Raw genomic sequence first — 200040 nt, forward strand, 5'->3', positions numbered from 1 at the left:
TGGGTGGCGCAGGGCTCGCACGTCACTATCCTCAGCCTGGCGACTGTTGTGGACCATGAAGAACACTCGTGAACATCCGAGTCCGTGTTCCCCTGGTCCGAATGAACGACCTGCTCCCTGAGGGCGTCCGGAGCTTGCGGAGGGCGCGTCTAGTTCCGCCCCTACGGAGTGTCCGGAGCTTGCGGAGGGCGCGGCAAACCTGCGCTCCTTGAGGAGGGCCCGGAGCTTGCGGAGGGCGCGTCGCCCCCTTTTTCCTGAGGAGCGTCCGGAGCTTGCGGAGGGCGCGTCGCCCCCTGTTCCCTGAGGAGCGTCCGGAGCTTGCGGAGGGCGCGTCACCCCCCCCTGCTCCCTGAGGAGCGTCCGGAGCTTGCGGAGGCCGTCACGAAGGGTCTTCGCAGCCCGACTCCCCAGAACCCTTCGTGACGCTCTCAAGGTCGCTCCTCAGGGAGCGGGTGGTGACGCTCGCAAGGTCGCTCCTCAGGGAGCAGGTGGTATCGCTCCCGAGCTCGCTCCTCGGGTATCTGCGGCCTGGCGGCCGTCGTGGGCTACGAGGGAACCACCGCTCCCTGAGGAGGCCGGAGCTTGCGGAGGCCGTCACGAAGGGTCCTGGCGAGATGCGTCGCGAATCTATCGAGGCTCGTCGATCTCGACCGCGCTTCTTCGTCGCTTGTTGGGCCTGGCGGCTTGTGCTTCTGGCCCCAGGTCCAGAGATCTAGCGGATCTCTCGGACCAGGGAGCGGGAGGGGGCGTAAGCGGCGCAGATGTCGATCGCGGGTTCGACGGGACGTTGCGCTCAGTTCCGCCGGTTTGTCCTCGAATCACACCGATGTGTTTCACGTGAAACATCGCGTTAGGACCCGATGTGCACCGACCTGGCAGAGGGTTGGGTTTCACGTGAAACACTGTCTAGGTATCCCACTCGAACGGAGGCGAAGTGCCGTCTGACGCACAACCCGGGCACGAGCACGATCTTGATGCGTTGGCGGTTCCGCCAGACATCGCGACTGATGTCTTCGGTGAGCGGGTGGCGCTGGCGGTGGACTACTGGCGCATCCTCGCCACCGATGGGATCGACCACGGACTCATGGGTCCGCGAGAGGTCCCGCGACTGTGGGATCGTCACATCCTCAACTGCGGCGTACTCGGCGAGCTCATCTCCGACGGATCGCGCGTGATCGACATCGGCAGCGGTGCCGGCCTCCCCGGCATCCCCCTCGCCATCGCACGGCCGGATCTCTCAATCACGCTCATCGAACCGCTACTCCGACGCAGCACCTTCCTGGACCGTGCTGCTGCCGCGCTCTCGTTGGACAACGTGATCGTGATCCGTGGACGAGCCGAAGAGAAGGTGGTACGCGCCGTCGTCGAGCCCGCCGATGTGGTGACGTCGCGGGCCGTCGCGCCGCTCGAACGGTTGGCGAAATGGTCCGCTCCCCTGGTCCGTTCCGGAGGCCAGATGATCGCGATCAAGGGGTCGTCAGCCGCCGAAGAGATCGAACGGGATCGGGCGGTGGTCGGGCGCTCTGGGATCACAGAACTGACGGTTCACACGTGTGGCGATCGCGTTCTCGAGACGCCGACGACCGTGATCGTGGGAACGAAGACCGAGCGGTCGCGCGGTGGCCGTTCCGGACGGCGCTGAGGAGGCGATCGGATTGGTGTGGAGTCCGCGGAGGGCGCAGAATAGGAAGCGTTCTGTCGGCACCCCCGAAGGTGCTGCAATGGACGCTTCCGCGACCGTAGGGTCGGCAGCTACAGCCGCCGGCGGTACGGACGCGAGTCCGTACGAGGTCGGTCAAAGGAGTCCACGCGTGGTCGATCAAGACCCGAATGTTTCACGTGAAACTGCGGCAGGGGGTCACCCCGGAGTTGACGGCCAGCCCTTCGCCGACACCCCTATCGCCATGGCCGCCGAGCGCGCGAGTCAGGTACTGACTCCCGGGGGTGCGGGGCAACTACCCAAACCGCCGCATACACGGATCATGACCGTCGCCAATCAGAAGGGCGGCGTCGGGAAGACCACGACGACCGTCAACCTTGCGGCGGGACTCGCGCTGCGCGGTCTTCGCGTTCTGGTTGTCGATCTCGACCCCCAGGGCAACGCCAGTACCGCGCTCGGCATCGATCATCGCGCAGAGGACATCGCATCGGTGTACGAGTTGTTGCTCGGTGAAGTGACCCTCGAGGAAGCGATCCAGGAGTCGCCCAGCCAGCGCGGCCTGTTCTGCGTGCCTGCGACTCTCGATCTGGCCGGCGCCGAGATCGAACTCGTGTCGCTGGTGGCCCGCGAGAATCGGTTGCGTAATGCGCTCGCCGACGATGTGCTTGCCAAGTACCAGATCGACTACGTGTTCATCGACTGTCCCCCATCACTGGGTCTGCTGACCGTCAACGCGATGGTGGCAGCCCGTGAGGTTCTCATCCCGATCCAGTGCGAGTATTACGCACTCGAGGGCGTCGGACAGCTGCTGCGCAATATCGAACTCGTACAGGCGCACCTCAACCGTGAGCTCCACGTCTCCACGATCGTGCTGACGATGTACGACGGCAGGACGAAGCTGGCCGACCAGGTGGCCGAAGAAGTGCGGCGTCACTTCGGCGACAAGGTGCTGAGCACGATCATCCCGCGGAGCGTCAAGGTGTCCGAGGCCCCCGGCTACGGGATGACGATCATCGAGTATGACCCCGGCTCTCGCGGCGCAATGAGTTACCTCGATGCCGCACGCGAACTGGCGTTGCGGGCTGCCGAGGGGGCGCCGGCGTGATCCGGTATCGCCTCGGTTCACGTGACACGCCGACTCACGACCATCATCGCGAAAGGGAGCACCAATGAGTCAACGAGACGCCGCTCAGCGCCGGGGTGGACTCGGACGAGGGCTCGCGGCGCTGATTCCGACGGGGCCTGCCGACGACCAATCGGGCGCCCCGCGCCTCGGCAACGCCGCAGCGGATGTCGTCATCGGCAAGGGTCCGACGACAGCTGATGATGGCGTCAAGACCTCGTCGACTGCCGCTACGCAGGCGACCGGGACGCAACCTCTCAGCCCGGAAGAGGCGGGCGCGGTGTACCGCGAGTTGCCCCCGAAGGAGATCCAGCCGAATCCCAGTCAGCCCAGAACCGTCTTCGATGACGAGGCGATGGCGGAGCTCGTGCACTCGATTCGAGAGTTCGGGCTGATGCAGCCCATCGTGGTGCGCCGACTCAAGCAGCCCACCGCGGATGGGATCGCCTATCAGATCGTCATGGGTGAGCGCCGGTGGCGGGCAAGCCAGGAGGCAGGGCTCGAGGCCATCCCCGCGATCGTGCGGGAGACGCCTGACGGTGACATGCTGCGCGATGCGTTGTTGGAGAACATCCACCGTGCGCAGCTCAACCCACTCGAAGAAGCGGCGGCCTATCAGCAGCTGCTCGAGGAGTTCGGTGTGACGCACGAGGAGCTCGCCTCTCGCCTCGGCCGTTCTCGCCCGCTGATCAGCAACATGATCCGGTTGCTCAAACTCCCGATTCCGGTGCAACGCCGGGTCGCGGCGGGGGTGCTGTCGGCCGGCCATGCCCGCGCTCTCCTGTCCCTCGAGACCGGAAGCGACGCTCAGGAAGCTCTCGCGGCGCGGATCGTCGCCGAAGGGTTGTCGGTGCGGGCGACTGAAGAAGCTGTCACGCTCGCCAATCGTGGCGACGGTCCGGAAGCGAAATCTCCGTCGGCACCGAAACGCCGTCCGATGCAGATGCCAGGCCTCCAGGATCTCGCGGAGAGACTGTCCGACAGTCTGGACACCAGGGTTACAGTCAGTCTAGGGAAAAGAAAAGGCAAGATCGTGGTGGAGTTCGGCTCGGTCGACGACCTGGAACGCATTGTCGAGTTCATCGATCCGAAGAAGTGAATTTCGACGCGGGATTTCCGGTACCACCTAGACGCGGAAGTAATGTCACAGTGACGATTGACGTAGCCAGCGGGCGCTTGTACAGCGAAAGCTGTTGTTGCGCTGCTACATTCGGCATCCGTGGAATTCTCGACCGGGGCGCACCGACATGAGTGTGTCCGTCACACGGTTGGAACTGGGATCCTTCGCGTCGCTCCCCCGCCACACCCGCAATTGCGTCTTCTGGGAAGTCGAGCCCGTGGCGCAGACAAGCCGCGGCACGGCACGGGGCCCCGGCGATCTCGAACCCTACGAGAGCGAGTTCGACAAGGAGGCGTGGATCTCGGGTCTTCTCCTCGATTGGGGTGCGTGCGGGCAGGTCGCGATCGAATCGAGCACGAACACTGTCATCGGTACAGCCTTCTACGCGCCGCCTAATCGTGTTCCGCGGTCGCAGCACTTCCCTACGTCGCCGGTCAGCCACGACGCCGTGCTGCTCACCAGCATCCGTACCGAGCCCGGCCACGACGAAGTCGCCACCATCCTGCTGGACGCGGTGCTGGGCGACCTGATCCGACGAGGCGTCCGGGCGGTCGAATCGTTCGGTCTGGTACGGAACGGGTCCGGCGCGGATCCCTTTGTGCTCGCCGGGAGCGCGGGCGGGGTGGCCGACGATCTCGAGCTCTGGTCGGATGAGGCGATCGTCGAAGTCGCGCGTGAGATCCTCGACGACCCCCAGGGCGACCTCTGCACGAACTGTATGAATGACGCGTCGTTTCTGAAAGATTCCGGGTTCGACGTCGTGTCGTCGCACCAGAGGTTCCCGCGTTTCCGACTGGAGCTCGACGAAGGGCTCGGCTGGAAGGTCGAGGTGGAGAGTGCGCTGCAGAAACTGGTGGTGATGGCCGAGATGGATCTGGCCGGTCGGCAGCGGACGGCGGTCCCGGTGGGAACCGGGCCGCAGCGGATCAGCGGGAGCTGTTCTCCGCGGCCAGCAGATCCGCGAAAGTATAAGTGCCCGTAGGACGATCGTCCTGATCGAGCAGGTACAGTCGCTTCACCGCCACCACGATGGCGTCGGCGATGACGTTGCGCCAATCCGAATCAGCAAGCACTGCAGCGTCGTTCGGGTTCGTGATGTAACCGACGTCGATGAGGGCCACGGGCATCTTGGTGAGCCGGAGAACGTCCCATGTGCGCTCGTGGGTCCGGCAGTCCGACAATGGCGTGCGTGCCGCGATCTCCCGCTGGATGAAGCCGGCGAGGTTGCGCCCGATCGTCGAGTACGAGTCGTTGTTGCCGAAGTAGAACGACGCGACACCATTGGCGCGCGCGTTCCGGTAATGGCCGCAGCGGAGCGAGATCATCAGGTCGGCGTCCATCAGATTCGCGACGCGAGCGCGCTCGTCGTCCCCGGGACGTCCCCGACCGTCATGCGACAGGAACGTCTGCATTCCGGCGGCCGCCATCCGGCCTTCGAGACGAGCACCGAGGTCCCACAGCAGTTCCGACTCGCGATCGGCGACCTCACCCGTCGACAGGGCATGGAGTCCACCGGAGCCGGGGTCGATGAGGATCCGCTTCCCGGACAACTGCGGTCCGGAACGACGGACGTGCTCTTCTTCGCGGATCGCGTACGGCGAACCCCCGGTCACTCTCGTGCCGAGGCGCTCCAGCGAACGCAGGGTGGCCGGACCGCAGATGCCGTCGGAAGCGAGACCGTATTCACTCTGGTAAAGGCACACTGCGTTATGAGTGGTGAGGCCGAAGACGCCGTCGACCAGCGACGTGAAGTAGCCGAGGTTCTGCAGCCGGCTCTGCAGGGTGGCGACATCGTCGCCGACCATGGGCGCCGACAGCTGATACGAGAGCACTCGAGCGCCGAGACGGTAGGACGCCTCGCGCAGGACGCGGTAGGTCGCCGGACCGACGATACCGTCGACGATCAGGCCGCGCTCCTGCTGAAACGCACGGACGGCCCGGTCACACGCCTCGTCGAAGACAGCTTCGGGTGGATTCCACCCGTTCGCCGAACCACCGTGTGTGGCGCTGGAGGATCCATCGTCGGGCAACAGACCACGTCCGACGAGGATGGCGCGGATCTCGGCCACCGCCGAGCCGTGATCACCAAGTCGGAACAATGGCATCTGGTCACCCCTCGTACGAATCGCGGCAGGTGCGGCTCTGCGCGATGTCCGATGTAGCCAAGCGGTACACCGGTGAAACGTCAGCCTGCATTCTCGCAGCTGGACTTCACTACACCAAACTGCACGGAGCCGAATCGGTGTGATCCGGCGTGCAGGGGTCTCCGGTCGAGACCACGGCCGACACTACCAACGCAAACAGTCCGCGGGTGGAACGGAAACGTCGTTCACCCGTCGGACTGTCGCGTCGATGCGCGGAGAATCGCAGGTCGTCAGGCCGACTGGCCGACGACCGAGTCGAGCTCACGAAGCAGGGCGGCCTTGCCCTTGGCGCCGACGATCGTCTTCACCGGCTGACCCTTGTCGAACAGGATCATGGTCGGGATGGACATGATCTGGAAGTCACGCGCGGTCGACGGGCTCTCGTCGACATCGAGTTTGGCGACCGTCAGCTTGTCGCCGTGGTCGCGAGCGATCTCCTCGAGAACCGGAGCGACCATGCGGCAGGGACCGCACCAGGTGGCCCAGAAGTCCACCAGAACCGGCTTGTCGGCGCCGAGAACGGCGTCCTTGAACGTGGTGTCGGTGACGGCAACGGTGTGTGCACCCATGATCTGATCTCCTTGGTCGGACCGGGCCGGGTGGCCCAGGGGGTAGGTGGTTGACGGTTCAGGCGGGTGCCTGAACAGCGTCGATCTCGGAAACGGAGGCCGCTTCGGCGTCGTCCACGCTGAGGTCGGCTGCCTCACCCTGCTCGGCCAGCCAGCGCTCGGCGTCGATGGCCGCCGAACATCCACTGCCCGCGGCGGTGATGGCCTGTCGGTAGGTGTGGTCCACGAGGTCCCCGGCGGCGAACACGCCGGGAAGCGAAGTGAGGGTCGTACGTCCCTGGACCAGGACGTAACCCTCGGGATCCAGGTCGACCTGTCCGCGGACGAGCTCGCTGCGCGGGTCGTGGCCGATCGCGACGAACATGCCGGTCACATCGAGGGTGCTGACCTCGCCGGTGCGCGTGTCCTCGACCTTCAGACCCGACACCGAACCGTCGCCGACCACGGACTGCACCGCGGCATTGGTGACGAAACGGATCTTGTCGTTGGCACGTGCGCGCTCGAGCATGATCTTCGACGCCCGGAACTCGTCACGACGGTGGACCAGCGTGACACTTCGCGCGAACTTGGTCAGGAACGTGGCCTCCTCCATAGCGGAGTCGCCGCCGCCGATGACGGCGATGTCCTGGTCCTTGAAGAAGAAACCGTCACAGGTGGCACAGGCGGACACACCGCGGCCGAGGAGCTGCTGCTCCCCCTCGATGCCGAGATAGCGCGCCGCCGCGCCCATGGCGAGGATGACGGCGCGGGCCCGGTAGATCTCCCCGCCGACCTCGACCTCCTTGATCCGGCCGGTCAGCCGAACGGTGTCCACGTCCTCCATGCGCAGATCGGCTCCGAAGCGGATGGCCTGCTCACGCATCTCGTCCATCAACGCCGGACCCTGGATACCGGTCTGGAAACCGGGGAAGTTCTCCACCTCGGTGGTCGTCATCAGAGCGCCACCGAACTGGGTGCCCTCGAAGACGATCGGAGATAGCTCGGCGCGCGCGGCGTAGATCGCTGCGGTGTACCCGGCAGGACCAGATCCGATGATGATCAACTCGTGGATCTGCTGGGTCTCTGGCTGGCTCACTTGTCCTCCGTGCTGTGGGTTTAGCGAGACCCGCCCAGTCCAGGCGGGTCACGGCTGCTTCAACACCAGGGTAGGCGGAGATGTTCCCGCGGACGCGACGCGTGCCCCGGCCGGTCGGCGCAACCCTGGGCCTCGCGACGTGCCGGTCACCCGCCGACGATGCCCCGTGAGATCAGCGCCGGGTTTCCCAGGTCACAGTCGAGGCCGACGATCAGCGCGTCGAAACGTCCTGCCACGCCCGTCGACAAGAGAATCGCGGCGGCCCCGGTGCCGTCGACGAGGATTCGACCGGAACCGACGATCACGACCTCGACCGGTACCAGGTGCGCGGCGGTGCAGCGGCGGAGCGCCTCCACGGAACCAAAGGGTGCTCCGTCGGTACGCCCGAGGACCGAGAGTGCGGTCGCGATGCCCGCGGGACCCGCCGGGGTCGGGACCGACGACGACTGAGCGCGCGGCGTCTGCCCGGGATTGGTCGCGTCGGGCGCCGAGACCAGCCGCAGTATTCCGACTGTTCCGACCGCGACGACGACGACTGCGGCGGCAGCCAGCAACAGACGGCCGGCCATTCGACGGTCGTCGCGCGATCGGGAGCGGGCGGGTCGACGCCCGCGGCGTGCGGCCGAGATGTCGACCGGTGCGGGATCCCGGCCGAGCGCGGCGAGGGTGGTCGCGACGTCGGCGCGGACCTGGTCGGGAACGGGTGCGGGCGCCGGACCGGCGGAGCGCAGATCGTCGGAGGTGTGATCCAGCGCGGCCAGGATCGATTGTGCGGCAACGTCATCGACGATGCGGGAACGGATGTGTGCGGCTGTCCGGTCGGGCAGTGCACCGGCGTGCAGGTCGGCGAGGATCTCCGCCGAATACGGCGGGTCCGGTAGATCGCCGGTCTCGTGGTCAACGGGTCCCCGAGGGGTCATGGTGTCAGTCTTCCATTCCGGGGGATGGCGGGCGTTCGTGGAGTTCGGCTCGGTTCGGCGTGGTTCACGAGCGGAGTCGGGTCAGAGGAGGCGGTCTCCTGGTCGCGATCCGTCGAATACTTGGACGCGGCCCGCCCCGGTTCGGTTCCCCCCGGCCGCGATCTGTCGGGAACGGTATGGACCAGTCGGGGTGATGGCGGGTCAGCCGCTCCGCAGATGTCCGAGGACCTGGGCGAGTTTGAGGCGGCCGCGAGCGCATCGACTCTTGATCGTGCCCTCGGCGACACCGAGGATCTCGGCCGCTTCGGCGACCGTGTAACCCTCGATGTCGACGGCGACGATGGCCGCCCGTTGCCCTTCGGGGAGGACGTGCAGCGCCCGTCCGATCGACACCGACAGGTCGACGGCGGCGATGTCGTCGGTGGTGTCGGCGATGGAGACCACGTCCCATTCCGGCAGCGGCACGGTTCTGCGGACCTTGTTCCGTCGGATGCGATCGAGGCCGGCGTTCACGACGATCCGGTGCAGCCAACTCGTCACCTTGGCATCGGACCGGAAGTCGTGTGCGGTCCGATGCGCGGCGAAGAGGGCGTCCTGCAACGCGTCTGCGGCATCCTCCGGATTCTGGCTGGTCCGCAGCGCCACCGACCACAGGTAATCGAGATGGCGGCTGATGAGATCGGAGAAGGCGTGTGGGTCGCCGGCGAGGTGAGCGTGCAGAAGCTGCTCGTCGCTACGCGTGTCGATCGCGTCGTTCCCCCCGGGCATGGGCTGAGAGTAGTGGAGCCGACACCGCGTCATCCGTTGGAGCGACGGCTGTGCACAGCTGTCGCCGGTTGACGGATCTGTCCTCAGGCCGGCCGGTCAGGACTCCAGGCGGGCGCGCACCGCAGCCATCCGCGTCCGCAACTCACTCTCGTCGATGACCTCCCGGTCGAGCAGAGTGTGTGCCAGGGCGACCAGTTGGTTCTCGGGGTAGGGCAGGTCGGCGTAGATGGTCGCCGACAGCCGGTCCTCCTCGTCGCGTCGTTCGACGACGCCGGGGGCGCCCGCGTTCACCGCGGTGGAGTCGGCGACCCGGTCGAGCGCATCGCAGAGACCGTCGAGGCTCGTCTTCCACGGTGGAACAGGGTTCTCCACACCGTATTTCGCGGCCATTCGGTGCCACACCTGGTTCCGGTCGACGATCTCCTCGAGTGGTCCGTGGGATGATCCGGTGCGTCCGTCCTCGGTCATCGGCTACTCCCCCGCCGGGTGGACGGCCGGACGGATGGCCGAGACGACGTTGGTGGTGACCCCCGGTCTGGGGAGCGCGACTCCGATGAGGCAGTCGCGGGTGATGATCTCCGACAGCTGCTGCTCGGTCCATCCGTCGGTGCCTGCCGGGCGCCGCGGCATCACCATGAAGCGGTGCTTCTGATTGGAGTCCTGCACGCGTACGGAGACACCCTCCGGGAGCTGGAGTCCGAACTCGGACAGCACCTGTCGCGGCCACCGCACCATCCGGCGACGGTAGTTCGGCGTTCGGTACCACTCGGGCGAGTTCCCCAGGATCGGGCGCGGATAGCACGAGCACAGCGCACACACGATCACGTGATGGATCGTGGGGGTGTCGGCGAGGATCTCGAAAGCCGTGAAATCGCTGGGTGTTCCGAAACCGGTCGGTTCGAGCCAGTCGACGCCGACCTCTTTGCTGGCGGCCATCGGATCGTCGAGTGCCAATCGCTCGAACTCGGGGTCGAGCCAGGCCCGGGCGACGAGCGTCGCCGCGGGCGTCGGCCCGATCTGTTCGGCGAACTCGGTGAAGCGGCGGTGCTCCTCGGCGGTGAAGAGTCCCTTTTCGATGCACAGCTCACGCAGCGCGATCTCGAGTACCTCGAAGTCGGTGATCTCGTCGACCATCGGCTTGACCGTCCGGTCGTGGTCGTGGTCGTGGTCGTGGTGATCGTCGCTCATCAGCGGTCGTCCTCTCCGCCGGCGGATTCGAGCCAGCGTTCGGGGATCTCGGTCTGCAGGGTGTCGTCGGCGGGCCCGGTGTAGCCGTGCCAGAGGTCGCCCATGGTGAACCGGACCACGTAGAACCACTCCGGTTGGGCGTCAGAGAGACCCCAGGTCTCGTCCTCGGGCGCTGGGCTCTCGTAGGCGACGGCCGCGACCTCGCCGACCGCGCCCCGGACGTATTCCGGTGTCCGGGTGTACAACAGGACGGGCAGCTCGCGGACCCGGACCCGGTCCCCGATGCCGAATGCGGCGTCGCCCGCCCGCCCGGCGTAGATCTGCGGGTCGCCGATTCCGATGGCGTGCCGGTGGTGTGTGTTCCGCGGGACGTCGGATCCGTCTCCGACGCTGCGCGGGCGGGCCTCGAGACGCCGGCCGTCCAGGCCGCCCGCGTATCGCTCCCGGACCTCGAGCATGCGTTCACTGAGCTCGCCGAGCGCGATGTGGTGCTTCTCGACGAGAATTCTGGCGACCGCCAGCAACCAGCGTCCGTAGTACGGGATTCCGAGGTAGACCGCGCGACCGACGTCGACGTTGCCGATCCGACGCCGCTCTTCGGACAACCAGATTCCGCGCCAGGCGAGCACCTCACACATGACATAGGTCATGTGCTCCCATTCTTCGTACGCCTTGCCCTCGTAGGTGATCGGTGCGTCGGGCTCACCCCCGACGTCGTGAACCGGCTTCATGTAGGCGACGAATCGATCGTGGTCGAGGAGATCGGGCGTCGGGGCATCCGGCAGCTCGGGATACGAGGACTTAAGTCGCGCAACGAGTTCGAGTTGTCTCGCACGTTCTTCGGCAGTGCTCACCGGACACCTCCCGGACCCTTGTCCGACGGTTGCAGCGCAGTTGCAGGAGAACCTACACGCCGGCCGCGGGGTTCAGGAGCGTTTTCGGCACGCCCTTGCTCCCCGATCCGAACGAACGACAGCCGCGAGCGCATCAACCCTTCGTGGCTCGTCGCTTGCGCTCCTCGCACCTCAGTATCTGCGGCCTGGCGGCCGTCGTGGACTACGAAGGAACCCGTTGTGTTCGAGCAAGCCCAACCACTGCTCCCTGAGGAGGCCGGAGCTTGCGGAGGCCGTCACGAAGGGTCCTGGTGAGTCGGGTTGCGAAGACCGTGACGCGCCCTCCGCAAGCTCCGGGCGCTCCTCAGCTGAGAGAGCAGGGGGCAGGGCGTTCTTTCGGATCAGGGAGCAGAGGGAGGGCACCGTTTTGACCCCACACAGCAGCGGTTCTGTAGTTCTTGCGGATATGGGAGCAGCTTCGAAGGGGTCAGGTCAGAAGCCGGCCATAGGCGGCGACGAAGAGCTCCACACAAACGTCGAGGATCTCGTCGAGCGCATAGCGTTCCGCGTCGGCCTCCCCCGCACCGGCGACGTACCAGTCGACGAGAAGCTGGGTGACTGCTCCGACCAGGCCCACCGACGCCAGCCGTTCGCGGTCCGACGTCGGTCGCGCGCCACGAGCGAGTGCCAGGATGAGCGCGGCCCAGTCGTGGATCGCGCGCATGCGGACCCGCTCGATCTCCGGGGACACACCCACCACTTCGACGAGCATCACACGCGCGCGCCGGGGATCGTCGGCGAGGCAGGACATGAACGCCCCGAGAGCCGCTCGTGTGACATCCGGAACACGCTCGGCGGCAACGCCTTCCGCCGAGTCCGATGATCCGGGGGCGGCGCCGGCGATCTCCGCTGCGGCATCGACGGTCGCCGCCCGGACGAAGTCGACGCAGTCGTCGTACACGGCGACGAGCAGGGCGGCGCGGTCGGTGAAGGACTCGTAGAAGTATCGCTGCGTCAGTCCGGCGAGGTCGCAGATCCCCTTCACCGACACGTTCGCGTATCCGTCGGTTCCGAAGGCGTCGAGCCCGGCCGCGATCAGGGCGGCGCGACGGCGTTCGCGCCGCTGCGTCGGGTCGGCTCCGCCATAGCGTCGTCCGGGCGGGGTCGGCGTCGACGGGGTCGGGTCCGGCACGGCTGTCACGCGAGCTCCCTCCCGGGTCTTTACAGCAGATCTTCTGACACGTTACCTTGTCAGAAGTAAGTGACATGGCGTCGTGTCAGATATCGCTGTGAGGGGACAATTGTGCTGGAGCTCTTGCCGGAGCCGATGCGTGAGCCGACCGTGCTCGCGATCCCGTTCTTCGTCACCCTGCTGGCCATCGAGTGGTTCGCCGCGGCCAAACTCGAGCACGATGACACCGAGACAGCGCCGCCGGGCGCCTACGACTCGCGGGACGCGCGTTCGAGCGTCTCGATGGGACTGGTGTCGATCGCGACCAGCGCCTTCTGGAAATTCCTCGGACTCCTGCTGTACAGCGTGCTGTTCGCCTATGTCGCCCCGTGGCAGCTGCCCGCGGACGAGTGGTACACGTGGATGATCGCCTTCCTGGGCGTGGACTTCCTCTTCTACTGGAGTCATCGCGTCTCGCATCGGGTCCGCCTGGTGTGGGCGACCCATCAGGCCCATCACTCCAGCGAGTACTTCAACTTCGCGACGGCGCTGCGGCAGAAGTGGAACATCAGCGCCGCGGTGCTGATGTGGATCCCCCTACCGCTCCTAGGCATCCCGCCCGCCCTGGTGTTCGCCGCCTACTCGCTGAATCTCATCTACCAGTTCTGGATTCACACCGAACGGATCGGAAAACTTTGGGCACCCGTCGAATTCGTGCTCAACACACCGTCGCATCATCGGGTGCACCACGGCTGCGACCCCGAGTACCTCGACCGCAACTACGGCGGGGTCTTCATCCTGTGGGACCGGATGTTCGGCACGTTCGCACCGGAGATCCGCCGGCCCCGTTACGGCCTGACCAAACCGGTGGACACATACAACATCCTGCGACTGCAGACGCACGAATATGCGGCGATCGCGCGGGATGTGCGCGGTGCGTCGACGTGGCGCGCCCGCCTCGGCTACGTCTTCGGGCCGCCGGGATGGACGCCACGCGACCTGGTCGGAGAGCAGGTGGCGGGGACGACTGGCGCATCCTCGGAAGGCGTCTGACGGAGCGGCCTCAAGGGCGAGGTCGGTCGGGCGCCCTATGCGGTCACCGTGCCGATCGTCGTGACGAGTGAGATGAGCGCGGTCTGGATGCCGAGCACCGCCGGGCTGATCACGAAGCTCATGAGCCAGACCTCAACTCACTCAATCTGGTTCGTGCATCTGAGCCTGCCGCGAACAGGCATCCGAGCCCTGCTGCCACCACCGTCGCCCCGAGAACGGCGAAGCGCCCGATGCCCCCGTGTCGGTCCTACCCTTCTCGCGTGTCAGGCTGTCGCGTGAGTACCGCGGGTCGGCCGAGGGAACCGTCACGGAAGATACGAGCGCGCGGTATCAGGATGGCGTATGCCAGTTTCCTCATTTGCCCGTCGATTCCCGGCCGAGAGCGGAGCTCGGGGGACGAGATCACGTGGCCGGCGAACCCGGCCAGAGCCTGCTCCAGAGCCTTGGCATCGGCCTGTGACAGGCTGGGCGTACGCACGCGGATGGCAGTGGTCCACTCGGCGGAGTAGTCCGAGGTGATGCGGCCGAGAGAGATCTGGTCGGCTTCCGGTAGATACACCGCGTCCCGAACTGCCACGGCCAGCACCCGCCCATTGGGGCCCAGCGAGTAGTCGACGAACACGCGCAGGAGCACGTCGAGCGTGTCACCGGCGGCGGCTCCGTCGAGTGCCGCGATCGACGTCCCCAACAAGCCTTCGATGCCTCGACGGATGACCGTCCACAAGATCTCCGTCTTCCCTGCGTGCTCGTGATAGACGGTCGCCACCGAGACGCCCGCGTGGGCGGCGATCTCGTCGATACGAACGTTCCGGAAGCCGCGTACGAAGAACAACTCGGTCGCGACGTCGAGGATTCGTTCGCGTCGGGCGATCGGACTTCGACGTGATCGTGCGTCATCTGTCCCCACCACAACCGGAGCCGTGGCCAGGTCACAGTCGAGAATCGAGTCCGTGAGCGCTCGCTGGACCTGCATGAGCCGCTTGGCCGACAGTGAGCCACGCATCCGGGCAGTGCTCGAGTACACACTGAGGACAGCGGTCGCGAGTAGCTCCGCGCCCGCCGGGTCGACCGCGGGTCGGGCGGCGCTGATCTTCGCCGCCAGCGTGTCCACGAGTCCCCCGAAGGAGCGATTCAACTCGGACAGGCCTGATCGCTCCAGGTGCAATCGTTCGCGGTTCCAGAGGATGGAGACATCTCGATGCGCGGTCATGTCACCCAATGCGTCGAAGAACAACACGATTTGCTCCTCGGGAGTGCCGCCGCGCTCCTGCGCATCGGCCATGAACCGGCTGACGGTCCGCACCTGCGCGGTCAACGCCTGCGCGAGGATGTCCTGCTTGGACGGAAAGTGTCGGTACAACGCAGGCCCGGTCAGTCCGACCGTCGCCCCGATCTGTTCCATGCTCACGTTGCGATAGCCGAACTCCTGAAACAGGCGTGTCGCCTCTCGGACCAGGTGTTCGAGCCGGAGTTCGGGCAGTCGAGCGCTCTTCGCACTCGCGATGTCTGCGGATTTCGACATTGGTGTCGAGGGCAGCGGTACAGGAGACCGCGCCGATGGTTCCGCGTCATGCCCCGCTCGTACCCGAGTGCCGTCGTCGTTCATACCCGTTGGTCGTAACTCGGACCTCGAGTTGCACGCGCCGATAATCGCGGGGCGCGGTCGGGTGCTCGACCGGTGCGTCAGCCGGCCATCGTGACGCGCGAGATCTCGGCCTGATAGCCGCTTCCCGAACTCGGCAGGTTCGTGAGCCAGACCATGACGTAGCGGGTGGTCGGCGGCTGGGCGATCGGAATCGTGGTGGACGCCTGGTCCACCTGACCCGACGCCACCGTCGTCGTCCGGGCGAACGCCGGACGCGCCGACGGCGACGTACGGATCTCGACGCTGATCCCGGGCGTCGGACTCTCGATGGTGACCGATCGCACCGGGCGTTCCGCTCCGAGGTCGAACATGAGGCCCAGCCCCGGCTTGAGCCCGCCGAAGTCCGGACGCCCGCGATAGTTGTCGGTCTGCCACGGCGGGGCGGCGCCGGTGATCACGTGGCGTACGTTCGCCGAGTTGTCCGGTGTCTGCGCGGAGAAGTCGACGACCGAGACCGACTGCAGCGCAATGGGTTGCGGGGCCGCCGGGGCCGGCGGCGGCTGGGCGCCGGGCGGAGGCGAGGGCTCGGTCGTGGTGAGGATCGAGTCGATGTCGCTCGAGCCGCTGCTGCCGCCGAAGATGTTGGTGGCACCCACGATCAGCGCGATGACGATGAACAGCGCGAGGAGTCCGGCGCCGATGAGCAACGCCAGGTTGCGGCGCGGTGGCTTCTCGTCGCCGCCGGCACCCAGTCGGGGCGCCACGCTCACCGGCGGCGGGGCGTCGGTGATGGCCGGCAACATGTCGGTGTTCAGGTCGACGACCGTGGCCTGATCGAGCACGTGCTGCACCGTCGCCGCGGTACGGATCCCGCGCGAACCGTCGAGCGCGCGCGCCGCGACCGCCGAGATCTCGAACGGGATGTCGGGCTTGCTGAGCCGCGGCTCGACCGGTTGTCCGTCCTCACCGGGCGTGGCCACGGGGATCCCACCCACGGGCTCGGTGGAGTCGGCGGTGGTGATCAGCCGGGACCCGTCCGCGGGATCGAGCGCCCAGCGGTTGAGCAGGAGCGCGTACAGCACGGCCCCGAGGCCGCGGACATCGGACGCCTTGTCGTCCCCGGCGAGGGTGCCGGGGAACGCCAGCACGGCATTGCCGTCGTGGCTGATGCGGATGCGGTCGGGATGGTCGATGGACAGCGCGCCACCGGAGCGGTGGGCGATCTCCGCGGCCGCGGCAAGCGAACGCACCGCCCGCGCGGCGCCGATCGGCGACGGTCCCGACCCGGCGACATCCGCCAGGGACGATCCGGGCACCCATTCGGCGACGACGATGCCGCCCGACGATCCGCGGACGACGTCGAGGACCCGTGCCACCCCGTCGGAGTTGATCTGGCCCAGGCGCAGGGTGCGCGACAGCACGGCCTGCGGTCCCTGATCGGACATCTTGGCGGCCTGACCACGCTCGGGCGGCGGTGCGAGCTGCTCGGCGTCGACGAAGGTCAGCGCGACCTCACGGTCGAGGTTGATGTCCTGGGCCCGCCAGAACTGCAGACCGCGGGTGCCGCCGTGCTGCTCGAGCAGTCGGTACCGGCCGCCGGCGACCGCAGCACCGGGGATGAGGCGTGGTCCGCGCCGGCGTGGGCTCGCCGCGCTGTCGGCCGCACCGGTCTCGGCGGCGGGAGTCGGGGTCGGTGGAGTGGGTGCGTCGCCGGCTCTGGGCGCGGCGGGCGGCCCGGTGGCAGCAGTGGTGTCGACCTCACTGTCACTCACGCGACGGACTCCTCTCCTGCGGTATCTGATGTCACGCGGTACCGGCGCGCGTTCGGGGATGGGGCGCACATCCCGGGTCGCGCCGATCGCGCCACCGGAGTGTACGGAGTACGACTGCCACGTCGCGGTACCTCTGTCGAAGCGGCGCAGCACCTGTACCTGACCAGAGTACGGGAGCGATTCGTCGCCTGTGACGCGCGGAAACTGAACTGTGATCGCCGGTGACTGTTCACGTTCGGGCTGCGGCGGCGGGGCGAGCGCCGGGATGAACCGGCCGAGCAGACGGCGTACGGCCAGCCCGATCGCGACGACATCCGGTACGCGGGCCGCGGCGAGACCGGCGTAGGTCACCGCGAGCACCACCGCGGCGGTCAGCCCGAGGTAGAGGACCGACCCCACCTTGCCCAGCCAGCCGATCATGTCGTCGAGGCCGGTGAGTTTCGCGACTGCCCACACGGTGGCGGAGACCCCGATCGAGACGGCCAGGGTCACGACGGACGTGCGTGCCACATCCGAGAGCCGGGCCCCGCGAAGACGGCTGCGGAGCAGGAAGTGACCGACGACGGCACCGACCAGATAGCCCAACCCGTTGGACAACGCGAGCCACCGCACGACGAGTTCGGGATCGTCGAAGAGCACCGGCCCCAGGTACGACGACACCACCTTCACCACGGTGATGCCCAGCGCGATGAACGTCGGGGTCCACGCGTCCTCGCGGGCGTAGAACACGCGCAGCTGGACGAGGGTCATCGAGTACGGGATGAGGGTGAACGCACCCCACGACAGCACCGAACCCAGCTGCGACGCGGAGGCGGCGTCGAACTTCCCGAAGTTGAACACGGCGATGGCGATGGCCGGTCCGAAGAACGTCATGAACGACACGACCGGGACGAGGGCGACCATCGTCAGTCGCGTCGCCAGGGACAGATCGTCGACGACCGCCTTGGTGTCGTCGGCGGTGGCGTTGCGCGACAGTCGCGGCATGATCGCGGTCAGGATGGTCACGCCCAGCACACCGTACGGAAGCTGCAACAACTGCCAGTGGGTGAAGTAGATGCTGACGCCCGACGCGTCGGCCGACGATGCGATCCGGTAGGTGACGATCAAGCCGACCTGGAGCAGCGCGACGTAGGCGACGATCGCGACGGCCATGTTCCCGAACTGGCGCAGGCGCGCGTCGATGCCCCACTGCAGGCGCAGCCGGACCCCCGACTTGCGGAGGAACGGCACCAGTATCAGCGCCTGGAGCACGACACCGGTCGTGCAACCGATGCCGAGCACCAGGAGCTGCGGATCGGACATCCGGACGGGGTTGAGGGTGATCTCGCCGGGCACCACCGCGTAGAGCACGAGAGTGGTGATCTGCACGACGTTGTTCAGGACGGGCGCCCACGCACCCGGCTTGAAGTAACCGCGCAGGTTGAGGATCGCGATGAACAGCGCGGACAGGCCGTAGAACAGGATCTCCGGCAACAGCAGGTAGGCGAGCGCGGTCGACAGCTCGCGATTGACCTGCCCGTCCCCCAGATTCAGATAGGTGAGCAGCGGTGCCGCGATCACCGCCACGACCGTCGCGGTCCCGAGGACGACGACGGTGATGGTGAAGATCCGGTTGATGAAACCCTCGCCGCCGTCGTCGTCCTCGGCCTCGGCCCGGGCGAGCAGCGGGATCACGATCGCCGTCAGCACGGCGCCGAGGACGACCTCGGCGATCATGTTCGGCAACACGTCGGCCGCCTGGAACGCCGAGGCGATGGCAGGGCCGAGCATCGCGAGGATGAGCACGGTCCGCAAGAAGCCGGTGATGCGACTGAACAGGGTGGCGATCGCGATCGACCCGCTGGTGCGCAGGATGCTCGAGTCCGAGTCCCGCGCCAGACCGGTCGACGACGCTTTCCCGTCGGGCGCTTTGCCCTCGGGCGCTTTCTCGTCGGGTGCCTTCTGGACGGACACCGCGCCGGCGGCCACCGGACCGTTCGACGGTCCGCGGGGGTCGGATGCGGTCATGACCCGCGTGTTGTTCTGGGCCGGTGACACGTCCGGCCGGACCGGCGTGGGTGCCGGTGGAGTCGGTGCAGGGGACGCGGGCGGACGCGGGGCCGAGGGTGCCGGCCCGCCCGGCCGCGGCGGCGCGGGTCGTGGGGCCGCAGAACGCGCGTCGGGCGATCCTGGTGCGCCAGGCCGTGGCGCAGTGGGTCCCGGATCCGGGGACCCGGGCGGGATCCGCGTCGGAGGGACCCGGCCACCCGAAACCCGGTTCGGCGGAATCCGCCGGGGTGCGGCGCGCTCGGGACGCTGGGGCGGCACCGGGCCGGGTGTCCCCGACCGCGGTACACGCGGCTCATCGTTCCAGGTCACGTCGCTTCTGCCGCCGTCCTCGGGTCGTGGTGATGTCGGTCATGGAGGGTCATCGCCCGGTTCCTCGCCGTATGTCCGACCCTCGCTCTGCAGGGTACGGCGTCGCTCCTGATATCCGCTTCCGGCAAGCAATCGCTCGAGTTCGTCGGGCTCGGGACGGTCGGCGTCGGCGGGATCGGGCTGGCCGCGGAAACGATGCCACAACCGACGCGCGGTGAGCAGGACCAGCGCTGCCGCGGCGATGATCGTGATGTAGAACAGCGGCTTGCCGTACGCGTTGGTGTGCACCGACAGGCTGATCGGCTGGCCCAGCGGCACGCCGGTGACCGTCGACAACCGGATCTGCACACTGATCGCCTCGGAGGCGTCGCCCTGGGTGGGCAGCTGGATCTGCCGGGTGCCGCGCGCCGGGATCTCGATCACCCCGAGGTCGCCGATCTCGATGCCCGCCGGCTCGGACGTGGTGATCCGGGCACGCACCGGGAGCGCGAGATCGTTGCTCACGACCAGCAGCAGCGGACTCCGCTCGGAGGCCAGCGTGTAACGACCGCCGGGATCGAGGATGGTGACCGACTGCGACATCCGGTACAGGGTCGACGAGACCGCGTCGATGCGTTCGGTCTGCGCGCGCCGCAGGTGGGTGTAGACGGCCGACCCCTGGGCATCCGGGGAGCGGATCGCCCGGAGCTGGTCCTCGCGCAGCGGCGACATGTACCGCTCGGGGGTGGCGGCGACATCCGCCGAGCGCACCAGGGCGCCCTCGAACTGCCAGCTGTCCTCGACATTGCGTCGTATCGATCCGGTCGCGTCGCTCGTCAGCACCGAGCCCACCTCGCCCACCGGACCGACCCCGGGCGGGTCGATCAGCCGCGCCTGCTCGGGCGCGGAACCGAGGTCGGCGGCCAGCGTCGACAGCGGAGCCGGTGTCGCGGCACCCGATTCGAGGAGCAGCCGTGCGGTGGTGAACAGGGCCTCGGCGTCGGCGGACGTGGGCGACCAGTACGTCGGGGGCATCAGGAACGCCGATCTGCCGACGACCGGGTCGGGCGACGGGCGTGCCCCGGGTGCGGTCGGACCGGGTTCCGGCGCGGCGATCGCGGGATAGGCGAGGGCACCGATCGCGCTCTGGCGCCTGCTTCCCTCGGACTCGTCGGACAGGTCGACGCGCTGACTCGGAGGCGTCAGAGCGGGGGTGGACGGCGCCGTACCGAGCGCGGCGAACGAGGCGGTCACAGGTGCGTCGTAGGTCTGGGCGGCGAGGTCACCGATCCGGTAGCGGCCGGCGGCGTCGCGGCGACCGACCGGCGCGACGGAATTCGACGACACCGCGGTCGCGGTCATCTCGGCCTCGGTGAGGGCGGCGGCGCCGTCGGCGTCGATCGCCCCCAGGGCGGGGATCGAGAGACCGCGCACGCTCCGGACGCCGAGCACGGTGTCGATGATGTCGGCCGGTGACCGCAGCGCGGCCTCGGTGAGGCCGGTGTTGCCGATCCGGGTCAGGGAGGTCAGATCGGCCTGCGCGTACGGCAGGGCCACCACGCACATCCGCTGCGCGATCCATCGCAGGCCGGTGAGCCAGCGACCGGCGGCGTCTACGCCGCTACCGGGCCGGGTCGTCGACCTCGGATCGGCGGGATTGTCGGACACCTCGTACCCCAGCGACATCGCGCGCACCGTGACGACGAGGTCGGGGTCGATCGCCAGGCACATGCTGTCGGCGAGCTTCTCCGAACCGGGCAGTGCGCTCGGTTCCGGGTTCTCCGGTGTCTCGGATGGCGGGGTGTCCGATGCCGCCGAATCAGATTGTGCAGGTGGAGGTTCCCCGACGACCCGCTGCAGTGCGGCGAGTAGCTCGGCGAGTCTGCCGCCGGCGGCGAGCGACCGCGCCATGTTCTCGTTGATCAACCGGACCGGTTCGGTGTTGCCGCCCAGCACACCCGGCGCGAGCTGCGGCGGCGCGGCCAACGGCCACACCATCGTCATGCGTGCCGGACTGGACAGGTTCGCCGACACCGACCCGTCCGGCCCGAGCCCGACGACCGGGTCGGCGTCGGAATACTCGGTGGACGGGTCGACGTAACCGGCGGCCCGGGCGTCGTCGGGTGGCAGGGACAACACCGGCAGCAGCATCCGCGATCCCGCGACCTGCGCGGTGTTGCCGTACTCCGGGGTGCCGTTGACGTTGACCTGCATCGGGTACACGCCGGGCTGGGAGATGGCCAGGCCCTGGCCGTCGGGACCGTTGTTGGCCGAGAGTGCCATCGACATGCGGAAGCCGACGCTCTCGCCGGGGGCGAGCGAGTCGGACAGCGCCTCGAAGGGGCCGGCCACGGCGACGGCCGGATCGTCGTCGGCGAGGTCGGTGCGCAGGCCCGCGGCCGACGCCACCGGATCGCCGCGCTCGAGCCGGATGGTCAGGTCGGTGATGGGCCGGTCGCCGACGTTGTCGACGCGTCCGCTGACGGTGACCACCGGCCGGCTGGTCGTGGTCACGATGTTCGGGGTCATCGAATCGATGACGATGCGGGCGAAGCGGCTCGGTGACCGGTCCGACGCGCCGGACCCGGCGTCGGAATCGCTGGTGGCCGTCTCCGGCGCCGCCGACGCCGGTCCCACCGCGCCGGACAGGACCGTCAGACCGAGAACGGCCAGGACCACGGCCGAGGCCAGCGTCGCGAGCGCGCCGGACCGCAGCGCATGCGAGAAGGCGAGAGAACGAGACGAACGGGGCTCGGCGGCGGACGGGCGCGGCTCAGCCATCGCCGGCCGCGGGCCGTCGTGGACGGCGCCGGCGCCGGCGCGGACGAACCGGGGGCGGTGGCTCGTTGCGGCGCTGGTTGCGCGCGGCGGCGGCTTTCTCATAGGCGTTGGGTTCGGTGCGGATGCTGTCGGCCTCGGACTGGGCCAGCCGGGTGGGGTCGGCGGCGAGTTCGGCGATCACACCTCGGGCCATCCGGGCGAGTCGCCGCTCGTCAGAGTACGTGAGCCGACGCGGGAGCTCGTGTAACGGCACCCAGGCCACCTCGGACACCTCGTAGTCGGCGTCGGACAGCTCGCCGCCCGTGCACCGCAGCAGGTAATGATGCACGGTCTTGTGGATCCGACGACCTTCGCTGACGAACCAGTAGTCGATCTTGCCGAGCGGGGCCACCACCGTGCCCTGGATCCCGGTCTCCTCCTCGACCTCGCGGATGGCGGTCTGCTCGGCGGTCTCGCCGGTTTCGATGTGTCCCTTGGGCAGCGACCACATGGTGCGTCCGCGACGGTCGACGCGACCGATGAGCGCGGCCGACAACTGGTCGACGGGGAGGTCGAGGTCGGAGATGACGAGCCCCCCTGCCGAGGTCTCGCGCACGGTGCGGAGTTTCTCGTTGCCCGCGCGGTCGGGATGGACGCGCTCGGCAGCCGGGCGTTCGGACGCACGGTCCGCCCGCGCCGTGCGCCGTCGACCCTTCGACGCCTTGCCGCCGGCCTGGGTCAGACCGGTCTTGGTCAGCTTGGCGCTGACGGCGACCATGTCCGACGGCTTCGGCGGGGTGACGCGGGGTCGCGCACGATCGGGATCGACCGGGAGCTTGTCGACGGGCTCGGCCTCGACCGGATCCGGGCACGCGGGATCGGCGGCCCGGGCGCGGGCGAGGTCATTGGGAGTCGGGTGATGAGTGCTGGGTGCCGGTTCGGAGGCCGGGTTGGGCGAGCCGGGTTTGTGGCCCGGCCGCGAGCCCGCCTGGCCGGGAGTCGGCTGCTTGTTCTTGGGTTGGGCATGACCGCTCTGTTTGTGCCCGTGCGGACTGTGCGCCGTCGGGGTGTGCGCGGGCGCCGCACCTCGGTTCTCGGACTTGCGCCGGCCCCGGCGGCGTCGGCCGCGCCGGGCACGACGCCCCTGGCCGGAGGCATTCTGCTCGCCTTGTCCGCCACCCTCACCGTGCGCACCCGACGAGACGCCGCTGACGTCTGAAGGGTTGGTCGAGGAATCGGTGGACACTCCACGATGCTAGCGGCTGGTCACCTGCAGTTTGTCCGGACGCCTCCGAGGGCGCGTAGGTTGTGGATTCGCAGTGTCGCGAGTGCGCCGGGGGTGTATGAGTCGTCGCCGACGAGCTGTGCGGCGTCGTCGTCGCGGGTCACGACGGTAGGGTGGCAAGCCGTGAACGACACTTCCCCGTCCGGTGCGGCGGCGTCTGGGCCATTCCGGAATGGGGCAGCCCAGCCGGACCAGGTGCACTCGGCGGACCCGGAACGGCGCACCCGTCTGCTCGCCGCCGCGGCGATCGCACTGCGCGACCTCGACGACGTCCTCGTGCCCCTCGGCAAGCTGTTCGAGACCGCCGGCCACGAGCTGTACCTGGTGGGCGGCTCGGTGCGCGACGCGGTTCTCGGGCGTCTGGGCAACGACCTCGACTTCACGACCGATGCGCGCCCGGAGACGGTGTCGCAGCTCCTCCGCGGCTGGGCCGACGCGTTCTGGGACGTCGGCATCGAGTTCGGCACGGTCGGGGTCCGCAAGGGCGACCACCTGATCGAGATCACGACGTTTCGCGCGGACTCGTATGACCAGGTCAGCCGCAATCCCGAGGTCACGTTCGGCAAGACCCTCGACGACGACCTGATCCGACGGGACTTCACCGTCAACGCGATGGCGGTCCGGATCGGCTCGGCGGGCGCCCAGGACTTCCGGGACCCGCTCGACGGGATGACCGCCCTGCTGGCCGGGGTCATCGACACCCCCGCCACGCCTGCACAGTCCTTCGGCGACGACCCGCTCCGGATGCTCCGCGCCGTCCGGTTCGTCTCCCAGCTGGGATTCCGGCTCGCGCCGCGCGTGTGGCAGGCGATCACCGACATGAACGGTGAGATCGAACGCATCACCGTCGAACGCATCCGCACCGAGCTGGACAAACTGATCTGCGGCGAGTTCCCGATCGAGGCGATCGACGCCATGGTCGAGACCGGTCTGGCCGACCGGGTGCTGCCCGAGGTGCCCGGCATGAAGCTCACCATCGACGAGCACCACCAGCACAAGGACGTCTACCAGCACTCCCTGACCGTGCTCCGCCAGGCCATCGATCTCGAGGACGGCGATCCGGACCTGGTGCTGCGCTGGGCGGCCCTGTTGCACGACATCGGCAAACCCGCGACGCGCCGGCACGAACCGGGGGGTGGCGTCAGCTTCCATCATCACGAGGTCGTGGGCGCGAAGATGGTGCGCAAACGGATGCGGGCGCTGAAGTATCCGAAGGCGGTGGTGTCCGACGTGGCGCAGCTGGTCTTCCTGCACCTGCGCTTCCACGGTTACGGAGACGGCGCGTGGACCGACTCGGCCGTCCGCCGTTACGTCACCGATGCCGGTCCCCTGCTCGACAAGCTGAACAAGCTGGTGCGCGCCGACTGCACCACCCGTAACAAGCGGCGCGCCCGGCGGCTGCAGCAGAACTACGACAGTCTCGAGCAGCGGATCGCCGACCTCCAGGCGGCGGAGGATCTCGAGAAGGTCCGGCCCGACCTCGACGGCAACGCGATCATGGAACTCCTCGGCGTGCCGCCCGGCCCGATCGTCGGACAGGCGTGGCGTCATCTGAAGGAGCTACGCCTGGACCGTGGACCGCTCAGCCGCGACGAAGCCGAGGATGCCCTTCGCGAATGGTGGGCGGCGCGCAGCGGTCAGTGAGGACTGCGAGACGCCCCGGGCGTTTCAGCTCGCGGGCGCGAACACCTCGATCGCGTGCGGTACCGCCTCGAAAACCGCCGGCAGCTCGCCGACGAGGTCACCGTCGACCGACACGAGGGCGGGCGGATCGCAGTACAGCTCGACCTCTGCGCCGCGCATGGTCCGGACGTTCGGGCTGTCGATGTGCTTGCCCGAGAACACCTTCGGGAAGACACGCGCAATCGTCCAACGTGCCAGCCGCGGTGGGGTGAGCGCGAGGGTCACGTCGAGCCGGCCGTCGGTGATCGACGCCTGCGGCGTGATTTTCATGCCACCGCCGTACGACGTGGTGTTGCCGATCGCGGCGAAGATGAGGTCGGATTCGACGGCCTGGTCGTCGACGCGGACCTGGTAGTGACGCGACCGCAGTGCGAGTAGTTCGAGCAGCGCCGCGATCGTGTACCGGGACTGTCCGCGCGGTCGGCGCATGTCGATGGCCCGCGCGGTGACCGCGGCGTCGAACCCGGTGGCGGCGACCGTGCTGAACAGCGCGGTCTGCCCGTCCGGGAAGCTGACCCGGCCGAGGTCGATGGGTCGTCGGTGGCCGGCCAGGATGACCTCGACGGCGTCGGCCGGATCCAGTGGGATGCCGAGGTTGCGGGCGAAGTCGTTCCCGCTCCCGGCCGGGATGACGGCCAGCGGCTTGCCCGACCCGATCGTGGCCTCCACCGTCAGACGCACCGTGCCGTCGCCCCCCACGACGACGAGGACGTCGGTGTCCCCGCGGGCTGCCTTGCCGGCGAGATCGGCGGCGTCGGCGATGTCCTCGCCGACGATGATCTCCACCTCCACGCCGCGGGCGCGCAGCAGTTCTGCGGCGTCGTGGGCGACGCGCAGGCCCGTTCCGTGCCGTGCGTACGGACTGGCCACGAGTGTGGCGTGTTCGATAGTCATATGAGTCGGCCCCCCGCCGTTCAAGTGATCCGTTACAGTGTTACACATCATGGCAATCCGTAACGAGGAGATCGGGGATCTCGTTCTGGATGCAGCACGGAGCTGTCTGCTGCGTAGCGGCGGACGCAAGGTGACTGTTTCCGAGGTGGCCCGACAAGCAGGCGTGAGCCGACCGACGGTGTACCGCCGGTGGCCCGACATCAACGAGATCATCCGCGGGCTGTTGACCCGCGAGGTCCTGGGGGTCGTCGAGGACGCCATCGGCGGACGAGGCGAACCCGCCGATCTGGATGCGCTCGTCGATCGGGTGGTCGCGGTCGTCGGCGCGCTCCGCGACGACGAACTGATCGCCTCGCTGTGGCGCGAGCAGCGAGACTTCATGGCGCCGTACGTCTTCGAGCGTCTCGGTACGAGTCAGCAAGGGGCGCTCGCGATTCTCTCGGACATGCTGTCGCAGGCCCAGGAACGGCGCCACGTCCGGGCGGGTGACGCCAAACGGATGGCGGCGATGGTGCTGCTGATCGCGCAGTCGTTCCTCCAGTCCGGGGCGCTGGTCTCCGACATCATCGCCGAGGGCTGGAGCACCGAGTTGCACGAGATGCTGGCCGGGTATCTGCGTCCGGCCGGTGCGGGCATCGACGGATGACGTCGTGAGCGCCGGTCGCGCGGTGCGAGTCTGATGGCGACCCTGTCCGCCGACACCCGTCGTCGTGCGCTCGACCGTCTGACGTCCGGCGATCCCCTGGATCTGCTGGTCATCGGCGGCGGTGTGACCGGCGCCGGGGTGGCGCTCGACGCCGCGACCCGTGGCCTGCGCGTCGCGCTCGTCGAGAAGGACGACCTCGCGGCCGGAACCTCGCGCTGGAGCAGCAAACTCGTCCACGGTGGTCTCCGTTACCTGGCCAGGGGTGATCTGCGGATCGCGCGCGAAAGTGCCGTCGAACGTCATCATCTGATGACCGCCATCGCTCCGCATCTGATCGCTCCCCTCCGCCAGATCATCCCCGACCGTGGCGGCAGGCAGACCTCGATCATCCGATTGGGCCTCCGCGCGGGAGATGTGCTCCGACGCAACGCCGGTACCCCCGACTCGCTGTTGCCGCCGCCGACCCGGGTGTCGGCGCTGGAGACCCTCGCCCGCTTCCCGGCGGTGTCCCCCCACGGTCTGCGCGGCGGTATCTCCACCGCCGACGGTCAGCTCGTCGACGACGCTCGGCTCGTCGTCGCCCTCGCACGTACGGCGGCTGGCTACGGCGCATCCGTCTGCACCCGGGTGCGGGCCGAGCGCGTGGACGGCCGCGGGGCCACCCTCACCGATCAGTTGACCGGTGAGAGCTTCGACGTCGGTGCGCGGATGGTCGTCAACGCCACCGGCGTCTGGTCCGGCGGCATCGATGATGCGCTCGCCGTACATCCCAGTCGGGGAACGCATCTCGTCGTCGACGCGGCGCGGTTGGGATTCCCCGACGCCGCGCTGATGACCCCGCTCGGCACCTCCGTGTCCCGGTTCGTTTTCGTGATCCCCGCGCAGCTGGGGCGCGTCTACGTCGGCCTCACCGATGTCGCGGCGCCGGGGCCGATCCCCGACGTCCCAATGCCGGACGAGTCCGAGATCGACTTCCTGCTCGACGCCGTCAATCCCGCTCTCGCACGGCCGTTGGATCGCTCGGACATCATCGGCACGTTCGCCGGTCTGCGACCGTTGGTCGACACCCGCGGCGGCGGCCGCGACTCCGAGGCCCTCGCCGACGTCTCGCGGCAGCACCACGTCGGCGTCCGCGGCGATGGTCTCGTCAACGTCCTCGGCGGCAAGCTCACCACCTACCGGCGCATGGCCCAGGACGCCGTCGACGCCGCGCTCGCGACCACCGACCTCACCGCCGGGGACTGTGTCACGACCACGACCCCACTGGTCGGAGCCCTGCGGAGTCCGCGCGAGCAGGGGCTGCCGGCTTCGCTCGTGCAGCGGTTCGGCGGGGAGGCGCCGGCGGTGGTGGACGCCGCCGTTCTCCCCGGTCCCCTGGATCCGATCGTCCCCGGCATCGATGTCACCCGCGCCGAAATCGAGTTCGCGATCACGCACGAGGGTGCCCTCGACGCCGACGACATCCTGCACCGGCGCACGCGGATCGGCCTCGTGCAGGTCGACGCCGACGCGGCACGGCCGGAGATCGAGGCGATCGTCGGCGAACTCCTGGGGTGAGGCGGCCTGGTCAGTACCCCATGGTGCGCAGGGCGTCTGCGACGCGGTCGAGTTCGGACCGGCGTACGTCGAGGTGCGGGCTGATCCGGAGCACCGGATGCTCGGTCGCCAGCGGGGCGCGCCAGGTGTCCGCGGCGGTGACCAGGACACCGAGTGACAACAGCTTGTCGCGGGCCGCGGCGACGTCGTCGAACTGCCATCCGGGCGGTGGTGCGAGGGTGATGATCGCCGACGGCTCGTCGATCGGTTCGAGGACCTCCCAGCTCGCGATGCCGTGGAGTCGTTCGCGGGTGACCCGGCCGATCTTCGCGAGTTCGCGGAAGACGCGCTGCTGGCCTATCTCGAGCAACTCGCGGACCGCGACACCGAGTCCGAGGCGACCGGCGATAAAGGCCTCGGAACCGTCGATTCGTACCGGCCGCAACGAGTCTCGCCGCACCGCGACGAACCCGACGCCACGCGGGCCGGTGAGCCACTTGCGGCTGGTGCCGTAGACGACGTCGGCGCCGGTGACGGTGGGGACGTGACCGACCGACTGCGCCATGTCCACCACGACGGGCACACCGGCGCGGTGCGCGAGTTCGACGATCCGCGTGACCGGCTGCACCACACCGGACATCGAGCCGATGTGGCAGACGTGGATGAAGTCGGGCTGCTCGAACTGCAGCATGTTCTCGAGCGCGTCGGTGTCGACGTGACCGTAGACGTCCCCGTCGGGCATGGTCCGTACCGCGTACCCGCGGCGCTCGAACTCCTCGAGGTTGGGGCCGAATTCGTTCTTCGCCACCCACACGGTCGATGTGACGGGAAGGCTCCAGTTGGTGAGGAGGGCGCGCAGAGCGGCGCGGGCGCTCTCACGGAAGACCAACTCGTCGCCGGTGTGTCCGATCAGGGCAGCGAGATTCCTTGTGTCGCGCGCGATCTCCTCGGCGCGGTCGTCGGCGGCGACATACGACCCGCGTTCGGTCTCCCGCCAGAGGTGCGCGGTCATCGCGCCGATCAGTGCGTAGGACGAGCGGCCCGCCGAAGCAGAGTCGAGGTGTGCCAGGGCTGGTTCGAGCCGGGCCGCATGCCACTGCTCGCCGAGATCGCTGACGTACATGGGCCACAACCTACCGGGTGGTCGAGGTGTCCACACCCATCGGGAACCGCACAGCGGGAACCCGGGCGCTGGGAACCGATCGATGGGAACCGATCGATGGGAACCGGATTGGGCCCCGTTGCGTCCAAGACCTCATGGACCCGGCGATCGAGTACTTCTTCGGGACCGGCGACGGTCCGACGACGCGCTGGTCCGGGACCGCCGACCTCGCGCTCGGGGATCCGCGGTCCGATGTCCTGGACGCGATCGGGCTCGACTTCGACGGCGACGGCCGTCGCGATGACGCGATGTGGGACACCGACGCCGACGGTGTCGCCGACGTCGCCGCCCTCGACACCGACGACGACGGCGCGCCCGACGCCTTCTACCGCGACTCCGGTGCCGGTCTGTGGGACCGGCCCGTCGCGCGAGCCGACCTCGTCGGCGAACAAATGCCGCGGCGCGACGTCCCCGAGCGGACTCCGCAACCCCCGCCGGCGCAGGTCACCCGGGTCGACCTCGACGACGACGGCGACCCCGACGTCGAGATCGTCGGCGCCGACCGGGGCGGCCGGATCGTCGGCGAACGACTCTACGTCGACTCCGACGGGGACGGCAGCCACGATGTGATGCTGGTGGACCTGGATGCGAACGGCGTGGCCGACGCCGCCTACGACAACCGGGACCCGCGGTTCACGCGGCGGGGTCGGTGACGGTGTGCCGCACCGTCGTGGGCTCGGCGGACCAGTGCCCACGCGGATGCAGGAGGCGCACCACGAGCATGCCGAGCAGGTACAGCACCACCCCGAGCACGACGAGCCCGACCGCCCGGCCGTCGTCGGGGATCGCGAGGGCCGCGACGGTCACCGCACCCACGTAGGCGATGTTGAACACCGCGTCCTGCACCGAGAACACCTGTCCGCGCACCGCGTCGTCCACGTCGACCTGCATCGCCACGTCGCCACACAGCTTGGCGATCTGGCCGATGAGTCCGAGTACGAACGCCGACCCGCAGATCACCGCGAACTCGAAGCTGAGTACGGACAGCTCGGCGAACGCGCCGACGGCCAGTGCGGCGAGCAGCGTCACGTACCGGCCCACCCGTGCCACCGCGATCGGTGTGATGATCGCGGCGAGAAGCGCTCCCGCGCCGGTGAAACCGATGACCACGCTGACGCGGTCGACCCCGTCGCCGGGACCCATCTGGCGCGTCAGCACCAGGATCATCAGCGTGTTCATCCCGAACACCAGCCGGTGGGCCCCGATCGCCGACAACGCGGCGGCCACGGTCTTGTGGTGGACGACGGCGCGGGCACCGTGCCAGAGGCCGACCGAGACCGCGTGCACGGCCGAACGACCCGGGTCGTCGGGCTCGTCGGGACCGAGTTGCAGCGGACGGAACCGATGCGCCAGCCCGCCGGAGACGACGGCCAGCACGATCCCGGCGATCATCGTGAGGGCACTGCCCACGTTGTCGTCGCCGAAGATCGCGCGGAGTCCCAGGGTGATGCCGAGGCCGACGGTGAGCATCGCGCCGCCCAACGTCGTGAACAACGCATTGGTGGCGACCAGCACCTCACGCCGCGCGACGTGCGGCAGTCCGGCCGACAGTCCGGCCGCCACGAACCGGCTCGCACCCGTCGCGGCGAGGGCGGAGATCAGCACCACGACATCAGGTGCGCCGGAGGCGACGGCCAGTGCGACGAGCCCGATGATCAGCCCGCGCAGCAGGTTCGCGTACAGGAGGACGTTGCGTCGATCCCAGTGGTCGAGCAACGCGCCCGCGAACGGGCCGATGAGCGAATACGGCAGCAGCAGCACCGCGAGGCCACCGGCCACCGCGAGCGGATCGGCATGGCGCTCGGGGTTGAACAGGATGCTGCCGACCAGCGCGGCCTGGAAGATCCCGTCGGTGATCTGACTGGACAACCGGACCGACAACAACCGGCCGAGTCCCGGCGACGAACGGAGGGAGTGGATGAACACCGACCACCCGCGTTGGTCACGGGTCACCTGGGTGCTGCTCACCGATCCAGCCTACCGAGCTGACGATGGACGCCGTCGGCCACGGACGTGCGATGATGGTCGGGTGGCCGGAGGTGAAGACGCAGACGATCCCACACCGGAATCCCGCCCCGGAGAACACTCGGCGGACAGCGGTGGTGGTGCGCGTATGCCCGGCGTCCCTTGGGATGCCGACCCCACGCCGCGGGTGCGTCCGGGCACCGCGCTGATCGCCTCGACCGATCTCATCGAACCCACCTTCGCCCGGACCGTCATCTACGTCATCGAGCACAACGAGTCGGGCAGTCTCGGGGTCATCCTCAACCGGATGAGCCAGACCGCCGTGCACAACCTCCTGCCGCAGTGGGCCGACATCGCAGCCTCGCCGCGCGCCCTCTATGTGGGCGGGCCGGTGAACCAGGAGGCGGCGCTGTGCCTGGGCGTGGTGAAACCCGGCACCGACATCGACGACGTGCCCGCCCTGCGTCCGGTCGACGGCCGGGTCGTCCTGGTCGATCTCGACGCCGACCCCGAGCCCCTCGCCGAGATCCTCGAGGGTGTCCGGATCTTCGCGGGCTACAGCGGATGGGGCATCGGGCAACTCGACGATGAGCTCGACCAGTTCAGCTGGATGGTCGCCTCGGCACTCCCTCGCGACCTGCTCGCGCCGCCGGCGTCGGACGTGTGGTTCGACGTCCTGCGCAGGCAGGCCTGGCCGAAACCCCTCCTCGCGACCCACCCGATCGATCTCAGCGTGAACTGAGTCCGTCCGTCCGGACGGTGATGCTGAGCATTGCCTGAGACACCCGGTGATCCACGTCACCGGCGGGGTGTTAGGTTGTGGACGCTCGATCAATTTTTCGCTGGACAAGCCGTGGATTGTTCCAGCGCATGACATGCGGGGGTGTGCATGAGCGGGTCGAAGAGTGCGCGGGTTCTGGCCGGGGTGATCCTCGCGGTGGTCGCGCTGGTGGCGCCCATCGCCGTGGCGGGCGCTGCCCCGGTCGGACCCACCGGCGGCGCCGACGGGGCGCGATGGGCGGCGAGCCACGACGGCCCGCAACCCTATGCCGGCGTCAATGTCACCTGGGATGTGCCGATCCGGATGAGTGACGGCACGGTTCTCCGGGCCAACGTGTACCGCCCGGCCGACGCTCGCGAGCGTCCCACGTCGACGAAGACGCCGGTCATCGTCAACATGACGCCCTACACCAAGCTCATCACCACCGTCGGTTCCGCGGTGATGCAGAACCCGGTGCTCGAGCCCTACCTGCTGCAGATCGTTCGGTCGATCAACCTGTCCGGCACGCCGATCGACGGCATCAACGACATCGCGCACACCATCCGCGACGGCGGCGCGAAGACCTTCCTCGTCGACTTCGATCTCGTGCGCAGCGGCTACACGCAGGTCGTCGTGGATGTGCGCGGCACCGGTTTCTCGCAGGGAGTCTGGGACGTCTTCCAGTCGCGGGAACAGCGCGACACCATCGAGGTCATCGACTGGGCGTCGAAGCAGCGGTGGTCCAACGGCAAGGTCGGGATGTCGGGTGTGTCGTACTCGGCGATCAACCAGATCCAGGCCGCGAACAAGAACCCGAAGGCACTCAAGGCGATCTTCCCGGTAGAGCCGGGCGGAGACCTCATCCGCGACATCGTCGCGCCTGGCGGCGCTCTGGGTGTCGGCTTCCTCCCGCTGTGGCTGACGCTGGTCAACACCACCAAGATGATCCCGAACGTCGCGTCGATGCTGAACGGCACCTTCGACTGGAAGTGGTTGGCGGACCGGATCTCGGACCCGTTCACCTTCTACCCACAGCTGTTCGCCGCACTGCTCACCCCCGACATCCCGTCGGTGCCGCCGAACCTGAAGGCGTTGCTGGACAACAACTCCGAACCGAGGTCCGCGTGGCTCGACCACGCCGACCGCATCACCACCCCGACGCTCATCTACGGCGGCTGGTTCGATCTCTTCACCAACAGCGAAGTCCGGATGTACAACAACATCCCGTTGCCGCCCGGCAAGAAGCAGTTGATCATGGGCGACGGGTATCACCTGACGATCGGCGGCGGCCAAGAGGGCCGGCGGAACACCCCACCCCGGTTGGACGTCCTGCAGAAGGCGTGGTTCGACAAGTGGCTCAAGGGAATCGACAACGGTGTCGACCGCTACGGACCGGTCAATCTCAAGCAGGTCGGCGACTCGTGGATCACCGCCCAGCAGTTCCCGCGCGCCGGGATGGAGCGCCAGCGGCTCTACCTCGATGACCGGCGCAGCGGTACCGCGGCACACGCGGTCCGGGACGGCAGCCTAACCCCCGTTGCACCCACATCCCGCGCTCGGTTGACCATCGCGCCCGGTCTGGCGACGATGTGTTCGCGCGACGCCGCACAGCAATTGGCCGGTGCCCTGGCGATCTTCCCCTTCTGCGCCGACGACGCCCGCATCTCCGAGCGCGCCGCACTGACGTTCACCACTCCCCCGATGACCACGACACGCAGCGTGTCCGGGTACGCCAACGTGCGGTTGAACACCGTGCTCGACGCCACCGACGGATACTGGACCGCCACCCTCAACGATGTCGCTCCCGACGGGACGTCGAAGGTGCTGACATCCGGTCAGGTGATGGCGTCGTTGCGCGGATACGACGAGGCGAGGTCGCAGTTCGCGCCCAACGGCGACGTGATCGATCCGTTCTACGAGCTCACGTTGGCGTCACGCCAACGCGTCGTGCCGGGCCGCCCGGTGAGTGTCGACATCGGCCTGCTGCCGACCGAGGCACTCATCAAACCGGGCCACCGCCTGCGGATCGACGTGTTCGCGATGAACTTCCCGCGCGGTCTGCCGTTGCGTCCGCTGTTGAACGAGTCCGGACTCCGGCCGCAACACATCCAGCTCGACCCGAACCGTCCGAGCTTCGTGAGCCTGCCGTTGTCGACGCCGGTGGGACCCCCTGCTCCCTGAGGAGCGCCCGGAGCTTGCGGAGGGCGCGTCACGAAGGGTCTTCGCAACCCGACTCACCAGGACCCTTCGTGACGCTCGCAAGCTCGCTCCTCAGGGAGCGGGTGGTGACGCCCGCGAGCTCGCTCTCAGTATCTACGGCTTGGCGGTCGTGGACTATGAAAGAACCCGTTGTGTCGGAGCGGGCCCAACCTCCGCTCCCTGAGGAGGCCGGAGCTTGCGGAGGCCGTCACGAAGGGTCCTGGCGAGATGACGTCGCCAACCCTTCGAGGCCCGTCGACCTCGACGCGCTCCTTCGTCGCTTGCTCGGCCCGGCGGCCAACGCTCCTCGTACCTCAGTATCTGCGGCCTGGCTGCCGTCGTGGGGTCGAAAGAACTGCATCGTTGCCGCCCTATCTTGAAGCGCAATCTCTGCCGAACTTGCGCTACTCGCGTGCACTGTGGCGCCGCATTCTCGTGACCGACGAACTTCAACTCGACTCCTAGACTTCGATCGAAGTCCATCGGTCGAGTTGAAGTCTGCCGGTCGCGGGCCCGGCGCCCTCCGTTGTTATCTGCTCTACCCGCAGGCCGCTTTGCGGACTCCGGAACCGCTGAACTGGCGTTCTTTCGGATCAGGGAGCCGGGGTGGGCGCGCCGGCCGCTTCGGCGTCGTCGGCCTGCCGCCCGTACCGAGTGGCCAGCCACGAGCAGATCATGAGCTGGATCTGGTGGAAGATCATCAGCGGCAGCACGATGAGGCCGACGGTGGTGCCGGCGAACAGGACGGTCGCTATGGGCAGGCCGGTGGCCAGGCTCTTCTTGGTGCCGCAGAACTGGATGGCGATCGTGTCGGCGCGGTCGAAGCCGAGCCGCTTCGGGAGCCAGCCGGTGATCGCGAGCATCACGATGACGAGCAGCAGCGAGATGACGGTCACGGCGATCACCTGACCCACCTCCACCGACGACCAGATGCCCTGGACGACCCCCTCGCTGAACGCCACGTAGACGACGAGCACGATGGCGCCACGGTCGGCCAGCTTGGTGATCTTCGCGTGCCGGGTGAAGAACGGGCCGACCCACCGGCGGGCGAGCTGCCCGAGCAGGAACGGCACCAGGATCTGCGCGACGATCTTCAGGACCGACGTCGCGTCGATGCTGATGTCGCCGGCGTTCTGCATCAGCGCGACCACCAGCAGCGGGGTCAGGAAGACGCCGAGGATGTTCGACGTGGATGCGCTGACGATCGCCCCGGCGATGTTGCCTCGGGCCATCGAGGTGAAAGCGATCGAGGACTGCACCGTCGATGGGACCAGGCATAGAAAGAGCAGTCCGGCATAGAGGTCCTCGCCGATCAACGGCTCGACAACCGGTTTCAGCGCCAGTCCCACGATCGGGAAGACGATGAACGTGAACGCGAGGATCGTGACGTGCAGCCGCCAGTGCCGGAGACCTTCGAGCGCCTCGCGTGGATGAAGTCGAGTGCCGTAGAGGAAGAACAGTGCGGCGATCGCGACGATCACCACCCAGTCGAGTGCCTCCGCCGCCGCGCCGCGAACCGGCAGGAATGCGGCCACCGCGACGGCGATGCAGATGGCCAGGATGAAGCCGTCGATCGGAGAACGATCGAGGAGATTCTTGAGAGTACGCATGGATGTGCCCCGAGATCAGTGATGTGAGACGACGCCGGCCGCCTCAGGCCTGGGCCGAGTCGCCTGCGCAGACGCCGCGCAACGAGCAGGCACCGCAGCTGCTGGTGCCGCAGTCGGCCGCCGGGGCCGAGGGGTTCTCGTCGGCGGCATGGCTGTGGGCGTCGCCGCCGGAACAGCAGGAACAGCCCTCGTCGTCGGCGGGTACGGCTGCAGCGGCGCGTACCCCGATCCCGCTGACCAGTCCGACCACCACGAGCGCGGCCACCAGCGCGACGAGTCCGAAGGCCAGTGCCCACCCGCCCGGGACGGCAAGGGTCGCGATGGCCCCCAGCGTGAGGATCACCGACGCGCCGAGAGTGCCCGGTCCGGCGATGCGGTTGGCGATGCGGAAAGCCTCGTCGGACCGCATGGTCTCCGCGGAGCGAACGCCGATCCAACGATTGCGCGGGAGGGTGCCGCGGAGTCCGCGGATTCCTACCACCGCCCAGAGTCCGGCCAGCACGAAGAGCAGTACGGCAACGGCGACGGACACGGCATTCACGACCCACAGCATACGACCGTGCGTCGTACCGAAGTGAATCGGTATCTGACGAGCCGGTGCCGCCCACGTCGGAGGCGACCGGATTGGGGGCGGCGACGGACAGGATTTACCCTGGTCGCGTGACTTCAGCCGAGAAGACGAGCGGCGACACCGCCGGCACGACCGCCCACCGCTACACGGCGGCGGTCGCCGGCGAGATCGAGCAGCGCTGGCAGCAGACCTGGTCCGACGAGCACGCCTACGAGGCGCCGAATCCCGTCGGGCCGCTCGCCGGTGACCTGTCCGCCTTCGGCGGCGGGGACGCCGACGCCGCCGACAAGCTCTTTGTGCAGGACATGTTCCCCTACCCGTCCGGCGCAGGCCTGCATGTCGGCCACCCGCTCGGCTTCATCGCGAGCGATGTCTTCGCGCGCTACCAGCGGATGACCGGCAAGAACGTGCTGCACACGATGGGCTTCGACTCGTTCGGCCTGCCCGCCGAGCAATACGCTGTGCAGACCGGCACCCATCCGCGCACCACCACCGAGCAGAACATCGAGCGCTACCTGGGCCAGATCCGACGGCTCGGGCTGGGCCACGACGAGCGCCGTCGGGTGGCCACCACCGATGTCGACTTCTACCGGTGGACCCAGTGGATCTTCCTGCAGATCTACAACGCGTGGTACGACGCCGACCAGGGCAAGGCCCGGCGCATCTCCGAGCTGGTCGACGAATTCGCTTCGGGCGCACGAGCATTGGGTGGAAGGCACGAGGGGCGCAGCTGGGCCGACCTCTCCCCCGCCGAGCGCACCGAGATCCTCGACGACCATCGCCTGGTGTACCTGAGTGATTCGCTGGTGAACTGGTGCCCCGGACTGGGCACCGTGCTGGCCAACGAGGAGGTCACCGCCGACGGCCGCAGTGACCGCGGCAACTTCCCGGTCTTTCGGAAGCACCTGCGGCAGTGGATGATGCGGATCACCGCGTACTCCGACCGGTTGCTCGACGACCTGGATCTGCTGGACTGGCCGGAGAAGGTCAAGACCATGCAGCGCAACTGGATCGGACGCTCGCGCGGCGCCCAGGTGCGGTTCGACGTGCCCGGCGTCGGCGGCATCGAGGTGTTCACCACCCGTCCCGACACCCTGTTCGGCGCCACCTACATGGTTCTCGCGCCCGAGCATCCGCTCGTCGGCGACCTCATCACCGGAGCATGGCCCGAGGGCACCGATGATCGCTGGACCCGCGGCGGGGCCGACCCCGCGGCCGCGATCGCGGAGTACCGCGCGTCGATCGCCGCGAAGTCCGACCTCGAGCGCCAGGAGAACAAGGAGAAGACGGGCGTCTTCACCGGCAGCTTCGCCGTCAATCCCGTGAACGGAGAGCAGGTTCCGGTCTTCGTCGCCGACTACGTCCTCATGGGCTACGGCACCGGCGCGATCATGGCGGTCCCGGCCCACGACGCCCGCGACCATGAGTTCGCGACGGTGTTCGGACTGCCGATCCGCGAGGTGATCGGCTCCGACACCGACATCGCCACCGAGGCGTACGTGGGCGACGGACCCCTGGTGAACTCCGGGTTCCTCGACGGTCGCAATGTCGAGGACGCGAAGGCGGCGATCGTCGAACGTCTCGAAGCCGACGGTATGGGCACCGGGAGAATCCAATACAAGCTGCGCGACTGGCTGTTCGCCCGTCAGCGTTACTGGGGCGAACCCTTCCCGATCGTCTACGACGCCGCCGGCCAACCCCACGCGCTGCCGGAATCGATGCTGCCGGTGGAGCTTCCGGAGGTCGACGACTATGCGCCGGTGTCCTTCGACCCCGACGACGCGGACAGCGAGCCGTCGCCTCCGCTGGCGAAGGCCACCGAGTGGATGACGGTGGAACTCGACCTGGGCGACGGCGTGCAGACCTACACTCGGGACGCCAATGTCATGCCCCAGTGGGCGGGCAGTTCGTGGTACCAGCTGCGCTACATCGACCCCACCAACTCGGAAACCCTGTGCGCCAAGGAGAACGAGGCGTACTGGATGGGGCCCCGGCCGGCACTGCACGGCGAGAACGACCCGGGTGGCCTCGACCTCTACATCGGTGGCGTCGAGCACGCGGTGCTGCACCTGCTGTACTCGCGGTTCTGGCACAAGGTCCTCTTCGACCTCGGATACGTCACGAGTCGCGAACCGTACCGAAAGCTGTTCAACCAGGGCATGATCCAGGCGTACGCCTACACCGATTCGCGCGGCATCTATGTGCCCGCCGAAGAGGTCACCGAAGAGAACGGCGAGTTCTTCTACAACGGTGAGAAGGTTCGCCGGGAGTACGGCAAGATGGGCAAGTCCCTGAAGAACTCGGTGGCGCCCGACGACATCTGCCGCGACTACGGTGCCGACACGCTGCGCGTCTACGAGATGTTCATGGGTCCGCTCGACCAGTCACGGCCGTGGGCCACCAAGGACGTGGTGGGGTCGCAGCGATTCCTGCAGCGCATCTGGCGACTCGTCGTCGACGAGGAGTCCGGTGCGCTCCGGGTCGCCGACACCGAGCTCGACGACGACACGAAACGGTTGCTGCACAAGACGATCGCCGGCGTCCGCGAGGACTACGACGCGTTGCGCAACAACACGGCGGTCGCCAAGCTCACGGTGCTGACCAACCACCTCACCAAGAACTTCGAGAAGACCGGCGCCCCGCGGGAGGCCGTCGAGGCGCTGGTGATCATGCTGGCTCCCCTGGCCCCGCACATCGCCGAGGAGCTGTGGCACCGGCTGGGTCGGGAGACCCTGGTGGTGCGGACCGCATTCCCGGTCGCCGATGAGGAGTGGCTGGTCGAGGACACCGTCGAGATCCCGGTTCAGGTCAAGGGCAAGGTCCGCAGTCGGATCACCGTCCCGGCCGACGCCGACGAGGAGACCCTGCGTGCCGCCGCGCTCGCCGACGAGAAGATCGTCGCGCTCCTCGACGGCGCCGAACCCCGCAAGGTCATCGTGGTGCCCGGTCGGATGGTGAACATCGTTCCCTGACGGCACCTCTCTGATCCGAGTGGGCCGTACTCATGCTCCCTGAGGTGCGAGCGAAGCGAGCCACGAAGGGCTCGCAAGGTGTCTCACCAGGCCCTTCGTGGCTCGTCGCTTTCGCTCCTCGCACCTCAGGGACCAGAGATCGACGCTCGCTCCTCAGGGATCCTAGGCCGGTCGTATCTACTTCGGCGGCAACTTCCGCGCGTAGTTCGAACCGATCGCAATCCAGCGGGAGAGCTGGCGGTCGGTGGCGATGCCGGCGTCGTCGACGCGTAGCCATCCCCGGAGCTCGCGTTCCGACATCACCATCGGCCGGGTGTGCGGGTACTCGAGGAGGCTCTCGGTCTCCTCGGGTGCGACGCGCACCATGATCCCGCCCTTGCCGCTGGCAGCGACGGCCATGTTGCCGTTGATCAGAAAGGCCAGCCCGCCGAACATGCGCTTCTCGTCGAGGCCGCACTCGGTCGCCAGCAGAGCACGGATGCGGTAGGCCAGTTCCTCGTCGTACGCCACCGGTCCACATTATTCGGCTTCGGTCACGAACCGGGACTTGGCAACGAACTTACTGCGCAGTAAGGTACTGCCATGGCGATCAACCTGGAGCTCCCGAAGAAGTTCGATTCGACGGTCGAGCGCACCCACATGGCTGCCGAGCACCTCTTCCGGCCGATCTCGCGCAAGTACGACCAGGCCGAGCACGAGTACCCGGTCGAACTCGACGAACTGGCGAAGCTCGCCAAGCAGAGTCGCTCCACGGAGAAGTCCGCCGACGCCGAGAAGTCCGCCTCCGACGCTCCGTCGGTGAACGGCGCGAACATGCGCGGCCTCCTGTCGGCTCTGGAGATGAGCTGGGGCGACGTGGGCCTGCTGCTCTCCATTCCCGGTCAGGGCCTGGGCAATGCCGCGATCGCGGCCGTGGCGAACCCCGAGCAGCTCGAACGCTTCGGCGACGTATGGGCGGCGATGGCCATCACCGAACCGAGCTTCGGTTCCGATTCGGCGGCGGTCTCCACGACCGCGACCCTCGATGGCGACGAGTACATCCTGAACGGCGAGAAGATCTTCGTGACCGCGGGATCGCGCGCCGACCACGTCGTCGTGTGGGCGACCATCGACAAGAGCGTCGGACGCGCGGCCATCAAGAGCTTCGTCGTGCCGATGACCACCGAGGGCGTCACCGTGGCCCGCCTCGAGCACAAGCTGGGCATCAAGGCCTCCGACACGGCCGTCATCCGGTTCGAGAACGCGCGGGTCCCCGCCGAGAACCTGCTCGGCTCGCCGGAGATCGACACCAAGAAGGCCTTCGGCGGGGTCATGCAGACCTTCGACAACACTCGTCCGGTGGTCGCCGCGATGGCCATCGGGCTCGGTCGCGCCTCCCTGGAGGAGCTGCGTCGGATGCTGGAGGAAGCGGGTCACGAGATCGACTACGACCGTCCCGCGTCGTCGCAGCACGCCACCGTCGCCGAGTTCATCCGCCTCGAATCCGATTGGGAGGCCTCGTGGTTGCACACGGTGCGGGCGGCGTGGATGGCAGACAACAAGCAGCCCAACTCGACCGAGGCATCGATGTCGAAGGCGAAAGCCGGTCGGACCGTCACCGACATCACCAACAAGACCGTCGAGATCGGTTCCACGGCAGGCTATTCCGAGACGTCACTGGTGGAGAAGTGGGCGCGTGACTCGAAGATCCTCGACATCTTCGAGGGCACACAGCAGATCCAGCAGCTGATCATCGCCCGGCGCATGTTGGGGAAGAGCTCGACCGATCTGACGTAGTCCGGGTGTCGTCGAACGTCCTCAGACCTGCGCGATGAGCCACGCCGCGATCGTCTCGGCATTGTCGCGGTCGGTGGCCACGCCCGCATGCCCGGTGAACCGGTCGGAATACGTGACGCGCACCCCGGCGCGCCGATAGGTCTGCACCAGACCGGACACCAGCGGTTGCGGCGACACGGTGTCGACGGTGCCCGAGTCGATGCGGACCGGTAGCCCTCGAGCAAAACGCAGACGGTCGACGTCGTTGTCGCGCAGCACTTTCAACAATGCGGCCTTCATCTCGTCGCCGCGCGGTCCCAGGAGCTGGGCCGGCGCGAGGCCGCCGAACGAGTCCGGTGAGGTCAGGTCGGCGTAGCAGCGGGCCTCGACCTGCGGACGGAGCCTGCTCGCCGCCGCGCTGAGCCCGCCGTTGGACATCAACTCGTCGAACTCGGGATCGGCTGCGGCCGCGCCATATCCGATGAGAGCGGCCAATCCCATCAGTTCGTTGATCGCGGGACCGGACACCGGAACGTGGGACGCCCCATCGAGGAGCGCGGCCACCTGCGTCGGCGGTGCGAGTGCCGACACCGCGCGGAGTCGGAGGTCACCCCATTCCGATGACGGCCGCGCCGCGGCGGCCAAGGCGGCGACGGCGCCCTCGGAATGCCCGGCCACGACGACGTCGCGGCCGATCCGTCGGTCGTGATCCGCGACGGCCAGCGCCATGTCGACCGTCGATCGCGCCAGCGAGTCGCCGATGAGATACGGGTGCGGCCCGGGCCCGCCGATGCCCTCGAAGTCGGGCCGCGCCACGGCGAATCCGGCGTCGAGCAACCGGCCGACGATGCCGTCACCTGACGTCATGCGGGGAAGTTCGGAATGACCGGCATGGGCCTGCGACGGCGCGCATCGGTCTGCAGCGCCGACCGTCATGTGATTCCACACGGCGAGCGGCCAACCCCCGGCGGGCGGCCGCGTCGACGGTGTGAGCAGCGTGCCGGTCATCTCCGTCGGGAGACCGCGGATGGACGTCGAGCTGTATCGCACGCGCAATGTCGAACCCGCTTGGGGGAGTGCGATGACCGGGTCCGTCACGGTCTCGGAGTCGACGATGCGCGGGACCACGTGAACACCGGCCGGCGAATCCGGCCCCGGACCTCCCGCCCTGGCGGGAGCTTGCACGGTCAGGGCCGTGGCGAAGGTCAACGCGACTCCGACGACTGCGGCGAGAAGCCGTCGGCCGCCGATCGATCTCTTGTCCTTCGCAAGCAGGGTAGGCAACGTCACCCGTAGCAGAGTAACCGGGATCCGGGTGCGCCGCGCCGCCTCTGCGGGTCGCAGCACAGATCAGCGCAGGAGACGTTGGCGCAGTGCGGCTTCGCGCGCGAGCCGTTCGGCGTCGCGGCGGCGGCGCTCGGCCATGATCGCCGACAACACGTCTTCGAACGGGGCGCCGGGCGGGGGAGCGGGTGCGACGAACGGCGCGACGTCGAACACGATCCTCCGGGCGGCATGGGCTCTCGGCTCGGGCTTCATGCCGTGGCGGCCGTTGAGGAACTGGCGGATGATCACCGCGAGTGGGTCGGGGAGGGCGGCCATGTCGGCGGACACGGCCCACGAGTGCAGGCCGGGTGGCATCTCGATGGGTGCCTGCTCGACGAGCCGGTGGCGGTCGCGGATGACGTAGGTCCCGGCGAGCAGGTCGCCCAGGCGCTTGCTCTTGCGCGAGATGGCCGCCGAGATCAGCGCTGGGAGTCCCAGGCACGCATACAGTTCGACGAAGCCGACGAGTGCTCGGGTCAGGGAGTGGCGGAACCCGGTCGGGCCCGCGTCATCGCGGACTGTTCGGAGGCCCAGGACGAGGTGTCCCACGGTCTTCCCCGGGGTCACGGTCTCCAGCAGCGTCGGGAGTGCGACGACGGCGACGATCGGGATCAGGGTGTTGATGGTTCCCCGCCACGCCTCGCTGGCCTCGCCGGCGACCTTGAACGACATCCACCACAGGAACAACCACAGTCCGAACCCCAGCAGGACGTCGATGATGCCGGAGAGAATCCGGTAGCCGAGGTTCGCCGGCGGGAGTGCGAGAGCGACCGCCTCGCCGGAGACGAGGTCGTTGCGTCCGACGCCGACTGTCGTCGTGGCGCCCGCGCCCCACGCGACCGGACCGGGTCGGCCGGCGACGGGTGCACCCGGGCCCGCGGGGGCCCGAGGCGGCACTGGACGAGACATCACGCCTCACCCTACGACGCAATTCGTCGACAGGGCATCGGGAACTCACAGCCCCGACGTCCGCTGAATGACACGTGCCGCGGAGGTGAGAATGCCCGATACGCTGGCCGAGTGGATCTCGACGCCTATGTGTCCGCGCACCGCGCGACGTGGGAGCGGCTCGATGCGCTCTCGCGGCGCCGCCGACTCACCGGTGCCGAGGCCGACGAGATGATCGACACCTACCAGCGGGTGGCCACCCACCTGTCGGTCATCCGCTCGACGGCGCCCGATGCCTCGCTGGTGGCATACCTGTCGGGCCTCCTGGCCCGCGCCCGCGGTCGCGCCACCGGAACCCGGGTCAGCACGCCGGCGACGGTGATCGAGTTCTTCACCCGATCGTTCCCCGCGGCCCTGTACCGGATGCGCTGGTGGTGGCTCTCGGTGATGGGCGGGTCCCTCGGTGCGGCCGTGATCATGACGTGGTGGGTGCTGGCCCACCCGCGGATCGAGAGTTCGTTCGCATCGCCCGCGGAGATCGAGCGTCTCGTCACCAACGACTTCGAGAACTACTACAGCGAATACGAGGCGACGTCGTTCGCCGCTCGCGTGTGGACCAACAACTTCTGGCTGGCCGCGCTGTGTATCGCGTTAGGGCTCTTCGGGTTCCCCGTGATCTGGATGCTCTACACGAACATCCTCAATCTGGTGGTCGTGGCGTCGATCATGATCCGGCACGGTCGTGGTGACCTGTTCTTCGGACTGATCCTGCCGCACGGAATGCTCGAACTGACCTGCTTGTTCGTCGCTGCGGGCGTGGGCCTGCGGATCTTCTGGGCCTGGGTGGCCCCGGGGAATCGAACGCGTGCAACGGCTCTCGGGGAGGAGGGCCGGGCAGCGGTCGGTGTCGCGCTGGGTCTGGTCGTCGTGCTGCTGCTGTGCGGGGTCATCGAAGCGTTCGTCACGCCGTCCCCGCTGCCGACCTGGGCCCGGATCGGGATCGGCGTGACGGCGTGGACGCTCTTCATGTCGTACGTCTTCGTCGCCGGTCGCCGCGCGTACGAGTACGGCGACACCGGCGATCTCGACGAGGCAGCTCGCGGGCTCACCGTCCCGACGGCGAGATAGCGGCCCGTCGACGTCGAACCGGAATGGAACGACGCCTACGATCACCGGAAAGGGTCGACGACGACGAAGGGGAACACTCTGATGGCCACTCGCAAGGGATCACTGGACGCTGTCTCGCTGCTGGGCGGGGGACTGGCCGCCACCGGGGTTGCGCACTTCATCAAGCCCGAGATCTTCGCCCCGATCACCGAGCCGGTGTTCCCCGACGACACCACCACCTGGACCTACCGCAACGGTGCCTGCGAGACCGCCATCGGCCTCGCACTGGTGTCGCCGCGGACCCGCCGGCTGGGCCTGGCCGGGCTGGCCGGCTACGTCGGGTTCCTCGGTTACCGGGCGGCTCTCGCGAAGAAGTGATCCTTTGCTCCTCAATCCGAAAGATTGACCTGACCAGTGCTCCCTGAGGAGCGCCCGGAGCTTGCGGAGGGCGCGTCACGAAGGGTCTCGCAAGGCGTCTCACCAGGCCCTTCGTGGCTCGTCGACCTCGACGCGCTCCTTCGTCGCTTGCTCGGCCCGGCGGCTTGCGCTCCTCGCACCTCAGGGAGCAGAGGGGACGGCACCTCTCGGGCTAGGAACCAGGGGGCAGGTCGTTCTTTCGGATCAGGGAGCAGGTCGGCCTCACGAGAACCGTTGCGCGAGCCACCCCCCGATCTGGGCGGCGGCCAGGCTCGCGCCGGTCGGGGCCCCTCGGCGGATCGGACCGCCGAAGTGGGTTCCCTCGACGCGGACGTGCGTGACATCGTCCGCGCCGAGGGCGTTCACCATCGCCACCGCATCCTCGGGGAAGCACGCTTGGTCGCCGGTGAGCTCGACGAAGAGCGCGGGAACCCGGACACCGGGCGCGCATCGGAGGAATCCGGCGTTGCTCGACAGGCCAGACCAGGTGGACAGCCACGCGTCGGGGGTCGCCAGCCGACCGAACCCGACCAGGCCGTAATCCGTGAGGTCGGGACGCCGACCGAACAGCGACCCGTAGGGCCGGTCGTTGGGGCTCAGGGACTGATCGAGGAACCGCAGGTCGGCGTCGGTCCGGTAGATAGTCATGATGCGCGGGGCGAGCGAGGCCCGACGGTCGTCCGGGTCGTCGCTTTCTGCGAAACGTGCTCGTGCGCGCGCGGTTTCGGCGACCAGATCCCGCGCGACGGTGTCGAGTCGTTCGACCCGGGCGCGTTGGGCGGCGCGGTACCGCTCGACGAAATCCGGTGCGTACGAGGAGCTTTCCGGAGGCTCCGCGTAACCGTTGGCGGGCTCGAACGGATTCAGCGAGGGGTCGGCAGCGAGCGGATCGTCCTCGTCGGTGACCGATGGGTCGATGAGGCGCAGCAGCAGTTCGCCTTGACCGGGATGAGGCGCGAGGAAGATGGCGCCGTCGGGGACCGGCATGTCGGCACCGGCCAGGTCCACGGGTCGGCCGGCGGGAGTCGTGGTCAGCCGATCGCCGGGCGCCAGTCCGGCCTGCTCGTGGTAGAAGGCGAACAGGGCGCCGCCACCCGAATGGCCCAATGTGAGCACAGATCCGAAGTCACGTTCGCGCAGGAAGACCTGTCCCGCCGCGGCGTCGAGGATGGCCTGCTCGTGGACGAGGGTGAGGTCGTTGTTGACCGAACGCGTGCCCTGCGTCCACACCGCGAACCCGCGGGCGAGCAGTTCGGGGACGAGTACATGGTGTGTCAGGTCCTGCCGCGGATGCATGAGGGCGACGACGACGGTCGCGCCGGGGACAGTGCGCAGAACCCCGGTGACCTTGGCGCCGTCGGCGGTGGTCAGTTCGTGCACGGAGGTCGTGGTGTTCGCCGGTTGCTCGGCGGCGTCGATGTAACGACCCGCTCCCAGTCGGCTCGTGCCCGCGGCGGTGGGGGCGGTCATCGCGGTGCGACCTTCAGTGCGTCCTTGTCCCACTGCACTATTCGCGAGTCGAGGAGCCCGGCGACGCTGCTGTACCAGACGGCGTGGCGACACCCGGTGGCCCGCCGGTCGATGACGATGGTGTCGTCGGCGGTGATCCGGAAATAGGGTCCGACATGATCCACCGAAACACCCGGCGCTTCGCCGGCGACCGCCGCGACGGCCTTGTTCTCCGGGACGTCGAGGACGAACAGCGTGGTCATCGGACGGTCGCCTCCTCGGCGGCGAGTACGTCGCCGGCGGTGTGCTCGTCCTGCCAGGCCGCAGCCCGTTCGACGATCCGCTCGGCCTTGCGCATGAGAAGCGCGTCCATGCTCGGATTCGGTTGCGAGACCACGTCGATGAGGGCCTCGATGGTCAGGTTGGCGTCGAGGTCCTCCTGCGGCGTGACGGCCCGCATCGCACGCGTGATCTCGATCATGTACCCGTTCGGGTCGTGGGTGTAGATCGACTCGATCGTCTCGTGTTGGATCTGCATCTCGACCGGCCATTCGCTGGCATCCAGCCGTCGCCGGTACTCCAGCAGATCGGTCTCGTCGTCGACGTGTATGGCGAGGTGACGCGAGCGGATGAACCAGATCGGTACGTCCTCGGCGAAGCGTGAGTACGAATCACCCTGGGGGCCACCGTCGAACGGCTCCAGTCCGAAGTAGTAGAAGAACGCGAGCCGGTCGTCGTTGCCGATGTCGAAGAAGAAGTGGATGAAGTCGGGATGCTTGTCGGGTCCCCAGCCGGCCGCGCAGATCGAGTGCACGACCGGGAAGCCGAGGACGTCGCGGTAGAAGCGGACCGTGGCCGCCGGGTCGAAGGTGGGGTAGGCGACGTGATCGACGCCGCGGACTCTGTGGGGCAGTGGATTCATGGGGTACTCCAGGATGATCGGGGTGGGTGATCAGGCAGGGACGGTGGCGATGTCGGCGCGCAGCAGGCTGCCCGCGCCCTCGATGGAAGCGGGCAGGCCGAGTCCGCGCAGAATGCTGTACGCGCCGGCTGTCGCAGCCGACAGCACGGGCAGGCCGAACTCGCGTTCGGCGTCGTCGATCAGATCCAGGGACGGCATCTGGACACAGCAGGACAACACCAGCGCGTCGACACCGTCCAGTTCGAGGGACCGGGCGGCGGTCATCACGCGTTCGCCGGGGATACATCCCACCTCGGCGTTGTCCGCGACTTCGAGGGCCCGCCAGTCCATCACCTCGAAGCCCTCGGCGTCCAGGTACTCGACGACCTTCTCGGCGAGCGGCCGGAGGTAGGGGGTCACGAGGGCAATGCGTCGGGCGTCCAGTGCACGGAGCGCCTCGACCAGGGCACCTGCGCTCGACCGGATGATCGCGTCGGAGCCGCCGGTGGCCAGCTGTTCCGCGACGGCACCCTCGACGCGCTGGTGTTCACCCGGCCCGCCGACCATCAGCGCCACCAGGCAGGCGTAGAGGATCACCTCCGGTGAGGCGTCGGCGATCTCGAGAACGCAGCGTTCGCGTTGTGCGTTCATCGCGGCGAGCTGTTCCGGGGACACCGTGTGCATCCTCATCCGGGTCGAGTGGAACGAGAACTGCGAGGTCGGGTGCCGGTTCAGGAGGGCAGGCATCTCGGTCTCGACCGTGACGTTCGAACTCGGCACGACGAGGCCGATGCGGTGGACACCCATGGGTCCGGTCCTTTCGATCGCGGCCCGCAGAGGGCCGTTCACGCCAAGTTGACGTTGACGATTATTATTCGACGCCAATGATGATTCGTCAAGGCGTTTGTCATGGTGGGTCTGACCTGCAGCGATAGGTGACTGGGGGACACTCAATGGTGATCCAGCTCATAACAAATGCTTGACAGGTGATCGATTGCGTCGAATACTCAACGCCAACGTAAACGGACCTGAAGGGGCCTCGCAGCCCGGACAACGAAGGAGTACCTGGCCATGGCATACGTGATCGGTGTGGACGTCGGCGGGACGTTCACCGACGCCGTCCTCGACGACGGCAACGGCTTGGTCGTCGCGGGGAAGGCGCCATCCACTCCGCCGGACTACTCGGCCGGGGTGATGGATGTCCTGACCGTTCTCGCCGAGCAGTTGGGACGTCCACTCGACGACATGCTCGCCGACACCCACCACATCGCGCACGGCACCACGTCGTCGCTGAACGCGCTGGTCATGGGCCGAGTGCCGGACGTCGGATTCATCACCACCAAGGGGCACCGCGACTCGATCTTCATCATGAACGTCGAGGGTCGCTACCTTGGTCGTTCACCGGAGCAACTGCAGAATGTGCTCGCGCAGAGCAAGTCTCATGGGTTGATCCACAAGCGGCATGCGCTCGAGGTCACCGAGCGAATCGACCGGGACGGCCGTGTCGTCGTCGCACTCGACGAGGACGAGGTCCGGACCACGGTCCGGCAACTGCTCGACGACGGAATCTCCGCGATCGCCGTGTCGCTGCTGTGGTCGTTCCGCAACCCCGTACACGAGCAGCGGATTCGCGAGATCGTCGCCGAGATCGATCCGAGCGTCTTCGTCTCGCTGTCGAGCGAGGTCAGCCCCCGCATCCGTGAGTTCGCCCGCAACGCGACCACGGTCATGAGCACCCAGATCGGTCCGGGCCTCCGGGACTATCTCGGCGAGCTCGAGGGCAGACTGCGGGAGCACAAGCTGGCCGGCCCCTTGCTCGTCATGCAGAGCAACGGCGGCGCAGTGGCCGCATCGGAGGCCCCGGGAAATGCCATCTCGACGGTGGGTTCGGTGCTCACCGGCGGCGTGGTCGGATCGGTGTCCCTCGGTCGGCAACTGGGCCACGACAACATCATCGCCACCGACGCGGGCGGCACGACGTTCCTCGTCGGGCTCGTCGTCGACGGGGAGCCGGTGCGATCGTCGACGACGATCATCAATCACCATCCGATCAACGTGCCCACCCTCGAGGTTCATGCGATCGGCGCCGGCGGTGGCGCGATCGCCTGGCTCGATGCCGGCGGCAACCTGCAGATCGGCCCCCACAGCGCGCAAGCCGTTCCGGGCCCGGCCTGCTACGGACAGGGCGGTACCGAACCAACGAACACCGACGCCAACCTCGTGCTCGGAATCCTGCCTGAGCGCGGCCTTCTCGGCGGCCGCAAGGCTTTGGACCTGAATCTCGCCCGCGAAGCCATCCGTACGCGCATCGCCGAACCGCTCGGCCTCTCGGTCGAGGACGCCGCCGCGGCCATCTACGCGGTGCAGAACGCCCAGACCGGCGATCTCCTGCGCAAGACCGTCGTCGAGGCCGGCCACGACCCCCGCAACTTCATCATCTACGCCTTCGGCGGCTCGGGTCCCGCTCATTGCGGGCTGTACGCGCAGGAGATCGGGGTGTCCAGGGTCGTCGTCCCGCTGGGCCAGGTGGCCTCGGCGTTCTCGGCTTACGGTCTCGCGTCGTCGAACATCGTTCTCGCCAAGGAACTCTCGGACCCGGCGGCGATGCCGCTCGACCCGGCCCGGGTGGAGGAGAACTTCAAGCTGCTCGAGGAGCAGGTGCGGGGTCAGCTCGACCGGCAGGGCCTGCAGTTCGCCTCCGTCGAGATCGAGCGCGAGATCGACATGCGCTACACCATGCAGCTGGCCGAGGTCGCGACCCCGCTGCCGGACGGTTCGCTGACGTCGACCGAGATCGTCGCCGCCGCAGAAGCGTTTGAGAAGAAGTATGCCGACCTGTACGGGAAGGACAGCGGATTCCGCGAGGCGGGCATCCAGGCCATCACCTACCGGGTCCGCGGCACGGGGGTCCTGCCGTTCTCGCCGGAGCTGCCCGAACTGGCAACCGCCAACACCACCGATCCGTCGTCGGCGCACGTGGGTGTGCGGAAGGTCTGCCTCGACGGCCGACGCGGCTTCGTCGACACCGACATCTACGACTACGCCGGACTGCGGGCCGGCCACATCATCCGCGGTCCCGCCGTCATCGAGGTGCCCACCACGACGGTGGTGGTCCCGCACGACACCACCGGTGAGATCGACCGCCTCGGCAACCTGAACATCACCGTCGATCCCGCATGACCGACCACACGCAGCAATCACAGGAGTCGCTCTCATGACCGCACCCATTCCCGGCTCGGAGGTCTTCTCGAGCCGACCCACCGATCTCGACGCGCTGGCCCGGTCGCTGCCGCCGTCGTTGCCGGTGCACACCGTCTCGCAGGAACAGATCGATGCACTCGACCCGCTCACCTACGAGGTGATCCGGCACCGGCTGTGGTCGGTCACCGACGAGATGGGCGAAGCCCTCAAACGGATGTCGGGATCGCCGATCGTGACCGACGCCAACGACTTCGACTTCGCGGTCAGCGACGAACTGGGCCAAGAGGTCCAGGTCGGGCTGTACAACACGATGCTCGTCGGCGCGGTGGACCTCGCCATCTACTGGACGCTGCAACATCGTTCGCTCAATCCCGGGATCGCCGAGGGTGACATGTTCCTCTGCAACGACCCGTGGGTCGGCGGCGGACTCCACCAGAGCGACGTGATCGTCTACCAACCCGTCTTCCACGACGGGAAGCTGTTCGCCTGGACGAGCGCGATCTGCCACGAGCCCGATCTCGGTGGGTCGGGACTGGGTTCCTTCGACCCGGCCGCCAAAGACGTGTTCTCCGAATCGCTTCCGACACCGCCGATCAAGGTGGTCCGCGACTACGAACTGCAGCGGGACGTCGCCGACGTCTGGGTACGGCGCAGTCGGGTTCCCATGCTGGTGGGTCTCGACCTACGGGCCAAGATCGGCGCGAACAGCGTGGGCCGTGACCGGTTGCTCGCCGTCATCGAGCAGTACGGCGCGGACACGGTCAAGGCCGTCATGAAGCGGATGATGTCCGACGCCGAGGGGCGGTTGCGGTCCAAGCTGTCCGACCTCCCGGACGGGACGTGGCACGCCACCGGTTACCAGGACCAGTCCCAGACCGGCGACCGCGGCGTCCACAAGATCACCGTCGCGATGACCAAGACCGACGATCACCTCGAGTTCGACTTCACCGGCACCGACCCGCAGACGGGCGTCATCAACTGCACGTACGCGGGCATGCGCGGCGGGGTGATGCTGGCGCTGCTCCCCATCCTCGCCGGTGACATCCCCTGGTCGGCCGGCGGGCTGATGCGGTGCTTCGACCTGGTCGCGGAGGAGGGGACGATCAACAACGCCACCTTCCCGGCGGCGGTGAGTCGCGGGCCGATCGGCCCGGCGTGGCTCACCGGCAACCTGATCGCTGAGTGTCTGGCCCAGATGCTGGATCGCCACCTCGAGTTCGGCAAGAACGTGCAGGCATCGTGCTGCGGGACGTGGGACACCGCGGTGGTCGCGGGCCTCGACGAGCGCGGCGAACAACCGGTGCCGTTCCTCAACATCATGATGGAGCCGATGGCCGGCGGGTACGGTGCGCGGCCCGTCGCCGACGGCATGGACACGGGCGGCCTCTTCTGCATCCCGATGGGCCGTATCCCCGACACCGAGATGACCGAGTTCCTCTACCCGCTGCTCACCCTGTGGCGTCGGGAAGAGCCGGACTCCGGCGGTCCGGGGCGGCACCGTGGCGGCGTGTCGGCGTCGCTCGCGGTCACCCCGTACGGGACGAGTCTGCCGATGGGTCTCGTCTTCGCCTCGGCGGGCAAGGCCGTCGCGCAGAACGCCGGACTCGCCGGCGGACTGCCCGGCAACACCGGCCTGGAGATCCTGGCACGTGACTCTGGCGTACAGGAACTGTTGGCGCAGGGCCGGATTCCGGGGACGCTCGACGAGCTGGCCGGTGCGAAGGAGATCGGCGCGTGCTACGACGAGAGTTACCTCGCCCCCGGTGAGGTGCTGTACATGCACTGGCAGGGTGGCGGCGGTTACGGCGATCCGCTTCGCCGGGAACCGGAGGCCGTGGCCGCCGATGTGCGCAACGGGAAGGTGACCCCCGCGGGTGCCGAAGACGCGTACGGCGTCGTGCTCACCGCCGGCGAGGTCGACGGCTCGGGCACGGAGCGGAAGCGGGCGGAATTGCTGGAGATGCGGCGTACCCGCTCCGAGATCCCCAGCGGACAAGAGGCGACCCTCGATCTGAGTTCCGCTCGGCGACTCGACGACAACCTGGTCGAGGTCACCATCGGCGATTCCCGCGTGGTGGGATGCGCCCACTGCGGAAGACTGCTGGGCGACAGCAAGTCCGGGCGGCTCGACCTGGCGCGCTACGACGGTCCGTCGAGCGACGCCGGTCCGCAGGTCACCTCCGATCCGGGCGAGTACGTCGACACCGAGGTCGTCTTCCGGCAGCAGTGCTGTCCCGGGTGCTTCACGGCCATCTACTCGGGCATCGTGCCGGTCGACCATCCCGACCGCGTCGCCGAACTCGCCCAGCTCATCCCGGCGGTGGCGGGTCGATGACGGTGACCTCCATCCCCGACCGCCCCTCGGACGGCGCGGCCCCACCGGGTCGGGCCCGGTGGGGTGATCGCCTGGTCGGGTATCCCGCGGATCGCGCGGCGGCCTACCGGCGGGCGGGGGAGTGGACCGATCGCCCACTGGCCGACCGGTTGCAGGACACCGTCGACCGTTTCCCCGACCGCCCCGCAGTCGTCACCGATGTGGCGTCGATGACCTACGCCGAGTTGGGTCTTCGCACCGACCAGCTGGCGTCGGGCCTCCTCGATCTCGGGCTGCGACCCGGTGATCCCGTGCTGTTCCAGGCGGGGAATCGGATCGAGACCGTGCTCGTCTGGTACGCGTGTCTCAAAGCGGGCCTGGTCCCGGTGGCGACACTCGCGGCTCATCGGGCGCACGAGATCGGTCACATCTCCCGTGTGGTCGGGGCGGTCGGTCACGTCGTCGAAGCGGGGCTCGGTTTCGACCTCGTCGAGTTCGCCCGGCGGCAGGCGCAGGGACATCCGACCCTGCGGACGATCCTCACCATCGGGGCGCCCGACGGCGTCGGGGACGACGTGAACCGGGTGGAGGCGCTCGGCTCCGGAATCGCGCCCGCGGAGGCACGAGCGCGGACCGCCGCGATCCAGGCCGACGTCGATCCGCTCGACGTGTGTGCGTTCCAGCTGTCCGGCGGCACGACCGGTGTGCCGAAGGTCATTCCGCGGCTGCACGTCGAGTACTGGGACAACGCCCTGCTGTACGCCCGGCGCCTCGGTTGGACCGAGGAGACCCGGGTCGCCCATCTGATCCCGATCATCCACAACGCGGGCATCAGCTGCGGCCTGCACGCCGCACACTCGGTGGGTGGTTGCCTCGTCCTCGCGACCGCGGACGTGTCGAAGGCGTTCCCGCTCATGGCACGTGAACAGGCGACGGACGTCCTGATCGGGCACGGGCATTATCAGGCCGTCACCGGTCCGGACTTCGACGCACCGAGCGCCTTCTTGCGCACCGTGATCCTGTCCGGGGCGAAGCCGAGTCGTGAGCTCTTCGACCGAGCCGGCGGGGAGAAGCGCTGGGTCGGACAGCTCTTCGGTATGTCCGAAGGCCTGTTCACGGTGTCCCCACGCGACTCGTCCGATGGGGTCCGCCAGACCACCGTCGGTACCCCGATCGCGGCCGGCGACGAGATCCGCATCCTCGAACCCGGTACGGAGACCGAGCTGCCCGACGGCGCGGTCGGCGAATTGTCGTGCCGAGGCCCGTACACCATTCCTGGCTACTTCGATGCGGCCGAGCACAATCGGACCGCGTTCACGTCCGAGGGCTTCTATCGGACCGGGGATCTCGCGAAGGTCGTGGTGATCGACGGGGTGCGCCACCTGTCCATCGAGGGACGGATCAAGGACCTCATCAACCGCGGCGGCGAGAAGATCAACGCCGAAGAGGTCGAGCAGTTGCTCGTCACCCATCCGCAGGTGCGCAACGCCGCGGTCGTCGCGATGCCGGATCCGCGTCTGGGAGAGCGGACCTGCGCGTACCTCGTGACCGCCGACGACCGGCAGGTGTCGATGGAGAGCGTCCAGGCCCACCTGGAATCGCTTGGCGTGGCCAAGTTCAAGTGGCCCGAGCGACTCGAGCTCGTGCCGCAACTGCCCCAGACGAACGTCGGGAAGATCGACAAGAAACGACTCCGCGCCGATGTCGTGGCCAAGCTCGACGCCGACGCCGGGTCCGCCGCCGCGCCCTCGGGCGCAGACCAGTGAGGAACAATCCATGAAACTCAGTCGAATCGCCGTGCTCGGTGGCGGTCCGGGTGGGCTGTACGCCGCGCGACTTCTCAAACGGAGTCATCCCGACGCCGAGGTGACCGTCTACGAACAGGGCTCGCCCGACACCACTTTCGGGTTCGGCGTCGGACTCGCATCCCGTACGCAACGCAACCTGCGCGAGGCGGACCCCGCGTCTCTCGACGCCATCGTCGCGGTGTCGCATCCGCACGAGATGTCGATTCGGGTCGGGGACGACGTCGCCCGTCTGTCGCACGGGGAGCTGCTCGCGATCGCGCGTACAACACTTCTCGACGTTCTCCAGCAGCACGCCGTGGCCGCCGGTGTACGGCTCGAGTTCGGTGTGCGGCGGTCGGTCGCCGACCTCGACGCCGACCTCATCGTCGCCGCCGACGGTGTCAACAGTGCAACCCGGACGGACATGGCCGACGATTTCGGGCCGGCCATCTCCACCGGCGAGGGACTGTATCTGTGGTGCGGAGCCGACGTCGCCCTCCCGAGCGCGATCTTCACACCGGTCACCACCGCGGACGGCACCTTCGTCGCGCACGCCTACCCCTACGCGTCCGACCGGAGTACGTTCCTGATCGAGACCGACGAGACGACCTGGCGTCGTGCCGGTTTCGATCTCTCCACCGAGAACACCCCGATGACCGACAGCGACCAGACCGCGCTGGCGTATCTTCAAGACGCCTTCGCCGACACGCTGGGCGGGCACCGGCTGATCGGCAACCGCACGCGGTGGCTGCGGTTCCGCACCGTCACCTGCGCCCGGTGGCACTCCGGGAACGTCGTGCTCCTGGGGGACGCCGCACACACCGCGCACTACTCGATCGGTTCGGGAACCAAACTCGCGATGGAGGATGCGATCGAACTCGATCACGCGGTCCGGAGTGCGACGACGCTCGACGAGGCGCTGTCGGCGTACGAGTCGGCGCGTCGGCCGAACGTCGAGTATCTGCAGTCGATCGCGGCGCGTAGCGAACAGTGGTGGGAGTCGTTCCCCCGCCGCACCGAAATCCCGGTGGACCAGTTGATGATCGCGTACATGACCCGTGCCGGGAAGGTCGGACTCGACCGCTTCGCGTCCTCGGCGCCCGAAGTGGCCCGCCGCGGGCTCGCCGCGTATGCCGGCGTCGACGATGCTGCCGTCCCCGCCGGCGGATTGTCGACATGGGTGGTCGGACAACCGTTGTCACACGGGCCCTGGACGTTCCCGACCCGGCAGGCCCCCGCCGAGCTGTTGCTCGACCCGGGAACCACCCGGCTCGAGGTCGACATCGATTCCGCCTGGGGAGAGGCCGCGGTACCTCTTCTCACTGCAGCTACGGGCGCGTCCGCAGTGTGGCTGACCGGCCGAGGCGACCGGGACGCGGTGCTGACGCGCCTGGACCTCGGCGAGCGCCTGCGTCAGGAGACGGACGCGCTGGTCGTCGTGGAGGCGCCCACCGGCTCCTACGACGATCTCGTCGCCGGGTTGGTGAGTCTGCGCACCGATCTCGTCGCCGTGACCGACGGCGACGCCCCGGACGACGTCCCGGAGGTCGGGCGCGGCGCGGGGGCCGGACACACTATTCTTCGCCTATGACCAGCTCGACGCCCCAGGAGTCGCCGACCGCCGGGCGCACCGGCCGCAGCAATTCACGGCGTGAGCTGGTCGAACGCGAGATCATGGAGCAGGCCACCAGGTTGTTCGCCGAACGCGGGCTGGCGAGCACCACTCTTCAGGACATCGCCGACGCCACCGGCCTGACGCGTCCGGCGCTCTACCACTACGTGGCCAACAAAGACGAGCTGTTCGCCCGGCTGGTCAGCGAGATCGCCGAGGAACCGGCCATCCTGCTCCACGAGATCAATCAACGAACAGACCTCGATCCCGTCGGGAAGATCCACGAGATGGCGATGTCCATCGCGCTCCACCAGACCCAGACCCTGGATCGGTTCCGGCTGCTGATCCGCTCGGAGGCCGAGCTGCCGCCCGCGCTCGCCGAGACCTACCGGCAGAGCCGCCGGCGGGTCCTCAAGGAGTTGGTGGCCGTCATGGAGGAAGGCATCGCCGGGGGCCGGTTCCGTGCCGCCGATCCACGGATCTCCGCGCTCGGCATCGTCGGCATGCTGAACTGGCTGGCCTGGTGGCATCACCCGGGTGACAGCGAGAGCGACCGTAAGGTCGCGCGCCAGCTGGCCGACATGGCGGTCAACTCGGTCGTCGACCCCGATGCGGACAACACCGTGTCGGGCGCAGAACGACTCATCGCGCAGATGCGGCAGAACCTCGATTACCTGGAGCGGGAGGTCCGGGAGCGCACGTCACCCCCTTCCGCTCCCTGAGGAGGCCGGAGCTTGCGGAGGCCGTCTACTTCTGCTCCCTGAGGAGCGCCCGGAGCTTACGGAGGCGACGTCTACTTCTGCTCCCTGAGGAGGCCGGAGCTTGCGGAGGCGACGTCTACTTCTGCTCCCTGAGGAGGCCGGAGCTTGCGGAGGCCGTCACGAAGGGTCCTGGTGAGATGCGTCGCCAGCCCTTCGAGGCTCGTCGACCTCGACTCGCTCCTTCGTCGCTTGCTCGGCCCGGCGGCTGGCGCTCCTCGCACCTCAGGGAGCAATGGTTCTGTCCTCCTTTCGGACTAGGGAATTGTTCTCGCGCCTGCCGCCGAGTGCGGGATCAGATCCGTCCGAACTCCGCCATCGCGTCGGCGAGGGTCATGCCGTTGCGGATCGCGGCCCGGACGTCGATCTCCTTCTCCGTCATGGTCTCCGCTGCCTCGAGCACGACGTCGACGATCCCAGCGGGGATGACGATGACACCGTCGTCGTCGCCGAGGATGAAGTCGCCGGGCTCGATGACGACCGGTTCCCCGGATGCGCCCGGCAAGGTGACGGGTTGCTGCCACGTCTCGACGCGCCAACGGCCGCTGGTCTGCACCGAGGTCGGATAGCGGGAGAACGTCGTGAAGCCGATCTCGTGGAGCCATCTCTTGTCGCGCACACCGCCGTCGACCACTGCGCCGACGGAGCCCCGCTGCATCATGCCGATCGCGACGAGTTCACCGAAGTAACAGACGCCCCGGCCGTTCCCCTGCCACACGGAGACCTCGTCCGGGCCGATCTGGCTGCACGCCTGCGCTTTCAGCGGGTCCCGTCCCGGGGCGTCGCTCATCGCGCCCGAGATGGTGAACGCCCAGCCGGCCAGCCGTTCGCGCCCGGCCGCACACGTGAAGTCGGTGCTGAGCGCCTGATCACGGTGACCCAGGTCGTCGAGGACGTCGGCGACGTTCGCGACGTCGACGGCGAGGAAGCGGGAGCGGATGAGTGCGCGGTCGGTGGTGGTGCGCATGGGCATCGGCGGCTGACTTTCGGTGAGGGCGGGCGAGAAGCGGGGGACGAACTGCTGTCGCATCAGGTGTCCTGACGCGTGCGCATCCGCAGGCGGCGGAACGCGGTGAACAGGACGACGACGGCCAGGACTCCGTAGAGGACCCAGGTGATCGCGCTGCCGACCAGCACGCTCGGATCGCCACCACTCGACATCATCGCGTTGCGCAGGCTGGTCTCGGCAAGGGGGCCGAGGACGACGCCGATCATGACGGGGGCGAGCGGGAAACCATAGCGTCGCAACAGATATCCGACGAAGGCGATGGCGATGACCAGGATGAGGTCGGTGATCGCGGCCGAGGTCGCGTAGACACCGAGCACGCAGAACACCGCGATCCCCGCGTAGAGGTAGTGCCTGGGGATCAGCAGCAGCTTCGCCCAGATGGCGGCGAACGGCATGTTGAGGATCAGCAGCATGACCAGGCCGACGAACAGGCTGGCGATGAGCGTCCAGACGAGATCGGCGTTGCGTTCAAAGAGCAGGGGGCCGGGCTGCAGGCCGTACTGCTGGAACGCGGCCAGCATGATCGCCGCGGTGGCGGAGGTGGGCAGGCCCATCGCGAGCAGGGCACCCATCGCGGTGCCCGACGTCGCGTTACCCGCCGCCTCCGGTCCCGCGACGCCGCGGATGGCGCCGTGACCGAACTGGGGGTCGGGTCGCTTGCGGTCGAGACGACGCTCGGTTCCGTAGGCGAGGAACGTCGGCACCTCTGCGCCGCCGACCGGGATGACGCCGAAGGGGACGCCGAAGCCGGTGCCGCGCAACCACGCCGGGAGCGCCTCGCGGAACTCGGCGCGCTTGAGGAAGGGCCGCCCGATGACGGCGTCCGCGTCCGGCGCACGCGTGCGGTGGATGCGGGAGGCGACGTAGAGGACCTCGCCCAGGGCCAGGGTGCCGACGGTGATGACGATGATGCTGATGCCGTCGAACAACTCGGGCGCGCCCATCGTGAAGCGCTGGGTGCCCGAGATGCCGTCGATCCCGATGACCGCGAGGATCAGCCCGATGAGCAGTCCGGTCAGGCCCTTGATAACGGAGTCGGAGACCACCGAGGCAATCGCGATGAAGGCGAAGACGGCGAGGGCGAAGTACTCGGCGGGACCGAACTGGATGGCGAGATCGGCGAGCTTGGGCGCGAAGAACACGACGATGGTCGTCGCGATCATGCCGCCGATGAAGGCGCCGATCGCGGCGGTGGCGAGTGCCTGGGCGGCCCGCCCGCGTTTGGCCATCCGATGACCCTCGAATGATGTTGCGATGGCGGTCGACCCGCCGGGCGTGTTCATCAGGATGCCCATGGTCGAGTCACCGAACAGGCCGCCGAAGTACACGCCGGCGAACATGATGAACGCGGCGGTGGGGTCGAGGGTGAAGGTCACCGGCAGCAGCAGTGCGACGGCCATCGCCGAACCCAGGCCCGGGAGCACACCCACCGCGGTGCCGAGCAGCGCGCCGATGAAGACCCAGAGCAGGTTCATCGGGGTGAGCGCCTGGGAGAAACCCTCCAACAGGAGTGAGACGTTGTCCATCAGAACAGCCCTCCCAGGATGCCGGCGGGCAGGTTCAGCCCGAGACCCGCCGAGAAGAACGCCTGCACCGCACAGGAGACGACGAGCGACACCGCGATGTCGAGGACCGGACGGGTGGAACCCATGGCGTAGGCGACGATCCAGAACAGCAGCGCAGCGGACAGGATCCAACCCAGCGGAACCAGCAGCACGGTGAAGGCGATGAGTCCGGCCAGGACGAGACCCAGTGCACGCCAGTCACTCTGCGTTCGCCACTGACCGGTCGCGGGCGGCACGATGTCGGGATCGGGCTCGTCGGGGTGACGCAGGGTCTGCACGGTCAGCAGTCCGGCGATCAGGTAGGCGCAGATCGTCAGGATGATCGGGAAGAACGCGGGCCCGGGAGTCGCTGCGCTACCCGGGATGTCCATCCCGATGATGCCGGCGGTCAGGTAGACGGCAAGTGCGAGCATCAGGCCGGCGACGACCAGGCCGCTTCGTCCGCTGAGCGGGCCGCGTTCACGCTCTGGTCCGCGGTCGTCGTCAAGTGGTGAGGCCGGCTGGGCCGCCGCATTGTCAGTCGTCATGATGGGCTGCCTTCACTGCCAGTACGGGGACCTCGGCGTCGATGAGGATGCGCTGTGCGTTCGAGCCGAGCAGGAGCTTCCCGACGCGGGACCGGCGGCGCAGTCCGACGACGATGAGATCGGCGGCCAGTTCTTCTGAGACGTCGATGAGTTCGGCGGCCGGATCGGAATCCTCGCGACGATGGCCGAGCCAGCGAATCGCGGTGTCGTTGCCGGCGTTCTCGATAGGGGCGAAGTCGGGCTCGGGAATGCCACCGTCGTCGTCGACAGCAGGGGTTTCCATGTCGAAGACGATCAGTTGAGAGCTCTCGCTGCGCGCGAGGCGCCGGCCGTGTTCGAAGGCCGCTCGACCTTCGGGGGTGTGGGCGAAAGCGACAAGGATGGGCATGGGTTCTCCGTGATGTCGTGTGGGGCAGAAGTTGTGCAGTGCAGGTTCGGCGACCGCCGGTCAGTCAGTACCCGAGGTCGGCCCAGATGCCGCGGACGAACTCCGATTGCTGGTCGATGACCTGGTTGAATCCGGTGCCCGGCGTGAACGTGTCGGACCAGTTGTTGCGCTGCAGTGCATCTCGCCACTCGGGTGATTCGACGACCTCGGTGACGATCGCCTCGAGTTCGGTGCGCTGGTCATCGGTGATGCCCGGCGGTGCGACCACCCCGCGCCAGTTGGTGAGGGTGACGTCGTAACCCAGTTCGGACAGGGTCGGCAGATCGATGGCCGGGACCGGCTCGGGGGCCGAGATCGCCAGCGCGCGTAGATTTCCGGCGGTGATCTGGTCGACGAAATCCTCGTAACCACTGACCGAGGCCTTGATCGTCCCGGACATGAGTGAGGTCGCCAGTTCGCCACCACCGGAGTAGGCGATGTAGTTGACCGCGCCGGGGTCGATACCGTTCTCCCGAGCCATCTGGCTGATGATCATCTGGTCGACGCTGCCCAGCGAACCGCCACCGAACGTGAAGTTCTTGGGGTCCTTCTTCCATTCGGCCATCAGCTCTTCGATGGTCGTGATCGGAGAATCAGCCGGCACGACGACGACGTCGTAATCGTCGGCGAGCCGCGCGATGGGGGTGACGTCTCCGAGATCCACGTCGGACCCGTTGATGTTGATCGCGCCCAGCATCGTGATGCCCATGACCATGATCGTGGTGGCGTCGCCGGTCATCCCCGCGAACTGGCTGAGTCCGATCGTGCCGCCGGCACCGGGGATGTTGACGACCTGCGAGTTGTTGACGATGTTCTGGGCTCGCAGCGCCTGCTGCATCTCGCGCGCCGCACCGTCCCAACCACCACCGGCGGCCGCGGGCGCGATCAGGGTCAATTGCGATCGCGCGTCGGCGCCGCCCTCGCTCCCGGCCGCGTCGACGACGCCGACGACGACGATCGCCGCGGCGACCAGTGCGCCGAGTGCTTTGACGAGCGTGGGAACACGTTTCGGCGGACGAGACGTGCGGGACAGCTCTGTCGATTCGTCGGTGCCGGGGGATGGTGCGGTCATGCGGTCCTCGTTTTCGTTCGGGGTCGGGTCCCGAGGCCGAGAGCTACCAACATCGTCTGACTCGATTCTGCTGCGAATGTGAGGACCACCACGTCGGTGGTCACATCGGAAGTGTTGGCGTAACCGTCGTCACAGTCACGCTTGGGCGCATAAGTATCGTTTTGCGCTTTTCGCGCGCGCTCGGCGTCGCACAGTTATAGATTATAACCTATGACGGTGACGCAGGACACAGGGGTCGGAATAGTGGCAGCGGCCAGGTCAGCCGGCGACGGGGTCCTCGGTGAGCGCATCGATGGCACGACGTCCGAGACTGTTGCCGATGTGCTCGCGCATCACCGCGTCGGCACGCTCGGCGTCACCGTCGGCGACGGCCTCCATGATCGCCCGGTGCTCGGCGGTGACCCGCGACCGGTCGTCGGGTGAATCGCCCCGGTGGGAGAGGCCGATGACTCGGTAACGATCTGCTTTGTCCCAGAGTCGTTCGAGGATGTCGATGAGAACGGGGTTGCCCGAAGCGCGGTACACCGTGCGATGGAATTCCCGGTGTCGGACAAGGGCATCGACATCGGACGCACTGGCAATGGGCGAGAGGCGATCGAAGGCATTGCTGATGGCGGCGATGTCGGCCGCCGTTCGCGTCCGCGCGGCGAGCGCCGCCGCGAGCGGGTCCAGGTTCTCGCGTACCTGGTAGAGGTGGCGCGCCTCATCGGCCGATACGGGGGTCACGCGCGCGTCTCGGTGGGCCTCGAGTTCGACCATGCCCTCGGCGGACAGCCGGCGGATCGCCTCGCGGAGGGGAGTCGTGCTGACGCCGATCTCGGCCGCCAGCTTGGCCTGGGGGATCACCGCGCCGGCCGGCAGGACGCCGGTCAGAATCCGCCGCTGTAGCTCGGCGTATGCGTAATCGTTCTTGGTGAACATCCCGCCTGGTGTGGTCATGGCGGGCCTCCCGGCAGTGGTCATGGGACGTCGAGGGTGCGGCAGCGCCGGACGCGGCGATGATAACACGGGTGGTGCAAGTTATAGGTTATAACCTATAGTGGGGTGCATGAGTGGAGCTGAACGCCGCGCGCAACCCGATCTGCCGGTCGTCGATGTCGAGCGGCGGGTCGGGTCCGACGTGTACCGGCAGTGGCCCACGGTGGTCCGTCTACTCGCCGAGAACGTGACTCGCCATGCCGACGCCGAGACGCGCGATCGAGCCCTGGACGACATGACCCGCTGGCTTCGCGCCGGCACCAGCGACGCCGAGATCCCGTATGTGCCGGGCCGGTTGCTGATGCACGACACCACCAGCACGCCCGCCCTCGTCGACATCGCCGCGATGCGTGACGCGGTTGCCGCCCGAGGTGGGGATCCGACGGCGTTGAGTCCCCGCCTTCCGGTGGAGGTCTCGGTGGACCATTCGCTCGCGGTCGAGTCGTTCGCGCGCCGCGATGCCGCCGCGGCCAATCTCGCCCACGACATGCGTCGCAACGCGGAGCGGTATCGCTTCCTGGCCTGGGCGTCGACCACGATGGACACCGTGCACATCAACCCGCCGGGTACCGGGATCATGCACACGATCAACCTCGAACAGCTCGCCACCGTGGTGACGGTGGAGAAGGTCGGTGGCGTCGACCACGCGGTGCCCGACATGATGCTCGGTACGGACAGCCACACGCCCATGATCAACGGGCTCGGTGTATTGGGCTGGGGCATAGGAGGTCTGGAAGCCGAGACGGTGATGTTCGGCATGCCGACCACACTGCGGATCCCCGAGGTCGTGGGAGTCCGCCTCACCGGGACGCTCTCCGCGGGCGTGCTGGCCACGGATCTCTCGCTGGTCGTCACGCACCGTCTGCGCGAGCTCGGGGTCACGGGTGAGTTCGTCGAGTTCTACGGGCCGGGCGTATCGGCACTGACGGCGGGCGCACGGGCGGTGATCGCCAACATGGCCCCGGAATACGGTGCCACCACCGGGTTCTTCCCCGTCGACGCACAGACCGTCCGATATCTGGCCGACACCGGACGTACCGCAGAACACTGCGAGCTCGTCGAGTCGGTGACACGACGGCTCGGACTGTGGTTCGACCCCGATGCCGAGCCGCGTTTCACCCGCACGATCGACATCGACCTGGGTGCGGTGGTCCCGTCGGTGGCCGGTCCGCGTCGCCCGCAGGACCTGGTCCCGGTGACCGAGTTGCCGGCGACCTTCGACGCCGAGGGGCCTTCTCGATGTGACGACGACATCCCGATGCCCGCCTTCCCGATCGCCATCGCGTCGATCACGAGCTGTACCAACACCTCTGACCCGCGCCTCCTCATCGCCGCGGGTTTGGTCGCCCGCCGCGCACGGGAACGAGGGCTGCGGGTGCCGGAGTATGTGAAGACCTCCCTCGCGCCGGGTTCGCCCTCTGCCGCCGGCGTGCTCGAGCGGGCCGGTCTCACCGACGACCTGTCCGCGGTCGGCTTCGACATCGTCGGATTCGGTTGTGCCACCTGCATCGGCAACTCGGGACCGCTGCCGGCGGAGATCACCGCGGTGGCCGAGGCGCACACACGAAATCCGGTGGCAGTACTCAGCGGCAACCGCAACTTCCCCGGCCGCGTCCACCCGGACCTCGAACTGGGCCTGCTGATGTCGCCGCCGATGGTGATCGTCTTCGCGCTCGCGGGTGATGCGGCGATAGATCCCACCTCGGAACCGATCGGCGTCGACGCCGACGGACACGACGTGATGCTCGCTGAACTGTGGCCCGCCCCGGAGGAGATCGACGCGCTCACCGATGCAGCGCGGCGTCCGCGTGATGTCGTCGACGACTTCGTCTCCGCGTCCCGCAATCCGGCATGGGACGCACTCGATGTTCCGGATGGGCCGCTGTTCCCCTGGGACCCGTCGTCGACGGCCCTGCGGCGTCCTCCTTTCGCCGATGACGGCTACGCGCACACCATGCTCGGGGAGTACACCGCGCAGCCCCTGCTCGTGCTCGGCGACGACATCACCACCGACCACATCTCCCCGGCCGGGGCGATCAAGCCCGACAGCCCGACCGGTCGATACCTTGTGGAGCGAGGTGCGGAACCGGGCGACCTGAACGTCTACGCCTCCCGGCGGGGCAATTGGGAAGCCATGTTGCGGGGCGGGTTTCAGAACAAGAACGTCCGCAACGCGCTCGCACCGGATGCGGCTCCCGCGCACACCGTGCATGCGCCCACCGGCGAGGTCGTGTCTCTTCCGGAGGCCGCGGGCCGGTACGCCGACGACGGCGACGCGGTGGTGATCGTGGCGGGGGAACGGTACGGCATGGGCAGCTCGCGCGACTGGGCGGCGAAGCTGGTGCGTCTGCTCGGAGTGCGGGCCGTGCTCGCGCGCAGTTTCGAGCGGATTCATCGGTCCAATCTGATCGGTGTCGGCGTCCTGCCGTTGCTGATTCCTGCTGACGTCGACGGCGGGTTGCAGGACCTGCAGCCCGGAGACCGACTGCGCGTCAACGGGACTGCCGACGCCGTCGACCGCGGGACGGTGGCGGTCGTCGTCCGGCGGATCGACGGTTCCGAAAGGCGTTTCGACGCGCAGGTGGCCGCCGAGACCGATCTGGATCGTCGGCTTCTCCGACGCGGCGGAGTCATCCCCAGCATTCTCGACGAGCAACTCGTGCGGTGACCTCGCGGGCGGGGGGGCAACGCGTAGCTGCCAGCGAATTCACAGTGATCGGTCAACCCCCTCATAACCTGCGAGTTCACTCTCGATACATGAGAAAGAACAAGCACATCTCCTCGGTCCCGCTCGTCGTCCTCGACGACCCTGCTGCCATCGACCACGCGTACGACCTGTTCCGTCGCGACATCCCGCTGGCTGTCGTCAGCAGTGAGTACTCCGCGGTCCTGCCGTTCATGCTCGGCAACAACGGGCACACCGCGGCATTCGTCGCCGACGTCGACGACCCCGACCAGCTCGCGGAGGCGATCGTGATCATCGAACGCCGTTTCGGCCGAGTCGGTTCGGTCATCCGCTATGCGGCCGACATCCCGGCGGTGGCGGTGTAGGACGTGAGCGCGATGTCAGAACGACGGTGGGTTGTGGAGGAAGTCCTGGCCGGGAATCTGGACTCGAGGCGGCGGATCCGTTCGGCCGAACCCGCCGGTAATCGGCACGGCGGCTGACGACCCACCAACCGATAGAGAGCGGTCGATCGTCGCATCGCGGGTCGGCGACCTGGAACCATGCGCGACGGTGTAGCAGTGCAGGTGCGCGATCCCGGCCTCGAAGAGACGATCGTAGGCATTACCACGGCTGGTCGAATAAGGCTCATGCTGGTTCAGTGTTGCGACACAGCCTGTTTCAGGCCGATTTATGCGGGGGTCCACTCGAGTCCGAGGAGGGTCAGGGCACGGGCCAGTTGTGGATCCGCGGCGTCGATGGGGCAGTGGTCGACAACGTCGATGTGGGGGCTGATGTCGGGGTCGGCGGCGCGTTCGTAGAGCGCCCGCATGCGCAGCTGGTCGCCGTGGCGGGAGTCGGACTCGATCCCGTCGACCGCTGCCTGTCCGTGGTGGGTGAGGGCGTAGAGCCAGCGGGAGATGGCCTGGGTGAGCCCCCGGGGGCGGCCATCCCGCAACGCGGCGGTGTCGAGGTCACGCGTGAGCGTCGTACGCCTCGGCCACAACGGTGGCCGAGACCGCGCCTGCGTGTTTGCGGGCGTAGTACGTGGACGGGGCGAGCTGCATTCCGCGCTCGCGGAGCACGCGGCAGATCGGGACGACCCCGAACCGATCCCGGTGAGCGTCGATATGGTCGACGATCAGTACAGAAGCTCAGCATGCCACGACTATGCGCCGGACCGGGTTGCCGGAGCCAACCTTTAACACCACGCCAGGCGGCTCATCTGATGCATCATTGATTCATCCAGTGCATCATCAATGCCAATCTGCAGGTCATCGAGTTGTTCCGTAACAAGGCGGCCCGGCCTCAAGCGCTCGGCATCGCGTCGCAGCTGGGTCGCCTTCTCGAATGCCGCTGGGAAACAATGGTGTTCGTGAGCGCGGTCAGGACCAGGAGGAGTGGCGAGGCGATGCATCTGATGCAATATGCAGTGCTTCACTTAACATAAGGTACATTATCGGCGACAGACGAGGACGAGTGGAAACAAGGTGGTAGGACTCGGCTTCCACATCCTGAGTGACTGTGCAGGTGGTAGCGGCGCGTGTCGGTTGCTCTCGACTGTCGCTGTCTGCCCTCTCGCCTCGACAGCAGCGGCTGAAGGCTGCCTGTCAAGAACAAGTTGACGCTCGTCCGAGCGACGCGCGACACATCTGTGGGAACGCAACGACACCGGTCGCAGCGACAAGACTCACGTGGTCGGCGCCGCGGCACGCACTCACACAAAATGAAAGTGGTTGTCGAGCAGTCACTGTCATGGAGAAAAGCATCAATCGTACCGGTCAGAGCAACCCTCGCGACTTCAGCAACAGATAGTGATCGGCGAGCGTGGCGGGCAGCTTGTCCGGTGGGGCATCCACCACGTCGACGCCGAGCCGGCCCACCGCGGAGGCGGTTCGGTCCCGCAGGGTGAGTGTGCGTGCCGCGGCGGCGGCGTCGTAGATCTGTGCGGCGTCGTCGCGCTCGGTCAGCATGTCGTCGAGGGCGGGGTCGGCGACCGAGCCGATGATGACCTTGTAGCGTTGCGCCAGCACCGACAGCGGGGGGAGCAGCGACTCCTCGACGGCCGCGGGCTCGAGGGGCGCGAGCAGGACCAGCAGCGCGCGCTGTCGCCCGATCTTGGCGACCTCGGCTCCGAGTAGCGGCCAATCCGCCTCCAGCAGAGCGGGTTCGAGATCCGCCATTGCGGTCACGAGGCTATTCAGCAGCATCGTGCGACCGACGCCGACCACCCGTCGATGGACCCGCCGGTCACCGGCGATCAGATCGACCCGGTCGCCGGCGTGCGACGCGAGTGCGGCAAGCAATAGTGCGGCATCCATCGCGGCGTCGAGTCGAGGTGTGTCGCCCACACGCCCGGCCGACGTCCGAGACGTGTCCAGGACGATGACGATGTGCCGATCCTTCTCCGGCTGCCAGGTGCGGACCACCGTAGAACGACGCCGGGCGGTGGCCCGCCAGTCGATGCTGCGGACATCGTCGCCTTCGACATAGTCACGCAGGGAATCGAATTCGGTGCCCTGACCGCGCACGCGCACCGCCGACCGGCCGTCGAGCTGCCGCAGATGGGCCAACCGTGACGGCAGCAGCCGCCGCGAGTCGAAGGGCGGGAGCGCGCGGACGCGGCCCGGCAACGGCACCGACCGTTGACGTCCGGCGAGGCCGAGGGGACCCACCCGGCGGACGGCGACCCGGACCGCGAGTCGGTCACCGCGCCGGGTGGGGGTGAGAGTCGTTGTCACCGAGCGGGTCTCCGCACGTGGAACGGACACCCGGTGGGTGTTGTCCGACGCACCCGCGGACGGCTGCCAGCTGTCGCGCAAGACTCCGCGGAACGTCTGCGAGCCGTGGTTGGTGACGGCGATCGAACACGTCGTGCGCTGGCCGAGCCGGATCGGGCCGGGTGCCGACCGCGACATGGTGATCGACTTCGTGGACCCTGCCAGCGCGATGTCGAGGCAGGTGAGCAGGACACAGAACAGCGCCCACAGCACGGGGACGAAGTAGTTCGGCCATATCAGGATGGGCACCGCACCGAGCAGCACCAGGATCAGAAAGCGGCCGGTGAGGAACATCAGCGGGGGACGGGCACCGAGTTGATCGCGGCGTCGAGCACCGAACCCACCGACACCCCTTCGAGTTCGGCCTCCGGGCGCAACGACAGGCGGTGCGCGAGCGTCGATTGGGCGAGCGCCTGCACGTCGTCGGGGGTCACGAAGTCGCGGCCGTTCAGCCACGCCCATGCCCGGCTCGTGCCGAGCAGTGCGGTTGCGCCGCGCGGACTGACGCCGAGGGCCAGTGACGGCGAGAATCGGGTGGCCCGGGCGATGTCGACGATGTAGGCGGTGACCTGCGGGGCGACCGTCACCCGGCGGACCTGCTCGGCGCCGGCCTCGATGTCGGCGGCCGAGGCGACCGGACGGAGGCCGGCGGCGGACAGATTCCGCGGATCGAATCCGGAGGCGTGCCGCGTCAGCACGGTGATCTCGTCGTCGCGAGGGGGGAGCGGCAGGGTGACCTTCAGCAGGAAGCGGTCGAGCTGGGCTTCGGGCAACGGGTAGGTGCCCTCGTACTCGACCGGGTTCTGCGTCGCCGCGACGAGGAACGGGCTCGGCAGCGGGCGGGAATCCCCGTCGACGGTGACCTGCCGTTCCTCCATCGCCTCGAGCAATGACGCCTGGGTCTTCGGTGGGGTGCGGTTGATCTCGTCGGCCAGCAGGAGATTGGTGAACACCGGTCCTTCGCGGAAGGTGAATTCGGAGCTGGCGGAATCGAACACGAGTGAGCCGGTGACATCACCGGGCATGAGGTCGGGGGTGAACTGCACGCGCTTCGTCTCGACGTCGAGCGCGGCCGCCACCGACCGGACGAGCAGCGTCTTGGCCACGCCGGGAACGCCTTCGAGCAGGATGTGCCCGCGGCAGAGCAGCGCGATCAGGATGCCCGCCACCGCCGGGTCCTGGCCGACGACGGCTTTCCCGACCTCGCCGCGCACGGCCCCGAGCGCATCGCGGGCGCGGTTCGGCGCTCCGCCGGGTCGGTGGTGCGCGTACTCCGGTGGTGGCCCGGCAGGTGCCTTGGCGAACGGGTCTGCGTGTACGGATGCGTCCGGGGCGAACGGACCGGGGCGTGGGTTGCGGGACGGGTCGACGGTCATGGCGTGTGTCGGACTTCCTTCTCGAGGTTGGTCAGCTCGGCGGTGAAGTGCACGAGCTGGGCGTCGGTGGTGGGGAGCGGACCGGACAGCAGCGACCGGACCTCGCCCAGATCGCGGTGCGTTGCCCCCACCACGGCGAGGACGATCGCCGACACCATCGGGTCCGAGTTCTCGGTCGGCGCGACGACGGTGTCCCAGTCGGGTCGCGACAATGCGTCGGTGGCACGGGCGGCGTCGAACGGAAGTCCCAGATACGACGCCAGCGAACCCAACGTGTGGATGCGCAGCGCCGCCGCGGCGCGCGCGTCGGCTCCAGCGCGGTGATACATCCGGCCCCGCGCCCGGGTGGTCTCGACCGCCTTGACGACCGCCGGGAGCGGCTCGGTGACCAGCGAGCCTAATCGCCGGCCCCGCCACAACATCAGGGCCAGAACCGCGAAGACGGTCAACACGATCAGCGGCCCGACCGCGGCCGGGATGTCGGACTCCTCCTCCTCGGTCGCGACTTGATCGGTGAAGAAGGGCACGTACCAGAGGATCTCGTCGGACCTCGCGAATATCCGCACGGCGACGCCGGCGTTGTCCTGCTGTGCCAGGTGCTCGTTGGTGAGCATTATGCCACTGATGACGACGAATTCGGGACGGTCGGCGGTGCGGGGGACCACGACCAGATTCGATGTCCCGTCGGACGTGAAGCAGGCCGTGGCCGCGGGCGAGGTCGGTGAGTATCCGAACGGACTGAAGTCGACGACGTCGGTCTCGTCGATGCCGGGCGTGCGGCAACCCGCGGGGACCGCTGCCGGGCCGGCGCCGTAACCGGACGTGACGGGCAGGTCGAGCGCGGTGAGCACGGTGGTGTCCGGCGCGATCAGGATCACGCGGTCGGCGTCCTGCACGCGCTCTCGGAACTGTTGTGTCGTACCGGGATTGAGCGATGAGGTCGAGCTCACCACCACCGTGGTCCCGCGGCCGGGACGTGGGGCGTCGGTGAACTCCGCGAGGCCGCGCACCTGCCGGAGGTCGGCCCCGTGGTCGTCGAGGATCTGAGCGAGAGCGCGCGATCCGGTGGGCTGGGCGTTGTCGGGGTCGTAGCTGACGCCGGGACCGGGCGTGCCTTGCGCCCCGGTGAGTGCCGTGACACCGAGGAGCCCGACGCCGGCGACCACGACGACCACCACCAGCACGATGGTCACCCAGATCCACGCCGGCGTCTTGTTCTTCGCGGGCGCCGGTCGCATCGGCGTCGACGTGACGGGTCCGGGTGGCGTCGCCTGCACGGTGCCGGTCACCGGGGCACCGCCAGTCGGCTCGACCGGACCGTGTCCTGGTCGACCGGCCGTGCGGACGAGACCCCGCGTTCGATGTCGAGGACCGCGCGCGCGGACTCGGCCGATGCGTGTCGGTCGCCGTAGGCAATGGCGTCGAACAGGTCTGTCGCCGTTCGTAACCCGGAGTCGTAGGTGGGGAAGCGGGGTCCGAGGTCGACAGCGACCTCGTGGGCGGTCAGAGACGGTTCATCGGCCAGCAGACCGCGCTCGATACCCCGACGAGCCACGGCACGGACGGCGGCGAGCACACACTCGTCGTACCGGCCCGCGGCGAAGGCGGCGTCGGCGTCGGACCGGAAGTCGGCCGCGGACCGAGCCGGCCCTGTCAGCACCGACCCCGTTGGCGGGCCAGCGGTGGTGCGGGGAACTCGTGGGTTGCGTCGGAGATGCCGGACGACCGCGACGACGAGCCCGAGGACGAGGGCGATCGCCACGACGATCACGATGCCCCGAAGGGTGTCGGAGCCGCCGAACCAGCCGAAAACGTTGTCGGCGATCCACTCCCAGAGCCGCTCACCGAAGCGGTCGAACCACGACGGTTCGGGTGGTTGATACTCGGATTCGGACAGCTCCTCCTCGGCCCACCGGCGTGCTTCGTCGTTGCCGGGGTCCAATGGCGCAGCGAGAACTCCGATCACCGGTCACCCTGTCCGGAGAAGAACGGCGTCGGGGCCGCCTCGGCGCGTGCATCGTCAAACAGGACGGCCGGGACGACGGTCAGTACCGGTTGCACGACCATCGACGCCACGACGATGCCGATCACCGCGACGACGGTCTCGGTGGCACGGGCGTCCCCGTCGTCGAACCACATGCCGGCGATCGATCCGAGGAGATCGAAGGGGTACATCATCGTCGTCATCGCGACCCACGCCAGCACGACCATGACCGCCAGGATGCCGAAGGTCCGCCAGAACCGCTCCGCCGACAACGACCCCGAGCGGGCGATCGCGTCTCGCACGGAGAGGCCGTCTATCACGATCGCCGGCGCCGTGAACACCGTGCGTACCAGCAGCCACGTCACCGGGATGAGCGCGACGAGGAAGAGGAGGAGACTCCCGGTGATCAGCACGATTCCGTCGGAGGCGATGCCCAGTCCGAGGAGTGCGATGCTCGGGGCGAACGCCGCCGCGACGGCGAGTCCCAGGAGTGCGGTCCACCCCGACAGTCGGGCGAGGGACCGGCGTGCCGCGCGCAGGGCGTCGTCGATTGTCGGTACGGACCCGGCGCGCAGGCGGGCCAGGGGACGGGCGGCGAGACCGCTGAGTGCGCCGGTCATGACGGTCCACTGCGCAAAGACAGTGAGGACGAACGCGGTGACCGGTGCCAGGCTCGCCCAGTCGTCCGGGTCGTCGAGGGTCGGTTCGGCGCTCACCAGCCACCAGGTGACGAGCGCGACTGGTGCCGCCGCCGCGCCCCAGCTCACGCCGACGAGGCCCAGGAAGACGCGCGGTGCCGCGAACGTGGTGGAGAAGATCTGTTGCAGCAGTGCGCTGACGGGCGTCGGTCGTCGTGGCGGCATCCACCCCGCCCACCCGTTCCCCGGAAGGGGAGCACTCGAGCCAGGTGGGGTCGACATCGCCGAACCCCATTGCGGCTGCGGTCCGGGCACGGTAGGCGGCCGCGGTGTGGGTGGACCCTGCGGCGGTCCCGCATCTGGCACCGGGCTCCACTCGTCGGATACGACGGGCGGCTGCCACGGGGGCTCGCCGGACGGTGGTGGAGGTACGCGCGGCGGCTCGGTCATCGAGAGGTGCACCGGCCTTTCCGCACGCGGGGAAACTGTGCGGCGAACGTATCAAACAACTCCGACCGGGCACCGAAATCATCCACCGGTTGACGGACGCCGTGCTACCGTGCCGAATTAGAACACGTTCTACTTTTCTGGAGGATTCATGACCGTGGAACAAGCCGGGCTCGCCGAGAAGATCGACGCGGCCGTCGACTCTTATATCGAGCTGCTCAACTCGGGTACCGCAGAGCAGATCGCCGACCTCTACGCCGCCGACGCGACCGTCGAGGACCCCATCGGCGCGGACATCCGCGACACCCGCGAGCAGCTGGTGGAGTTCTACTCGGTGATCACCGGTATGGACGAGCGCACCGCGACGCTCAAGTGGAAGAAGATCGCCGGCGACACCGCGGTCTTCGAGTTCACCCTGGTCACCAAGACCGCCGGACTCGCCTTCGAGATCACCCCCGTCGACATCATGGTCTTCGACGCCGAGGGCAAGGTGTCGACGATGCGCGCGGTCTGGCAGCAGTCGGATCTCAAGCAGCTCTGACCGCGACCCCTCAGCTCCCTGAGGAGCGAGCTTGCGGAGTGCGCGTCAGCCTTGATCCCTGAGGTGCGAGGAGCGCAAGCGACGAGCCACGAAGGGCCTGGTGGACGGCGGTTTCTAGCGATCCCCCAGACGTCTTGCGGGCCCTTCGTGGCTCGCTTCGCTCGCACCTCAGGGAGCAGAGAATACGGACGCTCAGGAAGGGTCAGCCCCGCCCGGTCGGCCTCAGCACGATTTCTTCGGGGTGGGCGTCGGCCGGGGTGGAGATGGCGTGCACGACTGCTCGGGCGACGGTCGCGGGACGCAGGAACCGCGACCCGTCGTACTCGTCTCCTTCGATGGCGACGATGTCGCGTTGCATGTCGGTGTCGATGCGGCCGGGGAAGACGGACGTCACCCGGAGGGTCGGTTCCTCGACACGCAACCCGTCGGCGAGCGCTCGCGCCGCGAACTTGCTTGCTGCATAGGGGGTCCATCCGGGGTTGACCCGGCGTCCCGCGCCCGAGTTGATGAACACGACGTGGCCGGCGGCCGCTCGTAACGCGGGGAGCAGCAATCGCGTCAGCTCGGCGGCCGCGACGACGTTCACCTCGAGGATGTGACGCCATTCCTCGACGGGTGTCTCCGCGACCGGTTCGAGACTGCTGGCCACCCCGGCGTTGTGGACGAGGACGTCGAGCTCGGTGATCGCCTCGACCGCGGCTTCGACCTCGTCGTAGTCGGTGAGCTCGACGGCGAAGGTGCTCGCGCCGTCGAGTTCGGTCGCCAGCCGGTCGAGTTCGGGGGAGGGTCGTCCGCCGAGCAGGAGGTCGTGGGTCGGCGCGAGCTGGCGGGCGATCTCGGCTCCGAGGCCGCGGCTCGCCCCGGTGATCAACGCGGTGGGCACCTCTCGACCCTACTGCGAATCCGTGGGTGGCAGCCCCGTCGGGCTCGATGAGCAGACGCCGACGTCGCGGGGCACAATCGTCGACGTGGCCAGGTACGGATTCACCCCAACGCAGCTGTCGGCACGTGCCGCGTACCTGCTCCGAGGCAACGACCTGGGCACGATGACAAGCGCTGCGCCCAAGTTGTATCCGCACATGTGGAGCTGGGACGCGGCGTTCGTCACGGTCGGCCTCGCGCCGTTGTCGGTGGAGCGGGCCGTCATCGAGATGGACACCCTGCTGTCGGCGCAGTGGCGCAACGGGATGATTCCGCACATCGTCTTCGCGAACGGCCGCGACGGCTACTTCCCGGGGCCGGCTCGCTGGGAGTGCGCCCGCCTCGCCGAGTGCGCACCGGATTTCCCCGACACGTCCGGTATCACCCAGCCGCCGGTGCATGCGATCGCGGTGCAGCGCATCCTCGATCACTCCCGACGCCACGGTCGCACCACCCGCGCCGTCGCCAACGAGTTCATCGACCGGCGATGGAGTTCGCTGGTGCGGTGGCATCGCTGGCTGGCACACGCGCGGGACCCCAACGGCCGGGGGCGGATCACCATCTTCCACGGCTGGGAGTCGGGGATGGACAACTCGCCACGCTGGGATTCCGCGTACGCCAACGTGATCCCCGGGGTCGACCTTCCGCCGTACCAGCGCGCCGACCTCGATCACGTCGACGACTTCTCGATGCGGCCCACCGACCTCGAGTACGACCGCTACATCTGGCTCGTCGAACAGATGAAGCGCGCCAATTACGACGACGCGCTGCTCCCGAAGGTGATGAGCTTCGCCGTCGAGGATGTGTTCGTCTCCGCCATCTTCGCCGTCGCCTGCGACGTGCTGGCGACGATCGGTGAGGACTACTCCAAACCGCGGTCGGATGTCCGAGATCTCCGCGCGTGGGCTGACCGGTTCCGGGCCGGAGTAGTGTCCGCCGCCAACGATCGGAACGGTGCCGCAAGGGATTTCGACCTGCGCGCCAACTCGTGGATCAACACCGAGACGATCGCGGTCTTCGCGCCGCTGCTGTGCGGCGGCCTCTCCCGGGACCGCGAACGCGCGCTGCTGCGACTCTTCGACGGCCCGCGCTACTGCGGCCACCCGGATCTGCGGTATGCGGTCCCGCCGTCGACGTCACCGATCTCGGCCGACTTCCGCCCGCGCGAGTACTGGCGCGGGCCCGTCTGGCCGGTGATGACCTGGCTCTTCAGTTGGGCGTTCGCCCGCCGCGGCTGGACCGAGCGGTCGGCGCGCCTGCGCGAGGAAGGACTCCGCCAGGCCACCGACGGGACGTTCGCCGAGTACTACGAACCGTTCACCGGCGAACCACTCGGCAGCATGCAACAGAGCTGGACCGCGGCGTCGGTGCTCGACTGGCTCGACTAGAGCTCCCGCATCCGACGGCACACGTCGTCGTAGACGTCCACGAGTGGCCGGGGCGTCCCCGACGACCCGGGACGCTCGTTGATTTCTACCCACTCCTCGAAGGCGCACTGCACCTCGAGATTGGCGATCTCCAGGATCATCCGTAGCTGACCGCGAGTTCGCGCCGAGCTGCGGTCGCCCAGGGCCTCGGGCCGTCGGCGTGACTTGTCGGCGTAGCGGCCGAGGGCGGCTCGGCTCAGGGTGGGTGTCGCGAGTACGAGTTTCTGCACGCGCATGAAATGGGCGGACACGTCGTCGCTGCGATCACCGAACCCCTCCAGGAGCTGCCGGTAGACGCCCTCGATGTCGGCGAGCGACAGGGCATCGGGGTCGATGCCGGCCAGATGGTCGTCGAGTGCCTGGTCGAAACCGAAGCGGTCGAAGAGCACGCACTCTTCCTTGGTCGGGAAATACCGGAAGAACGTGCGCGGTGAGACCCCGGCGGCCGCGGCGATCTCGTCGACCGTCGTCTCGTCGAATCCGTTGCGCTCGAACAGTTCCACTGCGGCCTCGTAGATCTCCAGGCGCGTCGCATCTCGACGGCGGGCCCGCAACCCGCCGGTCTCGGAGGATTCCGGCATGGGTCGAGACTAGCGGTCGACCGGCGCGGGTGTCAGTCGGTGCCAGCCTGGCAGTCTCTGCCACTTTCCGGTAGCGTCGCCGTGTGATCGACCCGGACCACCACAGCGATGAGAGAACGACAGTGACCGAGAACGCCGCCCTCCCGGGCACCGACAACAGAACCGACACCGGCACGGATCGCAGCGCCGTCTTGCTCATCGGGGTCCTGCTGGTCGCGGCCTTCGTGGTGATCCTGAACGAGACGATCCTGAGCGTCGCGTTGCCCACCCTGATGGCCGACCTCGAGATCACCGCCGCCACCGCGCAATGGCTCACCAGCGGGTTCCTGCTGACGATGGCGATCGTCATCCCGATCACCGGCTACCTGATGCAGCGATTCACCCTGCGTTCGATCTACATCGCGGCGATGACGTTGTTCACGATCGGCACCCTCGCCGCCGCCCTCGCGCCGGGCTTCGAACTCCTGATCGTCGCCCGCGTGGTGCAGGCGTCCGGCACCGCGCTCATGGTCCCGCTGCTGATGACGACGATCCTGAACGTCGTCCCGGAGCAGAATCGTGGCCGCACGATGGGACTGGTCTCCATCGTCATCGCCGTCGCGCCGGCCGTCGGTCCGACGGTGTCCGGCCTGATCCTGCAGTCCCTCAGCTGGCGAGCCATGTTCTGGATCGTGCTGCCCATCGCGATCGGTGCGCTGATCCTCGGCGGGGTGTTCGTCCGCAACGTCACCGAACGTCGGCCCGCGCAGCTCGACCTCATCTCGGTCCCGTTGTCGGCTCTCGGCTTCGGCGGTGTCGTCTACGGTCTCAGCAGCATCGGGGAGTCGGCGGGTGGGCACGCCCCGATCCCACCGTGGGTGCCACTCGTCATCGGCGCCGTCGCGCTCGCGTTGTTCGTCGTGCGACAGCTCAAACTCGCCGACCGCGGCTTGGCACTGCTCGACCTGCGGACCTTCGCGATCGCACCGTTCCGCTTGGCCGTCGTGCTGATGGCCGGGTTCATGCTGACGCTCTTCGGCGCGCTCATCCTGCTTCCCCTTTTCCTACAGAACGTGATGGGCAAGGACGTCCTGACCACCGGCCTCGTGCTCCTGCCCGGTGGCCTGGTGATGGGTCTGCTGGCGCCCTTCGTCGGTGCATTGTTCGACAAGGTCGGTGCACGACCACTGGTGCTACCGGGCACCTTGGCCGTCAGTGCCGGCACGTGGCTGCTCACCACGCTCGACGCCGGGTCGTCGTTGGGCATGGTGATCGCGGCTCACGTGATCCTCAGTGCTGGTATCGCTTTCGGTCTGACGCCGCTCATGACCTCAGCGCTGGGATTGCTGAGTCCCGAGCTGTACTCGCACGGCAGCGCGACCGTCAGCACCATCCAGCAGGTCGCGGGAGCGGCAGGCACCGCGCTGTTCATCACGCTGATGTCCCGGGGTACACAGTCGGCCATCGACGACGGGGTGAACCCGCTGCAGGCGGGGGCCGACGGCATTTACCTGGCCTTCGTCGTCGCGGCCTGCCTGTCGCTTGTGCTCATCGCAGCGGCCGCGCTCGTCCGTGGCCGAACGGGTGCGCCGGCGGCCCGGGCCGCCGAGTCGGCCTAGCCGCTCGACCGTCGGCCCGGCCGGCTCACCGGGTCCGGTAATCCAGCAGACCGGACCAGAACTCGTCGGGGATCTCGTCGCCGGCGCGCAGCACCTGCGCCAAGCCGGCGGCCATGAAGACGCCGAGCAGACCAAGCCACAGCCCGGACATCGAGATCGTCACCCAGGCGATCACGACAGCGGCCGGCCACGGGTCGAGGATCAACAAGACCGGCGCGAAGAAGAAGCCCGCCCCGATGAACCACGAGGACAGGGCGCGGTCGCACCGCATGACCGCGGTCAGCCACCGCGGACACGAGCCCGTGGGCGCGCGGAGAGCAGCGGGTCTTCTGCCGACGGCGGTCGGTCGGTCGGTCATCGGACACCTCCTCTGCGGATCGTCGTGATCCCAGTGTCGGCGTCAGACGTCGTGAGAGCCACTACCTCTCAGGTAGTCGCCGCACCCGGGCCGATGTCGTGTGCGAGTGCCACCGCATCGTCGGGTCAGGCCGTCGTCCGGTGCTCTTCGTTCGGGTGCGCGTGCGGAAAGCCGATGGATTGCAGTCGATTCAGTGCATGGGTACGGGCCCGGTGCTGGTTGCCCGGCGGCGGCACGTAGACACCCGCCCAGATCCCGGTCAGGTGAGTCGGATCGTCCAGTGCGAGGCGGGCGCAGCGCGAGCGGATCGGACAGCGGACGCACCCGTCGACAGCGTGCCGGTTGGCCAGGCTCCGGGCACCGGCGGCCTGCTCCGGGAACCAGGCGTCCGGGTTCGAGGTACACGTGGGTTGCATGTCAGGCACTCCGCCGACATCGCGCGCACTTCGTGCACGACCTGTCGTGCTGGTTGCGCCGGCAACCGTCACCCACTGACGCCGATGGCCCATTGATCCCTCCGATCAAACTGAGAACGTATGTTGTCAGAGTCTGGTCGAAGGTGCAACACTGATCGCGAATCACGTTGCGGCGCGGTCGCAGTCGTGCCGAGCAGGCCCGCGGAGTCGAGTCATGAGACGGCGCCCGGCTGGGTTCTCAACCGGGCGCCTGGGCCGGGGCGCTCGCATGCGGCGGAACCGGCTTGCCGACCGCGGTACCCGACCGACCAGGGGCCGAAACGGTGCGCACCTGCGGGTCGATGTCTGCGTGCCCGACCGATCACCCTGTCCGGGACGGGCCGGTTCCGTAGCACGCCATTACAGTGCCGTCACACCTACGAAACACGACGCTTGTTTCATAACAGGGGACAAAGTCCACTACGGGGAGTCGCGCCGATGGGTCGCGGACCCCGGATGTCGTCGACGTACCGCCGCCCGCGAGTACGCCCAGATCGAACCTGTGAAGGAGCATCGTGACCATCGAGAGTGCCAAGGCCCTGGAGTTCCGCGTGACCAGCGGCGGATACGAGGATCTGCCGAAGATGCCCGAGGCGGAGTACCCGGGCACCGAGGGCTTCATCGGAGACGTCTACGAGAACCCGGACGGAAGCCCCATGTGCAGCGGGTACTTCGAGCTGCGCCACACCGACGAGCCGCTGTACTACGAGTACGAATACGACGAGATGAAGGTCGTGCTCGAAGGCGAGTTCCTCCTGGAGAACAGGGAGACCGGGCAGAAGACCGTGGCCAAGGCCAAGGACGCGATCTTCTTCCCGAAGGGGTCCAAGATCTACTTCAGCACCCCCGACTACGCGCTCGCCTTCTACACCGGGTTGCGCGACGCCACCCTCCTCTGAGTCGCTGCCATGTCGCAGATCGACTTCTCCAGCGTGCCGACGTGGGCACGTCCCGGCGTACCGATCGAGGCGACGACGCCCCCACCGACCGGCAACTCGTACGTGCTGGTCGGTGTCGGGGATGTCGCCGAGACCCTGGCTCGCTGGGAGTCATCACTACCTCCGCGTGCCACCACACGTATCCACGGGGATACCGACTCGGTCGCCGCCCAGCTCGGCAGCACCCTCGCCGAAGCCGTTGTCGGCGTGCGAGTCTGGATAGCAGCGGAGCCGGGATCGGCACTGACACTGCGCGCGGTCGCGCTCGGTGCCGGACTCGAGGACGACGAGATCGCCGTCGTCCCGGTGACTTCCGCGCCGCAGTCGGTCGTGCAGATCTTCTGCGCACACTGCCGATCGGTCACCCGCGCGGCCGCGGCCGTCGATGACATCGTCGGGTGCGTCGGTTGCCGTCGCGACCTGCTCGTGTACCACCACGTCTCGCGTCGAACCGGACAATATCTGGGTTTCATGGCCGACGCCGAGACCGCCCAGTCGGCCTGTCCGGGAACCGGACCAGGCGAGGTACCCACCCTCACGAAGGATCCCTCATGAACACCGGAGTGGCCGACATGAGCAGCCCCGAGTCCGTCGTGCGTCCCGGAGCCGGCGCGACGACGCTGGAACTCGTCGTCACGGCTGTCGACGCCCCCGCCCGAGACATCCGCGCGATCACCTTTTCCGACCCCGGCGGCAACGTGCTGCCCGGTTACATCCCGGGCAGTCACGTCGTCGTGCACGGGGGTGCCTTCACCAACGCCTACAGCCTGACCGGCGACGGCGCGCATCCGTTGCACTACTCGATCTCGGTGCTCCGACTCGATGACGGCAAGGGCGGATCGCGTTGGTTGCACGACGAACTCGAGGTCGGCGCAACGGTGTCGGTGGGGTTGCCGCGCAGCGCGTTCGCTCCGGTCGCCCGGGCGCGTAAACATCTCCTGATCGCCGGCGGGATCGGGATCACGCCGATGATGTCCCACCTTCGGTCGGCGGCTCGCTGGCGCCGGGATGTGCAACTGCTGTATGTCTTCCGTGATTCGGCGGCCGCCCACCTCGACGAGGTCACCGCACTCGCCGGACCCCGTGCCGAACTGTTCACCGACCGGCACTCTTTCGCCGATCGCCTCGCACAGACCCTGCGTACCCAGCCGATCGGTACCCACCTGTACGTATGCGGTCCGGCGGCGATGATCGACGCGGTCACTGCTGCGGCGGTGGACGCCGGTTGGCCGGAATCGCGGATTCATCTCGAGCGGTTCGGGATCGACGCTCTCGACGCCGGCGACCCCTTCCGTGTGGAGCTGACCGCTTCCGGGCGGACGGTCGATGTACCGGCGGGGACGAGCATGCTCGAGGCTCTCGAGAACGAGGGCATCGTCGTGCCGAATCTCTGCCGGCAAGGCGTGTGCGGTGAGTGCCGCATCCCGCTCGCCGGCGGTATCCCGGTCCACCGCGATCTCTACCTCACCCCCGAGGAGAAGGACGCGGGCAACGCCATCATGCCGTGCGTCTCGCGCGCTGCGGCCGCCAGCACCCTGGAGGTTCCCCTGTGACAGACACTCTCGGCCCGGGCGGAGCGACGACGACGGTCGCGCCAGATCTCCTCGCGGGCTTCCCGTTCCCGTTCCCCGAGGACCGCTATCGTTACAGCACGAATGTCGAGCCGGCCCGGACCCCGGTGACCACGGCGGCGGGCGAGTGGGGGACGTCGGTTGTCGACATCGATTCGGAGTACCGCACCGAGATCGATCAGCGCGCGGTGATCCTGGCCGCCGATCCCACCCGCCATGCTGTGTTGCCGCACATGGTCCCGGCCGCGTGGGACGCGATGTTGACCGTCATGGGTGAGCTCGCCGCGACCTGTCCCGAGTTCCGGCTCGCGTCGACCGGACCCGACACCTGGTTGTGGCACAACGAAATCCTCGGGATCGAGCAACACTTCCGATACGGTGACCCGGCGTCACTTCCCGAGGAACCGTTGCGCTACATCAGCTCTCAGGTCCAGGAGGACATCGCCCTTCTGGATCAGCGCAATGGGCAACTCCACGTCGATGCCGGGGTCGTCACCTTCGCCGCCGATTGGAGTTTCGGGTTCGACGTCGGGATGAGCTTCCTCGAGATCCACGGACCGGTGCCGCGCATCCACCCCGAAGGCGTCATCACCCGTGCGCACGAGTTCCTCAAGCGCCTCCAACCTCATCAGCCGTATCGACGAACCAACTGGACGTTGACGATCGACCGCAGGCTCGACGTCTCGACCGAGATCTATCACAAGTGGGGACCGGACCGGGAGGTCATCCAACAGGTCCCCGACGACGAGTTCGGCAGGCGGGTACACCTCCGCGTCGAAGTGCAACACCTCATCCGGCTGCCGGATTCGGGTGCGGTCATGTTCCTCATCCGGACGTACATGCTTCCGCTCGAGCAACTCGCCACCGTCGAGGTCTGGCGCCGACGCACCGCGGAGGTGTTGGCCGAATTGCCCGGTGACATGGCCGATTACAAGGGCATCATCAAGTTCCGGGATCGTGCGGCGCAGTGGCTGCGCGCGGCCGCACCGGCGACGCCGGAGACCACCGGGGCCGGCATGCCGCGGTGGCCCGCCTCGCCCCCGGCCGTCGACACCACCGGGGCGGCGTTCCTCGTGGTGGCGATCGGCGACGATCCGGCAGCCGCGCACGTGTCACGGAACTGGGTGGCGGCCGCCGAGGCAGCCGGAGGGACGCGGTTGGTGGTCCTGGACTCACTGGGCGACGCGGTCGACAGATCGGCGTTGCAGTCTGCTCTGGACGAGTGCCGCACCGGTACCCGAGTCCTGGTCACCGGCGGGCAGTACGACGTCATGACGGCACTCGCCATGGCGCGTAACGCGGGGGCGGTGGCGGCCGAACTGTCGTGCTATGTCACGCACACCCGCGACCTACCGCTCTACTGCGCGCATTGCCGCGAGACCTTTCGCGCCGAGGCCGTTGTCGGCGGCGTCGTCGCGTGCCCCGGTTGCGCTCGGGATCTCGAGGTGCACGAACACCATTCACCGGTGATGGGCAGCTTCCTGGCCTCTGCGGTCGGCGGCGACGAATGACCGCGGTCGCCGTAGGGCAGTACCCGGCCCACCTTCATCCGGCCTATGCCACCGGTCCGCGACCGATGCGTGTCATGTCCGTGCGACAACTCACCGACGAGGTCACGCATTTCCGGTTCGGCCCCGTCGACGACGCCCACGCGGTCCTGACCGCGTACCAGCCGGGCAGCCATCTCATCATCTCGGCCGGCGGACAGCGGAATGCCTACTCGCTCGTCGACGACGGGATGTACCCGACCAGCTACGGCATCTCGGTGTTGCGACGTGGTGCGGGCGGTGGTTCGGATTGGTTGCACGACAACCTCGTCGTCGATGCCGTCATCGAGATCGAGGGTCCGCGTTCGATGTTCCCGCCGGTGCTCGATCAGCGCGGCGCATTGCTGATCGCGGGCGGAATCGGGGTCACGCCGGTGCTGTCGCACGCCCGTGCCCTCGCTCGGGACGGGCGTCGGGCCGACATCGTCTACTCCTATCGGCGTGGATGCGGTGCGCACACCGAGGACCTGCGGGCGCTCGCCATGCAACCCTCCGTGACGCTGCACGAGGTGTCCGGGGCCGCGGCCACCATGCGGGTGATCGCTGAGCGATTGCGGGCGCAGCCGCTCGGAACGCACGCCTATGCCTGTGGTCCCACGTCACTCCTGGAGGCGTACACGCGGCTCGCGGAGGACGCCGGATGGCCCAGCGCGCGAGTACATCTCGAACGTTTCACCGCCCCCGAACAGGATCCCGGCGATCCCTTCACCGTGACGGTGGCGTCTTCGGGCCTCCGCATCGACGTGCCACCGGGTGTGTCGCTGCTGCAGCGGTTGCTCGACAACGGCGTCCCGGTGCCGAGTCTGTGCCGCCAAGGCGTGTGCGGCGAATGCCGAATCCCGGTGCGAAGCGGCCGAATCGAGCACCGCGACTTCGTACTGACCGACGACGAGAAGACCGTGGGCGACGCCATGCTGTGTTGTGTCTCGCGCGGTCAGGACATCGAGGTGGACCTGTGAGCATCGAATCGTTCCCGACCCGTCGGGTCGACCACCTGACGAACCTGCCGTGGCCGTTTCCGGACGAAATGGAGGAGTTCTCCTACAGCGTGAACGTCGAACCGGCACGCATCCCGCGTCCGACCCGGGCCGGCGAATGGGGCAGGCACCTCGTCGATCTCGGCGGCGCCGAGTATCCGGAGATCATGGCCGAGCGACGGCGGATCCTCGACGCCGATCCGACACGCGTCCGTGTGCGCCCGGGGATGGAACTGGCCTCCTGGGATCTGCTGTTGTACTACCTGCGCGATCTCGGTCACGCCTACCCCGCGGCGATGGAGCTCACCGAACACGGTGACGGTCGATTCCGTTGGTGCAACCGGCTTCTGGGTACGGATCAGGAGTTCGTCCTGGGTGATCCGGCCACCCTTCCCTACGGCCCCATGGAATTCCTGGCGCGTGAGGTACCCGACGACCTGCTGCTCGTCACCGAACGCGACGGGCACCTGTACTTCGACGCCGGCGTGGTCACCTTCGCCGCCGCGTGGTCGGTGTCCTTCGACGTCGGGATGGACATGTACGAGATCCACGCGCCCGTTCCCCGCATGCTCCGCGAAGGCATCGTCGCCCGCGCCGAACAGTTCCTGCGGAGGCTACCCGCAGACCAGGTGTACCGCAGGGTGAACTGGACGCTGTCGGCGTCGGACTCCCACAAACTCGACGTCAGCCTCGAGGAGCTGCCGGAGTGGGCGGCCGACGTCGCGGGCATGATCGCCGACGGCGATTTCGGTCGCGCGCGACTGCGCATCGAGCTGGAACACTTCGTCCGGTTGCCGATGTCGGGTGCGGTGACGTTCAATATCCGGACATTCATGGCCTCGCTCGAGGACGTGAAGCGCATACCCGAGTGGGCCGGTCAATTGGCGACCGTCATCGAGACGCTCGGCGAGGACATCGCCGCCTACAAGGGTTTTCTCGACTATCGCGACAACGTCGTCGCATACCTCCGCGGTCAAAGTCGCCCGTGAGCCCTGGTCCCGTAACACCCGACTTCTCGTAGAGTCCCAGAACCGAAAGATCGCTCATGGAACCCATACTCGCCGCCAATGCCGACCTGGCATGGATGCTGGCGGCCTTCGTCTTCGTCCTGCTGATGTTCCCGGGCCTGGCCTTCTTCTACGGAGGCATGGTCGGATCGAAGAACGTCCTCAACATCATGACGATGGTCATGTCCACCCTGGCGATCACGGCGGTCCTGTACGTCGTGATCGGGCACGGCCTGGTGTCCGGTCCGTCGGTGGGCGGGTGGGGCCTCATCGGCAACCCGACCGACTACATCGGCCTGACCAACTGGCTCACCGACGACGCTTCCGGCGCCACCCAGACGCTCTACTTCGCAGCCTGGTTCATCCTGTTCGCGGCCATCACGATCGCGATCGTCGCCAGCGGCGCGGCGGGCCGGATGAAGTTCTCGGCGTGGCTGGTCTTCGCGCCGATCTGGCTCATCGTGGTGTACTTCCCGGTCGCCCACTGGGTCTTCGCGGCCGACGTCGACGACAACTACAGCGGCGGGTTCCTGCTGAACGACCTCGAGATCGTCGACTACGCAGGCGGCACCGCCGTCCACATGAATGCCGGTGTCGCGGCCCTTGCCCTCGCGGTGGTGCTCGGTGCGCGCAAGCGGCGGATGGAGCGCCCGCACAACGTGCCGATGACGATCATGGGCGGCGGCATCCTGTTCTTCGGCTGGTTCGGGTTCAACGGCAGTTGCGCGCTCGGCGCCAACTTCCTCGCGCAGGCCGTCATCCTGAACACCCTGCTGGCCGGTTCGGCGGGCATGATCGGGTTCGCGATCATCGAGAAGTGGCGCGAGGGGCACGTCACCTCGCTCGGCATGATCACCGGCACCGTCGCGGGCCTCGTCGGGATCACCCCGGCGGCCAGCAGCATGGCACCGCTCGGTGCGCTGCTCGTGGGCATCTTCGCCGCGGCGGTCGTGGCGTTCCTGCTGAGCTTCAAGAGCAAGCTCAAGATCGACGAGACGCTGGATGCCTTCGCCGTGCACGGCATCGGCGGGATCGTCGGAACCATCTGCATCGTGCTCTTCGCCACCGAGGCCGCGCCGGCCGGTGTCCAGGGGATCTTGTTCGGCGGTCCGGTGGACATCGTCTGGCGTGAGCTCGCCGGCATCGTCATCACCTGCACGTACTCGTTCGTGATGACCTGGCTGATCGCCAAGGGACTCGACAAGCTCATCGGCATGCGCGTCGACGAGGAGACCGAGATGGTCGGCCTCGACACCGCGGTCCACGCGGAGACGGCGTACGAGATCCCCGCCGCCTCGGTCGGTCACGCCGGCGGACTCGCGACCATGTCGCCGGCCCGTGCCGCGGACAAGGTGGAGGAGGCGATGCCGCCGTCGACTCCGGCCTCGGCGCCACCGGCCGGGGTCTGATCCATACCGGTCATCGGTTGGCAACTGCTCGGGGGTTCACCGTTCGACGGTGGGCCCCCGAGCGCTGTGCGTCCGAGGACGTGGAAAACGTTGCCGGACAGATTGACACCCACCGCTCACGGAGTCGAAACAGGGACGAAACATCCACCGGGTCTACTAATAGTAGACAATGGTTCACGCTAGTAGACATGCGGAACGAAAGCCCATAGAGTCGACCCCGGAGCACATGATGACAACCACCGAGACAACGACCGGCGAACTCGCCGATCTCTGCGCGACGCACGGCACCAAGTTCATCCTCGCGATGTTCGTCGACCTCCGCGGCAAGCCCTGCGCCAAACTGGTGCCGGTGGAAGCGGTGGACGAATTGGCCACCGAGGGCGTAGGTTTCGCCGGATATGCGGTCGGCGCGATCGGCCAGGAGCCGAAGGATCCCGATCTCATCGCGATCCCCGATGTCCGGTCCTTCCTGCCCATCCCGTTCATCAAGGAGGGCCTCGCGGTCGTTCAGTGCGATCCCCATGTCGAGGGCAAGCCGTGGCCGTTCGCGCCCCGGAACATCCTCAAGGCGCTCATCGCGCAGACCGCGGACGCGGGTTTCGAGCCGTGGGTCGGGGCCGAGGTCGAGTACTTCCTCCTGAAACGGGCCGCCGACGGCTCGCTGGTGACCGCCGACGCCGCCGATGATTCCGACCAGCCGTGCTACGACGTCCGCGGTCTCACCCGGATGTACGACCACCTCACCACCGTGTCCACCGCGATGAACCAACTCGGCTGGAGCAACTACGCCAACGACCACGAGGACGGGAACGGCCAGTTCGAGCAGAACTTCGCCTACTCCGACGCGCTCACGACCGCCGACCGCGTCGTCACGCTCCGGTACCTGCTCTCCGCCCTGGCTGCGGAGAAGGGCATGATCGCGACCTTCATGCCGAAACCCTTCGCAGAGCGCACCGGGTCGGGTCTGCACTTCCACCTGTCCCTCACGCAGGCGGGCGACCCGGTGTTCCCGCAGGTCACCGACGACGAGCGAGGACTGGGGTTGTCGGAGACGGCGTACGGGTTCATCGGCGGGATTCTGGAACACGCACCCGCGCTCCAAGCCGTGATCGCACCGACGGTCAACTCCTACAAGCGAACCGGTGCGACGGCGACGCGCTCGGGTGCGTCCTGGGCCCCGCGGCGGGCCACCTATGGCGGCAACGACCGCACCCACTACATCCGGGTGCCCGACGAGCAGCGCGTGGAGCTCCGTGGCGGTGACGGGTCGGCGAATCCGTACCTGGCCGTCGCCGCGCTGCTCGGTGCGGGACTCGACGGCATCAAGCGGAGTCTGGACCCGGGCGCCGTCGGCAACTGCCCCGGCCACATCGCCGAACTCCCGCTCACCCTCCTGCACGCGGTGGAGGCGCTGGAGGCCGACGGGGTCGTCGCCGGCACGCTCGACGCCGCGCTTCCCGAGGACTGGCCCGAGGACGAGCAGCGGGTCTCGGCATACTTCGCCGGACTCAAACGCGACGAGTTCTTCGACTGGCACGCGGCGGTCACGCCGTGGGAGGTCGACAAGTACCTGACGGCGTTCTGACCGTCCTTCCCCCAGAACACAAGACCTCTCAACGAGATTCATCGATCGACGTAAGGAACTGATCATGTGCGGAATCGTCGGGCTGCACCTGCGCAACCCTGACCTTCACCCCCGGTTGGGCGAGATGCTCGCCGGGATGCTCGGCGAGATGCAAGACCGTGGCGCGGATTCGGCGGGTATCGCCGTCTACGGCAACCCCACGTGGGCACCGTCCGGACACGGCTGCATCTCCCTCCTCGAACTCGACGTTCTTCCCGACGAGGTGTCCACGACGCTGAGCGCGGCCCTCGGGGTGCCGGTCGCGGCACAGACGATCGACGTGACGCTGGTGGCCTCCGCCCCGGCGCCGGCCGACGAGCTGCTGGCCGCCGCCCGGGCCGCATACCCGCAGGCCCTGGTGGCCGGTTTCGGGTCGGACCTGACCGTCCTCAAGGGCGTCGGCGCACCCCGTGACCTGACCGAATCCTGGGGCCTGGCCGCGGCGTCGGGATGGCAGGGCGTCGGGCACACCCGGATGGCGACCGAATCGGCGGTCACCTCCTCGGGCGCACATCCGTTTGCGGTCGGCCCCGAACAGTGCCTGGTCCACAACGGTTCGTTTGCGAATCACGCGACCATCCGGCGTGAACTGCGCGCTGCCGGAGTGGAATTCGACAGTGAGAACGACACGGAGGTCGGGGCGCGCTTCGTCGCACACCAGCTTGCGGCGGGCAAGGACGTGGAAACAGCACTGAAAGAGGTCTGCGCGAACTTCGACGGTTTCTACACGTTGCTGGTGTCGAATCGCGATTCGTTCGCGGTGGTGCGCGACGCCATCGCATGCAAACCGGCCGTGATCGCCGAGACCGACGACTGGGTGGCCATGGCGAGTGAGTACCGCGCACTGGCCAAACTGCCCGGCGTGGAGAACGCCCGCATCTGGGAGCCCGAGCCGGAGGTCGTCTACGCATGGACTCGATGACCGCCGAGTTTCCCTCCACCCCTACCGTTCCCGCCTCGAACGACACGGCGAAAGCTGAGACGATGAACCCCAATCACACCTTCGACCTCGCCGAAACCCCGTTGCGCGAGATCAACTCGATGCTGCACGGGGACATCTCCGGCGAGATCGTCATCGACAACCCGGCCGGAGCCCACAGCGTCGCCGCGGGAGTCAACCTGCCGGTGAAGATCACGATCAACGGCCACGTCGGCTACTACGCCGCGGGCATGAACCAGCAGGCCGAGGTCACGATCAACGGCAACGCCGGCACCGGCGTCGCCGAGAACATGATGAGCGGCAGTGTGATCGTGAAGGGCAACGCCTCGCAGTCGGCCGGCGCCACCGCGCACGGTGGACTCCTCGTCGTCGAGGGCGATGCCGCGGCACGCTGCGGCATCTCGATGAAGGGCGTCGACATCGTCGTCGGCGGAAACGTCGGGCACAACAGCGCTTTCATGGCTCAGGCGGGCCGCTTGGTCGTCCGCGGCGACGCCGGCGACGGTCTCGGCGACTCGATCTACGAGACCCGCATCTACGTGCGCGGCGAGGTCGCCTCGCTGGGTGCCGATTGCATCGCCAAACCGATGCGCGCCGAGCACCTCGAGGAACTGGCCGGGTTGCTCAAGGCCGCCGGTTTCGGCGACGACGACCCCCGCGACTACACCCGCTACGGCTCCGCCCGCGAGCTCTACCACTTCAAGGTCGACAACACCTCCGCGTACTGACCCTCCTCCGCTCCCTGAGGAGCGCCCGGAGCTTGCGGAGGCGCAACCCCTGCTCCCTGAGGTGCGAGGAGCGATAGCGCGGCCGACCACCTGCTCCCTGAGGTGCGAGGAGCGTTAGCGACGAGCCACGAAGGGCCGCAACGCCGCACGACCACACGACGAAAGAGAACTACCGATGACCAACAACCTGAGCATCGAACAGCGCGGCCTGCGTGAGTCGGCCACGTTCGACCGCACCACCATCGCCGCGATCCAGCGCGCGGCCGAGACCGGCATCTACGACATCCGTGGCTGGGGCGCCAAGCGCAAGCTGCCGCACTTCGACGATCTGCTGTTCCTCGGCGCATCGATGTCCCGGTACCCCCTCGAGGGTTATCGCGAGCGCTGCGACACCGACGTCGTCCTCGGCTCGCGAAATGCGAAGTACCCGTTGCATCTCTCCACCCCGGTGACGATCGCCGGGATGAGCTTCGGCGCGCTGTCGGCCGGGGCGAAGGAAGCGCTGGGGCGCGGCGCCTCGGAGGTCGGTACCTCCACCACCACCGGTGACGGCGGGATGACGCCCGAAGAGCGGGGTCAGTCCAAACACCTCGTCTACCAATATCTCCCGTCGCGATACGGGATGAACCCCGACGACCTGCGCAAGGCCGACGCGATCGAGATCGTGCTCGGCCAGGGTGCCAAACCGGGCGGCGGGGGAATGCTGCTGGGACAGAAGATCTCCGAGCGTGTGGCGGGCATGCGTACCCTGCCGCAGGGAATCGACCAGCGCAGCGCGTGCCGTCACCCCGACTGGACCGGACCGGACGACCTGGCGATCAAGATCAACGAGTTGCGCGAGATCACCGACTGGGAGAAGCCGATCTATGTGAAGGTCGGCGCCACCCGCACGTATTACGACGTGAAACTCGCGGTGCATTCCGGCGCCGACGTCGTCGTGGTCGACGGGATGCAGGGCGGAACTGCGGCGACCCAGGACGTCTTCATCGAGCACGTCGGCATCCCGACCCTCGCCGCCATCCCGCAGGCGGTGCAGGCCCTGCAGGAGTTGGGTGTTCACCGAGAGGTCCAACTCATCGTGTCGGGCGGAATCCGCAACGGCGCCGATGTCGCCAAGGCGATGGCCCTCGGTGCCGACGCCGTCGCCATCGGCACCGCAGCGCTGATCGCGTTGGGCGACAACGATCCCCGATACGCCGCGGAGTACGAGGCGCTGGGATCGGCCGCCGGTTTCTACGACGACTTCCAGGACGGGCGCGATCCCGCGGGCATCAGCACGCAGGACCCGGAACTCTCGGCGCGTTTCGACCCAGTCCTCGGCGGAAAGCGCCTGGCGAACTTCTTGCGCGTGATGACGATGGAGGCCCAGACGATCGCCCGTGCGTGCGGCAAAGCGCACCTGCAGCATCTGGAGCCCGAAGATCTCGTCGCCATCTCGATCGAGGCGTCGGCGATGGCCCGCGTTCCGCTCGCCGGGACGAGTTGGATTCCGGGGGCGGGCCTGTGAGCACCGAGACCGCCTCGGTCGTCATCGTCGGTGGCGGCCTCGAGGGCGTGGCGGCCGCCTGGGCCTTGGGACAACGCGGCATCACCGATGTGATCGTCTGCGAGCGGGACACCGTCGGCGGCGGGATGACGGGCAAGTCTTCGGGAATCGTGCGGTGCCACTACGGCGTCGGTTCGCTGGCGGCGATGGCCGCGGTCGGACTCGAGGTCTTCGAGAAGGCGGAGGAGATCTTCGGCTCCGACATCGGATTCCGTCAGACCGGATATGTCGTCGGCGTCGGCGAGCCGAATGTCGAGAACATGCGCAAGAGCCTCGCGGCGCAACGTGCGGTCGGCGTGCAGACCGAGGAGATCGACGCCGCCGATGTCGCCGCGATGTGGCCCACCGCCGACCTCGAACCCTTCGCGGCCTTCGGTTGGGAAGAGCGCGGCGGCTACGGGGACGCGTATCAGACCGCGCAGGCCTTCGCGGCCTCGGCGCGGGCAACAGGAATCCGAATTCGTCAGGGCACCAACGTCACCGGCCTAATCGTCGACGCCGACCGGGTGACGGGAGTCCGACTCGCGGACGGTTCGACGATCTCCGCGGACACCGTGGTCGTCGCCACCGGTGTCTGGTCCAAACCGTTCCTCGCGCCCTACGGGGTCGACATCCCGATCGAGGTGCACCGCGAACAGATCGTGATGATTCACCCCGGTGAGGACCTCGGCGAGGTGCCGGTCTTCTCCGACCTGGTGTCGCTGCAGTACGTCCGACCGGACGTCCGCGGCGAGATTCTGTTCGGCAACAGCGATCTCGCGGCGCTCGACATAGCGAATCCCGACGACTACCGGAACCGCGCGGACTCGGACTTCATCGACCTCACCGTCGACAAGGTCGGCACCCGGTTCCCCGGGTTCACCGATCCGGCGATCACCACGAGCTACGCCGGGTGTTACGACGTCACACCCGACTGGAATCCGATCATCTCCAGCGGACCACTGGACGGGCTCGTCCTGGCGGCCGGGTTCAGCGGCCATGGGTTCAAGATCTCGCCGGCGGTCGGCCGGTTGATCGCCGACCTCGTCGTCGACGGACGCAGCGCGGACCCGCGTATTCCGGAGTCGGACTTCCGGTTCACGCGGTTCGCCGAAGGCGACCTGCTGACGACGCGCTTCCCGTATGTGGGAGCCGGCGAGATGCGCTGACCGGGACGCCGGATGATCCGAGGCCGTGGCCGTCGACAGGGGTGGAATCGTGTGTCAACTGTCAGGAAACGTTGTTTCTCACTATGCTGGCGGCGTGACGGACGACCCATTGATCCGGAATCAGTCCGGCACCGCGCGAGAGAGACCTGTCGACCAGTCGGTCGAGGAGCTGGAGCTCGAGACGGCGATCGCGCACAACGTGCGTCGCCTGCGACGTCAGCAGGGACTGTCGGTGGGAGACATGGCCACTCGCGTCGGCATCTCCAAGGCGATGCTGTCGAAGATCGAGAACGCCCAGACCTCGTGCAGTCTCAGCACGCTCGCCCGCCTGGCCAACGGCTTCGACGTGTCGGTCACCTCGCTGTTCCGCGGCGCCGAGATGGAGCGGTCGGCGGTGTTCGTCAAGGCGGGCGAGGGCTCGGAGATCGTGCGCGAGGGGTCCCGGGAGGGTCACGAGTACGAGCTGCTCGGGTCGCTGCGCGGTGAGCACAAACGCCTGGAATGTCTCCTCGTCACCTTGACGGAGAAGTCGGTGACCCAGCCGTTGTTCCAGCATGCGGGAACCGAGTTCCTGTACGTCCTCGAGGGCGTGATGGACTACGCCCACAGTCGCTCGGTGTACCGGATGCATCCAGGCGACTCGCTACAGATCGACGGCGAGGGCGCGCATGGACCCGTCGAACTCGTCGAGCTGCCGGTGCGCTTCCTGTCGGTGATCGCGTTCCCGGATTCGGCCGTGTGACAGCCCCATTCAGGTTCGCGACCGGCTGAGGTCGAAGTCGTAGCGCGAGGTCGGCACCACGTCGAGGTGGCGGTCCGCGCCGAAGCGGGACACGCTCTCGAGCATCAGGGTCATCCGGCGCTCGAGTTCCAGCTGATCACCGCCGCTTCCGTAGAACGCGTGGATGTCGCTGACCGCCGCCATCGGGAACAGTTCCTCGACGATGGCCGCGACCGGCGGGATGTCCTCGGTCAACGGTCGTTCGACGATGTTCTGGACGTAACCGAACGTGGCCTGGGTGTCGATGGCGACCTGGGTGTGATCGTCCAACCAGCGGCGCAACCACTCGGCGTGGTCGAGTTCGTCGGGGCGACGGAGGAAAGCGATATTGGACAGCGCGTCGATCCGCGTCCCGTCGGCGGGCAGGTTCGGATTGAGCGGTGCCCGCGCGGTGACCTCCCAGACGGCGATCGGACCGTCGAGTTCGTCATCGACGACGGCGAGGACCGGGTCGGGGTCGGGCGCCCAGAAGGACAGCACCGCGACGATGGGCGGGTCGAGTTCGTCGATGCGCATGGCCCCGGAGACCGCGTCGTCGCTGAGGTTGACCTGCATGCGCGTTGCCCCCGCTGCCATACAGCGCTCGACGAGATCGTCGGCGTCGGCACGGGTCGGCCCGCCGCCCCGGATGGCGACGATCACCTTCGAATCCGTCATCCCGCGGACGGTACCGGGCGTTCCGCGCGCCGGTCGCCGATTCGCAGATCCACCGCCGTCTCACCAAGACCCTTCGTGACGCGGCCTCCGCAAGCTCCGGCCGCTCCTCAGGGAGCGAGGGGTCGCTCCTCGGTATCCGCGGCCTGTCGGCCGTCGTGGACTACGAAGAACCCGTTGTGCATGGGGCGAGCCCTATTACTGCTCCCTGAGGTGCGAGGAGCGATAGCGACGAGCCACGAAGGGCCTGGTGAGACACGTTGCGGAGCCCTTCGTGGCAGTGAGAATGGGTGTGGGTGGTTGACCGGGTTTGGGTCTGACTTACTTCGTGGCTGACGGTGCTGTCATGGGCGAGATGTGTCGGCCCGGAACTCCGGTCGATCACCTGCACCAAGTGACCTGTGAGGACCGGGGCGGGTGTGACCTGATTAGGACCCTGTCTGGCTGGTAGGCCGTGACTCTTCACTGTCCTGTCCACCCGCCCCGGTGAGGTCATCCCACACCGCAGTGAAGGGAGACACCGCCAGAATGGCTGAGACAGCAGTGACCACGCAAGTGGTCGTACTCGGAGTCGACACCCATCAACAGACCCACCACGCCGCGATCGTCGCCACCGACGGCCGCCCGCTGGCCGATCGCGAGTTCCCGACCACCACCGCCGGCTACACCCAGTTGTGGCAGTGGGCGTGTGGCTTCGGCCGCGTCGAGGATGCCGCAGTGGAATCGAGCGCCTCCTACGGGGCCGGGTTGACCCGGATGCTCACCGCCGAAGGGGTGCGAGTGATCGAGGTCAACACCCCCGATCTGCCGCGCCGCTACGCCCACGGTAAGACCGATCAACTCGATGCCTACGCCGCAGCGATGGCCGTCATCACCGGCCGCGCGACCGCGGTGGCCAAAGACACCCGCGGCGCGGTCGAATCTATTCGGATGCTCACCGTGGCAAGGGCTTCGGCCGTCGAGGAAGCCACCCGCATCGGTAACCAGATCCGTGACCTGTGTACCACCGCACCAGCCGAGTACGCCGATCAAGCGCGCCAGGCCCGCACCATCGCCAAGCGGGCAGCATTCATCAAAGACTTGCCGGTACCAGCCGAGAAAGCTGATCTGTCCGGGCCGGCCGCGGCGTTCGTGCGCGCTGCGCGGTCGCTGCTCGACCGACACCGACTCGCCCAACAACAAGCCCGGTCTTTGGCCCGCGAACTCACACGACTGCTGAGCAAGCTGGTACCCACCCTGCTCTCGCGCCCGCAGATCGGGCCGATCACCGCCGCCCGCCTGGTGATCACCGCCGGTGACAACGTCGAGCGGATGGGCACCGAGGCACGGTTCGCCAAACTCGTCGGCGCCGCCCCGTTACCGGCATCCTCAGGCAAAACCAGCCGTCACCGACTCAACCGGGGCGGGGACCGGCAAGCCAACAGTGCTCTGCACATGATCGCGGTCGGACGCATGAAATCCCACGCCCCCACCCGCGCCTACGTCGAGCGACGTTCCGCCGAACACAAAACGAAGAAAGACATCCTCCGCTGCCTCAAGCGCTACATCGCCCGCGAAGTGTTCCGCGACCTCACCACTGACCTCGGAGCACTTGACAAGCTATAGGACCCTCTCGCTTCGCTCGCACCTCAGGGAGCATAGAATTCGGGCGCCCAGGAGGGTTCGCTCGGTGGTCCACGACGGCCGTCCGGCCGCTCCTCAGGGAGCGGAGGCGTCGCGCTCGTCGCACCTCGGGGAGCGGGAGGGGGCCGTGCTCCTTGCGCCTGTGCTCAGGGAGCAGGAAGCTGCGTGCGCGGGAGGCTCAGAACTCCTCGGCGCCGATGAGAGCGGCGTCGTCGGCGACCTTGTGGTCGTGAGCGACCTTGGCCAACGACACCGCGCCGAGGGCGACGACGCAGTATCCGGTGGCGAACCACCACGGTGTCGCCTCCGAACCGGTCCACTTCGCGAGGTAGGCGACGAGCACGGCCGCGATCGCGGCGCCCATCCAGCGGAGGAAGCTGAACCCGGCACTCGAGACCGACCGGGGGGTGTCGCCGCCGACGGCCGACATCGCGACGTCGGTGAAGAGGGTGTTGAGCACGCCCGAGGGGAAGCCGGAGAGGATGACGGCCAGGCCGATCAGCCAGATCTGTCCGGTGAACGTGCCGATCCCGGCCAGCACCATGACAAGTCCGTATGTCGAGATGGCAACCATGACACCGGCCTTCTCACCGACGACCCGAGCGAGCAGCGGGGCGACGAAGACTCCGGCGACCGCCGTGAGCAGGCCCCAGCCGAAGAAGACGAGTCCGGCGTAGATGGGTCGCAGGCCCATCGCGATCGGCGCCCAGGCGATCACGGTGAACAGCGCGCCCGTGTAGAAGGCGGAACCGACGGACGTGACGAACAGGGTGCGGTTGCGCAGGACCTTGATCGGGTCGACGATCCGGACCCGTACTCGTTCGGACCGCGGTCCGTCGGCGGGAAGCATGAACGCGCACAGGATGGCTCCGGCCAGCATCAGCAGGGCGGTACCGGCAAACGGTGCGCGCCAGGTCCATTCACCGAGCGTCGCGCCCAGGAGCGGTCCGACGGCCAGTCCGATGCCCAGGGCGGCCTCGTACATCATGATGGCGCTGTTGCGGTTGCCGACCGCCGATTGGACGATGAAAGCCAGTGCGGTGGCGAGGAACAGTGCGTTGCCGAGACCCCAGATCACCCGGTAGGCGATGAGCTGGTCGATGTTGTCGGCGAAGGCCGAGACGCCGGCGGCGACGACGATGAGTCCAAGCCCGACGGTGAGTGTGCGCCGCGGCCCGAAACGGTATGCGGCCCAACCGGTCAGCAGCATCGCGACGCACTGGACGCCGACGTAGACACCGAACAGGAGCGTGAGCTTCTCCGGTGGGGCGTTCAGCGCTTCGGCGATGCTGTGCAGGATCGGATCGACGAGGCCGATGCCCATGAAGGCGATGACGGCGGCGAAAGCGGTGATCCACACCGCGCGCGGTTGTGCACGCAGAGAGGCGAGCATCGACGGTTCGGCTGCGGTGGTGTCGCGCGCAACCGCGGCGGTGTCGCCCGGGGTGTGTTCGGTGACGGTCATTGATTCCTCTGCCAGATCAGGCGGACGGCCGGCGGTGTCGAACCGCGACCGGGCCGCTCACGCACTCGCCGGGCGGGCGGGGTGCGATACCGGGTGATTGTCGAGCTGGTCGCGCAGGGCCTGCAGGGCCGGTCCGGCCGCGGCGATGGCTTCGCGCTGCTGATCGTCGAGCGCGGCGAGCGCACCGGTCAGGATGACGTCCCGCTCCTCGCGGATCTGCCGCACGAGGGTGCGCCCGTGGTCGGTGAGGCCGACGAGCACGGCTCGGCGGTCGTCTGGATCAGGTCTGCGTTCGACCAGGTCGTGCTTGGTGAGTCCGTCGATCACCGACGTCGCTGTCGGCATGCGGATGGATTCGCGGGTGGCGAATTCACCCATCCGCATCGGCCCGTGATCGGCGAGGACGCTCAGGGCGGACGTCTGCGCCGCGGTCAGCTCGACCGAGGGTGCGCGACGACGAAGGGCCAGGTACAGCCTGGTGATCGTCGGCCGCAGGGTCTGGGCGAGCTGGGCGGGGTCGGAAGCGGACACGTTTAGAGAGTCTAATACTTAGGGGTTCGAAGTATTAGGGCAGGGGCCTGTGACGCTGCGCACGAATGTGCGGCTCGATTCGTCAGACGGTCAGTGGTGCCCCACGACTCCGAAGAAGGCGATCAGGTCCTCGCGGGCGGTCGCGACGCCGTCGGGCCGGCCGTCGATCTCGCTGAGCAGTCCGCGCTGGAAGATGCCGTCGAGCGCGATGTAGGCGACCGCCGGTGTCACCGCGGGCTGCGTCCCCGACAACTCGCAGAATCTCTCCACCACGCGCCAGATCATCTCTTCGCGCCGGCGCTCGATCTCGATCACGTCCGCGCGGAAGGAGTCGTCGAACATGCTCTGATTTCGCAGGTCGTACCAGAGCCGATGAATGGCTGCCTCGGAACGCATGCCTGCGAAGAAGGTGTCGGCGAACTCGTCGCGCAACTGATCCGCGGTCACCGCGTGGGCCACGACCTCGTCGTAGCGGGTGACGCAGACGGCCTCGTACTGCCGGACCGCGTGGGCGATGAGGTCGAGCTTGTCGGTGAAGTAGTAGTGCAACACCCCGTGCGAGTACTCGGAGTTCTGCGCGATCTCGCGCAGGCTCGTCCGCGCGTACCCCAGTTCGGCCAGCGTCGTCAGAGTCGCCATGGCCAGCTCGTCGCGCTTGGCCTGGAACTTGTCTCGTGCGCGGGCCTCGATGCGGGCCTGTCGGTCGACGACCTGTGTCATCTCGCGGTCCTTGCCGGGGGATTCCCTTGCTCGGGGAGTGATGGAGTTCGAGACCCGAGTGTACCCACCCGGCCGAGTTCGACGCTTGTCGGCGCCGGCCGGGCGGGCACCGGTGAGGCCTCGATGCGGTCAGCTGAATGCGCCCCGGACCTCGGTCTTCAGGATCTTGCCGACCTTGGACCGCGGCAGTTCGGTCCAGATCTCGATCTCTTTCGGCGCCTTGACGCTGCCGATCCGTTCCTTGACGAAGGCGATGAGCTCCTCGGTGTCGGCGTCGTGCCCCGCACGCAGTTCGACGGCGGCCGTCACTCGTTCGCCCCATTTGGGATCGGGCAGCCCGATGACGGCCGAGTCCTTCACCGCCGGATGGGCCAGCAATGCCTGTTCCACCTCGGCCGAATACACGTTGAACCCGCCGGTGATGATCATGTCCTTGGCGCGGTCGACGACGAAGAGGTAGCCGTCGTCGTCGAGGTAGCCGATGTCGCCGGTGTGATGCCAGCGGTGCGCGCTCACTTCGGCGGTGGCCGTTGGGTTCTCGTGATATCCGTCCATCACGAGTGGTCCCCGGACGACGATCTCGCCGCGCTCGCCACGACTCAGCAGCGACCCGTCCTCGGCCATGATCGCGACCGTGGTCAGCGGTGTCGGCCGACCGGCCGATCCGAACCGCTCGGTGGCCATCGACCCGTCGTCGTGGAAGTGCTCGGCGGGCGCGAGGGTGGCGATCATGTTCGGTGCCTCCGTCTGCCCGAACAACTGGCCGAGCACCGGGCCGATACGCGGCAGTGCTTCTTCCAGCCGCGTGGGCGACATCGGCGCCGCGCCGTACCACAGACATCGCAGCGAGCTCAGATCCCGACTGTCGAGGTCGGGATGGTCGAGCACCCCGTAGATCACCGTCGGCGGCAGGAAGGCGTGGGTGATGCGATGCCGCTCGATCAGCGCCAGGAACTCCCCGATGTCAGGTGCCGGCATGATCACGACCTCACCGCCGAGGCTGAGGATGGGGAACGTCAGCACCCCCGCCGAATGGGTCAGCGGGGCGAGCGCCAGATACCGGGGGCGCTCACCGAACGGGTAGCTCATCAACGCCAGTGCCGTCGAGGTCATCATGTTGTCCTCGGTGAGCCGCACCCCCTTCGGTCGGCCGGTCGTCCCGCCGGTACCGGCGAGCATGCACAGACCGCCATCTGGTCGTCGGCGTTCGTCCGGCTCGGCTCGATGTTCGTCGAGCCAGGCGTCGAATGGAGTCGCCCAGTCGACGTCGCCGTCCAGACAGACCAACCGGTCCAATTGCGGGAGCTGATCTTTGATCTTCTCGACCAGGCCGGCGAACTTCGCCTGGAAGAACAGCAGCCGACACCCGAAGAGATCGAACAGCTGTCGGTTCTCCTCGGCCTCGTTGCGCGGATTGACCGGGCACCACACGGCACCCGCACGCGAGATGCCGAAGACGCACGTCAGGGCCAGCGAATCGTTGGCCGAGAGGACGGCGACCCGGTCGCCGGCCTCGATCCCGTTGTGCTGCAACGCACCTGCGATGGCAGTGGACCGATCCTGGACCTCGCCGTAGGTCGAGGTGACCCCGCCGGCGGTGAGGCACGGCGCGTCGCGCCCCAGCGAGGCGCCCTTGTCGAGGTACTCCGAGAGTCGCATGTCGTCCTCAGCGGTGCACGGTGACGATCGGGTCCAGGACCAGACCGAAAGCGCGAAGGGTGCCGAGCAATTCGCGATGGCCGAACGCCTGGCAGCTCGAGACGAAGCCGACACGGCGGGGGCGGGCCTGGAGCAGTTCGTTCGCGGCGTGCGCGTTGAGCAGGGCGGTCTGCTTGTAGTTGGAGTTGCCGTGGATCACGCAGTGCGCGCGGCCGAGCGGACCGGAGGCGTAGACCGAGTCCAGCGAGGTGTTCAGGCGCGGGTTCTCACGCGGGGGCATCTCGCTGCGGATGGCGGCCGACTGCTCGTCGATGATCCGGTACTTCTCCTCCTCGGACTTGCCCTCCATCTGTTCGAGCGCGGCGGCCACCAGAACCGGAACGCCCTGCATCAGTGGCCGGTTGAAGACGCCGCCGAGTGCCTTTGCGGTGGCCACGCGCGGGTCGTTCTTGAACCACACCGGGTGTGATGTACCGCCCCAGGGCAGAGCGAGACCGAGGTCGTGCTGACCGGGCACGCTGACCGTGTACAGACCCGCGTCCGCCGGCCATTCGACGTACTCGTTCTCCTCGAGGTAGTACGCCTTCGCGAATGCGGCATTGGTGAGGATCGTGTTGGTCGACGCGACGGTCGGGTGGCCCTTCCAGAACACCTGGATGTCGAGGGTGTCCAGTCCGGGGTTCTCCAGGCAGATGTTCGCGGCGATCTCGCCGATGGAGTACATCTGCGCCAGGCCCGGCGTCAAGACCAGTTCGCGAGAAGCGAATTCGGCTCCGTACTGCGCCTCGGCATCGATCATCCAGTTCTGTTCACCGTTGGTGTCGGTGTAGTGGGCCCCGATCTCCAGGCACGCCTGGACGACCTCGTGGCCGTAGCGGGCGAACGGCCCGACCGTGTTCAGTACGACGTCGGCGCCGCGGAAGGCCTCGGTCAGCGCCTCGACCGTGTGCTCGACCTCGACGATGTCGTACGCGACCGTGTCGATGCCCGGCACCGCCTCGACGGCGCTCTTCAGCCGGGCGTGGTCGCGGCCCGCCGCCAGGAACGGGATGTTGTACTCGCGCAGGTACTCACAGATCAGTCGGCCCGTGTATCCGGACGCTCCGTAGACGACGACGCGTTTGTCAGTGGGCATGGTGGGACTCCTCGTGTCTGGTTCGGGTGTTCGATGCGGGTGTTCGGGAAAAGCGTTGCGGCAGTGAACGTCGGTGGGATCACATCCCCATGCCGCCGTCGACCGGGAGGCCCGCGCCGGTGATGAACTTCGCGGCGTCGGAGACGAGGAAGACCACGGCGTCGGCCATGTCGTCGACCTGTCCGAGTCGGCCCAGGGGTGTCAGCTCCGCGACCGCCTGGGCAGCCGCCTCCGGGGATTCGAACAGCCCCAGGGCTGCGGTCTCGACGGCGAGTTTGTTGCCCATCGCGGTCGGGGTGAGGGCGGGATAGATCGAGTTCACGCGCACGCCGTAGCCGAGCTTCCCGGATTCGGCGGCCGCCACCCGGGTGAGGCGGTCGATACCCGACTTCGTCGCGGAGTAGACGCTGATGCCGGGGAAAGCGATTGTCGCAGCGACGGATGCGATGTTCACGACGGCTCCGCCCTTGCCCGCGATGCCGCCGGGACGCATCGCGCGGAACGCGTGCTTGATGCCGAGGGCAGTACCGAGCACGTTGACGTCCAGCATCTTCGACGCCTCCGCGGCGTCGAGATCGACCAGGAGGTTCGTCACCTCGATGCCGGCGTTGTTCACGACGATGTCGAGCCCGCCCAGCGACTCGACGGTCGACGCCGCGGCCGACTCCCAGGCTGCGTCGTCGGTCACGTCGAGCGCGACGAACTCGGCCTTCGCGCCTTGTGCCCGAAGCGTTTCGACCGCCTGCCGACCGCCGTCGGAGTTCACGTCGCCGATCGCGACGGACGCGCCGGCTGCGGCGAGCGCCTCGGCCATCCCGGCACCGAGGCCCTGCGCGCCACCGGTGACCAGTGCCGTCCGCCCGGTCAGGTCATAACTCGTCATCGTTCCACCTCCGTGAGACCGCCTCGGCCGAGGCGGAGAAGCAAGACACAGTCGAGGCGACATGTGCTGCACGCCACACTAAGCCCGAGTCTTGACACTCGTCAAGAAAAACCTTGACGACTGTCACGATCGGGGTGCGATCCGCGAAAGATCCAGGTCAACGGCTCGGTGCCGCTGGACAGTCCTGGTGGGAGATGAAGAGCACCCCCGAGCCGGGCCGCAGGCCCGGGACTCGAGGGTGCTCGGATGAAGCGGTGCGGTCAGACGCCGATCTCGCCCCCGTTGTCCCGCCATACGGCGACGACGGACGGCCGGGGTTGGGACTGTCCGCCGTCGGGCCAGTGCGACGCCGGGTTGTCCGCGGAGTGGTCGTCGAGTTCGCCGGGATGCTGAACCGCGATCAGGACACGATTGGTGTCGATGATCGGGCCGCAGGTCTCGCCACCCTTGGGCACGGTCAGGAACTGCTTGGTCTCCCCGCGTCGATCGCCGTCCAGGGCGACCGCGAACAACCCGTCGTTGCTGTCGAGTGCGTTGCCGTCCGTGGAGATCCACAGATTGCCATGGGGATCGAACGCGACGTTGTCGGGGCAGGAGATCGGACTGACCTTGGTCTTGTCGAACCCGCCGTAGTAGGTGTCGGCAGCAGCCGGGTCGCCGCACACCAGCAGGAGTTCCCAGGTGAACTCGGTGCCGGTGTGGTCGTCGGTCATCTCCAGGACCTGACCGTTCTTGTTCTCGTTGCGCGGGTTCACCGCATCGGCAGGCGCTTCACCATCGGTGCCGCGATCATCGTTGTTCGTCAGCGCGCAGTAGACCTTGCCGAACTTCGGATTCGGTTCGATGTCCTCGGGCCGGTCCATCTTGGTCGCGCCGACGGTGTCGGCGGCCTGCCGGGTGAACACCGCGACCTCGGCGGGGGACATTCCGGGGATGTACGAGCGAGCCGAACCGTCGGCATTGACCGTCAGCAGCGGCTTCCAGGACCCCTTCCCGGCGAATTTCCCTGAGGCGGGCGGGGTTCCGGTGCCGTCCACCGGGTCGGGGGAGTCCCCGGTGAAGGTGGCGACGTAGAGCGTGCCTTCGTCGAGGATGCCCATGTTGTGGTCGCGGGCCGTCTTCGACAGGCCGGACTTCATCTTGCGGCTGGAGACGAACTTGTAGATGTACTCGAACCTCTCGTCGTCACCGCTGTAGGCGACGACGGTGTCCTTGTCCGGCCCGCTCCCGACCACGTAGATGTTCGCCGATTCGTGCTTGAACCGGCCCATCGAACTGTGCTTCACCGGAACGGAATTCGGGTCGTGCGGATCCACCTCGACGATGTAACCGAAGCGATTCCCCTCGTTCGGCTCGACCGCCAGGTCGAAGCGCTTGTCGAACCGTCCCCAGTAGTGCTCGTCGCCGTCGTCCTCGAAGGAGTAGCGCTCGAGCCGCTCCTTGGCCTTGGCATCGGTGACGGTGCTCGGGTTCGCGAAGTAGTTGTTGAAGTTCTCTTCGCCGGAGAGCATCGTGCCCCACGGGGTGAGACCTCCGGAGCAGTTGGCGAAGGTGCCCAGGACAGTGGTGCCCGCCGGGTCCGCGGCCGTCTTGACGAACTCGCTGCCCGCGGCCGGGCCGGTGAGGCGGAAGGGGCTCGACGCAGTCAGACGTCGATTCCGGGGTCCCACAACGGTTTTGAGAGCTCCGCTGTCGGATTGCGCGGTGACCTCGACGACTGCGATGCCGACCGACGCCATGGCGATGCGGGCCTGCTGCTCGGTGGGTTCGCCTTCCTTGTAGCCGGCGAACATGAAGGGCTCGGTCGGATACTCCAGGTTGGCGACCAGGTAGTGGTGATCGGCGACGCCGTCGACCGGGATCAGGCCGGCGAAGTCGTTGTTGAAGCCGAACTGCCCGGCCTGCGCCTCGGGCGTCTGATTGGCGAAGTCGAACTCGGGAGCACCGGGCAGGATCGGGTCGCCCCACCTGATCACCACCTCCTGGCGGTACCCGTCCGGGATCACCACGGCATCCTCGGTGTTCGGCGCGACGGCGGCGAAGTTCATGCCCGGCATCGCATCTCCGGATGCCGCACCGCTGGACGAGGCCGACTCCGACGACCCGGAATCACCGCACGCCGCGAGGAGTGAGGTCGCACCGACGGCCACCGCTGCACCGGCCGAGGTCTTGAGAACGCTTCGACGCGAGACCGCGGTGCGGACGACGTCCCGGAAGTAGTTGTTGTCGCTGGTGTTCCCGGGATCGTGGCGGCACGCGTCGCCGCACTTGTAGCGGCAGGTCACGTAGGCGCGGGACGAACGTCCGGCATCCTCACCGGTGGACATGAACAGCTGCAACGGAATACGCACACGGGCTCCTCTGAAACATGGTCGCGCCACGGGGCCGGCGCACGACGAAGAGCACGTTAGGCGGATGAAACGAACCGGTGGCTACCCGAGCGTTAACGGCAGCCCAACACCCCTGTTGGTTCCACGTGGAACATCACGCGGCCGTGCTGATTCGGCCCGCTCGCTGCGCTTCCGGCGCCGGGGCCTAGAACCGCCCGCCGGTTCCGATCCGGCCCGACGACCCGGAGCCGCCGAAGGAACCGGGGCTGCGTCCGCCGCTCCCGAAGCCGCCCCCACCGAAACCGCCGCCGAAGCCGCCGCCACCGAAGCCGCCCCCGCGTCCCGCGACGGTGCCGCGCAGGAAACTGTCGACGAGGATTCCGCCGAGGACCGCACCGGCGGTGGACGAGCCGCCCGGATGTCGCTGTTGCGACTGCCAGTCGACGACGTCGGTCTGAGCGGCCATGAGCGCCTGGTCGGCCAGGGAACCGGCGCGACGTGCGGTCGCGGTCGCCACCGGTGCATCGGTGGCAGCGGCGTCCGTCGCGGACTGCAGAAGCCGCTGCGCTTCCGCCAGTCGGGTCCGTGCCGTGGACTGCACGGCCCCCCGCCGGGTGCCGATGAAGTCGGCGGCCGCTGTCACCTTGGCCTCCGCCGATTCGAGTGCCGCGGTGAGGACCTGTGCTCGACGGATGCGCTCGGCAGCGGCGTCCCGCGCCGCGGCGAGTGCGTCGTCGAGATCGGCATCGGCGTCGACGAGCGCCGTGAAGGTACCCAGCGGATCGGCGTCGAAGTTGCTGCGGGCATTCGCGACCGCGGCGCTCGCGACCTCGATCGCGGTCACCAGCGAGGTCCCGCCGGTCTGTGCCAGGGCGTTGGCCTCGGCCAGTTCGTCGTCCACCTCGGCGATGAGCGCCGGCATCCGCGAGCGGGCGATGGCGATGTTCGCGTCTGCATGATCGATGGCGTCGAGCAGCGTGGTCGCCTGCTCGATCGATCCCTCGGCCGAGCGGAGCGCAGCGACGGCCGGTCCCTGCTGACCCACCGGTGCGGCGATGGCGGCGCGCCCCTGATCCGCGGTCGCCTCGGCGAAGTCGATCTGGGCTCGGGCGAGATCGACGTTGTCGAGGATGGAGGTCAACGTGGCCTCGCCGTGCTTGCCGATGAGCTCGGTCAGCTGCTGCGACGCCGTCTCCAGACGGGCGCGAAGGCCGATGAGTTGCTGGGTGATGGCGTCGAATCGCGAGTCCGCATTGATGAGGAGGTTGCGCATCGCGTCGAAGTTCTCGACGTGGTCGTCCAGTGTGCTGTCGATCTCGGTGCAGGTGGTGATGATCTGGACGAGCATCGAGCGTCGTTCGTCGTCGGTCTCGGGAACGTTGTCATCGAGACGCTGGCGCAGCGCGAACGCCCGTCCGAGCGCCTGCTCGGCCGCTCGCACGGTGTCGGTGAACGGGGCTGTTTCGACCTCACCGAACTCACCGACCGCCAACTGCAGCTCTTCCTTGCTGGTACGGATGGCGTTGTCGAGGTCCGTGAGCACCTCACGCGACCACGGGTCGAGCACCTCGACGGGTTGCGCGGCCAACTGGTCGACCGTCAGTTCCTGCTCGCGCAGGGTCTCGACGCTGTCGTCGATACGACGCTGCCTGCGGCGTCGGGAGTAGAGGTACGCGCCGCCGCCGCCGAGGACGGCCACGCCGCCGACGACGCCGGCTGCGATCAGGCCGGTGTGGTTCGGATCGAGTGCGCCGGACAGCCCGTTGACCGCCGCCAGGCCCGCACCTGCCCAGTTCGCCTCACGCAATTGCGGGACGACGTCGTCGTTGGCCACCTCTTCGAGAGTCGATTGATCGAGACCGCCCACGCTGTCCGGTGCGAAGAGTCGATACCCCCGGTCCTCGGTGGCGACGGCGAGCAGGGCGTCATGGTCACCCAGCTCGCTGGCGGCAGCAGTCCGATTCGCCCATTCCTCGCTGGTCAGGCCGTCGAAATCGCGGACGTACACGATCCACATCTGGACCGCGTGGGCGTTGTAGAGCGAGTCGATCGCGGCCTCTAGCTCGGTGCGTTGCGCCGGGGAGATCGCGTCGGCGGAGTCGACGACGTAGTTCGGCAGCCGGGTGGGCGGCTCCGCCGACGCCGCGCCGGGGGATGCCAGGGCCATGAGGACGCCCAGCAGTCCCGTCAGCGCGACCGCCGAAGCCGCGCGTGTCAGCAGTTCCCGAAGTGCCGGCACTCGATGCATGATCACAAACCTAGCCGTGCGGGCGTGCGGTGTCGTCGACGCCTTCGGGGGAGTGTCGGCACCCGGGCGCGGGTGCGCCCGGGTGCTACGCGGTCAGTTCCGCGAGTCGCGCCACCGGCACAGCGCCTCGAGTGCGGTGAGGTCGTAGTCGGGGCCGGTGACGCCGACGGTCAGCAGTGTGACGCCCTCGTCGGCGAGTGCATCGGCATCGCGCAGCAGCGCGTCGGTGTCCCCGTCGAACTGCACGCCCGACGACCGCTCGATGGTCTCGGGGTCTCGACCCACGGCGGCGCAGTGCTCGGCCAGCACCTTGGACTTGTGCCGGTACTGCTCGACGTCGTTGAAGCCGTGCCAGACGTCGCCGTGCTCGGCGATGTAGCGCAGCGTCTTCTTCTCGCCGCTGCCGCCGATGAGGATCGGGATGTCGCGGGTGGGAGCCGGATTGAGCTTCGCCAGCCGCGACTTGATCCGCGGGAGGGCGGCACCGAAATCGTTCAACCGGGAACCGACGGTGCCGAAGTCGTAGCCGTACTCGTCGTAGTCCTTCTGGAACCAGCCGGCTCCGACGCCCAGGATCAGACGGCCGTTGCTGATGTGGTCGACGGTGCGGGCCATGTCGGCGAGCAACTCCGGATTCCGGTACGAGTTGCAGGTCACGAGCGCGCCGATCTCCACCCGAGAGGTCTGCTCGGCCCAGGCGCCGAGCATCGTCCAGCACTCGAAGTGCTCGCCCTCGGGAGCGCCGTAGAGCGGATAGAAGTGATCCCAGTTGAACGCGATGTCGACGCCCGTGTCCTCGGCGCGGCGGACCGCGTCACGGATCAGCGAGTACTCGGGTGCGTGCTGGGGCTGGATCTGGACACCGATGCGAATGGGGAAGGCCATGCCGACCAGTCTGCCCGCTGACGGCGGAATCGTCGACGGACGTGGTGGCCGCGCACTGGTGGTGCCGCGTCGACATCGGCGGTACGAAGTAGCGGTGAGCATCAGACCGGTCGCGCCGCCGCTCGACGAACTACGCCGTCGTACGAGCGCGAAGTGGAGCACGCACCCCGACGACGTACTACCGCTGTTCATCGCGGAGATGGACTATCCGCTCGCACCGGTGGTCGCCGACGCCATCATCGACCGGGTACGTGCGTCCGACATCGGTTACGCGGCGACCTCGGGTTCGGCAGGGGAGGCCTTCGCCGGGTTCGCCGACCGTCGGTGGGGTTGGCGGGTGGATCCGGCTGACGTCAGCTCGACGACCGACGTGAGCGTCGTCATCGTCGAGAGTCTGCGCGTCGCGATCAGTCCCGGCGACGGTGTCGTGCTGATGCCCCCGGTCTATCCGCCGTTCTTCGAACTCATCCCGGAGGCCGGTGGTCGCGTCGTCGAGGTGCCCCTCCTCGAGGAACGCGGGTCGTCGTCGACGGCCTGGCGGATGGATCTGGCGGGCATTGAACGCGCCCTCGCCGCCGGCGCCCGGGCGGTTTTACTGTGTCACCCGCACAATCCGCTCGGCCTCGTCCACGACGCCACCGACCTCGAGCGACTGGCCGACTTGGCCGCGGCACATGGCGCGACTGTCGTCAGTGACGAGATCCATGCGCCGCTGGTCCACCCCGGCGTGGAGTTCGTCCCGTTCCTCGCGGTGGGCGACACGGCGCGTGAGGTCGGCGTGGCCGCACATTCGGCGAGCAAGGCCTTCAATCTCGCCGGTGCCAAGTGCGCGCTCACGGTTGTCGCGTCGGATCGGGGCCGGGCTCTGATCGCGCGGCAACCCGACGAGGTGCGCTATCGCACGAGCATTCTGGGCCGCGCTGCGACCGAAGCGGCATTGGCGCACGGTGATGAGTGGCTCGACGCCATCCTCGAGGTCATCGGGGAGAGCTTCGATCTCCTCGAACTGCTTCTCGCGCAGTATCTTCCGTCGGTTCGGTACACGCGGCCGGAGGCGTCGTATCTCGCGTGGCTCGACTTCCGCGACACCGGGCTGGGCGACGACCCCGGGCTCGTCATTCTCGACAAAGCCCGCGTCGCCCTGCATTACGGACACGCCTTCGGGAATCCGGGTGCCGGTTTCGTTCGACTCAACATCGCTTGCTCCGCCGACGTGCTCACCGAGGCCATCCGGCGGATCGCGGGCGTGGTGCACTGACCCGGGGTCTCCCTCCACCATCACTTCTTGCCGGATCGGCAACCGTCCTTGCCGCTCACGACGGTGCGTGCCACAGTCGGAGGCATGACCACCGAGAACAGCCATCGCCCCGAGGCCGCGACCGAGTCCCGGGGGAGCAACGATCCGGGAACCGCCGAAGGGTGGGACGAGCGGTACCGCAGCGCGGACCGTCTGTGGACCTCCGACGTCAACCCCGCGCTCGTCGCCGAGGTGTCGGACATCGAACCGGGCACCGCGCTCGACGTCGGGTCGGGTGAGGGTGCCGACGCCCGATGGCTCGCCGATCGCGGATGGCAGGTCACGGCCCTCGACATCTCGCAGGTCGCGGTGGATCGGGCCCGTGAGATCGACCCGCGGCCGTCGATCACGTGGTTGCGTGCAGACGTGATCGCCGATGACGTCCCGGCGGCCGGCGTCGACCTCGTGACGCTGCACTACTTTCCGATCCCGAAGGAGGGTTTGGACGCCGCGCGGCGGCTGGTCGAAGCCGTCGGCCCCGGCGGGTCCCTGCTCGTCGTGGCACACGCCCCCGAGGGTGTGCGTGCACATGGCTTCGACCCTGATGCCTACGTCCAACCCGCTGATTTCGCGGGACTGCTCGGCGACGGTTGGGAAATCGTCACCGACGAGACGCGGGAGCGTGGACGGGCCGCGGGCGGCGGGCACCACACCCACGACGTGGTGTTCCGGGCGCGGAGACAGGCTGCCTGATATCCCGTTGCGTTTTGTCCCGGTAGCCGGGACCAAACGCAACAGGATCTGACGGGCGGCGGTCGCGACTTCCGCTCCGCCCACATTGAGTGCACATCTGTACACTCGGGGCATGACCGCCACGACCACGCGTGAGTCCGAGCTGCGGGCCCTCACCGATCTCGGGCTGTACGAGGCCGGCGCTGCGACGCGCGGCGTCGGAGCGATGCACCGCGTCATCGCCGGGGGCGTCTTCCGGATGCTCCGGCCTGTCCTGGGGAGTTCCGTCGACACCGCGCGGATGGTGCATGACGCCGTCAGCGAGGGGACGTACAACTCGATCACCGCTGCCCTCGACGCCGGCCGGTCGGCTGCGGACCATGTGCCCTGGTCGGAGGGCCGCGCGCCCTCGCACACCCCTCGAGGCGCGGTGCTCCTCGGCATCCTCAACGGTCTCATCGGCGATGAACTGGACACCGCGGACTCGCCCCTCACGGCCGACATGTCGATCCGCGTCGACGGCTGGCCGGTCTCCCTCGACGCCGAGTCGCTCCGCGATGGCTTCCCCGACGCGGGTGGACACGTCGTCGTGTTCCTGCACGGCCTGATGGAGTCGGAGTTCGCGTGGTCTCTAGGTGAGCAACCCACATACGGCGAGCGGCTGACCGACGACATCGGCGCCACCGAGGTCCAGGTCCGCTACAACACCGGTCGCCACATCAGCGAGAACGGCCGCGCCCTCGCCGACCTTCTCGACGCACTCGTCCTGCTCTGGCCGACGCCGGTGACACGACTGACCCTCATCGGCCATTCGATGGGTGGGCTGGTCGTCCGAAGTGCTTGCCACGCAGCCGATCAGCGCGGCGACTACTGGACGGGCCTGGTGTCGGAGACAGTGTGCCTCGGCACGCCGCACCTCGGGGCTCCACTCGCCCGCGGTGTCCACCTGGCCACGAATGCGCTGAACCGGACGCCGGTCACCCGCCCGATCGGCTCATTGTTGCGTCGTCGGAGTGCCGGGGTGCGGGACCTGTTCCACGGCAGCCTGACCGACGACGACTGGATAGGTCACGACCCGGACGCGTGGTCGCAGCCGCCCGGCGCCGACGTGCCGCTGCTGGCGGGCGCTCGCCATCTCTTCGTCACCGCGACGATCACCCGCGACCCCGACCACCCGGTCGGGCGTCTGCTGGGTGACGGCCTGGTGCTCGCGCCGAGTGGGCGCGGGCAGCACACGCGGCAGCGTCGCGGGCTGAAGTTCCAGGAGGGGTTCCACATCGGCAACGCACACCATTTCACCCTGCTGAACGACGACGCGATCTACGAGTGGCTGCTCGGCCACCTCATCCCGCGAAAGGAGCTGCCGCCCGGGCGATCGTCGTGAGACCGCGCGGGTTTCGCCGACGAAGCGGCGTCGAACTCAGTGCGGACGGCGCTGCCGGTAACGTCCGCGCGCGGCGAGTACGCCGACGACCCATCCGACGAGAAAGACCACGGCCAGGATGAACCACAGCGGGGACTCGACACTCACCCAGAACAGGTCGATGCGCACCGTGGTCCGGTTCTGCACGATGAAGACCACCGCGAGAACGGTCAGTCCAAGCGCAATCCATTGCGGCAGAGACACCTTCGACAGCGCGGACGATTTCCCAGTGGTGGGTTTCGGGGTGCCACGGTCTTTGGCCATGCCAGAGACTGTAGGCGCATTCGACGGCGGTCACCGGAGATCCGGTTGCGATTTGTCCCGCAATCCGGGACAAACCGCAACCTGACGCCGGCACCGGGGTTCAAGGGGTCCAGCGGGACCGGTACCGCGCTCAGCGGCAGACCGCCCCTTGCGACGCCGAGGTGACGAGCTTGGAGTACTTCGCCAGCACGCCGCGCGTGTACCGCGGGGGCAGGGGAGTGAACTCCTGTGCGCGCGAAGCGAGTTCGTCGTCGTCGACGAGGAGGTCGAGGAGACCGCGGCCGACGTCGAGCCGAATCCGGTCGCCGTCGCGGACCAGAGCGATCGGTCCGCCGTCGACGGCCTCCGGCGCGATGTGACCCACGCACAGACCGGTGGTGCCGCCGGAGAACCGGCCGTCGGTCATCAGGAGCACGTCCTTGCCGAGACCCGCGCCCTTGATGGCGCCGGTGATCGCGAGCATCTCCCGCATGCCCGGTCCGCCCTTCGGGCCTTCGTACCGGATGACGACGACGTCCCCGGCGGTGATCGTGCCGTCCTCGAGCGCGTCCATCGCGGCGCGTTCGCGGTCGAAAACCCGTGCCGTGCCCTCGAACACATCGGAGTCGAAGCCTGCGGACTTCACCACCGCGCCCTCCGGGGCCAGCGATCCCTTGAGGATGGTGATGCCGCCGGTGGGATGGATGGGCGACTTCGTGGCCCGCAGGACCTGGCCGTCCGGGTCCGGCGGCGCGATGTGCGCCAGGTTCTCGGCGACCGTCGATCCGGTCACCGTCAGGCAGTCGCCGTGCAGGAGGCCCGCGTCGAGGAGTGCCTTCATCACCACCGGCACACCGCCGATGCGATCGACGTCGGTCATCACGTGCCGGCCGAACGGCTTGACGTCGGCCAGGTGCGGAACCCGGCTGCCGACGCTGATGAAGTCGTCGAGCGACAGTTCGACCTCGGCCTCGTTGGCGATGGCGAGGAGGTGGAGCACCGCATTGGTCGAGCCGCCGAACGCCATCACCACGGCGATCGCGTTCTCGAAGGCCTCGCGGGTCATGATGTCGCGCGCGGTGATCCCGCGGCGCAGCATCTCGACGACGGCGACCCCGCTCTGGCGGGCGAACTGGTCGCGACGCTTGTCCGGGGCCGGGGGTGCGGCACTGCCCGGGATGGACATCCCCAGTGCCTCGGCCGCGCTGGCCATCGTGTTGGCGGTGTACATGCCGCCGCACGCACCCTCACCCGGGCAGATCGCGCGCTCGATGGTGTCGACGTCCTCCCGGCTCATAAGTCCGCGCGAGCACGCCCCGACCGCCTCGAAGGCGTCGATGATGGTCACCTGACGCTCTTTGCCGTCCGACAGCGTCGCGTATCCGGGCAGTGTCGACCCGGCGTAGAGGAACACCGACGCGAGGTCGAGTCGGGCCGCGGCCATCAGCATGCCGGGCAGGGACTTGTCGCAACCGGCCAGCAGGACCGAACCGTCCAGGCGCTCGGCGCTCATGACGGTTTCGACGCTGTCGGCGATCACCTCGCGGGACACCAGCGAGAAGTGCATGCCCTCGTGACCCATCGAGATGCCGTCGGAGACCGAGATGGTGCCGAACTCGAGCGGGTACCCGCCGCCCTCGTGCACGCCTTCTTTGACCGCCTTGGCCAGCCGGTCGAGCGACAGGTTGCAGGGCGTGATCTCGTTCCACGACGACCCGACGCCGATCTGCGGTTTCACCCAGTCGTCGTCGCCCATGCCCACCGCGCGGAGCATGCCGCGGGCCGCGGTCTTCTCCAAGCCGTCCGTGACGTCGCGACTACGCGGTTTGATGTCGATCTCGGCGTCCGGTTCGGTTCGCTTGGTCATGAGGGCAAGAGTAGTGGTCATCGCCGGCGAGTGGTCGGAACACCCGATGCACCACGGGCGAGTTCGTCCAGGGGCTGCTGAACCCGATCACCTATCCCGGTAGCCGGCTCCTTCCGCCGGCCCTGCAGCTGACGGTGGTCGAGAACGACCCGACCGGCGTGGCCGGACGCAACGTCGACGGTTACATCGCGCGCCCGTACTTCCGGGAGATCTTCGCGCAGGACGTGTCGCCCGCGGTCGCCGCCGACATGTTCGCCCACCAGAAATCCGCCGCGCTCCGCGCCAACCTGGAACCGTCCGGACCGCCGTCGTGGGCACGGGTGCCCAGCTGGTACCTCGTCTCGCAGCAGGATCGGGTGATCCCACGGCGCTGCAGCGCTTCCTGGCCGGACGAGCCGTACCCGGGCGCACCGCCGAGGTCAACGCCTCGCACGCGTCGTTGGTGTCGCGCCCCGACGCGGTCTCGCGGACGGTGCTGCGAGCGGCCGACGCGACGCAACCGCGCTGACCCGGGGGGGCCGACACCGCATTGTGAGCGCGGTGATTCTAATCGGACCGAGGCGCACGAGGGTGGCGCAATGACCTGCGGCCGAGCACGGGCCGCAGGTCACGGCGTACCGCCGGTGGCGCATTCACCCCGGGCCGCGACCAGCGCCGCGCACAGGCGTTCCGGGGCCGGCGCGATCGCGTTATCGTGCCATTCATGCAGCTCAGGACCACAGCAGCCGGACGGCTCCGGGCGGACAACGCCCGTATGGTCGCCGACGTGCTCCGGCGACAGATCCACGACGGCGACCTCGCCGATTCGCTCGATGAACGCACCCTCATCGCCGACTTCAATGTCTCCCGCAACACCATCCGCGATGCACTCGCGATCCTCACCGAGGAACGACTGATCGAGCGAGCGCCACGGGTCGGCACCCATGTGGTGGCTCGCAAACTCGATCATGGGCTCGATGCCCTGCAGGGACTGAAAGAGACATTCCGCATGCACGGCGAGGTGCGCAACACGGTCAAGATCGCCACCCTCGTCGATGCCCCCCGCGCAGTCGCGAGGCGGCTGCAACTCGCCGACGCGCAGGCCGTCTACATCGAACGGCTGCGCTACCTCGACGACGAGCCGATCAGCCTGGACATCACGTATCTCGTGCCGGACCTCGGCATCCCGCTGCTCGAGCACGACCTCGAGAACAACGACGTGTTCACGCTTCTCGAGCAGATCGCCGGCGGACCCCTCGGACACGCGACGATGACGGTGGAGGCCGTCGACGCCGACCCGCATTCGGCGGCGCATCTCGAGACCGGTTCGGGTACCTCGCTGCTGCTGCTCGAACGACTGACCCATCTCGCGCACGAGAGCCGCCCCGTCGACCTCGAGTACATCCGGATGCGCAGTGACCGAGTCTGTCTGCGGAGCACCGCCCGACGCGAGGCGGCCGGCTCATGAGTCAGGTCAACAACCGCGTCGACGTGCCGGTCACAATCGACGAATCGCTGTGCATCGAGGGCTGCACCCTCTGCGTCGAGGTCTGTCCTCTCGACTCGTTGGCGATCAACCCGGAATCGGGCAAGGCCTTCATGCACGTCGACGAGTGTTGGTACTGCGGGCCGTGCGCGGTCCGATGCCCGACGGGTGCGGTCACCGTCAACATGCCCTATCTGCTCCGCTGAAATCTTCTGTCCCACAACGCCGGTACTGCAACGCAACCGGCGGCGATCACCCATGCCCATGGTCCCAGCCCAAAGGACGTCCGATGAGAACACGTCTCCGATCCCGACAACTGGCGGCGATCACCGTCACGCTCGCCGTCGCCCTCGGCAGTGCCGCTTGCTCGCTCGAGGACACCGGTGATACCGACGCCATCCGGGTCGTCGTCGGTTATCAGTCGAAGACGATCAACACGGTGACCGCCGGGACCCTGCTCCGCGTGGAAGGTCAGTTCGAGAAGCGGCTCGCCGAGGTCACCGAGCGGACCGGCCAGGAGTACACGGTCGAGTGGCAGGACTTCGACACCGGCGCGCCGATCACGACCGGGATGATCGCGGGCAAGATCGACATCGGGTCGATGGGTGACTATCCGTTGCTGATCAACGGATCCCGTGCCGGTGCCGAGGAGAAGACCCGCACCGAGATGCTGTCGGTCACGGGATCCAGCCCGCGGGGTTCGCTGAACATGGTTGTGGTCCCGCAGAATTCACCGGCCACGACGATCGCCGATCTACGCGGGAAGTCGATCTCGGCCAGCGTCGGATCGGCCGGTCACGGGACGCTCGTGCAGGCCCTCGACCGCGCCGGGATCGACCCCACCACCGGGGTGCAGGTGCAGAACCAACAGCCGCAGGTGGGCGCGTCGGCGCTGGAGTCGGGCAAGGTGGATGCCCTGGCCCAGTTCGTGGCCTGGCCCGGACTCCTGGTCTTCCAGGACAAGGCGCGGTTGCTCTATGACGGAGCCCAGCTCGGGGTTCCGACCCTGCACGGCGTCGTCGCGAGATCTGCCTATGCGCACGAGAACCCGGACGTGGTCCAGGCCTTCCTGCGCGCTCAGCTCGATGCGACCGAGTCCCTGACCCGCGACCCGCTCGCCGCCGCCGAACTCGTCGCGGAGAACAGCGGTCTCCCGGCCGAGGTCGTCTACCTCTACAACGGCCCGGGCGGAACGGACTTCAATCCGGCCATCAAGTCGGACCTCGTCGGGGCGCTGCGCAACGACGTCCCCTACCTGAAGTCCATCGGCAGCTTCCCCCACGAGATCGACCTGGACACCTTCGTCGATCCGGGGCCGCTGCAGGACACCTTCGCCGCGGCCGGCATCAACTACTCGGAAGCCCTGAGCCGCACCGGCAATGCCTCCGTCACCCGTGGCGACGATCCGATCTGCGGGGTCGAGGTCGACCCGGCGACCGCCGGTGAGCTCTGGTTGCGCGGACAGGAACGGACCCAACCCGCCGCGGATCCGACCTGCTTGCTGCGCGCGGTCGCACAGGCTCGACGACAGGGCCAGGAAGTCCGGGCCGCCTACATCTCGGACCCGCAGCTCGGGACCCGCTGGTTCGCCGACAAGGCGGTGTGGCTGCGGGAGGGCGACCGGTACGTCGCGTTCACCACGACCGACAGCGCGCGACAGTACCGCGCGACGCATCCCGGTGCCGTCGACGTGACGTACGAGCAGGCACTCGCCGGAGTCGTGTCATGACCACCGCGACGATCGGATCGGTCGCCGTCGACGACACGGCCACCGATTCGGTGCCGGTCCGGACCCCGGACGGGTCGAACCGGTACTGGCACTGGGGAGTCCGGATACTGGTCCTGGTGGTGGCCGGTGTCGTCTGGCAGCTGCTGACCACGCACGATGTGGTTCTGTGGGCCAGGTTCGACACCATTCCCTCGCTCACCGACGTCGGCCAGGCGTTCTGGGCAGCTCTCGGCTCCGAGCAGTATTACCTGGATCTCGGCCAGTCGCTGATCCGGATCGGTACGGGATTCGCGCTGGCGGTCTGCGTCGGCATCCCGGTGGGAATCGCCCTCGGCCGCTCCGGGACAGCGCGACTCACGGTCGGCACCCTCACCGAGGTGCTCCGTCCGATCCCGGCGATCGCACTGGTACCGGTCGCGATCCTGGTGTTGCCGACCGACGAGGCCGGCATGGTCTTCATCACCTTCGCGGCGGCGTTCTTCCCCATCCTCGTCGCGACCCGCCATGCCGTCCGGGCGCTGCCCACGATCTGGGAGGACTCGGTGCGGACGATGGGCGGCACCCGTCGAGACGTCGTCCTCCGGGTGATCCTGCCCGGTATCGCGCCGGGTGTGTTCAGCGGACTGTCGGTCGGGGTCGGCGTCGCCTGGATCTGCCTCATCTCCGCCGAGATGATCTCCGGCCGGCACGGGGTCGGATACCGCACGTGGCAGGCGTACACGGTGGTCGACTACCCGCAGGTGTTCGTAGGAATGCTGACCATCGGCGTCCTCGGCGCACTGACGTCGGGGCTGATCGAGGTGATCGGACGGCGGGTCACCCGCTGGCTGCCGCGAGGGCAGGAGCAACGATGACCCCGACGACGGCAGGAGCGACGATGGCCCCCGCGACGGCAGGAGCAACGATGGCATCCGCGACAACGGCACGGCCGGTGGACCCGGTCACCGGGATGCGGCTCGATCTCGAGGACATCCGGATCGGCTACGGGGACTCGACGGTGATCGACGGATTCGACCTCGTTGTCGGCGCCGGCGAGATCGTCGTCCTGACGGGACCGTCCGGGTGCGGGAAGTCCACGATCCTCCGCGCCGTCGCGGGTCTCCTCCCGGTCCGCGGCGGACGAATCCTCGCAGACGGCGACCCGGTTGTCACCACGTCCCGGGATCGGGCCATGGTGTTCCAGGACGATGCGCTGCACCCGTGGCGGACGGTACGCGGGAACATCCTGCTGGCGTTGACATTGCGCGGCGTCCCGCGGCGACACCGCCGGGATCAGGCCGAGCAGTGGATCACCGAGATCGGTCTGGACGGCTTCGCCGACCACCTGCCGAAGTCGTTGTCCGGCGGCATGCGTCAGCGCGTGCAGCTCGCCCGTGGCCTCGCCGGGTCGCCGAGAGCGGTTCTGATGGACGAACCCTTCGGGGCGCTCGACGCGCAGACACGGACCGCCATGCAGCGGTTGCTGCTGCAGACCCTGTCGGCGCACCCGTCGACCGTGGTCTTCGTGACCCACGACGTCGACGAGGCGCTGCTGTTGGGCGACCGGGTCGTCGTACTGGGCCGTGCGGGCGAGACCGTCCGCGCCACCGTCGACGTCCCGCACCCTCGCGACCCGGAACGCCGCGGGGACGACGCCACCCGGCGGCTTCGCCGCACCATCCTCGATGCATTGGAGAAGTGAACCGGCAGTGGATATCCCAGACATCGCCGACCGGAGTCGGCTCGACTGTGACGTGCTGGTCATCGGCGGCGGGACAGCCGGGACGATGGCCGCTCTCACCGCCGCCGAGAACGGCGCGTCGGTCTTGCTGCTCGACAAGGCGCATGTCCGCCACTCCGGGGCCCTCGCCATGGGGATGGACGGGGTGAACAACGCGGTCATCCCCGGCAAGGCCACCCCCGAGAGTTACGTCGCCGAGATCACTCGAGCCAATGACGGCATCGTGAACCAGAAGACGGTGTATCAGACAGCGACTCGCGGCTTTGCAATGATCGGTCGTCTGGAACGCTACGGCGTGAAGTTCGAGAAGGACGAGTACGGCGAGTACGCGGTCCGCCGGGTGCACCGGTCGGGGTCGTACGTCCTGCCGATGCCCGAGGGCAAAGACGTGAAGAAGGCGCTGTACCGCGTCCTGCGCAAGCGGGACATGCGCGAGAAGATCACGATCGAGAACCGGCTGATGCCCGTCCGGGTCCTGACCGCGGGCGGGCGCGCGGTGGGTGCGGCCGCGTTGCACACGCGCACCGGCGAGTTCGTCGAGATCGGAGCCAAGACGGTCATTCTCGCCACCGGCCCGTGCGGTCGCCTGGGCCTGCCCGCCTCCGGATACCTCTACGGCACCTACGAGAACCCGACGAACGCCGGCGACGGTTACTCGATGGCCTACCACGCGGGCGCGGAGCTCAGCGGCATCGAGTGCTTCCAGATCAACCCGCTGATCAAGGACTACAACGGCCCCGCGTGTGCGTATGTGGCGAACCCGTTCGGCGGGTATCAGGTGAACGCCGACGGAGAGCGATTCGTCGATTCCGACTACTGGTCCGGAGACATGATGGCGGAGGTGAAGTCGGAGATCGAGTCGGCTCGCGGCCCGATCTATCTCAAGGTCAGTCATCTTCCCGACGAGACGCTGGAATCGCTCGAGTCGATCCTGCACACCACCGAACGACCCACGCGGGGTACGTTCCACAGCAACCGCGGACACGACTATCGCACCCACGACATCGAGATGCACATCTCCGAGATCGGTTTGTGCAGCGGACATTCCGCGTCCGGAGTCTGGGTCGACGAGCATGGCCGCACCACCGTCGACGGCCTGTATGCCGCCGGCGACCTCGCCTGCGTGCCGCACAATTACATGATCGGCGCGTTCGTCTACGGGGAACTCACCGGTCAGCACGCCAGCGACACCGCCCGCGACCTGGCTGCGCCCACCGAATTGCCGATGGACCAGCTGCGCGCCGCCCACGAGCTGATCTACCGACCGCTGACCCACCCGGACGGTCCACCCCAGCCACAGGTGGAATACAAGCTGCGCCGATTCGTCAACGACTATGTGGCGCCGCCGAAGACGTCGAACAAGCTCGCCATCGCCATCGAGACCTTCGAACGCATGCGCTCGGAGATCGAGCAGATGGGCGGGCGGACCCCGCACGAACTGATGCGGTGTGCGGAGGTGTCGTTCATCCGCGACTGCGCCGAACTGGCGGCCCGTAGTTCGTTGACACGCACCGAGAGTCGGTGGGGTCTCTATCACGAGCGTGCCGATCTCCCCGAGCGCCGGGACGACGAGTGGGGCTACCACCTGAACGTCCGCAAGGCCGCCGACGGCACGATGGAGTTCCTCGGTCGGCCGGTCGAACCCTTCCTGGTCGATGTCGAGGGGCTGGACCACATCCCGCCGGCCGACCGCACGGTGATCGCGATCGAACAACCGGTCGTGTCGACGGGCCCGGGATACCGCGGTGTCGAGAGCCCGGTGCGTGAGACCACGAGGAAGGACGAGTCCACGGCAACGGCGTCACCGAGGATCGTCGAACTGCTCGGAACCTCGGTGACCCACGCCGCCGATCTCGCCGATTATCTGGCAGACCCGGATCCGACGGTCCGCCGAACCTCGATCGCGGTGCTGACCGAGAACGCCCCGGACGGGTTCGAGATGGCCGTGGTCGGAGCGCTGGCCGACGCTGTGGCACCGGTCCGCGGAGCGGCGACGCAGGGGCTGCGGGAACTCGTCGAGATCATCGACCCGACCGCGGAGTTCGTGTCGGCGCTCGCCAATCACGCCGAGTCCCCGGACCCGGTCGTGCGTGCGACCGTCGTCGACCTGTTGCGCGCCGTGCGCGCTGATCGGGTGGACCTGTTCGCTTCCGCCACACAGGATTCCGACCACCGCGTCCGGATCGAGGCCATCCGCGCGCTGGTGTCACGGGACGAGTCCGAGCTGATCGCCGGCCTGGCAACGGATCCCGACCGTGAGGTCCGGATCGCGGTGGCCGACGGGCTGTCGACGGTCGGGGGCGGTGGTGTGGAGGCCGTCCGGACACTCGGAGCCGACCGCGATCCCCTCGTCCGGGCCGCGGCGTTCTCCGCGATGGCGGTCGTGGGTGACGGCGCTGTCGACGGCCCGGTCCTCGTCCGCGCGTTACGTGAGACCGCATGGCAGGTGCGCGTCGGTGCGGCGCGGGGGCTCGCGGTCGCACGTGATGAGGCGACGGTCTCGGCGCTGGAGAAGGCGATCGCAGATGTCCACAACGACGTCCGGCGGGCTGCCGCCCTCACCCTCGCGGAGTGGAGCGACGATCCGGTGGTCCGGCGGATCCTCGAGGGCGCCGCCGACGACCCGGACGCCGACGTCCGGGCCGCGGTCCGGCGGAGTCTGCGGGGCTCGCTCGCCCCACACTGAGAGACGTTGCGCGGGCACACGGCGCCGAGCCATGACCGCCTTCACAACCGGTCCGCGTCACGGACAGCACAGAACCGTGCAGCCTCGACACGATCGGCGATCCGGTTTCCTCCTACGGTGATCCGAAGGTCGCCGACCGCGCGCTGCGGTGGGCAGGAGGAGCGCTCGGAGCTTGCGGAGGGCGCGGCAGTCCTGCTCCCTGCGGAGCGCTTGGAGCTTGCGGAGGGCGCGTCACGAAGGGTCCGGCGACCGGGGTTCGAAAAGCACCCGAACGGTGCCACTCACATTAGCGAGTCCGCATGTCCGACAACCGCACCCGCGGCCGCACCATGTGAGTCGCGGTGCGCCTGTAGCGTGGTGTCCTGTCACCACGTGTGCAGCACATCGGATAGCGAGGACCCCACATGGCACTTCATGCACTGCTCGCCAAGGCCGGCGCGGCGGTCGCCACCGGCTTCGTCGGAGCCGTCGCCTACGACGCCGTACGCACCGTCGCTCGACGCGCCCCGCTGCGTGAGGGAGCCGTCGTGGCGACCACGTGGGGTATCCGTGGAACCCGCAAGGCCGAGGAGGTCGCGGAGTCGGTGCGACTCAACACCGCCGACATCGTCGCCGAGGCGAAGGAACGGCTGGGCGAGGAGTCGACACCGCCGGGAACAGCGGTGGCTCACGACCACGACCACGATCACTGAATCGTGAGCACGTCCGCGCCGACGTACTCTCCCGAGCTGCCACCGACCGAGATCGTCGTCCGGTCGTCGGCGGCGGGCCGGGTGCGTATGACGGTTCCGTGGCTGCGGGTCACCGATCGCACTGTCGCCGACCGCCGTGCCGTGGCCATCGAGGAGAGCGTCGCCAGGGTGACGGGTGTGCGCGCCGTGCACGCCTATCCGCGCACCGCCTCGGTCGTCGTGTGGTTCCGGGCGGACACCGACCGGGATGCCATCGATCATGCGATCGCGGCGGCCACTCACGCCGACCCCGCGAATCTTCCTGACCGCGCACCGCATTCGGCCGACGTCACCAATGCCGACCTGTTGCGGATGGGCATCGGCGCGGGAGCCCTGGTCCTGCTGGGTTTCCGGCGCTACGGGTTCCGCCGTCCGCCGCTGCTCGGTCCGGCCTCGCGCACCGTCGCCACCGGTGTCACCATCTTCTCCGGCTACCCGTTCCTCCGCGGCGCGCTCCGCTCGCTGCGTGGCGGCCGGGCCGGCACCGACGCACTGGTCTCCGCTGCCACGATTGCGAGTTTGCTGCTGCGCGAGAACGTGGTCGCGCTGACCGTGTTGTGGTTGCTCAACATCGGTGAGTTCCTCCAGGACCTCACCCTGCGACGCACCCGCCGCGCCATCGCCGACCTCCTCCGCGGCACCCAGGACACGGCGTGGGTCCGCCTCGCCGACGGCACCGAGGTGCAGGTGGCCATCGACGCGCTCCACGTCGGGGACGCGGTGATCGTGCACGAGCAGGTCGCGGTGGCGGTCGACGGGGTGGTCGTCGACGGGGAGGCGGTGGTCGACCAGTCCGCGCTGACCGGCGAGAACCTCCCGGTGACCAAGCACGTCGGCGACCGCGTGCAGGCCGGCTCGGTGGTACTCACCGGCCGGATCGTCATCGAGGCCCACGCGGTCGGCGACGACACCTCGATCGGTCGGATCATCGGCCGGGTCGAGGAGGCCCAGCGCGACCGCGCTCCCATCCAGACGGTCGGGGAGAACTTCTCCCGGCGGTTCGTACCCGCGTCGTTCGCGTTGTCGGCGCTGACGCTGCTGGTGACGCGCGATCTCCGTCGTGCGATGACGATGCTGCTGATCGCGTGCCCGTGTGCGGTGGGGCTGTCCACCCCGACCGCGATCAGCGGCGCCATCGGGAACGGCGCGCGGCGCGGAATCCTCATCAAGGGCGGATCGCACCTCGAGGCTTCGGGACGGATCTCGGCGGTGGTGTTCGACAAGACCGGCACGCTGACCGTCGGGCGCCCGGTCGTGACCAACGTCGTGTCCTTCTCCGACGACTGGCAGCCCGAACAGATCCTCGCCTACGCGGCCAGCTCCGAGATCCATTCGCGTCATCCGCTCGCCGAAGCGGTCATCCGGTCCACGGAGGAACGTCGCATCGAGATCCCGACGCATGCGGAATGCGAGGTCATCGTCGGACTCGGCATGCGCACCCGCGCCGAAGACGGGCGCGTGCTCCTGCTGGGTAATCCGTCGCTCCTCGACCGGCACGGCGTCGCGATCTCCGACGACGCCATCGGCTGGGTGGACCGCTTGCGGCAGGCGAGCGAGACACCGCTGCTGCTGGCCGTCGACGGCACGCTCGTCGGTCTGGTGAGTCTGTCCGACGAGCTGCGTCCCGAGGCGCGTGAGGTGCTCGACGCGCTGCGTGCCGACGGGGTCACCGAGATCGCCATGCTCACCGGCGATCACCCGGTCACCGCGGCGACCATCGCCGCCGAACTCGGCATCGAGCGGTGGGCCGCCGAGGTCACCCCTGACGACAAGCTCGCGGTGGTTCGTGAGCTGCAGGCCCTCGGCCACGTGGTCGCGGTGGTGGGTGACGGTGTGAACGACGCCCCCGCGTTGGCCGCCGCGGACATCGGCATCGCGATGGGGTTGGCCGGAACGGATGTCGCGGTCGAGACCGCGGACGTCGCGCTAGCCGGGGACGACCTGCGCAAGCTGCTCGACATCCGCGATCTGGGTTCGCACACCGTCGAGGTGATACGACAGAACTACGGTATGTCGATCGCCGTCAACGCCCTGGGGCTGGTGATCGGCGCGGGCGGTGCGCTCTCGCCGGTCCTCGCCGCCGTGCTGCACAACGCATCATCGGTTGCCGTGGTGCTCAACAGTTCTCGGCTCATCCGGTATCAGGTCGAACCGGCTCCGTCGGCGTCGGCGGAGGAAGTCCGCGCATGACCGAGGTACCCACGACGACCGCGACCTTCGAGTGTCCGGCCGGGACGATCATCGCTCGCACCGACGGACAGGTCGTGCGCGCCACCGGGATCCGCTTCGCGCAGGCGGCGCGCTTCGAGGTTCCGTCCCCGCAACCGCCGGCCGACGAGCCGATCGATGCGACCTCGTGGTCGCCCGCCTGTCCTCAGCGCAACGGCGAGGGGATCGTCCACGACACCTTCGGCGATGCCGCGCTGGGCGAGATGGTCGGCGACGAGCACGCCCAGTACGTGTCGGTCACGGTGCCGGTCGACCGTCGACCCGACGAGGCTCTCCCGGTGATGGTCTGGATTCACGGCGGGTCGTACATCATCGGCGCCGCCGACGCGCCCTGCCACGATCCGGCGGCGCTGGTCGCCGAACAGCGGGTGGTCGTCGTGTCAGTGACCTACCGACTGGGATTGTTTGGGTTCCTCGGCGACGGCATCAACCGGCCGGCGAACCTGGGCCTGCTCGACATGATCGAAGCGCTGCGCTGGGTTCAGCGGAACATCGCGTCCTTCGGCGGCGATCCCAACGCCGTCACCGTCTTCGGCGAATCAGCCGGCGGCGACGCGGTTGCACAATTGATGGCGGCCGACGGCGTGACGGGCCTGTTCCGCCGCGCCATCATCCAGAGTGCGCCCCTCGGCATCACCCGACGTCGCGAGCGGTTGCATGCGGACATGTTCGCTGCGTCGCACCAGGTGTCGGCGTCGGCGACCGTCGACGAGGTCCTGGCCGTCCAGGAGTCGATGATGGGACTCAAAGCGATTCTGCAACATGGACTTCCGGCGTTCATGTCCTTCGGTCCCCAGTACGGCCACCATCCGCTGCCACCCGAGGACGAGGTGGACGCGGTCTGGGAGAGTCGAGCGCGGGACGTCGAGGTCCTCATCGGCTGGTGCAGCCGCGAGGCCGCGTTCTTCACCGCGGCGATCGACGGGGTGTCGTCGCTCCCCGCGGTTCCGTTGGTCGGCAACCGCCTGTACGAATGCCTTGTCCAGCAACTCACCCGTGCCATCTACACGTCGGCGGCCGACCGCTTCGCCCGACGCCACCGACGCGCCGGAGGAAAGGCCGCGCAGTACGTCATCGACTGGGGCGCAGCAGATCACCCGCTGCGCGCCGTGCACACCGTCGACATCCCGTTGCTGTTCGGAACCCCGGAGATCTGGGCCGGCGCCCCGATCCTGGCCGGCCACGACGCCGATCGGGCTGCCGAGGACGGCCGCACGTTGCGACGGATCTGGGCGGACTTCGCTCGCGACGGATGGACCGCGCCGGCTGATGTGCCGGGCCTGATCCGCTTCCGTTGACCGCGGCATCGCGTAGCGCGAATGCGACTGTACCCGCGGTCTCACCACGGATTGGGCGTCTGCAGCCGAATCGCGCGAAGCCGTCGACGCCCGGCGGTGGAAGCGCCGCGAGGTCAGTCGGCCGGTCGTTCACCCACGGCAATCAGTGTGTCGCAGTCGACTTCGGTGATCCCCTCTCGTCTGCCAGCCGCTGCAGGAACCCGACTCGCACGTCCTCGACGGCGTCGGCGTCCAGGTCGGCGAGTGCGCCGCGCAACCCGCTGCCGAGGACCATCGACCAGGAGAACTCGTCGGTCCGTGGTACGCGCAGGTCGAGAACTGACGCGGACACCTCTTCTGCGCCAAGCGATTCGAGCCACCTGACGATCTTCTCCTCGGTGTCGATCCGCGTGATGGGGTGAGGCGGTCCGTCGGACGGGGCACGCGGACCGGGTGGCGGCGGCGTGTTCGTCACGCGGGCGACCTCGGCGAAGTAGGCGCCGGTGAAGTCGTGGAGTGCGTCGTCATGTTATACCGCGACTGCGAGACGACCACGTGGGCGCAGGAGGGGCAGTAGTTTGCGCACCGAGTCGTCCATGTCCGGCAGAAAGAACACGCCGAAACCGCATGTGATCACGTCGTATTCGCCGCGCTCCCGGCCGGGCAGCGCGGTCACGTCGTCGACCCGGAAGTCGATGTTGCGCAGACCGGCCGCATAGGCGCTGGTTCGGCCACGCTCCACCAGATCGGCGGCGAAGTCGACTGCCGTGACGTGCCCGTCGGGTCCGACGACCCGCGCGGCGGCCAGCGCGCTGGCACCGGTGCCGGAACAGATGTCGAGAACCTCATCGCCCAGCGCGACCCGTGCCCGAGCAACGAGGGTCTCGCCCGCCGGACCCCAGACGAGGGGAGTCACCAGGTCGAAATCGGGACTGGTCGAGTTGAAGATCTCGGCGATGCTCGGGCCTGGCATGGGTTCAGCGTAGACGTGTTGACAACGGTTCCCGATAAAGTGGCGGACGTCTCACCCTTCGCCGACAGAACGGAGCCGTCCTGATGGAACGCCTCGTCGCCATCGCGATCTCCGTCGCAGGTGGGGTGCTGTTGCTGTGGGTGATCCTGGTGATCGCTCTCCTTGTCGCTCGCCCACCCGGTTTGCGGGCCAAAGACCTCCTTCGGCTACTGCCCGACACCGTCGTACTGCTGCGACGGCTGGCCGCTGACCGAGAACTCCCCCGTGGTGTCCGCGTCCGGCTAATGCTGCTCTTGATCTACTTGGTCCTTCCCATCGACCTGATTCCCGACTTCATCCCCGTTCTCGGCTACGCCGACGACGCGATCATCGTGGTGTTGGCGCTGCGCTCGGTCGTCCGCCGTGCCGGCCAAGATGCGCTCCGGCGCCATTGGCCCGGCAGCGACGACGGTCTGGTCGCGGTGCGCCGCCTGGCCGGCATCGGCGATCCCACAAAGCCGATGGACCCATAGCCCGAGTCGGCTGCCTCGGACGTGCTGGTACATGTCCGACCCTCATGCGAACATGTGTTCTATGCGCATCGAGCGGCGGGAACGGCGGGATCCGTCGATCCTGCATGCCGATCTCGACTCGTTCTACGCCTCGGTCGAGCAGCGGGACGACCCCTCGCTTCGCGGCCGTCCGGTTCTCGTCGGCGGCGGCGTCGTCCTCGCGGCGAGCTATGAGGCCAAGGCCCGCGGGGTGCGATCGCCGATGCCGGGCCACGAGGCGCGGGCACTCTGTCCCGACGCGATCGTCGTCCGGCCGCGGTTCGAGGCCTACATGGAGGCGAGTCGGGAGGTCTTCGACATCTTCCACGACACCACTCCGGTGGTCGAGGGGATCTCGGTCGACGAGGCCTTCCTCGACGTTGGGGGGCTCGGCCGGATCAGCGGTACGTCGCACGACGTCGCATCGACGATTCGACGCCGCGTCCGCGAGGAGGTCGGTCTCCCCATCACGGTCGGCGGAGCACGCAGCAAGTTCCTCGCCAAGGTCGCCAGCGCCGTCGGCAAGCCGGACGGCCTGCTCATCGTCGAGCCGGGAACCGAACTCGACTTCCTGCATCCGCTCCCGGTCCGTCGACTCTGGGGGGTCGGTCCGGTCACCGAGGCCAAGCTGCACGACGCAGGAGTCGAGACCGTCGGCCAGCTGGCGGCCCTCGGGGAGCGGTCGTTGCGCGGCATCGTCGGGTCGGGTGCCGGACGGCACCTCTTCGCGCTGTCACTCGCCCAGGACCCGCGTCGGGTGGAGACCGGCAAACGACGCAGCTCAATCGGTTCACAACGCGCGCTCGGCCGACGTCCGAAGTCCGAGGCCGACCTCGAGGCGACCATCACCGCGATCGTCGAACGATTGGGCAAACGGCTCCGAACGGCCGAACGGGTCTGTCGGACAATCGTTCTGCGGTTGCGCTTCGACGACTTCACCCGCGCCACCCGGTCCCGCACGCTGCTGGAGTCCACCGACCGCACCGACCTCATCATGGCGTCGGCGCGCGGCCTCCTCGCCGACGCGATGCCGATCATCCGCGAACGGGGATGCACCCTGGTCGGGTTGTCGCTGACCAACCTCGACGACCACGACAGCATCCAGCTGACGCTTCCCTTCGACACCGACCATGCCCACGAACTCGACGCGACGATGGATCTGCTGCGGGACCGGTTCGGCCGCGACTCGGTCACCCGCGCGGTCCTCATCGGACGCAACCACGGCGACGACGCACCGATGCTGCCCGACTAGCGCGAAAAGCGCGAAACGCTACTTATGCGCCCAAGCGTGACTGTGATGCCGGTGACCCCCAACACTTCTGATGTGACCACCCGATGTGGTCGCCCTCACATCCGCTGCAGAATCGAGTAAGACAATGTTGGTAGCCCTCGGCCTCGGGATGGTCGCCACCTTCATGGTGCTGATCATCACCAAGCGGGCGACGCCCGTGGTCGCGCTGATCCTCGTCCCCGTCGCCTTCGGCCTCTTCGCCGGTGCCGGCCTCGGCATCAGCGACATGATCACCGACGGCATCAAAGACCTCGCCCCCACCGCGGCGATGCTGTTCTTCGCGATCATCTTCTTCGGCATCATGATCGACGTCGGACTCTTCGACCCGGTGGTCCGGGCGGTCGTCCGCGCGGTGCACGACGACCCGGCCCGCCTGGTGGTCGGAACCGCGGTGCTCGCCGGTGTCGTCTCCCTCGACGGCGACGGTTCGACGACCTTCATCATCACGACGGCCGCACTGCTGCCGCTGTACCTGAAGCTCGGCGTCAGCCCGGTCGTCCTCACGGTCGTCGCCGGACTCACCAACGGCACGATGAACATTTTGCCGTGGGGTGGCCCCACCGCCCGCGCCGCAAGTGCGCTGAACATCGACACCAACGACGTCTTCGTCCCGATGGTCCCCGCACTGGTGGCGGCGCTGATCGTCGTACTGCTCTTCGCCTATCACCTCGGTGTGCTCGAACGCCGGCGCATCGGCAAGCTGGAGATCCGGGATTCGATCCTCGCCCCGAAGGAAGAGGTACTGGTCGGCGCCGGCGGCGGAACCGGGTTGCCGCCCAAGGGTCGTCGGGCGCGCGGTTCGGGTTCGACGGGAACAGGCTCGGGCGCCTACGACGACGCTCCCACCGGCGATCACGATCTCAGCCGCCCCGTGGCGGGCGCCGCCGACGACGACCGCGACGCATCTTTCTCGGGCGTCCTCGACCCCAATCGGGAAACCCTGCGGCCCAAGCTCTTCTGGGTGAACGCCGGACTCACCGTGGCCCTGCTGGCCATCCTCGGTGCCGACATCGTCGCCATCCCGGTGCTGTTCATGATCTTCGCCGGCATCGCCCTGGCCATCAACTTCCCGCACATCAAGCAGCAGCAGGAGGCCATCACCCGGCACAGCTCGAGCATCGTGTCGGTGGTCGCCATGGTCCTCGCCGCCGCCGTCCTCACCGGCGTGTTCAACGGCACCGGGATGGTCGACGCCATCGCGCACTGGCTGGCCGATGGCATCCCCGACTGGATGGGCCCCCACATGGCCATCGTGATCGGCGTGCTCTCGATCCCGCTCACCTTCCTGATGAGCAACGACGCCTTCTACTACGGGGTGCTACCGGTCCTGTCCGAGACCGCGACCCGCTACGGCATCGACCCCACCGAGATGGCGCGGGCATCGATCACCGGCCAGACCGTGCACATGCAGAGCCCACTCGTCCCGGCGATCCTGCTGCTGGTCGCACTGGCCGGGATCACCCTGGCCGACCACCACAAGAAGGTCCTGTGGCGCGCCACGGTCGTCTCGCTGGTGATGCTCGCCGTCGGGGTCCTGGTCGGGGCCATCCCGTTCTGATACGGCCCAACCGGTGCATGCCGATCCACACTCCACGCGGCGATCCGTTCCCCACGGATCGCCGCGTCGGCGTGCCTGCCCCACAGCGAGCATTAGGCTGACACCATGCGTTTGCGGACGCAGGTGCTGCTCCTGCAGCTGGCGGTGATAGCGGTCAGCCTCGCGGTCGGGTTCGGTCTGGTCATCGCCGGAGCCGACGACCGGGTGCGCGACGAGTACGCACAGCGCGCGCTCGCCATCGCGCAGTCGGTCGCCGCCGACGCCGAGGTCCGCAGCGAGGTCGCCGCCCATCCCGGTGACCGGGTGGACGCGGCGGACCTGGTCGACGGCCCGCTGCAACGTCAGGCGGCGGCAGTACGAGCCCGGACCGGAGCCCTGTTCGTCGTCATCGGCAACGACCGCGGCATCCGTCTGGCACATCCCGAGGTGACGGAGCTGGCCAGGACGGTCTCCACGGACCCGTCGAAGGTGCTGTCCGGATCGAACGAGGTGAACACCGACCGGGGCACCCTCGGCGAGTCGGTCCGCGCGAAGGTCCCGGTCCTGAACACCGACGGCGTGGTCGTCGGGTTCGTGAGCGTCGGTGTCTCCACCGAACGCCTGGGCTCCGAGACCCGCACCGACATCGTCGCGATCGCGCTCCTCGCGCTTGCGGCACTGGGTATCGGCGCGGTGGGTTCGGTGCTGCTGGCCCGTCGGTGGCGCCGGCTCACCCTGGGTTTGGAGCCCGACGAACTGGCCGAGCTCGTCCGGGAACAGGGGGCGGTGCTGCACTCGATGGCCGACGGCGTGCTCGCCGTCGACGCCGACGGCATCGTGCGCGTCGTCAACGACAGGGCGCGTGCGCTGCTCGACATCGACGCCCCGGTCGGCACCCCCGCCGACGACCTCGGCCTGACCCCGCGGGTGGCGACCGTCCTGGCCACGCCCACCGACGAACCCCTCGCCGCCGGTGTCGGCGAACGGGTGGTGCTGGTGAGTTCCCATCGGGTGCGGGCCGACGGTCGCGACCTCGGCATGGTCCTGTCGGTGATCGATCGCACCGACGTCGAAGCACTCAGCCGCGAGGTGGATTCGATCAAGTCGATGAGCACCGCCCTACGCGCACAGCGCCACGAAACCGCCAACCGGATGCACGTACTCGCCGGCCTGCTCCGGCACGGGCACGCCGACGAGGCGCTCGCCTACCTGGACGAGGTCACCGGAACCGGACCGGGAGGGGCGCTTCTCGCCGGACTCGACAATGTGCGCGAACCACACCTCCACGCGTTTCTCGACGCGAAGGCGGCTCAGGCGCGCGAGCGCCGGGTGGTCCTGCGACTGGGCGACCAGACCTGGATTCAGGGCGTGCTCACCGAACCCGTCGTCGTCACCACCGTGCTCGGCAACCTCGTCGACAACGGGATCGATGCCGCCGCGTCCGGACCGGACGGTGGACAGCCCGGTGAGGTCGAGGTCGAGGTCATCGCCGACGGCGACACGGTCCTGGTCACCGTCGGGGACTCCGGACCCGGCATCGCCTTCGAGGACCCCGACGACGTCTTCGCCGAGGGCGTCACGACCAAATCGGGCGCGCACGTACCCGGCGGCCGCGGTATGGGACTCGCCCTGGCCCGGCAGATCGCGCGCCGGGTCGGCGGCGACGTGTGGGTCGCCGATGCGGGGGGTCGCGGCTCCGCGGATGATGACGAACCGGGCGGGGCCGTGTTCGTCGCCCGCCTGCCCGGCGTGCTCGCGCCGACGGACGAGGCCGAAGACGACTCGTACAGCCAGACCGAAGAACCGGGAGTGACCCCATGACCGACGACCTCGGCGTCCTGATCGTCGACGACGACTTCCGGGTCGCGGCTCTGCACTCGGCGATCGTCGACGCCGTCCGGGGCTTCTCGGTGCGAGCCCGGGCGGGCAGCATCGGTGCGGCACGTCAAGCGATCGCCGAACATCCCGACATCGATCTCGCACTCCTCGACGTCTACCTGCCGGACGGCTCGGGCATCGAACTGGTCGCCGAACTCGACTGCGACTGCTTCATCGTCGGCGCCGAGACCGACGCCTCGGCGGTACGAAGCGCGATGCGTGCCGGTGCGCTCGCCTACCTGATCAAACCCTTCGACGACGCCGACCTCGCCCGTCGGTTGGCCGGCTATGCCCAGTACCGGCGGATGCTGGCGGGCGAGAACGTCGACCAGCACGCCGTCGACGCAGCGCTGTCGGCACTGCGGTTCGGCACCCGCGCCGCGGACCGGGCCGAGGGGGGGTCGCCGACCGAACAGCGGATCCTGGCGTTGTTCGCCGAGGGCGCTCCGCTGTTCGCCGACGATGTGTCGCGGGAGATCGGCATCGCGGCACCGACCGCGCGGCGGCACCTCGCGAATCTCGTGGCGGCCGGACGGTTGACGATGTCGCTGCAGTACGGCGCCACCGGGCGGCCCCGGCAGGAGTATCGACTGCCCGGGGCGTGACAGCGGGATCGGTCGGCACGGGGCGCGGGGACCGGCCCGAGGATTAGAGTGGTGATCCATGACGATGCATGTCGAGATTGGGAATCCGGATCTGATCACAGTGGATGTCCCGACCCATTGGTACAACCTCGCGGCCGAACTCGACTCCCCGATCCCGCCGCACCTGCATCCGGGCACCAAGGAACCGGTCGGGCCGGACGATCTCGCCGCGTTGTTCCCGAGTGGCCTCATCGCGCAAGAGGTGTCCACCGAGCCCTACATCGAGATCCCCGAACCGGTGCGCGAGATCTACCGGATGTGGCGGCCGTCGCCGCTGATCCGCGCGCGTCGTTTCGAGGAGGCGCTCAACACCAGGGCGCGGATCTACGTGAAGTACGAGGGTGTCAGCCCGGTCGGCAGCCACAAGACGAATTCGGCTGTCGCGCAGGCGTACTACAACAGCCTCGACGGCGTCACCAAACTGACGACGGAGACCGGAGCCGGTCAGTGGGGGAGCGCACTGGCGTTCGCGGGTGCGCAGTTCGGCATCGACGTCGAAGTGTGGCAGGTCCGTGCGTCGTACAGCTCGAAGCCCTACCGGGGGTTCCTCATCCGCACCTACGGCGGGACCATCCACCCCAGTCCGTCCGAGCTGACCGAGTCGGGTCGCGCGATGCTCGCCAAGGACCCGAACACCACGGGCAGCCTGGGGATGGCCGTCAGCGAGGCCGTCGAGGTCGCCGCCTCCAACCCCGACACCCGTTACGCGCTGGGCAGCGTGCTCAATCACGTGGTGCTGCACCAGAGTGTCATCGGGCAGGAGGCCGTCGATCAGCTCAACGCGGTGGAGCCGGGTGGTGCCGATGTTGTGTTCGGTTGTGCCGGAGGCGGTTCGAACCTCGCGGGGTTGTCGTTCCCGTTCCTGCGGGAGAAGCTGCACGGCCGCTCGGATCCGCGCGTCATCGCCGCCGAGCCCGCCGCGTGCCCGTCGATCACGCAGGGGGAGTACCGCTACGATCACGGTGACGTCGCCGGACTGACCCCGTTGCTCAAGATGCACACGCTCGGTATGGATTTCGTGCCCGACCCCATCCACGCCGGTGGTCTGCGCTATCACGGCATGGCGCCGGCGCTGAGCCACACGGTGGAGCTCGGTCTGGTGCAGGGTGTCGCCATCTCCCAGCACGACGCGTTCTCCGCGGGCGTGCAGTTCGCCCGGACCCAGGGCATCGTCCCCGCTCCCGAGTCGACGCATGCGATCGCGGCCTGCGCCGCGCACGTCGCCGACAGCGACAAGGACGAGGTCGTCGTGATCGGGCTATCGGGCCACGGGCAACTCGATCTGCCGGCGTACGCCGAGTTCCTCGAGGGCAACTTCTGAGTCGATCCGTGATCCCGGTGATGCGGACGGTCGGCGTCGACCTGTCCGCATCGCCGGCGAAAACAGCTGTCGCATGCGTCGATTGGGATGCGGAGAGGGCCGTGCTCACCGACCTCGTCGTGGGCGCGGACGACACCGCCATCCGACGCCTCGTCGAGGGATCGACCCGCATCGGGATCGACTCCCCCTTCGGCTGGCCCGACGAGTTCGTCGACTTCGTCGTCGCGCATCATCGCAACGAACTGTCGAAGGGGCGGGAGCTCGACGACATCGCCCGTCGACGACCACTTGCGTTGCGTCGCACCGATCTGCGGATCGTCGATGCCGGTGTCGGCCGCCCGCTCAGCGTGTCGGCGGACCAGATCGCGCACGTCGCGTTCCGATGCGCCGGCTTGCTCGCAGACCTGGGCGTCGACGACCGCGTCGACGGGTGGGCGGTCGAGGCGTATCCCGCGGGGGCACTCAAGCGCTGGGGACTGACCTCGCGCGGATACAAACGGGCCGCCAATGTTTCGGTGCTCGCCGGGCTCGTCGTCGCTCTCGAAGAAGCTGCGCCATGGTTGGATCTCAGCGTTCATGCCGAGACCATGGCCCGTGACGACGACGCGTTCGACGCCGTGATCACCGCGCTGATCGCGCGCGCCGCCGAGCTCGGCCGGACCACGTCGCCGGGCCCGGCCGATCGAGTGGTGGCCGCGCGGGAGGGGTGGATCCACGTTCCCTCCGCGGAACTGGCGGAGCTGATCTGAGTTGGGGCCTCGGTCAGTCCAGCGACAACCGCATGAGCACGCGCGGGAACCCGGCGAGGACCGACGAGGTGTCGGCCGCCTTGGTGAAACCGGCCTTCTCGAACAGAGCGCGGGTCCCGACATAGGCCATCGTCAGGTCGACCTTGGCGCCCTGATTGTCGACGGGGTAGCCCTCGATCGCGGGGGCACCGTTCGACCGTGCGTAGTCGACGGCCCCGGCCAGCAGTGCGTGCGAGATCCCCTGCTTGCGATGACCGGGGCGGACCCGGATGCACCACACCGACCACACCGGCAGGTCGTCCACGTGGGGGATCTTCCGGTTCCGGGCGAAGGTCGTGTCCGCGCGCGGCGAGGCGGCCGCCCAGCCGACGACCTCGCCCGCGTCGTCGTAGGCGAGCACACCCAGCGGAATGCCGCTGTCGCACAGCTCTTTCACGAACTCTCCGCGCTGCTCGCGGACCAGCTCCTGGTTCTGCTTGCTCGGGATGCGGTAGCTCAGGCACCAGCAGACGTTCGACGTCGGTTTCTTCGGACCGACCATCGTGGCGATGTCGTCGAAGATCGTCGCGGGCCGGACCTCGATGGGCATGCGTCCCATCGTCGTCGGCTCGGTCCGGGACGGCAAGGGGGTTGTGGTCAGCTCGCCGGTCCGGCCCCGAAGACGGTACGGTACCAGATCGCGGTGAGGATCTCGATGGCCGTGTCGTCGTCGGGTACGGGCCCAGCGGCGTCACCGCGGACCGCAAGCCAGGTCCAGCACGTGGATTCGAGGGTCGCGACCAGCGCGGACGCCAGCGGTTCGAGCGGCAGGCCGATGGAGTAGCCCGCGCGCTCGGCACCGTGCAGACCCGACAACACCTGCTTCACACCGGACACCCGGTTGGCCAGCCATCGGTTGCGAAAATCGTCGTCGGTCATCGACATCTGGAACAGGCCGATGATCTCGGGCAGGTACTTCTTGTAGGTCGTCCAGTACGCGGTCACGGCCGCGCGGACGCTCGCCTCCGGGTCGGTGTGCCGGGTCGCGAGTGATTGTTCCACCACTTCGTCCGAGAACTGGTCCAGCAGGGCTTCGAGCAGCCGGTCCTTGCTGTCGTAGTAGTTGTAGAACGAACCCGTCGAGCGGCCGGCAGCGGCCGAGATGTCCGAGATCTTGGTGTTCAGGTAGCCCTTTTCGGCGAACGTCCGGCGCGCGGCGTCGAGAAACGCGGCCTCGGTCTGGCGTCCTTTGTTCGTCGGCGGCACCGTGAGCTCCTTCCGCGGACCGATTCCTCATCGAACCACGTGGACGGTCGAAGACCGCACTCGGATCGATCGGAAGTGTGACCCTTGTCATCTTCTGAACCTGAATCTAGCATCAGAAAAACGCAGAGACAGGAGTTCGGCATGGAATCGTTCGTCCAGCATCGCAAGGGGCGCACGCCTCGGCAGGTGCACCGAGATGTCGCCGATCTGAAAGACGATGAACTCGGACGCTACGGTTTCACCGGCCGCACGGCACATCTGTATCGACGCAACGACCCGACGCAGTTCCGGGCGGTGGGCACCCACACCGGCGTCGATCGAATCGTCACCGACCTCGCGCCCACCGACCAGAACGACCCCGCGGGTGAGCCGCTGCTGATGTTCCATAACGAGGACTGCCGGATTTCTTTGAGTCGTCGGAAAGAGGCCGCTCCGTTCTGGTTTCGCCCGGTCGACGGCGACGAACTCGTCTTCGTCCACGAGGGCACCGGGTATTTCGAGACCGAGTTCGGTCGATTGCCCTACCGGCCCGGCGATTACGTATATCTCCCCAAGGGGTGCACCTATCGTCAGGTGCCCGACGGTGCGTCGTTGCTGCTCGTCATCGAGGCGGTCGACGAGTTCCGGGTGCCCGAACCGGGCGTACTGGGCAGGTTCTTCCCCTTCGACTCCTCGCTCGTCGTCGTTCCCGAGGCGGAGGCGTTCGACGGTGACGGCCGAGACGAGTACGAGGTGCGGTTCCGGCAGCGAGAGGGGCAGACATCGCTGTTCTACCCGTTCCACCCGCTCGACGTAGAGGGCTGGCGTGGAGACAATTTCCCGTTCACGTTCAACATCGAGGACTACGACGTCATCACCTCCGAGACGGTGCATCTGCCGCCCACGGTGCATCTGTTCATGCAGGCGACCGGGGTGTACGTGATGAACTTCCTGCCGCGCCCCGCCGAGGCGCGCAGAGGTGCCGAACGGCTGCCGTGGTACCACCGGAACACCGACTTCGACGAGATCGCGTTCTTCCACGGCGGCAGCATGTTCGGAGTCGGCATGCCGCCGGGCCTGATCTCCCACGCACCCCAGGGGATGCATCACGGCATCCCGGAGCGGGCGCGAGAGCGTTCCCGGCGCAAGTTCGACGAGTTCGACCGCGTGGAATGGCAGGTGATCTCGATCGACACCCGTCGACGGTTGATCGCCGCACCCGCACTTTTCGAATCCGGGGTCGCGGACTCCGCACAGGCCGGCGCCGGGTCACGAGTATGAGCGACCGGGGGGACGTGCCTCGTCACGACTACGACCGCATTCCCTATCTCGTTGTCTTCGATGATCTCTCGGCGTACCAGGACACCTACGGCGGGGTGACCGAGAGTGTGGTGCTCGAGAGCTACCTGCTCCGCCCCTGTGGCGTGCCGTCGAAGAACGTCATCGTCTTCATGCACCCGATCGGGGGCGGCGCCTACTTGCCGATGACCAATGCGCTCGCCCGCGCCGGCCACCATGTCATCTACTGCAACAGCCGGTATCGCGGCGTCGACAGTGCGTTGATCATGGAGAAGGTGGTGCAGGATCTCGGTGCGTGCGTGAAGGATGCGCGCGAACGCCTCGGTTACGAGAAGGTCATCCTGGCCGGGTGGAGCGGCGGCGGCGCACTGTCGCTGTACTACCAGCAGCAGGCACAGCACGCGACGGTCGCCGCCACACCTGCCGGGGAACCGCCGGACCTGACCGCCCTCGACCTCCCCGCCGCCGACGGCATGATGCTGCTCGCGGCGCACGTCTCGCGGCACGGGACCCTGACCGAGTGGATGGACCCGTCGATCCTCGACGAGTCGGATCCCGACAACCGCGATCCGGAGCTGGACCTCTACAATCCCTCGAACCCGAACCAGCCGCCGTACTCGGCGGAGTTCCTCGACCGTTACCGCGCGGCGCAGATCGACCGCAACCGGCGGATCACCGCCTGGGTGAAAGAGCGACTCGTCGATCTGCGCGGGCGGGGCGAACCGCTGATGGAGCGCGGTTTCATCGTGCACGGAACGATGGCCGATCCGCGCTGGCTCGACCTGACCGTCGACCCGAGCGATCGCAAGCTCGGTTGCTATCTGGGTGATCCGCGGATCGTCAACATGGGCCCGGTCGGACTCGCCCGGTTCACCACGCTGCGAAGTTGGCTGTCGCAGTGGAGCTTCGACGACGCCAACGGCGACGGTCCCCGGTGTGCGGCCGATCTCGCGGTCCCGACACTGGTCATCGGCAACTCCGCCGACAACGCGTGCACGCCCAGTCATACGCACCGCCTCTTCGACGCGGTCGGTCATCCCGACAAGACCCTGCACACCATTGTCGGTGCGACGCACTACTACTCGGGCCGAGACCAGATCCCACACCTGAAAGAGGCGGTCGGGACCATCACCGAGTGGCTGGCCGAGCGGTCGTGGGCCAACTGACGGCCTGGGTTCGCTGAAAACCGCCCGGTGGAAAGTGCTCGGGGACGTAGCGCCCGGTGTCCGTTTCTGATGGGCGGTTATCAGCTTGGCTTTCTCCAGGCAGGCGACCGGGTGCGGTGGTACCCCCGAGCGATGATCTCGGCGATGTCCGCATAGGTGTCGGCCCAGTCGCCGAACACCTGTGCATAGGTGACCCGCAACGGAAAGTAACCGCGTGAGATCAGCTTTCGGTCTCGAGTGCGATCCTCCTCGTACTTCTCGATTCCGGAGTGGTGTTCGACGCTGTCCAGCTCGAGCGCGAGCCGTTCTCCGACGAGCAGATCGACCCATCCGACACTGGGTACGTGGTGCTGGACCGTGACTCGCAAGCCGGCGCTTCTGAGACGCAGGCGGGCTGCTGTCTCGGTTCCCGACGCGGCGAGTCGGTGAGTCTTCTCGATGGCGCGCTTGATGAACATCGGCGCGTCATCGAACTCGGTGCGGAGTCGTGCGGGCGTGATCTTGCCGGTGTTGAGTGCGGAGTCGCACAGGATGACGAATCCCTCGACGTCGAAGCACCGGGCGGCGTACTGCAATGCTGTCGCGACATCGTCGACGGCGCCGTCGGCCGGGGTCGGCCGGCCTACCGTCGGCACCTGTCGTGGGATCGGCGACGCTCGTGGCGCGTCACCCGCGAATGCACTTGTTCGGGATGTTCAGGTATCCAGAGTCCGTGGCGTCGTAGCGCGGTCGCACAGGAGACGACGCCGTGATCGGCGACGGCCCCGACCACTTCTGGATCGGCGGACTCGGTCCGATACCACCCATGGCGTATCGACGAGAGCGTGCCGGAACGGCACGCATCCCGGATCGATGCGGCGGTCTCGCCGGCGGCCAGGAGTTGATGGGTGGCGACGACGCCGCCGAACCCCTCGGTGAGCTCGTCGAAGGTCATGCGGGACAGTGTCGGTCGTGGCGGCGGGCAGAACCCGGCGTCCGAGACGTCTGTGGATAACTACGTCAGCCATCTGAAAACCGCCCGTGGAAAACGGACAGCCGACAGACCGTCGTCGGGTCCGCTCCACCGGGCGGTTTTCAGACGACGGTCATTCCAGCAGCTTCTTCTGCACCTTGCCCATCGCATTGCGCGGGAGGGACTCGACGAACCGGATCTCGCGCGGCCGCTTGTGATTCGACAGCTCGCCGGCGACGAACTCGATGAGCTCGGTGTCGGCGACCTGGTCGCCGACGACGTAGGCGACGATGCGTTGGCCCAGGTAGTCGTCGGGGACGCCGATCACCGCCACCTCGCGGACCGCCGGGTGGGCGAGCAGGACGGTCTCGATCTCGCCGGCCCCGATGCGGAACCCGCCGGACTTGATGAGGTCGGTCGCTCGTCGGCCGACGATGCGGTGCATCCCGTCCCCGTCGATGACCGCGACGTCACCGGTCGCGAAAAAGCCGTCGGAAAGCCAGGATTCGGCAGTCGCATCCGGACGATTCAGATACCCGGACGCCATCATCGGGCCGCGGACGTGGAGATCGCCCACGCTCTCGCCGTCGTGGGGCAGCGGCTCACCGTTCTCCACCAGCCTGGTCTCCACGTGGGCGAGCGGGAGACCCACCCATCCGGGCCGGCGCTGTCCGTCGACGCGCGTGCTGACGGTGATCAGTGTCTCGGTCATGCCGTAACGCTCGACGATCTCGTGGCCGGTGAGCTCGTGGATCCGCTCGAAGACCGGCACGGGAAGCGGGGCGCTGCCCGACACCAGGACGCGCGCCGACGACAGCGTCTGTGCCGCAGTCGGATCGGCGGCGACGCGGCTCCACACCGTCGGCACGCCGAAGAACATGGTCGCGCCGGATCCGGCGGCACCGGCGTAGGTGTCCGCGGTCGGGGTGACGGTGTGGATCAGTCGCCCGCCCCGTCGCAGGGGACCCAGGACCCCCAGGATCAACCCGTGGACGTGGAACAGCGGAAGGCCATGCGCCAGAGTGTCGTCGGCGGTCCACAGCCACGCATCGGCGAGTGCGTCGAGGCCCTCGGCGATGCTCTGCCTGGTGATCGGAACACCTTTGGGGAGGCCGGTCGTGCCGGAGGTATAGAGGATCAGTGCGGTCGAATCGGCGTGCGGTTCCGGGTGACGGTGCCACGATTTCGCGTAGCGGCGGACCGGGATGACGGGCAGGGTCGGCGCGGTGGGGGCCTGTCCGAGCCACGCCTGTGCCCCCGAGTCCGCGAGGATGTGCTCGAACTCGCGCGGCCCGGAGTCGGGCGGAACGGGGACGACCGGCACCCCGGCGATCAGCGCGCCCACCACCGCCAGCACCGTCTCCACCGTCGGCGTGGCCAGTACCGCGACGGTTCGGGCACCGGCGATCCGTTCGGCGACCGCCGTCGCGGCCCCGACGAGGTCCTCGCGCGACAGCTTGTCGTCGCCGACACGGATCACGGCGGGGTCGTCCGGTGCGGTGGGGGTCAGGGTGGGCAGCAGCACGTGTTCACTGTGCCACGACGGGTCCATCCCGCCCGTCACCTGCGCAGATCGCCGAGGTCACACGGCGTGCGCCCCTCACGCCGACCGCCGTCGGCGGTGGGACACCCCGACCCGCACTCCTGAGCGCATGCCCTCGGCGCCGATGGCATGATCTCGTGCACACGCAGCGACCGATCGGGGGCAACGATGTCTGAGCGCTTTCACCTGAGCACCATGCGCCTACGAGACCCGGCCGAACCGGGCCGGACGGCCAGCACGCTCGAGCTCTTCTTCGATCTGGTCTTCGTGGTCGCGGTCAGCATCGCAGCCGTCCAGCTCCATCACGCACTCACCGAGAACCACATCGTCGACGGGGTCGTGTCGTACGCCTTCATCTTCTTCGCCATCTGGTGGGCGTGGATGAACTTCACCTGGTTCGCGACATCGTTCGGCACCGACGACTGGCTCTACCGGGTGCTCACCTTCGTCCAGATGGCGGGTGTGCTGGTGCTGGCCGCCGGGATCGAGCCCGCCTTCGTCGACCACGAGTTCACCCTGGTCGTGTTCGGCTACGTGGTCATGCGCGTCGCGATGGTCGCGCAGTGGTTGCGCGCTTCCGGCTCTGCCGGAGACCGCCGCCGGACGACCCGGCTCTATGCCGCCGGGATCGCCGTCGTCCAGATCTTGTGGCTGCTATGGCTGTTCGTACCGTCGGGAGCAGCCGCAACCATCGGGTTCGTGATGCTCGTCGGTGCCGAGCTCGCGGTGCCGGTGGTCGCCGAGAAGCAGGGAAACACTCCGTGGCATCCGCATCACATCACCGAACGGTACGGACTGTTCACGCTGATCCTGCTCGGCGAGAGCCTGTTGGCGTCGTCGAACGCCATCATCGAGGCCCTGCACAACGAACAGGAGCTCGCCCCGCTGATCTCGATCGCGATCCTCACGTTCATCGCGACCGCCGCGCTGTGGTGGATCTACTTCTGGCCGCCGCACCACCGGGCCATCGGATCGCTCGCCGACTCCCTTCGATACGGATACGTCCACTACTTCGTCTTCGCCGCTGCCGGTGCCTTCTCGGCCGGTATCGAGGTCGAGATCGACGTCCTGACCCACCACAGCGAGCTGACGGAAACCCAGGCGTCGTTCACGGTCACGATCCCCATTGCCGTCTTCATCCTGGGCATCTGGTGGATTGCTCTGCGCGCCAACGCTGATCGCGTGGTGAACACCGTGGTACCGGTCGGTGCCGTGCTGGTCCTGCTCGACCCGGTCATCCCGGTCCCGTTCGCCTTGACCGCCGTCTTCCTCGTCGCGATTGTCGTCGTCCTGGTCCTTCGACCACCACTCACCACAACCGGTGACCCGTACGCGTGACTACCGCATCGCCGCCATGATGCCGGTGAGCAGCCAACTGCGTAATCGCGCGGTGCTCCAGTTCCGTTCGACGGTGAAGTAGCGATGGGTCGCCGGGCCGGTGAGATAGCTCAGAATGTCGGCGAATTCGTCGACCCGGGTGTCGGAGATCAGGCCCCGGTGGACGAACCAGTGGCAGCCGGTGTGCACGTCGTCGAGCCGGCGGAGCTCAGACCGCTCGAGTTGTTCGCCGATGGCCGGGTCGGTGTCGGCCGCCAGCGTCGCGGCATGCCATAGATCGGCGATCCGGCTGTTCGCGGCGACGACGTGGTCGACGTACCGCCCGATGGCGCGATCGGTGTCGGTGTCGTTCATGATCGCGATGAACTCGGGTCGCTCGAGCAGCGAGACGAACTTCTCGTCACCGGTGAAGGCGCGTTCGAGGACGGCCGTCATGAGAGACGCTTTCGACCCCGCCTGATGCACGGTGCCGACGGACACCCCGGCCTGCTGCGCGATCTGCTGCACGGTGGTCCGCGAATATCCCTGCTGGACGAACAGCGCCTGGGCGGCGTCGAGGATGCGTGTCCGCGTCTGCGCGGCGCTGATCGCGCGCTTACGCGGTGTGTAGGGGCGTTTGCTCACGCCGGCCTCCGGTCGGGTCGGACTCCAACGACAACGATAGTAGTGGCGTTGCTGGGTTTCACCCAAAGGTCGATCACGGTCCCCGAATTCACTTAGCCCGCTGAAGTGCAAAGATGGGACCGATCGCGCGAGAGCGCTCATCCGTCGTCCAATTTGGTTAGAGTCGAGCTCTACCCAAATGGAGGATCGATGTCGACCATTCTGTTGTGCGCCACGCCGCTGGCCGGACACGTCGGTCCGCTCACCGCTGTCGGACGTGTGCTCGCGGATCGCGGTCACGAGGTGATCATGCTGACCGGCTCGCGTTTCGCCGACCGGGTTGGCGACGCCGGGCTGACCGTCGAATCGCTGAACGGAGTCGCCGATCTGGACGAACGTGACCCCGACAGCTTCACCCCCGACCGGCATCGGTACCGCGGACTGGCGCTCTCGCGCTATCAGGTCGAGCGGACGTTCATCGCGCCGCTGCCGGAGCAGGCAACGGCGGTGGCGTCGGTCGTCGGCCGCCGGGGCGTCGACGTGATCCTGTGCGACGGCACCTTCGCCGGGATCATCCCCCTGCTGTCCCGGCCCCCGGGCCGGCGGCCTCCGGTCATCGGCGTCGGCACCATGCCGCTCGCTCAGTCCAGTCCCGACGTCGCACCCTTCAACAGCGGCTTGCCGCCGATGACCGGCCGGCTGGGTCGGCTCCGTAACCGGTTGGCTCACATGGCAGTACGACGGCTGTTGTTCGCGTCCACGCAGTCCTCGGCGCGTGACCTCGTCCGACGGTCCGGGGGCTCGCTTGATCATTTCGTCCTCGACCTGTCCAGCGCGTTCGACCGTTTCGTCCAGTTGGGGCCGGCCGAATTCGAGTATTCCCGATCCGATCTCGCGCCGAACACGGTGTTCGCGGGGCCGGTGTTCGCCGGCGTTGCTGTTCCCCCGCCGTCGTGGTGGTCGGAGATGCTCGACGACGACCGCCCGATCGTCCACGTCACCCAGGGCACGCTCGACAACGACGACTTCTCCCAACTGATCGAACCCGCCGTCGCCGGGATGGCCGAGATGGACGTCCAGGTCGTCGTGACAACCGGCGGTGCGGAACCGGATCCCGTGCCGCGGAACGACAACACGCGGGTCGCGCGGTTCCTCGACTACGGCGCACTGTTGCCGCGCACATCGGTGCTGATCACCAACGGCGGCTACGGCGGAGTGCTGCAGGCGCTGCGCCACGGCGTGCCCGTCGTCGTCGCACCAGGGGGTGAGGACAAGCCCGAAGTCGCGGCTCGGGTGGCGTACTTCGGGGTCGGCGCAGATCTGGGGACCCGGCGACCCGCTCCTGCGGACCTCGCCGCGACGGTACGCCGCATCCTGGCCGACGACGGCGTTGCCGTTCGGTGCCGGCAGATGGCGCATGCAATCGCCGGTTACGACTCGACCCAGACGATCGTGACCGAAGTCGATCGGGCGGTTCGTCGATCGACCCGCTCATCCTGACCCGCCGCGCGGTCTGTGTCATCCGGATACCCGAATGTCGGCGCACCTGCCGACGACAACCGAGAAAGAGAGCCCGACATGAGTGATGCACGAGCAGTCATCGACGCGCACGTCGATGCCTTCAACGACCGCGCACCGGAGAACGAACCATGGTCCGCCGATGCGGAATTGGTCTCACCGGGTGGGGTGTTCACGGGACGGGAGGGCGTACTGGGTTTCCTGTCCGTCTTCCAGGGCGCCTTCTCCGACGGTCGCCTCACCGTTGGTTCGTATGTCGTCGACGGCGACAACGCCTCGGTGGAGGGCACGTTCGACGGTGTCCACGACGGTGTGTTGCAGAGTCCGTCGGGTCCGGTCGAACCCACCGGACGGCCTGTCTCGTTCCGATGGAGTGCGACCTACCGGATCGACGGCTCGGAGCTGATGTCCGAGCACCTGTACTTCGATCAGCTCGACTTCCTCGGGCAGCTGGGTGTGCTCCCCGGATGAGTCGTGCTCGGCGCCGGTTGATCAGGGTCTTCGCGGCTGCGCTCGTCGCCGGTCCGATCGTCTCGGGTACGCAGGGAATCGTTTCGGCGGCACCGGTATCCGCGTCGGCGTCGGTGATCAGCAGTGTGGCGGTCGGGCCGCAGCGGCACGATCTGGTGATCCGTTCGGCTGCGATGGGCCGGGACGTGCCGGTGAGTGTGTTGCACCCGGCGCAGTCCCGGTCGCGCGGGACGCTGTATCTCCTCGACGGGGGCGGCCGCAAGACGGCGATCAGCGACTGGATTCGGGAAGCCCGCGCGGACAGGTATTTCCGCGACAAGGACGTCGATGCGGTGCTGCCCGGCGGCCAGGGGGCGTTCTACACGAACTGGCAGCACGACGACGCGACGTTCGGGCGTCCGCAGTGGGAGACCTTCCTGCCCGTCGAACTGCCGTCGCTGATCGACGGCCGGTTCCACGGCAACGGGCGGAACGCGGTCGCGGGCCTGTCCATGGGCGGCCAGGCCGCGTTCACACTCGCGACGCGCCGGCCGGGCCTGTACACGGGCGTCGGTTCCATCAGCGGTTGCCCGTTCACGACCGGCCCGGTGCACGAAGGGCAGATCCGAGCCGCGATCATCCGCGACGGTGGGGATCCCACCAACATGTGGGGTCCGTGGAACGCGCCGGGATGGGCCGACCACGACCCGGGTCGCCGCCTGCCGGCCCTCGTCGGGATGCGCGTCTTCATCGCGTCCGGGACCGGCGCGCCCGGCCCCCTCGATCAACGCACCCGGCTCGACCCGGGCCGGCACCGTGGGGAGAAGATCGCGACGGGAGCGGTACTCGAGAACTCGGTCAACGCGTGCTCGAACGAGTTCGCCCGCCGGATGAGGTCCGAGGGACTGCAGCCCGTCGTCCATCTCCGTGCGATCGGAACGCACGCATGGCCCTACTGGGCCGAGGATCTACCCGTGATGTTCGCCGCACTCGCACCCGGCCTCTGATCGCCCACGAGTGACTTCGCGCCATTCCGGGTACACCGCCCATATGGCTGACAACGACCCCGCCCGCAAACCGTTCAACCCGCAGAACCCCGACCCGTCCAGCACGGCGGGACTCGAGCCCGGCGGCGGAGTGGCGCCCGGTGACACACCGCCGGCGGAATCCGCGGTCGGGGGAGAGGAGCACGAACCGCCGCAACGCAGGCGTGCCGGCGGCGTGATCGTCATCGCCATCGCGGCGATCATTTTTCTCATCGTCGCGCTCGGTCTGATCGGCCGCGCCGTGGGGCTCTTCTAGGGTTCAGCGCCGTCACCCGGCGTCGACGGGCAGCGGACACGCCGCCAGCGGATCGCCAGCGCGATCTCACCGATGCCGACGACGAAGAGCACGGGTTGTAGGAAGAAGAACACCTGCAGCAGCGCGATCTGGATGATGATCCAGACCATCAGCGACGACCCGGCGAGCAGGCCGCCGATTATGCCCAACCGCGCGGGCACGGACGGGACGGCGGCGACCACGGCAGCCACCAGGTGGGGTAACGCGATCACGGCGATCAGCGCGACACCGGGAGCGGTCCAGGTCTCGAACGGCGTGTGGGTGAGCCACTCCCGCGGCATCGACCACTGATCGGTCATGAGAGCCGAGCCCCCGGCGAGTGCCGACAACGACACGAACAGCTCCATCCCGGCGAGCGTCCACGCCGTGCCGGTCCGTCGGTTCCCGACCCCCCCGTTGGTCGAGGGAGTCGGAGGGCGCGGTCATGGTCGGAAGTCTGCACCGTCCGAGAGCCTCTGTCGTGAGGCAAAGGACACCAACTGAGCCGCACGTCGGCCACGGCGGCGGTGTCAGGGGCGCACCCAGCCGTCGGCGATGAGCTCGACCAGCAACTGGGCCTTGTTCCCGATCGGCCGGCCGGCTTCCTCGTAGCGTCGGGCGACACGCCGATAGTGCTCGCGCACCGTGCTCTCGGCGATCTCGTGGATACGCGACGTCTGACGCAGCGTCGCACCCAATGTGTAGGTCTGCAGGATCTCCAGCTCCCGTTCGGTGATGCGCACCCGGTTCGCGAGTGTGGGTGCGGACGGCGGGGTCGGCGGTCCCACCGCAGTCTCGAGCGCCCGCTGCAGCTCGTCCTCGGCGGCCGGGGCCCGCGGTGAGACACGGATGTGATCGAAGCCCGCGACCCCGTTGCCCACGAAGATGACGTTGACGGTGCGCAGCGATGCCACCCGCCGGACGAATCCGAGCATCGCGGCCGACCGCACCAGAATCGCGCTCGGGTTCCGTAGGGCAGCGAGCTGTGCGGGTTCGACGACCGTCGCGTCGTAGCCGGCGCTCTCCACGAGAGCGGCCAGGGCGGCGTCGAAGATGTCGTGCTCGGCAACGACGGCCGTGATCCGCCGCTCCGGACTCGGCGCGGCAGTGGGCCCGGTGCCGGGGGTCGCCGACCGGGGGGCGTCGTTGAGGGGTACGGACACGTGCCGGGATCTCCTGTCGACTTCGATTCGGCCGGGAGCTGTGAGCCGAACAAACGGCGGGACTCTCTCGGATGATCGACATGACTCGCGATCGGGCATCGAGAATGTATTTCACGAACGCCAACTTCTTCAGCCTTACGAACGTGAGACGATTTGTCAGCGGTATCTCGAACCCGATGTGGTGATTGCAGGGTAAATAACCACCCTCTAGTCCGATCGGATGCGTGATCGCGCACACCGCGTACATATCGGGCATGATCATGCCTGTGCCGACCGACATGCGGGTCCTTGTCGCCTCCCCGCTGGGACACGTGGTCGCGGTGCCGCTGACCAAGGCGCTCGATCAGGCCACGGTCACCGTTGCCACCGGCCGCGACGAGTTCGTCCAGTGCATCGCCGGCAACGTGCGATTCGACGTCGTGGTGGCGGATCTGATCTGGAACCGACCTGACCTGGAATGGACCTTCGACGGACTCGACGTCATCGACACCCTCGACCACCATGACCGGCACGCGCCGGTTGTCCTGGCGACCCAGGGACACGGGCTGGAACAGGACCATCTCGACGAGGCGCGGTTGCGCGACGAGGTCGCGGGGGTCATCGCCAAATCGGACGGTTTCGCGACGCTGGTCGGTGTTGTGCGCTCGGTGGCGCTCGGCCAGGCCCTGCCCAGGGCCGCGTCGGCGCGCCGTCCACCGCTCTACGAGTTGTTCGATGGTCGGCGCGGCCATACCGCGGGCCGTCTCGCGGGGGCGATTGCGTCGGGCAGCGCCTCGGACAACGCCTCATTGGCCCGCGCCGCCAAGGTGTCGCCGAACACCGCGAACAAGGTGACGAGCCACTACCTCGGGCCCATCATCGTCGAGCGCGGTGAGCACGACGCATCGCTGCCGGTGACCCAGGCCGCCGTCTACCGGTGGTGCGGTCTACACGCGCGATACCTGATCAGCTGGTGCCGACGCCACGGGCACTCCGACGTCCTCGGATCGATGCCCACGTGATCAGTTCGGTTGATCAGTTCGCGTGAACCCCGACGGTCCGGTCTCGCGGTGTCGGCGTCGCGGATTCCGGCACGGTGATCCCGCTCCGCTCGCCGAACCACCGCAGGATCTCGACACCGGCGAGGGCCCCGGTGTCGGCGGTGATCGTGAGCCCGGGCGCCGACCAGCCGAGCGATTCCAGCTCACCGTGCCGCGGGCGGATCGCGTGATCGGCGGCGAGCAACAGGTCGGTGTCGAGCCAGCCGTCGCCGGCCGCGCAGAGCGCTGCCGAGTCGTCGAGGGTGCCGTCAGCGACGAGCCGTCGCCGGACTTCGGCGATAGCTGCCGACTTCGTCACCGGCTGCGGGGTCGCATAGATCTTGCGACCCTGCTGGGAAGCCGTCCAGCCCCGTGCGTCGCACCACTGCTGCCATTGTTCGAGGAACTCCGGCGGTTGGACCGCGGGGTCGACGACCAGGTAACAGAAGAGGTCGTCGGCGGTCCGCAGAGCGGTGACCCAGGAGTCGTCGATGCGTGTTCGGAGTTCGTCGCGGACCTCGTCGAGGGTGGCGCCCGCGCGGGTCACCTCGCGGTCGATGTGCGCACGCCATTCCGGATCGTCGGCGCCGTCGACGAGGATCCGGCCACCGTTGCTGACCACGGCGTGGCGAAATGGGCTGCCCGGCAGCTCGATCCGGGCAAACTGAGCCGGGGTGCGAGTGGTCGTCGGTACGACGACGACCTCACGTGCCAGACGGGTCATCAGTTCGACGGCGGTCGTGGTCATGTACGACAGCGGCGCGTCGCGGTAGATCTCGACGCACACGGTCTCCAGGGTCGCGAACTGCTCGTCGCCCATGGCGGCGCGTGAGTAGATCATGGTCCGGTCGAGATCGGTGGCGACCAGCGCGTTCACGAGTCCTCCTTGATGAGCCCGACACACGAGTACGCGAGATCGGGCGAGACCTCCACGGGCACATCTCGTTCGGCGGCGAGCAACCGGATGTGGCGATGTTCGGGCAGATCGTCGGCGCGCACCAGGATGCGCCACGGTACGCGACGCAGCAGCACCCGCGTCGTCTCGCCGACGCCGGGCTTGACCAGGTTGATCGACGACAGGCCGTACTCGGTCTGGATCTGCTCCACGGAGCGCCAGCCGGACCAGTCGGGCCGGCGTGACTCCGGCGTCATCGCCGACACCGTCGCCCGAACTCGGTCGGCGACTGCATCGAACTCGGCGCTGACGGTGTCCAGGAACAGTCCCGAGACATCGAAGTCGGCGAGATGGCGGTAGAACTTCGCTCCGTGGAACTCGCCCGGACCGATGTGGTCGGCATTCAGGACGGTGCGCGAGACCAGGCCGGAGACAGTGGAATTCAGGCAGGCGGAGGCGATGAGGAAGTCGTCCCTGGTGCCGAACAGGGTCGTGCAGGAGCCGGAGTCGGCCAGCACCGCGAGTTCGTCGTGCAATTGCGGCCGCCCGGTGCGCGCGTACTCGTCGACAGCGGCGGTGAGTTCGCGCTGGATGGCGCCCTTGCCGGTCCAGCCGTCGACGAAGACGACCGACTCCGCCGGGTGCCGCGCCATGATGTGATCGAGTGCGACGGTGTCGATCCCGCGTGCGCGCACGATCGAGATCGTGTAGTGCTGGGGTTCGATGCCGTGGACGGCCGCCATCCACCGTCGGATCAGGATGCCGACCGGGGTGCCGGCCCGCGCCAGCGACACCAGCGTCGGCGTGGAATGCCGCTCGGCCAGAATGAGTTCGGACACCACTCCGACGGCTTCCGCGAGCCGCTGGGCGGAAGACCGTAGCGTCGCATGGAAGAGTTCCTGGTACTCGCGGCCGGGTTGGTACTCGATCGGCAGCGACTCCGCATAGTGGGCCTGACCGGACTGGATTCGACGTTCCCGTTCGCGCAGTTCACCTTCCAGCGCCACGTCGGACAGGTCTTTGAGCAGCCAGGTGACTTCGTCGGCCGCGTACGAACCGAACTCCGGTCCGCACAGCGGTGGTGTGGTGGTGGCGATGTCCATCAGCGCACCGCCTCTCGGGTTCGTGCCAGGGCAGGCTGGTCGGTGGCGGGCAAGACGGCCAGCACCACCGGGTGCCCGGCGGCGGTGAGGACGTCGACGAGTCCACCGGGCGCGCGTAACTCATCGGTGTCCGCCGGCGAGTCGACGATCAGGACGACCTGCGGGTCCGGATGGTAGACGGAGGACACGTTGTAGACATAGCGCGGCGTCTCCGGATCGGGTTCCGGTGCGGTGAACCGGAATCCGCGCCGGAGCGGATACCCCGGGACGTCGTGCACCTGGGCCGGCGACCTCGTGGTGGTCTGGTATCCGGTGGCGAAGCCACGACGCTCCAGCGACTCGGCGATGCACAAGGGTGCGTACATCAGTTCCTCGTGCCCGATCACGACAACCGGGCGCCGCGGATCGAGTTGTGCCGCCACGGTGTCGGCGGCCGCGGTCGCCGCTCGCCGGAAGCCCGTCGAGTCGGTGCGGAGAATTCCGTGCCTCCCGCCGTCGGGAACTGCCGCCGGCCAGTCGAGGGCCACCGCGACCAGGCCGCCGCGCCGGGCTGCCGCCGGGTTGAGCTCGTCGGACCCGAGCTGCCACACCGCATCGAGGAGGTCCGGGGGAAGGGTGATCGAGCCGTGCGCGAGCGCCACATAGGCGACCTCGACGCCGAGTTTCGCTGCGAGATAATCGCATTCGGACTTCTGCGCGGGCGTACGCATGTCGACCAGGGACGCCACGACGAACCGCTTACGGGGACGGTCCGCGACGATGGCCTCGATGGCGCCGAGCGCGGTCTTGCCGGTGGAGATCTCGTCGTCGACCAGGATCAGCACCTCGTCCGGCGTCACGGGGTCGAGAAATGCGGGATCACTGGGCTGCAGCAGATGCGTCGTCGCGTGCGAGTGCCCCTCCTCGAAGGTTCCTGACACCGTCACGCCGGCTCGTCTGCGCCGCGTCGAGTGCAGATACCGGGACGCGGAGATGCGTTCGGCGACACAGTGTCCGAGTCCGGTCGCGGTTTCGGCGAAGCCGAAGACGGCGGCGTCGCGTGCCGCATTCGCACCGATCTCGGCGATGATCGCGGCGCCGAGATCGTCGGCGGCGCCACGGACGATGGCGGGCGAGGTCGTGATGTGCTTGCCCAGCACGGTCGAGACCAGCAGATGAGCACGGCGTCGGTTGTGGCGCAAGCCGAGTGAGACGAGGTCGCGGACCGCGTGACCCGGAGTGTCGCCGACGTCGGCGATCTCGACGCCGAAACATTCGGTCACCCAGTCGATGCCGACGGTGTCCGGATCGTTCACGAGTTGGCCGGCCCGGGCGAGGCGAGCGCGGTGAGCAGGTCGACGAACGAAACCCCCTGGCGGGTCACGCCGAAGGCGGCAGCGCGATCGATGACCCGCAAGGCCCAGTTGCGGTGGGGCTTCAGCTCGTTCATCTTGTTGCGGTACGACGACGCCCGTACCCCGCCGGACTCGCCGGCCAGGATGTCGAGTGCATCGTGATACTCCTCGTGGGTGACCGCCGACAACGCGTGCACCGCGGCGACATGCGCGGGGTGGATGACGGTCTTGCCGTGCAGGCCGTTGGCGCGGTCGAGGGTGATCTCGCGAAGCAGACCGTCCATGTCGCGGCTGACGAGCTGCTGCCGGAAGTAGACGGCGTCGTTCTCGCGGAACGGCGTGTGACGCAACATGGGCTGGAACATGCGCTCGTGGTCGGCGAAGTACTCCCACACCGGCCCCGTCACGACGAAACCGCTCTCGTCGCTGCGGCCGAGATGGTTGACGATGCCGGCGATCACATCGGCCGCGACCCGGACGTCGTAGATGGTCAGGTCACGATCCCGGCGGATGCCGAAATGACTACAGATGTCGGTGGCCCCGATGCGCACGGCGAGCACGTGGTCGCGGTGCGCGCTCAGGAGCGACGCGAGGGCGGTCAACTCGTCGTCGCGGGTCTCGCGGTGCACCACCGCGGCCGACTCGAGAACCGGCATGACCCAGAGGTGCTTGTCGAGGATCTGTCCGGCAGCGGCAACGGCGTCGAGCGCCTCGGGTGCACTCTCCGACGAGAACTTCGGGATGACGAACCCGGTCAGCACCGACGGGGTGTCGAGCGCGGTGGCGATCGGCACTATCCGGTCGGCCGACCGCGGACGGACGAACAGCAACATCGGCCGGCACGGGTTCGCGGCGATAGCGCGCAACGCGGCCACGGCGTGCTCGATCGCCTCGGCCTCCTCGTCGTCGGCGACCGCGTCCTCGAGGTCGATGACCATCGAGATCACACCCTCGGCGCGGCGTCGGCGGATGACCTCGGCAAGATCGGGCCGGGTTGCCGGGACGTACAGGGTGGCGCCCAGCGCGACGGCGAGCCGCTGCGCCGGCCAGGTCGGCTCGATCGGCTCGGGCTGCCGGTGGAACAGGGAGTTCGAGACCGACGGCTCCAGGTGGTCGAAGTGCCGGATCGTCCCGGGCTCGAGACCGGTGTCGTCGTGTCGTGCAGTGGTGGTCATCCTGCGGCCACCTGTCCTCTCATCCGCGAAACGATCTCGGTGATCCGGTCGTCCACCGCACGCAGCTGCGTCAGGTAGCTCCAGTAGTCGGGGTGGATGCGATCCAGAACCCCTTTGGCGCGCTCGATCCGGTCGGCCTGAGCATCGAGGACCGAGCCCCATTCGTCAACCAGACGGTGATTGACCGCAAAGAGCTGGGCGTCGCGCAGGCGGAAGCGCACGCGCTGCTCCGCGCCCCGCGGGTCGGCGCGCACCTCCCGCAGGAGTCGCAACCGGTCGAGCACGGCGTCGACGGCCTTCTCCGCGACGGCCAGGTCGTCGCGGGCGGCGTCGGCGCGGCCGATGGCCTGGTCGGGGGCAGCATCGACCATCGCGCGGGCGGCCGCGAGCTCGGCGTCGGCGTGTTCGAGCCGTTCGTCGACGACCGAGCCGTTGCGCTGTAGATCGAGGGAGCAATCGGCACTGAACTCCCGGCGCAGCGCCGAGAGCGTGTCGGGGAGTTGCGCGCTCCGGGTGGACACCGCGCTCCGGCGCGTTTCCACCGAACGGATGACCTGCTGTGCGCGGTCGGCGAAGGCGGGGGCCTCGGCGAGAAGTTGTTCGAGGCGGCGCGCCGAACTGAGTACGGCTGCCGCGGCGGACTGCCGGTCACGCAGCCCCGCGTCCTGGTCGAAAGCCGTGAGCGCACGCGCGAGGTCGTCGGTGGCATCCGACACCGATTGCAGTCGTGCCACCGCCGGTGCGGTGTTCTCCAGGGCGGTCATCGCCCGGTTGGCGGCCACCCGGGCCTCGTGGTCCTGGGCGTCGGCGGCCCGCGCCGTGGCCCGCGCCCGCTCGAGGGTCTCGGCGTTGGTCTGGGCGAAGTCGCGCATGGAGGCGGTGATCGACCGCAGCGTCTGCGTCGACCGGTCGAGATCCCGGGGGTCGACGCGTGTGCCGGCCGGCGGGGACACCAGCCGGAGGTAGTCCGACGTTGCCTGGGCGTGCTGCTCGCGGATATCCGACCACGAGGCGCGCAGGCGAGAGCGCGGGTCGAGGGCGGCGGTCACCGCGACGGCCGGATCGATCTCGGCCAGGACGGATTCGGACTCCAGGAACGCCGCCGTCATTTGTTCCGATGATGCAGGTGGCGCGGAATTCGTGCGTGAATCGTTCCCGAACCAACGACGTACGAAGTTTCCGGGCACCACTCGATGCTATCGGCTATTTTCATCTCGGTATGAGGCCGGATTCCCCGGCTCACGGCGAGCTGGGATGCCGAGATGCCGGCAGGTGCCGCGGTGCGGGGATGGCGTCGGGAGACGAACGAGGGATGGTCGAACGGCGGCCTCCCCACGGCGCGAGAGAGGCACGTCGAATGCAGTTGGTACAACGGTCCAAACGCGTGGTGGAAGCCAGGCTGAACAACTCCTCGGTCCGCGCGATCAGCGGGTCGATGGTCGCCTACGAGGGACAGGTCACCTTCAAATCGGCGGGCTTCGGCGGCGGCGACGGCGTGCTCGCGGGCCTGAAGCAGCGGGCCACCGGGGAGGCGCTGTCGCTCATGGAGGCCTCCGGCAACGGCATCGTGTACTTCGCGCACAACGCCGCCGAGACGACCGTCATCGAGCTCAACAACGAGACCCTGCAGGTGGAATCCGAGCAACTGATGGTGCTCAACGGCAACCTGCAGACCAACGTCACCTTCGCCGGCCTGCGCGGAGCGTCGTCGGGTCAGGGTCTGTTCACCACGACGGTGAGCGGCCACGGGCAGATCGCACTGTTGTCCAACGGCGGCCCGCTCATCCACCTCGAGGTGTCACCGCAGTATCCGCTCGTGGTCGACCCGGACGCGTTCGTCTGCGCCCGCGGCCAGTTGAGTCAGTCCTTCGTCACCGATGTCTCCTGGCGGTCGGCGCTGGGACAGGGTGGCGGAGAGGCGTTCTCGTTGCGCTGGGAAGGCAGCGGCGTCGTGTCGATCCAGCCGGCCGAGCGGTGAGGGTGAGGTAGCGAGAATGTTCACCAAGGTCAACAGCAAGGTCGTCTCCGTCGACATCGGCGGTACCGGGCCGGTCGTCGCGCGACGCGGGGCGATGCTCTTCTACAAGGGCAACGTGCATTTCCAGCCCCACCAGATCGCGGGGGCCGGCGGTATGGGCGGCGGGATGCCGGGACTGGGCGGCATGGGCGGGATGGCCGGCCGGATGCTCGCCGGCGAGCACGAGTCGACGATGATCGCGCAGGGGCACGGCGAGGTGCACTACGGCTTCCTCGGCATCGAGGTGCACGTCGTGGATCTCGCAGCGGTCGGCGGCACGATCCGGGTCGAGGCGTCGCGGCTGCTCGCCTACGCGGCCAACCTGCAGGCCTCCGTCGTCTCGGTCGCCTCACAGGGCGGCGGTGGCGGCGGTGGTGGCGGCCTGTTCGGTGCATTGCGGTCCGCTGCTGCCGGAGCCGTCACCGGTCAGGGCATGTTCACGACGCAGCTGTCGGGTCCGGGTTCGGCGGTGCTGCTCGGGCACGGCGGGGTCTTCGAGCTCGAGGTGTCCCCGGCCAAGCCGCCGGTGACCGTCGACCCGCAGGCGTTCGTCGGGTCGGCCGGTCAGGTCAACACCAGCCTGCGGTCGGCGATGAGCTGGCGGAACGTAGGCCGAACCGGCGGCGAGGCAATGCAATTGGAGTGCTCCGGACAGGGCATCGTGTACGTGCAGGCATCGGAGGAGAAACTGTGAGCCAACTCAACACCGTGTGGAGTCCGATGAACTTGCCGTCGGACGACAACGTGCCGGACAACAACTACTCTTTCTGCATCGACCTCAACCAGCCGTGGTTCATGTCCAAGGGCGCGATGATCGCCTACTACGGTCAGATGCAGTTCACCGCACTGACCCAGGGTCTGCAGGGGAACATGCTGCAGATGGTGGCGCAGCAGTTCTCCGCCCCGCTGTACCTCGGTGACTACGTCGTCGCGGAGGGCCACGGCAAGCTGATCATCGGCGACCGCGGATACGACATCAACGCCTATGACCTCGAAGACGGCAACCTCACCATCCGGGCAGCCAATCTCCTTGCCTTCCAGCCGAACCTGTCGCTGAACCAGTCCATCGTGCCCGGATTCCTGACACTCATCGGCACCGGCAAGTTCCTCGCGTCGTCGAACGGCCCGGTGATGTTCGTCGAACCGCCGGTGCGCGTCGACCCCGAAGCGCTCGTCGGATGGTCGGACTGCCCGTCGCCCAGTCATCACTACGACGAGGCGTGGGTCAACGGTTTCATCGCGGCCGCGGGCCGGCGGATGGGGTTGAACTCGGGCGAGGAGCGCCAGTTCGACTTCACCGGCGCGGGAACGGTTCTGGTGCAATCGAGCGAGAAGGTGCGCGACGACTCGTCGGTCCTGCGCACCATCCAGGGCCATCTCCCGGGCATGTCGGTGCCCAGCCTGCACCAGATCAACCAGCAGATCACTCAGCAACTCGGGCAGCAGCAGGGTTGAGTCGGGCTCTCGAAACCACTGAGCCGCAGGACCTTCGGGTCCTGCGGCGCAGTTGTTCGTGGGTGGTACCCGGCTCCGGCCTCTGCTCCCTGTGGAGCGAGCTTGCGAGCGTCCCCCTGCTCCCTGAGGAGCGAGCTTGCGAGCGTCCCCCTGCTCCCTGAGGAGCGAGCTTGCGAGCGTCACGAAGGGTCTTCGCAACCTCCGTCGCCAAACCCTTCGAGGCTCGCTTCGCTCGCACCTCAGGGAGCAGGGGGAGGCGTTTCGCTCGCACCTCGGGGAGCAGGGGGAGCGCTTCGCTCGCACCTCAGCTCAGCGAGCGAATGGTCAGATGTTGACCTTCTCCTCTTCACCCTTCGCCGCGAGGCGGTTTCGACGCACGATGCTGGAGATCAGTGCGGCGATGATCAGCGCGACACCGATCAGGCCGGTGATGATCTCGGGGACGTGGGTGCCGATGGAGTACAGCAGGATGAACGCCAGCGCGCCGATCGCCCAGTGCGCTCCGTGCTCGAGGTACACATACTCCGACAGCGTGCCCTTGCGCACCAGGTAGACGGTGAGCGAACGGACGAACATCGCACCGATGAGGCCGAGGCCGAGGGCGATGATGATCGGATCCGCCGTGATGGCGAACGCGCCGATGACGCCGTCGAACGAGAACGACGCATCGAGGACCTCGAGGTAGAGGAACAGGAAGAAACCGGCCTTGCCTGTCGCCTTGGCCAGGTCCGACGGGCCCGACTTTCCGTTGGTCTTCTCGATTGCCGCTTTCTCCGCGGCGTCGGTGCCGGGCTCGGCCGCTTCGTCATCTTCCGCGGTCTCGACGTTGAAGTACTCACCGAGGCCGTTGACCAGGATGTAGGTGATCATGCCGAGTGAGCCGGCGATCATGACCGTCGACCGCTCGTCGGGCGCGGCGATGTAGGTCGCAGTGAGGACGAGAAGCGTCATGGCGATGACGACCTCGAGCATCTCCAGCTTGCCGATCTTCTCGAGCGGCCGCTCGATCCAGGTCAGCCAGGTGAGCTCCTTCTGCTCGAAGACGAAGCCGAGGAACAGCATCAGCAGGAACATGCCGCCGAAGGCCGCGATCTGCGGGTGGGCGTCGGTGATGATCGTCTCGTAGCTGGGATCGCCGTTGGGGAAGTACGCCGCATCGTTGGGCGGCGGGTTCAGTGCGAGGTCGAGCGCCTCAACCGGGTTGAGACCCGACGCGAGCCACACGATGACCAGCGGGAACACCAGTCGCATACCGAAGACGGCGATCAGGATGCCGATGGTGAGGAAGATCTTCTGCCAGAACTCGCTCATCCGGCGGAGGATCGTGGCATTGATGACCGCGTTGTCGAAGGAGAGCGAGATCTCGAAGACGCCGAGGATGGCGGTCAGGATCAGCGCTTCGACGCCGCCATAGAGGAAAGCGATGATCAGCGACACGATCGTCACGACGACCGAGAGGCCGAAAATTCTTACTACCACTGGCTTGTGGCCTTTCTAGGGTGCGTGGAAACCAGCCGACCGCATTGTCGGAGAGGAGTGGTGACGCGCGGATGCCGCACCCGTTCGACAACGGGTGCGGCATCCACAAGCACGTTCAGGCGGACAGCCGGAGTCTACGAGAGACTCAGACGTTCACACCGAAGTCGCGGGCGATACCCGCGAGACCCGAGGCGTAGCCCTGGCCGACCGCGCGGAACTTCCACTCCGACCCATGACGGTACAGCTCACCGAAAACCATCGCGGTCTCGGTGGAGGCATCCTCGCTGAGGTCGTAGCGGGCGATCTCGGCGCCGCCGGCCTGGTTGACGACGCGGATGAACGCGTTGCGCACCTGGCCGAACGACTGCGACCGTGCGTCCGCGTCGTAGATCGAGACGGGGAAGACGATGGAGTCGACGTTCGGCGGAACGCCCGCGAGGTCGACCTTGATGACCTCGTCGTCGCCCTCGCCCTCACCGGTCAGGTTGTCGCCGGTGTGCTCGATCGAGCCGTCGGGCGAACGCAGGTTGTTGAAGAAGATGAAGTGCTGGTCGGAGAGGACTTTCTTGTCCGCGCCGAGCGCGATGGCGCTGGCGTCGAGGTCGAAGTCGGTACCGGTCGTGCTTCGGATGTCCCAGCCGAGGCCGACGGAGACCGCAGTCAGGCCCGGAGCCTCCTTGCTCAGCGAAACGTTTCCGCCCTTGCTCAGGCTCACGCCCATGGTTTGCGCCTTTCTGTTGGTACGGGGTCTCGTGATGTCCGATGTGCCCGATACGGGCCACTCGGAGCAATCGACAACACTCTATGTGAACGGTTTGACCCGGTCACTGGTTCGGATGGATGACCTGCGGGTTCGCCCTCGGCGATCCGGACACTGCCGGTGCGGGGCGGTGATGGTCAACCCATCCGGGAGATCAACTCGACCAGTCGCCCGACGGCATCACCGGCAGTGGTCGCCCGCTGGTGACGTGCGGCGCTGTCGGATCCGTTGCCGGTCTGTACCCATTCCGGTGTTCCTCCGACGCTCTGCGCGACGCGCAATGCGTATCGGGCGTGGGGGGACGCGACGCGGACCTCCTCGGGCTTGTCCCGATCGACGCGCAGCGTGACGACCTTGCCCTCCGGGGTCAACACGACCTCGTCGATGGTGTCGGAGGCGGCACGCAGAACCACGCGATTGAGACCGATGGGCCACCCCGGGAGTTCGATCGGTACTCGCGCGGTCTCGGGCACAGTCTCGGTTCGGCCCAGGAAACCCTTGCGCTCGACCTGTCGGGTCACCTCCTTGTGCCCGACCACCGGAAGCGGCCGACGCTGGGCGCGCAATCGCGCGGCTGCGTCGGCGGCTGCGCCGGTGAGGTCGCTCAGTCGCGGCTCGGATGTGGAGGTCATGTCAGTTCGCTCCCCGTGCTTCGTCGATGATGTACTTCGCGATATGCCATTCGGCGCGCTCCTGACCGCACACCCAGTCGTTGTAGGCGTAGACGCCGAGCTCGCCGAAGTACGTGGGCCACGCGAAAGCCCAATCGGGAAGCCAACCGCTGCGGGACGTGATGGCATCCGTGATGTCAGTTGCGACGATCTCGAGTTCGCAGTTGTTGCGCCGTCCGAAGTCTTTGATATGGCCGTTGAACACGTTGGCGAGCTTGATGAACACGTCCTGACCGGAGACGTCGACATCGGCGACCATCGCCCCGATCCGGCGGATCGACTCGAGATGATCGAATCGCTGCGGAATGGCATCGACATGTTGGAGTTCGATGTCGCCGGTGGTCCAGTCACGATCTCCGGGGGTGTCCACGGTGTCGATGGTCTCGACGAAGTCGAGCACGTGCGTCCAGCCGATCTCGGACAGGTCGGCCATACCGCCTCGTGCCGCCCATTCCTGGATCTTCAGCTTCATGATGTTGACCCGAAGCACTTCGAGCGTGAGTGCGGAGGGATCCCACCAGTGAAGGCGCAGGATTGCAGCAGCTACCTGTTTCCACTCCGAGTCGACTACTCGACCCTCATACTCCAACCCCGCGTTCACGCTCGCGCGCAGACCGTCTGAGTAGGACTGCATCTGTGCCACAAACCCGTTGTCGAGGTATTCAGGCGCAGACTCCGGGAGGTGAAAACCGACGGGGCGGCGAGCTGTGACGGGGGCAGCCGCTGCATTCCGGGATTGGCTGTGCACACCCGCCAGTGCCCAGAGGTCGGCACCGCAAGACACACACTGGGCCAGCACGCTGCGATCCGCCGTTGCGCCACACGTGCAGGTGACCTGATCGTTGGCGTGTTCGCGAGGAGTGGGCGTTGGCACGGGAGCCGCGTCCTGTCGGTCCGGAGCAGGTCGTGACACACGATCGCGCCGTCGATAGTTGATCGGCTGGCTCGACGATGCCTCGGTTACGGGATCGGCCGGACTGTCCGCAACTGGATCCGCAGTGGCCGGCCTGGCGCGAGATCCCCGGCCCGGATGTTCATAGTTGATCCGGCCCGGATGGGTGTAATCGATGGGCATCAGTCGCCGACCTCGTTCTGTGAGTGGGTTTGTGGCGTGTCGAGACCCTGCGAGTACTCGAAGGCCGGATGGGGGCGCCGGATGCTCGGAGTCACCGCAACCAGACCGTCCAGGTCTCACCTGAGCGTTTGACCCTGGTGACCGTCAGCTCCGGCGGGATCGTCGCCAGCTCGAACATCGCCCGTGCCAACGGATTCACGAGCATGGCCTCGAGGACGTTGGCGACACCACGGCCCCCGAAGTCGAGATTCAATGTCGCGCCCTGGCGCAGAGTCTGCAATGCATCCTCGGCGACTGTCAGCCGCGCGCCGGTGGTTTCGCGAACGCGGTTACCGATGTTCGTCACGAACAGGTCGACCAGGTCGTCGCCGACCGTCTCCGACACAAAGTCGAATACGACGATGTTCTCACCGATTCGGTTCAGCAGCTCCGGGCGACCCAGCTCTCGGGTGAAGTGCTCGGCTACGGCCTCGCGGATGGTCGACTCCACCTCGCGGTAACCGGCACCTCGGGCGATCCGCGGCGTTCGGTGTCCGTCGGCCCCGGTGGTGTAGACACCGAGATTGGATGTGAAGACGATCAGTGCTTCGGAGAAATACACCGTGGAACCGTTTCCGTCGGTGAGGCGGCCGTCTTCGAGAATCTGTAGAAACTTGTCGAAGATTCGCGGGTGGGCCTTCTCCACCTCGTCGAAGAGGATGAGTCGGAACGGTTGCTGTCGGACCGCGTTCGTCAGCTCGCCACCCGCGTTGTGGCCCACGTAGCCCGGTGGGGCCCCGATCAGCCTGGCTTCGGCACCCTCGGCCGAGAACTCGCTCATGTCAAACCGAAGGAATGCATCTTTCCGGCCGAAAACTAACTCGGCTAATGACTTCGCCAGTTCAGTCTTGCCGACGCCCGTCGGTCCGGCGAAGAACAGGACACCCTGGGGGCGCCCGCCGGAACTGGCTGTCTGCGCGCCGGTGAGGCCCATCGTCGACCGGATGAGGATGTCGACCGTCTTGCGGATCGCAGCGGGCTGGCCGAGCACGCTCTTGTTCAGACGGGTTGCGGCGTCGCGGATCTTCGCCTTGAGTGCCGGGTCATGCCACGGGTTGTCGGGGATGCCCACGCGGAAGGTGCGCACCGCGTCGTCGATATTCGGGGCCGGGATTCCGCGGTCGATCGCGAGACGGTTGATCTCGGTGATCGAGCGGAGTGTCATGCCACCGGTGAGCCCGGCGTAGTGGTCGATGAGCTTGGCAGTTTCGGGGTCGGGATCCTGATCGAGGGGCATGGGTGTCGCGCCCGGAAGCGAATTGACCAACGGCTTGATCAGATGTCGTCGGTCTCCCAGGGACGGTAACGGAATCGAGATCACCCGAACCAGGTCACTACCGACGATCCAGTGGGGGAGGTCGGACTCCCGATCGATCATCCAGAAGATGGTGTTGTAGAGAGGCGATCGGTGGGGGCCCTCCACACGCCGACGGGGCGCTGTCAGGAGAACGCGCTCGGCGGTCACCAGGAGCTCGTGGAGCTCGCCACCGAAAGACTCCGAGTCGGCCCGCAGGCGGGAAGCGCCCTCGATGATGAGGCAACACGGAGACTCCGACATCGCAACCATTCGGACTATCCGGCGCAGTTGACCTGTCAACGACGCTTCCGGCCCTGCACTCGACTCGGCTGCGCGTATCAACTCAGAGCCGACCTGCTGGTGCTCCGCCAGAATCCCCAGCCCCTCAGCCGGGTTGAACGAGAGAAGTGTCAGATGTCCGGCCTCGTGCAGCGTGCGTACGAGTGCTGACGTCGGGTCAACCGTGACGAAGCGAGGCCCGGTAGGCCGCGGATTCGGAACGAGCACGAGGTCTCGTAGGTTGCCGGTCAACACCACTTGCGGATTGGCCGGTAGTGCGACGTCGACCTCGCGAAGCCAAGTGGGCAGTGGTGAATCCGCGTACGTCAAGATCGAAGACCTCCGTGCTCAGTCCAGAGAGGTGAGACCGGAGAAGTTTGCCACAGGTCGGGGTCGATGGCTGTCCTATGAACATGTGAACGTGTGCGCCGCCAAGAGTAGCCCCTGTGTGGGACACACGTCCCAGACGGATGTCCGGCAACGTCGGCCTCGGGAATCCGGCGTCCGGACAGGCCGACAACCGCGCTCGTGCCGGATGTCTGCGTCGCAGATGCCGCACTGATGCAATGGAATTCGTACAAAATGATGACAGAGCGCGCTGACCCCGGCTGTTAGCTTCGATGTTCTGAGAATCTCTCGGACTCGTCTCTAACCCATGAGTACGCGGAAGCGTCATGTGTGATGACCAGGCGAGTACATCTCCTAGGAGCGTGTCTGCTGATGGTTGAAGTCGACTACTACGAACTGCTCGGCGTCACCCGCACTGCGAGTGAGGCCGAGATCGAGCAGGCCTCGAAACGGGCGACCCGGCAGTGGACCAAACGCGCATCCTCGCCGAACATCGACGTGCGGCACGAGGCCGAGACGAAGATGAAGCGGCTACGTGAGTCCCGCGAAGTTCTTCTCGGCGGCGCGGACAAGCGCGCGGCGTACGATCGCGCGCTGGCGCAGGGTGTGGCGCCGGCGTCCGCACCGTCACGCCAGCCTGTAGGAGCGGGCGGCCAGGTCGACTGGGTTGCAACGGCCCGAGAGGCTCTGGCGAACAACGACTATCATTCCGCTGCTTACGCGGCGAAAGAGGCGACCACTGTGCTAGCCGGAAACGCCGAGTCCTGGAGCCTTCGGTCTCGTGCGAACCTCGGACTGGGCAGAGTGCAGGACGCCCTATTCGAGGCGCGGCACGCCACTGAGATCGAGATGAACAACGCCGAGTATCACTTCAATCTCGGCAACGTCCATGAGCAGCTCCGGGATTGGGTGGCAGCGCTGAAGGAGTATCAAGTGGCCACTCAACTCGATTCGCAGAACTTCGTCTATCCCCTCGCACAAGGCTCGGTGCTTCAGCAGAACGGGCTCCTCGACGAGGCCATCGACATGTACCGCCGAGTCTTCGCCCAGCACCAGACTGTCGATCCGGTGCGCTACTACCTCGGAATCGCCTTGCTGGAGAAAGCTGAGACAGTTCCGAAGCTGAAGGGAAACGGCCGTTACGCGGTGACCGCGGAGGAGGAGATCGCTCCGATGGTCGCACTCGCGTCCGAGGCGCAGCAGCTCTCTCGGGACCCGGAAATTCAGCAGGAGGCGGCGCGGATTCTCGAATACCTGCACAAGCAGAACGAGATGACGTGGTGCCTACCGACAACAGTGTCCGACGCTCCGTTCATGTGGCTGGGTGGTGTCGTGGGAGCGTTCCTGCTCGGGGTGGTGCTGATGGGCGTCTCCTCCGGCATCGGGGTACTGCTCATTCTCGCGTCACTGGCGGCTGTCGGACTGATCGTGTGGCAGTCCTACGTTCCGGGCTGGAAGAAGTCCAAGCGTAAGAACTCTCTCGCGCTGATGATTGGGCACCTGCAATGAGCAAGGTCATCGGAATCGATCTGGGTACAACGAATTCAGCGGTTGCGGTGCTGGCTGACGACGGCATCCCGACGATCATCCACAACCGCGAAGGCGACAACACGACTCCGTCCGCGGTCTTGTTCGACGACGGTGACGTCACCGTCGGAAAGCAGGCCAAGAACGCAGAGACGTCGATGCCCGGCAACGTCGTCCGCTACGTCAAACGTCACATGGGAAGCCCCGACTACAAGTTCATCCCTGACGGCGACTCGACCGAATACGGACCCGAGTTGATCTCGTCGTTCATCCTCAGATTCTTGGTCGACGATGCATCGGCCTATCTCGGCGAGAAGGTCGACGAGGTGGTCATCACCGTGCCGGCCTATTTCGGTGATGCCGAGCGAACCGCAACACGCCAGGCCGGAGAGATCGCAGGACTGAACGTTCTGCAGGTGATCAACGAACCCACCGCTGCAGCTCTGAGTTTCGGTCTCAAGGGCGGCTACAACGGAAGGGTCCTCGTCTATGACCTCGGCGGTGGCACCTTCGATGTGACGCTGATGGACATCTCGCACAACAACTTCACGGTCCTGGCGTCGGCAGGCGATCGCAACCTGGGCGGCTTCGACTTCGACAACGAGCTCATCAGGTTGACCGAAGCGAAGTATCGGGATCTCGGAGGCGAGCTGGATCCCGACGATGACAAACAACAGGCGCTCATCCGCGAGCAAGCCGAGGCGGCAAAGCACAGGTTGTCCACCAGCGACAAAGCGAAGATCCGGATCGGGACCGAGTCCATCACGATCATGCGTGAAGAATTCGATCGGGTCGTCGGCGACCTGGTGACCCGGACCCGCTACATCCTCGAGGATGTGATGGATCAATGCGGACTGTCCTACTCCGACGTCGACAAACTGTTGCTGGTCGGCGGATCCACTCGGATGAAGATCGTGGAGCGGTCGGTCAAGGAGTGGACCGGACTCGAGCCCGACAAGAGCGTTCATCCCGATGAGGCCGTCGCGCTGGGAGCGGCCATCGTTGCAGAGCTCCGCAACGCGGTAGAGACAGGTGAACCACCAGCGGTGCAGGCGTCCGTGTCCGACGTGGTCGCGCAGGGACTCGGCGTCGCGGTTCTGGCCGACGACGGATCGAAGATGCTGAACAGCCTTGTCGTCGTGCCGAACACGAGGGTGCCCAATCGGGTTGAAGCCAGCTCCTTCTCGACGGTGGGGGCGACGCGCCAGATCAACTTCCGGATCACCGAGGGTGACGAGAACGGAGCCGAACTCCAGTACGTGAAAGTGATCGGAGAGTCGCTACTCGCTCTCGACTATGACTTGCCTGCCAAGGCGCCGCTTCGGGTCGTGTTCGTCATCGGAGAGAACCAGACTGTCGAGGCGGAGCTCCATGACGCGGTGAGCGGTCGGCTGATCGGCCAGATGAACGTACAGCGAACGGCCAACCTCGATGCCATGGAAGTCCAGTCCCTCCGTAAACAAAGTCGAGAGATCGTGGTGCAGTGAGCTCCGCGGACAGCACCGGATGGGCCGCTGATCCGGTACGTGACCCGGCGCCTGCCGGTCCCGCCCGCACCGACGTCGGCGAGTTCACCGAGTGCGATCCGGTGTACCCGGATGTGGATGGGACCGATCGAGCCGCCTCGCGCGAGGGTGCGCCGACGGGAGAGGTGTCGGGTCGGCCGGCGGCAGCATGGTCCTCGGTCTCGAGCACAGTGGATTTCAGCGAATTGCACCTTCGGTTCGACCGGATGGAGAGTGCCATGGCGACTGCCTCCGGGGTCGTCGAGCGCAACTATGAGCAGTCGCTGATCGCCCTCCGAGATCGTGCCGCGGCCGCCGAGGTCGGGATGACGCAGACGTTGCTCCGTCCCATCGCGCGGCAGCTGGCGGCCTTGATCGATCGGGTCGAACTCGAGCAGGGACGTCGGCAGGTCGACCCATGGGCCCTGAGCGCCAGCGTGGTCGACGAATTGCACGACATTCTCGAGGACTTCGGCATCGAGACGATCGAGTGCCCACCGGGATCAGAGGTCGACAAGGCCAGACACCGAGTGGTCACGAGTCGAAGCCCGCGCGGGAGCTCGGACGACACACTGCGGATCGTCGAGCGGGTACGGCACGGGTACGAACTGTCGGGGTATGTGATCAGGCCGGCGGAGGTCGCGGCCGAATGGACACCGGAATGGGGTGACCCGACCTACCCTGGGTGACCACGCCGCCCGTCGGGTTGCGTGCATGTTGGCGCCTCCGAGGGACCGGTGCACCATGACAGAGCGCCCCGTCCGACAAGCCAGTCGGACGGGGCGCTCTGTTGTATCCGGCCGACTCGTCAGAGACAGCAACCTACAGAAGAAGCGGCATCCAGCAGGGTGGGGAAACGGCTCCTCGGTCACAACGACCAGGAGGAACCATGTATCAACTACCGACATCCACGCAACGGACTGCTGCGGCGGCAGGCCTCGACCACGCCATCGATGTCGCAGACCGCGTCGTCCGCCGGGTTCCGGCATACCGAGCCCATCTCCGGGCACACAGTTGCGATCCGCAGCGGATCATGACGAGAGACGATTTCGCTGCGCTGCCGATCACGACCAAGATCGACTACCTGGCTCCCCACGAGCTGGATGAACTGATGTGGGACGGTGACATCTCACGGGCACAGACATGGTCGGCGACATCTGGTTCGACCGGATCGCCGACATACTTCCCTCGCGACTCCCGGGCCGCTCGTGATGCTGCCGACTACTACGGGCGGATCTTCGAGGAGTGCTTCGATATCGGAGGGCACACGACCCTGGTTGTGGTCTGCTTCGCGATGGGGACCTGGATCGGCGGCACGTACAGCTATCAGGCCGCTCTCGGACTACACGAAGACGATCGTCGAATCACCGTGGCGACACCGGGAATCGATGTCGCGGCGGCGGTTGCGAGTCTGGTCGAACTGGGTCCACGCCACGAGAAGGTGATACTCGCGGGTTACCCCCCCCTGGTGAAAGACGTGCTCGACATGTTGCCCGCCGACGCACTCACCCAGGACCTGCACCTCCTGCTGGCCGGTGAAGGCATCACCGAGCGATGGCGCGACCACGTACTGGAACGCTTCGGTCGGCTTCACCGCCCGGAGCGGGTATGCCTGATGTACGGGACAGCTGAGGCAGGCGTGATGGGTCACGAGACACCGACGACCGTGACCGTCCGCCGGGCGGCATTCACTTCTGACAAATTGCGGCGGGAACTGTTCGGTCGCAACGCGACACCGTTGACCACGTTCGTCGAGGTCGACCCGATGCGCCGTTACACCGAGGTAGACGAGGACGGGTACCTCTTGTTCACGATCGACAGTGCCCTGCCCCTGGTGCGTTACCGGATCAATGACCAGGGTCGCGTCCTCACCGGCCTAGAACTCCAAGAGGTGCTGAAGATGAGTGGATTCGACGATCTGTCCACGATCGTCGATCCCGAAGGGTGCTTCGTGGTCCTGACCGGTCGGCCGGATGTGGCCACATCCTTCTATTCGTCGTCCATCTTCCCTGCGCAGCTGGCCTCGGCGTTCGACGCCGCGTCGGTCGCACGGTCGGTCACCGGGCGGTTCTGCGCGGACGGAAGTCCGGGGGACGATCACTGCCCGGTATTGCGCATCGACGTCGAGCTTTCGGCCGGAGCAACCACGCCGGAACCAGGTCTGGCCGAGAGACTGCGAAGTCTGTGTCTGGCAGCCCTACTGGACAACAACGACGAGTTCCGAACGCTGCGCAGTTCACACGGGGAGGAGCGGACCACTCCGGTGGTCAACGTGCACCCCTACGGAACCGGGCCCTTCCGACCCGGTGCAAAGCACACCTACACCTTGCGGGGTCGGCGATGATCGAGATCTTGGACCCACGGCTCGATTGCCGACGTCTGGAGGAGATCCGACGCGCCGGTACTCGTGTCGTCGATGCCTGGGCACACGCTTTCGACGAGTACTGCGCAATGGTGCGCCTCGATACGGAGCTGGAGCCGCTGGCGCACTGCGAACTCGAACGCCGGAGCCGTTATGTCTTCTATCCGTGGCGGGACGTGCTGGTCCGCCTGCCCGACGACGAGATCTTCCACCGAATCCGCACGTCCCGGAATCGGTTCCTCATCACCGACGAGGAGCAGGCGAGGTGGTCTGGCGCGACGATCGCAGTCGCCGGGTTGAGTGTGGGTGCGTCCCTGCTACACACATGCGCGCTGACGGGGGCTCGCAGCTTTCGCATCGGCGACCCAGATGTGCTCGGACCGTCGAATCTCAACCGGTTGAACGGGTCGGTGTGCGATCTCGGCGTGGCGAAAACGACTCTCGCGCAGAGGCGGTTACTCGAACTGGACCCATATACGACAGTCGAGACATTCGACCGAGGTGTCGGCCCCGATGACCTACAGCGCTTTCTGACGCCCCCCGGTGGCCCAGGTGCAGACGTTGTCCTCGAGGAGGTCGACGATCTGGCGATGAAGGTGGCGATTCGGCGCGCCGCGAGGGCGGCGGCGGTTCCGCTGATCATGGTCACCGACGATGGTGACGACGTCATCGTCGACGTGGAACGCTACGACCTGGAGCCCGACTATCCCGAGTTCCACGGGATGGCGGGCGATCTGGGGTCGTTGAGCGCCGACGAACTCTCCGACCCCGCCAACAAGATTCGCCTTGCCGGCGCGATCGTCGGACCCGACGTGTCACCTCGGGTGCACGATGCTCTCGGCGAGGTCGGCCGCTCGATCCCGTCATGGCCGCAGTTGGGCAGCGCAGCGACTCTTGCCGGCGCGGTCGGTGCCACCGTTGCTCGACGGATCGTCTGTGGGGGCCGGGTGCCTTCGGGACGGAGACACGTCCGCGCGGGTGATCTGGTGTGTTTATGAGATTCCTACTCCCGCCACCTACCGTGGCGCGAGGACATCAGCGTGGCCATGGCGCCGACACCAGCTCACGATGTAGCGCGCGTGCAGACCGCACCACCGGAAGACAGACGCCTGTGTTAGCGGCAGGCGTTCGTCGTGTTCGTTGCGGGCACGCATCATGGGACCTACGTAGTTGGACGCGACCTTGCTCGCGGTGTTGGCGGACACGCGCGCCACCTCCGCCAGGGTCGCGACGTCGGCCGCGTTGCCGGCGGCGATCGCCCCGGCCATGCGCGCCGCAGTGGTTCCGCGGCGTCCGTTGAACATCTCGAACAGGGATGGGCGCGAGCCCGACTCAGGCCGACTGGTGATCCGCTGGCCGTAGGCGACAGTCCGTAAGGACTCCACGAAGGTGTGCAGACCTGCGGACTTGGCCACCACACCGGAGACATCGGCACGTCGTCGTGCCTCGGCGAGATGGTCCTCCTCCATCGAGTGGCCTTGCGTGGCCAGCAGGACGGGCGCGAGACGATCCGACGTGCGCAGCCCCTCGATGACGTCGAGGCCGTCGAAAGTCCACTCGAGTTCGGCGTGGTTGAAGATGAGGTCTGCGCTGACGACATCGAAACGCACGCGTGCCGCGATCGCGTTGCGAAACTCATCGCGATCCCGGGCGACTGTCACCAAGGAGCCCTCGAACGTTGCCTTGAGCGGGTCTGCCACCACGTGCCCGAGTGGCGAGGCGATGAGGATGCGGAGTCCGGTCGTCACCCGCGTCATCTTGCCGTACTGGTCCGATTCATGCGCGATTCCACCTCCGCGTCGCTCTTCGGGGGCGGAATCCGTCCGAACCCAGCACGAAAATGTCGTCACTGTGGCTGATCGCTCGGCGGGATCACCTCACTCTTGACGGGTACCCGATATCCCGCCGACGCCCGCCGTACCCCTTCCCGAGGAGTGTTCATGACCACCGACATCAGCCACGATCTCGACGTCCCCATGCGCGAACTCACTGTGCGGCAGCCGATGGCGGTGATCGCCGAGCACGACCTGGGTGATGTCGCACTGATGGCACTCCTCGAGGACTTCGGTCATCGGGTGAGCATCATCGATGTCGATGCGGAGGCCGACATGCTGCCACCTTGCCCGGTCGCCGCCGTGATCGTCCGCAGTGAACGACGATTGGCGCGGCTGAGCGAGTTGGGCTGGTTCCGCGACTCGAGAATCATCGGAATCGGGGTTCGACCGGACCCGTCTACCGGTGTCGGGCTCCCCGATTCGGCGTTCTCGGCCGGTGTCCTCCGGCAGGTACTCGAGAAGATCGCCCCGTCCCGCACGCGTCGCCGAGTTCGACTCAGCGACCGGGAGTGTGAAGTCGTGTTGACCTATGTGCTCGGTGCGACGGTTCGGCAGACGGCGGCGCAGCACTACATCGCCGAGAGCACCGTCCGCACACACCTGCGCCGCGTCACCGAACGCTATGTCGAGGCCGGACACCAGGTGTCGAACAAGTCGCAGTTGCTCATCGAGTTGATGGCCGATGGCTGGATTGATCGCAACCAACTGCTCCGTCGCTGAGTGCCGGCGGGGATATCCGCCGCGTGGCGCAGGTGGCGCTGCCCAGAGTTGTTCGGGGCCTGCCGCGTCTGCGACATCAAGGAGCCGCCCGCCAGCACGAGCCGTGGACGGGGCATAGTCGGCCGGTGCTGAGGCAAGCAACGCAGGTGAGGCGTCCGGCAATGCTGTAACCGCCCGCCTGCCCCCGGCATGTAGGACAAACGTCCAGCAGTCGCGCGCATCGCTCGCACGCAGTCACCTCGGCCCTCTCTGTAATGTCGATGCCTGCGACGGTAGTCCGCGGATGGACGAAGTGGTCTCCTCCAAAACGATGAAGTTGCGGGTGCCTCGCCGGGAATGCGAACGCGTGGCGGGTAATCCGTACACTTACCGCAGACATCGACGAAGGAGCGCCGGAGTGAGCCGACTTGCGCCACCCGATATTTCCGGAGACCCCGGGCCTGGTGCCGACTTCCTGCCTGTGGTTCCGCCGGAAGGTATCGACCGAGTGGGATACATGTCGCAGTACCGGCGGGCGATACGGTCGCCGATTTCCGACATGCACACCCTGACAGGAGAATTGCACGGCTGGTGCGGCGCGCTCGGACGTAAGGCGTGGTTCGGTGAGCGATACTGCGCCACCAGCGCACTGATGGCGCGAAGTCGTCAAGTGCGAATCGCCGACGCCGAGACGATCGCGAACTTTGGGGAGGCGTGCCACGACGCTGTCGCGCCACTGAGTCGATACACCGCCGGATGGTTCACCAGCTTGGCTGACGTCACCCCGGTCGGGTTGCGTAAACCCATCGGCGTCGCGGTTCGTGAAGCGCGCCGCGCCGCGGCACGCAGTGTGCGCCGGAGCCTGGCCGCGACGCCGGCCGTTCACGAATCCTTCGCCACGGTGCGCGACTTCGCGCTCGGACCCGGCAAGCGAACCGATGCCGACGAGGTCATCGCATTGGACACGTTCGCCACTGCGATCGCGAAACTGGTCCACAGAGGATTCACCGGTGACCATGTACTGACCGACGCCGATCGTGCCGACCTCGCCGATCTGGGCGATCGAGTGATGACCGAATTCGGCGCGGTTCCTGACGAACCACTCTCGGACCGGCGCCGGGACGAGCTGCGCGGGGTCGCGGTGGAGTTCTTGAACCGGGTCATCGCGGAGCGCTTCGGGAACAGGGCGTTCGACCCGGATCACCTGGCCGAAGCGTACGAACGTGTGGTGACGACTTACGTGAATCGACTGCATGCGGGAAAGGCATTGGAGGGCACCGAGTTCTACCTACTCGTGCGTCTCGACGCGGTCCGGATCGATGAATGGCGGCGCGGCACGATTCGGCGCCGCCGCCAGACACACCTGGTGACCGGTGACGACCAGGGGAGCGCCCGCGCCGACGATCGGCTGGAGGACACGACCGCACCGTCAGACTCAGGTCCGGACGACCTTCTACGTGTCGCTGCGACGCTGATAGGCCAGGATCGCGCCAGTCGTGTCGACGGTGAGTTGTGTTGGGAGGCACGAACAGCGATGGCCCTGCTGACCGCAGGCCTCGATCTGGATGGGTCCCAGCAGGTTCTTCGGGAGACGATCTCGGGCCGTTGGCAAGCAGAACAGCCAGGTGACTCACGCAGCCAAGCGTCGTCGGCCGCCGAAATGACAGTGTTGTTGATGATGCAGACCGCTGTCACGCGAGCTCGTCGCGTCTTCGACGCACACCTCCGCCCGGAGGAGGCATCGTGAGTGGGACGGTGAGACACAGGCCGGACGGGAGCATGGAATGGCGAGCCGAGCACCCCGAAGCCATCCTGCCGATCACGGTGACCATCGGCGGTGTGGCCATCACCGTCGACGCCTTGCTGCCCGAAAGGCCGGTGGAGCTCACGGCGGAATCCGGCGAATCCCTGCGCCGGTTGACGAACGGCTTCGCCCTTCCGTCTTCTTTCGAAGAGCTGCTCGGTGCAAGCGACTCCGAGGCCGTGCCGGATCCGATCCTCGGCGACGAACTCGTCCGGCTCCTGACCGTGGCAGCTGTCGATGTCGTTCATCTCGGCGAGCTCGACGATGGGGTGTTGCTGCTCGACGCAGCCCATTCCCGGGCGCTCGTCGGAGATCCGATGACCGATTGGTACTACGCTCTTGCGGCATCGGTCCCGGGCCGTCTCGTCGACGAGATCGAATCGACGGATCAACTCGGCCCGATGGTCGACAGGTTGGCCGAGGTGATCGCAGCGGCGCCGACGGATTCCATGCCCGAAGATGAGCGCCGCGAGGCGCTGTCGCTGCTCAGCGCGCGCATTGATCGAGCTGATGCCGTATGGGACGTGTTTCAGGTGACGAGCGCCGGCGCCGAACTCGCCCTGGCATCCGAACTCGGTTCCATCTCCACAGTGACGATGGAGGTCGCCGACCTCGCATCGTTGCCTGCCCGCCTGCTGCGTTTCGACGGCCCGGAGGAGCCGGAGATCGAGGTGCACGAGAACGCGGACGGGTCGATCGAGATCTCGGCCGCGATTCGGTCGAGCGTCGACGCGGAATCAGTCACCGCCGAGGGGATATTCGCCGTCGCAGCCGACCGTTCCTCCGGAGAGATACTGGCGTTCGCACAGGCTGTCGCGGTGGACGGCCGGGTCGTCGCACGCATTGACGATCCGGATGGTTTTGTCGAGGGCGCACGATGTGCGTTTTTGGGGGCCGATGCCGACCTTTCGGCACTGCGACTCGATCCATTCGGCATGTCCGTCGCCCGGGTCGACCGTCACTGCCGCTACGCCTGGACTCGGTATCGGGCGGCTGGCGCCATCCGCGCCGGCCTGGGGGTGGTGGACGACGAGAGCCGGATAGCGGCCGCGGCGCAGATGGCGGATGCAGAACAAGTTGGTGCCGCCGAGGCGATCGATCAGGCCCGAATGCTCTTGCGACAGATGACGCGACGGTGGGGTGACACTGATCGGTCCGCGCTCGTGGCGTCCTATCGCGACATCCTGGTCTCTCTCGCAGCCAGATTCTCCGAACCACCGCCCAGCGATGGCGCGGCAGGCCCGACGCTCGCCGAACTGCACATGATCGGGCGGAGGTGAACCCGGCACCCGCGTCGGAGTTGCTGATCCGAGCTGTCGACGCGGACAGCACGTACGTGTCGTTCCGCTGGTTGGACAACCCGGACCATCCGATCGTGCATGCGATACCCGCATCCACCATGCGTCGCTTGCTGGCCCGGCTCGACTCCGCACTCATCACCACTGACGCCGACACCGAGATCGACCATCCCACTGGAGATGCCGAGGGCGATGCGGTCCGAAAGGCGTTGTCCGGTCAATTCACTCGGTACTGGAGCGAGTACACACTGAGTGAAGCGTTCGCGCGGGCCATCGTGCCTGCACAGATAATGACCGAGATAGGCGATCGGGCTAGGCACGGTCGGATCTCGATCCGCGTCACGCCGAGCAGGTCTCTGGCGAGGGTGCCGCTGGAGCTGCTCGTCATCGATGATGACCAGCGGCTGATCGAGCTCGCCGACGTCGTGTACGAACCGCCCGCGGCACTCCATCTGGGGCGGGCCCGGACCCCGGAGCCCTGGACAGGAGCGGTTCCGCAACGCCCGGTTCTGTATTTGGTGGATCCGAGGTTGCCGGCCGGATCTGGACTGAGGCAGGTGCTCGCCACCTCATCGTCGCGCGGCCTCGCGACAACAGGAGGCTCAACCAACGAGGGCCTCTTTCGAGACCGAATCGTTCGGCATCCGACGACCGATCTGTCGGGCATCGGGCGGGCCGTGAGCAGATGGGATCTGAGTGAAGAACTCAACGAATCGCGACCGAGTCGGCTGTTCTATTTCGGACATGTGAGTTCTACGGTTGACCAGCCCGGGTCTGCGGCCATCCACATGTACGACGACGAGCAGGTGTGGGGACTGGCCGCGTCGGTGAATCGAGCTCATCGACCGCTCACCGCACTGGATCTGCTGCTCGGTACCGCCAACCCCGAAGTCGGTCCCGAGGACGCTGATCCTGTGCGGGACAGGAGATCCGGGCATCAATGGTGGCCAATGCCTCCGCGAGTGGCGGTGATCGCATGTGAGGGTGGGGTCGACTATCGGAGCTCGGAGACCTTCGGACTGCTCGTCGCCATGTTCGGCGGGGGCGCCCAGATCGTCACCACAACACGCTGGACGTTGCCCTCAGACGCGGCTTTCGACAGGTTCGCCGGTGTGACCGCGGTTCCCGGTCCGACGACCGAACTGGCCCTGGCTGTGGACGACACGCACACGACGTCTGATCCTTCTGCCGCTCTGGCGGAATGGCAACGGACCAAACTGCAGCAGTGGCGTGACACGCCGGGACCAGCTACCTCACCACTCACCTGGGCTGCGGTTGGCACCCATGTCTGCGGGTATCGGCCCGTCACTGCGGGAGCGGCAAGTGCATCCCGAGGAAGGCCATCATCGTGACCGTGCCGGAGGACGGGCAGCACACAGAGGAATCGGATGAGGAATGGTCGAGACGCCTCGACGAACTAGATGAGCGGGCGCAACGGGCCGACGACGGCGGCAATCCGCGTGAGGTTGTCGAGGCCTACGTGGACCTCGCCGAACACCTTGCAGGCGTTGCCGATCACGATGTCGTGATCGAGTTGCTTCTCGTTGCACGCGAGGCCTGTCTCGAAGTCGATCCGGCGCGGGCCACCGAGCTTCTGCAAACCGTCGGTCTGCTCGCACACACCGCCGGTGACTTCGGATCCGCCTACGACGCGTTCGGAATCGCGTGTGAGGAGCTCTCAAGCGTCGCTGACCCGGAGCACTTCGCGAGCTCGCTGAACGACTTCGGCGCCATGTGCACACAGGTGGGCGAGTTCGACGAAGGAGAGGAGGTGCTCCGGATGGCCGAATCGATATATCTGGATCGCCGTCTTCTCCATGACGCTGCCGAAGTACGGCTGAACCTCGCGAACAACCTCTACCAGTCGGGCCGGGGCGCGGATGCGGAGCGGCTCCTCTCCGAACTCGTCGACTTCTTCGGACACGACTCGGTGCGCCAAGCGATGTGCCTGACGTCTCTGGCGGCGGTCCACGTGGAATCTGGTCGGGCTCATCTCGCACGACCGGCTTTCGAACGCGCGATCAAGATCTTCGAATCGGCCGGCGACGCAGAGCACGCTGCCGAGAGCCGGATGGGTTTGGCGCTGGTTCTACTCGGGTCGGGGGAAGTCGACCGCGGCGAGACACTACTCGCAGAGGTCATCGATTACTACGAGAGCATCGGGAAGCCCGATCGGGTTGCGATCTGCGAGTACAACCGCGCGAATGCTGCGACTGCCCGCCATGACTTCGCTGTCGCCGATGCCGCGTTCGACGCTGCGAGCAACGGGCTCGCGGCAGCGGGAATGCACCACCAGCTCGCCAAGCTGCAGTGGAATCGCGTCAAACGCCTCACGACCGAGGCCGCCCTCGACCCGCAGCGGCAGGCCATACTCGGCGCCGAAGCGGTCGACACCGCAGTTGCGTCCCTCATCGCGTCCGACTATGAGCGCTTCCAGTTCACGGACTCGTGGCGGCGTGCCAGGTGGCGCGACACGCTCGAACACCGGATGACGTGGACGTTCCTACTGGCCTACAAATTGGGTGCGACCACTGTCACTGCGGATCTCATCGACACGATGATCAACGCCGGGGTGTATGGCTTCTCGGGGACGCTGATGCCGGATGAACCGGTGGCACTGGACGTGTCGACCGGACCGCGAGCAGGCGCAGCCATGCAGGACGAACCACCGACGTCGCTCGTGCTCGGGCTCGCCGCCACGTTCCTGCGGACTGCCGAGTTGCCGATGGCGCCGCCACCCGCGTTGGTTGACGGGAACGGGCGTTTGCTCCTGGAACGTCAGCGCGCAATGGCTGCCGCACTGGATCCTGACCTCGCTGCAGTGCTGGAAACAGCACCGCGAGTGCAGATTTGGTAGAAAACTCGGACCATCGCCGCTACCTTCGATCACAGGGTCGAGGTCGATGATGGCGTGGGAGCAACTCGATCTTGTCCGACGTGACCTGCACACCATCGGTCGGTGTCAGAGCCTCGCTACTCCATTCATACGAATTTCGGCACTTACGTTGCCGCCCCCAAATCGCCCGCTTAGCATTGCAGTGCTGGTCCAAGCTATCCGCCAAAGAAGAACGGACACAACACATGACCACTGGCAAGAAGAAGCTCTCCGAGCTCGTCGGAAGCGCGGTCGACAGCGATTCCCTCCTGGCCGAGGCAGTTGAGCGGCTCAAGAGAGAGAAGGAGACCGACAGCGTCGAGTTCTTTCGTCACGGACAGTTCGGTTCGCACAACGCGTAGCGACTCGTGAAACTCTGGCCATACGACGGATCGTGCGATGCCACCACTTCGATAGCGGAGGGGTGGCGTCCCCATCCGATCAACGAGTTCATCTTCAAAATCCAAACGCGCTGCAATCTCAACTGCGACTACTGCTACGTGTACAACCTCGGTGATGATTCGTGGAAACAAGCACCCGCGGAACTCAGTGACGAACTGGTGGATGCGGCGGCGGCTCGGATTCGTTCGCACGCAATGCGACACGGCCTGCCGTCCGTGGCAGTGTCCATACACGGTGGTGAACCGTTACTACGCGGGATCAGCAGAATAGAGAACTTTGTCGGGCGCATGAAGTCCGGTCTCGCGCCGGTCCACGTGGAGATCTCGATGCAGACCAACGCCACCCTGGTGACCGAGCAGGTCGCTGCTCGATTGGCTGAACTCGATATCCACGTCGGGGTTAGCCTCGATGGTGGAGAGAAGTCGAACTCCCACAGGTTGGACCTCGGGGGGAAGTCGTCCTTCGCGCGTGTTGTACGCGGGATCTCGAATCTTTCGCGGTTCCCGGGCCTCGTTCAGGGGGCTCTCGCGGTGATCGATCTCGAGAACGACCCCGCCGACGTGTACGGCACGATCAAGGATCTCGGATTCACCAGCCTTGACGTGCTGCTTCCACATGGGACATGGGAAGCGCTACCGGTACGAAAGAACCCGGACCGTCGACTCGACGCATACGCGCCGTACGGGGACTGGCTGATCGAGTTGTACCGTGTGTGGTCCACCGATGAGTCACGGATACGGTTGCGTCTGTTCGATGACATCATTCACCTCCTACTCGGCGGGGAGTACTCGTTCGAATCCCTGGGCCTGGCACCGGCCCAACTCGTGACGATCGAATCCAACGGCGACATCGAACTGGTCGACAGCATCGGCTTCACCTACGACGGCGCGGCCGCCACCGGTGCGAATGTCATGACCCATGAACTCGACGAGGTCCTGACCCATCCCGGCGTAGTCTGCCGACAGATCGGGGCGCGAGCCCTGCCGGAGGTGTGCCGAAGCTGCCCCGTTCTCGAGGTGTGCGGTGGAGGTCTCATCTCCCATCGATGGGACTTGTTGAACGGCTTCAAGAACCAGACTGTCTATTGCTCGGACATGAAGAAGATCATCGACCACATCGACACTGATGTACGTGGGCGAGTGGAGCGGGCGGACACCGCCGGCGTCGGAGCCGCGGGGTGAACTCATCGAGTCCGCAAGCAACGGATGAGGTCGACGAATTCGGTCCCGATGATCGAGTCGTGGACGCGCTTGGCATCCCCAGCGCTCTGGTGAAGTCGGCCCTCGACGAGGGAATCGCGGCGCATGACTTCTGGGCTGTGATGACGGTGGTCGGCACATCGCAGATGCGACCCGACAACGACGCGGCGTTGATCCGCGATCTCATCGACTCCTGCGGGGGTGTCGACGGCAAACGCGTCGCGGACCTGGGGAGTGGCTGCGGGAGGTACGCGGCCGAGATCCACCGGCGCGGTGCGAGCGAAGTGGTCGGATTCGAGACATCCGGCACGCTCAGGCGGATCTCGAGAGCATTGCATCCGGCGGTACGTGTCGTAGGCGACTCGCTCAGCGACATCGGGGTGAGAGGCGCATTCGACGTGGTTGTCGCGTTGTCGCACATCCTGTTCATCAACGAGTCGCATGACGGGTTGCGGTCTGATCTCCGGAACATCCGGAGTGCGATGCCGGACTTCGGTGTCATTGTGGTGGAGCAGTTCTCGATCACCGCTGGGGAGAGGGTCTGGGCAGCGGTCGAAGGGACATCGATCACCGAACAATGCCACCTCGCTGATGAATCTTTGGTCCACCGGTTCGTGGTACGACGGGACGGCACAGCGATATTCGAGGAACAGATGAAATCGCTGCTTCTGACGGACGACGAGTTCGAGGAGATCGCACGGGACGCCGGCTTCCTGGTGAGTGCACGTCGCTCCGATGTGACGTCTTCCGGTGAGAAGTCGGAGTTATGGGTCCTGCGCGCGCAGAAAGGATTCAACTACCTCAGTGACATCGATTCCTTCCTGGAATCGTGGTTGGAGGGAGATCACGAGCGAAACAGATTGTCGCGTTCGCTCGTGGCCGACGCCGACGGGCGTGTGCGTCCCGAAGGGACGTTCGCATGGGGCCAAGGAGCCTCGGTCTCCCGGAACCATCCGGAGTTTCTAGAGTGCTTGGAGCCTGCGGTCACTAGCCTTGTTGTCGAACTGGTCACCGAGTGGAATCTGGTCACGTACTCCAGTTGCGACGGCCATCGAGTCTCGCGTGAGCCGTGCGAGGACTACACAGAATGCTACGTAGGTGTGGTCAGCTTCAGCGACGTTCACGAGCAGGCGTTGGTCAAGCTCTTTGAGACCGTATGTGCCGAGTTGGCGACCGATACCGCGCACCCCAGAGTTCGACAGCGTCCACTACTCGGCCCGCGTAGCAAGCATCCGGCCGTGGATCTACTGATCAACCGGCGCGGGCCGCATGTCACGTGGGCGAACTATCAGGTGGAGCGAGATCGACTTGTACACAGCATTGTTCAGCGTCTGAGAAGGATGCGACTTGAGAACTGACCGAGCGAGTGACGACATCTGGACCGAACTCGCTGACCTCGACGTCCGTCCAGAGCGGGCTTTGGGTGTGCTCGACCTCCTGAGCGGACGGATTCGCGGGTCATTCCGCACTCTCGCCCAGAGTCTCGAGGTTCCGTTCCCGGAGCTGTCGAGAACGATCTTCGAGGTACTCGAGATGGCGCCGCACGTGGTCGGCTACGGCGCGGGGTACATCTGGATGACATCGGTTCACAGTGCGATACGAGTAGACGACACAAACCGGTTCGAGGAGCTCGCAGCCGATTTTGAGCGATTCCGGGCGGCAGCCGCTGTGCTCTCGGGTAGCTCGTATGTTGCCGATGGCTTCCGCACCGACCTGCTCTCACGCGGTGCCGAGGGCGGGCCGGTGGTTTCCCTACCGTCTATCGGCGCCTTCGAACTGAACTCCGATTCGGGGCTCCGTATAGAGTCCGGCATTGTGCACGGGGAGTATCGGTCCGGACCGAGAACCGGCGGCCTGCGAGTCGACGCCTTCGAGAGTGCGTACCGGCTTCCCCGTTCGAAGTCGCTGTTCGATCTCGCACCCGAGGGTTGTTGGGAGACTGCGCACGAGGAGATCATTGCGGCAGCCGACATGGCGCACCAACTTGTTCCGACGCTTATGGATCGCTATCAGGCTGATGTCGTTCCGCTGAAGCGTGGGGAGCACACCTCGAACGCGGGTACGGATGAAGCCGCGCCCTTCGTGCTGTACTCGTCCTTTCGACGGACTCCGGTGGACTTGGTGGCCTGCCTCGCGCACGAGGAAGCGCATGCACTGATGAATGCGGCCGAGAAGATCCTCGGCGGAGTGCTTCCGGAGTCCGAGCTGACGATGCCTGTCCCGTGGAAACCGGGTGTGACCCGCACCCTGTCCGATGTCATCCACGGGCTCATCTCGTTCGGGCGAGCCGCCCAGGTCCGTGGGCGGGCCCTTTCGCTCGGCGTGTCCGATGAGCAGAACGAGGAAGCACGCGAACGGGAATCCCGATGGGTGCGTGAGGTCACAGCCGGCCTGGAGAACGGTGTGCTGGGTCCGCTGTCCGACGAACTCCGATCGTGGCTCGGACAGAATGTAGAAAGACTTGAGCCCGCACCACCGGAAGCCCGCGACGGCCGAGATGTGGTGGCGGTGGCAGGTGACTCGACCGACGCATGTCCGTGGGTGCTCTATCGATCGACGGGTACCAGGAACGCAGCGGCGGAACAGTATCCGGAGCTGAGTCAGGGCGAATGGCTTCGCGGATCGGGTGCATTCGGCGATCAAGATCGGCGGGATCTGGAGGTTGTTGTCAAGTCCCGGCTCGACACTGTTCTCACGCAGGAGATTCCCGAGCTCATACAGAGTCGATTCGGCACCAACGTCGTCCTGGAGGCCGTCAAAGCCCACCGGCTGCGGGAGGGCGATTCGATTCGCAATCACTCCGACCATGACGATCGAGCAGGTTCGTCGTCGACCGGGTCCTACCGTGCGGTGCTCGGCTGCACCGTGGCGCCGACGGCCGGCGGCGAACTACGGTTCACCGACGGTGATCGGGAGGCCTTCGTGGGACTTCCGCTGCGGTTCGGTGATGCGCTGATCATGAACATAGATGTGCCCGGAGGCCACGAAGTGACGAAAGTAAGCTCGAACACGTTCCGTTACACCATCATCGCCACCTACCGGCGGGATGGAGATGCCTGATCCCCGCGATCGGAGGGCGAAGCTCGTCGTTGCCGACCTCCGGCCCAAGGTGATCATCTGGGATATCGACGGCACCCTTTGGGACGGCGTGATCGACGACAGCGTTGCGGGGGAACTTCGTCAGGGAGCTCAGCTGGTGCCGGCTTTGACCGAGCGAGGGCTGGTCAACTCGATCTGCTCGTACAACGAGACCGCGAAGGCCCGCCGGTGGCTTGAACAGCACGGGCTTGCCGACTACATCGTGTTCGAACAGATATCGTGGGAGGACAAAGCATCGGCGATCCGCCGAATGCTCGCATTCTTCAATGTCGCAGCCGAGTCGGTGGTCGTGGTCGACGATGATCTGCGGGTGCGCGAACGTCTTGCGGCCGATCTGGGCGTGACGACGCTGGCTCCCAACGACATTGAGACGGCTGATCTCGATTCATGGGGAGACGAATCGAGCGGTACCGAACGACTCGGACACTACCGTGTGCTGGAGCGCAGATGGAAGACACTCGAATCCCACCGGGCCAACTCACCTGGGAACGACCTCGTCCCGTTCCTGCGGGACAGTCGAATCACCGTCACTCCGGTTGACGTAGTGGCCAACAGCGGACGAATCGCTGAACTCTCGCAACGCAGCAACCGGCTCAACCTCACATCGAGTCGGATCGACCCGGAGGCCGTCGAAGAGCTAAGTCGCGATGGGGGACTCGTGTCCCGGGCCTTCCGCGTGGCCGACAGGTTCGGCGACTACGGACTGTGTGGATACCTGGTGGTGGAACCGAGTGTGTCGGTGAAGCACCTGCTCTGGTCATGCCGGGTGGTCAACCAAGGAGTTGTCGAGGCTGTCGCCGACAGGATTCGCACCGAGTTCGGGGTGACAGTCGATCACCCGGCCCTGATTGAGTTCGGCCGAGAGGTCGACTGGATCTCGGGTGTCGACGAGTTCTTCGGGCCTTGTTCGTCCATCGTGGAGCCTGCGGAGGCCGACCATCCGCCACCGGTCCTGAGTCAGGTCTGTCTCGTCGGTGGTTGCGACATGGATCTTGTGGCCGCGATGTGGCCACCCAGCGAGCATCTGGACGTTCTCGTCAGTGGGCTGACCAGTGCCGACGGTGTGCAGCAATACGGTCAGAGCAGCCTGCCGCTACTCGTGGGTGCAGCCGCGTACGGTGAAGAGTCGTTGAGAGTCAAGCAGATACCCTGGATCGGAGCGATCCCCTCGGTCGGCGACTGGGCCGAGGCAGATCTCGTCGTGATCAGTTTGTGGGTCGACTACAGCTGTAGCACCATTCGGCATCCGGAGGATCCCGACGAAGTGTGCGCGCCGGAGTACATCCGGTTGACTGCGTACAGCGACGACGCCGAATGGGGCCACTGGTTGGGCCAGTCAATGTGTAGGACAACATATCTCGGCGAGTTTATGCATGGGCCAGCGCTGACTGCCAGTGAACTGACGGGATACGTCGCGAAGTTGGCAGAGCTCTGCTCCGACACCACTGTCGCTCTGATCGGTGGTCCTGAGCTGTGCCGGGATGTCAGCTATCCATCGGGTGATGACCAGTACCGTCGCAATAAGACACTGAACGAAGCCGTGGCGGCTGAGGTGCGTAAGCATTCGAACCTGGTTTTTGTCGATATGAGTGCGATGGTGGACGGCGTCGGTCAACTCGCCTCGCCCGATGATCCGACCGGCTTCCACTATCGCCGTGATGTGTATGCGCGGATGGCAATCGAGCTTTCAGAGTTGCATGGGGAAGCGAGGGCCCGAGCGTACCGATCGCTTCTGGAGGCAGCGGAGACCGCGTTGTGAAGGTCGTGGGCGTGGGTCCGCGAGATGACTTCTACTGTCATGTGAACGGTGATTGGATCGATCAGCACGTGATGCCGCCGAACGTGTCGATCGACGGATCATTCAGGGACGCATGGAGAATGGCCGAGAGTCGTGTGCGAGATACCATCGCGTGCGAGCTGAAGGACACGCCTGTCTTCACATTCTGGTCCGCAGCGATGAGTGCATCGGATCCGTTGGTCGATCCGCACATCGTGTGCGCCGAGGAGCTGCAGGTTGTATCCACCCTGCGGGAGCCGTCCGACCTTCCCCGTGTGCTCGCCGAGCTCTACGAGATGGGTGTGACCGCCGCGCTGGAACTCACGGTCCGAACGGAACCAATTCTCGAATCGGGGGAAAAGCCAAATCGTCTGATCGTGAGGACGGTTCCCGGCGAGACGGACGACCGTGGGTCGGGCCCGGGCGTAGCGCAGAACCAGTTTACTTGTGATGACACACAGGCAAGTGCCCTCTCGCTCGACCTCGCTCACGCATGCCGGACCCGGAGTGCGGACCGAACTGAGAGGGTTTCTGTCCTCGACCTCTGCGATCGAGCCCCGTGTTTCGACTGGACCGGATGGCTCGACATCCAGGGCGTCGCATTGACCGAACAACTGAACGTGCAGGTCGTGGACGTCGAAGCGGTGGAGACAGTGGCGAACGCACTCACCGCGCACCCGCTCGCCGCCGTTCGGGAGTGGTTGCGATCACGAGTGATCCGGTGCCGCTACGGTCAACTGCGGGGTGGCGATAGCCCCGATGCACGACTGCTCGCCTGTCAACGGCTGACGGAACGCTTCTACGCCAAGGAGATTCTGGAGAGGTATCGACAACGTTTCGTCACTGAATCCCGAGTCGAGCAGGCGATGTCGATCGCGCTCGATGTCCGGAATGCTCTCCTGGAAATTCTCTGTCATCTTCCGCTCTCAGACGGTGGCCGACGCCATCTGGCCGAACAGATCGAGCGGGTCACCATCCGAGTCGGTCTCCCGGAGGCGAGACCGGTTGCCGCGGAGTTTCGGTGTTCGGACAACCCGTATGAGAATGTGCGCAACGCATTTCGAACTGAAGCTGCCGCCGTGCGAGCAACTCGGCATTGGCGGGAAGCCGCCGCCTGGGACCCGGCGAGGGCGTACAGCGCAACAGGGTATTACCACCGGGGTCGCGGGGAACTCCTGCTTCCGTGGGGCTTGCTCGACGAACCCTTCCTCGCCGACAACGGTGCGCCGGGCGCCAGCTTTGGGACGTTCGGTTGCATAGTCGGACACGAACTCGCCCATTCGATCGACCTTCACACCGAGGTCGACTTCGGAGATGACTCGCAATCAACGATGACGGTGTCAGACCTCCGGCGGGTGGCCGCCTGGCTGCACAGTCTGATCGACCAGAGTGACAAGGCGTTCTTTGATCCGATGTCCCGGCTGGAGTACGCAATCGACGCCGGTCGCGCACTCAACGAGGTCTTTTGTGACCACCTCGGGGTGTGGGCTGCGGCGGTCGCAACGAGTCATGCATCGCCTGGGCAGCAGGCGATGCGTGAGTTCTTCCGGGGCTACGCCACCATGATGCGTTCAGTCGCGACCGATGTCGAACGCGATGATCGCCTCTCCTACGATCCCCATCCCCCGGCTGAGGTCAGATGCAACTGGGTTCTTCGAAATCTGGACTACTTTCACGATGCCCACGCCACCACCAGCGGAGACCGGATGTGGGTCGAGCCGGCCCGTCGGCTGTGTCGGATACTCGAGGAGATGCCCGGTGAGTCGGGCTGACGTGTCGACCGATTCGTTCGCGTCCCTCGTCTCCGACGACGAGGTGTTACGCCATTTGTTGGAGGGAAGCGGGATCTCCTTGCCAGAGAGCGGATCGGAGATGTTGCAGGCATGGGAGTACAGCAGGCGATTCCTCGCCGGACTCATTCCGCGGCCCGGCACGCTGCTGGATTACGGCTGCGCCAACGGGTTTCTCCTCAAATGCCTTCAGAATTGGTCCCCGCACGACATCGTCCCTTTCGGCGTCGATATCGATGCCGCCCGTCTCCGGGAGGCGCGTCGGATCTTCTCAGAGGTTCCGGAGAACTTTGGTCTGGTCGGCCAGAGCGATGTGGTGGGTGAGGGGTTCCCCCGCCAGTTCGATCTGGTCTATTGGGCAGTCGGTGACAACATCGACTTCGCTGAAGCCGCGAACCAGCGGTGGCTGCGGAGCGTCCACGCGCTCACCGCTCCGGGCGGAAGATTTGTGATGGGGTTCTACGAATCGCCGACGGCGAATCGCGCCAAATTAGATGCCTTGTCGACGTGTGGTTTCCGCTTCCAGAGTGTGGTTCAGAATCCGCAGTCACCGGATGAACTCGCCATTTGGATCGACGTTTCACAGTGAGTGTGCACTCGGGCTCACCACCTGTGGGAACCCGGATGCCCGCCGGGGGTGGTTCGCGACGAGCAGATGAGAAACGTCCCCGTGCGGCCGGAACTCCGGCACACGGGGACGTTCAGTGGAATCTCTAGACGAGACTCAGGCCTCGATGATGAACTCCTCGAGCTGCTGACGCGCGACGTCGTCGGCGAGCTGCTTCGGCGGGGACTTCATCAGGTAGGCCGAGGCCGGGATGACCGGTCCGCCGATACCGCGGTCCTTGGCGATCTTGGCGGCGCGCACGGCGTCGATGATGATGCCGGCCGAGTTGGGGGAGTCCCAGACCTCGAGCTTGTACTCGAGGTTGAGCGGCACGTCGCCGAAGGCGCGACCCTCGAGGCGGACGTAGGCCCACTTGCGGTCGTCGAGCCACTCGACGTGGTCCGACGGGCCGATGTGGACGTTCTTGTCGGCGATCTTGCCGGCCAGCGGACCGTTCAGGTTGGAGGTCACGGCCTGGGTCTTGGAGACCTTCTTCGACTCCAGACGCTCACGCTCGAGCATGTTCTTGAAGTCCATGTTGCCGCCGACGTTGAGCTGGTAGGTGCGGTCGAGGGTGACGCCGCGATCCTCGAACAGCTTCGCCATCACACGGTGGGTGATGGTGGCGCCGACCTGGCTCTTGATGTCGTCGCCGACGATCGGGACACCGGCGTCGGCGAACTTCTGGGCCCACTCGGGGTCCGAGGCGATGAACACCGGCAGGGCGTTGACGAACGCGACGCCTGCGTCGATGCAGCACTGGGCGTAGAACTTGTCGGCCTGCTCCGAGCCGACGGGGAGGTAGCTGACGAGGACGTCGACCTCGTTGTCCTTGAGGGCCTGGACGATGTCGACACCGGAGCCGTCGGCCTCGGTGATGGTCTCGAGGTAGTACTTGCCGAGGCCGTCGAGAGTGTGGCCGCGCTGGACGGTGACGCCGGTCGGCGGCACGTCGGCGATCTTGATGGTGTTGTTCTCGCTCGCGAAGATCGCGTCGGACAGGTCGAAGCCGACCTTCTTGGCGTCGACGTCGAACGCGGCGACGAACTCGACGTCGCGGACGTGGTACTGGCCGAACCTCACGTGCATGAGGCCGGGAACGGTGGAGCTCTCGTCGGCGTCCTTGTAGTACTGCACGCCCTGCACCAGGGATGAAGCGCAGTTTCCTACGCCCACAATGGCAACGCGCACCTTATTGGGCTCACCCATGGTCGGGTTCTCCTTCTTCTCGCGGCATCGCAGTCGTTCGCTGCGCAACCGGTGTTTTCCGTTGCTCGGGTTCGTCGAGCTGTTCGTCCCGGCTCGGCGTCGAGTCCGGGTCTTGATGTTCGTCATCGGCTCGTCCGGTGGAGGCCGTGGGCCGCCCCGGATCGAACGGTGACCGTTCGCCGTCGGCGAGGTCGTCGTCGAACTGTCCGTCGAACGGGTCTGGCGACCCGTCCTGCTGGGAGCTCTCGGCCGCGATCAGCTCGTTGAGCCAGCGGACCTCGCGTTCGCTGGATTCGAGGCTGAGCTGATGCAGCTGACGGGTGTACCGGTCGACGGCCCGGTTGGACCGCCCGACGATCTCCCGCAACCCTTCTCGACGCTCCTCGACCTGCCGCCTGCGACCCTCGAGGATGCGCATGCGCGCGACCGCGGGGGTCCGGCTGAAGAACGCCAGATGCACACCGAAACCGTCGTCGGTGTAGTTCTGGGGTCCGGTGTCGGCGACCAACTCCGCGAACCGTTCCCGGCCCGCGTCGGTGAGCTGGTAGACGCGCCGGCCACGCCGCACCTTCACGCCCAGGGGCGTCTCCGGTTCGTCGATGAGGCCGTCGGCCTGCATGCGACGCAGCGTCGGGTAGAGCGATCCGTACGAGAACGCACGGAAGGCGCCGAGCAGGCCGGTGAGCCGCTTGCGCAGCTCATAGCCGTGCATGGGGGATTCGAGAAGCAGTCCGAGAATGGCCAACTCGAGCACTTCGCCACCCCCCTTCGCGGTCCTGCCGATGACTGTCACTACTTCCTCGGATCGATGTGCCGGCACGCTCTGACGAGCCGACACCTCGTTCCGATGTGTTTGCCAATGTATCGCACCGATATAACTGTGTCCACGAGCGGTCGGTCGGCGGGAGGACGGACACGCGACGACGCCACCACGCGGCGATCGACCATCCCGGGTGTGGGTCCGTCGGACCCGCGTGCCGGACCCCGTCGGCCCGACGCCCCGGCGGAGACCACGTACCCTGAGAACCGTGCAACGCCAGATCGTCGACTACGCCCTGCAGCGGCGCGCTCGGCTGTCCTCGGTCCACGCGGGCCGGACCGCCGTTGCCGAGGTCTGCGATGCGAGCCCCTACCTCCTGCGCGCCGCGAAATTCCATGGTCGACCCAGCACCACGATGTGCCCGATCTGCCGAAAAGAGCAGGTCACGCTGGTGTCCTGGGTGTTCGGCGACCGCCTCGGTCAGGTGAGCGGGTCGGCACGCAGCAACGAGGAGATCGCCCGGCTCGCGACGACCGCCGAGGAGTTCTCGGTGCACGTGGTCGAGGTGTGCCGGACCTGCAGTTGGAACCATCTGGTCCAGTCGTACGTTGCCGGGCTGCCGCCGCAGACCACGCGTCGATCCCGACGCGTGGCCAAGTAGCGCGCCGGCCTGCGGTTTTTTGCCCGGGGCGGTGGCCTGCTGTCACAGTGGAGCGGCACGAGGCCAGAGAAGTTGACCGTGCTCGCCGGATGACGAATGTCCGTGCGACCCGGTAGGAAGGTGGACGATGAGCGAGGCACGTGGTTCTTCGCCCACGCCGCGACGCACCGGAGTCCGACCCGGTCCGGGCGGCGGCGGTCAGAACAGAAGTCAGACAGCGACACGACACCGACGGTTCGCGTGGGCGCTGGGGATCGTGGGCGCCATCGTGCCGGCGATCGTGCTGGTGCTCATCATCGCGTTCGCGGCCACCTACTTCACCGCCGAGATCCCCGAACCGGAGGTGAGCCAGAAGGCCACCATCGTCGACACGTCCGGGCGGACCCTCGCAGACGTCACCTCGCCCGACGGCAACCGCACGGTCGTCCCGTTCGACGAGATCCCCGAGACGATGAAGCAGGCGATCGTCGCCGCCGAGGACCGGGAGTTCTGGACCAACAACGGCTTCTCGCCCCGCGGCCTGTCCCGCGCTGCCATCGGTCAGATCACCGGCAACCAGACCGCCGGCGGTGGCTCGACCATCACGCAGCAGTACGTCAAGAACGCGATCGTCGGTGACGAGGTCAGCTACTCCCGGAAGTTCAAAGAGCTCGCGATCGCCGCGAAGATGAACGACCGGCACGGCTGGTCGAAGGAGAAGATCCTCGAGGCCTACCTCAACACGATCTACTTCGGCCGGGGCGCCTACGGCGTCGCGGTGGCCGCGCAGAAGTTCTTCAACAAGTCGATCACCGACAAGCGTCGCGCCGAGCGCAACCCGCTCACCTTCGAAGAGGCCGCGCTGTTGTCGGCGGTCATCCGCGCGCCGTCCTACTACGACCCGGACACCAACCGCGAGGTCACCGAGGCGCGCTGGCGTTACGTCCTCGACGGCATGGTCGCGACCGGTGCCATCACCCGCGCGCAGGCCGACAACGCGGTCTTCCCCAAGACCGTCAAGGCGCGTGTCAGCGACTCCGACGAGACCCCCGGGCCCAACGGCCTCATCAAGCGACAGGTCCTCGCCGAGCTCAACCGCATCGGCATCACCGACAAGCAACTGCGGACCGGCGGTCTCAAGATCAGCACCACGATCGACCCGCAGGTCCAGAACGGCGTCGTCCAGGCGGCCTGCCGCAAGAACCGGATCTACAAGTGCCCCGACGGCGAGCTGAACGGCGAACCCGACGACCTGCTCGCGTCGGTGGTGTCCATCGACCCGCAGACCGGCGGGGTCCGTGGCTACTACGGCGGCGACAACCCGGGCGGCTGGGACCTCGCCCAGGCGGGCCTGCAGACCGGGTCGTCGTTCAAGGTGTTCGCGCTCGTCGCGGCACTCGAACAGGACATCCCGTTGTCGAAGACCTACAGCTCCGCGCCGTTCCAGGCCAGCGGCGGACTCACCGTCGAGAACTCCGACGGTGAGAGCTGCGGTACCTGCAACCTCGCGACGGCGATGAAGATGTCCCTCAACACGGTGTACTACCGCCTGATGATGGACCTCGACGGTGGTGCCCGGGCGGTCGCCGACGCCGCGCACCGCGCGGGTGTGGCCGAGTCCTTCGGCAACATCGAGCACACCCTGCAGGAGGCCAACGGCGAGCCCGAAGGCGGTGTGGTCCTGGGCCAGTATCAGTCCCGGGTCATCGACATGGCCTCGGCATACGCCACGCTCGCGGCATCGGGTGTCTACCACGAGCCGCACTTCGTCCAGAAGGTCGTCGACGCCGAGGGGCAGGTCCTCTACGAGCGCAAGACCGAGGGCAAGCGCGTCTTCCCCGCGAAGGTCGCCGACAACGTCAGCGCGGCCCTCGAACCGGTGGCGGCATACTCCAACGGCAACTCGCTCTACGACTCGTCTCTTGGTTCGCGGCCGTCGGCGGCCAAGACCGGCACCGTCCAGCTCGGCGACACCGGGCAGAACAAGGACGCGTGGATGGTCGGGTACACCCCGCAGCTGTCGACCGCGGTCTGGGTAGGCACCAGCGACGGCACAGCCCTGACGAACTACAACGGCGCGTCGATCTACGGCAGCGGCCTGCCGTCGTCGATCTGGAAGTCGGCGATGGATGCCGCGCTCGAGGGCAAGGAGATCAAGCAGTTCCCCGAGCCGGAATCGGTCGGCGGCGTGGCGGGAGTGCCGTATGAGGCACCGGCTACCACGTACGCGCCGTCGCAGCCCCGACGTGGGCCTTCCATACCGAACTTCGACATCCCCGACCAGGGCGGTGACGGCAACCTCACCCTCGCACCAGGCGTGACGATCCCGATCCCGGGCGCTCCGCGCAACGGCGGCGGTGGTGGCGCCGGCGGCGGGAACAGCCCCGGTGGTGGCGACGGTGGTGGCGACGCCGGTGGTGGCGACGGTGGCGACCTCGGCGGCATACCCGGCGGCGGTGGAGACGGTGGCGGAGGAGTCCCTGAACCGCCCATCGGCTGACCCGGACCCGGCCGACTCCGCGGCGAGCGGCTCTGAACCCGTCTGGGACAGCCCTGCACCACTGGCGAGCGATCAGCGTGTCGACGATGCACGCATCTTGCCGACGCGCACGGACGGTCTGGTGCGAGAGGCGAGTTCGCTCGTCGGCGGGCCGGTCGGGGCGCACGCCGTCATCGGGCGCGGCCGGCATCTGACTCCGCTGCGGGTGCTCTTCGCGCTCGCGTTGTGCGGACTCGCGCTTGGCTGGTTCGGCAAGGCCGGGTGCCTGCAACAGGCGCCGGCCGACTCCGGGGCCGCCGGCGCGAGCGCCGAGATGCGGCTCGACTGGGACGATCAGCGTCAGTTCACCAACCTCTGCTACTCCGACGTGATCAGCCTGTTCGGGGCGGAACGCCTCAACCGGGGAGCGCTGCCCTACCGCGACTTCTGGTTCCAGGAGGGCTCCGAAGGCGAGACCATCAAGCGGTACATGGAGTATCCGGTCGTCACCGGGATGTTCATGTACGGCGCGGCGCAGCTGACGCAGGGCTGGGTCTGGGCCGAGGCCAACTGGGGTGTCCCCGGCGCGCTCGACGTCGTGCTGTTCTTCACCATCGCCGCCCTGGCGTTGGCGGCGTTCTGGCTCGTGACCGTCTGGGCGACGGCCCTCACCGCGCGAACCCGCATGTGGACGGTATGGCTGGTGGCGCTGTCCCCCCTCGTCGTCGTCCACGCGTTCACCAACTTCGACGCCATCGCCACCGCGGCCGTCGCGGTGGCCCTGCTGGCCTGGTCGCGGGAGAAGTTCTGGGTGGCCGGCCTGTTCATCGGGCTCGGCGCGGCCGCGAAGCTGTATCCCGCACTCCTGTTGGTGGTGCTGGGTGCGCTCTGTCTGCGCAGCGGGAGAGTCCGCGAGTTCGGGATCACGGCTGCGACGGCGATCGGCGCCTGGCTGGCGGTCAACCTGCCGATCCTGATCCCGTACCCGACGGGGTGGTGGGAGTTCTTCCGATTCAACGGCGATCGGTCGGCGGACCCCGACACCATCTACCGGATCGTGGCCGACTCGGCTGGTTTCACATGGAACATCGGTTATCTGAACGCGTTGTCGGTGGGTCTGACGGTCGCCGTGATCGCGGCGGTGGCCGCGATCGGAATCCTCGCGCCGCACCGACCCCGCGTGGCCCAACTGACCTTTCTCGCGGTGGCGGGCTTCCTGCTGGTGAACAAGGTGTGGAGTCCCCAGTACTCGCTGTGGCTGGTTCCGCTTGCCGTGCTTGCCATTCCACATACTCGACTGCTGCTGGCCTGGATGACGCTCGACGCCCTGATCTGGGTGCCGCGGATGAGTCTGTTCCTCGAGGCCGAACGTCGCTGGCTTCCCGACCAGTGGTTCACCGCAGCCGTCGTGCTCCGCGGACTGATGGTGCTGGTCCTCTGTGCCGTCGTCCTCTGGCAGATCTGGCATCCGCGCGACGACCTCGTCCGCCGCGGGAACGACGGCCGATGGTACGACGACCCGGCCGGTGGTGTCCTCGACGGTGCTCCCGACCGGATCGGCCGCCGGGCGAGGACGCTCGGCACGGCGGATGGTCCTCGGGAACCGGCCCCGGTGGGCGGATGACGGTCACCGAACGCGACGGAACCGAACCGGGCCCCGCTGCGTCCAAACGACCATGAAGCACACCACACTCGCTCTCCCCGACGATCTCACCGACTGGCTCTCGGCGGGCGACCGGGCCGCCGAACTGCACTCCGACACCGTCGCCGTCGACCGGCAGTGGTGGACGGACGCGCTCGCCGAACACGGGCTCCCGGATTCGTTGCTCGGCAACAAGATCAGCAGAGCAGACCTGTTCGCGCTGGGGTCTCGGGCCACCGACTCGCCCGACGACGCGATTGCGTTGCTGTGGAACGTCGTCGCGTTCTGTCTCGGCCGCCGCACCTCCGACGGCAAGAAGCGGATCGCCGCGGTGTCCGCCGACCGGAAGTACCTCGGCGGGCTGCTGAGAGACGCGGCCGAGACGGGCCGCGAGGAGCCCGGCGCGGCGTATGCGATGCTTCGGCCCGACAAGGGCGGCAACATGATCGAGCGTCTGGGTCCGGCCGGTTTCACCTGGTTTCTCTACTTCGCGGGCGCCGGGGAGCCGAAACATCCGAGTCCGGTCCTCGAGAGCAAAGTGGCCAGGTCGCTGCGCCGTGCCGGCTGGCGGGACCTTCGCGAGTCGACGTGGACCGCGGCCGATTACGTCGCCTACTCGAGGGTCGTCGACGGGTGGCGTGCGGATGCGGGCATCGACCGCAACGACGTCATCGTGCGGGGCCTCTTCGCCATCTCGCCGCCGAGCGGCTGGGATCATCCGTGGCAGGCATGGGAACGACAGACGTGGGAACGCGAGAACTGGGTGAGGGGACCGTTGACGACGGACGACCTGCGCGCCGTACACCGCTGGCTGTCCACGCTCGCCGCGCTCACCTCCAGATCGGCTGCCGCACACGAGGAGTTCGAGCGGCTGGGGCACAAGATCAACACCGCACTAGGAGGCGAGGTCGGTGAGATCAGGGCGTCGCTCGAGGGCGATCGCTACCGGCACTCCTACCACGGGGAGTACTGACGGTTGGGTGACCGCTCCGGTGGGTAATGACGGATCATGTCGGATACCGCACCACACATCTCGGACGACACCGCGGAAGCGGTCGGCAAGGTGGGGGAGGCGCTCGAGTACATCGAGCGCGCCCGCGGCCACCTCTATTCGTTCCACCAACTCATCGGACGCGGCGATCTGCTGCTCGGGGAAGCAGTGGACGAATTACGAAAGGCCGGACACGGGGAGTTCGCCGACGAGCTGTCCACCGAGTTGGTGGGTCGCAACGTTCTCGAGGGGCGCTGGACATTCCAGGTCGTCGAGGAATTCGACGACACCTACTGGGGCCCGTTGCGCGAGTACGTCAACCGGGTTCGAGCCGACCTGACCGACGGTCAGCGACACGTGCACGAGGCGCGGATGAAAGAAGACCGGCGCACCCAGGGCCATCCCGAGCACACCGCGAATCCCTAGGTCGTCAGGGAGAGATTCGTTGTAACAGGCGATCTCTCGCCGACGGCCACTCGTCGTCGGTCATCGCGTACAAGGCGGTCGTGCGCCAGCCGTCGCCGAATCGGCGGTGCTTGCGCAGCAGACCCTCGAAGTTGGCACCCAGTTTGGTGATCGCGGCGCGGGACTGAGTGTTGTTCTCGTGGGTGTGCCAGGTGAGGCGGACGGCGCCGCGCTCCTCGAACGCATGGCGCATCAGCAGGAACTTGGCGGTGGGGTTCACCGCGGTTCCCTGGACGCGTTCGCTGTAGAAGGTGTACCCGATGCAAGCTGCCCGGTTGGCCTCGTCGATGTCGTAGAAACTCGTCGACCCGACGACACTGCCGTCGGTGTTGTCGACCACGGCGAACGCCACCCGGGAACGGAGCGCCGAGTCGACGAACCGACGGGCACTGTCCTCGTCCGTCGGCACTCCGGGGACCCACCGGAATCGGGTCGGGTCGTCGACCACGCGCGCCAACGGTCCGATGTCCTCGATGCTGATCGGTCGCAACGTGACTCGTCCGTGCACCAGGGGGCCGGTCGCCAACCAGGAAGTCATGACGAGCCTTTCGCCATCGCGTTGCGCGGCGGGTGCCGGGGTGCGTCAGCGGACTCCCGATCGGTGGCCGCGTGCACGCGTGCGGCCACCCGGGAGGCCAACGGTTCTCGGAGCGGGGTCCGCGGGAGGGTCACGATCAGGTAGGCCAGCAGGGCGGCGTGCACCCACACCGAACCGGCGACGCCGGTGACGATCCACCACGGCAGCGGCTCGCCGGCATCGCGGATCGGGAACAGCCGGAAGATCGTCAGGTCGAGGGCGAGGTCGGTGAGCAGGTACGTCAAGATCACCGGCCAACGGACCTTCATCAGAACGAAGAACGGCAGGATCCAGAGCGTGTACTGCGGGGAGTGGACCTTGTGGAACAGCATGAAACCCGCGAGCATCGCGCCGCTCACGCCGATCCAGGGGAAGGTGCCGACGCGGTCGAAGCGGCGCCACCCGAGGTACATCGCGACCCCGAATGACGTGAGGATCAGCAGCGGCGACAGCACACTGACCACCGAGTGGTAGGTGTCACCGGTTCCGGTGACGTAGCGCAGCCCCCAGTACCAGATGGAATTGGTGTCGACGTCGGCTCGTCGTCGGCTCTGGAACGACAGCGCCGCCTTCCACCCGTCGAATCCGAGCACCATGAATGGCAGCTGGATCGCGACCACCGTTCCGACGGCAGCGCCCGCAGCCCAACCGGCGCCCGTCCAGTCGAGACCGCCGCGGGCGTCTCGTCGTTGCTCGACCATGCGCGCTCCACCGGCTCCGCGCGTGAGAACGTATGCCGCCAGCGGCAATACGAAGATCCCCGGGTAGAGCTTGAGGCAGAAACCGATCGCGAGCAGAACCGCCGCGATCACCGCGCTCGTACGAAGCGGCAGTCGTCGTCGACGGGTCACGGGGTGGACCGACGCGCCCCACGCCATCACCGCGACGGCCCCGACGGCGGTGGCGACGACCGGGAGCTCCCAGTTGTGGAAGGAGTACAGCACCAGCGGAGGTGTCGCGGCCCAGAGCAAGGCCCACCAGCGCACCATCGATGCGAGCAGCACGGTGATCGCGAAACCGAACGGCGCCAACAGGAGCGCCGACTGGGTGAAGAACTCGGTGTCGGTGTCGGCGCCGACCGCACCGACGAACATGAGCACGCCGGAGAGCACCGGATATTCGACGACGCCACCGAACAGAGTCCCGTCCGATGTGATCCCACCGTGGACGTAGGGAAAGACGTGCGTGTTGATGTCGCGACCGAGCCAGAGATACATCAGGTCCGAGTAGCAGGGGACCACCGCGTCCGGATCGCCGGTCGGCCAGTTGTCGCTACGTCCGAGTGCATCGAACGGGGCGCCGCCGCACCGCAGCTTCGACTGGAAACTCCAGAACATCGTCGCGGCTGTCGCCAACACCGAGACGAGGACGATCACGACCGTCTCACCACGGCCGGAGAGCCGCGCCGACCACCGGCCCGGGGTTGTCCGCCGCTCCGACATGGGCAACAGCGTAGGTGGTCCCATGATGCGTCGCCGAGGCGGCCCGCGACCACGGATTTCTCTGCGAACGGGCAGGTCATGTATCTTGGACCGGTTGCCGACGCAGGCGACCCTCCTGCCACGGACAGTCCGTGGCCGACCTAGCCCATAGGAGGTGATGTGGTCTTATGCGTCACTACGAATTGATGGTCATCCTCGATCCGAATCTGGACGAGCGCACCGTCGCACCCTCACTCGATACTTTCCTCAACGTTGTCCGTAAGGACGGCGGTTCGGTGGACGGCGTCGACATCTGGGGCAAGCGCCGACTCGCCTACGAGATCCTCAAGCACAACGAGGGCATCTACGCCGTCATCGATCTCAATGCCGAGCCCGCCACGGTCTCCGAGCTCGATCGTCAGCTGAAGCTGAACGAGTCGGTTCTGCGCACCAAGGTCCTGCGGAAGTAATCCACAGGGTTTCTTGATCGTCTGAAGACGTCGGTACCGGGTTCTAGGGTTGAGCCCAGAATCCGGTGCATGTCGATCATCGAGTGCCCACCAACGACCCGAGGGGAAACACACATGGCAGGCGACACGGTCATCACCGTCATCGGCAATCTGACCGCCGACCCGGAACTGCGGTTCACGCCGTCCGGCGCAGCGGTTGCCAACTTCACGGTGGCTTCCACCCCGCGCACCTTCGACCGCCAGACCAACGAGTGGAAGGACGGCGAAGCGCTGTTCCTCCGCTGCAACATCTGGCGCGACGCCGCGGAGAACGTGACCGAAAGCCTGACCAAGGGCTCCCGGGTGATCGTGCAGGGACGGCTCAAGCAGCGGTCCTACGAAACCAAAGAGGGTGAACGACGCACGGTCGTGGAACTCGAGGTCGACGAGATCGGCCCCTCGCTGCGCTACGCCACCGCCAAGGTCAATCGGGCCTCGCGCGGCGGTGGCGGTGGCGGCGGTGGATTCGGATCGGGCGGCGGCGGTGGCCGCGGCGGCGGTTCGAACCAGCAGGTTGCCGACGATCCCTGGGGCAGCGCGCCTGCCAGCAACAGCGGGGGATCGTTCGGCGGCGGGGACGACGAACCACCTTTCTGATATCGGTCGGGGCACGATGATCCGCCCCGAACAGCCCGGGAACGGCAGCGACCGTTCCCGACAGCATTGACTGGAGCAACACACACATGGCAAAGGCAAAGCCGAGCCGGAAGCCTCGCGTCGAGAAGGTCACCAAGACCAAGGCGTGCAGCTTCTGCAAGGACAAGAAGGCCGTCATCGACTACAAGGACACCGCGCTGCTGCGTCGTTTCCTGTCCGACCGGGGCAAGATCCGGTCGCGTCGCGTGACCGGTAACTGCGTGCAGCATCAGCGCGACGTCGCTGTGGCAGTGAAGAACTCGCGTGAGGTGGCCCTGCTGCCCTTCACCTCGACCAGCCGATAAGCGGAAAGGATCAGTTGACATGAAGCTCATCCTCACCGCCGCCGTGGAGAACCTCGGCGAAGCCGGCGACATCGTCGTGGTCAAGGACGGCTACGGCCGCAACTACCTGCTGCCCCGCGGCCTGGCCATCAAGGCCACCCGCGGCGCCGAGAAGCAGGTCGAAGGCATCCGTCGGGCACAGGAGGCCCGCGAGGTCCGCGGTCTCGAGCACGCCAACGAGCTGAAGCAGGCCCTCGAGGGTCTCGCCGACGTCTCGCTGGACGTCAAGACCCACGACTCGGGCAAGCTCTTCGGTTCGGTTACCGCGGCAGACGTCGCCGGTGCCATCAAGACCGCGGGCGGTCCGACCCTCGACAAGCGCAGCGTCGAGCTGCCCAAGGGGCACATCAAGGCCACCGGTAGCTACCCGGTCGTCGTCAACCTGCACCCGCAGGTCTCGGCGACCGTCCAGCTCGCCGTCGTCGCCGCGAGCTGACCTCAGCGTTCTACATACACAAGGCCGGGTGGAGATCCTCCACCCGGCCTTGTCGTGTCTGTTGAGCGCCTCCGCTGGGCCCCTATTTCGGCGCAGGCGGACTGGCCGGCAGCTGGTTCCAGTACTGCAGTCGCGGCGGAAGGTACTGCGGTGCCGGGTTGGCGCTGTGGTCGACCGCATTGTTGCCCGGTCGGAGGGTATCCCAGGACGGGAAGAAGAACTTGTGCCAGGCGGGCGTGAAGATGAGAGCGCGGTCGCCGGTGCGGCAGGCGACGGTGTCGCGACGGGGCACGGTGCACGTGACGCCTTCGATGGTGACCCGTTTGCCGACACCGAGGACCGGTGGCCGGAAGCCGCTCTCCGGGCCGAACCGGTAGGTCTGATCGGCACGCGCCCACCACGGGCCCTGCTGGTCGTCGGAGATGACCGCGCCGGTCGCGTTCGGCGGGGCGGTCGCGGGACGGCCTGCGCAGCCGACGTAGCGGTAGCCGGGACCGATCTCGCACACCCACCTACCGGTGGTGAAGAAGGACCGTCCGTTGTCGACGTAGGCCAGCGATCGGAACGTCGTCGGGGCGACCGGCTGATAGCGCGACAGATCGAACTCGACGGGCATCGAGGGGCCTGGCGCGGCGGACGTCGGCGGGGCCGCCGCCAGCCCGGCGGCAGCGGTCAGGGCCGCCAGTACGGTGACCGCACGACGGACGACGACGGACCTCAACCCCAACCTCGACACGATCGTCATTGCATCACACCCGTGGGGACGTCGTCGGCGATCGCCGCAGAATCGTGCGAACCGGCGTTGCCCGGCCCGTCTGGCCAGGTGTAACGCAGACCACACCGGATGTTCACCCGAATATTCGCCATGGGGAGTTGAACAGGTGTCCGCAACACGCCCGCAAGACGACGCGCCGAAGAAGTACAAAGGATTTCCAATTACTTGATTGTGGAAATTAGTGATGGCGCTGACCTGCGCAAACAGGGTTGTTCACACCCTGATTCCTCAGGTTGTCCACAAAGGCTGCACAACTCGTCCCCGCGCAACTCACACACCGTCCACAAGTGTTCCCCAGATCCGTCAACAGGTCGGTTTGAGTAGCGGTCGCAGACGTCCTAGTGTCACGCCTCAGCGTCTCCGTCCGTCTCGGCGCACACGACACTTCGCTGTCGGTGCCACCCGATAGGAAGAGACTGACCAGAACACGACGTCGACACCGGGGACTCGCGACGTGGCCTACCGGGGCCGACACCAGACTCAGGGTCGTACTCATTCGATGTCGGGTGGGATCGAACGTTGCGAGAGGTTTGACACGCGTGGCTGTTGTGGATGACCGCGGGCGCGGCCCCGCTGCCGGTGGGCGAGGCCGGGAAGACGAGATCCCTGCCGAGGACTTCGGTAGGCAGCCCCCGCAGGACCTCGCCGCCGAGCAATCGGTGCTCGGTGGCATGTTGTTGTCCAAGGACGCGGTCGCCGACGTCGTCGAGAAGATCCGCACCGGCGACTTCTACCGTCCGGCCCATCAGGCGGTCTTCGAGGCGATCCTCACCCTGTACTCGAAAGGCGAGCCCGCCGACGCGGTGACGGTCGCCGCGGAACTCGAGCGGGCGGGCGAGCTCAAGCGCATCGGTGGTGCGCCGTACCTGCACACGCTGATCTCCACGGTGCCCACCGCGGCGAACGCCGGCTACTACGCCGAGATCGTCGCCGAGAAGGCGTTGCTGCGTCGACTCGTGGAGGCCGGCACGCGCATCGTCCAGTACGGCTACGCCGGCGCTGACGGGCAGGATGTCGCCGAGGTGGTCGACCGCGCCCAGGCCGAGGTGTACGAGGTCACCGAGAAGCGCACCGCCGAGGACTATGTCCCGCTCGAGGATCTCTTGCAGCCGACGATGGACGAGATCGACTCCATCGCGTCGCGAGGCGGCATCTCGCTGGGTGTCCCGACCGGCTTCGCCGATTTCGACAAGCTCACCAACGGGCTGCACCCCGGGCAGATGATCATCGTCGCCGCGCGTCCGGGTGTCGGCAAAGCGCTCGCGCTCGACACCCCGCTGCCGACGCCCACCGGCTGGACCACGATGGGCAAGGTCGGGGTCGGCGATCTCCTGCTCGATGCACACGGCCGGCCCACCCGGGTCGTCGCCGCCACCGAGGTGATGACCGAACGTCCCTGCTACGAGATCGAATTCAACGACGGCGCGACGATCGTCGCCGACGAGCAACACCAGTGGGCGGCCGAGATCGACGGCGAGCGGCGGGTCATCACCACCGCCGGTCTGCGGGCGCACGTCGGCTGCGCGGTCGTGCGCAACACCGCGCCGCTCGAGTTGCCGCGCAAGCGGTTCGCGTACGGCCCGTACACGGTGGCGGCGCTGGCCGGGATGGCCTTCGACGATCCCGAGATCAGCATGCGCATCGACGCGGAGGGCCCGGTCGACGTCATGACGCTGATGGCGGACCTCGGTGGCCGGATTCCGTACGAGTATCTCCGTGGTTCGATCGCGCAGCGTCGTGCCCTGCTCGCGGGGTTGCTGGATGCCCGCGCGTCGGTGGACGACGACGGCTGGATCACCGTGCCCGCCGCGACGCGGCACATGACGGCGGTCGTCGCCGACCTCGTGGCCGGCCTCGGTTTCAACTACAAGCGGTCGGCCACGGGCTGGTTGCGCGTCGACGCCGATGAAGACGTGTTCACCGTGCACCACAAGGCGATTCGGCACAAGGAGCTGCGTCGTCGGGCCGGTGTCCGACGCGTCGTCGCCGTTCGCCCCGTCGATCCGGTCCCGGTGCGCTGCGTGCAGGTCGACAACGCCGACCACCTGTATCTCGCGGGTGAAGCGATGGTCCCGACGCACAATTCGACGCTGGCGATGGACTTCCTGCGATCTGCGGCCATCGGACACGGCCTGACCGCCGCCATGTTCTCGCTGGAGATGAGCAAGACTGAGATCGTCATGCGCCTGCTGTCGGCGGAGGCGAAGATCAAGCTCGCCGACATGCGTGCCGGCACGATGAGCGACGACGACTGGACACGGCTCGCACGTCGAATGGGGGAGATCTCCGAGGCGCCGTTCTTCATCGACGACTCACCCAACCTCACGATGATGGAGATCCGCGCCAAGGCGCGCCGTCTCAAGCAGCGGCACGACCTGAAAGTCGTTGCGGTGGACTACATGCAGCTGATGACGTCGGGTAAGAAGGTCGAGTCCCGCCAGCAGGAGGTGTCGGAGTTCTCCCGTCAGTTGAAGCTGCTGGCGAAGGAACTCGAGGTCCCGGTGATCGCGATCAGTCAGCTCAACCGTGGTCCCGAGCAACGTACCGACAAGAAGCCCCAGGTGTCGGATCTCCGTGAGTCCGGCTCGCTGGAGCAGGACGCCGACATGGTCATCCTGCTGCACCGCCCCGACTCCATCGAGCGCGACGACCCGCGCGCCGGCGAGGCCGACATCATCGTCGGCAAGCACCGTAACGGGCCCACTGCCACCATTACCGTTGCGCACCAGCTACATCTGAGCCGGTTCGTGGACATGGCGCGGGGGTAGGAACGCACATCACCACGACGACCTGTAGGTTCCGGCGAAAGTTGTCGGTTTCCGGACTCGGTGTCGGCGTCATTGTCGGCCAATCCGTTATTCCGGGCTTCGATGTCGGCTGATGTTTTCTGGTTCCGGGCACAATGTCGGATTCCGCCAATGCTGTCGTACCGATTCCGGGGATGGTGTCGTATTCCGGGTTGTATGTCGGTCACCTGTGGAATAGCCGATCCTCGGACAGTCCGAAACGTCGAACCAGGGCTCCGCGTCTGCACTCGGTGCCGTAGTAGGCACGATGCGATCTGCCCGTACGAGCAGAGTTGGTCCTCGGATCCTAGTTCGCTATTGGCCGGTGGCGGCCGGAGCCATCTCGTCGAGTGCGCTGAGCCCGTTGAGAGTTCGGGGATACCCGATGATGGGGAGTGGCTGGATTCATGAGGCCAGGCCCGTTATCGACACGGCGGACTGAACCCTTGGATTCTTCGTTGACTGCGGGCCGTGGCACTCCGCCCCAAGGTAAATTGACTGTGTGCTGCCACACACGCTGGTCAGGTCCCGCACCGTGACGGGCGCTCGCCGCCCGAATGCCGACCGCCTATGAACCCAATCGACGCCAGGTACTCGAACACCTCCAGCGATCACAACTGACTCCTGCTGCTCGCCCTCACCGAGGCATGGGGCAGCAAGTGCTACTGGTGTCGCACGCCAAAGCTGTTTCGTGAGCTGCAGATCGACCATATCGTTCCCGGGCGACCGCGAGAGGCTGCCACAACTGCGTTCGACCTCGACGCGGTGGAAAACCTTGCCCCGATCTGCGGGCCCTGCAATCAGGAAAAGGCCAATGAGGTGTACCAGCACGCGCCGCGCGTCGAATCGCAACTCAAACGCGCGAGGAGTAGAGCGGAGACAGTTCAGCGCAACCTCGACCGGTTCCGTCGAGACACCCACATCACTAAGGTTCTCCTTGCAATCACCGCGGCTGACGTAGCCGACGAGGCTGCGGCGGGTGCGATCAAGGCCCTTGGCGGCGTCGTCCTTAACGTCCTGCGCAGACGATTTCCAGACCTACTAGCTGCCTCATATGCCGAGGACTATACAACCCATCACCCCCCGATCGAGTACGAAGGACGCACCTATCAGCGAACCGACGGTGTATCGGTCGTCGAACTGGACGGGAGGTCTCGCCGCGTGGCCGTCGTTCTCGAGGACGTATTCGGCTTGTCCCTCCGATACGCGCTCGACACAGTGCGTGAAGAGGTT

Annotated in this window: 176 protein-coding genes and 1 pseudogene; 98 read left to right on the forward strand and 79 right to left on the reverse strand. The window is 67.3% G+C overall.

Annotated elements, in window-relative coordinates; translation table 11 throughout:
• The first annotated feature begins 934 nt into the window (after window positions 1-934).
• From rsmG to Q9R39_RS12520, 4 genes are all read left to right on the forward strand, one after another.
• The gene (rsmG, locus tag Q9R39_RS12505; RefSeq protein WP_311277573.1) at window positions 935-1642 is read left to right on the forward strand and encodes a 16S rRNA (guanine(527)-N(7))-methyltransferase RsmG; all 708 of its coding nucleotides are present in this window, start codon (window positions 935-937) and stop codon (window positions 1640-1642) included.
• A gap of 169 nt (window positions 1643-1811) precedes the next feature.
• Complete coding sequence (locus Q9R39_RS12510) at window positions 1812-2765, forward strand: ParA family protein (protein ID WP_065630845.1); 954 nt, start codon at window positions 1812-1814, stop codon at window positions 2763-2765.
• Between the two features lie 64 nt (window positions 2766-2829).
• Window positions 2830-3882 carry a ParB/RepB/Spo0J family partition protein gene (locus Q9R39_RS12515; RefSeq protein ID WP_068970786.1) on the forward strand — a complete coding sequence of 351 codons (1053 nt, stop codon included), beginning with the start codon at window positions 2830-2832 and terminating at the stop codon, window positions 3880-3882.
• 148 nt (window positions 3883-4030) lie between these two features.
• A complete protein-coding gene (locus Q9R39_RS12520; RefSeq protein WP_311277574.1) occupies window positions 4031-4885 on the forward strand; it encodes a hypothetical protein in 855 nt (284 codons plus the stop codon).
• On the opposite strand, the gene Q9R39_RS12525 is transcribed toward Q9R39_RS12520, so the two are convergent.
• The 9 genes from Q9R39_RS12525 to Q9R39_RS12565 all read right to left on the reverse strand — a co-directional run bounded on the left by Q9R39_RS12525 (window position 4830) and on the right by Q9R39_RS12565 (window position 12601).
• Window positions 4830-6008, reverse strand: coding sequence for an N-acetylmuramoyl-L-alanine amidase (locus tag Q9R39_RS12525; protein WP_311277575.1), 1179 nt, complete (start codon window positions 6006-6008; stop codon window positions 4830-4832). The genes Q9R39_RS12520 and Q9R39_RS12525 overlap by 56 nt on opposite strands.
• A gap of 269 nt (window positions 6009-6277) precedes the next feature.
• Complete coding sequence (gene trxA / locus Q9R39_RS12530; protein WP_058252984.1) at window positions 6278-6616, reverse strand: thioredoxin; 339 nt, start codon at window positions 6614-6616, stop codon at window positions 6278-6280.
• A gap of 58 nt (window positions 6617-6674) precedes the next feature.
• The gene (trxB, locus tag Q9R39_RS12535; RefSeq protein WP_065630850.1) at window positions 6675-7691 is read right to left on the reverse strand and encodes a thioredoxin-disulfide reductase; all 1017 of its coding nucleotides are present in this window, start codon (window positions 7689-7691) and stop codon (window positions 6675-6677) included.
• Between the two features lie 146 nt (window positions 7692-7837).
• Window positions 7838-8611 carry a hypothetical protein gene (locus Q9R39_RS12540; protein ID WP_165629308.1) on the reverse strand — a complete coding sequence of 258 codons (774 nt, stop codon included), beginning with the start codon at window positions 8609-8611 and terminating at the stop codon, window positions 7838-7840.
• Between the two features lie 201 nt (window positions 8612-8812).
• Entirely contained in the window at window positions 8813-9379 is a 567-nt protein-coding gene (gene sigM, locus Q9R39_RS12545; RefSeq protein ID WP_058252981.1) for an RNA polymerase sigma factor SigM, read from the reverse strand.
• Between the two features lie 96 nt (window positions 9380-9475).
• Window positions 9476-9847 (reverse strand): thiocyanate hydrolase, encoded by a 372-nt coding sequence (locus tag Q9R39_RS12550; protein WP_311277576.1) that lies wholly within the window; start codon window positions 9845-9847, stop codon window positions 9476-9478.
• Window positions 9848-9850: 3 nt separating this feature from the next.
• Complete coding sequence (scnC, locus tag Q9R39_RS12555; protein ID WP_058252979.1) at window positions 9851-10567, reverse strand: thiocyanate hydrolase subunit gamma; 717 nt, start codon at window positions 10565-10567, stop codon at window positions 9851-9853.
• Entirely contained in the window at window positions 10567-11421 is an 855-nt protein-coding gene (locus Q9R39_RS12560; protein WP_058252978.1) for an SH3-like domain-containing protein, read from the reverse strand. Before Q9R39_RS12560 ends, scnC begins: the two co-directional genes overlap by 1 nt.
• 466 nt (window positions 11422-11887) lie before the next feature.
• Complete coding sequence (locus tag Q9R39_RS12565) at window positions 11888-12601, reverse strand: TetR/AcrR family transcriptional regulator (protein ID WP_311277577.1); 714 nt, start codon at window positions 12599-12601, stop codon at window positions 11888-11890.
• Between the two features lie 102 nt (window positions 12602-12703).
• Here Q9R39_RS12565 and Q9R39_RS12570 point away from each other — a divergent pair, with 102 nt between their 5' ends.
• On the forward strand, window positions 12704-13624 hold the full coding sequence (locus Q9R39_RS12570; protein ID WP_288813682.1) for a sterol desaturase family protein: 921 nt from the start codon (window positions 12704-12706) through the stop codon (window positions 13622-13624).
• Between the two features lie 247 nt (window positions 13625-13871).
• Here the strand turns inward: Q9R39_RS12570 and Q9R39_RS12575 are convergent, their stop codons facing one another.
• The 4 genes from Q9R39_RS12575 to Q9R39_RS12590 form a co-directional block, all read right to left on the reverse strand.
• Complete coding sequence (locus tag Q9R39_RS12575) at window positions 13872-15146, reverse strand: TetR/AcrR family transcriptional regulator (RefSeq protein WP_311277578.1); 1275 nt, start codon at window positions 15144-15146, stop codon at window positions 13872-13874.
• 161 nt (window positions 15147-15307) lie between these two features.
• On the reverse strand, window positions 15308-19339 hold the full coding sequence (locus tag Q9R39_RS12580; RefSeq protein WP_396275668.1) for a murein biosynthesis integral membrane protein MurJ: 4032 nt from the start codon (window positions 19337-19339) through the stop codon (window positions 15308-15310).
• 39 nt (window positions 19340-19378) lie between these two features.
• Window positions 19379-22099 (reverse strand): hypothetical protein, encoded by a 2721-nt coding sequence (locus Q9R39_RS12585; protein ID WP_311277580.1) that lies wholly within the window; start codon window positions 22097-22099, stop codon window positions 19379-19381.
• The gene (locus Q9R39_RS12590; RefSeq protein WP_058253768.1) at window positions 22092-23324 is read right to left on the reverse strand and encodes an NUDIX hydrolase; all 1233 of its coding nucleotides are present in this window, start codon (window positions 23322-23324) and stop codon (window positions 22092-22094) included. The genes Q9R39_RS12585 and Q9R39_RS12590 overlap by 8 nt, the downstream gene beginning before the upstream one ends.
• Before the next feature lie 234 nt (window positions 23325-23558).
• Here Q9R39_RS12590 and Q9R39_RS12595 point away from each other — a divergent pair, with 234 nt between their 5' ends.
• Window positions 23559-25007: a CCA tRNA nucleotidyltransferase gene (locus tag Q9R39_RS12595; protein ID WP_265969277.1), complete on the forward strand. Its 1449-nt coding sequence runs from the start codon at window positions 23559-23561 to the stop codon at window positions 25005-25007.
• A gap of 24 nt (window positions 25008-25031) precedes the next feature.
• On the opposite strand, the gene Q9R39_RS12600 is transcribed toward Q9R39_RS12595, so the two are convergent.
• Window positions 25032-25940 carry a diacylglycerol kinase family protein gene (locus tag Q9R39_RS12600; protein ID WP_078113888.1) on the reverse strand — a complete coding sequence of 303 codons (909 nt, stop codon included), beginning with the start codon at window positions 25938-25940 and terminating at the stop codon, window positions 25032-25034.
• A 49-nt stretch (window positions 25941-25989) separates the two neighbouring features.
• Here Q9R39_RS12600 and Q9R39_RS12605 point away from each other — a divergent pair, with 49 nt between their 5' ends.
• Both Q9R39_RS12605 and Q9R39_RS12610 read left to right on the forward strand, forming a co-directional pair.
• Complete coding sequence (locus tag Q9R39_RS12605) at window positions 25990-26586, forward strand: TetR/AcrR family transcriptional regulator (RefSeq protein WP_311277581.1); 597 nt, start codon at window positions 25990-25992, stop codon at window positions 26584-26586.
• A 33-nt stretch (window positions 26587-26619) separates the two neighbouring features.
• On the forward strand, window positions 26620-28143 hold the full coding sequence (locus Q9R39_RS12610) for a glycerol-3-phosphate dehydrogenase/oxidase (protein WP_311277582.1): 1524 nt from the start codon (window positions 26620-26622) through the stop codon (window positions 28141-28143).
• Window positions 28144-28153: 10 nt separating this feature from the next.
• Here the strand turns inward: Q9R39_RS12610 and Q9R39_RS12615 are convergent, their stop codons facing one another.
• On the reverse strand, window positions 28154-29245 hold the full coding sequence (locus Q9R39_RS12615) for an aminotransferase class V-fold PLP-dependent enzyme (RefSeq protein WP_311277583.1): 1092 nt from the start codon (window positions 29243-29245) through the stop codon (window positions 28154-28156).
• Between the two features lie 134 nt (window positions 29246-29379).
• On the opposite strand from Q9R39_RS12615, the gene Q9R39_RS12620 reads away from it, so the two are divergent.
• On the forward strand, window positions 29380-29937 hold the full coding sequence (locus Q9R39_RS12620) for a hypothetical protein (protein ID WP_311277584.1): 558 nt from the start codon (window positions 29380-29382) through the stop codon (window positions 29935-29937).
• Here the strand turns inward: Q9R39_RS12620 and Q9R39_RS12625 are convergent.
• Window positions 29918-31252 carry an MFS transporter gene (locus tag Q9R39_RS12625; protein ID WP_311277585.1) on the reverse strand — a complete coding sequence of 445 codons (1335 nt, stop codon included), beginning with the start codon at window positions 31250-31252 and terminating at the stop codon, window positions 29918-29920. The genes Q9R39_RS12620 and Q9R39_RS12625 overlap by 20 nt on opposite strands.
• A gap of 145 nt (window positions 31253-31397) precedes the next feature.
• On the opposite strand from Q9R39_RS12625, the gene Q9R39_RS12630 reads away from it, so the two are divergent.
• Both Q9R39_RS12630 and Q9R39_RS12635 read left to right on the forward strand, forming a co-directional pair.
• Window positions 31398-31991 (forward strand): YqgE/AlgH family protein, encoded by a 594-nt coding sequence (locus Q9R39_RS12630; protein ID WP_240199018.1) that lies wholly within the window; start codon window positions 31398-31400, stop codon window positions 31989-31991.
• Window positions 31992-32138: 147 nt separating this feature from the next.
• Entirely contained in the window at window positions 32139-34190 is a 2052-nt protein-coding gene (locus Q9R39_RS12635) for a CocE/NonD family hydrolase (protein ID WP_058253760.1), read from the forward strand.
• 611 nt (window positions 34191-34801) lie between these two features.
• Here the strand turns inward: Q9R39_RS12635 and Q9R39_RS12640 are convergent.
• A complete protein-coding gene (locus Q9R39_RS12640; RefSeq protein WP_078113891.1) occupies window positions 34802-35818 on the reverse strand; it encodes a bile acid:sodium symporter family protein in 1017 nt (338 codons plus the stop codon).
• Window positions 35819-35861: 43 nt separating this feature from the next.
• Window positions 35862-36371, reverse strand: a complete 510-nt coding sequence (locus Q9R39_RS12645) for an SdpI family protein (RefSeq protein ID WP_065630867.1) — start codon at window positions 36369-36371, stop codon at window positions 35862-35864.
• Between the two features lie 107 nt (window positions 36372-36478).
• Here Q9R39_RS12645 and leuS point away from each other — a divergent pair, with 107 nt between their 5' ends.
• Complete coding sequence (gene leuS, locus Q9R39_RS12650; protein ID WP_311277586.1) at window positions 36479-39361, forward strand: leucine--tRNA ligase; 2883 nt, start codon at window positions 36479-36481, stop codon at window positions 39359-39361.
• A 177-nt stretch (window positions 39362-39538) separates the two neighbouring features.
• Here leuS and Q9R39_RS12655 read toward each other — a convergent pair whose 3' ends face one another.
• Window positions 39539-39871 (reverse strand): TfoX/Sxy family protein, encoded by a 333-nt coding sequence (locus Q9R39_RS12655; protein WP_065630869.1) that lies wholly within the window; start codon window positions 39869-39871, stop codon window positions 39539-39541.
• Between the two features lie 72 nt (window positions 39872-39943).
• On the opposite strand from Q9R39_RS12655, the gene Q9R39_RS12660 reads away from it, so the two are divergent.
• A complete protein-coding gene (locus tag Q9R39_RS12660; protein ID WP_058253755.1) occupies window positions 39944-41137 on the forward strand; it encodes an acyl-CoA dehydrogenase family protein in 1194 nt (397 codons plus the stop codon).
• A 21-nt stretch (window positions 41138-41158) separates the two neighbouring features.
• Here the strand turns inward: Q9R39_RS12660 and Q9R39_RS12665 are convergent, their stop codons facing one another.
• Both Q9R39_RS12665 and Q9R39_RS12670 read right to left on the reverse strand, forming a co-directional pair.
• On the reverse strand, window positions 41159-42406 hold the full coding sequence (locus Q9R39_RS12665; protein ID WP_254859782.1) for a lipase family protein: 1248 nt from the start codon (window positions 42404-42406) through the stop codon (window positions 41159-41161).
• A gap of 60 nt (window positions 42407-42466) precedes the next feature.
• Window positions 42467-43351: an RDD family protein gene (locus tag Q9R39_RS12670; protein ID WP_065630871.1), complete on the reverse strand. Its 885-nt coding sequence runs from the start codon at window positions 43349-43351 to the stop codon at window positions 42467-42469.
• A gap of 111 nt (window positions 43352-43462) precedes the next feature.
• Here Q9R39_RS12670 and Q9R39_RS12675 point away from each other — a divergent pair, with 111 nt between their 5' ends.
• Window positions 43463-44458 carry a stage II sporulation protein M gene (locus tag Q9R39_RS12675; protein ID WP_068970385.1) on the forward strand — a complete coding sequence of 332 codons (996 nt, stop codon included), beginning with the start codon at window positions 43463-43465 and terminating at the stop codon, window positions 44456-44458.
• 81 nt (window positions 44459-44539) lie between these two features.
• Window positions 44540-44815 (forward strand): hypothetical protein, encoded by a 276-nt coding sequence (locus Q9R39_RS12680; RefSeq protein ID WP_065630873.1) that lies wholly within the window; start codon window positions 44540-44542, stop codon window positions 44813-44815.
• A 261-nt stretch (window positions 44816-45076) separates the two neighbouring features.
• Here the strand turns inward: Q9R39_RS12680 and Q9R39_RS12685 are convergent, their stop codons facing one another.
• The 4 genes from Q9R39_RS12685 to Q9R39_RS12700 are packed head-to-tail and all read right to left on the reverse strand — an operon-like array spanning window position 45077 to window position 48011.
• Window positions 45077-46324 carry a hypothetical protein gene (locus Q9R39_RS12685; RefSeq protein WP_058253751.1) on the reverse strand — a complete coding sequence of 416 codons (1248 nt, stop codon included), beginning with the start codon at window positions 46322-46324 and terminating at the stop codon, window positions 45077-45079.
• Window positions 46321-46566, reverse strand: coding sequence for a hypothetical protein (locus tag Q9R39_RS12690; RefSeq protein ID WP_058253750.1), 246 nt, complete (start codon window positions 46564-46566; stop codon window positions 46321-46323). Before Q9R39_RS12690 ends, Q9R39_RS12685 begins: the two co-directional genes overlap by 4 nt.
• The gene (locus Q9R39_RS12695; protein WP_058253749.1) at window positions 46563-47225 is read right to left on the reverse strand and encodes a VOC family protein; all 663 of its coding nucleotides are present in this window, start codon (window positions 47223-47225) and stop codon (window positions 46563-46565) included. Before Q9R39_RS12695 ends, Q9R39_RS12690 begins: the two co-directional genes overlap by 4 nt.
• 30 nt (window positions 47226-47255) lie before the next feature.
• Window positions 47256-48011, reverse strand: a complete 756-nt coding sequence (locus tag Q9R39_RS12700) for a maleate cis-trans isomerase (RefSeq protein WP_058253748.1) — start codon at window positions 48009-48011, stop codon at window positions 47256-47258.
• 264 nt (window positions 48012-48275) lie between these two features.
• On the opposite strand from Q9R39_RS12700, the gene Q9R39_RS12705 reads away from it, so the two are divergent.
• Genes Q9R39_RS12705 through Q9R39_RS12725 form a run of 5 tightly spaced genes read left to right on the forward strand, consistent with a single transcriptional unit; the run spans window position 48276 to window position 56840 of the window.
• Window positions 48276-50384: a hydantoinase/oxoprolinase family protein gene (locus tag Q9R39_RS12705; RefSeq protein ID WP_311277587.1), complete on the forward strand. Its 2109-nt coding sequence runs from the start codon at window positions 48276-48278 to the stop codon at window positions 50382-50384.
• Between the two features lie 34 nt (window positions 50385-50418).
• Entirely contained in the window at window positions 50419-52740 is a 2322-nt protein-coding gene (locus Q9R39_RS12710; RefSeq protein WP_058253746.1) for a hydantoinase B/oxoprolinase family protein, read from the forward strand.
• Window positions 52737-54485 carry a (2,3-dihydroxybenzoyl)adenylate synthase gene (locus Q9R39_RS12715; protein WP_058253745.1) on the forward strand — a complete coding sequence of 583 codons (1749 nt, stop codon included), beginning with the start codon at window positions 52737-52739 and terminating at the stop codon, window positions 54483-54485. Before Q9R39_RS12710 ends, Q9R39_RS12715 begins: the two co-directional genes overlap by 4 nt.
• A 10-nt stretch (window positions 54486-54495) precedes the next feature.
• Window positions 54496-56097 (forward strand): FAD-dependent monooxygenase, encoded by a 1602-nt coding sequence (locus Q9R39_RS12720; protein WP_058253772.1) that lies wholly within the window; start codon window positions 54496-54498, stop codon window positions 56095-56097.
• A complete protein-coding gene (locus Q9R39_RS12725; protein ID WP_058253744.1) occupies window positions 56094-56840 on the forward strand; it encodes a TetR/AcrR family transcriptional regulator in 747 nt (248 codons plus the stop codon). Before Q9R39_RS12720 ends, Q9R39_RS12725 begins: the two co-directional genes overlap by 4 nt.
• A 331-nt stretch (window positions 56841-57171) precedes the next feature.
• Here Q9R39_RS12725 and Q9R39_RS12730 read toward each other — a convergent pair whose 3' ends face one another.
• The 6 genes from Q9R39_RS12730 to Q9R39_RS12755 all read right to left on the reverse strand — a co-directional run bounded on the left by Q9R39_RS12730 (window position 57172) and on the right by Q9R39_RS12755 (window position 62415).
• Complete coding sequence (locus Q9R39_RS12730; protein WP_231742670.1) at window positions 57172-57906, reverse strand: RraA family protein; 735 nt, start codon at window positions 57904-57906, stop codon at window positions 57172-57174.
• On the reverse strand, window positions 57906-59411 hold the full coding sequence (locus tag Q9R39_RS12735) for a tripartite tricarboxylate transporter permease (protein WP_058253742.1): 1506 nt from the start codon (window positions 59409-59411) through the stop codon (window positions 57906-57908). Before Q9R39_RS12735 ends, Q9R39_RS12730 begins: the two co-directional genes overlap by 1 nt.
• Entirely contained in the window at window positions 59411-59977 is a 567-nt protein-coding gene (locus Q9R39_RS12740; RefSeq protein ID WP_058253741.1) for a tripartite tricarboxylate transporter TctB family protein, read from the reverse strand. Before Q9R39_RS12740 ends, Q9R39_RS12735 begins: the two co-directional genes overlap by 1 nt.
• Entirely contained in the window at window positions 59967-60365 is a 399-nt protein-coding gene (locus Q9R39_RS12745) for a universal stress protein (RefSeq protein ID WP_058253740.1), read from the reverse strand. The genes Q9R39_RS12740 and Q9R39_RS12745 overlap by 11 nt, the downstream gene beginning before the upstream one ends.
• Before the next feature lie 64 nt (window positions 60366-60429).
• A complete protein-coding gene (locus Q9R39_RS12750) occupies window positions 60430-61476 on the reverse strand; it encodes a tripartite tricarboxylate transporter substrate binding protein (RefSeq protein WP_078113905.1) in 1047 nt (348 codons plus the stop codon).
• A gap of 258 nt (window positions 61477-61734) precedes the next feature.
• Window positions 61735-62415: a GntR family transcriptional regulator gene (locus tag Q9R39_RS12755; protein WP_058253739.1), complete on the reverse strand. Its 681-nt coding sequence runs from the start codon at window positions 62413-62415 to the stop codon at window positions 61735-61737.
• 109 nt (window positions 62416-62524) lie between these two features.
• Here Q9R39_RS12755 and acnA point away from each other — a divergent pair, with 109 nt between their 5' ends.
• Together acnA and Q9R39_RS12765 are read left to right on the forward strand one after the other, a co-directional pair.
• Window positions 62525-65122 (forward strand): aconitate hydratase AcnA, encoded by a 2598-nt coding sequence (gene acnA / locus Q9R39_RS12760; RefSeq protein WP_058253738.1) that lies wholly within the window; start codon window positions 62525-62527, stop codon window positions 65120-65122.
• An 89-nt stretch (window positions 65123-65211) separates the two neighbouring features.
• Complete coding sequence (locus Q9R39_RS12765) at window positions 65212-65505, forward strand: hypothetical protein (RefSeq protein WP_058253737.1); 294 nt, start codon at window positions 65212-65214, stop codon at window positions 65503-65505.
• Between the two features lie 305 nt (window positions 65506-65810).
• Here the strand turns inward: Q9R39_RS12765 and Q9R39_RS12770 are convergent, their stop codons facing one another.
• The 6 genes from Q9R39_RS12770 to Q9R39_RS12795 all read right to left on the reverse strand — a co-directional run bounded on the left by Q9R39_RS12770 (window position 65811) and on the right by Q9R39_RS12795 (window position 72179).
• Window positions 65811-66125 carry a hypothetical protein gene (locus tag Q9R39_RS12770; RefSeq protein ID WP_231742667.1) on the reverse strand — a complete coding sequence of 105 codons (315 nt, stop codon included), beginning with the start codon at window positions 66123-66125 and terminating at the stop codon, window positions 65811-65813.
• A gap of 775 nt (window positions 66126-66900) precedes the next feature.
• Window positions 66901-68193 (reverse strand): DUF58 domain-containing protein, encoded by a 1293-nt coding sequence (locus Q9R39_RS12775; protein WP_311277588.1) that lies wholly within the window; start codon window positions 68191-68193, stop codon window positions 66901-66903.
• The gene (locus tag Q9R39_RS12780; protein WP_058252954.1) at window positions 68193-69275 is read right to left on the reverse strand and encodes a MoxR family ATPase; all 1083 of its coding nucleotides are present in this window, start codon (window positions 69273-69275) and stop codon (window positions 68193-68195) included. The genes Q9R39_RS12775 and Q9R39_RS12780 overlap by 1 nt, the downstream gene beginning before the upstream one ends.
• Window positions 69272-70564 carry a DUF4350 domain-containing protein gene (locus Q9R39_RS12785; RefSeq protein ID WP_311277589.1) on the reverse strand — a complete coding sequence of 431 codons (1293 nt, stop codon included), beginning with the start codon at window positions 70562-70564 and terminating at the stop codon, window positions 69272-69274. Before Q9R39_RS12785 ends, Q9R39_RS12780 begins: the two co-directional genes overlap by 4 nt.
• Entirely contained in the window at window positions 70561-71241 is a 681-nt protein-coding gene (locus Q9R39_RS12790) for a DUF4129 domain-containing protein (protein WP_058252953.1), read from the reverse strand. The genes Q9R39_RS12785 and Q9R39_RS12790 overlap by 4 nt, the downstream gene beginning before the upstream one ends.
• Window positions 71238-72179, reverse strand: coding sequence for a glycerophosphoryl diester phosphodiesterase membrane domain-containing protein (locus Q9R39_RS12795; protein WP_311277590.1), 942 nt, complete (start codon window positions 72177-72179; stop codon window positions 71238-71240). The genes Q9R39_RS12790 and Q9R39_RS12795 overlap by 4 nt, the downstream gene beginning before the upstream one ends.
• 316 nt (window positions 72180-72495) lie before the next feature.
• Here Q9R39_RS12795 and Q9R39_RS12800 point away from each other — a divergent pair, with 316 nt between their 5' ends.
• Window positions 72496-72885: a nuclear transport factor 2 family protein gene (locus Q9R39_RS12800; protein ID WP_065631129.1), complete on the forward strand. Its 390-nt coding sequence runs from the start codon at window positions 72496-72498 to the stop codon at window positions 72883-72885.
• Window positions 72886-73087: 202 nt separating this feature from the next.
• Here Q9R39_RS12800 and Q9R39_RS12805 read toward each other — a convergent pair whose 3' ends face one another.
• Window positions 73088-73768, reverse strand: coding sequence for an SDR family oxidoreductase (locus Q9R39_RS12805; RefSeq protein WP_311277591.1), 681 nt, complete (start codon window positions 73766-73768; stop codon window positions 73088-73090).
• An 85-nt stretch (window positions 73769-73853) separates the two neighbouring features.
• On the opposite strand from Q9R39_RS12805, the gene Q9R39_RS12810 reads away from it, so the two are divergent.
• Window positions 73854-75194: an amylo-alpha-1,6-glucosidase gene (locus tag Q9R39_RS12810; protein ID WP_058252975.1), complete on the forward strand. Its 1341-nt coding sequence runs from the start codon at window positions 73854-73856 to the stop codon at window positions 75192-75194.
• Here the strand turns inward: Q9R39_RS12810 and Q9R39_RS12815 are convergent.
• Window positions 75191-75814 carry a TetR family transcriptional regulator gene (locus tag Q9R39_RS12815; protein ID WP_058252949.1) on the reverse strand — a complete coding sequence of 208 codons (624 nt, stop codon included), beginning with the start codon at window positions 75812-75814 and terminating at the stop codon, window positions 75191-75193. The two genes, Q9R39_RS12810 and Q9R39_RS12815, sit on opposite strands and share 4 nt — an antisense overlap.
• Before the next feature lie 122 nt (window positions 75815-75936).
• Here Q9R39_RS12815 and Q9R39_RS12820 point away from each other — a divergent pair, with 122 nt between their 5' ends.
• Window positions 75937-77412, forward strand: a complete 1476-nt coding sequence (locus Q9R39_RS12820) for an MDR family MFS transporter (protein WP_159371729.1) — start codon at window positions 75937-75939, stop codon at window positions 77410-77412.
• Between the two features lie 25 nt (window positions 77413-77437).
• Here Q9R39_RS12820 and Q9R39_RS12825 read toward each other — a convergent pair whose 3' ends face one another.
• Window positions 77438-77770 (reverse strand): hypothetical protein, encoded by a 333-nt coding sequence (locus Q9R39_RS12825; protein ID WP_159371728.1) that lies wholly within the window; start codon window positions 77768-77770, stop codon window positions 77438-77440.
• A 125-nt stretch (window positions 77771-77895) separates the two neighbouring features.
• Window positions 77896-78186, reverse strand: coding sequence for a WhiB family transcriptional regulator (locus tag Q9R39_RS12830; RefSeq protein ID WP_068972131.1), 291 nt, complete (start codon window positions 78184-78186; stop codon window positions 77896-77898).
• A gap of 554 nt (window positions 78187-78740) precedes the next feature.
• Here Q9R39_RS12830 and Q9R39_RS12835 point away from each other — a divergent pair.
• The 13 genes from Q9R39_RS12835 (at window position 78741) to Q9R39_RS12895 (ending at window position 92402) form a co-directional block, all read left to right on the forward strand.
• Complete coding sequence (locus Q9R39_RS12835) at window positions 78741-79124, forward strand: ethanolamine utilization protein (protein ID WP_068972132.1); 384 nt, start codon at window positions 78741-78743, stop codon at window positions 79122-79124.
• A 9-nt stretch (window positions 79125-79133) separates the two neighbouring features.
• Window positions 79134-79718 carry a dimethylamine monooxygenase subunit DmmA family protein gene (locus Q9R39_RS12840; RefSeq protein ID WP_159371727.1) on the forward strand — a complete coding sequence of 195 codons (585 nt, stop codon included), beginning with the start codon at window positions 79134-79136 and terminating at the stop codon, window positions 79716-79718.
• A complete protein-coding gene (locus Q9R39_RS12845) occupies window positions 79715-80716 on the forward strand; it encodes a PDR/VanB family oxidoreductase (protein ID WP_159371726.1) in 1002 nt (333 codons plus the stop codon). Before Q9R39_RS12840 ends, Q9R39_RS12845 begins: the two co-directional genes overlap by 4 nt.
• Window positions 80713-82245, forward strand: coding sequence for a DUF3445 domain-containing protein (locus Q9R39_RS12850; RefSeq protein WP_159371725.1), 1533 nt, complete (start codon window positions 80713-80715; stop codon window positions 82243-82245). The genes Q9R39_RS12845 and Q9R39_RS12850 overlap by 4 nt, the downstream gene beginning before the upstream one ends.
• The gene (locus Q9R39_RS12855) at window positions 82242-83240 is read left to right on the forward strand and encodes a PDR/VanB family oxidoreductase (protein WP_065631121.1); all 999 of its coding nucleotides are present in this window, start codon (window positions 82242-82244) and stop codon (window positions 83238-83240) included. The genes Q9R39_RS12850 and Q9R39_RS12855 overlap by 4 nt, the downstream gene beginning before the upstream one ends.
• Entirely contained in the window at window positions 83237-84247 is a 1011-nt protein-coding gene (locus tag Q9R39_RS12860) for a DUF3445 domain-containing protein (RefSeq protein ID WP_159371724.1), read from the forward strand. Before Q9R39_RS12855 ends, Q9R39_RS12860 begins: the two co-directional genes overlap by 4 nt.
• 56 nt (window positions 84248-84303) lie before the next feature.
• Window positions 84304-85674 (forward strand): ammonium transporter, encoded by a 1371-nt coding sequence (locus Q9R39_RS12865; protein ID WP_065631120.1) that lies wholly within the window; start codon window positions 84304-84306, stop codon window positions 85672-85674.
• A gap of 226 nt (window positions 85675-85900) precedes the next feature.
• Window positions 85901-87259 carry a type III glutamate--ammonia ligase gene (gene glnT / locus Q9R39_RS12870; protein ID WP_374193966.1) on the forward strand — a complete coding sequence of 453 codons (1359 nt, stop codon included), beginning with the start codon at window positions 85901-85903 and terminating at the stop codon, window positions 87257-87259.
• A 64-nt stretch (window positions 87260-87323) separates the two neighbouring features.
• Window positions 87324-88220 carry a glutamine amidotransferase gene (locus tag Q9R39_RS12875; protein ID WP_159371723.1) on the forward strand — a complete coding sequence of 299 codons (897 nt, stop codon included), beginning with the start codon at window positions 87324-87326 and terminating at the stop codon, window positions 88218-88220.
• On the forward strand, window positions 88208-88966 hold the full coding sequence (locus Q9R39_RS12880; RefSeq protein WP_159371722.1) for a protein glxC: 759 nt from the start codon (window positions 88208-88210) through the stop codon (window positions 88964-88966). Before Q9R39_RS12875 ends, Q9R39_RS12880 begins: the two co-directional genes overlap by 13 nt.
• Window positions 88967-89141: 175 nt before the next feature.
• Entirely contained in the window at window positions 89142-90473 is a 1332-nt protein-coding gene (locus Q9R39_RS12885; protein WP_159371721.1) for an FMN-binding glutamate synthase family protein, read from the forward strand.
• On the forward strand, window positions 90470-91660 hold the full coding sequence (locus Q9R39_RS12890; RefSeq protein ID WP_159371720.1) for an FAD-binding oxidoreductase: 1191 nt from the start codon (window positions 90470-90472) through the stop codon (window positions 91658-91660). Before Q9R39_RS12885 ends, Q9R39_RS12890 begins: the two co-directional genes overlap by 4 nt.
• 94 nt (window positions 91661-91754) lie before the next feature.
• The gene (locus tag Q9R39_RS12895) at window positions 91755-92402 is read left to right on the forward strand and encodes a helix-turn-helix domain-containing protein (RefSeq protein WP_374193967.1); all 648 of its coding nucleotides are present in this window, start codon (window positions 91755-91757) and stop codon (window positions 92400-92402) included.
• 9 nt (window positions 92403-92411) lie between these two features.
• Here the strand turns inward: Q9R39_RS12895 and Q9R39_RS12900 are convergent, their stop codons facing one another.
• The gene (locus Q9R39_RS12900; protein ID WP_311277593.1) at window positions 92412-93098 is read right to left on the reverse strand and encodes an EthD domain-containing protein; all 687 of its coding nucleotides are present in this window, start codon (window positions 93096-93098) and stop codon (window positions 92412-92414) included.
• Window positions 93099-93623: 525 nt separating this feature from the next.
• Between Q9R39_RS12900 and Q9R39_RS12905 the strand changes: the two genes are divergently transcribed.
• Window positions 93624-94700, forward strand: coding sequence for an IS110 family transposase (locus Q9R39_RS12905; RefSeq protein ID WP_137811085.1), 1077 nt, complete (start codon window positions 93624-93626; stop codon window positions 94698-94700).
• Between the two features lie 196 nt (window positions 94701-94896).
• Here the strand turns inward: Q9R39_RS12905 and Q9R39_RS12910 are convergent, their stop codons facing one another.
• The 9 genes from Q9R39_RS12910 to Q9R39_RS12950 all read right to left on the reverse strand — a co-directional run bounded on the left by Q9R39_RS12910 (window position 94897) and on the right by Q9R39_RS12950 (window position 106574).
• Window positions 94897-96183 carry an MFS transporter gene (locus Q9R39_RS12910; protein WP_137810934.1) on the reverse strand — a complete coding sequence of 429 codons (1287 nt, stop codon included), beginning with the start codon at window positions 96181-96183 and terminating at the stop codon, window positions 94897-94899.
• Window positions 96184-96240: 57 nt separating this feature from the next.
• Window positions 96241-96714: a MarR family winged helix-turn-helix transcriptional regulator gene (locus Q9R39_RS12915; protein ID WP_058252932.1), complete on the reverse strand. Its 474-nt coding sequence runs from the start codon at window positions 96712-96714 to the stop codon at window positions 96241-96243.
• Between the two features lie 90 nt (window positions 96715-96804).
• Window positions 96805-97434, reverse strand: a complete 630-nt coding sequence (locus Q9R39_RS12920) for a TetR/AcrR family transcriptional regulator (RefSeq protein ID WP_137810935.1) — start codon at window positions 97432-97434, stop codon at window positions 96805-96807.
• 129 nt (window positions 97435-97563) lie between these two features.
• Window positions 97564-99093, reverse strand: a complete 1530-nt coding sequence (locus tag Q9R39_RS12925; RefSeq protein ID WP_311277594.1) for a long-chain fatty acid--CoA ligase — start codon at window positions 99091-99093, stop codon at window positions 97564-97566.
• A 7-nt stretch (window positions 99094-99100) separates the two neighbouring features.
• On the reverse strand, window positions 99101-100228 hold the full coding sequence (locus tag Q9R39_RS12930) for a DUF5938 domain-containing protein (RefSeq protein ID WP_065631111.1): 1128 nt from the start codon (window positions 100226-100228) through the stop codon (window positions 99101-99103).
• Between the two features lie 79 nt (window positions 100229-100307).
• Complete coding sequence (locus tag Q9R39_RS12935) at window positions 100308-101111, reverse strand: SDR family NAD(P)-dependent oxidoreductase (RefSeq protein ID WP_137810937.1); 804 nt, start codon at window positions 101109-101111, stop codon at window positions 100308-100310.
• A gap of 260 nt (window positions 101112-101371) precedes the next feature.
• Window positions 101372-103462 carry a PhoX family phosphatase gene (locus Q9R39_RS12940; protein WP_311277595.1) on the reverse strand — a complete coding sequence of 697 codons (2091 nt, stop codon included), beginning with the start codon at window positions 103460-103462 and terminating at the stop codon, window positions 101372-101374.
• A gap of 184 nt (window positions 103463-103646) precedes the next feature.
• Complete coding sequence (locus Q9R39_RS12945; protein WP_311277596.1) at window positions 103647-105689, reverse strand: TPM domain-containing protein; 2043 nt, start codon at window positions 105687-105689, stop codon at window positions 103647-103649.
• 93 nt (window positions 105690-105782) lie between these two features.
• On the reverse strand, window positions 105783-106574 hold the full coding sequence (locus tag Q9R39_RS12950; protein ID WP_068972109.1) for an LLM class F420-dependent oxidoreductase: 792 nt from the start codon (window positions 106572-106574) through the stop codon (window positions 105783-105785).
• A gap of 94 nt (window positions 106575-106668) precedes the next feature.
• Between Q9R39_RS12950 and Q9R39_RS12955 the strand changes: the two genes are divergently transcribed.
• The 3 genes from Q9R39_RS12955 to Q9R39_RS12965 all read left to right on the forward strand — a co-directional run bounded on the left by Q9R39_RS12955 (window position 106669) and on the right by Q9R39_RS12965 (window position 109927).
• Window positions 106669-107832, forward strand: a complete 1164-nt coding sequence (locus Q9R39_RS12955) for an aminotransferase class I/II-fold pyridoxal phosphate-dependent enzyme (protein WP_311277597.1) — start codon at window positions 106669-106671, stop codon at window positions 107830-107832.
• Window positions 107833-107916: 84 nt separating this feature from the next.
• Complete coding sequence (locus Q9R39_RS12960; protein ID WP_311277598.1) at window positions 107917-108564, forward strand: class I SAM-dependent methyltransferase; 648 nt, start codon at window positions 107917-107919, stop codon at window positions 108562-108564.
• Window positions 108565-108676: 112 nt separating this feature from the next.
• Entirely contained in the window at window positions 108677-109927 is a 1251-nt protein-coding gene (locus tag Q9R39_RS12965; RefSeq protein WP_311277599.1) for an alpha/beta hydrolase, read from the forward strand.
• A gap of 36 nt (window positions 109928-109963) precedes the next feature.
• Here Q9R39_RS12965 and Q9R39_RS12970 read toward each other — a convergent pair whose 3' ends face one another.
• Complete coding sequence (locus tag Q9R39_RS12970; protein ID WP_065631106.1) at window positions 109964-110230, reverse strand: lipopolysaccharide assembly protein LapA domain-containing protein; 267 nt, start codon at window positions 110228-110230, stop codon at window positions 109964-109966.
• Between the two features lie 130 nt (window positions 110231-110360).
• On the reverse strand, window positions 110361-112076 hold the full coding sequence (gene ilvD, locus Q9R39_RS12975; RefSeq protein ID WP_065631105.1) for a dihydroxy-acid dehydratase: 1716 nt from the start codon (window positions 112074-112076) through the stop codon (window positions 110361-110363).
• A gap of 56 nt (window positions 112077-112132) precedes the next feature.
• Between ilvD and Q9R39_RS12980 the strand changes: the two are divergent.
• The 10 genes and pseudogenes from Q9R39_RS12980 to Q9R39_RS13025 all read left to right on the forward strand — a co-directional run.
• Window positions 112133-112584: pseudogene (locus Q9R39_RS12980) on the forward strand (alpha/beta fold hydrolase); the annotation flags it as partial.
• 246 nt (window positions 112585-112830) lie between these two features.
• Window positions 112831-113523, forward strand: a complete 693-nt coding sequence (locus tag Q9R39_RS12985; RefSeq protein WP_159372000.1) for a GntR family transcriptional regulator — start codon at window positions 112831-112833, stop codon at window positions 113521-113523.
• Window positions 113520-113747, forward strand: a complete 228-nt coding sequence (locus Q9R39_RS12990) for a ferredoxin family protein (protein ID WP_010843879.1) — start codon at window positions 113520-113522, stop codon at window positions 113745-113747. Before Q9R39_RS12985 ends, Q9R39_RS12990 begins: the two co-directional genes overlap by 4 nt.
• Before the next feature lie 83 nt (window positions 113748-113830).
• The gene (locus Q9R39_RS12995; RefSeq protein WP_311277600.1) at window positions 113831-115270 is read left to right on the forward strand and encodes an ABC transporter substrate-binding protein; all 1440 of its coding nucleotides are present in this window, start codon (window positions 113831-113833) and stop codon (window positions 115268-115270) included.
• The gene (locus Q9R39_RS13000; protein WP_311277601.1) at window positions 115267-116124 is read left to right on the forward strand and encodes an ABC transporter permease; all 858 of its coding nucleotides are present in this window, start codon (window positions 115267-115269) and stop codon (window positions 116122-116124) included. The genes Q9R39_RS12995 and Q9R39_RS13000 overlap by 4 nt, the downstream gene beginning before the upstream one ends.
• 50 nt (window positions 116125-116174) lie before the next feature.
• The gene (locus tag Q9R39_RS13005; RefSeq protein ID WP_311277602.1) at window positions 116175-116951 is read left to right on the forward strand and encodes an ABC transporter ATP-binding protein; all 777 of its coding nucleotides are present in this window, start codon (window positions 116175-116177) and stop codon (window positions 116949-116951) included.
• A gap of 7 nt (window positions 116952-116958) precedes the next feature.
• Window positions 116959-119676 carry a fumarate reductase/succinate dehydrogenase flavoprotein subunit gene (locus Q9R39_RS13010; RefSeq protein WP_311277603.1) on the forward strand — a complete coding sequence of 906 codons (2718 nt, stop codon included), beginning with the start codon at window positions 116959-116961 and terminating at the stop codon, window positions 119674-119676.
• Window positions 119677-120080: 404 nt separating this feature from the next.
• Window positions 120081-120368: a DUF1490 family protein gene (locus tag Q9R39_RS13015; protein ID WP_311277604.1), complete on the forward strand. Its 288-nt coding sequence runs from the start codon at window positions 120081-120083 to the stop codon at window positions 120366-120368.
• Between the two features lie 87 nt (window positions 120369-120455).
• On the forward strand, window positions 120456-122597 hold the full coding sequence (locus tag Q9R39_RS13020) for a cation-translocating P-type ATPase (RefSeq protein ID WP_159371999.1): 2142 nt from the start codon (window positions 120456-120458) through the stop codon (window positions 122595-122597).
• On the forward strand, window positions 122594-123934 hold the full coding sequence (locus Q9R39_RS13025) for a carboxylesterase family protein (RefSeq protein ID WP_068972120.1): 1341 nt from the start codon (window positions 122594-122596) through the stop codon (window positions 123932-123934). Before Q9R39_RS13020 ends, Q9R39_RS13025 begins: the two co-directional genes overlap by 4 nt.
• Window positions 123935-124076: 142 nt before the next feature.
• Here Q9R39_RS13025 and Q9R39_RS13030 read toward each other — a convergent pair whose 3' ends face one another.
• Together Q9R39_RS13030 and Q9R39_RS13035 are read right to left on the reverse strand one after the other, a co-directional pair.
• Entirely contained in the window at window positions 124077-124388 is a 312-nt protein-coding gene (locus Q9R39_RS13030; RefSeq protein ID WP_223259022.1) for a hypothetical protein, read from the reverse strand.
• A 54-nt stretch (window positions 124389-124442) separates the two neighbouring features.
• The gene (locus Q9R39_RS13035; protein WP_223259023.1) at window positions 124443-124886 is read right to left on the reverse strand and encodes a class I SAM-dependent methyltransferase; all 444 of its coding nucleotides are present in this window, start codon (window positions 124884-124886) and stop codon (window positions 124443-124445) included.
• An 83-nt stretch (window positions 124887-124969) separates the two neighbouring features.
• On the opposite strand from Q9R39_RS13035, the gene Q9R39_RS13040 reads away from it, so the two are divergent.
• From Q9R39_RS13040 to Q9R39_RS13070, 7 genes are all read left to right on the forward strand, one after another.
• Entirely contained in the window at window positions 124970-125398 is a 429-nt protein-coding gene (locus Q9R39_RS13040) for a YkvA family protein (protein ID WP_159371706.1), read from the forward strand.
• A gap of 61 nt (window positions 125399-125459) precedes the next feature.
• A complete protein-coding gene (gene dinB, locus Q9R39_RS13045) occupies window positions 125460-126668 on the forward strand; it encodes a DNA polymerase IV (protein ID WP_159371705.1) in 1209 nt (402 codons plus the stop codon).
• Window positions 126669-126753: 85 nt separating this feature from the next.
• A complete protein-coding gene (locus Q9R39_RS13050) occupies window positions 126754-128265 on the forward strand; it encodes a CitMHS family transporter (protein ID WP_264186651.1) in 1512 nt (503 codons plus the stop codon).
• Between the two features lie 105 nt (window positions 128266-128370).
• Complete coding sequence (locus Q9R39_RS13055; RefSeq protein WP_068971353.1) at window positions 128371-130065, forward strand: sensor histidine kinase; 1695 nt, start codon at window positions 128371-128373, stop codon at window positions 130063-130065.
• Window positions 130062-130727: a response regulator gene (locus Q9R39_RS13060; protein ID WP_311277605.1), complete on the forward strand. Its 666-nt coding sequence runs from the start codon at window positions 130062-130064 to the stop codon at window positions 130725-130727. The genes Q9R39_RS13055 and Q9R39_RS13060 overlap by 4 nt, the downstream gene beginning before the upstream one ends.
• Before the next feature lie 58 nt (window positions 130728-130785).
• Window positions 130786-132087, forward strand: coding sequence for a TrpB-like pyridoxal phosphate-dependent enzyme (locus tag Q9R39_RS13065; RefSeq protein WP_311277606.1), 1302 nt, complete (start codon window positions 130786-130788; stop codon window positions 132085-132087).
• Window positions 132088-132107: 20 nt separating this feature from the next.
• A complete protein-coding gene (locus Q9R39_RS13070; protein WP_311277620.1) occupies window positions 132108-132836 on the forward strand; it encodes a DUF429 domain-containing protein in 729 nt (242 codons plus the stop codon).
• Between the two features lie 13 nt (window positions 132837-132849).
• On the opposite strand, the gene Q9R39_RS13075 is transcribed toward Q9R39_RS13070, so the two are convergent.
• Together Q9R39_RS13075 and Q9R39_RS13080 are read right to left on the reverse strand one after the other, a co-directional pair.
• Entirely contained in the window at window positions 132850-133425 is a 576-nt protein-coding gene (locus tag Q9R39_RS13075; RefSeq protein ID WP_311277607.1) for a GNAT family N-acetyltransferase, read from the reverse strand.
• A gap of 47 nt (window positions 133426-133472) precedes the next feature.
• Window positions 133473-134081 (reverse strand): TetR/AcrR family transcriptional regulator, encoded by a 609-nt coding sequence (locus Q9R39_RS13080; RefSeq protein WP_265968673.1) that lies wholly within the window; start codon window positions 134079-134081, stop codon window positions 133473-133475.
• A gap of 141 nt (window positions 134082-134222) precedes the next feature.
• Between Q9R39_RS13080 and Q9R39_RS13085 the strand changes: the two genes are divergently transcribed.
• Window positions 134223-135341, forward strand: a complete 1119-nt coding sequence (locus Q9R39_RS13085; protein WP_137810177.1) for a homogentisate 1,2-dioxygenase — start codon at window positions 134223-134225, stop codon at window positions 135339-135341.
• Window positions 135338-136525, forward strand: coding sequence for an alpha/beta fold hydrolase (locus Q9R39_RS13090; protein WP_137810176.1), 1188 nt, complete (start codon window positions 135338-135340; stop codon window positions 136523-136525). The genes Q9R39_RS13085 and Q9R39_RS13090 overlap by 4 nt, the downstream gene beginning before the upstream one ends.
• Before the next feature lie 80 nt (window positions 136526-136605).
• On the opposite strand, the gene Q9R39_RS13095 is transcribed toward Q9R39_RS13090, so the two are convergent.
• From Q9R39_RS13095 to Q9R39_RS13105, 3 genes are all read right to left on the reverse strand, one after another.
• On the reverse strand, window positions 136606-137160 hold the full coding sequence (locus Q9R39_RS13095; RefSeq protein ID WP_247450654.1) for an endonuclease domain-containing protein: 555 nt from the start codon (window positions 137158-137160) through the stop codon (window positions 136606-136608).
• A complete protein-coding gene (locus tag Q9R39_RS13100) occupies window positions 137148-137459 on the reverse strand; it encodes a hypothetical protein (RefSeq protein ID WP_247450652.1) in 312 nt (103 codons plus the stop codon). The genes Q9R39_RS13095 and Q9R39_RS13100 overlap by 13 nt, the downstream gene beginning before the upstream one ends.
• A gap of 151 nt (window positions 137460-137610) precedes the next feature.
• Window positions 137611-139002 (reverse strand): acyl-CoA synthetase, encoded by a 1392-nt coding sequence (locus tag Q9R39_RS13105; RefSeq protein ID WP_311277608.1) that lies wholly within the window; start codon window positions 139000-139002, stop codon window positions 137611-137613.
• 186 nt (window positions 139003-139188) lie between these two features.
• On the opposite strand from Q9R39_RS13105, the gene Q9R39_RS13110 reads away from it, so the two are divergent.
• On the forward strand, window positions 139189-140358 hold the full coding sequence (locus Q9R39_RS13110; protein ID WP_137810175.1) for a low temperature requirement protein A: 1170 nt from the start codon (window positions 139189-139191) through the stop codon (window positions 140356-140358).
• On the opposite strand, the gene Q9R39_RS13115 is transcribed toward Q9R39_RS13110, so the two are convergent.
• Window positions 140359-140982: a TetR/AcrR family transcriptional regulator gene (locus Q9R39_RS13115; protein ID WP_068972316.1), complete on the reverse strand. Its 624-nt coding sequence runs from the start codon at window positions 140980-140982 to the stop codon at window positions 140359-140361.
• Between the two features lie 189 nt (window positions 140983-141171).
• Between Q9R39_RS13115 and Q9R39_RS13120 the strand changes: the two genes are divergently transcribed.
• From Q9R39_RS13120 to Q9R39_RS13135, 4 genes are all read left to right on the forward strand, one after another.
• Entirely contained in the window at window positions 141172-142461 is a 1290-nt protein-coding gene (locus Q9R39_RS13120; protein WP_288815003.1) for a glycosyltransferase, read from the forward strand.
• A gap of 78 nt (window positions 142462-142539) precedes the next feature.
• Window positions 142540-142950 carry an ester cyclase gene (locus Q9R39_RS13125; RefSeq protein ID WP_288815005.1) on the forward strand — a complete coding sequence of 137 codons (411 nt, stop codon included), beginning with the start codon at window positions 142540-142542 and terminating at the stop codon, window positions 142948-142950.
• Window positions 142947-143936, forward strand: a complete 990-nt coding sequence (locus tag Q9R39_RS13130) for an alpha/beta hydrolase family protein (protein ID WP_311277609.1) — start codon at window positions 142947-142949, stop codon at window positions 143934-143936. The genes Q9R39_RS13125 and Q9R39_RS13130 overlap by 4 nt, the downstream gene beginning before the upstream one ends.
• A gap of 43 nt (window positions 143937-143979) precedes the next feature.
• On the forward strand, window positions 143980-144231 hold the full coding sequence (locus Q9R39_RS13135) for a DUF6480 family protein (protein ID WP_078112504.1): 252 nt from the start codon (window positions 143980-143982) through the stop codon (window positions 144229-144231).
• On the opposite strand, the gene Q9R39_RS13140 is transcribed toward Q9R39_RS13135, so the two are convergent.
• Window positions 144228-144617, reverse strand: coding sequence for a hypothetical protein (locus tag Q9R39_RS13140; protein ID WP_311277610.1), 390 nt, complete (start codon window positions 144615-144617; stop codon window positions 144228-144230). The two genes, Q9R39_RS13135 and Q9R39_RS13140, sit on opposite strands and share 4 nt — an antisense overlap.
• 162 nt (window positions 144618-144779) lie before the next feature.
• A complete protein-coding gene (locus Q9R39_RS13145; RefSeq protein WP_311277611.1) occupies window positions 144780-145412 on the reverse strand; it encodes a helix-turn-helix transcriptional regulator in 633 nt (210 codons plus the stop codon).
• A 260-nt stretch (window positions 145413-145672) separates the two neighbouring features.
• Between Q9R39_RS13145 and Q9R39_RS13150 the strand changes: the two genes are divergently transcribed.
• Complete coding sequence (locus Q9R39_RS13150; RefSeq protein WP_078112619.1) at window positions 145673-146413, forward strand: response regulator; 741 nt, start codon at window positions 145673-145675, stop codon at window positions 146411-146413.
• Between the two features lie 13 nt (window positions 146414-146426).
• Here the strand turns inward: Q9R39_RS13150 and Q9R39_RS13155 are convergent, their stop codons facing one another.
• From Q9R39_RS13155 to Q9R39_RS13175, 5 genes are read right to left on the reverse strand one after another with little or no spacing between them, the layout of a single operon-like run.
• Window positions 146427-147308, reverse strand: a complete 882-nt coding sequence (locus tag Q9R39_RS13155) for an HAD family hydrolase (RefSeq protein ID WP_078112505.1) — start codon at window positions 147306-147308, stop codon at window positions 146427-146429.
• A complete protein-coding gene (locus Q9R39_RS13160; RefSeq protein ID WP_078112506.1) occupies window positions 147305-148429 on the reverse strand; it encodes a cysteine protease StiP family protein in 1125 nt (374 codons plus the stop codon). The genes Q9R39_RS13155 and Q9R39_RS13160 overlap by 4 nt, the downstream gene beginning before the upstream one ends.
• A complete protein-coding gene (locus Q9R39_RS13165; protein ID WP_159371698.1) occupies window positions 148429-149724 on the reverse strand; it encodes a phosphoribosyltransferase family protein in 1296 nt (431 codons plus the stop codon). The genes Q9R39_RS13160 and Q9R39_RS13165 overlap by 1 nt, the downstream gene beginning before the upstream one ends.
• Entirely contained in the window at window positions 149721-150938 is a 1218-nt protein-coding gene (locus tag Q9R39_RS13170) for an HpcH/HpaI aldolase/citrate lyase family protein (protein ID WP_078112508.1), read from the reverse strand. Before Q9R39_RS13170 ends, Q9R39_RS13165 begins: the two co-directional genes overlap by 4 nt.
• Window positions 150935-152047: a hypothetical protein gene (locus tag Q9R39_RS13175; RefSeq protein WP_311277612.1), complete on the reverse strand. Its 1113-nt coding sequence runs from the start codon at window positions 152045-152047 to the stop codon at window positions 150935-150937. Before Q9R39_RS13175 ends, Q9R39_RS13170 begins: the two co-directional genes overlap by 4 nt.
• Window positions 152048-152295: 248 nt before the next feature.
• On the opposite strand from Q9R39_RS13175, the gene Q9R39_RS13180 reads away from it, so the two are divergent.
• From Q9R39_RS13180 to Q9R39_RS13190, 3 genes are read left to right on the forward strand one after another with little or no spacing between them, the layout of a single operon-like run.
• A complete protein-coding gene (locus tag Q9R39_RS13180) occupies window positions 152296-152916 on the forward strand; it encodes an AIM24 family protein (RefSeq protein ID WP_311277613.1) in 621 nt (206 codons plus the stop codon).
• A 16-nt stretch (window positions 152917-152932) separates the two neighbouring features.
• Window positions 152933-153649 (forward strand): AIM24 family protein, encoded by a 717-nt coding sequence (locus tag Q9R39_RS13185; RefSeq protein ID WP_058252894.1) that lies wholly within the window; start codon window positions 152933-152935, stop codon window positions 153647-153649.
• Window positions 153646-154410 (forward strand): AIM24 family protein, encoded by a 765-nt coding sequence (locus tag Q9R39_RS13190; RefSeq protein ID WP_058252893.1) that lies wholly within the window; start codon window positions 153646-153648, stop codon window positions 154408-154410. Before Q9R39_RS13185 ends, Q9R39_RS13190 begins: the two co-directional genes overlap by 4 nt.
• A gap of 324 nt (window positions 154411-154734) precedes the next feature.
• Here the strand turns inward: Q9R39_RS13190 and Q9R39_RS13195 are convergent, their stop codons facing one another.
• The 5 genes from Q9R39_RS13195 to Q9R39_RS13215 form a co-directional block, all read right to left on the reverse strand.
• Window positions 154735-155889, reverse strand: a complete 1155-nt coding sequence (locus Q9R39_RS13195) for a DUF475 domain-containing protein (RefSeq protein ID WP_078112510.1) — start codon at window positions 155887-155889, stop codon at window positions 154735-154737.
• A gap of 145 nt (window positions 155890-156034) precedes the next feature.
• Window positions 156035-156610 (reverse strand): TerD family protein, encoded by a 576-nt coding sequence (locus tag Q9R39_RS13200; RefSeq protein WP_058252891.1) that lies wholly within the window; start codon window positions 156608-156610, stop codon window positions 156035-156037.
• Between the two features lie 176 nt (window positions 156611-156786).
• Window positions 156787-157281, reverse strand: a complete 495-nt coding sequence (locus Q9R39_RS13205) for a hypothetical protein (RefSeq protein WP_078112511.1) — start codon at window positions 157279-157281, stop codon at window positions 156787-156789.
• Between the two features lies 1 nt (window position 157282).
• On the reverse strand, window positions 157283-158395 hold the full coding sequence (locus Q9R39_RS13210) for a hypothetical protein (RefSeq protein WP_311277614.1): 1113 nt from the start codon (window positions 158393-158395) through the stop codon (window positions 157283-157285).
• Window positions 158396-158486: 91 nt separating this feature from the next.
• Window positions 158487-159992 (reverse strand): AAA family ATPase, encoded by a 1506-nt coding sequence (locus Q9R39_RS13215; RefSeq protein WP_249146056.1) that lies wholly within the window; start codon window positions 159990-159992, stop codon window positions 158487-158489.
• Window positions 159993-160730: 738 nt separating this feature from the next.
• Here Q9R39_RS13215 and Q9R39_RS13220 point away from each other — a divergent pair.
• From Q9R39_RS13220 to Q9R39_RS13240, 5 genes are all read left to right on the forward strand, one after another.
• Entirely contained in the window at window positions 160731-161867 is a 1137-nt protein-coding gene (locus Q9R39_RS13220; protein ID WP_137810165.1) for a tetratricopeptide repeat protein, read from the forward strand.
• Window positions 161864-163372: an Hsp70 family protein gene (locus Q9R39_RS13225; RefSeq protein WP_137810164.1), complete on the forward strand. Its 1509-nt coding sequence runs from the start codon at window positions 161864-161866 to the stop codon at window positions 163370-163372. The genes Q9R39_RS13220 and Q9R39_RS13225 overlap by 4 nt, the downstream gene beginning before the upstream one ends.
• Entirely contained in the window at window positions 163369-164079 is a 711-nt protein-coding gene (gene grpE / locus Q9R39_RS13230; protein ID WP_254859618.1) for a nucleotide exchange factor GrpE, read from the forward strand. The genes Q9R39_RS13225 and grpE overlap by 4 nt, the downstream gene beginning before the upstream one ends.
• A gap of 344 nt (window positions 164080-164423) precedes the next feature.
• Window positions 164424-165734, forward strand: a complete 1311-nt coding sequence (locus tag Q9R39_RS13235) for a hypothetical protein (RefSeq protein ID WP_240199001.1) — start codon at window positions 164424-164426, stop codon at window positions 165732-165734.
• On the forward strand, window positions 165731-166750 hold the full coding sequence (locus Q9R39_RS13240; RefSeq protein ID WP_078112516.1) for a ThiF family adenylyltransferase: 1020 nt from the start codon (window positions 165731-165733) through the stop codon (window positions 166748-166750). Before Q9R39_RS13235 ends, Q9R39_RS13240 begins: the two co-directional genes overlap by 4 nt.
• Window positions 166751-166768: 18 nt before the next feature.
• On the opposite strand, the gene Q9R39_RS13245 is transcribed toward Q9R39_RS13240, so the two are convergent.
• Window positions 166769-167500, reverse strand: coding sequence for a response regulator (locus tag Q9R39_RS13245; protein ID WP_249356286.1), 732 nt, complete (start codon window positions 167498-167500; stop codon window positions 166769-166771).
• 192 nt (window positions 167501-167692) lie between these two features.
• Between Q9R39_RS13245 and Q9R39_RS13250 the strand changes: the two genes are divergently transcribed.
• The 12 genes from Q9R39_RS13250 to Q9R39_RS13305 all read left to right on the forward strand — a co-directional run bounded on the left by Q9R39_RS13250 (window position 167693) and on the right by Q9R39_RS13305 (window position 183119).
• On the forward strand, window positions 167693-168307 hold the full coding sequence (locus tag Q9R39_RS13250) for a LuxR C-terminal-related transcriptional regulator (protein WP_078112622.1): 615 nt from the start codon (window positions 167693-167695) through the stop codon (window positions 168305-168307).
• Window positions 168308-168845: 538 nt separating this feature from the next.
• The gene (locus Q9R39_RS13255; RefSeq protein ID WP_137810162.1) at window positions 168846-170033 is read left to right on the forward strand and encodes a hypothetical protein; all 1188 of its coding nucleotides are present in this window, start codon (window positions 168846-168848) and stop codon (window positions 170031-170033) included.
• A 92-nt stretch (window positions 170034-170125) separates the two neighbouring features.
• Window positions 170126-171370, forward strand: coding sequence for a hypothetical protein (locus tag Q9R39_RS13260; protein ID WP_137810161.1), 1245 nt, complete (start codon window positions 170126-170128; stop codon window positions 171368-171370).
• Window positions 171367-172740, forward strand: a complete 1374-nt coding sequence (locus tag Q9R39_RS13265) for a CHAT domain-containing protein (RefSeq protein ID WP_078112520.1) — start codon at window positions 171367-171369, stop codon at window positions 172738-172740. The genes Q9R39_RS13260 and Q9R39_RS13265 overlap by 4 nt, the downstream gene beginning before the upstream one ends.
• Window positions 172737-174245 carry a tetratricopeptide repeat protein gene (locus Q9R39_RS13270; RefSeq protein WP_311277615.1) on the forward strand — a complete coding sequence of 503 codons (1509 nt, stop codon included), beginning with the start codon at window positions 172737-172739 and terminating at the stop codon, window positions 174243-174245. Before Q9R39_RS13265 ends, Q9R39_RS13270 begins: the two co-directional genes overlap by 4 nt.
• Window positions 174246-174469: 224 nt before the next feature.
• Complete coding sequence (locus Q9R39_RS13275; protein ID WP_171011647.1) at window positions 174470-174625, forward strand: hypothetical protein; 156 nt, start codon at window positions 174470-174472, stop codon at window positions 174623-174625.
• 6 nt (window positions 174626-174631) lie between these two features.
• Window positions 174632-175846 carry an FxsB family cyclophane-forming radical SAM/SPASM peptide maturase gene (locus Q9R39_RS13280; RefSeq protein ID WP_078112522.1) on the forward strand — a complete coding sequence of 405 codons (1215 nt, stop codon included), beginning with the start codon at window positions 174632-174634 and terminating at the stop codon, window positions 175844-175846.
• A 59-nt stretch (window positions 175847-175905) separates the two neighbouring features.
• Window positions 175906-177222 carry a hypothetical protein gene (locus Q9R39_RS13285; RefSeq protein ID WP_078112523.1) on the forward strand — a complete coding sequence of 439 codons (1317 nt, stop codon included), beginning with the start codon at window positions 175906-175908 and terminating at the stop codon, window positions 177220-177222.
• Window positions 177212-178924: a 2OG-Fe(II) oxygenase gene (locus tag Q9R39_RS13290; RefSeq protein ID WP_137810159.1), complete on the forward strand. Its 1713-nt coding sequence runs from the start codon at window positions 177212-177214 to the stop codon at window positions 178922-178924. Before Q9R39_RS13285 ends, Q9R39_RS13290 begins: the two co-directional genes overlap by 11 nt.
• On the forward strand, window positions 178917-180722 hold the full coding sequence (locus Q9R39_RS13295) for a hypothetical protein (RefSeq protein ID WP_137810158.1): 1806 nt from the start codon (window positions 178917-178919) through the stop codon (window positions 180720-180722). The genes Q9R39_RS13290 and Q9R39_RS13295 overlap by 8 nt, the downstream gene beginning before the upstream one ends.
• Before the next feature lie 119 nt (window positions 180723-180841).
• Complete coding sequence (locus Q9R39_RS13300) at window positions 180842-182512, forward strand: M13-type metalloendopeptidase (RefSeq protein ID WP_311277616.1); 1671 nt, start codon at window positions 180842-180844, stop codon at window positions 182510-182512.
• A complete protein-coding gene (locus Q9R39_RS13305) occupies window positions 182499-183119 on the forward strand; it encodes a bifunctional 2-polyprenyl-6-hydroxyphenol methylase/3-demethylubiquinol 3-O-methyltransferase UbiG (protein WP_171011644.1) in 621 nt (206 codons plus the stop codon). Before Q9R39_RS13300 ends, Q9R39_RS13305 begins: the two co-directional genes overlap by 14 nt.
• Window positions 183120-183254: 135 nt before the next feature.
• Here the strand turns inward: Q9R39_RS13305 and Q9R39_RS13310 are convergent, their stop codons facing one another.
• On the reverse strand, window positions 183255-184346 hold the full coding sequence (locus tag Q9R39_RS13310; RefSeq protein ID WP_078112528.1) for an inositol-3-phosphate synthase: 1092 nt from the start codon (window positions 184344-184346) through the stop codon (window positions 183255-183257).
• Entirely contained in the window at window positions 184339-185100 is a 762-nt protein-coding gene (locus Q9R39_RS13315) for a PadR family transcriptional regulator (protein WP_078112529.1), read from the reverse strand. The genes Q9R39_RS13310 and Q9R39_RS13315 overlap by 8 nt, the downstream gene beginning before the upstream one ends.
• 274 nt (window positions 185101-185374) lie before the next feature.
• Here Q9R39_RS13315 and Q9R39_RS13320 point away from each other — a divergent pair, with 274 nt between their 5' ends.
• The 5 genes from Q9R39_RS13320 (at window position 185375) to Q9R39_RS13340 (ending at window position 191284) form a co-directional block, all read left to right on the forward strand.
• The gene (locus tag Q9R39_RS13320; protein ID WP_065629491.1) at window positions 185375-185767 is read left to right on the forward strand and encodes a DUF5318 family protein; all 393 of its coding nucleotides are present in this window, start codon (window positions 185375-185377) and stop codon (window positions 185765-185767) included.
• Between the two features lie 127 nt (window positions 185768-185894).
• Entirely contained in the window at window positions 185895-188246 is a 2352-nt protein-coding gene (locus Q9R39_RS13325) for a transglycosylase domain-containing protein (protein ID WP_311277617.1), read from the forward strand.
• Entirely contained in the window at window positions 188203-189849 is a 1647-nt protein-coding gene (locus tag Q9R39_RS13330; RefSeq protein WP_165630764.1) for a glycosyltransferase family 87 protein, read from the forward strand. Before Q9R39_RS13325 ends, Q9R39_RS13330 begins: the two co-directional genes overlap by 44 nt.
• 52 nt (window positions 189850-189901) lie before the next feature.
• On the forward strand, window positions 189902-190840 hold the full coding sequence (locus Q9R39_RS13335; protein ID WP_065629489.1) for a hypothetical protein: 939 nt from the start codon (window positions 189902-189904) through the stop codon (window positions 190838-190840).
• A 36-nt stretch (window positions 190841-190876) separates the two neighbouring features.
• Window positions 190877-191284 (forward strand): hypothetical protein, encoded by a 408-nt coding sequence (locus Q9R39_RS13340; protein ID WP_058252885.1) that lies wholly within the window; start codon window positions 190877-190879, stop codon window positions 191282-191284.
• A gap of 4 nt (window positions 191285-191288) precedes the next feature.
• On the opposite strand, the gene Q9R39_RS13345 is transcribed toward Q9R39_RS13340, so the two are convergent.
• Both Q9R39_RS13345 and Q9R39_RS13350 read right to left on the reverse strand, forming a co-directional pair.
• Window positions 191289-191861: a GNAT family N-acetyltransferase gene (locus tag Q9R39_RS13345; RefSeq protein ID WP_226511917.1), complete on the reverse strand. Its 573-nt coding sequence runs from the start codon at window positions 191859-191861 to the stop codon at window positions 191289-191291.
• Window positions 191858-193342, reverse strand: coding sequence for a hypothetical protein (locus Q9R39_RS13350; RefSeq protein WP_311277618.1), 1485 nt, complete (start codon window positions 193340-193342; stop codon window positions 191858-191860). The genes Q9R39_RS13345 and Q9R39_RS13350 overlap by 4 nt, the downstream gene beginning before the upstream one ends.
• Window positions 193343-193509: 167 nt before the next feature.
• Between Q9R39_RS13350 and rpsF the strand changes: the two genes are divergently transcribed.
• The 4 genes from rpsF (at window position 193510) to rplI (ending at window position 195246) form a co-directional block, all read left to right on the forward strand.
• Complete coding sequence (rpsF, locus tag Q9R39_RS13355) at window positions 193510-193791, forward strand: 30S ribosomal protein S6 (protein WP_058252882.1); 282 nt, start codon at window positions 193510-193512, stop codon at window positions 193789-193791.
• A gap of 114 nt (window positions 193792-193905) precedes the next feature.
• Window positions 193906-194427, forward strand: a complete 522-nt coding sequence (locus Q9R39_RS13360; RefSeq protein WP_058252881.1) for a single-stranded DNA-binding protein — start codon at window positions 193906-193908, stop codon at window positions 194425-194427.
• Between the two features lie 86 nt (window positions 194428-194513).
• Window positions 194514-194771: a 30S ribosomal protein S18 gene (gene rpsR, locus Q9R39_RS13365; protein ID WP_004020662.1), complete on the forward strand. Its 258-nt coding sequence runs from the start codon at window positions 194514-194516 to the stop codon at window positions 194769-194771.
• A gap of 19 nt (window positions 194772-194790) precedes the next feature.
• On the forward strand, window positions 194791-195246 hold the full coding sequence (rplI, locus tag Q9R39_RS13370) for a 50S ribosomal protein L9 (RefSeq protein ID WP_058252880.1): 456 nt from the start codon (window positions 194791-194793) through the stop codon (window positions 195244-195246).
• Between the two features lie 82 nt (window positions 195247-195328).
• On the opposite strand, the gene Q9R39_RS13375 is transcribed toward rplI, so the two are convergent.
• Window positions 195329-195991 (reverse strand): hypothetical protein, encoded by a 663-nt coding sequence (locus Q9R39_RS13375; protein ID WP_311277619.1) that lies wholly within the window; start codon window positions 195989-195991, stop codon window positions 195329-195331.
• Between the two features lie 569 nt (window positions 195992-196560).
• On the opposite strand from Q9R39_RS13375, the gene dnaB reads away from it, so the two are divergent.
• Together dnaB and Q9R39_RS13385 are read left to right on the forward strand one after the other, a co-directional pair.
• Window positions 196561-198789, forward strand: coding sequence for a replicative DNA helicase (gene dnaB, locus Q9R39_RS13380; protein ID WP_065629486.1), 2229 nt, complete (start codon window positions 196561-196563; stop codon window positions 198787-198789).
• 645 nt (window positions 198790-199434) lie between these two features.
• A partial coding sequence (locus Q9R39_RS13385; protein ID WP_311277621.1) for an HNH endonuclease occupies window positions 199435-200040 on the forward strand: 606 nt, incomplete at its 3' end.

The organism is Gordonia sp. AC31 (assembly GCF_031844505.1).
In the GTDB taxonomy this organism is placed as follows: domain Bacteria; phylum Actinomycetota; class Actinomycetes; order Mycobacteriales; family Mycobacteriaceae; genus Gordonia; species Gordonia hongkongensis.

Bases quoted from the DNA above. Each gene is read 5' to 3' on its own strand.
- Q9R39_RS12515 (WP_068970786.1), top strand. From the start codon at position 2,830: ATGAGTCAACGAGACGCCGCTCAGCGCCGGGGTGGACTCGGACGAGGG.
- Q9R39_RS12520 (WP_311277574.1), top strand. From the start codon at position 4,031: ATGAGTGTGTCCGTCACACGGTTGGAACTGGGATCCTTCGCGTCGCTC.
- Q9R39_RS12525 (WP_311277575.1), bottom strand. From the start codon at position 6,008: ATGCCATTGTTCCGACTTGGTGATCACGGCTCGGCGGTGGCCGAGATC.
- trxA (WP_058252984.1), bottom strand. From the start codon at position 6,616: ATGGGTGCACACACCGTTGCCGTCACCGACACCACGTTCAAGGACGCC.
- Q9R39_RS12540 (WP_165629308.1), bottom strand. From the start codon at position 8,611: ATGACCCCTCGGGGACCCGTTGACCACGAGACCGGCGATCTACCGGAC.
- sigM (WP_058252981.1), bottom strand. From the start codon at position 9,379: ATGCCCGGGGGGAACGACGCGATCGACACGCGTAGCGACGAGCAGCTT.
- Q9R39_RS12550 (WP_311277576.1), bottom strand. From the start codon at position 9,847: ATGACCGAGGACGGACGCACCGGATCATCCCACGGACCACTCGAGGAG.
- scnC (WP_058252979.1), bottom strand. From the start codon at position 10,567: ATGAGCGACGATCACCACGACCACGACCACGACCACGACCGGACGGTC.
- Q9R39_RS12575 (WP_311277578.1), bottom strand. From the start codon at position 15,146: ATGTCGAAATCCGCAGACATCGCGAGTGCGAAGAGCGCTCGACTGCCC.
- Q9R39_RS12585 (WP_311277580.1), bottom strand. From the start codon at position 22,099: ATGGCTGAGCCGCGCCCGTCCGCCGCCGAGCCCCGTTCGTCTCGTTCT.
- Q9R39_RS12600 (WP_078113888.1), bottom strand. From the start codon at position 25,940: ATGACTATCGAACACGCCACACTCGTGGCCAGTCCGTACGCACGGCAC.
- Q9R39_RS12605 (WP_311277581.1), top strand. From the start codon at position 25,990: ATGGCAATCCGTAACGAGGAGATCGGGGATCTCGTTCTGGATGCAGCA.
- Q9R39_RS12610 (WP_311277582.1), top strand. From the start codon at position 26,620: ATGGCGACCCTGTCCGCCGACACCCGTCGTCGTGCGCTCGACCGTCTG.
- Q9R39_RS12615 (WP_311277583.1), bottom strand. From the start codon at position 29,245: ATGTACGTCAGCGATCTCGGCGAGCAGTGGCATGCGGCCCGGCTCGAA.
- Q9R39_RS12620 (WP_311277584.1), top strand. From the start codon at position 29,380: ATGGACCCGGCGATCGAGTACTTCTTCGGGACCGGCGACGGTCCGACG.
- Q9R39_RS12630 (WP_240199018.1), top strand. From the start codon at position 31,398: ATGCCCGGCGTCCCTTGGGATGCCGACCCCACGCCGCGGGTGCGTCCG.
- Q9R39_RS12635 (WP_058253760.1), top strand. From the start codon at position 32,139: ATGAGCGGGTCGAAGAGTGCGCGGGTTCTGGCCGGGGTGATCCTCGCG.
- Q9R39_RS12640 (WP_078113891.1), bottom strand. From the start codon at position 35,818: ATGCGTACTCTCAAGAATCTCCTCGATCGTTCTCCGATCGACGGCTTC.
- Q9R39_RS12645 (WP_065630867.1), bottom strand. From the start codon at position 36,371: ATGCTGTGGGTCGTGAATGCCGTGTCCGTCGCCGTTGCCGTACTGCTC.
- Q9R39_RS12660 (WP_058253755.1), top strand. From the start codon at position 39,944: ATGGCGATCAACCTGGAGCTCCCGAAGAAGTTCGATTCGACGGTCGAG.
- Q9R39_RS12670 (WP_065630871.1), bottom strand. From the start codon at position 43,351: ATGTCTCGTCCAGTGCCGCCTCGGGCCCCCGCGGGCCCGGGTGCACCC.
- Q9R39_RS12680 (WP_065630873.1), top strand. From the start codon at position 44,540: ATGGCCACTCGCAAGGGATCACTGGACGCTGTCTCGCTGCTGGGCGGG.
- Q9R39_RS12685 (WP_058253751.1), bottom strand. From the start codon at position 46,324: ATGACCGCCCCCACCGCCGCGGGCACGAGCCGACTGGGAGCGGGTCGT.
- Q9R39_RS12690 (WP_058253750.1), bottom strand. From the start codon at position 46,566: ATGACCACGCTGTTCGTCCTCGACGTCCCGGAGAACAAGGCCGTCGCG.
- Q9R39_RS12695 (WP_058253749.1), bottom strand. From the start codon at position 47,225: ATGAATCCACTGCCCCACAGAGTCCGCGGCGTCGATCACGTCGCCTAC.
- Q9R39_RS12700 (WP_058253748.1), bottom strand. From the start codon at position 48,011: ATGGGTGTCCACCGCATCGGCCTCGTCGTGCCGAGTTCGAACGTCACG.
- Q9R39_RS12705 (WP_311277587.1), top strand. From the start codon at position 48,276: ATGGCATACGTGATCGGTGTGGACGTCGGCGGGACGTTCACCGACGCC.
- Q9R39_RS12710 (WP_058253746.1), top strand. From the start codon at position 50,419: ATGACCGCACCCATTCCCGGCTCGGAGGTCTTCTCGAGCCGACCCACC.
- Q9R39_RS12715 (WP_058253745.1), top strand. From the start codon at position 52,737: ATGACGGTGACCTCCATCCCCGACCGCCCCTCGGACGGCGCGGCCCCA.
- Q9R39_RS12720 (WP_058253772.1), top strand. From the start codon at position 54,496: ATGAAACTCAGTCGAATCGCCGTGCTCGGTGGCGGTCCGGGTGGGCTG.
- Q9R39_RS12725 (WP_058253744.1), top strand. From the start codon at position 56,094: ATGACCAGCTCGACGCCCCAGGAGTCGCCGACCGCCGGGCGCACCGGC.
- Q9R39_RS12730 (WP_231742670.1), bottom strand. From the start codon at position 57,906: ATGCGACAGCAGTTCGTCCCCCGCTTCTCGCCCGCCCTCACCGAAAGT.
- Q9R39_RS12735 (WP_058253742.1), bottom strand. From the start codon at position 59,411: ATGGACAACGTCTCACTCCTGTTGGAGGGTTTCTCCCAGGCGCTCACC.
- Q9R39_RS12740 (WP_058253741.1), bottom strand. From the start codon at position 59,977: ATGACGACTGACAATGCGGCGGCCCAGCCGGCCTCACCACTTGACGAC.
- Q9R39_RS12745 (WP_058253740.1), bottom strand. From the start codon at position 60,365: ATGCCCATCCTTGTCGCTTTCGCCCACACCCCCGAAGGTCGAGCGGCC.
- Q9R39_RS12750 (WP_078113905.1), bottom strand. From the start codon at position 61,476: ATGACCGCACCATCCCCCGGCACCGACGAATCGACAGAGCTGTCCCGC.
- Q9R39_RS12755 (WP_058253739.1), bottom strand. From the start codon at position 62,415: ATGACCACACCAGGCGGGATGTTCACCAAGAACGATTACGCATACGCC.
- acnA (WP_058253738.1), top strand. From the start codon at position 62,525: ATGAGTGGAGCTGAACGCCGCGCGCAACCCGATCTGCCGGTCGTCGAT.
- Q9R39_RS12765 (WP_058253737.1), top strand. From the start codon at position 65,212: ATGAGAAAGAACAAGCACATCTCCTCGGTCCCGCTCGTCGTCCTCGAC.
- Q9R39_RS12775 (WP_311277588.1), bottom strand. From the start codon at position 68,193: ATGTTCCTCACCGGCCGCTTTCTGATCCTGGTGCTGCTCGGTGCGGTG.
- Q9R39_RS12780 (WP_058252954.1), bottom strand. From the start codon at position 69,275: ATGACCGTCGACCCGTCCCGCAACCCACGCCCCGGTCCGTTCGCCCCG.
- Q9R39_RS12795 (WP_311277590.1), bottom strand. From the start codon at position 72,179: ATGTCGACCCCACCTGGCTCGAGTGCTCCCCTTCCGGGGAACGGGTGG.
- Q9R39_RS12800 (WP_065631129.1), top strand. From the start codon at position 72,496: ATGACCGTGGAACAAGCCGGGCTCGCCGAGAAGATCGACGCGGCCGTC.
- Q9R39_RS12815 (WP_058252949.1), bottom strand. From the start codon at position 75,814: ATGCCGGAATCCTCCGAGACCGGCGGGTTGCGGGCCCGCCGTCGAGAT.
- Q9R39_RS12825 (WP_159371728.1), bottom strand. From the start codon at position 77,770: ATGACCGACCGACCGACCGCCGTCGGCAGAAGACCCGCTGCTCTCCGC.
- Q9R39_RS12830 (WP_068972131.1), bottom strand. From the start codon at position 78,186: ATGCAACCCACGTGTACCTCGAACCCGGACGCCTGGTTCCCGGAGCAG.
- Q9R39_RS12840 (WP_159371727.1), top strand. From the start codon at position 79,134: ATGTCGCAGATCGACTTCTCCAGCGTGCCGACGTGGGCACGTCCCGGC.
- Q9R39_RS12845 (WP_159371726.1), top strand. From the start codon at position 79,715: ATGAACACCGGAGTGGCCGACATGAGCAGCCCCGAGTCCGTCGTGCGT.
- Q9R39_RS12855 (WP_065631121.1), top strand. From the start codon at position 82,242: ATGACCGCGGTCGCCGTAGGGCAGTACCCGGCCCACCTTCATCCGGCC.
- Q9R39_RS12865 (WP_065631120.1), top strand. From the start codon at position 84,304: ATGGAACCCATACTCGCCGCCAATGCCGACCTGGCATGGATGCTGGCG.
- glnT (WP_374193966.1), top strand. From the start codon at position 85,901: ATGATGACAACCACCGAGACAACGACCGGCGAACTCGCCGATCTCTGC.
- Q9R39_RS12875 (WP_159371723.1), top strand. From the start codon at position 87,324: ATGTGCGGAATCGTCGGGCTGCACCTGCGCAACCCTGACCTTCACCCC.
- Q9R39_RS12880 (WP_159371722.1), top strand. From the start codon at position 88,208: ATGGACTCGATGACCGCCGAGTTTCCCTCCACCCCTACCGTTCCCGCC.
- Q9R39_RS12885 (WP_159371721.1), top strand. From the start codon at position 89,142: ATGACCAACAACCTGAGCATCGAACAGCGCGGCCTGCGTGAGTCGGCC.
- Q9R39_RS12900 (WP_311277593.1), bottom strand. From the start codon at position 93,098: ATGACGGATTCGAAGGTGATCGTCGCCATCCGGGGCGGCGGGCCGACC.
- Q9R39_RS12905 (WP_137811085.1), top strand. From the start codon at position 93,624: ATGGCTGAGACAGCAGTGACCACGCAAGTGGTCGTACTCGGAGTCGAC.
- Q9R39_RS12910 (WP_137810934.1), bottom strand. From the start codon at position 96,183: ATGACCGTCACCGAACACACCCCGGGCGACACCGCCGCGGTTGCGCGC.
- Q9R39_RS12920 (WP_137810935.1), bottom strand. From the start codon at position 97,434: ATGACACAGGTCGTCGACCGACAGGCCCGCATCGAGGCCCGCGCACGA.
- Q9R39_RS12925 (WP_311277594.1), bottom strand. From the start codon at position 99,093: ATGCGACTCTCGGAGTACCTCGACAAGGGCGCCTCGCTGGGGCGCGAC.
- Q9R39_RS12930 (WP_065631111.1), bottom strand. From the start codon at position 100,228: ATGCCCACTGACAAACGCGTCGTCGTCTACGGAGCGTCCGGATACACG.
- Q9R39_RS12935 (WP_137810937.1), bottom strand. From the start codon at position 101,111: ATGACGAGTTATGACCTGACCGGGCGGACGGCACTGGTCACCGGTGGC.
- Q9R39_RS12945 (WP_311277596.1), bottom strand. From the start codon at position 105,689: ATGCATCGAGTGCCGGCACTTCGGGAACTGCTGACACGCGCGGCTTCG.
- Q9R39_RS12950 (WP_068972109.1), bottom strand. From the start codon at position 106,574: ATGGCCTTCCCCATTCGCATCGGTGTCCAGATCCAGCCCCAGCACGCA.
- Q9R39_RS12960 (WP_311277598.1), top strand. From the start codon at position 107,917: ATGACCACCGAGAACAGCCATCGCCCCGAGGCCGCGACCGAGTCCCGG.
- Q9R39_RS12965 (WP_311277599.1), top strand. From the start codon at position 108,677: ATGACCGCCACGACCACGCGTGAGTCCGAGCTGCGGGCCCTCACCGAT.
- Q9R39_RS12970 (WP_065631106.1), bottom strand. From the start codon at position 110,230: ATGGCCAAAGACCGTGGCACCCCGAAACCCACCACTGGGAAATCGTCC.
- ilvD (WP_065631105.1), bottom strand. From the start codon at position 112,076: ATGACCAAGCGAACCGAACCGGACGCCGAGATCGACATCAAACCGCGT.
- Q9R39_RS12985 (WP_159372000.1), top strand. From the start codon at position 112,831: ATGGTCGCCGACGTGCTCCGGCGACAGATCCACGACGGCGACCTCGCC.
- Q9R39_RS12990 (WP_010843879.1), top strand. From the start codon at position 113,520: ATGAGTCAGGTCAACAACCGCGTCGACGTGCCGGTCACAATCGACGAA.
- Q9R39_RS12995 (WP_311277600.1), top strand. From the start codon at position 113,831: ATGAGAACACGTCTCCGATCCCGACAACTGGCGGCGATCACCGTCACG.
- Q9R39_RS13000 (WP_311277601.1), top strand. From the start codon at position 115,267: ATGACCACCGCGACGATCGGATCGGTCGCCGTCGACGACACGGCCACC.
- Q9R39_RS13005 (WP_311277602.1), top strand. From the start codon at position 116,175: ATGGCATCCGCGACAACGGCACGGCCGGTGGACCCGGTCACCGGGATG.
- Q9R39_RS13015 (WP_311277604.1), top strand. From the start codon at position 120,081: ATGGCACTTCATGCACTGCTCGCCAAGGCCGGCGCGGCGGTCGCCACC.
- Q9R39_RS13020 (WP_159371999.1), top strand. From the start codon at position 120,456: ATGACGGTTCCGTGGCTGCGGGTCACCGATCGCACTGTCGCCGACCGC.
- Q9R39_RS13025 (WP_068972120.1), top strand. From the start codon at position 122,594: ATGACCGAGGTACCCACGACGACCGCGACCTTCGAGTGTCCGGCCGGG.
- Q9R39_RS13035 (WP_223259023.1), bottom strand. From the start codon at position 124,886: ATGCCAGGCCCGAGCATCGCCGAGATCTTCAACTCGACCAGTCCCGAT.
- Q9R39_RS13040 (WP_159371706.1), top strand. From the start codon at position 124,970: ATGGAACGCCTCGTCGCCATCGCGATCTCCGTCGCAGGTGGGGTGCTG.
- dinB (WP_159371705.1), top strand. From the start codon at position 125,460: ATGCGCATCGAGCGGCGGGAACGGCGGGATCCGTCGATCCTGCATGCC.
- Q9R39_RS13055 (WP_068971353.1), top strand. From the start codon at position 128,371: ATGCGTTTGCGGACGCAGGTGCTGCTCCTGCAGCTGGCGGTGATAGCG.
- Q9R39_RS13060 (WP_311277605.1), top strand. From the start codon at position 130,062: ATGACCGACGACCTCGGCGTCCTGATCGTCGACGACGACTTCCGGGTC.
- Q9R39_RS13065 (WP_311277606.1), top strand. From the start codon at position 130,786: ATGACGATGCATGTCGAGATTGGGAATCCGGATCTGATCACAGTGGAT.
- Q9R39_RS13070 (WP_311277620.1), top strand. From the start codon at position 132,108: ATGCGGACGGTCGGCGTCGACCTGTCCGCATCGCCGGCGAAAACAGCT.
- Q9R39_RS13075 (WP_311277607.1), bottom strand. From the start codon at position 133,425: ATGCCCATCGAGGTCCGGCCCGCGACGATCTTCGACGACATCGCCACG.
- Q9R39_RS13085 (WP_137810177.1), top strand. From the start codon at position 134,223: ATGGAATCGTTCGTCCAGCATCGCAAGGGGCGCACGCCTCGGCAGGTG.
- Q9R39_RS13090 (WP_137810176.1), top strand. From the start codon at position 135,338: ATGAGCGACCGGGGGGACGTGCCTCGTCACGACTACGACCGCATTCCC.
- Q9R39_RS13100 (WP_247450652.1), bottom strand. From the start codon at position 137,459: ATGACCTTCGACGAGCTCACCGAGGGGTTCGGCGGCGTCGTCGCCACC.
- Q9R39_RS13110 (WP_137810175.1), top strand. From the start codon at position 139,189: ATGTCTGAGCGCTTTCACCTGAGCACCATGCGCCTACGAGACCCGGCC.
- Q9R39_RS13120 (WP_288815003.1), top strand. From the start codon at position 141,172: ATGTCGACCATTCTGTTGTGCGCCACGCCGCTGGCCGGACACGTCGGT.
- Q9R39_RS13125 (WP_288815005.1), top strand. From the start codon at position 142,540: ATGAGTGATGCACGAGCAGTCATCGACGCGCACGTCGATGCCTTCAAC.
- Q9R39_RS13130 (WP_311277609.1), top strand. From the start codon at position 142,947: ATGAGTCGTGCTCGGCGCCGGTTGATCAGGGTCTTCGCGGCTGCGCTC.
- Q9R39_RS13135 (WP_078112504.1), top strand. From the start codon at position 143,980: ATGGCTGACAACGACCCCGCCCGCAAACCGTTCAACCCGCAGAACCCC.
- Q9R39_RS13140 (WP_311277610.1), bottom strand. From the start codon at position 144,617: ATGGAGCTGTTCGTGTCGTTGTCGGCACTCGCCGGGGGCTCGGCTCTC.
- Q9R39_RS13150 (WP_078112619.1), top strand. From the start codon at position 145,673: ATGCCTGTGCCGACCGACATGCGGGTCCTTGTCGCCTCCCCGCTGGGA.
- Q9R39_RS13160 (WP_078112506.1), bottom strand. From the start codon at position 148,429: ATGGACATCGCCACCACCACACCACCGCTGTGCGGACCGGAGTTCGGT.
- Q9R39_RS13170 (WP_078112508.1), bottom strand. From the start codon at position 150,938: ATGACCACCACTGCACGACACGACGACACCGGTCTCGAGCCCGGGACG.
- Q9R39_RS13175 (WP_311277612.1), bottom strand. From the start codon at position 152,047: ATGACGGCGGCGTTCCTGGAGTCCGAATCCGTCCTGGCCGAGATCGAT.
- Q9R39_RS13180 (WP_311277613.1), top strand. From the start codon at position 152,296: ATGCAGTTGGTACAACGGTCCAAACGCGTGGTGGAAGCCAGGCTGAAC.
- Q9R39_RS13185 (WP_058252894.1), top strand. From the start codon at position 152,933: ATGTTCACCAAGGTCAACAGCAAGGTCGTCTCCGTCGACATCGGCGGT.
- Q9R39_RS13200 (WP_058252891.1), bottom strand. From the start codon at position 156,610: ATGGGCGTGAGCCTGAGCAAGGGCGGAAACGTTTCGCTGAGCAAGGAG.
- Q9R39_RS13205 (WP_078112511.1), bottom strand. From the start codon at position 157,281: ATGACCTCCACATCCGAGCCGCGACTGAGCGACCTCACCGGCGCAGCC.
- Q9R39_RS13210 (WP_311277614.1), bottom strand. From the start codon at position 158,395: ATGCCCATCGATTACACCCATCCGGGCCGGATCAACTATGAACATCCG.
- Q9R39_RS13215 (WP_249146056.1), bottom strand. From the start codon at position 159,992: ATGTCGGAGTCTCCGTGTTGCCTCATCATCGAGGGCGCTTCCCGCCTG.
- Q9R39_RS13220 (WP_137810165.1), top strand. From the start codon at position 160,731: ATGGTTGAAGTCGACTACTACGAACTGCTCGGCGTCACCCGCACTGCG.
- Q9R39_RS13225 (WP_137810164.1), top strand. From the start codon at position 161,864: ATGAGCAAGGTCATCGGAATCGATCTGGGTACAACGAATTCAGCGGTT.
- Q9R39_RS13235 (WP_240199001.1), top strand. From the start codon at position 164,424: ATGACGAGAGACGATTTCGCTGCGCTGCCGATCACGACCAAGATCGAC.
- Q9R39_RS13240 (WP_078112516.1), top strand. From the start codon at position 165,731: ATGATCGAGATCTTGGACCCACGGCTCGATTGCCGACGTCTGGAGGAG.
- Q9R39_RS13250 (WP_078112622.1), top strand. From the start codon at position 167,693: ATGACCACCGACATCAGCCACGATCTCGACGTCCCCATGCGCGAACTC.
- Q9R39_RS13255 (WP_137810162.1), top strand. From the start codon at position 168,846: ATGCACACCCTGACAGGAGAATTGCACGGCTGGTGCGGCGCGCTCGGA.
- Q9R39_RS13275 (WP_171011647.1), top strand. From the start codon at position 174,470: ATGACCACTGGCAAGAAGAAGCTCTCCGAGCTCGTCGGAAGCGCGGTC.
- Q9R39_RS13295 (WP_137810158.1), top strand. From the start codon at position 178,917: ATGCCTGATCCCCGCGATCGGAGGGCGAAGCTCGTCGTTGCCGACCTC.
- Q9R39_RS13300 (WP_311277616.1), top strand. From the start codon at position 180,842: ATGGCCGAGAGTCGTGTGCGAGATACCATCGCGTGCGAGCTGAAGGAC.
- Q9R39_RS13310 (WP_078112528.1), bottom strand. From the start codon at position 184,346: ATGGGTGAGCCCAATAAGGTGCGCGTTGCCATTGTGGGCGTAGGAAAC.
- Q9R39_RS13325 (WP_311277617.1), top strand. From the start codon at position 185,895: ATGAGCGAGGCACGTGGTTCTTCGCCCACGCCGCGACGCACCGGAGTC.
- Q9R39_RS13335 (WP_065629489.1), top strand. From the start codon at position 189,902: ATGAAGCACACCACACTCGCTCTCCCCGACGATCTCACCGACTGGCTC.
- Q9R39_RS13340 (WP_058252885.1), top strand. From the start codon at position 190,877: ATGTCGGATACCGCACCACACATCTCGGACGACACCGCGGAAGCGGTC.
- Q9R39_RS13345 (WP_226511917.1), bottom strand. From the start codon at position 191,861: ATGACTTCCTGGTTGGCGACCGGCCCCCTGGTGCACGGACGAGTCACG.
- Q9R39_RS13350 (WP_311277618.1), bottom strand. From the start codon at position 193,342: ATGTCGGAGCGGCGGACAACCCCGGGCCGGTGGTCGGCGCGGCTCTCC.
- rpsF (WP_058252882.1), top strand. From the start codon at position 193,510: ATGCGTCACTACGAATTGATGGTCATCCTCGATCCGAATCTGGACGAG.
- Q9R39_RS13360 (WP_058252881.1), top strand. From the start codon at position 193,906: ATGGCAGGCGACACGGTCATCACCGTCATCGGCAATCTGACCGCCGAC.
- rpsR (WP_004020662.1), top strand. From the start codon at position 194,514: ATGGCAAAGGCAAAGCCGAGCCGGAAGCCTCGCGTCGAGAAGGTCACC.
- rplI (WP_058252880.1), top strand. From the start codon at position 194,791: ATGAAGCTCATCCTCACCGCCGCCGTGGAGAACCTCGGCGAAGCCGGC.
- Q9R39_RS13375 (WP_311277619.1), bottom strand. From the start codon at position 195,991: ATGACGATCGTGTCGAGGTTGGGGTTGAGGTCCGTCGTCGTCCGTCGT.